Annotated in this window: 218 protein-coding genes, 4 pseudogenes, 3 riboswitches and 3 other annotated features (1 of these 228 running past the window's edge); of the genes and pseudogenes, 173 read left to right on the top strand and 49 right to left on the bottom strand. The window is 39.5% G+C overall.

Going from position 1 to position 230,686, the window contains the following annotated elements:
* The first annotated feature begins 458 nt into the window (after positions 1-458).
* From AC3ISB_RS22915 to AC3ISB_RS22820, 20 genes are all read left to right on the top strand, one after another.
* The gene (locus AC3ISB_RS22915; RefSeq protein ID WP_489274491.1) at positions 459-1,103 is read left to right on the top strand and encodes a hypothetical protein; all 645 of its coding nucleotides are present in this window, start codon (positions 459-461) and stop codon (positions 1,101-1,103) included.
* 343 nt (positions 1,104-1,446) lie between these two features.
* Positions 1,447-3,513, top strand: a complete 2,067-nt coding sequence (locus AC3ISB_RS22910) for a BglG family transcription antiterminator (protein ID WP_489274489.1) — start codon at positions 1,447-1,449, stop codon at positions 3,511-3,513.
* On the top strand, positions 3,510-3,776 hold the full coding sequence (locus AC3ISB_RS22905; protein WP_480339601.1) for a PTS sugar transporter subunit IIB: 267 nt from the start codon (positions 3,510-3,512) through the stop codon (positions 3,774-3,776). The genes AC3ISB_RS22910 and AC3ISB_RS22905 overlap by 4 nt, the downstream gene beginning before the upstream one ends.
* Before the next feature lie 17 nt (positions 3,777-3,793).
* Positions 3,794-4,060: a PTS sugar transporter subunit IIB gene (locus tag AC3ISB_RS22900; RefSeq protein WP_076372257.1), complete on the top strand. Its 267-nt coding sequence runs from the start codon at positions 3,794-3,796 to the stop codon at positions 4,058-4,060.
* A gap of 31 nt (positions 4,061-4,091) precedes the next feature.
* A complete protein-coding gene (ulaA, locus tag AC3ISB_RS22895; protein ID WP_141992243.1) occupies positions 4,092-5,360 on the top strand; it encodes a PTS ascorbate transporter subunit IIC in 1,269 nt (422 codons plus the stop codon).
* Positions 5,361-5,480: 120 nt separating this feature from the next.
* The gene (locus AC3ISB_RS22890) at positions 5,481-6,326 is read left to right on the top strand and encodes an HAD family hydrolase (RefSeq protein ID WP_489274486.1); all 846 of its coding nucleotides are present in this window, start codon (positions 5,481-5,483) and stop codon (positions 6,324-6,326) included.
* A 472-nt stretch (positions 6,327-6,798) separates the two neighbouring features.
* Positions 6,799-7,824 carry a LacI family DNA-binding transcriptional regulator gene (locus tag AC3ISB_RS22885; RefSeq protein WP_489274484.1) on the top strand — a complete coding sequence of 342 codons (1,026 nt, stop codon included), beginning with the start codon at positions 6,799-6,801 and terminating at the stop codon, positions 7,822-7,824.
* Between the two features lie 244 nt (positions 7,825-8,068).
* Positions 8,069-8,836, top strand: a complete 768-nt coding sequence (locus tag AC3ISB_RS22880) for an SDR family NAD(P)-dependent oxidoreductase (protein ID WP_489274482.1) — start codon at positions 8,069-8,071, stop codon at positions 8,834-8,836.
* 35 nt (positions 8,837-8,871) lie between these two features.
* Positions 8,872-10,059, top strand: coding sequence for an iron-containing alcohol dehydrogenase (locus AC3ISB_RS22875; protein WP_141992247.1), 1,188 nt, complete (start codon positions 8,872-8,874; stop codon positions 10,057-10,059).
* Positions 10,060-10,062: 3 nt separating this feature from the next.
* Positions 10,063-11,496 carry an aldehyde dehydrogenase family protein gene (locus AC3ISB_RS22870; protein WP_489277012.1) on the top strand — a complete coding sequence of 478 codons (1,434 nt, stop codon included), beginning with the start codon at positions 10,063-10,065 and terminating at the stop codon, positions 11,494-11,496.
* Positions 11,497-11,557: 61 nt separating this feature from the next.
* Positions 11,558-12,181, top strand: a complete 624-nt coding sequence (locus tag AC3ISB_RS22865; protein WP_489274481.1) for a cupin domain-containing protein — start codon at positions 11,558-11,560, stop codon at positions 12,179-12,181.
* Between the two features lie 2 nt (positions 12,182-12,183).
* A complete protein-coding gene (locus AC3ISB_RS22860) occupies positions 12,184-12,882 on the top strand; it encodes an alpha/beta fold hydrolase (protein ID WP_489274479.1) in 699 nt (232 codons plus the stop codon).
* Between the two features lies 1 nt (position 12,883).
* Complete coding sequence (locus tag AC3ISB_RS22855) at positions 12,884-13,723, top strand: HpcH/HpaI aldolase family protein (RefSeq protein ID WP_489274477.1); 840 nt, start codon at positions 12,884-12,886, stop codon at positions 13,721-13,723.
* Positions 13,724-13,780: 57 nt separating this feature from the next.
* Complete coding sequence (locus AC3ISB_RS22850; protein WP_489274475.1) at positions 13,781-15,019, top strand: ester cyclase; 1,239 nt, start codon at positions 13,781-13,783, stop codon at positions 15,017-15,019.
* A 64-nt stretch (positions 15,020-15,083) separates the two neighbouring features.
* The gene (hisD, locus tag AC3ISB_RS22845) at positions 15,084-16,337 is read left to right on the top strand and encodes a histidinol dehydrogenase (protein WP_489274473.1); all 1,254 of its coding nucleotides are present in this window, start codon (positions 15,084-15,086) and stop codon (positions 16,335-16,337) included.
* Between the two features lie 211 nt (positions 16,338-16,548).
* A complete protein-coding gene (locus tag AC3ISB_RS22840; protein WP_489274471.1) occupies positions 16,549-17,784 on the top strand; it encodes an MFS transporter in 1,236 nt (411 codons plus the stop codon).
* A 269-nt stretch (positions 17,785-18,053) separates the two neighbouring features.
* The gene (locus AC3ISB_RS22835) at positions 18,054-19,022 is read left to right on the top strand and encodes an ABC transporter substrate-binding protein (protein ID WP_489274470.1); all 969 of its coding nucleotides are present in this window, start codon (positions 18,054-18,056) and stop codon (positions 19,020-19,022) included.
* Between the two features lie 84 nt (positions 19,023-19,106).
* On the top strand, positions 19,107-20,111 hold the full coding sequence (locus AC3ISB_RS22830) for a FecCD family ABC transporter permease (protein WP_098372055.1): 1,005 nt from the start codon (positions 19,107-19,109) through the stop codon (positions 20,109-20,111).
* Positions 20,108-21,121 carry a FecCD family ABC transporter permease gene (locus AC3ISB_RS22825; protein ID WP_489274469.1) on the top strand — a complete coding sequence of 338 codons (1,014 nt, stop codon included), beginning with the start codon at positions 20,108-20,110 and terminating at the stop codon, positions 21,119-21,121. The genes AC3ISB_RS22830 and AC3ISB_RS22825 overlap by 4 nt, the downstream gene beginning before the upstream one ends.
* Before the next feature lie 15 nt (positions 21,122-21,136).
* Complete coding sequence (locus AC3ISB_RS22820) at positions 21,137-21,928, top strand: ABC transporter ATP-binding protein (protein ID WP_489274467.1); 792 nt, start codon at positions 21,137-21,139, stop codon at positions 21,926-21,928.
* An 85-nt stretch (positions 21,929-22,013) separates the two neighbouring features.
* On the opposite strand, the gene AC3ISB_RS22815 is transcribed toward AC3ISB_RS22820, so the two are convergent.
* On the bottom strand, positions 22,014-22,352 hold the full coding sequence (locus tag AC3ISB_RS22815) for a YmaF family protein (protein ID WP_141992255.1): 339 nt from the start codon (positions 22,350-22,352) through the stop codon (positions 22,014-22,016).
* Positions 22,353-22,544: 192 nt separating this feature from the next.
* On the opposite strand from AC3ISB_RS22815, the gene AC3ISB_RS22810 reads away from it, so the two are divergent.
* The 11 genes from AC3ISB_RS22810 to AC3ISB_RS22760 all read left to right on the top strand — a co-directional run bounded on the left by AC3ISB_RS22810 (position 22,545) and on the right by AC3ISB_RS22760 (position 31,462).
* Positions 22,545-23,522, top strand: a complete 978-nt coding sequence (locus tag AC3ISB_RS22810; protein WP_489274465.1) for a zinc-dependent alcohol dehydrogenase family protein — start codon at positions 22,545-22,547, stop codon at positions 23,520-23,522.
* Between the two features lie 205 nt (positions 23,523-23,727).
* The gene (locus tag AC3ISB_RS22805; RefSeq protein WP_489274463.1) at positions 23,728-25,038 is read left to right on the top strand and encodes an amidohydrolase family protein; all 1,311 of its coding nucleotides are present in this window, start codon (positions 23,728-23,730) and stop codon (positions 25,036-25,038) included.
* Positions 25,039-25,284: 246 nt separating this feature from the next.
* Positions 25,285-25,503 carry a hypothetical protein gene (locus AC3ISB_RS22800; protein ID WP_185150908.1) on the top strand — a complete coding sequence of 73 codons (219 nt, stop codon included), beginning with the start codon at positions 25,285-25,287 and terminating at the stop codon, positions 25,501-25,503.
* 34 nt (positions 25,504-25,537) lie between these two features.
* Positions 25,538-25,906: a nuclear transport factor 2 family protein gene (locus AC3ISB_RS22795; RefSeq protein WP_098372061.1), complete on the top strand. Its 369-nt coding sequence runs from the start codon at positions 25,538-25,540 to the stop codon at positions 25,904-25,906.
* A 98-nt stretch (positions 25,907-26,004) separates the two neighbouring features.
* A complete protein-coding gene (locus tag AC3ISB_RS22790; RefSeq protein ID WP_141992259.1) occupies positions 26,005-26,472 on the top strand; it encodes a GNAT family N-acetyltransferase in 468 nt (155 codons plus the stop codon).
* Between the two features lie 139 nt (positions 26,473-26,611).
* A riboswitch (SAM riboswitch) is annotated at positions 26,612-26,723 on the top strand.
* Between the two features lie 236 nt (positions 26,724-26,959).
* The gene (locus AC3ISB_RS22785) at positions 26,960-27,982 is read left to right on the top strand and encodes a methionine ABC transporter ATP-binding protein (protein WP_098372063.1); all 1,023 of its coding nucleotides are present in this window, start codon (positions 26,960-26,962) and stop codon (positions 27,980-27,982) included.
* A gap of 13 nt (positions 27,983-27,995) precedes the next feature.
* On the top strand, positions 27,996-28,646 hold the full coding sequence (locus AC3ISB_RS22780) for a methionine ABC transporter permease (protein ID WP_053537357.1): 651 nt from the start codon (positions 27,996-27,998) through the stop codon (positions 28,644-28,646).
* Between the two features lie 21 nt (positions 28,647-28,667).
* A complete protein-coding gene (locus tag AC3ISB_RS22775; RefSeq protein WP_098372064.1) occupies positions 28,668-29,540 on the top strand; it encodes a MetQ/NlpA family ABC transporter substrate-binding protein in 873 nt (290 codons plus the stop codon).
* 81 nt (positions 29,541-29,621) lie between these two features.
* A complete protein-coding gene (locus AC3ISB_RS22770; RefSeq protein ID WP_377407313.1) occupies positions 29,622-30,824 on the top strand; it encodes a M20 family metallopeptidase in 1,203 nt (400 codons plus the stop codon).
* Between the two features lie 208 nt (positions 30,825-31,032).
* Positions 31,033-31,242 (top strand): Fur-regulated basic protein FbpA, encoded by a 210-nt coding sequence (locus AC3ISB_RS22765; protein WP_098372066.1) that lies wholly within the window; start codon positions 31,033-31,035, stop codon positions 31,240-31,242.
* A gap of 25 nt (positions 31,243-31,267) precedes the next feature.
* Positions 31,268-31,462 (top strand): Fur-regulated basic protein FbpA, encoded by a 195-nt coding sequence (locus AC3ISB_RS22760; protein WP_098372067.1) that lies wholly within the window; start codon positions 31,268-31,270, stop codon positions 31,460-31,462.
* Between the two features lie 15 nt (positions 31,463-31,477).
* Here the strand turns inward: AC3ISB_RS22760 and AC3ISB_RS22755 are convergent, their stop codons facing one another.
* The 3 genes from AC3ISB_RS22755 to AC3ISB_RS22745 form a co-directional block, all read right to left on the bottom strand.
* Positions 31,478-32,071, bottom strand: a complete 594-nt coding sequence (locus AC3ISB_RS22755; protein WP_489274460.1) for a dienelactone hydrolase family protein — start codon at positions 32,069-32,071, stop codon at positions 31,478-31,480.
* A gap of 40 nt (positions 32,072-32,111) precedes the next feature.
* Positions 32,112-32,495 (bottom strand): VOC family protein, encoded by a 384-nt coding sequence (locus AC3ISB_RS22750; protein ID WP_489274458.1) that lies wholly within the window; start codon positions 32,493-32,495, stop codon positions 32,112-32,114.
* A 170-nt stretch (positions 32,496-32,665) separates the two neighbouring features.
* Positions 32,666-33,190 carry a histidine phosphatase family protein gene (locus AC3ISB_RS22745; RefSeq protein ID WP_489274457.1) on the bottom strand — a complete coding sequence of 175 codons (525 nt, stop codon included), beginning with the start codon at positions 33,188-33,190 and terminating at the stop codon, positions 32,666-32,668.
* Positions 33,191-33,529: 339 nt separating this feature from the next.
* On the opposite strand from AC3ISB_RS22745, the gene AC3ISB_RS22740 reads away from it, so the two are divergent.
* From AC3ISB_RS22740 to AC3ISB_RS22730, 3 genes are all read left to right on the top strand, one after another.
* A complete protein-coding gene (locus AC3ISB_RS22740; RefSeq protein WP_144548833.1) occupies positions 33,530-34,144 on the top strand; it encodes an undecaprenyl-diphosphatase in 615 nt (204 codons plus the stop codon).
* Positions 34,145-34,282: 138 nt separating this feature from the next.
* Positions 34,283-34,708, top strand: a complete 426-nt coding sequence (gene fabZ, locus AC3ISB_RS22735; RefSeq protein WP_098372072.1) for a 3-hydroxyacyl-ACP dehydratase FabZ — start codon at positions 34,283-34,285, stop codon at positions 34,706-34,708.
* 33 nt (positions 34,709-34,741) lie between these two features.
* Complete coding sequence (locus AC3ISB_RS22730) at positions 34,742-35,158, top strand: NUDIX hydrolase (RefSeq protein ID WP_489274454.1); 417 nt, start codon at positions 34,742-34,744, stop codon at positions 35,156-35,158.
* A gap of 72 nt (positions 35,159-35,230) precedes the next feature.
* On the opposite strand, the gene AC3ISB_RS22725 is transcribed toward AC3ISB_RS22730, so the two are convergent.
* Positions 35,231-35,812 (bottom strand): LOG family protein, encoded by a 582-nt coding sequence (locus AC3ISB_RS22725; protein WP_489274452.1) that lies wholly within the window; start codon positions 35,810-35,812, stop codon positions 35,231-35,233.
* A gap of 97 nt (positions 35,813-35,909) precedes the next feature.
* On the opposite strand from AC3ISB_RS22725, the gene AC3ISB_RS22720 reads away from it, so the two are divergent.
* The 4 genes from AC3ISB_RS22720 (at position 35,910) to AC3ISB_RS22705 (ending at position 41,240) form a co-directional block, all read left to right on the top strand.
* The gene (locus AC3ISB_RS22720; RefSeq protein ID WP_098372074.1) at positions 35,910-36,230 is read left to right on the top strand and encodes a MazG nucleotide pyrophosphohydrolase domain-containing protein; all 321 of its coding nucleotides are present in this window, start codon (positions 35,910-35,912) and stop codon (positions 36,228-36,230) included.
* 275 nt (positions 36,231-36,505) lie between these two features.
* Positions 36,506-37,081, top strand: a complete 576-nt coding sequence (locus AC3ISB_RS22715; RefSeq protein ID WP_098372075.1) for a TetR/AcrR family transcriptional regulator — start codon at positions 36,506-36,508, stop codon at positions 37,079-37,081.
* Positions 37,082-37,153: 72 nt separating this feature from the next.
* On the top strand, positions 37,154-40,321 hold the full coding sequence (locus AC3ISB_RS22710; RefSeq protein WP_489274449.1) for a bifunctional cytochrome P450/NADPH--P450 reductase: 3,168 nt from the start codon (positions 37,154-37,156) through the stop codon (positions 40,319-40,321).
* Positions 40,322-40,790: 469 nt separating this feature from the next.
* Positions 40,791-41,240 carry an NUDIX hydrolase gene (locus tag AC3ISB_RS22705; RefSeq protein ID WP_489274447.1) on the top strand — a complete coding sequence of 150 codons (450 nt, stop codon included), beginning with the start codon at positions 40,791-40,793 and terminating at the stop codon, positions 41,238-41,240.
* A 52-nt stretch (positions 41,241-41,292) separates the two neighbouring features.
* Here the strand turns inward: AC3ISB_RS22705 and AC3ISB_RS22700 are convergent, their stop codons facing one another.
* On the bottom strand, positions 41,293-42,696 hold the full coding sequence (locus AC3ISB_RS22700; protein ID WP_489274445.1) for an NCS1 family transporter: 1,404 nt from the start codon (positions 42,694-42,696) through the stop codon (positions 41,293-41,295).
* A 405-nt stretch (positions 42,697-43,101) separates the two neighbouring features.
* Here AC3ISB_RS22700 and AC3ISB_RS22695 point away from each other — a divergent pair, with 405 nt between their 5' ends.
* The 3 genes from AC3ISB_RS22695 to AC3ISB_RS22685 all read left to right on the top strand — a co-directional run bounded on the left by AC3ISB_RS22695 (position 43,102) and on the right by AC3ISB_RS22685 (position 44,842).
* Entirely contained in the window at positions 43,102-43,599 is a 498-nt protein-coding gene (locus AC3ISB_RS22695) for a hypothetical protein (protein ID WP_489274443.1), read from the top strand.
* A 250-nt stretch (positions 43,600-43,849) separates the two neighbouring features.
* A complete protein-coding gene (locus AC3ISB_RS22690) occupies positions 43,850-43,999 on the top strand; it encodes a DUF3953 domain-containing protein (protein ID WP_489277010.1) in 150 nt (49 codons plus the stop codon).
* A 135-nt stretch (positions 44,000-44,134) separates the two neighbouring features.
* A complete protein-coding gene (locus AC3ISB_RS22685) occupies positions 44,135-44,842 on the top strand; it encodes an MBL fold metallo-hydrolase (protein ID WP_489274441.1) in 708 nt (235 codons plus the stop codon).
* Positions 44,843-44,967: 125 nt separating this feature from the next.
* On the opposite strand, the gene AC3ISB_RS22680 is transcribed toward AC3ISB_RS22685, so the two are convergent.
* Positions 44,968-46,356: an aminotransferase-like domain-containing protein gene (locus tag AC3ISB_RS22680; protein WP_489274439.1), complete on the bottom strand. Its 1,389-nt coding sequence runs from the start codon at positions 46,354-46,356 to the stop codon at positions 44,968-44,970.
* Between the two features lie 176 nt (positions 46,357-46,532).
* Here AC3ISB_RS22680 and azlC point away from each other — a divergent pair, with 176 nt between their 5' ends.
* The 4 genes from azlC (at position 46,533) to map (ending at position 49,160) form a co-directional block, all read left to right on the top strand.
* Positions 46,533-47,288, top strand: a complete 756-nt coding sequence (gene azlC, locus AC3ISB_RS22675; RefSeq protein ID WP_141992275.1) for an azaleucine resistance protein AzlC — start codon at positions 46,533-46,535, stop codon at positions 47,286-47,288.
* Positions 47,285-47,617: an AzlD domain-containing protein gene (locus AC3ISB_RS22670; RefSeq protein WP_141992276.1), complete on the top strand. Its 333-nt coding sequence runs from the start codon at positions 47,285-47,287 to the stop codon at positions 47,615-47,617. Before azlC ends, AC3ISB_RS22670 begins: the two co-directional genes overlap by 4 nt.
* Before the next feature lie 71 nt (positions 47,618-47,688).
* Positions 47,689-48,147, top strand: a complete 459-nt coding sequence (locus AC3ISB_RS22665; RefSeq protein WP_286178540.1) for a PaaI family thioesterase — start codon at positions 47,689-47,691, stop codon at positions 48,145-48,147.
* 272 nt (positions 48,148-48,419) lie between these two features.
* Positions 48,420-49,160 carry a type I methionyl aminopeptidase gene (gene map, locus AC3ISB_RS22660; protein ID WP_480339620.1) on the top strand — a complete coding sequence of 247 codons (741 nt, stop codon included), beginning with the start codon at positions 48,420-48,422 and terminating at the stop codon, positions 49,158-49,160.
* 798 nt (positions 49,161-49,958) lie between these two features.
* On the opposite strand, the gene dsdA is transcribed toward map, so the two are convergent.
* Positions 49,959-51,320: a D-serine ammonia-lyase gene (gene dsdA, locus AC3ISB_RS22655; RefSeq protein ID WP_489274436.1), complete on the bottom strand. Its 1,362-nt coding sequence runs from the start codon at positions 51,318-51,320 to the stop codon at positions 49,959-49,961.
* A gap of 151 nt (positions 51,321-51,471) precedes the next feature.
* On the opposite strand from dsdA, the gene AC3ISB_RS22650 reads away from it, so the two are divergent.
* From AC3ISB_RS22650 to AC3ISB_RS22610, 9 genes and pseudogenes are all read left to right on the top strand, one after another.
* Positions 51,472-52,017 carry a helix-turn-helix domain-containing protein gene (locus AC3ISB_RS22650; RefSeq protein WP_141992280.1) on the top strand — a complete coding sequence of 182 codons (546 nt, stop codon included), beginning with the start codon at positions 51,472-51,474 and terminating at the stop codon, positions 52,015-52,017.
* Positions 52,018-52,235: 218 nt separating this feature from the next.
* The gene (locus tag AC3ISB_RS22645) at positions 52,236-52,880 is read left to right on the top strand and encodes an MBL fold metallo-hydrolase (RefSeq protein WP_489274434.1); all 645 of its coding nucleotides are present in this window, start codon (positions 52,236-52,238) and stop codon (positions 52,878-52,880) included.
* A gap of 145 nt (positions 52,881-53,025) precedes the next feature.
* Positions 53,026-53,433, top strand: a complete 408-nt coding sequence (locus AC3ISB_RS22640; RefSeq protein ID WP_286178541.1) for a YbaN family protein — start codon at positions 53,026-53,028, stop codon at positions 53,431-53,433.
* Positions 53,434-54,066: 633 nt separating this feature from the next.
* Positions 54,067-55,632 (top strand): APC family permease, encoded by a 1,566-nt coding sequence (locus tag AC3ISB_RS22635; RefSeq protein ID WP_141992282.1) that lies wholly within the window; start codon positions 54,067-54,069, stop codon positions 55,630-55,632.
* 33 nt (positions 55,633-55,665) lie between these two features.
* The gene (gene argH, locus AC3ISB_RS22630; protein WP_489274431.1) at positions 55,666-56,985 is read left to right on the top strand and encodes an argininosuccinate lyase; all 1,320 of its coding nucleotides are present in this window, start codon (positions 55,666-55,668) and stop codon (positions 56,983-56,985) included.
* Positions 56,986-57,208: 223 nt separating this feature from the next.
* Positions 57,209-58,504, top strand: coding sequence for a hypothetical protein (locus AC3ISB_RS22625; RefSeq protein ID WP_489274429.1), 1,296 nt, complete (start codon positions 57,209-57,211; stop codon positions 58,502-58,504).
* Positions 58,505-58,903: 399 nt separating this feature from the next.
* Entirely contained in the window at positions 58,904-60,268 is a 1,365-nt protein-coding gene (locus AC3ISB_RS22620; protein ID WP_489274427.1) for an SH3 domain-containing protein, read from the top strand.
* A 310-nt stretch (positions 60,269-60,578) separates the two neighbouring features.
* The gene (locus tag AC3ISB_RS22615; protein WP_480339623.1) at positions 60,579-60,734 is read left to right on the top strand and encodes a hypothetical protein; all 156 of its coding nucleotides are present in this window, start codon (positions 60,579-60,581) and stop codon (positions 60,732-60,734) included.
* Positions 60,735-61,159: 425 nt separating this feature from the next.
* Positions 61,160-61,291 (top strand): annotated as a pseudogene (locus AC3ISB_RS22610) (recombinase family protein); the annotation flags it as partial.
* Between the two features lie 73 nt (positions 61,292-61,364).
* On the opposite strand, the gene AC3ISB_RS22605 reads toward AC3ISB_RS22610, so the two are convergent.
* The gene (locus AC3ISB_RS22605) at positions 61,365-62,006 is read right to left on the bottom strand and encodes a GTP pyrophosphokinase (protein ID WP_098370179.1); all 642 of its coding nucleotides are present in this window, start codon (positions 62,004-62,006) and stop codon (positions 61,365-61,367) included.
* Between the two features lie 300 nt (positions 62,007-62,306).
* Between AC3ISB_RS22605 and AC3ISB_RS22600 the strand changes: the two genes are divergently transcribed.
* Both AC3ISB_RS22600 and AC3ISB_RS22595 read left to right on the top strand, forming a co-directional pair.
* Positions 62,307-62,582 (top strand): hypothetical protein, encoded by a 276-nt coding sequence (locus AC3ISB_RS22600; protein ID WP_098370178.1) that lies wholly within the window; start codon positions 62,307-62,309, stop codon positions 62,580-62,582.
* A 212-nt stretch (positions 62,583-62,794) separates the two neighbouring features.
* The gene (locus AC3ISB_RS22595; protein WP_144528330.1) at positions 62,795-63,139 is read left to right on the top strand and encodes a hypothetical protein; all 345 of its coding nucleotides are present in this window, start codon (positions 62,795-62,797) and stop codon (positions 63,137-63,139) included.
* A 199-nt stretch (positions 63,140-63,338) separates the two neighbouring features.
* Here the strand turns inward: AC3ISB_RS22595 and AC3ISB_RS22590 are convergent, their stop codons facing one another.
* A complete protein-coding gene (locus tag AC3ISB_RS22590; protein ID WP_430097162.1) occupies positions 63,339-63,947 on the bottom strand; it encodes a TetR/AcrR family transcriptional regulator in 609 nt (202 codons plus the stop codon).
* A 145-nt stretch (positions 63,948-64,092) separates the two neighbouring features.
* On the opposite strand from AC3ISB_RS22590, the gene AC3ISB_RS22585 reads away from it, so the two are divergent.
* From AC3ISB_RS22585 to AC3ISB_RS22575, 3 genes are read left to right on the top strand one after another with little or no spacing between them, the layout of a single operon-like run.
* Positions 64,093-64,260, top strand: a complete 168-nt coding sequence (locus AC3ISB_RS22585; RefSeq protein WP_489277047.1) for a hypothetical protein — start codon at positions 64,093-64,095, stop codon at positions 64,258-64,260.
* Positions 64,184-64,366: a hypothetical protein gene (locus AC3ISB_RS22580; protein WP_489277008.1), complete on the top strand. Its 183-nt coding sequence runs from the start codon at positions 64,184-64,186 to the stop codon at positions 64,364-64,366. The genes AC3ISB_RS22585 and AC3ISB_RS22580 overlap by 77 nt, the downstream gene beginning before the upstream one ends.
* Positions 64,367-64,397: 31 nt before the next feature.
* Complete coding sequence (locus tag AC3ISB_RS22575; RefSeq protein WP_489277006.1) at positions 64,398-64,721, top strand: cysteine hydrolase family protein; 324 nt, start codon at positions 64,398-64,400, stop codon at positions 64,719-64,721.
* Positions 64,722-65,409: 688 nt separating this feature from the next.
* Here the strand turns inward: AC3ISB_RS22575 and AC3ISB_RS22570 are convergent.
* Positions 65,410-65,625, bottom strand: coding sequence for a hypothetical protein (locus AC3ISB_RS22570; RefSeq protein WP_098370174.1), 216 nt, complete (start codon positions 65,623-65,625; stop codon positions 65,410-65,412).
* A gap of 373 nt (positions 65,626-65,998) precedes the next feature.
* Between AC3ISB_RS22570 and AC3ISB_RS22565 the strand changes: the two genes are divergently transcribed.
* Genes AC3ISB_RS22565 through AC3ISB_RS22550 form a run of 4 tightly spaced genes read left to right on the top strand, consistent with a single transcriptional unit; the run spans position 65,999 to position 68,207 of the window.
* Positions 65,999-66,442 (top strand): MarR family winged helix-turn-helix transcriptional regulator, encoded by a 444-nt coding sequence (locus tag AC3ISB_RS22565; protein ID WP_098370173.1) that lies wholly within the window; start codon positions 65,999-66,001, stop codon positions 66,440-66,442.
* Between the two features lies 1 nt (position 66,443).
* On the top strand, positions 66,444-67,520 hold the full coding sequence (locus AC3ISB_RS22560) for a threonine aldolase family protein (protein WP_489274424.1): 1,077 nt from the start codon (positions 66,444-66,446) through the stop codon (positions 67,518-67,520).
* Positions 67,489-68,037, top strand: a complete 549-nt coding sequence (locus AC3ISB_RS22555) for an alanine--tRNA ligase-related protein (RefSeq protein WP_489274422.1) — start codon at positions 67,489-67,491, stop codon at positions 68,035-68,037. The genes AC3ISB_RS22560 and AC3ISB_RS22555 overlap by 32 nt, the downstream gene beginning before the upstream one ends.
* Positions 68,016-68,207 carry a hypothetical protein gene (locus tag AC3ISB_RS22550; RefSeq protein WP_489277004.1) on the top strand — a complete coding sequence of 64 codons (192 nt, stop codon included), beginning with the start codon at positions 68,016-68,018 and terminating at the stop codon, positions 68,205-68,207. The genes AC3ISB_RS22555 and AC3ISB_RS22550 overlap by 22 nt, the downstream gene beginning before the upstream one ends.
* Here AC3ISB_RS22550 and AC3ISB_RS22545 read toward each other — a convergent pair.
* Positions 68,185-68,379: a hypothetical protein gene (locus tag AC3ISB_RS22545; RefSeq protein ID WP_489274421.1), complete on the bottom strand. Its 195-nt coding sequence runs from the start codon at positions 68,377-68,379 to the stop codon at positions 68,185-68,187. The two genes, AC3ISB_RS22550 and AC3ISB_RS22545, sit on opposite strands and share 23 nt — an antisense overlap.
* Before the next feature lie 85 nt (positions 68,380-68,464).
* On the opposite strand from AC3ISB_RS22545, the gene AC3ISB_RS22540 reads away from it, so the two are divergent.
* Entirely contained in the window at positions 68,465-68,752 is a 288-nt protein-coding gene (locus tag AC3ISB_RS22540) for a hypothetical protein (protein WP_489274419.1), read from the top strand.
* A gap of 176 nt (positions 68,753-68,928) precedes the next feature.
* On the opposite strand, the gene AC3ISB_RS22535 is transcribed toward AC3ISB_RS22540, so the two are convergent.
* Positions 68,929-69,333 carry a VOC family protein gene (locus AC3ISB_RS22535; protein WP_339200791.1) on the bottom strand — a complete coding sequence of 135 codons (405 nt, stop codon included), beginning with the start codon at positions 69,331-69,333 and terminating at the stop codon, positions 68,929-68,931.
* Between the two features lie 219 nt (positions 69,334-69,552).
* Between AC3ISB_RS22535 and AC3ISB_RS22530 the strand changes: the two genes are divergently transcribed.
* The 8 genes from AC3ISB_RS22530 (at position 69,553) to AC3ISB_RS22495 (ending at position 79,200) form a co-directional block, all read left to right on the top strand.
* Positions 69,553-69,717, top strand: a complete 165-nt coding sequence (locus AC3ISB_RS22530) for a hypothetical protein (protein WP_489274417.1) — start codon at positions 69,553-69,555, stop codon at positions 69,715-69,717.
* Between the two features lie 13 nt (positions 69,718-69,730).
* The gene (locus AC3ISB_RS22525) at positions 69,731-70,228 is read left to right on the top strand and encodes an SRPBCC family protein (protein ID WP_489274415.1); all 498 of its coding nucleotides are present in this window, start codon (positions 69,731-69,733) and stop codon (positions 70,226-70,228) included.
* A 475-nt stretch (positions 70,229-70,703) separates the two neighbouring features.
* Positions 70,704-73,319, top strand: coding sequence for a phosphoenolpyruvate synthase (gene ppsA / locus AC3ISB_RS22520; RefSeq protein ID WP_489274413.1), 2,616 nt, complete (start codon positions 70,704-70,706; stop codon positions 73,317-73,319).
* Positions 73,320-73,670: 351 nt separating this feature from the next.
* On the top strand, positions 73,671-74,372 hold the full coding sequence (locus AC3ISB_RS22515) for a response regulator transcription factor (protein WP_098370164.1): 702 nt from the start codon (positions 73,671-73,673) through the stop codon (positions 74,370-74,372).
* Complete coding sequence (locus tag AC3ISB_RS22510) at positions 74,369-75,712, top strand: sensor histidine kinase (protein ID WP_098370163.1); 1,344 nt, start codon at positions 74,369-74,371, stop codon at positions 75,710-75,712. The genes AC3ISB_RS22515 and AC3ISB_RS22510 overlap by 4 nt, the downstream gene beginning before the upstream one ends.
* An 80-nt stretch (positions 75,713-75,792) precedes the next feature.
* A complete protein-coding gene (locus AC3ISB_RS22505; protein WP_179890994.1) occupies positions 75,793-76,530 on the top strand; it encodes a PepSY domain-containing protein in 738 nt (245 codons plus the stop codon).
* A 302-nt stretch (positions 76,531-76,832) separates the two neighbouring features.
* Positions 76,833-77,426 carry a beta-class carbonic anhydrase gene (locus AC3ISB_RS22500; protein WP_098370161.1) on the top strand — a complete coding sequence of 198 codons (594 nt, stop codon included), beginning with the start codon at positions 76,833-76,835 and terminating at the stop codon, positions 77,424-77,426.
* Between the two features lie 16 nt (positions 77,427-77,442).
* Positions 77,443-79,200 carry a SulP family inorganic anion transporter gene (locus AC3ISB_RS22495; RefSeq protein ID WP_489274410.1) on the top strand — a complete coding sequence of 586 codons (1,758 nt, stop codon included), beginning with the start codon at positions 77,443-77,445 and terminating at the stop codon, positions 79,198-79,200.
* Between the two features lie 266 nt (positions 79,201-79,466).
* On the opposite strand, the gene blaOXA is transcribed toward AC3ISB_RS22495, so the two are convergent.
* Positions 79,467-80,258: a class D beta-lactamase gene (gene blaOXA, locus AC3ISB_RS22490; protein WP_141993187.1), complete on the bottom strand. Its 792-nt coding sequence runs from the start codon at positions 80,256-80,258 to the stop codon at positions 79,467-79,469.
* A 143-nt stretch (positions 80,259-80,401) separates the two neighbouring features.
* Here blaOXA and AC3ISB_RS22485 point away from each other — a divergent pair, with 143 nt between their 5' ends.
* The 3 genes from AC3ISB_RS22485 to AC3ISB_RS22475 all read left to right on the top strand — a co-directional run bounded on the left by AC3ISB_RS22485 (position 80,402) and on the right by AC3ISB_RS22475 (position 82,189).
* Positions 80,402-81,103 carry an alpha/beta hydrolase gene (locus AC3ISB_RS22485; protein WP_480339633.1) on the top strand — a complete coding sequence of 234 codons (702 nt, stop codon included), beginning with the start codon at positions 80,402-80,404 and terminating at the stop codon, positions 81,101-81,103.
* Between the two features lie 125 nt (positions 81,104-81,228).
* Positions 81,229-81,618: an iron chaperone gene (locus AC3ISB_RS22480; RefSeq protein ID WP_144548864.1), complete on the top strand. Its 390-nt coding sequence runs from the start codon at positions 81,229-81,231 to the stop codon at positions 81,616-81,618.
* Between the two features lie 79 nt (positions 81,619-81,697).
* Complete coding sequence (locus tag AC3ISB_RS22475) at positions 81,698-82,189, top strand: PTS sugar transporter subunit IIA (RefSeq protein ID WP_480339634.1); 492 nt, start codon at positions 81,698-81,700, stop codon at positions 82,187-82,189.
* Positions 82,190-82,317: 128 nt separating this feature from the next.
* Here AC3ISB_RS22475 and AC3ISB_RS22470 read toward each other — a convergent pair whose 3' ends face one another.
* Entirely contained in the window at positions 82,318-82,896 is a 579-nt protein-coding gene (locus tag AC3ISB_RS22470) for a hypothetical protein (protein ID WP_141993189.1), read from the bottom strand.
* Between the two features lie 591 nt (positions 82,897-83,487).
* Here AC3ISB_RS22470 and AC3ISB_RS22465 point away from each other — a divergent pair.
* On the top strand, positions 83,488-83,904 hold the full coding sequence (locus AC3ISB_RS22465; RefSeq protein ID WP_101223282.1) for a VOC family protein: 417 nt from the start codon (positions 83,488-83,490) through the stop codon (positions 83,902-83,904).
* 66 nt (positions 83,905-83,970) lie between these two features.
* On the opposite strand, the gene AC3ISB_RS22460 is transcribed toward AC3ISB_RS22465, so the two are convergent.
* Positions 83,971-84,498 (bottom strand): GNAT family N-acetyltransferase, encoded by a 528-nt coding sequence (locus tag AC3ISB_RS22460; protein WP_489274406.1) that lies wholly within the window; start codon positions 84,496-84,498, stop codon positions 83,971-83,973.
* Between the two features lie 130 nt (positions 84,499-84,628).
* On the opposite strand from AC3ISB_RS22460, the gene AC3ISB_RS22455 reads away from it, so the two are divergent.
* Both AC3ISB_RS22455 and AC3ISB_RS22450 read left to right on the top strand, forming a co-directional pair.
* Positions 84,629-85,075, top strand: a complete 447-nt coding sequence (locus AC3ISB_RS22455) for an ATP-dependent metallopeptidase FtsH/Yme1/Tma family protein (protein WP_480339638.1) — start codon at positions 84,629-84,631, stop codon at positions 85,073-85,075.
* A 459-nt stretch (positions 85,076-85,534) separates the two neighbouring features.
* A riboswitch (ZMP/ZTP riboswitch) is annotated at positions 85,535-85,613 on the top strand.
* Between the two features lie 137 nt (positions 85,614-85,750).
* Complete coding sequence (locus tag AC3ISB_RS22450) at positions 85,751-86,950, top strand: phosphoglycerate dehydrogenase (RefSeq protein ID WP_141993192.1); 1,200 nt, start codon at positions 85,751-85,753, stop codon at positions 86,948-86,950.
* Positions 86,951-87,147: 197 nt separating this feature from the next.
* Here the strand turns inward: AC3ISB_RS22450 and AC3ISB_RS22445 are convergent, their stop codons facing one another.
* The 5 genes from AC3ISB_RS22445 to AC3ISB_RS22425 form a co-directional block, all read right to left on the bottom strand.
* The gene (locus AC3ISB_RS22445; protein WP_179890993.1) at positions 87,148-87,315 is read right to left on the bottom strand and encodes a hypothetical protein; all 168 of its coding nucleotides are present in this window, start codon (positions 87,313-87,315) and stop codon (positions 87,148-87,150) included.
* Positions 87,312-87,473: a hypothetical protein gene (locus AC3ISB_RS22440; RefSeq protein WP_155726510.1), complete on the bottom strand. Its 162-nt coding sequence runs from the start codon at positions 87,471-87,473 to the stop codon at positions 87,312-87,314. The genes AC3ISB_RS22445 and AC3ISB_RS22440 overlap by 4 nt, the downstream gene beginning before the upstream one ends.
* Positions 87,474-88,073: 600 nt before the next feature.
* On the bottom strand, positions 88,074-88,550 hold the full coding sequence (locus AC3ISB_RS22435; protein ID WP_489274404.1) for a hypothetical protein: 477 nt from the start codon (positions 88,548-88,550) through the stop codon (positions 88,074-88,076).
* A 195-nt stretch (positions 88,551-88,745) separates the two neighbouring features.
* Positions 88,746-89,216, bottom strand: a complete 471-nt coding sequence (locus AC3ISB_RS22430; protein WP_480339640.1) for a FixH family protein — start codon at positions 89,214-89,216, stop codon at positions 88,746-88,748.
* 27 nt (positions 89,217-89,243) lie between these two features.
* Positions 89,244-90,587, bottom strand: a complete 1,344-nt coding sequence (locus AC3ISB_RS22425) for a PepSY-associated TM helix domain-containing protein (protein ID WP_489274402.1) — start codon at positions 90,585-90,587, stop codon at positions 89,244-89,246.
* A 290-nt stretch (positions 90,588-90,877) separates the two neighbouring features.
* Here AC3ISB_RS22425 and AC3ISB_RS22420 point away from each other — a divergent pair, with 290 nt between their 5' ends.
* The 4 genes from AC3ISB_RS22420 (at position 90,878) to AC3ISB_RS22405 (ending at position 93,741) form a co-directional block, all read left to right on the top strand.
* Positions 90,878-91,936 (top strand): M4 family metallopeptidase, encoded by a 1,059-nt coding sequence (locus tag AC3ISB_RS22420; protein WP_489274400.1) that lies wholly within the window; start codon positions 90,878-90,880, stop codon positions 91,934-91,936.
* A 32-nt stretch (positions 91,937-91,968) separates the two neighbouring features.
* A complete protein-coding gene (locus AC3ISB_RS22415; protein WP_098370148.1) occupies positions 91,969-92,280 on the top strand; it encodes a protealysin inhibitor emfourin in 312 nt (103 codons plus the stop codon).
* 463 nt (positions 92,281-92,743) lie between these two features.
* Entirely contained in the window at positions 92,744-93,298 is a 555-nt protein-coding gene (locus AC3ISB_RS22410; protein WP_480339643.1) for a competence protein ComK, read from the top strand.
* A 173-nt stretch (positions 93,299-93,471) separates the two neighbouring features.
* Complete coding sequence (locus AC3ISB_RS22405) at positions 93,472-93,741, top strand: excalibur calcium-binding domain-containing protein (RefSeq protein WP_480339644.1); 270 nt, start codon at positions 93,472-93,474, stop codon at positions 93,739-93,741.
* A gap of 304 nt (positions 93,742-94,045) precedes the next feature.
* Here AC3ISB_RS22405 and AC3ISB_RS22400 read toward each other — a convergent pair whose 3' ends face one another.
* Positions 94,046-94,420, bottom strand: a complete 375-nt coding sequence (locus tag AC3ISB_RS22400; protein WP_489274397.1) for a hypothetical protein — start codon at positions 94,418-94,420, stop codon at positions 94,046-94,048.
* Positions 94,421-94,805: 385 nt separating this feature from the next.
* Here AC3ISB_RS22400 and AC3ISB_RS22395 point away from each other — a divergent pair, with 385 nt between their 5' ends.
* Complete coding sequence (locus tag AC3ISB_RS22395; RefSeq protein ID WP_098370144.1) at positions 94,806-96,119, top strand: Nramp family divalent metal transporter; 1,314 nt, start codon at positions 94,806-94,808, stop codon at positions 96,117-96,119.
* A 95-nt stretch (positions 96,120-96,214) separates the two neighbouring features.
* The gene (locus AC3ISB_RS22390; protein WP_489277003.1) at positions 96,215-97,192 is read left to right on the top strand and encodes a 2-hydroxyacid dehydrogenase; all 978 of its coding nucleotides are present in this window, start codon (positions 96,215-96,217) and stop codon (positions 97,190-97,192) included.
* A gap of 705 nt (positions 97,193-97,897) precedes the next feature.
* Here the strand turns inward: AC3ISB_RS22390 and AC3ISB_RS22385 are convergent.
* Entirely contained in the window at positions 97,898-99,169 is a 1,272-nt protein-coding gene (locus tag AC3ISB_RS22385; RefSeq protein WP_489274395.1) for a cation:dicarboxylate symporter family transporter, read from the bottom strand.
* A gap of 196 nt (positions 99,170-99,365) precedes the next feature.
* Here AC3ISB_RS22385 and AC3ISB_RS22380 point away from each other — a divergent pair, with 196 nt between their 5' ends.
* Both AC3ISB_RS22380 and AC3ISB_RS22375 read left to right on the top strand, forming a co-directional pair.
* A complete protein-coding gene (locus AC3ISB_RS22380; protein WP_141993203.1) occupies positions 99,366-100,637 on the top strand; it encodes a sensor histidine kinase in 1,272 nt (423 codons plus the stop codon).
* Positions 100,634-101,554 (top strand): response regulator, encoded by a 921-nt coding sequence (locus AC3ISB_RS22375; protein WP_144548890.1) that lies wholly within the window; start codon positions 100,634-100,636, stop codon positions 101,552-101,554. The genes AC3ISB_RS22380 and AC3ISB_RS22375 overlap by 4 nt, the downstream gene beginning before the upstream one ends.
* Before the next feature lie 131 nt (positions 101,555-101,685).
* On the opposite strand, the gene AC3ISB_RS22370 is transcribed toward AC3ISB_RS22375, so the two are convergent.
* Positions 101,686-101,943, bottom strand: a complete 258-nt coding sequence (locus tag AC3ISB_RS22370; protein WP_098370139.1) for a zinc ribbon domain-containing protein — start codon at positions 101,941-101,943, stop codon at positions 101,686-101,688.
* Positions 101,944-102,354: 411 nt separating this feature from the next.
* Between AC3ISB_RS22370 and helD the strand changes: the two genes are divergently transcribed.
* The 4 genes from helD (at position 102,355) to AC3ISB_RS22350 (ending at position 108,710) form a co-directional block, all read left to right on the top strand.
* Positions 102,355-104,691: an RNA polymerase recycling motor HelD gene (gene helD, locus AC3ISB_RS22365; RefSeq protein ID WP_489274393.1), complete on the top strand. Its 2,337-nt coding sequence runs from the start codon at positions 102,355-102,357 to the stop codon at positions 104,689-104,691.
* A gap of 78 nt (positions 104,692-104,769) precedes the next feature.
* Positions 104,770-105,006 carry a hypothetical protein gene (locus tag AC3ISB_RS22360; protein ID WP_141993206.1) on the top strand — a complete coding sequence of 79 codons (237 nt, stop codon included), beginning with the start codon at positions 104,770-104,772 and terminating at the stop codon, positions 105,004-105,006.
* A 125-nt stretch (positions 105,007-105,131) separates the two neighbouring features.
* Positions 105,132-105,266 carry a small, acid-soluble spore protein L gene (gene sspL, locus AC3ISB_RS22355; RefSeq protein ID WP_141993207.1) on the top strand — a complete coding sequence of 45 codons (135 nt, stop codon included), beginning with the start codon at positions 105,132-105,134 and terminating at the stop codon, positions 105,264-105,266.
* Positions 105,267-105,539: 273 nt separating this feature from the next.
* Positions 105,540-108,710, top strand: a complete 3,171-nt coding sequence (locus AC3ISB_RS22350; RefSeq protein WP_489274391.1) for an ATP-binding cassette domain-containing protein — start codon at positions 105,540-105,542, stop codon at positions 108,708-108,710.
* A gap of 53 nt (positions 108,711-108,763) precedes the next feature.
* Here the strand turns inward: AC3ISB_RS22350 and AC3ISB_RS22345 are convergent, their stop codons facing one another.
* Complete coding sequence (locus tag AC3ISB_RS22345; RefSeq protein ID WP_489274389.1) at positions 108,764-110,032, bottom strand: ATP-binding protein; 1,269 nt, start codon at positions 110,030-110,032, stop codon at positions 108,764-108,766.
* Positions 110,033-110,251: 219 nt separating this feature from the next.
* Here AC3ISB_RS22345 and AC3ISB_RS22340 point away from each other — a divergent pair, with 219 nt between their 5' ends.
* The 5 genes from AC3ISB_RS22340 to AC3ISB_RS22320 all read left to right on the top strand — a co-directional run bounded on the left by AC3ISB_RS22340 (position 110,252) and on the right by AC3ISB_RS22320 (position 113,503).
* Positions 110,252-110,710 carry an SRPBCC family protein gene (locus AC3ISB_RS22340; RefSeq protein WP_144548900.1) on the top strand — a complete coding sequence of 153 codons (459 nt, stop codon included), beginning with the start codon at positions 110,252-110,254 and terminating at the stop codon, positions 110,708-110,710.
* A 681-nt stretch (positions 110,711-111,391) separates the two neighbouring features.
* Positions 111,392-111,889, top strand: coding sequence for a matrixin family metalloprotease (locus AC3ISB_RS22335; RefSeq protein ID WP_286178622.1), 498 nt, complete (start codon positions 111,392-111,394; stop codon positions 111,887-111,889).
* Positions 111,890-111,911: 22 nt separating this feature from the next.
* Positions 111,912-112,589: a cell surface protein gene (locus AC3ISB_RS22330; protein WP_489274387.1), complete on the top strand. Its 678-nt coding sequence runs from the start codon at positions 111,912-111,914 to the stop codon at positions 112,587-112,589.
* The gene (locus AC3ISB_RS22325) at positions 112,573-112,935 is read left to right on the top strand and encodes a hypothetical protein (protein WP_489274385.1); all 363 of its coding nucleotides are present in this window, start codon (positions 112,573-112,575) and stop codon (positions 112,933-112,935) included. Before AC3ISB_RS22330 ends, AC3ISB_RS22325 begins: the two co-directional genes overlap by 17 nt.
* 181 nt (positions 112,936-113,116) lie before the next feature.
* The gene (locus AC3ISB_RS22320; RefSeq protein WP_286178625.1) at positions 113,117-113,503 is read left to right on the top strand and encodes a hypothetical protein; all 387 of its coding nucleotides are present in this window, start codon (positions 113,117-113,119) and stop codon (positions 113,501-113,503) included.
* A gap of 528 nt (positions 113,504-114,031) precedes the next feature.
* Here AC3ISB_RS22320 and AC3ISB_RS22315 read toward each other — a convergent pair.
* Both AC3ISB_RS22315 and AC3ISB_RS22310 read right to left on the bottom strand, forming a co-directional pair.
* Positions 114,032-115,015 (bottom strand): ornithine cyclodeaminase family protein, encoded by a 984-nt coding sequence (locus tag AC3ISB_RS22315; RefSeq protein ID WP_489274382.1) that lies wholly within the window; start codon positions 115,013-115,015, stop codon positions 114,032-114,034.
* A gap of 35 nt (positions 115,016-115,050) precedes the next feature.
* Entirely contained in the window at positions 115,051-116,349 is a 1,299-nt protein-coding gene (locus tag AC3ISB_RS22310; RefSeq protein ID WP_489274380.1) for an MFS transporter, read from the bottom strand.
* A gap of 172 nt (positions 116,350-116,521) precedes the next feature.
* Here AC3ISB_RS22310 and AC3ISB_RS22305 point away from each other — a divergent pair, with 172 nt between their 5' ends.
* The 3 genes from AC3ISB_RS22305 (at position 116,522) to AC3ISB_RS22295 (ending at position 118,617) form a co-directional block, all read left to right on the top strand.
* Positions 116,522-117,034: a helix-turn-helix domain-containing protein gene (locus tag AC3ISB_RS22305; RefSeq protein WP_489274379.1), complete on the top strand. Its 513-nt coding sequence runs from the start codon at positions 116,522-116,524 to the stop codon at positions 117,032-117,034.
* 470 nt (positions 117,035-117,504) lie between these two features.
* The gene (locus tag AC3ISB_RS22300; protein WP_098370122.1) at positions 117,505-117,747 is read left to right on the top strand and encodes a hypothetical protein; all 243 of its coding nucleotides are present in this window, start codon (positions 117,505-117,507) and stop codon (positions 117,745-117,747) included.
* 543 nt (positions 117,748-118,290) lie between these two features.
* Positions 118,291-118,617 carry a hypothetical protein gene (locus AC3ISB_RS22295; protein ID WP_098370121.1) on the top strand — a complete coding sequence of 109 codons (327 nt, stop codon included), beginning with the start codon at positions 118,291-118,293 and terminating at the stop codon, positions 118,615-118,617.
* A 107-nt stretch (positions 118,618-118,724) separates the two neighbouring features.
* Here the strand turns inward: AC3ISB_RS22295 and AC3ISB_RS22290 are convergent, their stop codons facing one another.
* Complete coding sequence (locus tag AC3ISB_RS22290) at positions 118,725-119,516, bottom strand: alpha/beta hydrolase (RefSeq protein ID WP_489274376.1); 792 nt, start codon at positions 119,514-119,516, stop codon at positions 118,725-118,727.
* A gap of 336 nt (positions 119,517-119,852) precedes the next feature.
* Here AC3ISB_RS22290 and AC3ISB_RS22285 point away from each other — a divergent pair, with 336 nt between their 5' ends.
* The 14 genes and pseudogenes from AC3ISB_RS22285 (at position 119,853) to dcm (ending at position 140,022) form a co-directional block, all read left to right on the top strand.
* Positions 119,853-120,602: a methionine ABC transporter ATP-binding protein gene (locus AC3ISB_RS22285; protein WP_489274374.1), complete on the top strand. Its 750-nt coding sequence runs from the start codon at positions 119,853-119,855 to the stop codon at positions 120,600-120,602.
* Positions 120,595-121,257 carry a methionine ABC transporter permease gene (locus AC3ISB_RS22280; protein WP_063235218.1) on the top strand — a complete coding sequence of 221 codons (663 nt, stop codon included), beginning with the start codon at positions 120,595-120,597 and terminating at the stop codon, positions 121,255-121,257. Before AC3ISB_RS22285 ends, AC3ISB_RS22280 begins: the two co-directional genes overlap by 8 nt.
* An 18-nt stretch (positions 121,258-121,275) precedes the next feature.
* Positions 121,276-122,103 (top strand): MetQ/NlpA family ABC transporter substrate-binding protein, encoded by an 828-nt coding sequence (locus AC3ISB_RS22275; RefSeq protein ID WP_339200749.1) that lies wholly within the window; start codon positions 121,276-121,278, stop codon positions 122,101-122,103.
* Between the two features lie 335 nt (positions 122,104-122,438).
* On the top strand, positions 122,439-124,169 hold the full coding sequence (locus tag AC3ISB_RS22270; protein ID WP_489274371.1) for a T7SS effector LXG polymorphic toxin: 1,731 nt from the start codon (positions 122,439-122,441) through the stop codon (positions 124,167-124,169).
* A 21-nt stretch (positions 124,170-124,190) separates the two neighbouring features.
* Positions 124,191-124,526 (top strand): tRNA-Val4, encoded by a 336-nt coding sequence (locus AC3ISB_RS22265; RefSeq protein ID WP_489274369.1) that lies wholly within the window; start codon positions 124,191-124,193, stop codon positions 124,524-124,526.
* 177 nt (positions 124,527-124,703) lie between these two features.
* On the top strand, positions 124,704-125,153 hold the full coding sequence (locus tag AC3ISB_RS22260; protein ID WP_489274367.1) for an SMI1/KNR4 family protein: 450 nt from the start codon (positions 124,704-124,706) through the stop codon (positions 125,151-125,153).
* A gap of 149 nt (positions 125,154-125,302) precedes the next feature.
* Positions 125,303-125,857 (top strand): hypothetical protein, encoded by a 555-nt coding sequence (locus AC3ISB_RS22255; RefSeq protein WP_489274365.1) that lies wholly within the window; start codon positions 125,303-125,305, stop codon positions 125,855-125,857.
* A gap of 369 nt (positions 125,858-126,226) precedes the next feature.
* Positions 126,227-126,844, top strand: a complete 618-nt coding sequence (locus AC3ISB_RS22250) for a hypothetical protein (RefSeq protein WP_489274363.1) — start codon at positions 126,227-126,229, stop codon at positions 126,842-126,844.
* 1,375 nt (positions 126,845-128,219) lie between these two features.
* Positions 128,220-128,440 (top strand): annotated as a pseudogene (locus AC3ISB_RS22245) (excalibur calcium-binding domain-containing protein); the annotation flags it as partial.
* Positions 128,441-128,565: 125 nt separating this feature from the next.
* Positions 128,566-129,216 (top strand): BglII/BstYI family type II restriction endonuclease, encoded by a 651-nt coding sequence (locus AC3ISB_RS22240; RefSeq protein ID WP_489274361.1) that lies wholly within the window; start codon positions 128,566-128,568, stop codon positions 129,214-129,216.
* A gap of 362 nt (positions 129,217-129,578) precedes the next feature.
* Complete coding sequence (dptF, locus tag AC3ISB_RS22235; RefSeq protein WP_489274359.1) at positions 129,579-131,912, top strand: DNA phosphorothioation-dependent restriction protein DptF; 2,334 nt, start codon at positions 129,579-129,581, stop codon at positions 131,910-131,912.
* A gap of 3 nt (positions 131,913-131,915) precedes the next feature.
* Positions 131,916-133,301, top strand: coding sequence for a DNA phosphorothioation-dependent restriction protein DptG (dptG, locus tag AC3ISB_RS22230; protein ID WP_489274357.1), 1,386 nt, complete (start codon positions 131,916-131,918; stop codon positions 133,299-133,301).
* On the top strand, positions 133,282-138,414 hold the full coding sequence (gene dptH, locus AC3ISB_RS22225; RefSeq protein ID WP_489274355.1) for a DNA phosphorothioation-dependent restriction protein DptH: 5,133 nt from the start codon (positions 133,282-133,284) through the stop codon (positions 138,412-138,414). The genes dptG and dptH overlap by 20 nt, the downstream gene beginning before the upstream one ends.
* 354 nt (positions 138,415-138,768) lie before the next feature.
* Positions 138,769-140,022: a DNA (cytosine-5-)-methyltransferase gene (gene dcm, locus AC3ISB_RS22220; protein WP_489274353.1), complete on the top strand. Its 1,254-nt coding sequence runs from the start codon at positions 138,769-138,771 to the stop codon at positions 140,020-140,022.
* 120 nt (positions 140,023-140,142) lie between these two features.
* On the opposite strand, the gene AC3ISB_RS22215 is transcribed toward dcm, so the two are convergent.
* Complete coding sequence (locus AC3ISB_RS22215) at positions 140,143-140,499, bottom strand: very short patch repair endonuclease (RefSeq protein WP_489274351.1); 357 nt, start codon at positions 140,497-140,499, stop codon at positions 140,143-140,145.
* Between the two features lie 203 nt (positions 140,500-140,702).
* Between AC3ISB_RS22215 and AC3ISB_RS22210 the strand changes: the two genes are divergently transcribed.
* The 4 genes from AC3ISB_RS22210 (at position 140,703) to AC3ISB_RS22195 (ending at position 150,046) form a co-directional block, all read left to right on the top strand.
* The gene (locus AC3ISB_RS22210; protein ID WP_489274349.1) at positions 140,703-143,198 is read left to right on the top strand and encodes a UvrD-helicase domain-containing protein; all 2,496 of its coding nucleotides are present in this window, start codon (positions 140,703-140,705) and stop codon (positions 143,196-143,198) included.
* Positions 143,199-143,212: 14 nt separating this feature from the next.
* Positions 143,213-145,810 (top strand): hypothetical protein, encoded by a 2,598-nt coding sequence (locus tag AC3ISB_RS22205; RefSeq protein WP_489274347.1) that lies wholly within the window; start codon positions 143,213-143,215, stop codon positions 145,808-145,810.
* Positions 145,803-147,497 (top strand): UvrD-helicase domain-containing protein, encoded by a 1,695-nt coding sequence (locus tag AC3ISB_RS22200; protein ID WP_489274345.1) that lies wholly within the window; start codon positions 145,803-145,805, stop codon positions 147,495-147,497. The genes AC3ISB_RS22205 and AC3ISB_RS22200 overlap by 8 nt, the downstream gene beginning before the upstream one ends.
* A gap of 770 nt (positions 147,498-148,267) precedes the next feature.
* On the top strand, positions 148,268-150,046 hold the full coding sequence (locus AC3ISB_RS22195; RefSeq protein ID WP_489274343.1) for a GmrSD restriction endonuclease domain-containing protein: 1,779 nt from the start codon (positions 148,268-148,270) through the stop codon (positions 150,044-150,046).
* 354 nt (positions 150,047-150,400) lie between these two features.
* On the opposite strand, the gene AC3ISB_RS22190 is transcribed toward AC3ISB_RS22195, so the two are convergent.
* Positions 150,401-150,895, bottom strand: a complete 495-nt coding sequence (locus AC3ISB_RS22190; RefSeq protein ID WP_489277001.1) for a L,D-transpeptidase family protein — start codon at positions 150,893-150,895, stop codon at positions 150,401-150,403.
* Between the two features lie 198 nt (positions 150,896-151,093).
* On the opposite strand from AC3ISB_RS22190, the gene AC3ISB_RS22185 reads away from it, so the two are divergent.
* The 3 genes from AC3ISB_RS22185 (at position 151,094) to AC3ISB_RS22175 (ending at position 152,893) form a co-directional block, all read left to right on the top strand.
* On the top strand, positions 151,094-151,432 hold the full coding sequence (locus tag AC3ISB_RS22185) for a hypothetical protein (protein ID WP_057276953.1): 339 nt from the start codon (positions 151,094-151,096) through the stop codon (positions 151,430-151,432).
* A 166-nt stretch (positions 151,433-151,598) separates the two neighbouring features.
* Positions 151,599-152,324: a ZIP family metal transporter gene (locus AC3ISB_RS22180; protein WP_489274340.1), complete on the top strand. Its 726-nt coding sequence runs from the start codon at positions 151,599-151,601 to the stop codon at positions 152,322-152,324.
* A gap of 188 nt (positions 152,325-152,512) precedes the next feature.
* Entirely contained in the window at positions 152,513-152,893 is a 381-nt protein-coding gene (locus AC3ISB_RS22175) for a hypothetical protein (RefSeq protein WP_098370113.1), read from the top strand.
* A 105-nt stretch (positions 152,894-152,998) separates the two neighbouring features.
* Here AC3ISB_RS22175 and AC3ISB_RS22170 read toward each other — a convergent pair whose 3' ends face one another.
* Both AC3ISB_RS22170 and AC3ISB_RS22165 read right to left on the bottom strand, forming a co-directional pair.
* Complete coding sequence (locus tag AC3ISB_RS22170; protein WP_489274338.1) at positions 152,999-153,880, bottom strand: 5'-methylthioadenosine/S-adenosylhomocysteine nucleosidase; 882 nt, start codon at positions 153,878-153,880, stop codon at positions 152,999-153,001.
* 176 nt (positions 153,881-154,056) lie between these two features.
* Positions 154,057-154,160, bottom strand: a riboswitch (purine riboswitch).
* Between the two features lie 596 nt (positions 154,161-154,756).
* Positions 154,757-155,671, bottom strand: a complete 915-nt coding sequence (locus AC3ISB_RS22165) for an NAD(P)-dependent alcohol dehydrogenase (protein ID WP_489274336.1) — start codon at positions 155,669-155,671, stop codon at positions 154,757-154,759.
* A gap of 215 nt (positions 155,672-155,886) precedes the next feature.
* Here AC3ISB_RS22165 and AC3ISB_RS22160 point away from each other — a divergent pair, with 215 nt between their 5' ends.
* The 4 genes from AC3ISB_RS22160 (at position 155,887) to AC3ISB_RS22145 (ending at position 157,976) form a co-directional block, all read left to right on the top strand.
* The gene (locus tag AC3ISB_RS22160; protein ID WP_489274334.1) at positions 155,887-156,456 is read left to right on the top strand and encodes a dihydrofolate reductase family protein; all 570 of its coding nucleotides are present in this window, start codon (positions 155,887-155,889) and stop codon (positions 156,454-156,456) included.
* 435 nt (positions 156,457-156,891) lie between these two features.
* Positions 156,892-157,404, top strand: coding sequence for a DUF6773 family protein (locus AC3ISB_RS22155; RefSeq protein WP_489274332.1), 513 nt, complete (start codon positions 156,892-156,894; stop codon positions 157,402-157,404).
* A gap of 10 nt (positions 157,405-157,414) precedes the next feature.
* Entirely contained in the window at positions 157,415-157,612 is a 198-nt protein-coding gene (locus tag AC3ISB_RS22150; protein WP_063235187.1) for a helix-turn-helix transcriptional regulator, read from the top strand.
* A gap of 109 nt (positions 157,613-157,721) precedes the next feature.
* On the top strand, positions 157,722-157,976 hold the full coding sequence (locus AC3ISB_RS22145) for a sigma-G-dependent sporulation-specific acid-soluble spore protein CsgA (RefSeq protein WP_101223217.1): 255 nt from the start codon (positions 157,722-157,724) through the stop codon (positions 157,974-157,976).
* 46 nt (positions 157,977-158,022) lie between these two features.
* On the opposite strand, the gene AC3ISB_RS22140 is transcribed toward AC3ISB_RS22145, so the two are convergent.
* Together AC3ISB_RS22140 and AC3ISB_RS22135 are read right to left on the bottom strand one after the other, a co-directional pair.
* Complete coding sequence (locus AC3ISB_RS22140) at positions 158,023-158,670, bottom strand: hypothetical protein (protein ID WP_489274330.1); 648 nt, start codon at positions 158,668-158,670, stop codon at positions 158,023-158,025.
* Between the two features lie 217 nt (positions 158,671-158,887).
* Positions 158,888-159,751 carry a LysR family transcriptional regulator gene (locus tag AC3ISB_RS22135; RefSeq protein WP_489274328.1) on the bottom strand — a complete coding sequence of 288 codons (864 nt, stop codon included), beginning with the start codon at positions 159,749-159,751 and terminating at the stop codon, positions 158,888-158,890.
* 121 nt (positions 159,752-159,872) lie between these two features.
* Between AC3ISB_RS22135 and AC3ISB_RS22130 the strand changes: the two genes are divergently transcribed.
* The 6 genes from AC3ISB_RS22130 to AC3ISB_RS22105 all read left to right on the top strand — a co-directional run bounded on the left by AC3ISB_RS22130 (position 159,873) and on the right by AC3ISB_RS22105 (position 163,068).
* Positions 159,873-160,154 (top strand): DUF2798 domain-containing protein, encoded by a 282-nt coding sequence (locus tag AC3ISB_RS22130; RefSeq protein WP_141993240.1) that lies wholly within the window; start codon positions 159,873-159,875, stop codon positions 160,152-160,154.
* A gap of 183 nt (positions 160,155-160,337) precedes the next feature.
* Positions 160,338-160,556, top strand: coding sequence for a DUF1659 domain-containing protein (locus tag AC3ISB_RS22125; protein WP_098372495.1), 219 nt, complete (start codon positions 160,338-160,340; stop codon positions 160,554-160,556).
* A gap of 42 nt (positions 160,557-160,598) precedes the next feature.
* On the top strand, positions 160,599-160,817 hold the full coding sequence (locus AC3ISB_RS22120; RefSeq protein ID WP_141993242.1) for a DUF2922 domain-containing protein: 219 nt from the start codon (positions 160,599-160,601) through the stop codon (positions 160,815-160,817).
* 50 nt (positions 160,818-160,867) lie between these two features.
* Positions 160,868-161,023, top strand: coding sequence for a YvrJ family protein (locus tag AC3ISB_RS22115; RefSeq protein ID WP_064465749.1), 156 nt, complete (start codon positions 160,868-160,870; stop codon positions 161,021-161,023).
* 156 nt (positions 161,024-161,179) lie between these two features.
* A complete protein-coding gene (gene gsiB / locus AC3ISB_RS22110; protein ID WP_489274325.1) occupies positions 161,180-161,566 on the top strand; it encodes a glucose starvation-inducible protein GsiB in 387 nt (128 codons plus the stop codon).
* A 155-nt stretch (positions 161,567-161,721) separates the two neighbouring features.
* The gene (locus tag AC3ISB_RS22105; protein WP_489274323.1) at positions 161,722-163,068 is read left to right on the top strand and encodes a DUF3238 domain-containing protein; all 1,347 of its coding nucleotides are present in this window, start codon (positions 161,722-161,724) and stop codon (positions 163,066-163,068) included.
* A 112-nt stretch (positions 163,069-163,180) separates the two neighbouring features.
* Here the strand turns inward: AC3ISB_RS22105 and AC3ISB_RS22100 are convergent, their stop codons facing one another.
* Complete coding sequence (locus tag AC3ISB_RS22100; RefSeq protein ID WP_137020835.1) at positions 163,181-163,573, bottom strand: thiol-disulfide oxidoreductase DCC family protein; 393 nt, start codon at positions 163,571-163,573, stop codon at positions 163,181-163,183.
* Positions 163,574-163,939: 366 nt separating this feature from the next.
* Here AC3ISB_RS22100 and AC3ISB_RS22095 point away from each other — a divergent pair, with 366 nt between their 5' ends.
* The 3 genes from AC3ISB_RS22095 to AC3ISB_RS22085 all read left to right on the top strand — a co-directional run bounded on the left by AC3ISB_RS22095 (position 163,940) and on the right by AC3ISB_RS22085 (position 167,375).
* Complete coding sequence (locus AC3ISB_RS22095) at positions 163,940-164,911, top strand: acyltransferase family protein (RefSeq protein WP_489274320.1); 972 nt, start codon at positions 163,940-163,942, stop codon at positions 164,909-164,911.
* A gap of 594 nt (positions 164,912-165,505) precedes the next feature.
* Positions 165,506-166,681: a D-alanyl-D-alanine carboxypeptidase family protein gene (locus AC3ISB_RS22090; protein WP_489274318.1), complete on the top strand. Its 1,176-nt coding sequence runs from the start codon at positions 165,506-165,508 to the stop codon at positions 166,679-166,681.
* Positions 166,682-166,862: 181 nt separating this feature from the next.
* A complete protein-coding gene (locus tag AC3ISB_RS22085; protein ID WP_480339694.1) occupies positions 166,863-167,375 on the top strand; it encodes a DUF3189 family protein in 513 nt (170 codons plus the stop codon).
* A gap of 236 nt (positions 167,376-167,611) precedes the next feature.
* Here AC3ISB_RS22085 and AC3ISB_RS22080 read toward each other — a convergent pair whose 3' ends face one another.
* Positions 167,612-167,791 (bottom strand): small acid-soluble spore protein H, encoded by a 180-nt coding sequence (locus tag AC3ISB_RS22080; RefSeq protein ID WP_489274317.1) that lies wholly within the window; start codon positions 167,789-167,791, stop codon positions 167,612-167,614.
* Between the two features lie 253 nt (positions 167,792-168,044).
* On the opposite strand from AC3ISB_RS22080, the gene AC3ISB_RS22075 reads away from it, so the two are divergent.
* From AC3ISB_RS22075 to AC3ISB_RS22065, 3 genes and pseudogenes are all read left to right on the top strand, one after another.
* Complete coding sequence (locus tag AC3ISB_RS22075; protein WP_141993247.1) at positions 168,045-168,491, top strand: GNAT family N-acetyltransferase; 447 nt, start codon at positions 168,045-168,047, stop codon at positions 168,489-168,491.
* A 118-nt stretch (positions 168,492-168,609) separates the two neighbouring features.
* Positions 168,610-169,482: an AraC family transcriptional regulator gene (locus AC3ISB_RS22070; protein WP_489274315.1), complete on the top strand. Its 873-nt coding sequence runs from the start codon at positions 168,610-168,612 to the stop codon at positions 169,480-169,482.
* 1,341 nt (positions 169,483-170,823) lie between these two features.
* A pseudogene (locus AC3ISB_RS22065) lies at positions 170,824-170,907 on the top strand (YjcZ family sporulation protein); the annotation flags it as partial.
* Positions 170,908-171,027: 120 nt separating this feature from the next.
* On the opposite strand, the gene mleCBF reads toward AC3ISB_RS22065, so the two are convergent.
* Together mleCBF and AC3ISB_RS22055 are read right to left on the bottom strand one after the other, a co-directional pair.
* Positions 171,028-171,858: a CBF family alpha/beta fold macrolide esterase gene (mleCBF, locus tag AC3ISB_RS22060; RefSeq protein WP_489274313.1), complete on the bottom strand. Its 831-nt coding sequence runs from the start codon at positions 171,856-171,858 to the stop codon at positions 171,028-171,030.
* Positions 171,859-172,159: 301 nt separating this feature from the next.
* Complete coding sequence (locus tag AC3ISB_RS22055; protein ID WP_061464627.1) at positions 172,160-172,936, bottom strand: 3-hydroxybutyrate dehydrogenase; 777 nt, start codon at positions 172,934-172,936, stop codon at positions 172,160-172,162.
* A 257-nt stretch (positions 172,937-173,193) separates the two neighbouring features.
* Between AC3ISB_RS22055 and AC3ISB_RS22050 the strand changes: the two genes are divergently transcribed.
* The 7 genes from AC3ISB_RS22050 (at position 173,194) to AC3ISB_RS22020 (ending at position 182,182) form a co-directional block, all read left to right on the top strand.
* The gene (locus AC3ISB_RS22050) at positions 173,194-174,141 is read left to right on the top strand and encodes a 3-hydroxyacyl-CoA dehydrogenase family protein (RefSeq protein WP_489274311.1); all 948 of its coding nucleotides are present in this window, start codon (positions 173,194-173,196) and stop codon (positions 174,139-174,141) included.
* Complete coding sequence (locus tag AC3ISB_RS22045; protein ID WP_489274309.1) at positions 174,138-175,313, top strand: acetyl-CoA C-acetyltransferase; 1,176 nt, start codon at positions 174,138-174,140, stop codon at positions 175,311-175,313. Before AC3ISB_RS22050 ends, AC3ISB_RS22045 begins: the two co-directional genes overlap by 4 nt.
* 64 nt (positions 175,314-175,377) lie before the next feature.
* Positions 175,378-177,048, top strand: coding sequence for a sigma-54 interaction domain-containing protein (locus tag AC3ISB_RS22040; RefSeq protein WP_480339696.1), 1,671 nt, complete (start codon positions 175,378-175,380; stop codon positions 177,046-177,048).
* 963 nt (positions 177,049-178,011) lie between these two features.
* Positions 178,012-179,397, top strand: coding sequence for a GntP family permease (locus tag AC3ISB_RS22035; protein ID WP_098372478.1), 1,386 nt, complete (start codon positions 178,012-178,014; stop codon positions 179,395-179,397).
* 32 nt (positions 179,398-179,429) lie between these two features.
* Positions 179,430-180,125, top strand: a complete 696-nt coding sequence (locus AC3ISB_RS22030; RefSeq protein WP_489274307.1) for a CoA transferase subunit A — start codon at positions 179,430-179,432, stop codon at positions 180,123-180,125.
* A gap of 17 nt (positions 180,126-180,142) precedes the next feature.
* Positions 180,143-180,790: a 3-oxoacid CoA-transferase subunit B gene (locus AC3ISB_RS22025; RefSeq protein ID WP_185150873.1), complete on the top strand. Its 648-nt coding sequence runs from the start codon at positions 180,143-180,145 to the stop codon at positions 180,788-180,790.
* Positions 180,791-181,264: 474 nt separating this feature from the next.
* On the top strand, positions 181,265-182,182 hold the full coding sequence (locus tag AC3ISB_RS22020; protein WP_489274305.1) for a peptidoglycan-binding protein: 918 nt from the start codon (positions 181,265-181,267) through the stop codon (positions 182,180-182,182).
* Positions 182,183-182,360: 178 nt separating this feature from the next.
* On the opposite strand, the gene AC3ISB_RS22015 is transcribed toward AC3ISB_RS22020, so the two are convergent.
* Entirely contained in the window at positions 182,361-182,873 is a 513-nt protein-coding gene (locus tag AC3ISB_RS22015; RefSeq protein WP_489276999.1) for a GNAT family N-acetyltransferase, read from the bottom strand.
* A 171-nt stretch (positions 182,874-183,044) separates the two neighbouring features.
* On the opposite strand from AC3ISB_RS22015, the gene AC3ISB_RS22010 reads away from it, so the two are divergent.
* The 12 genes from AC3ISB_RS22010 (at position 183,045) to AC3ISB_RS21955 (ending at position 195,532) form a co-directional block, all read left to right on the top strand.
* Positions 183,045-184,526, top strand: coding sequence for a sigma-54 interaction domain-containing protein (locus AC3ISB_RS22010; RefSeq protein WP_260397921.1), 1,482 nt, complete (start codon positions 183,045-183,047; stop codon positions 184,524-184,526).
* Between the two features lie 260 nt (positions 184,527-184,786).
* On the top strand, positions 184,787-186,223 hold the full coding sequence (kamA, locus tag AC3ISB_RS22005) for a lysine 2,3-aminomutase (RefSeq protein WP_430097424.1): 1,437 nt from the start codon (positions 184,787-184,789) through the stop codon (positions 186,221-186,223).
* 2 nt (positions 186,224-186,225) lie between these two features.
* Positions 186,226-186,492, top strand: coding sequence for a YokU family protein (locus tag AC3ISB_RS22000; protein WP_158226085.1), 267 nt, complete (start codon positions 186,226-186,228; stop codon positions 186,490-186,492).
* Between the two features lie 65 nt (positions 186,493-186,557).
* A complete protein-coding gene (ablB, locus tag AC3ISB_RS21995; RefSeq protein WP_144528241.1) occupies positions 186,558-187,421 on the top strand; it encodes a putative beta-lysine N-acetyltransferase in 864 nt (287 codons plus the stop codon).
* Positions 187,422-187,434: 13 nt separating this feature from the next.
* The gene (locus AC3ISB_RS21990) at positions 187,435-187,665 is read left to right on the top strand and encodes a ferredoxin (protein ID WP_061464616.1); all 231 of its coding nucleotides are present in this window, start codon (positions 187,435-187,437) and stop codon (positions 187,663-187,665) included.
* A 70-nt stretch (positions 187,666-187,735) separates the two neighbouring features.
* On the top strand, positions 187,736-189,103 hold the full coding sequence (locus tag AC3ISB_RS21985; protein WP_489274301.1) for an aspartate aminotransferase family protein: 1,368 nt from the start codon (positions 187,736-187,738) through the stop codon (positions 189,101-189,103).
* 10 nt (positions 189,104-189,113) lie between these two features.
* A complete protein-coding gene (locus tag AC3ISB_RS21980) occupies positions 189,114-189,812 on the top strand; it encodes a CoA transferase subunit A (protein WP_489274299.1) in 699 nt (232 codons plus the stop codon).
* On the top strand, positions 189,797-190,459 hold the full coding sequence (locus tag AC3ISB_RS21975; protein ID WP_141994547.1) for a 3-oxoacid CoA-transferase subunit B: 663 nt from the start codon (positions 189,797-189,799) through the stop codon (positions 190,457-190,459). Before AC3ISB_RS21980 ends, AC3ISB_RS21975 begins: the two co-directional genes overlap by 16 nt.
* Before the next feature lie 19 nt (positions 190,460-190,478).
* The gene (locus tag AC3ISB_RS21970) at positions 190,479-191,660 is read left to right on the top strand and encodes a thiolase family protein (protein WP_489274297.1); all 1,182 of its coding nucleotides are present in this window, start codon (positions 190,479-190,481) and stop codon (positions 191,658-191,660) included.
* An 11-nt stretch (positions 191,661-191,671) separates the two neighbouring features.
* Complete coding sequence (locus tag AC3ISB_RS21965; protein ID WP_098372465.1) at positions 191,672-192,997, top strand: peptidase; 1,326 nt, start codon at positions 191,672-191,674, stop codon at positions 192,995-192,997.
* A gap of 115 nt (positions 192,998-193,112) precedes the next feature.
* Complete coding sequence (locus tag AC3ISB_RS21960) at positions 193,113-194,576, top strand: amino acid permease (RefSeq protein WP_480339705.1); 1,464 nt, start codon at positions 193,113-193,115, stop codon at positions 194,574-194,576.
* Between the two features lie 350 nt (positions 194,577-194,926).
* On the top strand, positions 194,927-195,532 hold the full coding sequence (locus AC3ISB_RS21955) for a DUF7010 family protein (RefSeq protein ID WP_489274294.1): 606 nt from the start codon (positions 194,927-194,929) through the stop codon (positions 195,530-195,532).
* A gap of 44 nt (positions 195,533-195,576) precedes the next feature.
* On the opposite strand, the gene AC3ISB_RS21950 is transcribed toward AC3ISB_RS21955, so the two are convergent.
* On the bottom strand, positions 195,577-195,852 hold the full coding sequence (locus tag AC3ISB_RS21950; protein ID WP_098372463.1) for a hypothetical protein: 276 nt from the start codon (positions 195,850-195,852) through the stop codon (positions 195,577-195,579).
* A gap of 121 nt (positions 195,853-195,973) precedes the next feature.
* Positions 195,974-196,197, top strand: a binding site (T-box leader).
* Between the two features lie 30 nt (positions 196,198-196,227).
* Positions 196,228-196,451, top strand: a binding site (T-box leader).
* A 31-nt stretch (positions 196,452-196,482) separates the two neighbouring features.
* Positions 196,483-196,704 (top strand) — a binding site (T-box leader).
* A 59-nt stretch (positions 196,705-196,763) separates the two neighbouring features.
* Here AC3ISB_RS21950 and thrS point away from each other — a divergent pair.
* The gene (thrS, locus tag AC3ISB_RS21945) at positions 196,764-198,671 is read left to right on the top strand and encodes a threonine--tRNA ligase (protein ID WP_489276998.1); all 1,908 of its coding nucleotides are present in this window, start codon (positions 196,764-196,766) and stop codon (positions 198,669-198,671) included.
* A 699-nt stretch (positions 198,672-199,370) separates the two neighbouring features.
* On the opposite strand, the gene AC3ISB_RS21940 is transcribed toward thrS, so the two are convergent.
* Entirely contained in the window at positions 199,371-199,997 is a 627-nt protein-coding gene (locus AC3ISB_RS21940) for a LysE family transporter (protein WP_141994542.1), read from the bottom strand.
* A gap of 330 nt (positions 199,998-200,327) precedes the next feature.
* Here AC3ISB_RS21940 and AC3ISB_RS21935 point away from each other — a divergent pair, with 330 nt between their 5' ends.
* The 3 genes and pseudogenes from AC3ISB_RS21935 to AC3ISB_RS21925 all read left to right on the top strand — a co-directional run bounded on the left by AC3ISB_RS21935 (position 200,328) and on the right by AC3ISB_RS21925 (position 203,504).
* Positions 200,328-201,560: an MFS transporter gene (locus tag AC3ISB_RS21935; RefSeq protein ID WP_489274292.1), complete on the top strand. Its 1,233-nt coding sequence runs from the start codon at positions 200,328-200,330 to the stop codon at positions 201,558-201,560.
* Positions 201,561-201,641: 81 nt separating this feature from the next.
* A pseudogene (locus AC3ISB_RS21930) lies at positions 201,642-201,970 on the top strand (LysE family transporter); the annotation flags it as partial.
* Positions 201,971-202,121: 151 nt separating this feature from the next.
* On the top strand, positions 202,122-203,504 hold the full coding sequence (locus tag AC3ISB_RS21925; protein WP_098372623.1) for an amino acid permease: 1,383 nt from the start codon (positions 202,122-202,124) through the stop codon (positions 203,502-203,504).
* 46 nt (positions 203,505-203,550) lie between these two features.
* On the opposite strand, the gene AC3ISB_RS21920 is transcribed toward AC3ISB_RS21925, so the two are convergent.
* From AC3ISB_RS21920 to AC3ISB_RS21910, 3 genes are all read right to left on the bottom strand, one after another.
* Positions 203,551-205,224 carry a ribonuclease J gene (locus tag AC3ISB_RS21920; RefSeq protein WP_141994541.1) on the bottom strand — a complete coding sequence of 558 codons (1,674 nt, stop codon included), beginning with the start codon at positions 205,222-205,224 and terminating at the stop codon, positions 203,551-203,553.
* Positions 205,225-205,369: 145 nt separating this feature from the next.
* Positions 205,370-205,663 (bottom strand): hypothetical protein, encoded by a 294-nt coding sequence (locus AC3ISB_RS21915; protein ID WP_489274290.1) that lies wholly within the window; start codon positions 205,661-205,663, stop codon positions 205,370-205,372.
* Positions 205,664-205,673: 10 nt separating this feature from the next.
* Positions 205,674-206,270 (bottom strand): TetR/AcrR family transcriptional regulator, encoded by a 597-nt coding sequence (locus AC3ISB_RS21910; protein WP_489274288.1) that lies wholly within the window; start codon positions 206,268-206,270, stop codon positions 205,674-205,676.
* A 254-nt stretch (positions 206,271-206,524) separates the two neighbouring features.
* Between AC3ISB_RS21910 and AC3ISB_RS21905 the strand changes: the two genes are divergently transcribed.
* Complete coding sequence (locus AC3ISB_RS21905) at positions 206,525-207,973, top strand: DHA2 family efflux MFS transporter permease subunit (RefSeq protein ID WP_489276996.1); 1,449 nt, start codon at positions 206,525-206,527, stop codon at positions 207,971-207,973.
* A 151-nt stretch (positions 207,974-208,124) separates the two neighbouring features.
* Here the strand turns inward: AC3ISB_RS21905 and AC3ISB_RS21900 are convergent, their stop codons facing one another.
* On the bottom strand, positions 208,125-210,128 hold the full coding sequence (locus AC3ISB_RS21900) for a YhgE/Pip family protein (RefSeq protein WP_489274286.1): 2,004 nt from the start codon (positions 210,126-210,128) through the stop codon (positions 208,125-208,127).
* A 121-nt stretch (positions 210,129-210,249) separates the two neighbouring features.
* Here AC3ISB_RS21900 and AC3ISB_RS21895 point away from each other — a divergent pair, with 121 nt between their 5' ends.
* Positions 210,250-211,152 carry a LysR family transcriptional regulator gene (locus AC3ISB_RS21895; RefSeq protein ID WP_141994538.1) on the top strand — a complete coding sequence of 301 codons (903 nt, stop codon included), beginning with the start codon at positions 210,250-210,252 and terminating at the stop codon, positions 211,150-211,152.
* Positions 211,153-211,330: 178 nt separating this feature from the next.
* Positions 211,331-212,032, top strand: coding sequence for an alpha/beta fold hydrolase (locus tag AC3ISB_RS21890; RefSeq protein ID WP_430097248.1), 702 nt, complete (start codon positions 211,331-211,333; stop codon positions 212,030-212,032).
* Between the two features lie 30 nt (positions 212,033-212,062).
* On the opposite strand, the gene AC3ISB_RS21885 is transcribed toward AC3ISB_RS21890, so the two are convergent.
* Positions 212,063-212,680 carry a TetR/AcrR family transcriptional regulator gene (locus tag AC3ISB_RS21885; protein ID WP_141994536.1) on the bottom strand — a complete coding sequence of 206 codons (618 nt, stop codon included), beginning with the start codon at positions 212,678-212,680 and terminating at the stop codon, positions 212,063-212,065.
* A 190-nt stretch (positions 212,681-212,870) separates the two neighbouring features.
* On the opposite strand from AC3ISB_RS21885, the gene AC3ISB_RS21880 reads away from it, so the two are divergent.
* Complete coding sequence (locus AC3ISB_RS21880; protein ID WP_489274283.1) at positions 212,871-213,629, top strand: SDR family oxidoreductase; 759 nt, start codon at positions 212,871-212,873, stop codon at positions 213,627-213,629.
* Positions 213,630-214,008: 379 nt separating this feature from the next.
* On the opposite strand, the gene AC3ISB_RS21875 is transcribed toward AC3ISB_RS21880, so the two are convergent.
* From AC3ISB_RS21875 to AC3ISB_RS21865, 3 genes are all read right to left on the bottom strand, one after another.
* A complete protein-coding gene (locus AC3ISB_RS21875; RefSeq protein ID WP_063232459.1) occupies positions 214,009-214,710 on the bottom strand; it encodes a FadR/GntR family transcriptional regulator in 702 nt (233 codons plus the stop codon).
* A 161-nt stretch (positions 214,711-214,871) separates the two neighbouring features.
* On the bottom strand, positions 214,872-216,230 hold the full coding sequence (gene gudD / locus AC3ISB_RS21870; protein WP_179891116.1) for a glucarate dehydratase: 1,359 nt from the start codon (positions 216,228-216,230) through the stop codon (positions 214,872-214,874).
* 31 nt (positions 216,231-216,261) lie between these two features.
* Positions 216,262-217,623: an MFS transporter gene (locus tag AC3ISB_RS21865; protein ID WP_489274281.1), complete on the bottom strand. Its 1,362-nt coding sequence runs from the start codon at positions 217,621-217,623 to the stop codon at positions 216,262-216,264.
* Positions 217,624-217,944: 321 nt separating this feature from the next.
* Between AC3ISB_RS21865 and kdgD the strand changes: the two genes are divergently transcribed.
* The 11 genes from kdgD to AC3ISB_RS21810 form a co-directional block, all read left to right on the top strand.
* Entirely contained in the window at positions 217,945-218,877 is a 933-nt protein-coding gene (kdgD, locus tag AC3ISB_RS21860) for a 5-dehydro-4-deoxyglucarate dehydratase (RefSeq protein WP_489274279.1), read from the top strand.
* A 17-nt stretch (positions 218,878-218,894) separates the two neighbouring features.
* Positions 218,895-220,358 carry an alpha-ketoglutaric semialdehyde dehydrogenase GucD gene (gene gucD / locus AC3ISB_RS21855; protein WP_141994532.1) on the top strand — a complete coding sequence of 488 codons (1,464 nt, stop codon included), beginning with the start codon at positions 218,895-218,897 and terminating at the stop codon, positions 220,356-220,358.
* A gap of 87 nt (positions 220,359-220,445) precedes the next feature.
* On the top strand, positions 220,446-221,795 hold the full coding sequence (locus tag AC3ISB_RS21850) for a glucarate dehydratase family protein (RefSeq protein ID WP_489274276.1): 1,350 nt from the start codon (positions 220,446-220,448) through the stop codon (positions 221,793-221,795).
* Between the two features lie 210 nt (positions 221,796-222,005).
* Entirely contained in the window at positions 222,006-223,325 is a 1,320-nt protein-coding gene (locus AC3ISB_RS21845; protein ID WP_489274274.1) for an MFS transporter, read from the top strand.
* A gap of 147 nt (positions 223,326-223,472) precedes the next feature.
* The gene (garD, locus tag AC3ISB_RS21840; RefSeq protein WP_480339718.1) at positions 223,473-225,008 is read left to right on the top strand and encodes a galactarate dehydratase; all 1,536 of its coding nucleotides are present in this window, start codon (positions 223,473-223,475) and stop codon (positions 225,006-225,008) included.
* A 180-nt stretch (positions 225,009-225,188) separates the two neighbouring features.
* Positions 225,189-225,641, top strand: a complete 453-nt coding sequence (locus AC3ISB_RS21835; protein ID WP_098372449.1) for a GNAT family N-acetyltransferase — start codon at positions 225,189-225,191, stop codon at positions 225,639-225,641.
* Positions 225,642-225,754: 113 nt separating this feature from the next.
* Entirely contained in the window at positions 225,755-226,078 is a 324-nt protein-coding gene (locus AC3ISB_RS21830) for a hypothetical protein (RefSeq protein WP_141994531.1), read from the top strand.
* 65 nt (positions 226,079-226,143) lie between these two features.
* Entirely contained in the window at positions 226,144-226,620 is a 477-nt protein-coding gene (locus AC3ISB_RS21825) for a VOC family protein (protein ID WP_489274271.1), read from the top strand.
* Positions 226,621-226,664: 44 nt separating this feature from the next.
* Positions 226,665-227,114: an ASCH domain-containing protein gene (locus AC3ISB_RS21820; RefSeq protein ID WP_489274269.1), complete on the top strand. Its 450-nt coding sequence runs from the start codon at positions 226,665-226,667 to the stop codon at positions 227,112-227,114.
* Between the two features lie 103 nt (positions 227,115-227,217).
* Positions 227,218-227,916, top strand: a complete 699-nt coding sequence (locus AC3ISB_RS21815) for a polysaccharide deacetylase family protein (RefSeq protein WP_489274267.1) — start codon at positions 227,218-227,220, stop codon at positions 227,914-227,916.
* Positions 227,917-228,554: 638 nt separating this feature from the next.
* On the top strand, positions 228,555-230,686 hold the 5' portion of the coding sequence (locus tag AC3ISB_RS21810) for an efflux RND transporter permease subunit (RefSeq protein ID WP_489274265.1). The gene runs 904 nt beyond the window's last position; the window shows 2,132 of its 3,036 coding nt (coding positions 1-2,132); it begins with the start codon at positions 228,555-228,557; its stop codon lies beyond the right edge, outside the window.

Here is a 230,686-nt window from a genome sequence, read left to right as displayed (position 1 = left end):
AATTTTTTACCGGATTTGAGGCAAGGCTGGTTGTCCTACCCGTTCGTAATCGCAGGTGTTTAATAAGCTGCAGCATTCAAACAAAAATGAATGTACCATTCAAAATCTCATTTGAATAGTTAGAGGATCACCTTTGTAAAGTCTTCTTTTTGTTTATCGTTCTTTGAACCACTTTTTTATCATTATGCATTCTCCAATTAATAAACCTACTAGAACACAAGTAATACCTATAAAATAATCTGGGTTTTCAAATAGAATTTCGGCAAGTATTGTACCAATAAAAATCCCTAAAAGAATAATAATATATGATTTATATCTAAACCTTAGGTAATTAAACATGAAAATACAATTCCTCACTTTTTTAGTTTGTATATTATGTATTGTAGTCAAAATATTTTGAATTTACAAATAAAAAGAGGTGGTTTTACCTATGGTAAAAGAGATTTTTAGTCTATTGGTTGCCTTTTTCATTATTTTCAAGTAGTACTATAGTATTTGCTTCTCAAGAACATGAAAAGCAAGAAGTATTGTTTGAAGGAACTAGCGAGGAGACTCACTTTAATAGTGTTGAAAACGATAACTTCATCATTTCAACAGTTACAGATGCAGAAGGGAATCAGATTACTGAAGTAAAGATTAATAAATTAACAAATCAGTTGGAAATTGATGGTGTGAATTTGTCTAAAGAAGAACAGATAGAACTTAATAATTATGTTGAATATGTTAATAATGAATATATTTCCGATAGTGAATACTTCGTTTCAGCAGAAAATGAGGTTCCAGTTATAGAAATGGCCTCAGCTAATGCGTGCAAGTATAAAAGTCTGGGGACGTATTATGGAAGTTCAGCTGTACCTAAAATAGGTGTTTCAGCATTTGCAGCATATCTATCTACTATTACGAAAGCTCCTTACAGTTCAGCTTTAGCAGCTGCAAGTGTTGTTGTTGGCGCTGTTCCAAATATATATTACTCTTTGAATGGTGCTCAATGCACATCTGGTAAGTACTTATACAACAAAAGAACTGTGAAATTCTTTAAAGACAAGGCACGTAAAATACAAGTAGGAAAAACAAGTGTGAGTTATCAAAAAAGAGCTAAGTAAAATAGTAATCTGGAACATTACTTGTGATTTATAAACAGGTCCTGTTGGCATATTTCTTAATAGTTATAAAAAAGTGGTGGACGTTTAATCTCAAAACTTTCACCACTTTTTTTGTTTGTTTTAAAGAGTGTGTGCAATTTCATTTTAATACTGCATAATGCACTTTTAATTCACCCGCTTTTCTACAAGGCAGAATGGTAATTGACCTAGCAAGGATGCGGTACTGTGCACAAATGTTTAAAGAGTATATTATTGTGCAGTACCTATGACAACATTCGGACTTAGAAACGCTACATTTTTAATAAGAAGTGAGATATCGTAGAAGCAGGGAGAGGGATTGAGAATGTTTTTAGATGAAAGAAGCGCCAATTTACTAAAACTATTACAGCATTCGCCCATTACAAAAATGAAAGAACTTGAAGCCCAAACAGGTCTGACGAGAAGGCAAATCCAATATGGTCTGAGCAAAGCGAATGACTGGCTCCAATTTCATGGATATCAACCGATTCAATATAATCGTGAAATGGGCTATTCCTTTTCTGAAACGATCAGGGATGAAGAATTGAATGTAAAACTGACAAAACGCAATTATATATTTTCAGAGACAGATAGGGAAAAAGTTTTTTACCTCATGATCTTGTTAAGCCCAGAAGAATTGTCCGTCTATCATTTCCAGACGATCACCGGGCTTTCACGTAATACGGTGTTGAAGGATTTAAAAAGACTTAAAGAGAAAAACAGGGACATATCGCTCAAGATCCAGTATTCCAAACAAGATGGCTATGTGGTGATTGGGGAAACCCGAGTAAAGAGATATATCATTGAACGTCTCGTGCATGATGTACTGAACAGTCCCAATAGTGAATTGATCATGGAGTGCATATGGGGAAATCATGAAAAGCAAATCAGCTCGATCCGGTTACAGCTTGAAAGGATCGAACGTAAATTAGGCATCACCTTTACGGATGAACGGCTTCATGAACTGAGTTATTTATTTCTATGTACTGATCAGCTCATAGGAAAAGGGGAAGAGTTACAGGCAGACCAGAGCTGGGCGCCGTTTGTTGCGACGGAAGAATACAAAATGGTTGAGGAAATGACCAGAACGAATGCCTTTCAATCAGTATGGAGCGAAACGGAAAACTTATACGCCACCTTACATTTACTGAGCATGAATCGAACGAAGGATATTTCGCCTCTTAAGGATGATGAAGCCATTCAACACCTTTTGCAGGAAATCGTGGCAGAGTTCGAGAGGCTGGCATTTGTTCACCTGAAAGACAAAGAACAGCTATGCCAACAATTATACGTTCATTTTAAACCGGCATATCATCGCCTGCGGTATGGTCTCCCGCAAATGAACCCGATGACGGGACGGGTGCAGAAGGTCTATCCTGAATTGCATCATTTGACAAAAAAATCCCTGTGGGTGTTGGAGAAAGAAATTGGCTGTCCGGTATCAGAAGAGGAAGTCGCATACTTCACGGTCTATTTTGGCGGATGGCTGCGCAGGCAAGGGACGACATTGGATGATCGAAAACGGGCAATTGTCGTATGCCCGAATGGCATTGGCATCAGCAATATCCTCATTTATACATTGAGGGAATTATTTCCGGATATATTGTTCCTGGACGTTCTGTCCGTAAGAAATGCGGCTGAATACCCACTGTCGTACGATCTTGTTTTTTCAACGGTGCATATGAGAACAAAAGCGGCATTATTCGTTGTACCGCCCATTTTGGAAATGCAGGACAAACATACATTGCGCCAGCAGGTCATGCAGGAATTGTATGGATATACGACGGAAAGTGTGGATGTTGCTGCTTTATTAAAGATCATTTCCAAGTATGCAACCATCCATGAACAGGATCAGCTTGAAAAGGCTTTGAAGTCGAATGTGTATACCCATACACCAAAAATAACCCAATTTTCTTTAAAGGAGGCAGAGAAGCCTGTGTTAGAAGAACTCCTCAATATGCAAACGATTCAATTACAGCCGCATGTTTCCGATTGGAAAGAAGGCATTCAAGTCGCGGCCAAGCCTCTCGTGGACTTAGGAACCGTAGAGGAACGATATGTGGATGCCATGATCGAGGCGATAGAAACGAATGGACCATATGTAGTGATTACGCCTGGAGTGGCGATTCCCCATGCACGTCCGGAGCAGGGGGTCAGGTCTTTATCCATGAGTTTGCTGAAATTGGATGAAGCCGTGGACTTTGCGCCGGATAAACCGGTACGGCTGATTATCATTTTGGCGGCAGTGGATAACGATTCGCATCTGCGGGCATTGATCCAGCTCACTCAATTATTGAATGAACCAGCCAATATAGAAGAAATTTTAAGCACTTCAGATAAATCGGTCCTTATGGAGTACGTTCATAAATATTCAAAGGAGGAAGCGGAATGAAAATCATGGTAGTATGCGGGAACGGATTGGGAAGCAGCTTCATCATGGAGATGAATGTGAAGAAAGCATTGACGGAAATGGGTAAGACGGCCGAGGTGGATCATACGGATCTGGCATCCGCAAAAACGGTTCAGGCGGATATTTTCCTGGGAGCGGCGGATATTGTCGGTCAGCTGGATGATGGAAGCCGGACGATCGTCACATTGGAGAACATGATGAGCATCCCTGAAATCAAATCTAAATTGGAAATGCATGTAGGATAAAAAAAGGAGAGATTGATATGAAGAAAATCATGGTAGTATGCGGAAACGGATTGGGAAGCAGCTTCATCATGGAGATGAATGTGAAGAAAGCGTTGACGGAAATGGGTAAGACAGCCGAGGTGGATCATACGGATCTGGCATCCGCAAAAACGGTTCAGGCAGATATTTACCTGGGAGCGGCTGATATTGTCGGTCAGCTGGATGATGGAACCCGGACGATCGTCACACTGGAAAACATGATGAGCATTCCTGAAATCACATCGAAATTGGCTTCACATCTATAAGAAGGAAACATAAAGAAGAGGGGGAGAGGCAATGCTGGAACTTATCATGAATGACATCTTGGGTACACCTTCCATACTTGTGGGGCTGTTTGCCCTCATTGGACTGCTGTTACAGCGGAAATCCAGTGCGGATGTTGTATCTGGAACGCTAAAAACCGTCATGGGCTTCATTATCATTGGAGCGGGAGCGGCAGTGCTCATTGGCGCCCTTGATATATTCAGTAAAATGTTCGATCATGCATTCAATGTACAAGGCGTCATACCGAATAACGAAGCCATTGTCGCAGCCGCCCAAAGTGATTTTGGGACTTCGACTGCACTAATCATGGTTTTTGGTATGGTTGTCAATGTTTTGCTGGCTCGTTTCACGCCATTTAAATATATATTCTTAACGGGACACCATACCTTATTCATGGCTTGTTTACTTGCAGTCACGCTATCGGTCGGCGGGCTCAACGGATTTCCGCTTATCTTGGTCGGTTCCATTCTATTGGGAGTATGCATGGTGATGTTCCCAGCCCTCCTTCAGCCATACGTACGGAAGATTACCGGAAGCGATGATTTTGCCATCGGCCATTTCGGGACAATCGGATATTTTGTATCCGCGACAGTTGGAAAATGGTTTGGAAATAAGGAAAAAACGACGGAGCAAATCAAGGTTCCTAAATCTTTAGGATTCCTGAGGGACACATCAGTTGCTGTATCGCTTACGATGACGATGTTCTTTGTGATCGTCGCATTGTTTGCCGGACAGAACTATATTGAAACGGAATTATCCGGTGGTTCGAACTTTATCGTATTCTCTTTCATCCAGGCGATAACATTTGCTGCAGGAGTCTACATCATTCTTGCAGGGGTACGGATGTTAATTGCTGAAATCGTCCCTGCATTCAAAGGGATTGCCGATAAAGTGGCGCCGAATACAAAACCTGCATTGGACTGTCCGACTATCTTTCCATTCGCTCCAAATGCAGTGATCATCGGGTTCCTATTCAGTTTCTTAGCTGGACTATTATCCATGTTCCTCCTTCCGGTACTTGGATTGAAAGTAATCGTTCCGGGGCTCGTACCGCATTTCTTCACCGGAGCTGCAGCAGGTGTATTCGGAAATGCCACAGGAGGCAGACGCGGAGCGATGCTTGGATCCTTTGCCAACGGGCTCATCATTAGTTTCCTGCCGGCAATACTCCTGGTCTTCTTGGGGGATGTAGGGTTTGAAGGTACCACATTTGGTGATTCGGATTTCGGTGTGGTCGGTCTCTTGATCCTAAGCGTCATGAAACTTTTAGGATTATCCTAAACTGTTATACTGATAAGGTAAAGAAACAAAAATAAATGAATGAAACCAACAGCCTAAGATCTTTATAGATAATGGGCTGTTGGCATTTTCATCATCATTTGGATTTTTGAGGTGATTTGCATGAACAACAAAGCAATTGTGCTCGATTTGGATGGCACGACATTGAACGAAAGAAATACTGTGAATGAAACGCTGGAACAATACATAGGCGAACTTAGGAAAAGTGGTAAGCTGATTTTCATTGCGACAGGAAGAACACTGGAAGAAGTGAGGGACGTTTTACCGTCCGGCATGGAAGCCGATGGAATGGTGACCGCCAATGGAATGTCAGTATTTATCGGAAAGAAACAGATTGTCGAACACGCCCTGTCGACGGAACTTGTGGAGGAATTGGTCGCCAAAGCAGGAGCGGAAGAGATTTTTTACGAAGTTCATCCGAACGATGGAACACGGATGGCATTACTAAAAGATAAAGACTATATGGTTAAACAAGGTTTGATTCCAAAGCCTGAGACAGTCGATGAAAATGAATGGCTATCAAGACAGGATGCAGTGGAAGACAAAATAAGATGGTCAGAACAACTGGATATAAGCAGCGTAGCCAAAATTTACTTCTTCAGCAATGAAATGAATACGATTCGAAAATGGAAAGCGGAATTGGAGAAAATCAAGCATTACAATGCCTTTACCACAGCTTCCTCCACCCATCATAATGTAGAAGTGACCGTGGAAGGCATCACAAAAGCAACAGGCGTTCAACTGCTGCTGAAGCATTTCCAGCTAGCACCGGAAAATATCCTGGCAGTAGGCGATGGCGAAAATGACCTCCCGCTATTTAAACTCGCCGGGCATTGCGTTGCCATGAAAAACGCCACGGACCTGGTCAAAGAACAAGCCGATGAAGTGACGGAGCATTCATATCGAGAAGATGGACTGTATCGCTTTTTAAAGGGAATGTTTCACTAAAATAGCCTGGAAGTCAAAAGAAGATCCAATCTTGTTTGTGAAATTTGAACGTTGAATGGAAGAAATTTGCGACACTCCTGCCGAATAACTGGCTAGCCGAGACCCCACAGACGCTTGCTTCGAGGAGGCTTGGCAGACAGTCGGCGGAAAGGGAGCGGATTTCGAAATCAACAACGAACTTTTTTAAAATTGTATGCATGTATACAGTCTGGAGCCCACTTTAGAGATGGGCTCTTCTTTCTATAGGAAGCTAAGATAGGCAACAAACGCTGTTTCATTCAATTTAAATCCTCCCATTTTGGGAAAAGAGCATGCTGACGCAACTCAAAACCCAAAACAGTTCCATAACTGGAAGTAAAATTTTAAATATTATGATATATTAAAGGGAAATCATAATGTTTATATTGATATAAATACGTTATTTTAGTTTCTTAGGATAACAATTTCTAGACGTAGAAAGGATTAATGAAGCATGAAGAGAGTGACGACAGAAGATGTGGCAAAAATAGCGGGTGTTTCGCAATCAACAGTTTCCAGGGTTTTAAATGATTACCCCTATATTAAGAAAAATACGCGTGACAAGGTTCTTGCTGTAATTAATGAGCTGGGATTTACAAGGGATGAAATTGCCAGAAGCCTCGTAGAAAAAAGAACCAAATCAATAGGTTTAATATTAGGAAGCATTTCAAATCCATTCTTTGCGGAAACGGCGGAAGTCATCATAGAAAGGGCACAAGAATTAAAATATGATGTCATCGTTTACAACACTGGGCATAAAGATGAAAACTTGGAACAAGCCATTAATTTGCTGATTGGCAAAAGGGTAGAGGGAATCATCCTTACAAGCGTTAGTAAAAATTATACTGATAAAATCAAAAGGCTACATGATAATGGATTTCCCGTATTATTATATAATAGTTTCCTCGATATCAAGGACGTTAACTTTATCGTAATGGACAATAATAAAGGTGCCAGGCTCGCTGTTCAGCACTTAATAAAATTAGGACATAAAAAAATAGCGAAAATATCCGGACCATCCAAATACTTGGCGACTTATGAGCGAACGGTTGGTTATAAAGAAGAGCTGATGGAGAACGGATATGAAATTGATGAAGGTTTGATTTTCAATAGCGAATTTTCCTATGACAAGATTTATTCATTTACAAAAAAACTGCTGAAGAAGAAGGACAGGCCCACTGCAATCATAGCCGCATCCGATCAGATGGCTCTCGCAGTCCTAGATGCAGCTTCAAGCCTGAATTTGAAAATCCCTGCTGATTTATCCGTTGTTGGGTTTGATAATATAAGATTGTCCGCTAATGAATTTATAGGACTGACCACAATATCTCAACAAATGGATCAAATGTCTTTAACAGCATTGGAAAAATTAATCTCTCTCATAGAAAATAAAGAAACAACATCTTCATCGATACAAATTTTCCTTAAGCCTGAACTGATGGTCCGTAAAACAACAGGGCCAGCTCCCATAGAAGAATAAGGGTAAAGGCCGGTTTTGGATTGGACCTTAAGTGTTTTAACACTCCTTTAAAAAAATCGGTCATTTTTAAAATTTTTAGGCTTATTATTATTTTTACTATTTACAAAAGTCAGAAAGTTGTTTATATTTTAATTTGTAAACGCCAACAAGCATTTTGTTCCATTTTGAATACGTATTCAAAATAAAAATGCAAAATGCCTGAATGTAAAAAAATCGCCTCGATGAGGTAAAGATAGGTGATAGATTGGATATAAATCATTTATTTAATTTAAACGGTAAAGTGGCCATCATTACAGGAGCAAGTAAAGGAATCGGTAAAGACTTAGCCCATTTGCTTGCGCAGGCTGGGGCCGATATAGCGATAGTTGCCCGCAATAAAGAGCAACTCGAAGAAGCGGCACATGAAATTGGGCAAACCGGTGCAAATGTTTTACCCGTTTCATTTGACTTAACAAAGGTTGATGAAACGGCGGAAGTAATGGAAGGCATATACAAACACTTCGGGAAGATTGATATTTTAATAAATAATGCAGGAATAAACGTAGCAAAGCCAGCTGAAGTGTTGACATCGCAAGATTGGGATACAGTAATGGACATTAATTTAAAAAGTGTATTTTTTACGAGCCAAGCTGCAGGGAAGTATATGATCGACCAAAAAAAAGGCAAGATCATAAATATGTCTTCACAAATGGCATTCGTCGGTTATTATAAACGGGCTGCATACTCCTCCAGCAAAGGAGGAATAACACAGCTAACGAAAGCGCTTGCGATAGAGTGGGCTCCGCATCAAGTCAATGTCAATGCCATTGCTCCCACTTTTATTGAAACACCGATGACCAAGCCGATGTTTGAAGATGAAACGTTCAAAGAGGAAGTTTTGAGCAGGATTCCGCTTGGCAGACTTGCTAAAACGGAGGATTTATTTGGCGGGGTGGTATATCTGGCATCAGATTGTTCAGATATGATGACAGGTCAAACATTGGTGGTTGATGGCGGTTGGACTGTCTGGTGAGTTTTTTTGAATACGTATTCAAAGGAGGGTGAAAAATGTCTGCTGCTCAAAATGTAATCCATGATTTTCGAATGCCGACAGTTTTCCGGGTTGGTGTTGGTGCATTTACGACGTTAGTAAAGGAAATAGAAGAGCTGGGAGCAAAGAAGGTTGCGATTGTAAGTGATATAGGTCTTGAAAAAGTGGGCGTTGTTCAAAAAGTTTTGGATCACATTATGCCTCTTTCCATACCAACCATCACATATACGGAGATTTCGGGAGAGCCGACGTTTCAGCTATTGAAGGATGCCGTACAAACGCTAGATGCAGAAAAATGTGATTTAATCATCGGAATCGGCGGGGGAAGTGCACTGGATGTAGCGAAAGCAACAGCAGCTTTATGCGGGAAAGGCGATATAACAACTTATATAAACGGCGAAAAAGTGGTTGAATCAAGAACGGTCAAATGCATTCTTTTGCCGACGACTTCAGGAACAGGTTCGGAAGTGACGATGAATGCCATTTTCGGTGATGAAGAGCAGCAAGTAAAAAGAGGGATCGTAAGCCCGGTATTCCTTCCGGATGTAGCGATCATCGATCCGGAATTGACCATTTCCTGCCCGGCACGAGTTACCGCAGCATCAGGGGTGGACGCCTTTACACATGCTATTGAATCTTATATTGCCATCAAGGCTACACCGCTCACGAAAGTTTATTCAGAGAAAGCGATGAAACTATTTCCTGCGAACATTACGAGAGCTGTCCATAACGGAAATGATTTGGAATCTCGAACCGGGATGAGCTGGGTAAGCTCGTTAGCGGGTGTGGCTCTAGCAAATGCAGGGGTTGGAGCGGTTCATGCACTGGCATACCCACTAGGCGGTAAATATCATATTGAGCATGGAGTCGCAAATGCCCTTTTAATGCCATTTGTTTTCGAAGTGATTGGGAAAACATGTACGGAAGAAATGATGGATGTAGCGTCCTTTTTACAGCTGGGTGATTTCAAGACACAACCAAGCGAAGCGTTAAAGGCAGTTGTTGATTATATGTATCAGCTTCTGGAAGATCTTGATTTACCTACATCGTTATTAGAACTTGGGATTGAAGAGGACTCATTACCGATGCTGGCGGAACAGGCTGCAAAAATTGATCGCTTGCTATCGAATACTCCTTATAAGCTAAATGAACAAAAGATTCTCGGAATCTACCAAAGCGCCTTTAAAGGAAGGGTGGGAAACTAATTGATCACGACCAATTCCGATAAAAAGAGATTATACATTGGCGGGGAGTGGCTGGTAGGAAAGAATCATTACGATCTTCTATCACCTTATTCCGGAAAAATGATTGCGCAAGTGCCTTTGGCAGAAAAGGAAACCGTTCTAAAAGCGATAGAATGTGCTGAACAAGGTGCAAAAGAAATGAAAAAGTTAACTGCCCTTGAGCGCTCAAATATATTAGAACGTGCAGCAGGAATTTTTAAGGAAAGACTTGAGGAATGTGCACTAATACTCGCCAAAGAAAATGCTAAGCCCTTGAAAGCTGCAAGAGGAGAAATTTTACGCACGATTGAAACATACAAGTTCGCAGCAGAAGAGGCAAAACGGATCCATGGTGAAACGATTCCGATGGATGCCGCTAAAAATGGCAAAGGCCGTTTTGCTTATACAAAGCGTGAACCGCTTGGAGTTATTGCGGCCATCACACCATTTAACTTTCCATTTAATTTAGCGGCACATAAACTTGGTCCTGCCTTTGCTGCAGGCAACTCAGTCATTTTAAAACCAGCTTCACAGACACCGCTTAGTTCGTTAGCCGCAGCTGAAATTTTTGAAGCAGCAGGTTTACCTAAAGGCGCCCTGAATGTTGTCACAGGTAAAGGAAGCGTCGTCGGCGATGTATTGGTCACTGACCCGAGAATTAAAATGGTTACATTTACAGGAAGTGTCGAAGTCGGTTTGGGAATCAAAGAAAAAGCGGGCTTGAAAAAGGTGACATTGGAGCTTGGTTCAAATTCAGCTGTCATTATTGACAGTGCTGATGACTTAGATGCGGTTGCACTGCGCTGTGCAGAAGGTTCCTTTGCCTATTCAGGCCAGGTTTGCATCTCTGTCCAACGCATTTATGTACAGGAAGATTTATATGAGGCATTTTTGCAAAAGTTTACAGAAAAGACGAAGCAACTTAAATTGGGGGATCCGGAGTCCGAAGATACAGACCTTTCCTCGATGATCACGATTAATGAAGCAAAACGAGTGGAAGGGTGGATCGAATCGGCTAGGAAGGCTGGAAAGGAAATCGCATATGGCGGTCAAAGAACAGGTGCAATCCTTCAGCCAACCATTATCAAAAATGCAGGGCCCACACATGAAATAAGCTGTCAAGAAGCATTTGCCCCAATCGTTTCAGTGAATTCCTATAAAACATGGGATGAAGCCATCGACCGTGTGAATGATTCTTTATACGGTCTTCAAGCAGGTGTATATACGACTTCGATGCTAAAAGCATTTGATGCTGTTGAAAGGCTTGAAGTCGGAGGTGTCATCGTAAATGACATACCATCCTTCAGGGTTGACCAAATGCCATATGGCGGTGTGAAAAACAGCGGGACTGGCAGGGAAGGTGTTAAGTATTCAGTCGAGGAAATGACAGAATTAAAACTAGCCGTCTTCACCCTCTAAATAGATATGTCATGCAAATTGAGAAATGAAAAAATTAACGAACACGGAAGGGGAAACTAAAATGTCAGTACAAGAGCCTAAAGTAAAAAAAGCAGTAACGAATGAGGAAATGGAAAATAATTGGATTGTTCGTTTTGATCAAATGAAATCAAAGGGAATACCGTTAATGTTCATTGATAGTATCATTCCGGGTCACCAACGCATCAACTATACATTAATAGGCGATACAGCAAGTGAAAATGATAATTTCACACCTGAAATTACCGAGCCGCATGGTTTTCAAATTGGAATGGTGAAAGCCCAAAAAGGAAACGGGCCTGCTTACCATACGCATGATTACATTGAATCCTTCCTACCTCTTTCAGGAAAATGGCGTTTCTACTGGGGCAAGGGTCCAGATGAAATTGATGGCGAAACGATCATCGGTCAATGGGACTTAATTTCATTACCGCCAGGCTTATGGAGAGGTTTCGAAAACATCAGTGAAGAAGATGCTTGGATCTTCGCCGTTCTTGAACAACATAAAGTATTTGATGGAAAAGACCCTTATTGGTCGCCAAAAGTGATCAAGGATGCAGCTGAATATGGATTTTTTGCCAATGATTTAGGCAAAATGATTAAACCGGATAACTTTGAAGAACTTGAAAAGGAAATTGCCGATAAATTGAAAATGGGTGAAAAATAAGGATGGATAAAGTACCGCTCATTTTGCTTCCGGGTACACTTTGTGATGAACGTCTATGGGAAACTGTGAATCTAGCAGATCTTGCCGATGTGAAAGTCTGTGATGTGTCGAAGGCTGATACTATAGAAGGAATCGCAAAGTCGGTATTGGAAGAGGCCCCTGATAAGTTTGCACTTGCAGGCTTATCACTTGGTGGCATCATTTCTCTGGAAATCATGCGCCTTGCACCGGAACGGGTCATGAAATTGGCATTGCTTGATACAAACCCAAATCCTCCAACCCTGGAACAAATCGAAGGTTGGGAAAGGTTCATCAATATGGCAAATAACGGTCAATTTCTGGATATTACAATCAATCACCTTCTGCCGGTGTTAATCCATCCAGACCGTAGAAATGATGAAGCATTAGTTTCCAAGATTATCGATATGGCTGAAAAAATCGGTATTGAAGGGTATATCAATCAGTTAAAAGCAGTGATGACGCGTTCGGATCAACGTCCCATCCTTCCTGCCATTGAATGTACGACCATGATTTTGGCAGGAAGGGAAGACAGGGTATGTCCCCTGCATATGTCCGAGTATTTAACGGAAAACATCCCGACGGCGAATCTTGAAATCGTAAGTCATTCAGGACATTTGAGTCCTTTGGAACAGCCTGAAAAAGTAAGCGCTGCATTGAGGAAATGGTTGTCAGGTGATTGAAATGCCGGGAACTGAATGTGATCTTTACAGCATTGAACGAGTCAGTGGAAAGAGAGGGAAGACGATGAAGAATAATGCCATAAAGGAAAAAATCAAACGTGGGGAACAAGTTCTTGGTGCCTTTTTAGGGATAAATTCCCCGCCATTAGTCGAAATGCTCGGTTATGCCGGCTTTGATTTCGTCGTAATAGATGACGAGCATGGTGCATTCAGTCCATCCGAGCTTGAAAACATTATCCGTACGGCAGATTCTGTTGGGCTTGTCCCGATCGTCCGGGTTTCATATGACCCTTCCAGTATTCAAAAGGCTTTGGATCGCGGGGCAAAAGGTGTACAAGTACCAATGGTCAATACAAAGGAAGAGGCTCTTGATGTAGTTAAGCGAGCTAAATTCCCTCCATATGGAAATAGAGGGGTATCGTATTCAACCAGGCCAGCGCGTTACGGAAAAGATAGTGGAAAACCCTATTTAGATGAGAGTAATGAAAATGTTATGATAATTGTGCATATTGAAACGCTTGATGCAGCCAGCAATTTTGAAGATATTGCAACAGTCCCTGGAATTGATTTGGCATTTGTCGGTTCCACAGACCTCTCGGTGAACATGGGTTATCAACTGGAAGGTGCAAGTCATCCTGAAGTGCAAAAGGTCATCAATGAACTGTTCATAAAAGGTAAAGAACTCGATGTGCCAATTGGTACCGTAGCCAGTAACAGCGATGCTGCTAATGGGGCTTTTGACAAAGGCGCAAAATTTGTTTGCATCGTGTTAAATAATGTGATTACTACTGCGTTATCAGATGTTATCTCAGCAAGCAAGGCCACTCAATCTGTTAAATGACTTTACAAGAAGTCCTGCATTTTGACGAATTTACTTTATACGAAAAGGATGGGTATTATGGCAGAAAAGAAGACAGGTTCAATTGAAGTAGCTCCAAAAGAAGAAAAAACAGCAAAGAATACAATCCAACCGGTCAAGAATTCAGCAAACTTCATCTTCTATGCTGATGCTGAAGACGTTAATATGCTCGATACGAAAGATGATTATGATTACATTAATATAGAAGAAACGAATCAAAAGAAACAGAGGATGAACGGTTTTAACCCAGAATACAATAACATCGTTGATTATATTGTGAAAATCACACGTCAAATCTGGAAAGAGAAAGACATCGGGCTTATTTATGATACGTATAGCACAAGCATATCTGTTCATAAAGGGTTGATTAATAGCCATGGGGTTAACGAAGTCATTTCAGGTACGCTGCAAACATTGCACGCTTTTCCGGATCGGAAAGGGCTGGGATGGAGTGTAATCTGGTCAGGGGATGATGAAGCAGGGTTTTTCACTTCACATCGAGGACGTTCTGTTGCAACGAACCTTGGAGATAGTTTATACGGTCCTGCCACCGGAAAGAAAGTGATGTTCAGAACAAGCGCCGATTGTATGATTTTAAATAATAAGATTTACGAAGAATGGCTTGTGATGGATACATATCATCTTGTCCTGCAACTCGGATTGGATCCGGTCGAGTTTGCTAAAAAAATGGCTAAAAGTACGCAGAAGCTTGCTCCGGCTATACAGTTTGGATTTAAAGAGACAGCAGAAACGGGACTTCCTCCAAAACTATTCACTCCATCTTCTGATGAGTTCGAAATAGGGGAGTTCATGCAGCTTGTATTCAATCGAATTTGGGCTCGGCGCTCATTTAATTTTGTTCGGGAATTTTATGAAGAAAATGCAGTCGTTCATTATGTCTGCAACAAGGATGTAATCGGAGTAAGTGAAATTCAAGGAATGTTCATGAGCCTCTTTGCCTCCATTCCGAATGGGAAAGTGATTCTTGAAAGGGTAACTTGTAATAGGCGCGGATCTGATAGTGATTGGGATGTAGCGGTTCGCTGGAGAATACAAGGAGTGCACGAAGGAACAGGATACTTCGGAGCCCCTAGCGGAAAAGCCATTGATATTGCGGGCATCAGCCACTATAAAATCCGTAATGAAAAAATTTCGGAAGAATGGCTATTGTTTGATGGAATGGAAGTGTTGCGTCAGATCTATTTGCCTGATGAAAATGAATCACAACAAGATGGTGAATCCACAATCGATGATGGGAATTTTACCGGCGTATCTTGATAGACCAGTTGACGGCTGTGCTGCAGCCGTCTCTTCACTAAACAACGATTAGGGGGAAAATAGGATGGAATATATAAAGAAAGCGGACGTATTTGAACAGACCTCTTCACATGAAGTAGAACAAACGGTGAAGTCCATTATTGAAAATGTAAAAGCAGGCGGGGATGATGCCGTCCGGGAATATGAAAAAAAATTCGGTGATTCCGATCGTCCGGTCCGGGTTAGTGAAGAGGAGATCGAGCGTTGTATCAGGACTCTTCCTGAAGAGGTAAAAGTGCTGATTGACCGGGTCGTGGAAAGAGTATCCGATTTTGCTAAAGCACAGTTGAGCTGCCTAACTCCATTCGAAAAGGATTTTGGCGATGGGATCAGGATGGGGCATAGAATCGTACCGATCGAAAAGGTGGGGGCTTATGTTCCAGGAGGAAGATTCCCGTTATTATCATCAGGACCAATGGTCGTTGCCCCAGCAAAGGTAGCAGGAGCAAAAAGGATCGTTGCCTGCAGCCCGGCCAATTATGAAGGCGGCATCCATCCGGCAGTTTTATACGGCTTGCTCCGCTCCGGTGCTACAGACATTTTTGCAATTGGCGGGGCGCAGGCCATTGCCGCCATGGCATATGGAACCGAATCCATCCCGGAAGTGGATATCATCGCTGGACCAGGAAACCGGTTTGTAGCAGAAGCAAAACGACAAGTTTTCGGTAAAGTGGGCATAGACCTTATTGCTGGACCGAGTGAAGTGATGGTCTTTGCTGATGATTCAGCGTCACCTACGAAAATAGCAGCCGATTTACTAGCACAGGCTGAACACGATCCGTACGCACGGGCCATTCTTGTCTCAACGTCCCGAACAGTTGCCGAAGAAACTGAAAAAGAAATCGAAGGCTTTTTGAAAACCTTCTCACCATCTTCCCCTGCACACGAATCATGGGAAAAAAGAGGGGAAATCATCCATGCTGATTCATTACAAGAAGGACTGGATATTTGCAATGAATATGCCATTGAACATTTACATTTGCATATCAAAAATAGCCGCGAATTGATGGATAAACTAAATAACTATGGATCATTGTTCCTTGATGAAGGCAGTTCCGTCGTCTTCTCTGACAAAGTCTCTGGAACCAACCATACATTGCCGACTCAAAAGGCAGCAAGATATACGGGGGGACTTTGGGCAGGAAGTTATGTGAAAGTCATGACACATCAAGAAATCACAGGCCAAGGCATTCGATTCCTGGCATCCCATGCGGAAGATCAATCTGAAATTGAAGGCTTGGAAGGCCATAAATTATCGGCCACTGTCAGGTTGACATAAATGTGCTTCTAAATGATAGGGATTGCTGAAAACGCATTCAATTAAGGGCATGCTTCTGGTGCAGCCGCTTGGAAGAAATAGATACTCCCATTCTGCCTGAAATGTCGGGTGGATGGGCTGTATCAACCCTGGAAAGTATATGAGAATATGTGTAAACATTAATAGCATCGCCTTTCTGTCTGGTGGGACGAAAGGGAGGGGGATTGAAAGGATGGAATATATGAACAAAACTAATAAAATTAATAATCGGAAAGAAACCATCTTATTCTTTATCATTAGCTTGTTGTTCTTTGTCACCATTACGGCATTTGATCCATTTATCTCCTCTTATGCTAAAGATCTTGGGTTCGATTCAGTTGTGATAGGCAGTATTATTGGAATTTCAGGGATTGTTGCTTTATTGACACGACTTCCGGTAGGTGTATTTTCGGATATGCTGCATAAACGAAGATTGTTTATCCAAATGGGGTTGCTGATAACCATCGTAATGTGGACGCTGGCCTTTTTCATACCAAGTTCAACAACATTGTACCTTGGGAAAATTTCGGACGGTTTAACTGGTTCCACCTGGGTTATTTACAATGTTATGTTCGCCTCATATTTTGGTGTGAAGGAAGCTGCAAAAGCAGTGGCGATATTGGGTGTTGCATCGCCGGTTGGTTCCATACTTGGGACAACCATCGGTGCAGTGGTGGCCAATAGTTATGGGTATCGGTATAGTTTTTTAGTTGCGGTGGCCGCCGCCATACTTGCGCTTGTTTTAACCTTTTTCACAAAAGACCTAAGTATTAAAGGGGTAAAAGTTAAATACGATAAGAAAATACTTGTCGAGCAAATCACCGATAAAAAAATCTGGGTCATTTCTGTTTTGGCAACGATTGCTTTGATGGTCACCATTGGAACAAGGGATACGTTCACACCTTTAGTCGCAACCGACCTTGGAGCAAATCCACTATTGATTGGCATGCTGGCAAACACTCACCTGATTATATATGGTTTAGCCGCCGGATTATGTGGAGCCCTTTTTTATAAAAAAATCGGTTTAATGAATACAGCGATTTTGGGAGCGGTTTTACAAGGGGTCATCATCATATTGATTCCTTATGCTGAAAATTTAACGATGCTTTTTCTATTACAGGCATTTCAAGGCTTCGGTTACGGATTAATCTTTACGGTCGTCACTTCCTGGGCTGTTGAAAATATCCCGGAGATTAAACAATCCACGAGAATGGGCTTGTTCCAAAGTTTATATTCTGCTGGAATGTTTTTAGGACCCGTCATAATTGGCATCTTGATTGAAGTGTTTTCAAGATCGACAGGCTACCTGATCATGGGTGCATTATCAATTGTTTCTACCATTCTTATTAAAACCTCCATAAAACGCCCAAAAAAAGAAGCTACAAATGAAGAATATCCTCTTGAAGAGATGCTGATTGAAAGAAAATAGATTCTTTGAAAAGGCAAGGCAAGGAGAGCAGACCTTAACGGGTTTGCTCTTTTTTTACTTTTTTTAAAGTTCAACTTCACGTAAACAATAAAATTCATGCAGGTTGCCTTAATGGCCAAAATGATTTTTATTCACAAAATTTTATTAATATTGACGGTATCAATCTATGACTTTATCATAACAGCAGGATAATGATAATCATTTTCAATTATGAAGTATTCGTTGGGTAAGAAGTTAAATAGGTATAGATGACGGAAAGGGTGCGGAAAATGAGAGAATCTAGAAAAGTAAGAACGTTTGGGGGAGGAGGATTGATCCTGTTATTCACGATTATGATGATGTTATCAGGATGTAATAATTCTCAAAAAACAACAGAAGCAGAGAAGACATCTGCCGAAACAAGTAATCAAGAAACAAGGACGATTAAGCATGAAATGGGAGAAACGGAAATTAAAAATACTCCTAAAAAAATCGTTACGCTTGAGTTATCTTTCGTTGATTCTTTAAATGCCCTAGGGATAAAACCTATCGGGATTTCAGATGACAACAAAAAAGATATGATTACAAAACTTGTAGGTCAAGAAATGGATTATACGTCTGTAGGAACACGTGAGCAGCCTAATTTAGAGGTGATCAGTTCTTTACAGCCGGATTTAATCATTGCAGATGCTGAGCGGCATAAAGGGATTTATAAAGATTTACAGCAGATTGCTCCTACCATTGTCTTAAAAAGCCGGGAATCTACATATCAAGAAAACTTGGATTCTTTTAAAATGATTGCAAAGGCAGTGAATAAGGAAGATGCCGCAGAAAAAAGATTGAGCGAGCATGAAAAAACGATTAAGGAACTTAAATCGAAACTTACTGTTGATTCAAATATGACGGTTTTACCTGCAGTTGTACGAGATACTTCATTCCAAGCTCATACTTCTTCTTCTTATGATGGAGAATTGCTTGAACGCATGGGATTGAAAAATGCCATTCAGCAGGAACAGCCACATGCCGAGATGAACTTGGAGCAGCTTGTCGAGATTGATCCGGATGTGTTGCTTCTAGCGAATAATGAGGGTAAGTTACTTACTGATGAGTGGAAAGACAATCCTCTTTGGAAAGACCTGAAGGCTGTAAAAAGCGGACAAGTGTATAGTGTTGATCGAGATTTATGGACGAGATACCGTGGTGTTGTATCAGCGGAGGCCATTGCTAAAGACACTTTAAACATGCTTGGTGAAGAATAAAGGAACAAAAGCGAAGTAAGAGATCCCATTCTTACTTCGCTTTCCATTAGGTTTAAATTTAGTTAGGAAGTGTGTTGTATAGCGATGGAAACTGTAGCTAGAAGTAAACTGAAAGTGTATTGTACCGCTATCGCTGGAATCGTTTTGCTGATTTTAGGAGTCCTGACGAGTATTTCTGTGGGAGCGGCCGATATAGATGCATCAATGGTTTTGAAGTCCTTTTTTGATGCCGACTCGTCCAAGGAACAAACTATTATAAGGACCCTTCGATTGCCCCGGGCTTTAGTTGGAGCATTGGTCGGTGCCAATTTAGCGGTGGCGGGCGCTCTCATGCAGGCTATTACCCGAAATTCATTAGCTTCTCCACAAGTGTTTGGTGTTAATGCCGGTGCCTCATTTTTTATTGTGTCCGCGTTCGTTTTCTTTCCTAACCTTTCTTCCGTATCTCTAGTTTGCGTTGCATTCATTGGTGCAGCAGTGGGAGGGATGGCAGTCTATTCTTTTGCTTCGGGAGGAGGTATGACCCAAGTAAAGCTGGCATTGGCCGGAATGGCTGTTCACTTTTTTTTATCTTCTTTAACGCAAGGCATGATCATCTTTAATGAACAAGCGAAAGATGTGCTCTATTGGTTAGTCGGGTCTATTAATGGGAAAACATGGACACACGTTAACATGATTCTTCCTTGGTCTTTCTTCGGGCTACTTGTCGCTGCCTTGTTCTCTCGATCTGTTTCTATCCTTGTTTTAGGAGAAAATATGGCGCAGGGACTTGGGCAGCGGGTGTACCGAATCCGTATTTTGGCAGGAATATTGGTGATCATTTTGGCAGGATCTTCGGTTGCCGTCGCAGGACCGGTGGGCTTTGTAGGATTGATCATTCCTCATATCGTCAGGAGACTGGTGGGCGGGGATTATCGGAGAATCATTCCTTTTTCTGCATTATTCGGCGCTTTACTCTTGGTTTACGCAGATATTCTCGCCCGGTTTATCGCTTATCCTTTTGAGTCGCCGGTTGGCATCGTAACAGCTATAATCGGTGCGCCATTCTTCCTTTATTTAGCGAAGAGAGGGAGGAATATTAAGCAATGAAACTAAAACGGACATTTGGGTTGAAATCAACTTTGCACCCTTATTCAATTCTCCTGATGCTGACGGTTACCATGCTGATTTTAGCATTGGTGAGCCTGGGCTTAGGGGCCATTTATATCTCACCTTTAGAAATTCTCCAAAATTTCCTTGGAAATGGCATGCAGAGCCAGGCGTTCATTCTGCACAACTATCGCATACCACGTATTTTAATTGCCGTGATAGTGGGGGCCGGATTGGCAACGGCTGGAGCCATTCTGCAAGGGGTCCTTCGAAATCCGTTGGCTTCTCCAGATGTGATTGGGGTAACAAAAGGGGCCGGTTTGGCAGCTGTTATAGTCATCGTTTTATTTCCGCAATCGCCCATTATCATTCTGCCTCTTTCAGCTTTTATCGGAGCGGCGGTCATGGCGGCAATTTTGATGATATTTGTTTATAAAAAAGGAGCTCAGCCAAATACAATAGCTTTGGTAGGAATTGCTTTAGGGGCCATATGTCAAGCGGGGATAGAGTATTTCATGGTCAAGTTCCCGGATGATGTAAACACGACACTGCTGTGGTTGACTGGCAGTCTATGGGGAAGAGGATGGGATCAAGTATTCATTTTGCTTCCATTTCTTGTCCTTGTCCCGGTATTGATTGCGTTAACTTCTAAAATGGATGTACTTAGCCTTGGCGACGATATAGCTACTGGTCTCGGTGAAAGATCAAAATTACTGCGTTATATGTTGTTAAGTGTTTCTGTCATATTAATCGGAGTCTGTGTAGCTGCGGTTGGTTCCATCGGGTTCATAGGTTTAATTGCCCCCCATATCGCACGGAGGGTGGTAGGATCAAAATTCAAGCTTTTGCTTCCTGCTTCAGCTCTTTTCGGTTCCATCCTTCTACTCGTTGCCGATAGCCTGGGAAGAGGATTATTCCCTCCAATAGAAATACCCGCGGGAATCATCACTGCGGTGATTGGAGTGCCATATTTTTTATATCTATTACGCCGAGAACGAAAAATAACATAAGGAAGGCTGAATATCATGACAACATTATCAGCAGAGCATCTTTCCCTCTCTTATGGATCAACTCAAATCATCGATAATATCGATTTGGAAATTCCTGAAGGTAAGATCAGTATAATCATAGGTTCCAATGGTTGTGGCAAATCTACCATTCTACGGTCTCTAGCCAGATTATTAACACCTCAGCAAGGCACGATCTATTTAGATGGAAAAGCCATTCATCTTCAATCTTCCAAGGATGTGGCAAAGAAATTGGCTATCTTACCCCAAGCTCCGGAAGCTCCTGAAGATATAACCGTTAAAGAACTATGCTATTATGGCAGGCATCCGCACAAAGGCTTATTTTCCAGACAAACCTCGGAAGATCATGCCATTGTCGACCGTGCATTATCCGCAACAAAAATGACGGAATTCGCTGATCGGACATTGGATGCATTATCTGGAGGACAAAGGCAAAGGGCATGGATTTCGATGGCTTTGGTACAAGAAACCGACCTATTACTGTTGGATGAACCGACAACCTATCTGGATTTAGCGCACCAAATTGAAATATTGGAATTACTGCGCGATTTAAACCTCACTCATGGGCGCACGATCGTCATGGTACTGCATGATTTGAATCAAGCGGCACAGTATGCCGATCATCTGATCAGCATCAAGAAGGGGAAAATCTATAAAGAAGGACCGCCTGAAACGGTCTTTACAAAAGAGATGATCAAGGACGTCTTCGGACTGGAATGCTGCATTATTGAAAATCCTGTTGATCAAACGCCCCTATGCATTCCAATTGGTTTATCTCAAGATCAGTGAGATGCATTTAGAGTCAGACTATCGAGGCAAAAAAACATCAGGGGGATTTCAAATCACCCTGATGTTTTTTTATTTATCATGTATCTTATTTATTCCCTGGAGCAGGTTGGTCGACCCCTTTAATTCTATGTCTATGCCCATCTTCTTCTGTTGTGTAAAAATCGTAATAGTGAACGTGCATTCCATTTCCAACCGGAATGGGTGGTCCCGAATAAGCCTTATAATAATGGGTATGTCCATCCTCAAATAACACATATCCTTCAGTATAATGAATATGTTCTCCCTCTTGTGATGGAATTGGCGGGGAAGTTACATCTAAACATTGATGGACATGGCCGTCCGCTAGGGAAGTATAATCAACAGATCCATGATTATGATGTGGTACGAACCCAGATACAAAATCATCTTTTCCTACTTTATTCAATCTCTTCACCCCTTGTATAAACAAACGTTTTATAAACCATATGCTTGGAAAATTAAGAGGATTCATAACGACAAATTTATGGAAAGAGGATTAAAACGTGGAAAACCACAATGCATCAACATAAATCCAGAGTTAAAAGCTCTTAAAGTGCCAGGTGGGATCAGTTTAAATGATTAAAGGAGGCTTATTATCTTGGAAGCCAAATGTGTTAAATTCTATGAGTTCGGGAATCCGCAAAAGGTTTTAAAAGTTGAAAATAAATTTATTCAAAGTCCTTCCGAAGGGGAGGTCCTCGTTCGGATGACTACACGTCCCATTAACCCGTCTGACTTGCTGCCCATTCGCGGTGCATATTCCCACCGAATTCCCTTGCCTTCCATACCTGGTTATGAAGGGGTCGGCAATGTAGAAGAGGTGGGGCCATCGGTTTCGAAAGAGCTGATAGGCAAGCGTGTTCTGCCTTTGCGCGGTGAAGGGACCTGGCAGGAATATGTTAAAACATCTGCGGATTTGGCCATCGTCATTCCCGATTCGATCGAGGATTATATTGCAGCGCAATTATATATAAATCCGATAACCGCATGGCTAATCTGTACAGAAGTATTGGCATTGAAACCGGGTGATGTATTACTTGTAAATGCTTGCGGATCTTCCATCGGCCGTATCTTTGCCCAGTTATCCAAGATACTTGGATTTAAGCTGATTGCTGTAACGAGAAACAGTAAGTATACGGAAGAACTGCTTAAGCTTGGTGCTTCATATGTGATCGATACGTCCCGATCATCATTGCATGATACCGTGATGGAATGGACGAATGGGCGCGGAGCGAAAGCGGCCATAGATTCAGTGGGGGGCATCGATGGTTCAGAGCTAGCTTTTTGTGTTCGGCCTAATGGCATCTTATTAACGATTGGCCTTTTATCAGGACAGTCTGTAAATTGGGCAAAAATTTCACAAAGGACAAAAGTGAATGTTCAAATGTTTCATCTTCGGCATTGGAATCAGCAGGCTTCCATTCAAACTTGGCATGAAACGTTTAACCTTTTGATGGGTTTCATTAATGATAAAAGATTGAAGTTCATGATGCCGGCTTCCTACTACAGCCTTCAAGATGTGCAAGAAGCCATTATTGTCCCGAGCAATGGAGGGAAGATTTTCTTAAGCAACTGATTGCGCATGCTCAATTGCAAAGGCGGTTTGCTGATTGAACGGATATATTGAAGGGGTCATTCATCTTGGAGCTCTTCCAATAGGTTCCTAAGGTAAATGGAAATGGCCCCTGATAATATGGAATTACTTGATTACCTGTAAGGTACTAGTTTAGAATGCGGAATAGAACATGTTGCTACATGATACGACTTTGGAGGAACTACTTATGAAAACAATATATGTGAATGCTACATTTTTTACTATGGACAAGGAAAATCAAATCTTTGAAAACGGCATGATGATTGTACAAGATGATACCATATCCTACGTCGGCCAGCATGATGAACAACAATTGTCAGATGCAGATCAAGTGGTCAACCTTGGCGGGAAATGGATCATGCCAGGCCTTGTGAATGCCCATTCGCATATTGTAATGACCCTTTTACGCGGTATCGGGGACGATATGCTGCTGAAGCCATGGCTTGAAACGAAAATATGGCCGCTTGAAAGCCAGTTTACAACGGAAATCGCCTCTGTAAGCACTCAGCTTGGCATTATGGAAATGATGAAATCGGGAACCACGACATTTTCGGATATGTTTAATCCTAATGGAATAGATGCAGGTGCTGTCATGGAGACGATAGGCGAAACAGGAATGCGCGGAGCCTTTTCCTACACGATCTTCAGCTTGGGTACCGAAAAAGACCAAAAAGCGAACCTCATGGGGGCAGAAATGTTTTCAAAAAACTATAAAACGTTTGCCGATGGCCGCCTGACTACCATGGTCGCACCACATAGCCCATATGCCTGCACACCTGAAGCAATCATGGAAAGTGCGCGGATTGCAAAAGAGAATGATTTGATGGTGCACATCCACGTATCGGAAACGGACTTTGAAATCCTCGACATCGAAAAACGTTACGGATCCCGTCCTGTCGAGCACCTTCGCCGTCTAGGTCTGTTCGACCAGCCTACCGTGATGGCACACGGTGTGGTTCTCAATGACGAAGAGCGTGCGATACTAAAACAGCATGATGTTCGCGTTGCCCATAACCCAATCAGTAACCTGAAGCTTGGATCTGGAATTGCCGATGTCGTCAGCCTTCTTGATGCAGGCATTAAAGTGGGAGTAGCAACAGATGGCGTCGCCTCCAATAACAACTTCGATATGTTCGAAGAAATGAGGACAGCTGCATTACTGCAAAAAGGAATCTATAAGGATGCCACTAAATTTCCTGCCCAAACAGCACTCGCCATGGCCACAAGAATGGGAGCCGAAGCGATAGGCATGGGCCATACAGGATCACTGGAAGTTGGTAAAAAAGCAGATTTCATCACCATTTACCCATATGACAAAGAACACCTGCAGCCGTTGAGTGAAGCCTATTCGCACCTGCTTTATGCAGCACGCGGAAATGATGTATGTGATGTATACATCGATGGCAAAATGGTCGTGAAAGAAAGGCGCTGCTTAACGATCGATGAAGAAAAAGTAATCGCCGAAACGAATCGTCTGCAAGGTACCCTATCACGATAACACTGATGGGAAAACAAACGTATGCACAGAAAAAGGAGCTGCCATTTGCAGCTCCTTTTTTTATGGACTCAATGATGCAGATGGGCTGTGGGAGTGATGTAGGACGGAATGATCTTTCTTGAGGCCATTATTATTCGGTTTTAGTAAGGAATAGTTCGCATCGAATGGCAGTCAAAAAGGAATTACCGCTAGTATTGTGGAATAAATTGTTCTTAACACTTAGAAATCCGTCGTGAGTCCAGTTTCTTGGAAATATGGAAACAAAGTAAGCCAGTTAAAAATATTAATAAGAAAATAGGTATGGCAAAAACGGTTAAAAACGAAAAAAAGAAAAAAATGCTGCTGACCGCAAATATTAACCAACTGGTAATCAGCAAGCAACTGGATAAAAAATCTTTGACAGCATGGATCATAGAATCACCACCGTATGAAAATCGACGTATTAATTATACGCTATTTTCCTAATTTGTTATTTAGAGAGAAAAGGAGGACAAGATGAATGGAAAGTGAATCTTCGTTGTTAAAAGAGCATTTGTATGAGCTGGAGGAGAAATTGTTAAAAACTGAAGTCCGTACATCACCAGAAGAGCTTTCATTATTATTGAAAGATGATTTCCTTGAGTTCGGCAGTTCGGGTAACATATGGTCTAAAAGCGATTTTTTGGGGCAAGAGGGAGCCGGAGCGGTGAAAATGACACTAAGTCAATTTGATATGCATCCATTGTCTGAGGATACCGTGTTAACTACGTACCGGATTTTTGATGAAGATAAAGAGGAACATACCTTAAGGAGTTCAATCTGGAAATGTACGAATGGAAGGTGGCAAATGTTTTTTCATCAAGGCACAAAAACGAAAGGGCCCAGTTAAGCCTATTATTTATGAAAAAAATATCATAAAAATGCGTAAGTAAAATGAGGTTTGCTTGCTTAAAAACTATTTTACTAAAATGATAGAGGTGAATGAAGTTGATCTTTCGTACCATTGATACGGACAAAGATAAAGATATTATCATTAAATTCAGGAAAGATTCCTATGTTGTAAGTTTTGGATCTGAAGATGGTTTTGGAGATGAAAATACATATCTGCAACGAATGAAAGAACGGGTCCGCAAATTTCCGGATGGACAGGTGATCATTGAAAAGGACCAAGAACCGATTGGACAAATGGAACTTCAAATTCGTGAGTATGAAGGAACGGAGATTGGCTATGTGAATCTTTTTTATCTTATTCCCGATTACCGCAGTAAAGGCCTTGGCAAGGAATTGGTTCACTACGCAGAAAACTTTTTCAGGCAATTTAATGTATCCGAATATCATTTAAGGGTTTCTCCGGAAAATGGAAGGGCGATTCGTTTATATACGAAATCAGGCATGATGAAGATAAGGGAAGAAAATGAAAAATACCCTGTATGGAGAATGAGTAAAACATTATAAAAACGAAATAAAATTATATTAATATAATTTAAAAACCATCAATTCACTATACTATGAAAATGTTTAGAACGAAAAAAATATGGTTGACTTTAGAGAAATTAGAATATATAGTGAAGGACATAATTAAATATAACGTTAATTCTTATCAAGAGATGTGGAGGGACTTGGCCCTATGATACCTCGGCAGCGGGTTTTTACTTTTGTAAAAATACTGTGCTAATTCCAACGGACGAAAGTTTGAAAGATAAGAAGGAGCTTTTCTTAGATAATTAATTTAAGAGTTTACTCTTTTTTATGTCTAAAAGAGGCCTCTTCTGTCTGATGACGGAAGAGGCCTCTTTTGTTTATTCAAAATGTATATGGTTATTTGGATTATTGGTGCATTTACTCATAAATTCCAAAAATTCAACCCTAACATTATGAAACTTTGCAAAGCTCTTCTCTGGATAATGAATTCGTACAAATAAACAGCATGGGGGGAGATTGGATGATTGAGTTTCAAAATGTCAAAAAGGTTTATCAAACAAAGAAACAGACTGTCGAGGCTTTGAAGGGCATTAATTTGACAGTTGAAAAGGGGGATATATTCGGTGTAGTCGGTTATAGCGGGGCCGGGAAGAGTACGTTGATCAGGTTGGTCAATTTGCTTGAACATCCTTCAGATGGTTCGGTGATTGTTGGGGGCAAGGATTTAACCAAATTGAACGCGAAGGAATTGCGGGCAGAAAAGAAAAAAATCGGGATGATCTTTCAGCATTTCAATTTGCTAAACTCAAAGACTGTTTTTGATAATATCGCCATGCCGCTGATTTTATCGGGAACCCCTGGTAAAGAAATCAAAAAGCGGGTAGGCGAGCTGTTGGAGTTCGTTGGCTTATCAAGCAAAGCAAAGAGTTATCCGGAACAATTATCCGGCGGTCAAAAGCAGCGGATCGGCATTGCGAGAGCATTGGCTACAAATCCATCGATCTTATTGTGTGATGAAGCTACCTCGGCATTGGATCCACAAACAACGAGTGCAGTTCTGCAGCTCTTAAAGAAAATCAATAAAGAATACAATATTACCATTCTGCTAATCACTCATGAGATGTCTGTCATCAGGGAAATTTGCAATAAGGTAGCGGTCATGGAGGGCGGATGCGTCGTTGAACAAGGTTCGGTTTTCGAAGTGTTTGCGAAGCCGCAAACGGATATTGCAAAAAACTTCGTGAGAACGGTCATACATGACGAAATTCCACAAAGTTTCCTAAAAAGCATAGGGTCCCATATCCCGATTATTTGGAAAATTAATTTTATTGGGACTACTTCGGGTACTCCTTTACTTTCAACCATCTCGAAGAAATATGATGTTCATTTAAGTGTCTTATCAGCCAATATTTCTGAAATTCAGGAAACGCCTTTCGGGAATTTGATCATCGAAGTGACCGGGAACAAAAATGAGGTGGACAAGGCTTATCAATATATTAAAGATGAGGGGATTCTCGTCCAGGAGGTGCAGATAAATGGGTAATACGCTTTGGGGAATGGAAATAACAGCAGATCAGCTGTCGACAGCTTTCGGTGACACACTTTATATGGTAGCCATCTCATTGGTATTTTCCGGATTGATTGGGCTTCCGCTCGGTATCCTGCTTGTCATTACAAGAAAGGGTCACATCCTGGAGAATAAATGGGTCTTTAATGTATTGAACCCGATCATCAATATATTGCGGTCGGTTCCTTTCATCATCTTGCTTGTAGCACTTATTCCGTTTACGAGAATGATTGTAGGCAGTGCAATCGGAACGAATGCGGCCATTGTTCCGCTAATCTTTTACGCGGCTCCTTATATCGCCAGGCTTGTGGAGAACTCCCTGTTGGAAGTGGACAAAGGGATCATCGAGGCAGCTCAGGCGATGGGGGCGACGACATGGCAAATCATTTATCGCTTTTTGATTCCCGAGGGACTCAGTTCGTTGATCCTTACATTTACAACAGCGACAATCGGGCTTGTTGGATCTACGGCCATGGCAGGTGCCGTCGGTGCAGGCGGGGTCGGAGATTTAGCTTTGGCTTACGGTTATCAAAGGTTTGATACGATGACGATGATCGTCACAGTGGCGGCGCTCGTGATCATCGTTCAATTATTGCAATCCACCGGGAATTTTGTTTCAAGAAAAATCAGAAGAAGATAAAAATAACAGGAGGTAGGAGAAATGAAGAAAATCTTATTAACGATCATAGTATTGGCATTGGCCATCGTGTCTGCAGCATGCGGGAAAGAAGAAGGTGCATCAGGCGGTTCGGATGATGTGAAAACAGTAAAAGTCGGTGTCAGCAGCGGGGATACAAGAACATGGGAATACATTGTCGACATAGCGAAAGAGGAAGGGCTTAATATCGAACTGGTCACTTTCAATGATTATATCCAACCGAACCTTGCTTTAAGTGAAGGTGAAATTGATGCTAATTCATTCCAAACGGTCGCTTACTTCGATGAATTCGTTCAAGATCAAAATCTAAAATTAGAGGCCATCGGGTCGACTGTCATTGCGCCTATGGGCCTTTATTCGAAAAAACATAAAAATCTCAAAGATCTTCCGGATGGCGCTACGATTGCCGTTCCGAATGAAGCAACAAACTTTGGTCGTGCACTACTTCTTCTTCAGGAAGCTGGATTGATTACATTGAAAGAGGAATTCAATGGATCGGGATCATTGGAAATCATTAAGGAAAATCCGAAAAACTTGAAAATCCAACCTGTTGCTGCAGGCAATACACCGCGTCTATTGGATGATGCCGATGCTTCAGCCATCAATAATAACTTTGCCGTCGAAGCAGGCCTTACTTTAAAAGATTCTTTATTCCATGAAAGTAAAACGGCGAAACCATATATTAATATCATTGCAGTTAAAAAGGGTAATGCCGATCGTCCTGAACTGCAAAAATTAGTGGAGCTTTATCAATCGAAAAAAGTGGAAGCGTTCATTGAAAAAACGTTTAAAGGAAACACCATTCCTGCATATGTTTCTGTAGATGAATTATTGAATTACCAGGATGCTTGGACAAAACCAGCTAATGAAAAATAATGATTTAGAACAAGTGAAGGAATGCCGGATGGATTCAAGGTGCCTATCCGGTTCCTTAAACCAAAAAGGGGAGATTAGAATATGGCGAGAGAATTAGTGCAGAAGCAGCATCAGCAGATCATTGAAGATCACATCGACCTTCATTCCAAATTATATATCGAAACGAGTCAAGCCATTCATGCCAAACCCGAAATTGGGAATCAAGAATTCTTCGCTTCGGATACATTAACCGGAATACTTCGAAATGAAGGATTTGAAGTGACCCGCAATATAGCCGGACATGAAACAGGATTCATCGCCAAAAAAACCTCTTCGAAGAAAGGACCCACAATTGCCTTTTTAGCCGAGTATGATGCATTGCCGGGTTTAGGTCATGCTTGCGGCCATAATATCATCGGCACAACGAGTGTTGCAGCGGGCATTTCCTTGGCTCAAGTGCTGGAGGAAACGGGCGGAGAGGTGATTGTTTTCGGAACGCCGGCAGAAGAGGGCGGCCCGAATGGAAGCGCAAAAGGCAGCTTTGTGAAGCACGGTCTATTTGATGGGGTGGATGCGGCAATCCTTATCCATCCAGGCGGGCAAACGCGTGTCACAAGTCCATTTTTGGCAGTCGACCCCCTTGATTTTCATTTTTACGGGAAGTCAGCACATGCAGCAGCTGCACCTGAAGAAGGCGTGAATGCACTTGACGCGGTGATTCAGCTGTTCAATGGCATTAATGCTTTGCGTCAGCAGCTCCCAGCCGAGGTCAAGATTCACGGAATCATCACTAATGGCGGGGAAGCGCCTAACATTATTCCTGAATATGCTTCCGCCAGGTTTTACATTAGAGCAACAACATGGAAACTTTGCCAAGAAGTATCCAATAAAATACGTGCTGTTGCCGAAGGGGCAGCACTTGCCACAGGAAGTACGGTTAAAGTTGAACGTTTCCAAAATGAAGTACTCGATTTTGTCATTAATCCAGTCCTGGATGAACTGTTAAAAGAAGAGCTGGCTCAATTAGGGGAAGCAGTGGGTCCTCGAAAAGAGAGTGGCTTTGGTTCGACGGATGCTGGTAATGTAAGCCATGTAGTGCCGACAGCACATCCTTATATAAAAATTGGCCATGATGAGCTGATTGCCCATACGAATGAATTCCGCGACTGTGCCAAATCTCCTGCTGGAGACAAAGCCATCCTGACCGGAGCAAAAGCCCTTGCACTTACAGGGTATAAATTGATTTCGGATAAAGACCTGTTGGGTAAAGTGAAAGCAGCATTTCATGAAGCGAAGCAAAAATAAATAAGATGCAGGAAAAAAATTGTTGACTGCGGATCACAGAGTTAGTATTATAAAAATAATAATACCGAGTAATTAAATAGGAATTATAGGTTAATTGACCGGAAAACCGGAGACTTTTCTTTCATGTAAAGAGGTGTCTCCGGTTTTTTTTGTGAATGGGCAAGTGGAAAGATTCTCTTTCAATACATCCTATAAAGGGGGATTTATCATGGGGATATTATTACGTAAAGCGATTGAGAAAAAAAGAAACTTTCTAATCAACAAGTTGATTAACAAGGGAGTTTATAAAAAGAATGACATCCATCTTTTTGAATTAACCTTAACCGATTTAGAGAATGAATATATTAAAATAAGTAAAATCGAAGAGAAGGAATCCGATGATCATTCCCCCTGTCTGAGGATACATCATTTCATATAAAATCAGAATAAAAGGAGAGGGTGAAATGAAGAAGGGCGTGGAAGAAAGGCGGAAAGAATTGATCTATAAACTTATGATCCATACTGTAAATAAGAGTGTGGAACAGCTGATGAAGTTAACCTTAAAAGAATTGGAAATAGAATATAAAAAGGTTCAAAATGACTGTCATCCCCATAGTGATGCAGGTTCGATACAATGGATCAATGCAAAACGGCATTAGGCTGAATGTGGAACCTTAATTCTTCATAAAAAATTTCATCATTTTGCTAACGGCTTTCTGTGCTGATTCTGCATGATAGTTTGAGTTGTAAGGGTCGCTGAATCCGTGTTTTCCGCTGAATTTATGAACTTCGACATTCTTTATTTCCAAAGCTGAAATTAACTCGTCCACATTAAATGACGGCTCTTCTAATGGGAAAAATAGCAATGCAGGGCATTGTGGCGCTAATTCCGCATAATTCCTAATACGCGAACCGTAGTAACCAACTAATCCATCGACACATTCTTCCTCACTGCACAGCCAAGCTACAGTTGCCCCTGCACTGAATCCAAGAATGAAAATCTTTTGGTATTCATCTTTAATATCCGATAATATTTCCTTTATTTTATGTAAGGCGCCTGTGAAACCTACGTTCTCCATAAAATGCCGATAAGCAGCTTCCTCTTGGGAATAATCAAAAGGCGTCTCACGTTCTAACAAATCCGGGCAGATCACATCAAAACCCTGTTTTGATATTGACTCACAAAAACCCTGCATATGTTGGTTCAGTCCATATATTTCGTGAATGACAATAATGACAGTATCGGACTTTTTCTGTATGTGCAGCATGTTTACCCTCCCTAAAATAAAAGCCAACCAATTTTCATCCTTAACAATTACAAATCATAAGTACATTACCATCAGGATCTTGAAAGTTAAAATAAGCAAAATCTCCAATACGCTCTATTTCTTTAACAATAGATATGTTATTACCCTTAATGAATTTATAGGCCTCGTCTATATCCTTTACGTAGAAATTAAACAATACATTATTGGATGGTTCGAATCTAAAATCAGGATCAAATGTATGGTCGTCTAACGTTAATCCAGTTTCATTTGTTATAGGAATATTGTAAACAGGAGATTCTACAGAATCACTATTATGAGGAATGCCAAGGAGATTACAATACCATCCAGCTGATTTCTTTAAATCTTTAACATGAATGAAAATATTGTTAACTTTAGGGTAAATAGGAGAATTTATTGATTTCATACTTTACCACCTTTCATTGAACCTTACCTAAGAATTCAACGAATCTCCATAAAAAACCTTCTTTAATCATTGAGTAGCTGCACAGAAACTCCTATTTTTTTAAATGCGTGTCAGCCTTTTCCCCTTGTATATTACATAAAGAAAAGGCTGCCATAAAACAGCTCTTATCGTTAGCTATATTCCAAATGCGTAGTACTATTTAAAAATCTTATAAGTTTGTATGGATGATCAGTATACTCAAGAAGATGTATTCCTGTATTATGAGAATTGAACCACACATCATTAATTGCGGGTGGTAATTGAAGAAAGCTTTCAATTATTTTAGTAATCACCCCTCCGTGGGATATAATGGCAATTCGTTTATAATTTGCACTGTTCTCTCTAATATAAGAAAGAACATTTTCAGCTCGTAATCTAAAATCTGAATTTTTCTCCCTATCCTGCATCTCTCGTAAATCTTCCAAGAATGTTACTGGACATTTGATAGTATTTGATAAAGTTTCGGCAGTTTTACTAGCACGAAGCAAGGTACTTGACCAAATGTATTCTGGTGGAAACTCTTCCGAGACACGTCTGCACATTTTTTCTACTTGTTCAATTCCCTTGATGGTTAGTGGCAAATCAGTAGTTCCTTCGTAATTTTCTTCTAGAAAATCGTCTCCTGACTCACCATGCCGAATTAATAATATCTGCAAGATATCACCTCGATTTTGTTTATTTATTCCAATTTATAATTCTATTCAACTTTAATAAAACCTTTAAAAGAATAAAACTTGAGCTATTAGTCATAACTCTAGTTATAAGATCGTATCATGTCCTTTTTTCACACGAATATATGATTGTGGTGCTTTTAACAAGTAAACTTCCTCACTCCATGAAGATAAGTAAAGCCTCCTAGTTTAATTCCACCTTGAACAACCATAACAACCACGTGACAAAAATGTAAGATAATGGATTAAACTGTTAGGAAGAACGATGGAGATTTACTTCCTTTCTCTTTAATATGTAAGAAAAAGAGGAAGGTTGGATATGAAATGGATTTTTTTGAGCTGAATATCAATGTATTTAGAATGATCAATGACTTAGGGAAACAATACGCTTATTTAAACCCTTCTGCCATTTTCATTGCCGAGTATATGGTTTTTTTATTAGCTTTAGCTGTCATCGTATTATGGTTCACTCGAAATGAACAGAGTAGAATGATGGTTGTTTGTGGGATGGTTACGTTTGTAATAGCTGAAATGATGGGGAAAATGGCAGGGAAATTGCATTCAAACAATCAGCCATTTGCTGAATTGACCAATGTTAATAAGTTAATTGAAAAGGCAGTGGATAATTCATTTCCAAGCGACCATACCATTTTGTTTTTCTCGTTTTGTGTCTCCTTTTGGCTTTTCAAAAGAGGTTGGTGGTTGTTATGGATCATGCTGGCTTTCCTTGTTGGCATTTCCCGTATTTGGGTAGGTGTCCATTTTCCGGCGGATGTGCTGGCAGGAGCTATCCTAAGCACCATTTCAGGATTGGTGGTTTACCTTGTTGTTCCTAAAATAAGTTTGATTCATAAATTATTAGGGGGTTATGAGAGGTATGAACAAATGGTTCTAGCCCCGTTAACTAAATCAAAGGAAAAAAAATCAAAGAATTTGTAAGCGGAATCAAAATAAAAGGGTTGCCCAGGCAGCCTTTTTTTATTGAAAGAAGTGTATTGGTAAATACAAAAATATCCACATTATGATACTGGTGGTAAAATAAACCGAAAGCAATCTATCGCAATGGGGGACGTAATATTGATTGATATCCAAGAAATCAAAGACATTATCAGGCATCGCTATCCGTTTCTTTTAGTTGATAGAGTTTTGGAATTGGAAGAAGGAAAGAGAGCGGTGGCCATTAAAAATGTCACAGCAAATGAAGAGTTTTTCAATGGGCATTTTCTAAATTACCCAGTGATGCCAGGTGTATTGATTGTGGAGGCATTAGCACAGGTAAGTGCTGTTGTTATGCTTACAAAAGAAGAAAATAAAGGGCGGATCGGGCTTTTGGCTGGTATCGATGGATGTCGCTTTAAAAAGCAGGTAAGGCCAGGGGACCAATTACGTTTAGAAGTAGAGATTACTCGCTTGAAAGGTCCAATCGGTAAAGGAAAAGGAAGGGCTACTGTCGATGGAGAAACTGTATGCGAGACAGAGCTCATATTTGCTTTTGGTGATTGATCTATCATTTGCAATAACGGGGGAATGATGGTGATGCCGATAAAAAAAGCCTACGGGTATGTGACAAGAATCAAAAATGGAGAAACACAGGTATTGGTTTTTCAACATCCCATTAGGGAAGCGGGGATTCAGATACCTAAGGGAACAGTGAAGCCTCAAGAAGATCCTTACCAAGCAGTGATTAGGGAAATGAAAGAAGAAACAGGTCTGGAAAAATTTCATGTGGAGAAATTAATTGCAGAAGATTTTTGGGAGAACGTTGATGGTGCCATACATAATAGATATTTTTATCAAATACGTGTATACAATGTTCCTGATGAATGGGATCATCAGCCAACGGGTGGAGGAGATGAAGAAGGGCTGACATTTCATTTCTTCTGGATCTCATCCGAACATGAAGTGCAACTTATTAAAGGGCATGGAGATTATTTAAACCTGATATTCAATTAACCCTTCAGTGCGCAGCAGTTTATCACAACTGGCCAAGGTCATTATTGATCTTGGCCGGTTGTTTATTAATGGTCAGGTTTGTTTTTCGGTAATGAAAGTTTTTACGGTTGGCGGTTCATATGTATTAAATTGATCAAGCAGTCCATTTGGGTCAACATCTACCAGCGCCATGGAACGGAATTTTTCATGCAGGAACTGTTCGTCGGACATATGATTGAATAAAGCGACCAAAGGATCATAATAGTGATTGATATTTAAGAGTCCGCAAGGTTTTTGATGAAGACCAAGCTGAGCCCAAGTGAAAATCTCAAAGAATTCTTCCAATGTTCCTGGTCCGCCTGGCAAGGCCATGAACCCGTCTGCAAGCTCAGCCATTTTTGCTTTTCTTTCATGCATGGATTCCACGACGATCAATTCAGTTAAGTTCTTATGGGCTATTTCTTTTTTTTCTAGAAATTCTGGCATGACTCCAATTACATTTCCGCCTGCTTCCAGAACGGAATCTGCAACTGCACCCATGATTCCTACACTTGAGCCTCCATAGACAAGGGTAATTTTACGATTTGCCAGTTCCGCACCCAGTTTTTTAGCCTCATCTACATAGACAGCAGATGCACCTTTGCTTGATCCACAAAATACAGCTAGACTTTTCAAAATATCACATCTCCCATTTAGTAATCTTCCCTTCTTATCATACAAAATTCAGGAAGATTTGTTAAACTTGAATTATCTAACTGAAAGGTGGATGAATATGAACGTCACTGAATTTCAACAATGGGTAAAAGATTATTATGAAGCACGAGGATGGTCAGAATTGGACATTTTCATTCGCATCGGCTTTTTGGCAGAAGAAACTGGCGAGGTGGCACGAGCCATTCGCTCCCTTGAAATTGGCAGGGATAGACCTGATGAGGTTATTGGTTCGTATGAAGAAAACAAACAGGAGTTAACCGAAGAATTGGGAGATGTGCTAGGAAACTTGATTGTGATTGCGAACAAGTACAATATCCCATTGGAAGAAGTGTTCAATGCCCATAAAAAGAAACTATCTGACCGCTATTATCATGCATAAATTCCTTTGATTCAATTGATTAACATGAAAATCATCCTGTTTTTAACTTGAAGAGCTGTGACTATCAGCTTTTTTTATGGGCAAACAATAGTTTGTGGTACCCATTTAATTCCTCAAAAAGAAATAATTTCAGACTTTTATCCCCCTCCGTTAACAAATAATTCACAAAATATGGGTAGTATGCGCGATTGAGATGGGATTTTATTGGGTATACACTTACACTAAAGAGGAATGAACATTCATTCCGCATCTTGTAAAAAAAGGGGTGAATCATTATGATCACTGCAATAAATAAACGAGACAGTATAGTATCTAGCGCTTTAGTGCTATTCGCAGAACGGGGATATGATGCGACAACGATCCCGATGATTGCTACATCGGCAGGAGTTGGAGCGGGTACCATTTATCGTTATTTCGAGAATAAGGAAGTGCTGGGCAACAAGATCTTTCAAGAGTACTTGGATATTTTCACTGAAACGGTCAAGAATGGATTTCCTCATGATGATTCAATTCGCAATCAGTTTCACCATATTTTTAAATCAATGGTTCACTTTACAACCGAACAGGACCAAGCACTTTATTTTATTAAAATACATAGTGGAGCCCATTTTTTAAATGAAGATAGTCATGCTAGCTTTCAAGGGCTATTGGATATATTTAAAAATTTCTTTGAGTCAGGAAAAGAGAAAAAAGAAATAAAGGAGCTTCCTTCTTCAGCGTTGATTGCCATCATTTATGGAGCTTTTCTTGAGCTTGAGCGACTGGTTCGCATCGGGGAGTTAGAACCTGAACCAAAACTTTTGGCAGATGTGGAAGAAAGCTTTTGGGATGCAGTCCGATTGCACGCTTGAAAAATTTTTAACATGTAAACGGAATGAACGTTCATTCCGCATTCTAAACTATTGTAAAGAGGTGCTAATAAAATGGAAAACACAACTCAGTTTCCACAGCCAAAGACATATGGCCCCCTAGGCAGCCTGCCTATTATTGATAAGGATAAGCCGCTTCAGTCCTACATGAAGCTGGCACGAGAACTTGGGCCGGTTTTTCAGTTTCAATTTCCGGGTCGAATCACTACATTCGTATCAAGTGCTGCCCTCGCAAAAGAAATTTGTGATGAAACAAGGTTTGATAAGAAAGTCGGTCCAGCCCTTCAAAAAGTGAGAGCGTTTGGTGGCGATGGTCTTTTCACAAGTGAAACGACGGAGCCGAATTGGAAAAAGGCCCATAACATCCTGCTGCCCAGCTTTAGCCAGCAAGCAATGAAGGGATATCATGCCAAAATGGTGGATCTTGCTACCCAACTTATTCAAAAATGGGCCCGCCTGAATCCGGCTGATGAGATAGATGTTCCTGAAGATATGACACGATTGACCTTGGATACGATCGGACTCTGCGGGTTCAATTACCGTTTTAACAGTTTTTATCGGGAGACCACCCATCCTTTTGTCACCAGTATGGTGCGTGCGTTGGATGAAGCGATGAGCCAAACGCAGCGGCTTGGCATCCAAGATAAACTGATGATCAAATCTAAAAAACAATTCAGGGAAGACATTCAATATATGTTCTCTCTAGTGGATGAATTGATTGCTGACCGAAAACAAAATGGTGATCAGGGAGAAGATGACCTTCTTTCCCATATGTTGAAAGGAGTAGATCCCGAAACGGGCGTATCACTGGATGATGAAAATATTCGTTTTCAAATCATTACCTTTTTAATAGCTGGGCATGAAACGACGAGCGGTCTCCTATCGTTCGCCATCTATTTCCTCATGAATAACAGAGACAAGTTAAGAAAAGCGCAGCAGGAAGTCGATGAAGTGCTGGGTGATGATGTTCCTGATTACAAACAAGTGAAAAAGCTGAAATATGTCCGGATGGTGCTAAATGAAACGCTTCGTCTGTGGCCGACAGCTCCAGCGTTTTCCGTTTATGCGAAAAAGGATACCATGCTGGGTGGAAAATATAATGTGAAGAAAGGTGATGTGTTCTCGCTGCTTATTCCCGAGCTTCACCGGGATCCATCTGTTTGGGGTGATGACGTTGAATCGTTCATTCCTGAGCGGTTCGAGGATTTGGATTCCATCCCTTATCATGCTTATAAACCGTTTGGAAACGGGCAGCGCGCCTGTATCGGACAGCAGTTTGCCCTTCATGAAGCGACACTGGTGCTCGGCATGGTTTTACAGCACTTTGACTTGATTGATCATGAAGAATATCAATTGGATGTTAAAGAAACTTTGACTCTCAAACCGGACGGATTGACCATGCGCGTTTCACCGAGGAAGCCGACGATGTCATTTACCGCTGCTTCTCCAGAATCAAAGTCAGCGGACAAAGGAGCCACGGTATCTCCAATCGAATCAGCACATGGGACACCATTACTCGTCCTGTTTGGATCAAATATGGGAACAGCGGAAGGGGTTGCTCGTGACCTTGCCGAAACAGGGAAGCGACAAGGCTTCAATGCCGTGGTTGCCCCTTTAAATGATTACACCGATCGACTTCCCAAAGAAGGAGCTGTTCTTATAGTCTCGGCATCTTATAATGGGAATCCCCCGGATAATGCAGGTGACTTCGTTTCATGGCTGAAGGAAAGCAAGGGTAACACATTGGATGGTGTTCACTATGCGATCTTCGGCTGCGGGGACCGCAATTGGGCCAATACGTACCAACGCATTCCAATCTTCATTGATGAGCGGCTGGAACAAAAAGGAGCAGTGCGGCTGTCAGAAACAGGCTATGGAGATGCAAGCGATGACTTTGAAGGGGATTACGAGAAATGGACAGAAGTCCTTTGGCCGAATCTTGCCGAAACCCTGAACATTGAAGTGAATAGGAATGATCGGGCAGTCAGCTCGATTACGATGAACTTCGTAAGTGATGTGAGCGGAACACCACTTGCCCGCACACATCATGCTTTTACTTCCATTGTTAAAAGGAATTTTGAATTACAACATGTAGATAGCGGAAGAAGTACACGGCATATAGAATTAACTCTGCCAGAGGGAATACATTATCAGGAAGGCGATCATCTCGGGGTTCTTCCGCAAAATCCATCGGAACTTGTCGAGCGAGTGCTCAGTCGATTTAACCTAAAAGGCCAAGATTACGTGAATCTGACTGGGGATTCCGGAAAAGCTGCTCCTCTTCCTACAGGAAAACCGGTAAAACTAGAAGAATTACTATCAAACTATGTGGAGTTCCAAGAACCCGCCACCCGGTCTCAAATTCGGGCGCTTGCCACTTATACGGTATGTCCTCCACATGTAAAAGAGCTTGAAGATCTTCTTTTGGACAGTACCTATAAACAAGAAATCCTGAACAAGCGCATAACCATGCTTGACCTTATTGAAAAGTATCTTGCATGTGAAATCCCATTTGAACGTTTCCTGGCTTTACTGCCACCTTTAAAAGCAAGATACTATTCTATCTCAAGCTCACCGCTCCACAACGAAGGAGAAGCAAGTATCACCGTCAGCGTCGTCCGTGGAGAAGCTTTGAGCGGAAACGGGGAATACAAAGGAATTGCATCGAATTATTTGGCAGAACGCTTCCAAGGAGACAAAATAGCCTGCTTTATCAATACGCCGCAATCCAATTTCCAACTTCCAGAGAAAACAGGAAAACCAATCATCATGATTGGCCCTGGAACAGGAATTGCACCATTCAGGGGATTCATACAGGCACGTCGCGTTTTGAAAGAAAAAGGTGAAACTTTAGGGACTGCTCACCTTTACTTTGGATGCCGTAATCCGGAACACGATTTCCTCTATCAAGAAGAACTCGTGCAAGCCGAACAAGAAGGCCTTGTAACACTGCACACCGCTTACTCAAGATGTCCCGGTCAAGAAAAAACATATGTCCAGAACAGATTAGCGGAAAACGCCCATGACATCCTTCCTTTATTAAAAGAAGGAGGACATCTATACATCTGCGGAGACGGAAGCAAAATGGCACCTGATGTTGAACGAACACTAATCGAAAGCTATATGCATTTCTATCAAACATCGAAAGAAGAAGCCACAGTATGGCTGCAACTATTAGAGGAAAATGGCAAATATGCGAAAGATGTTTGGGCAGGAGCATAAATAGGAGGTGCAGCGATTCTTAAGGGAATCGCTGCTTTCTTTATGCGGCAATGATAAAAAAACGAATTCACGAGTAAAACAGCAAAACTTACGAGTAAACAATGTAAATTCACGAGTAAAACAGCAAAACTCACGAGTAAATAGCGGAAATTCACGAGTAAAATGCGAATTCACTAGTAAACAGCGCAAACTCAGGTATATATCGCTCGAATTCACGAGTAAATGCGCTGAAAATAGAAGAATTGGAACTAATGGGGAGTGCATTCATACATTGGCGGAGAGCGTTTACGGATTCTTTATTCATTGTTAATGTTGAGAAAAGCTAAAGTTTTTATTAGTGGACAAATTGTATTAAAATGTTTGGTTAAGATCTTTCCTACTTATATAGACCGAAATATAGTGGGAAATTCACGAGTAAAACAGTACACGGCCATGTGGTTAATTGAAGATAAAGGGGTCACTTTGAAAAATGTTTAAGTATACGGTTTGTTTTGTTAAGAAGAATAATGAACTACTCATGCTTAACCGGGAGAAAGCTCCTATTATGGGTGTTTGGAACGGGGTGGGGGGCAAAATCGAGAAAGGTGAAACACCTGATATAGGAGCACAGCGTGAGGTATTTGAGGAAACGGGCATAGAGGTAGAGACCTTTTTTTCTAAAGGAACGGTTACCTGGGTAACTCCAGAAGGTGAATTGGATGGAATATATGTATATTTGTATATGGCGGATGAGGATTTTATATATGAAACACCGAAAAAAACGCGGGAAGGCATTCTTGATTGGAAATCCATTGATTGGATACTTCACCCGCTTAATCTCGGAATTGCTGAGATGGCTGCGCAGTATTTGCCGGTTTTGTTGAAAAAAGAAGGAAACCATGCATTCACTTACAAAAATGGCCAGACATATATTTCATGAACCAGCCTTACTTAAAAAGGGATACTACCTACCTAGTATCCCTTTCAATAAGTCAAAACTCATTCTCGAAGATCGTCCCCTTTTTGAATCTTGAACCCTTAAAGGCAAACTTCATCAGGAAAATATAGGCAATGCCTGCCACGACAACGCCGATGATCCAGGCCAGCTCGACTTTTATAAAGGCAGCGCCGGCGCCGATAAGCATGGCGAGCAGCGCGCATGGATTATATCCTGCAAATGGCCCGTCTTCTCTGTACAAATCGGCAACATTCATTTTTTGCTTTCTTAATATATAATATTCGACTAATAAAATCGAAACGATCGGACCTAAAAATGCGGAATAAATCAGAATGAACAAACCAAGGCCCTTCGCCGAAGAATCCTGTACAAGCACCCAAGGGAATGAGCAAAAAGCAAGAATTCCGGTTATGATAACGGCAACCTTATATTTCAACTTTGTAAGCAAAGTAATGACATATGTTGGCGGAATAATATTGGCAACCATATTTACCGCAATTGCACCTATTACGATAAATGCCGAAACGCCTACTGTGATATAAGGATTATCCACCACAATGGCAAACGCCTTAACGGGATTGGAAATGCCGGTAGCGGACGCGAGCATTACACCGATTGTCAGTACGAAGCCGTATGCCAGTGAAATGGGCGAAAAGTACAAAAAACCTCGTTTTGCATCACTTATGCCAGACTTAAGCTCTCTTGAATAGTCCCCTGCGCTTAAAAAGATAGCTGCATAATTTCCTAAAAACATCATGATGAAAGCAAAGAACGGCAAGCCCCATGAGCCTTCAGCGTGCACCCATTTTTCCGCGATGACCTCGCTATGTGATGTAAGCAGAATGCCAAATACATAGACTAGCGCTAACATGATAACGATGGATGCAAGCATTTCCACCCATTTGATGGCATGGAAGCCATACAGCGAAAGTACAATTTGCACCAATTGAATCACGACAAAGCAAATGACGGCATTATCAAAAGCACCACCCGTAATGACCTTCACGATTTCATTTAAAGCGGTACCGCCGATCCAACTTTGAAATCCGTACCAAATGATAGCCGGAATTCCACGCAAAAGTGATGATATGATGGAGCCTTTCATTCCGAAGGACATTCTGAGCTGAACAACATAGGGGATGCCCGTCCTGTATCCAATCCTATCATTTAAAGCAAATATCACGGAAATGATGGCGATGGCAATGGCTGCTGCAGCAAATGTCTGTATGATATTCAACGTTGCGGTTCCCGCTACGACCAAGCTGGCCCCCAGTGTCATATTCCCTAAATTGACGCCGTCTCCAATCCACATGAATGTATAGGATATCGGGCCAACCGTCCTATCTTCTTTTGACCTCGGCTTCAGAGATTCATCCAAATCCGCAGCATGGTGGAACTCCGCCTCTTCTAAAACTTGTCTTTCTAGATATGTAGACAATTTACACTCAACTCCCCTTCGTAGTGTTATATGATATGTCTGATGATGTAATGAAAACTAACATGAGAAAAGTATACAGGTTTCGTATTTAGGAATCATTAGAAAAAGTGTGAAATTTCAGATATTTTCTTGTGCTTTTTAACTAAAGGAATATCAGTTATCCTTGTAATTAACTGAGGTTATATGAGCTGTCTCGTGTTTTGTTTGCAGTAGGTAGGTTGCTGCGGCAGTTTTTTTCGGAAAAAACGCGGGGCAGGATGGGTAAAACAAAGCCTTGAATTTCATCAAAAAAGGGTGCTAAAATTGTTATATCAGTGTGTAGAGATATTGGTCGTTTTTATTGACCAAAAATATATGTCTCACGATACGTCTGCCATCTGAAATATTTTTAGTGGAGATGATCATATGCACGAAGAAACAAGATTACCGCGAAATGGAAAAGACTTTGTATTATTCTTAGCGATTATATCAATACTTTCAGTCAACATTATCGCATTTCTTATTATGGGATTTAAATTCGGATTCAGTAAAGAAGTGTATTTTGAAACGTTACAAGTAATTCCATTTGTTTGGATTTGTGTCATTTTATTGGTACCACTTGTTGTAAATCCACTTGTTAATAAACTCGTACAAAAGTTTATTGAACCTACGGACGGTTTTAATGCAAGAGTGTTATTCACGATATTATTCAGCGTAACCATCCTGTCCATTTTACTGACGGTTATCGGATCTTGGATTGGCATGGGAGAAATTAGTTTGGAACCGATTCAAACGTTCTTTTATGATTGGCCGCGTAACTTTTTCATCGCATTTTGGGTTGAAGCTTTGATCGCACAGCCGATAGCAAGATTCGCAATGAAAAAAGTACATGAAAGCCAGGCCCGTAAAGCAGTAAATGCGTAAACAATCAATTAAATTAAAAGCCCTTACAGCCGATTGGTTTTATTAAAAAACCAATCGGCTTTTTATTGCAGAAAAGTGGGTTAGTGAATGAAGGAAATTCCATTTTCTACACAATGAAGAGGTGTTAACTGGTATGATTTAAAAAAATAGTACTTAAGGGGAAATATTCTTGAAAATAGTTAAACTCATCTTAGTAATAATCGTTCTTGCTTTATCAGCCTATCAACTAATTACTAGAAATTTCGAGTTGATGCCGTATTCTATGTTGTTCTTGTGCGCACTTATGTTAGTAATGGGATTAGCCGAATTTCAAAAAGATAGAAAAGGAGTATTTTTGGGGTGCGTTGTTGTCTCATTGTTTCTTTTCTTTGTTTCCATACAGGGTTTCTTTTTGAACTAACAGGTTCTTTACTTCAATAACTAGGTCGTTGCATCGCCCTTTTTGTTACGCAATTAAAGGGAGATTTTGTTAAAATTAATAGTTGGATAATATATATAATATTCGGTTATCACAAACGGGAGGTTGGATGAGGAAATGAAGATAATAGAACTGCCAATTGAATTTGAATTTAATGGGCAAAAAAACTACATTAATCCTAGCTTGATTATAAGGAAAAATGAACTAACTTTGGTCGATACAGGTTATCCTGATTTTTTACCTTTAATTGAATATGAAATTTTAAAGAATGGTTATGAATTGAAGAATTTAAAGAATATAATCATTACTCATTATGATATTGATCATATAGGTTCCTTATATGATTTTAAGGAAAAGTATCCTTTGATTAACATTATAGCTAGTGAATTAGAATCAAAATATATTAGTGGTGAAATGAAGTCAGAGAGATTGGTTCAAGCCGAAGGAATGCTTGAAAATATGCCAAATCAAGATATCGAATTCGGTAAATGGTTTATACAACAATTAAAGAAATTGAAGCATGTTTCAATTGATGAAAAGGTACATGATGGTGATTTGATTTTAGATAACGAATGTAGAGTAGTAGCAACACCAGGGCATACTTCAGGGCATATTTCATTATATTTTCCAAGTTTAAATAGTGTAATATCAGGTGATGCAGCTGTTAAAGAGAATCATGAATTGGGCATTGCTAATCCACAATTTTGTTTAAATGTCGAGGAAGCAGAACAGTCTTTAAGAAAGATTAAAGATCTTAAAGCTGAAAATTACTATTGCTATCATGGTGGGACATTCACTTTACTTTATGACGGTTATAAAATTTGATTTCCACTTCAGGCACTCGCTTTCCGCGGGCGGTCCGGGCTTGGCAGACAGTCGGCGGAAAGGGAGTGGATTTCTGAAATCACCTGGAACGTTTTTTTAAAAGATTCGATTTTTCGATCTTTGAATCAGTTGAGATACTGTTTTAATATGTCCAATCCTATTTTTAGCTCATCAAATGAGTTTGTAGAAGATAATGCAATACGCAAGTACATATCAGGGGTGGTCTGCCCGCTTTGGAAACGATTGGAATGAAAAACTCGAATACCGCGCCTTTTCAGATCCGTTTCCAGCTGTAATGCATCGTTATGTCCATGGATTGGAAGCCAACGATAAAGACTGAGAGGATGTCCAACATCCTTTCTTAAAGGAAAATATTCCGAATAAATATCATTTGCAGTCTGTGAAAGCTGTTTCTTTTGAGAAACAATTTCATGAGCCTTTCCTGATAGGATAAGCTCTGTAATAACCTCTGCATCAAAAGAAGAGGTCTTTACATTTATGTTGAAAATGGCCTGGGAAATTTTCTCGCGCAATACATCCCCATAGACCATATAGGCAACCCTTAATCCAGAACATATTGACTTAGAGGTGCCGCAAATATAAACGCTCTGTTCTGGAAGCAAATGGTACATAGGCTGCCGGTAATCGGAGATAATGCCTGCCGTCAGAAATGCATGGATATCATCCTCAATCAAAATTAAACGATGCTTACGGATGACCGCAGCTACTTCTTGCTTTCGAATATCTGACATCATGATTGTGGTTGGATTGTTGCAAGAGGGCATCAGAAAAATGCCGTTAATATTTATTTGACAACACTGCTTTTCAAGTTCGTCCGGCAGCATTCCGAACTGGTCTCCGGGAATGGGCACTAACTTAATATGGAACATCTTTGCCAACTCGATGAAGTTTGAATATGTGTATAAGTCGGTTGCAATTCTATTACCAGGCTCAAACAATGCAGCCAAGGCAACTGCCAATGCATTTTGGGCACCGGAAACGATTGCCATATGCTCTTGATCCGCGTGAATGCCGAAAGATTCCATCCAGTTTAGGGCTGCTGTTTTTTGATGTGGAATACCAGTCGGATCGTTGTAATTCAGCAGCTGCTCCAAATAACTTTTGTTCACAGTTTTTTGAATAGTTTCTGATACAATATCATTGGTTTGCTCAAAAGATGCCACAAAGCCAAGATCAATGCTGTTTGCCGTTTTATCCGCGGAAATGGTTATAGAACGAGTGGCATTGGGAGCCACAAAGGTTCCGCTTCCCGTAACGGCATATATTAATCCCTTTGCCTCGCATATTTTGTAGGAGCGGGTAATGGTGGTGAAGTTTAAATCAAGAAAATCTGCCAATTCTCGTTGCGGTGGCAACTTTGTTCCAGGTGCTAAAAAGCCATTTGTTATATCTTGTTCAAGTAATGATGCAAGAGATTTATAAAAAGGACGCTTTAATGCTTTCTTATCAGGTTTCCAAGACATTGGATAATTGTCAAATGAATTTACTGGCATACTTCACCTCAACGATCTTATTCCATACAATCATATCATTTTTTGTATGGAATTCTAATAATGAAACGGGATGATTTATATAAAGGAATATCTATCGGTACCCACATTTTGATGAAATGGGGGTATTTTTTAAATTGTAATCCATACAATTAACTTGTTTTTTGTACGGATTTTGTATGTTAAATTTAAATAAATTTAGCCATCAGGATGTGAAATATATGAAAAAAAGAACTCAAATGCTAACTGCATTTCGTGCAGCCTTTCCGTACACAATGCCCATTTTTGCAGGCTTTTTATTTTTAGGCATCGCTTATGGAATCTTTATGAATTCATTAGGCTTCAGTGCGATTTACCCGATATTGATGAGTCTAACAATATTTGCAGGATCAATGGAGTTTATTGCAGCCAATTTATTGCTTGTCGCATTCAATCCGATTAACGCCCTTTTTCTAACTTTAATGGTGAATGCACGGCATTTGTTTTATGGCATTTCCATGCTGGATAAGTACAGGGGGACCGGGAAGAAAAAGCTGTATCTGATTTTTGGGCTTTGCGATGAGTCTTTTTCCATCAATTGTACCGTTGATGTTCCGAATAATGTAGACAAGGGCTGGTTCATGTTCTTCGTGACATTGCTCAATCATTCCTATTGGGTGATAGGATCGGCGATTGGCGGCATTTTTGGATCCCTTGTCAAATTCAACACAGAAGGACTCGATTTTGTTATGACGGCTCTCTTTGTAGTCATTTTCATTGAACAGTGGATGAAAGAGAAAAACCATCATAGTGCCCTCACAGGGCTTGGACTGTCAGCAGTCTGTCTTATTATTTTTGGCGGAAGCAATTTCATCATCCCTGCTATGTTTTCAATTTTGGGGGTACTCACCTTACTTAGAAAGCCATTAGAGAAAGTTGAGGTCAAGACCATATGACAATGGATTTAACACAGCAAATCATTACAATAGCAATGGTTGTTCTTGGCACAATGCTTACAAGGTTTCTTCCATTCATCGTTTTCCCATCAGGTAAACCCACACCGAAGTATGTACAGTATCTCGGTAAAATACTGCCATCCGCGGTAATTGGGCTTTTGGTCATTTATTGTTTAAAGGATGTAAGCTTACAATCCGGAAGTCACGGCATCCCTGAATTTATGGCGATAGCGGTAGTTGCCCTGCTTCACATTTGGAAGAAAATGATGCTCCTTTCCATAGCGGGGGGAACGATTGTCTACATGATGTTGGTGCAATTGGTTTTTTAAATGGATAATAATTAGCACTTCCAATACACGTCACAATTACTGATATCGATGGTACTGAAAAGGGGTAGGTAATGGTGAAGAAAAAAATTGATGAATATCAAATTCATGAAAAACACTATGAACAAATTCATGCGCATGTGAAAAACGATCCGTATGCTCAGTCGTTAGGCATTCAGTTAACGAAATTCGAGGCAGGTACTGCAGAAGCAACTTTAGAAGTGCAAAGCACTATGGTAAATGCATATGGAACGGTTCACGGGGCAGTCATTTATGCTTTAGCAGATCATGCTTTTTCAGTAGCCTGTAATGCATATGGCAAAACATCATTAGGCCTCTCGACAACCATCCAGTTTATTGAATCAGCTAAACCCGGAGACAAGATAGTAGCCCTTGCAACGGAAATTAAACGAAACTATCGGACAGGATTTTATCGAATAGACGTCTTTCATGAGGAAAACCTGATTGCAACCATGGAGGCAGTGTCATACCGTAAGGATCATTATTTTATTGAACTTGATGAACAAGATTAAGCAGTTCAATAGTTATTGTTCAGAGCTGTCCTCAAGACAGCTTTTTCTTATGGAGCTAAAGATTGCTGTTTGTTCTTTGTTCAACAATTGGGCCAGATTGTTTAGCAAAGGAATCTCCAATAATATATATTTTGAACGTTGGTAACTTTGTGAAAAAAGGGGTATTGTACCAAATCATTTACATTGCTTTTATTTTGCGAGAAAATAAAGGTACAATTAATACTTATTTAGCTTATGGATTATAGACTATAAACGATTTGAGGTAGGAAAAAATGATTGCAAAAACAGAAGAGGATTTTAATGGTTTGAAGGAAATTGGCAAAATTGTTGCCTCCATTAGAGATGAATTGGTACAAAGAACAATTCCAGGGATAACGACCAAAGAACTTGATGATATAGCCGGAGAACTTTTAGAAAAGGCAGGTGCAGTTTCAGCTCCAAAAGGTGAATATGATTTTCCTGGCTATACTTGCATTAGCACTAATGAAGAAGTGGCACATGGTATTCCAGGTCTTCGGGTTATTCATGAAGGGGATCTAGTGAATATAGATGTATCTGCTTCAAAGAACGGTTATTTCGCAGATACAGGAATCTCATTTGTAGTAGGGAAGGGTGACGAAGTATTAACGAAATTATGCGACGTTGCTAAAAAGGCATTTGAAGCAGGTCTTAAGAAAGCAAAACCAGGTTCCAAAAAAAGCAGAATCGGAAAAGCAGTATTCGAAACAGCGAGACAGCATGGATTCACTGTTATCAAAAACCTTACAGGACATGGTGTTGGACGTAGAATACACGAAGCACCTGACCATATTTGTAATTATAATGATCCATGGGATAATGAACTATTAAAGGAAGGGATGGTTATCGCATTCGAACCATTTATCTCAACCTTTGAAGAAGAAGTATTCCAAAAAGAAGACGAATGGACCTATGCAACAGAAAAAAGCTATGTAGCTCAATTGGAACATACGATTATCCTTACTAAAAATGGTCCGATTATTGTCACACTTTAATTCAAGCATAGACAAAACGTATAAACATAAGTAGTTCGTATACCGTGTAGGAAATTTAAATGGGGTAACGTATAAATTCGTAGAATGTTACTCGCTCTAAAACAAGAAGGATTCGATCACCCACGCAAAAATAAGGGAGTTGCTTTAGCAGCTCTTTTTCTTATGGAGTTAAAGGGGCAGGGAAACCTGGCAACTTTATTTGGAAACTATGTTAAGATTAGGGTATTGTTGTTTTGAAAGGCGTTGGAATAATTGAGTCGAGTCAATCCAAAAACAAAGATCTACTTTTGGCTATCTGTTACACTTTTACTCTGTGGAATTGTTTCTTGGATACCTTATTTGGTCTTTAAAATGGAAGAATCTTATGGGATGTTAACATTTGTTCTTAACCCAATTGGAGTAATATTAGGCTCTTATTCAAATAATAGATTAATAGCTTTTAGCAATTTATTTATGGTCTTTAGCTTTATTCCCGTTATGATATTTGTATATCTAACAAAAGGGTACATTCCTATGTGATTGTTGGGAGGGTTCTGACACTCCATCAAACGTTCAGGTGCAATAGCAGTTAATCAGATCTGTCATATAGGCAGATTTTTCTTATGCAACTAAAGGGGAAGGCTAGCATTCCTGCAGTCTACAGTACAGTTTTTTGAGGAAAATTCGAACGTTGATTGGAACAAAGGGCACGCGCTTTTCCAGCAGGAATCTCGAACCTTCCGTTCCAATCAACTTTGTTTTAACATATAGATAGAATTCCTTTTGCCTACACTCTTTTTTGTTTTATAGCCACGTAAATTACTTCTGTTTCTCTAACGCTATTTTCAACCCTTTTTGATAATATTGCTTCATCATTTCTTCAGGAACCATGCTACCGCCAGTCCCCCAAATAATATGTGTACCATTACTCATCTTTTCCGTTAAATGATGCTTCTGTAAATAATCAATGCCCTCTTTACATAATTTACTTGGTCCTATCATGCCTGCTAGTGCTGAAGGTTCTAAATGGATCCCTTCTGTATCGACTAGTTCTTTTAGCAATTTATATAACTGTTCATCGCTGACCGTATAATTGCCGCTTAAAAAGGGTTCCATCGTTTTACCGACAAACCCGGATGGCTTTCCAACAGCAAGTCCATCCGCGTCTGTTACATTATCGATGCCAACATCTTGTACAGAAACTTTATCATGAAGTCCAGTCATTAAACCGAGAAGCATGCATGGCGAGTGGGTAGGTTCTGCAAAGAAACAGTGAATATGGTCTTGATACAATAATTTCAAGCCAAAAGCTACGCCTCCAGGACCACCACCTACTCCACATGGAAGGTAAACAAACAAAGGATGATTTTCATCTACAATTATCTCTAGCTCTTCTAATTGTTTCTTCAAACGGGATGCAGCCACTCCATATCCTAAAAATAGGTCGTGAGAATTTTCATCATCCACAAAATAACATGTTGGGTCACTATCTGCTTGGATTCGGCCTTCCTCTACAGCTTTACTATAATCAGCTTCATATTCAATGACATTGACATTTTTGCTTCTAAGCAAGTCTTTTTTCCACTGTTTTGCATCAGCTGACATATGAACGGAAACGTTAAAACCTAACTTTGCACTGATGATGCCAATACTAAGTCCTAAATTTCCAGTCGAGCCTACTGCGATTGAATATTTTGAGAAAAGGGTTCGGAACCTATCACTATCTAAAATCGAATAATCATCTTGAATTGTTAACAATTGATGTTGGAAAGCTAGTTCTTCCGCATGTTTGAGAATTTCATAAATCCCGCCTCTTGCTTTAATGGATCCTGATATAGGAAGGTGACTATCACATTTTAGTAATAATTCTCCTAATATAGGTTGTTGATGATCCTGTTCCAAGGACTGCTTCATGGCAGGAATTCTCACTAAAGGTGATTCTATGATTCCGTTCGTTCCTTTTGTCTCAGGGAAAACTTTGGCGATATATGGAGCAAAACGTTTCAACCTTTCCTCTGCATCTCTTACATCTTCTTGAGTAAGGGGGGATTTTTTAATTCCTGTTTGAAATTTTTCGACATTTGGATTGAGCCAAAATACTTCTTCCGTCGAAATGAGCTTATTTAATAAAGGATATTTGTCTTTCCATGATTGTAATTCTTTGCTTTCAATCTCTTTCATCTGTTTGATCCTCCTCATTTTCTTGTAACAAATTGTTTGGTAAATTATAATTAAATAAAATTTAGTACAGTTTAACACACAATCATCTCGATGTTAATTTATATTAATTTTATTTAAGTGTGATTTAATAAGTCGTTAAGGAGTAGCAGTTATGGAAAATATAGATATTGGCAAGAAAGTTGAAAAATATAGAAAAGCTAAAGGATTGAGTAGTAGAGAGTTAGCAAAATTAGCTGAAATTACACCTTCAATGTTAAGCCAGATTGAAAGAGGTTTGGCGAATCCTTCTATTCAAACCTTAAAGGTCTTAGCTAAAACCTTGAATGTTCCAACATTTAGTTTTTTGCTTGAAGAAACGATTACGGAGGATTTAATCGTTAGGTCCAGTAAACGTAAGAAAATGATCATTGATAATTTGTCTTATGAGTTATTGTCACCTGATTTTACGGGTAATTTGGCAACAGCGATTATGAAAGTTCCTCCGAATATTTCCTCGTCAGAAAGCCCTATAGAACATAGAGGAGAGGAAGTAGCATTTATTTTGGAAGGGAAAATCAAGCTGTATTTAGGTGAAGAAGAATATATATTGGAAGCTGGTGATAGTGTGAAAATACCAGCAAATTTCAAACATAAATGGGAAAATAATTTTAGTCAGAATGCAGCTGTATTATTTTCAGTTACCCCGCCTGCGTTTTAATGAAAAGATTTTAAAATGTAATGTTTTTTCACAATTGGGCGCGATTCTTTAATGAGGATCGCTTTTCTTATGGAATAAAAGGGACAGATTAGGTGTAGAAGGACTATTACATGAATAATAGAATAATAATAAATGGAATAAATATTGAACTGTAGGTCCGGGGTTCCTTAAAAGTTGCTTGATTTTAATAATTTTGAATCAATAAGGAGAATTTTAGTATGAAAATAAAATGGTTTGGACATTCTGCCTTTTTACTAACATCCGAAAGTGGAACCAGGATTCTTATCGATCCATATTATCGCTTCATCCGTTACCGTATGCCGAGTGTTGAACCAGATATAGTTGCCGTTACACATAATCATTTCGATCACAATAAAATTCAAGCTGCAACAGGTGAATACTTGCTTGTTAATGAGCCGAAGGAATACATCCGCGAAGATGTAAGAATTAGTGGATTTAAGACATTTCACGATAAGGTAAATGGCGAGAAGAGAGGCCCCAATATTTTATATCTTTTCCAAATGGATGGACTAACTATCTGTCACTGTGGAGATTTAGGGCATATATTATCAGAAGAACAAGTAAATGAAATTGGAAAAGTAGATATTCTCATCCTTCCTGTAGGAGGTACATTCACGATTAATGCAATAGAAGCTGCTCAAGTGATGCGTCAATTGAAATCCACTATTACAATTCCCATGCACTATAGAACTAAGGCATTGCCGGTTGTTGGCCTGATGTTTTCAAAGGTAGATAAGTTTCTTCAGATTTCCGGACAGCGAACAACCGAAGTTAAGACATTGGATATTTCCAAAGAAAATTTGTCAGAATATGCTGGGGTCGTAACTATGCTGTATGAATGAATGGATAAGAAATCCTGTTTATGCATTTTTTATTTATAACGAGGGCAGGGTAGTTCAAAAAGAAAAAGGGAAGATATTAATCAATGACGTTGAATCAATTAGACTTCCTCTTTATGTTATAAGGAGATAGAATATAAATAAAAAGGTGATTACAATTAAAAAAGTAAAAAGTTTCCTATTTTTTCTTCTTGGGTCCATATCTCTTTTGATAGGTATTGCAGGGACTGTGTTACCAGTTCTGCCGGGCGGTCCGTTTTACTTATTTGCTGCTTTTTGCTTTGCTAAAAGTTCCAAGACGATTGAAAATTGGTTCAAACGCACCTCATTATATGAAAAATACGTTGTAGCATTCTTGCAAAAAAAAGGTATGACTCGAAAAGAGAAAATCAGAATCAATATAATTGCCGATTTCTTCATCGTAATTTCTGTATTTTATGTGGACATCCTGTTAGTGAAAATCTTATTGATAGTGCTCGCCCTCTACAAACATTATTATTTCATTAAAAAAATTAAGACAATTGACCCGAACAATACAAAACAAAGGGCTTTTTGAAAATCCCATTCAAATAACGGGTCCTTACTTCAATAAGAGAGTTGCTTCGGCAGCTCTTTTTCCTATGGAACTAACGGGGCAGGGGAGTAAGAAAATCAATGTATTTTGGATAAGAAGGCCGCCAATTGGCGGCCTTTTGAATGTAAAAAGTGCCCTTAATGAGGTCTTCCCACATAACCATCTAGTTAAAATTTCATAACTCCTCCAGAATGAAATTTTTGGGCTCGTTTGTAAAAAAACATAAGCCCTTTTTCGTTTGGGGTGGATTGTTTACTTATGCAAATGGGCCCGCATGAAGTGGGTGATGCATGCCTTAACTCAGTGAATCAACTCCTTTCGTATGTGTGTTGTGAATTTTCAAAAAATAATATTGCAAAATGCAAACGATTCAAATAAAATCAATTTAAGGTAATTACGTTTTTTTGACCTTAAAATAAATCTACAATTGAGCTAATCCTTTTTGGCTAAGCTAATTCCTGGTTGTTCGTTTGGATTTTGTTCCATCCATTAGGTAAAGTCAGCTTCCCGAAGTATTACCTTAAAAATTTGAAAGGAGCTAATTATTTTAGGTACAGTACTAAGCTATCCATGTTTGCAAATAATAATATACCCCATTAAGAGAGAGGGAATTTCATGAATCAAGAACGATATTTGAAAAAGAAAATGGGCTTTTGGTCACTTACTGCATTATCTCTTGGAGGAATTATTGGATCAAGTTGGCTTTTTGGACCATGGAATACGGCAAAAATGGCTGGGCCAGCTGCTATTATGTCTTGGGTTATTGCTGCATTCGTCATTACTCTAATAGCTCTTGTTTATGCTGAATTAGCAAGGGTAAGGCCAGAAACAGGTGGTTTAGGTCGTTATCCCCTTTATTCCCATGGGAAATTGCTTGCTACAGTGACTAGTTATTCGATTTGGCTTGGCTACTGTGCCACTGCACCCGTTGAATCATCGGGAGTTATTCAATACGCTAATGAGTTCTGGCCAGGCCTATATGATATATCTAAGGAGCAACTAACGACAACAGGAATTCTAGCATCGACTGTTTTAATGGTGTTCTTTGTTGTGGTGAACTATTTTGGAGTGAAATTATTTGCTGTCACGAATACCATTATTACCACGATTAAATTTATAGTACCTGTCCTAACCATCATTGCTTTTTTTATGACAGGGTTTCATGAAGAGAATTATACAAGTCATGGGTTTGCCCCTAATGGATATGGCGCAGGATTAAGCGCAATCTTAACTAGTGGTATATTTTTTGCCTATACAGGATTCGGGAATGTGGTAATGATGAGTGGCGAGGTGGTAAACCCAAGACGGAATATTCCGCTTGCTCTTATCACATCGCTGTCAGTCTCGGCAATTTTATATGTTTTACTTCAAATCGTTTTTATAGGTGCCGTACCGCCCGAAATGCTAGCTAATGGTTGGAGTGGAATTAAATTTGACTCTCCATTTGCGAATTTAGCACTTATGGCGAATATGGTTTGGCTGTCCTGGACCATTACAGCGGACGCAATGATTTCCCCAACTGGATCGGCGCTTGCTTATACAGCTGGAACTTCAAGACATGTTTTTGGAATGGCGAAGAGTGGATTCCTTCCTTCTTATTTCGGAACTATTAATAAAAGATTTGGAGTCCCAACACGTGCACTCACTCTCAACTTCCTCATTGGGTTACTTTTCTTGTTCCCTTTAAAGAGTTGGACCGCAATTGTAGCAATCGTTGGAGCAATTGGGATTTTTAAATACGCCTCAGCATGTGTCACAGTAATGGTGTTTCGTAAGGTTGGTTTGACAAAAGACAACGGTATCCCAGGCATGAATTTTATTGCTCCTTTAGCCTTTGTATTTGCCACTCTACTTATTTATTGGACAAATTGGAGTAGGGTTCAACTTGCAATTTGGGGATTAGCAATTGGAATTGTTGGATATTTAATTACTCATTTTATCAATAAACATAAATCGATGGAAATTATTGGTGGGATCTATCTCGTCATTTATATTCTGATGCTCGTTGGGATATCATCAATCGGAAATTTTGGTGGTAAGGGTATTATTCCAGAGCCATTTATGTCTTACATCGTGGCAATAATAGGATTCGTTTTTTACTATTTTGCTGTTTATAACGGAGTCTGGTACATGCGGAAAAAGGGGAATGTTCAAGAATTGCTGGATATGGATAACAATTAAATGCAACTTCATTTTACAAAAGGAGAAATGGTTATGAAGCTTTGGGGTGGACGTTTTAGAAAAGAAGAAAATAAATTAATGGAGGACTTTAATAGTTCTCTTCATGTTGATATGAGACTTTATTCTGAAGATATTAAAGGGAGTATTGCACATGTAAATATGCTTGTGAAATGTGAATTGCTTACCAAGGAAGAAGGAGAAAGTATTATTAAGTCACTTCTTTCTATATTGGAAGATATCGAGAGCGGAACATTAGTGATCGAAGGGGATTTTGAAGATATTCATAGTTTTGTTGAAGCAACATTAACAGAACGAATAGGTGAAACAGCAAAAAAACTCCATACAGCAAGAAGTCGAAATGATCAAGTTGCTTTAGATATCAGGCTTTACGCTAAAAATAAGGCGTTAGAAGTGATTGAGTATATTGAAGAACTTCAAAATAACCTGGAAGAAAAGGCAAAAGCAAACAATGTGATTATGCCCGGATACACCCATCTACAGCGAGCTCAAGTAGTAACTCTTAAGCACCACTTAATGGCCTACTTTAATATGCTGGATAGGGACAGAAAAAGAGTTCTTAATGCAATTGAAATTTTGAACGAAAGTCCACTGGGGTGTGGAGCATTGGCAGGGACAACTCATGTTATAGACCGAGAAATGACAGCAGAGGAGTTAGGATTTTCAAAACCTATAAACAATTTCCTCGATGGTGTTAGTGATAGAGATTACCTATTAGAGTTAATGTCTAGTTTTTCGATCATCATGATGCATTTAAGCAGATTAAGTGAAGAACTGATTTTATGGAGCAGTCAAGAGTTTAAATTTATTAGTATTGATGACGCATATTCTACAGGTAGTAGCATTATGCCTCAAAAGAAAAATCCTGATGCAGCAGAGCTTATAAGAGGAAAAACAGGAAGAGTATATGGTTCTCTTACTTCACTTTTAACAACTATGAAAGGGTTACCATTGGCTTATAATAAAGATATGCAGGAAGATAAAGAACCATTTTTTGATGCATTGGATACAGTTTTGTCTTGTCTAGAAATTATGTCCAATATGATTTCTACCATGAAGGTGAATACTGAAAATATGAAAAAAGCTGTAAAATATGGCTTTCTCAATGCAACAGAAGTCGCTGATTATTTAGTTAGCAAAGGGGTTGCGTTCAGAGATGCCCACAGTATCGTTGGTTCTATTGTCATTTATTGTGAAGATCATAATAAAGCAATAGAAGAGTTGACTCTAGACGAATTGAAGAGCTTAAATCCATTACTTGAAGGGGACTTATATAACTTTATTGATTATCAAAATATATTAAATAAAGGCATTAAGGTGAACTTGTTAAAATAATCTAGTTTTTTCCAATTTAAGAGCTATTGCATAGAGGATAAGTACGACCTATGCTAATAGCTCTTTATATTTTTTAAAAACACATAATCAAACTCCCCTTTAAATCAAGAGATACAATGTCTTGTGATAAATGTTTTTCCAATAGAAGAAGGATTAAACTTTAATTTCTCTCATTTTAAAGATAAGATTAAAGTAATTAAGTTTTTGAACTAAGGAGAAAAATATGTATAAAATTGGGGTAGTTGGTCCTAATTCATCAGTTGAGCGCATTATTAATTTAGGTAAAGAATATGAGTCGATCATGGAATTTAAAGCCTACCCATATGAGGATTTCAGAGAAACTGAAAAAATCGTTTTGGAATTCAATAAAAATGTGGATGTCTGGTTTTTTTCAGGCCAAATTTCATATATGGTTGCAAAAAATACTGTGGGAATAGGGGAAAACCTATTATATATTCATCATACTGAATCAGGCATCTATAAAAGCCTTTTGCATATGGGATATTTCCAAAAGGAATTTTTAAGTAAAGTAAGCATCGATGAAATAACTACAACCCATTTAGAGCAGGCGTTAAAACAAATTGATATTACTCCAAAAGAAATGTATATAAAAAACTTCAATGTTAATTCAAGCACGGAAGAATTAATTGCATTCCATCTTGATTTGTGGAAAGCCGGAAAAACGGAAGGTGCAATAACTTGCTTCGAGGCTGTATATCTAAATTTAAAAGAAGCAGGACTACCAACCTATCGAATATCTACAACTGATATGGAAATTCGCCAATCATTAAGAATTCTTGCAGAAAAATCGAGAACTTTTTACTTTAGAGACACCCAAATTGGTGTTCAAATTATTGAAATTGAACATTTTGAGAAAATATTTGAGAAAGCTAAAAGCTCGTACCATCTACAATTTTTAGAGATAAAACTAAAAGAAACTCTTCTTAGATTTTGCGAACAATTGGAGGGGTCATTAGTTGAGAAGGGAAACGGCCGTTACTTTATCTTTAGTACACGGGGTACAATTGAATCCAAAATCAAAGATTTAAAAGATACTGTCTTTCTGTTGTCAAATGAATCCAATGCTACTGTAACCGTAGGAATTGGATATGGTCAAACACTTCACTCAGCAGAAATAAACGCTCAGCGTGCCATCCAACTTTCAAAAGAAAAGTCAGAGAAGGGCATCGTCATTGTACAAGAGGACGGAACAATGATCGAGTCTGCGGGTGAAGAGGAAGAATTACGTTTTTCTTACCGGATAGATGACAAGGATTTTATGGAAAAACTAAAAAAAGCCAAAATAAGTGTGAAAAATTATAATAAATTATATGCTTTAGTTAACAGATTGAAACTGAACGATTTTACAATAAAAGATTTAACAACGCATCTCTATTGGGATGAAAGCAATGCACGGCGTATTGTAGTAAGTTTATGTGAAGTTGATTTAGCAGAAATCATTGGTGAGGAATCTTATTCTTCTCGAGGAAGACCAAGTAAAATTTATCGTTTAAAATAGCACCCGTTTTTCGGGTGTTTTTAGACTTTTAGTGTTTATCCCTGCTGGAAGTATTAAACTAGATCTTAAAATAACGCATGATTTTACCGTTATATTGCCAAAGGACTTCTATAAAGAAAATGAAATACAAGATAGATCGGCTATTTAAAGGCATCCATTACGGGTGCCTGATTTTTTTATGTGAACCTGACAAACTGCGAAACTAGCCCTGTAATTCATCCAGGGAGAAACGTAATAAAAAAAGTTAACCAATTTAGTTAACTTAAGGACCATCTATTATTTTAAAAGTGTAAAAGAATATCTTTGCGGATGTTGTTTCAACATTCTTGTTGCTAATTGGAACAATAAACCAGTGACATTTATTATTTTAAAATATATCTTAAAGCTGAGGTGTTCTATATGACAAAACTAAATAAAGTAACGTTAAACAAAAGATTGCTAACTACCGGTTTCGCTTTCATTATTTTATGTGCAGGTTTAATCGGTTTTAAGCATGCAAATATTAAGGGGTTAGAACCAAGTGTAGCCAATGCAGCAACTGTAACCTATACAGCAACTGCTAACCTGAATGTCCGTACAGGTCCCTCTACTGCTAATAAAATTATAGCAACGGTTAAACAGGGCACAAAGTTAACGGTTACTGGAAAAGATGCGAGTGGATGGCTAAAGGTTAGCTTAAATGGTCAAACAGGTTATGTTAGTAGCCAATATGTAAAAATATCAAACTCTTCATCTGGCTCTAGTACAGCAACTGTAACTTATACAGCAACTGCTAACCTGAATGTCCGTACAGGTCCATCTACTGCTAATAAAATTATAGCAACAGTTAAACAGGGCACAAAGCTAACGGTTACTGGAAAAGATGCGAATGGATGGCTAAAGGTTAACTTAAATGGTCAAACAGGTTATGTTAGTAGCCAATATGTAAAAATATCAAACTCTTCATCTGGCTCTAGTACAGCAACTGTAATCTATACAGCAACTGCTAATCTGAATGTCCGTACAGGTCCATCTACTGCTAATAAAATTATAGCAACAGTTAAACAGGGCACAAAGTTAACGGTTACTGGAAAAGATCCAAATGGATGGCTAAAGGTAAGCTTAAATGGTCAAACAGGTTATGTTAGTAGTCAATATGTAAAGGTATCCAATCCTTCATCTGACGCCATTCAGGTTGTTGCAAAGCCTGAAAGTATTCCAGTGCTAGTCAATAAAAAAAATAAGCTACCAGAAAACTATGTACCAAAAGACTTAGTATATACGTCGATACCGTTTACTTTTAAAGAAAAGACAGAAAAAAGAAAAATGCGAAGTGAAGCAGCTGCTGCCATTAGCAAATTATTTGCGGAATCCAAGAAGCAGGGAGTAAGTCTTCTCGGTGTATCTGCATACAGATCACATGCTACACAAGTTGCTCTATTTGATTATTATGTAAAAAGGGATGGTTATGCCAAAGCAATCACATACAGTGCATTACCTGGAACAAGTGAGCATGAAACAGGCCTTGCTATTGATGTGACAGGAGGAAATGGTAAATGCGCGGCACAGGATTGCTTTGGAGGTACTAAAGAAGCAAAATGGCTCCAGGCACATGCAGATGATTATGGATTTATTATCCGATACCCTAAAGGAAAAGAATCAGTTACTGGTTATAAATATGAACCATGGCATCTTCGATATGTAGGCAAATCAATAGCTCAAACTATTATGAGCCAAGGAATTACTCTTGAAGAATATTATTATACTAGAGCCGTTCAAAACTAAAGAAATGCTCCTAAAGATATATTGGTTCTAGTGCTAAAACTTTAATACACTATACGCAGTGGATAGCCTCATCAAAAACTTGATGAGGCTATTTATATTTAGGTATACTACCTAGAACTGATTATGTAAAAGAGATAGACAAATATTGTGCTTTTCTTATAGAACTAACGGGTGCGTTAGCTGAAGATCGGAGCTGTCTTTAAGGCAGCTTTTTCTTATGGAACTATCGGGGCAGAATAGTTGAAGAACGAACATGGTTTTTTATGGTAAAATCAACTTAATTATTTTCATTAAGGAGTCTACCTGCAATATGAAATTAGATGATAAAAAGAAAAAGATTCAAATGGAATATAGGGAGAAATTACAGCAAAAGAAACAGAATAAAAAATTCACACTTGAAGCAATCGTAGTTGCTCTTATCATTTTTCTATTCATTGTTTTAAATTCAATTTTTAAAACCTTTTAACTGTTTTTTATGTCATAGCTTGTGTTAACTCTACAATAAGTCTTATTCAACTTACGGGTGCGTTAGCGCCATAAGAAGGCCGCCAATTGGTGGCCTTTTAAAAGTATGATTCTTTATATAATCATACTTTTTTTCTTGCTCCCTCTTTTTAAACAAAAACTGTGACATATGAGAAAGGTAAATTAAAAGGTATGAGCCCGGTACAATACCGAGCTCATGCCCAACGTGCTGCCTAACGAAATAACCTGTCTAACTTTATGGGGTCAGTTCACGTAGAGGAGATCGACTTTTTAGGTTGGAATTCTCTTAGAGTATAAAATTTCCGATATGGGAGGTATAGTGTTGTTCCTGTCGTTCGTAAAAGTACATTTTTGCGAACGGCGCATTTTTTTATAAAATCACCTACTTTTAACGTCCGTTAAAGTATGGATAAACAAAGTGGGAAAAATTTTGAACGAGAACAATATCAAATGTTAAAACGAATGATCCGGAAAGGGGATGTTCTTTACATTCATTCACTGGATCGTTTTGGACGGAACAAGGATGAAACCCTTAGATTCTAAGACTAAGTGTTTTTATTTGTCAGATTGACTTAAGGTTGTAAATGAGAAAGGTGTCACGATTGTTTGCTTAATTGGCTAGTAATTTTGTTCTTAATCTTGACATTTCTTTATCCATTAAGGAAGAAGCTTTGGCAAGCTCAATTAGCTGCTTTTGAGCATCCTCTGGTATAGTCTCGCCTTGATATTTATAGTTTAGTTTATGCTCGGTTGATGCCCAAAAATCCATAGCGGAAGTACGAATTTGTATTTCTGCAGGAACCCATATTATTTCGTTGGATAGGATGACTTGGGTTTCTACAATCAGGTGCAAACTTTTATATCCGCTCATTTTCGGGTCCTGAATATAATCCTTTACGCGTATCATTCGAATGTCTTCACGTTGCTCGATATGCTCCTTCAACATATATACGTCATCAATAAAACTTGTGACAATTCTAACTCCCAAAATATCTCTTATTTCATTCCTCACCGCTTCTTGTGTTAAAGGAATTTCTTTTCTTTGTATTTTCTCCACTAAAGAACTTAATTTTTTCATACGTGTTTTCATATGTTCAATAGGAGAATAGCCATGTTGTGTTTTCCATTCTAAGTCAATAACCTTGAAATCACTTTCTAATTCATGTAATGCCATTTGGTAAGGTAAAAAGAACCCCCTCCAATTGTCTAATACTTTTTGAATAACCTCGATTTTCATCTTTTTTTTCAGCATGTCCACAGCCCTCCTGTTATTATTCTGTTATCATAACCAAGATACCCTAAAAAAAAAGCAACTTTCCATTTTTGTGAAAGTTGTTTTACTGATTATTTATCAACAGAGTGAATAAGGTTGTGAAGAAATGTACTTAAACTATCGGGTGCGTTAGCTTAAGATCTGGAATGTCTTTAAGGCAGTTTTTTCTTTATGGAACTAACGGGGCAGGTTAGTTGCATAAAATAATGGGAAATTGACCCAAATATAACTTGTTTTATGTTAGCGTTTAAGGAACATACTTTTTCAAAGGGGCTTATTATGCAAAAGACATTTATTGTTGTTTCTTATTCGTTATTCTTTGTACCTCTAATTTTCATTGTGAATTTTCTGTTTGATATTGTTACACTTGAAAAGATAGAAGGGTTGCCTATATTTTTCCCTTTAGTATTTTGTCTTTTTGGACTTTTCTTCGCTTCAAAAGCACATAAAATCCAAAAGGATGTTTTGACGATTGGTGCTATCATTGTAAATTCGGTCTTATTATTTTTTCCTTTTGTATATATGATTTTAGGAACAGTGATATTTGGTGTTTAAGTTTTAGATAATACGATGACATTTCTTCAATAACAGGTGCTTTACTTCAATAAGAGAGTTGCTTTGGCAGCTCTTTTTCTTATGGAACTAACGGGGCAGGATAGTTGAACAAGGATAATCCACAATTTGAATAGAATATGTAGAAAAACAAATAGTTGTTTGGATTTGGAGTATCGATCCAAATAACAACCTATGAAGGAAGGGTAAGTAAGATGAAGAAAATGGTTGGTTGGACACTTACTTTAGCTACGCTTTTGATAGGAGGAGTCATTTATTATTTCATAACGTTATCTCTATACGAACCATCAAAAGATTCATTTGACTTCCCAGTTCCTAAAAATGCTGAGCTAGTTCAGGAAAATGAACAAGGGAAAAGTTATGATTGGTCAAAAGCATCGGAAGAAAATGGCATACCACTTGGATATGAATTAGTCCTTAAAGCGAATGGATGGAAAAAGGGAGAAAGAGAAGGGGCTTCCGTTTTTTACACAAAAGGAAATCATAAAATAGATTTGATTTCTACAACGAAGCATTTAAACATCCTTAAAGTGAATTAATATAAAGAAAATATCTTATTCAGCTAACGGGTGCGTTAGCTGAAGATCGGAGCGGAGCTGTCTTTAAGGCAGCTTTTTCTTTATGCAACTAACGGGGCAGGTTAGTTCAAAATCAATTGTGGGGAACCGTATCACAAGTAGGGCGAAATATGGGCCTTAAACGCTTGCGGTCTCGGGAGTCGCAAGCGTTTATTTTTGATTACCCGCGAAGACCGTCGCATAGGATCGAAACGATGCGGTCCGGAAAAGTCCCGTCGTCCCCGGTTGCCTGCAAGATGCCGATAAGAAGGACTTTGATATCCTCAATGCGAGCATCAGCCCGAACAGAGCCGCTTTGTTGGGCACGGGCGAGAAGATTGTCAATCCCTCGCCAAAAATCCCTCGCAACCTCCGAACGTCCAGCGTCTATATTCAGACTGCTAACAAGGGCATCGGTGATCGCCTTGTTTGCAATCCCCTCGCGTATGATTCTTGCAAAATAATGAAAGAATGCTTCGCCCGGGTCGTCGTGGTAAAGCAATTGATTTGCTTCTTCGATAAGACGCGCCTTGTGGCTGACAATAACGGCCCCAAACAAATCTTCCTTGGTCGGGAAATGCCGATAGACGGTACCCACGCCCACACCGGCACGTCGGGCGATTTCATCCATCGAGACGGAGATGCCTTCGGTCATAAAAACCCTATGGGCGACATTGAGCAGCTTATCCCGATTTCTTTTGGCATCTGCACGCAATGCCTTCTCGGGAGTCGTGGCGACGACGGAATCGGTGGTGTCACCGTCTCCAGCTGAAATTTTATTTTTAGACATCTTGGGATAACACCTCTTTATAAATATTACATCACTTGCGATTTATTGACAAACGGAGAGCGTTCTCCGTATAATCATAAACGGAGAGTGTTCTCCGTTTATGACGGTGAGGTGATTCGCGATCGATTCAAGTGTGTCCCCCGAAATGTTTCAACTCGAACGCCGTAAATACAACTCGTTGAAAAGGAGTATAAAAACACATGCAAAATTCATCAAGCAAAAGCGCGCTGTTGGTCATGGATATGCAAAACAGCGTCGTGTCGCGGTTCGTAGACAGCGAAAAGACACTGCTTCCGTTCCAAAAGGCAATTGAAGCCGCACGCAGTCACGCTATTCCCGTTATTTTCGTACGTGTCGCATTTCGCGCAGGTTATCCCGAGATTAGTTCTAGAAACAAAATGTTCGCGGGTTGCCGGTAGGGCCGGAACAGCGGCGGCTCCGGAAGTGACGATGCAAATTCATGAATCCGTGCAGCCTCGGCCGGACGAGCCGATCGTGACCAAGCTTCGAGTGAGCGCGTTCGCCGGAAGTGACCTTGAGGTGATCCTTCGGTCCCGCCAGATCGACACGCTGATTCTCAGCGGTATCGCCACAAGCGGGGTCGTTCTATCGACTTTACGGGAAGCAGCAGATAAAGACTTTGGCCTTACGGTTCTTTCCGACGCCTGTATCGATGCCGATCCCGAGGTTCATCGCGTTCTAACCGAGAAGGTGTTCCCCCATCAGGCCGAGGTGATACCTGTCGATGCGTGGGTGGCTTCTTTATCCAACTAACTCACAATCGTGTTGCGCCCCAACTCACCAACGGCTCCTAGCATCTGAAGGGCGAATTTACCTATGGACTGAAATTTGGGACCAGTATTCAGAAGTGTGAGAACGAGTTATTATTTAGGACGCACTTCTTGCAATAGAACTTGTGGATTGCGTTCTCAGAACCCAGCCGAACTGCAAAAGGCACCCAAATATAGTAAGTTTGTTTAATTAAGCTATATAGGAAGCGGAATCGTCCTGCATTCGTCTTATCAAGAAGCTTGACGGCGAGAAGAAGTGATGGGTCCGAGAGATTGAACTAACGGAGTACGATAGTTAACGAATATGGTATATGAAAGCTGGCTTTCCTTAGTGTACAGGAATCCGGCTTTTTAGCTTTCGACATTATGCTTAACGTACAATTTTACCGAAATGGTACGGTGACCCCTTATGGGCTATAATAAGCAGTTTTGCATTTCTATCTAATAAGCCATGTTTTCATTAGTCGATTCTTATATTTTCGATCTTCAACAATCGGGAGCTATTCTTTAAGACTCACTAAAAATAATCAAAATATTTTATAAAAACTGTATACTCAATCACAAGAAAATCCATTTTGATCAATCATTTTTCAAAATGGATTTTTTTATTTACGCTAATATGTGGGTTAAAGAGGACATATTGATTAATCTTTATTTCATAGCTACAGCAGTTAAAACATTTCATTAACTTCCCATGATTCAACTATTTGATGCGCCATCCTTGGATCATATCCTTTACCCATCAGATAGGCAATAGCTGCAATTTCCATCATTGCATGAGGGATGGATGTTTTTTGAGCTTCGTTTAAACCATACTGTACCCATGGTCCAACCTGTGACAGTGTTTCTTGTTTGAGATGGTGTGGGTTAGTGTAAGAAGGATACACAATATTACATCCTTTCAAAATATAGTTAAATATCACTATCCTATATTATGCACCTTAACTCATCCCGTGTTCGATAATCTCTAATTTTATAGAATAAAGTTATGAATCAAGGATTACCTTTTTCAACAATAGAGGGAGGTTAGTTTAAGTGAGGAATTTTATAATCATTTCTAATTGAAATATTGTAACTTCCTCGAGAAGAAAAAATCACCCTAAAAAAACTAAATCAGTTTCAAGCTAAAAGTGAATTTTTTGAAATTGGTTAAACTAGTGGTATCGATTGATTCTTAGAGATTTACGAAAAAAGTTGACAATGTCCACTAATTACAATAATGTATTAGTGGATAAAGTCCACTAAAAAAGGAAGTCAAGAATGAATATAAGTAAAAATACCATGGCTGATATACGGCAATTCAATAGATTTTATACGAATATACTAGGTGTATTGGATAAGCATATTTTGGATACCGGATATTCTTTCACTGAGGCAAGGGTAATTTTAGAAATCGGTTTGATGGAGCAGTGTATAGCAAACAATTTAGTTGATAAGCTGGAAATCGACCGCAGCTATATGAGCAGAATAATTAACAAGCTGAGTAAAGATGGACTGGTCATGAAGGAAAACTCGACCTTGGATAACAGAACTAGTCTGATTCGGTTGACCCCTGAAGGGATGACTCTTTTTAACCAGCTTAATGAAAGATCTGATGAACAAATAGTGAGATTATTCCAAGGATTATCACAAAATGAAATAAAAGAAATCCATGCTTCTATGATGTTCATTCAGAAAAAATTAGATAGTTTGGGGAGAATATAGGATGATACGTTTTGAAAATGATTATACAGAAGGTGCTCATGAGCGAATTCTGAAACGATTAATAGAAACCAATGAAGAACAAACACCCGGATATGGAGTGGATGAACACTGTGAAAAGGCGAGAGCTTACATTCGAAAAGAGTGTGATGCGGCGAATGCAGATATACACTTTTTAGTAGGGGGAACACAAACGAATACAACTATCATCGCTTCAATTTTGCGGCCACACCAAGGTGCAGTTGCTGCAATTACCGGGCATATCGCGGTACATGAAACAGGAGCAATTGAAGCCACTGGTCATAAAATACTTACTTTGCCGAGTGATGATGGAAAAATTCAAGCTGAACAGGTGAAAGAATTATATGATGCTCACTGGAATGATGTTACTCATGAGCATATGGTACAGCCAGGCTTGGTTTACATTTCTAACCCTACGGAAAATGGAACGACTTATAGTAAAGCCGAATTGGAAGCATTAAGTAAAGTTTGCCGGGAATGTGGTTTGCCATTGGTATTGGATGGAGCTAGATTAGGGTATGGTTTGGCTTCAAAAGACAGCGATTTATCCTTGGCAGATGTTGCAAGGCTATGTGATGTGTTCTATATAGGGGGAACGAAAGTTGGTGCAATGTTTGGTGAAGCGGCAGTCATCATGAATGATGCCTTGAAAAAGGATTTCCGGTATTTTATCAAGCAAAAGGGAGGATTACTGGCTAAAGGGAGACTATTGGGGATCCAGTTTGAAACCTTATTTGAAGATGGCTTATACTATGAAATTTCTAATCATGCCGTGGAAATGTCAATGATGATTCGAGAAGCATTTGTTGAAAATGGATTTTCATTACGATATGATTCCACATCAAATCAGCAGTTTCCCATTTTGCCTGAAGATGTAATTTTGGAATTAGGCAAAAAGTATTCATTCTCCTTCTGGGAAAAGGTCGATGCTACACACAGTGCTGTGAGATTTTGTACCAGTTGGGCTACGAAAAAAGAACATGTTGAAATGCTGGTAGAGGATATCAAGGCAACAAAAGGAGAAAAAAATGGCCACGAAAGAGTTATATTCAGACAATAGTTATCTAAAAGAATGTTCGGCAAATATTGTTTCGATACAAGACCGGTTTGTCGTGTTCGAGCAAACCATTTTTTATCCAGGTGGCGGTGGGCAGCCTTGTGACCGAGGGGTTATTAAACAAGGTGATGAAACTTATAATATATTAACAGTAAAAAAAATAGATGGTGAAATCATTCATGAACTAGAACGCCCATTACAGGATATTAATCAAACGGTAGAAATGGAGATTGACTGGTCTTGGCGGTTTCAGAATATGCAGTATCACACATTATTGCATGTCATTTCAGGTTATTTATATCAACATTACAATGCTTTAGCTACAAGCAGTCAAATTGAAAAAGAACATGCGAGATTAGAGCTGTCTTTTTCTCCTGAAATAATGGGAGAAATACCATTTGAACTATTAGAACAATCGATAAAGAAGGTACTGGCACACCCCCATAATGTTTACACGAAAACAATTAGCAGGACTGAGGCAGAGCAAAAGGAGGGGTTATTAAAACTGTCATTAATTTAATTCCAGCTTCTCTTAACGAAATTCGAATCGTTCAAATAAATGATATTGATGAGCAAGCATGTGGCGGAACCCACGTCAACAACACAAATGAAATTAAAGACTTTTCCATTATGAAAATTCAACAAAAAGGTCCCACGAAAAAAAGGATTAAAATTCAACTATTGGATTAAGTTCTGCTATCCCTTCTTTTATCAATGAGGAATATACGGGAATAGTTCCATAAACGGCAGCATCAAATAGAACAATATTTTTATCCCAAGCTGCAGCTGCCAATTGTAATCCAATTAACGGGTGCTTTACTTCATTACAAGGAGCTGATCTGCAGCTCCTTTTCTTATGCACCAAAAGGTCAGCTATGTTGAAGAAGACCAGTTTGCTTATGGTATAGTTTATTAAATTTAGATTGTAGTTTTATAGGGGAAATTTAATGTCAAATAAGTTGAAAGATGTAATGGGATTGTTTTTTGAAAAAAGTGAGAGTACAAGACCATTTACTCTGATTAGATATTTAATGATAATATTAATGGGCTTGAATTTAATATTAGGGTTAATAAATGAGTTTAATTTTAATTTCATAAAATATTTATTAATCTTATTAGGAACTGGTTCAATAATAGACGCATTCGAAAGACTCTTAAAAAAAGAAAATAAGAGTTGGCTGTTATTAGATTTGGGTATTGCGTTTGTATGGTTCACACTATTTTTTTTGTATTAGCGAATTAACAGGCCTTACTTCAATAAAGGAGTTGCATCTGCAGCTCTTTTTTTATGGAGCTAAAGACAGATTGTTCAACAATTGGGCCAGATTGTTGAGGAACTTTTTAAATCGAATAATAAAAAACAACCAGTCAAATAACCGGTCGTCTTTTGGCCTTGGATTCAAGTATCGTTTTAATTGACAGTAAACATCCATGAAATACCGAATTTATCCTTCAACGAACCGTGAAGTTTCGCAAAGAATGTTTCATGAAGATCCATATGTATAGATCCATCTTCTTTTAAAATGTTCCATGCCTTTCTGGCTTTTTCCTCCGAGTTAAGCTCCACACTTACAACCACTTTGTCACTATCATTCAATTCGCGTTTTGAATCAGAACCCATAATAAATCCATCTTCTGTTATTCTTATTTGTGAGTGTAGAACAAGTTCTTTATCACTCTCTTCAACAGGAAAGTCTGGACTTGAAGGGAGCTCACTATATTTTTGCATCGCAATAAGTTCCCCGCCAAAAGCCTCAATATAAAGTTTGAAAGCCTCTTCGCATTCTCTATTAAACATTAAATACGGTTTAATCATTTTCATTCTCCTTTGAATTAAGATTGGATTCCTTAGTGATAACTGCTACCAAGATTGTCTTCTTATCAGTATATACGAACATAAGTTCTGTTTTCAAGTAAAAACTTCTATATCATTCTTTTTTTATTAAAAACTTAAACATGTATCATTATGTACAAAAATATCATTTTTTTATTCTCCACGTGAAGGAATATAATTCTAATAAAACGTGGTGTAAAGATGAATACTACATTATTAAGTGCTCTTGGTCGTCGAATTTATAAGCTTCGTTCAGAACCCATTAAGGCATTAAACATTTGGTTGGAACGGTATCGTGAAATATGGGAAGAAAAACTCGACAGCTTGGAACTTTATCTGAAGGAGCTACAAAATAAAACACAATAATCGGAGGAATAAAATGTTTACAAAAACTGAAATTACCCGAAGTTTCAACGCTACTCGTGAGCTTGTATTTAAGGCATTTACCGAATCAGAACATCTGCAGAACTGGTGGGGCCCAAAAGGATGGGCTTTTAATATTTCCAAGTTTGAGCTTCGTGAGGATGGTGTCTTACATTACAGCCAGGCATCTCCTGACGGTAATGTAATGTGGGTCAAATTCGTTTATCAAGAAGTAAATGCTCCAGAGAAACTTGTTTACACCTCTTTCTTTTCTGATGAAAAGGGTAACATCGTACGTGCTCCTTTTAACGACAGCTGGCCATTGGAAATTCTCAATACTTTTACATTCACCGAGCATGAAGGTAAAGCAGTACTTACGATGATTGGGACACCTGTATCACCGACTGAGGAGGAAATGAAAACTTACGAGGAGTCGCAGGAAATGGTACAGGCGGGCTTTTCAGGAACCTTCGTTCAACTCGCTGATTACCTCTCGAATATTTCTGAAAACTGATATAGATCGATGAAGAACAAAAAAACAATGAGAACACTGTTAATAGCAGTGTTCTCATTGTTCTTATTAAAGGGCACTTTAATGGGGTAACGAAAAAAGCCCGATTTCTTAATATAGAAATTGGGCTTTTTAATATTGGAATTCATTATCATTTTAAATTGCATTTTCATGACGATTGCATTTTTTGTAGTCAATTGTCTTGTGGAATTTTTCTTCCTTTAATCATTGATAAAAAAGAAAAACTGTGGTAAATTTATATAGTTATACACTGTTAAGTGATTTTTATATAAATCATCCCTATTATAATTATACTTCATAAAATCCTTTTCAGTCAACCCCTAATTTTTAAAGGAGTGTTTGATGAACATGGAACTTCGCCAGGAGCAAGAACGAGCGAACGCAATTGGTTGATCAGATGAACAATTTTTGTCATAGAATTCGTCTTGGTATTGAGCGATAAATGGGAGGGAAAGAAATGAAACCATATGTACTAGAGTTTCGGGAGATCGATAAAACGCAACTTTTGCTCGCCGGAGGAAAAGGGTCGAATTTAGGGGAACTATCGAAGATTCATGGAATACAAGTGCCAGAAGGATTTTGTGTTACGACAGAAGGTTATCAAAAAGCCCTCGAACAAAACGAAGCCTTCTACGCATTGGTGGATCAACTATCTCTGCTAAAAGTAGAGGATCGAGATCAAATTGGTGAAATCAGCAGGAAGATTCGACAAATCATTATGGAAGTAGAAATTCCTTCCGATGTTGTGAAAGCAGTTGCTCACTATCTCTCCCGGTTTGGCGATGAACATGCTTATGCAGTGCGTTCTAGTGCGACTGCTGAGGATTTGCCACATGCCTCTTTTGCTGGTCAACAAGATACTTATTTAAACATCATCGGTAAAGCAGCAATCTTACAGTATATCAGCAAATGCTGGGCTTCCCTGTTTACGGATCGCGCGGTAATCTACCGTATGCAAAATGGATTTGACCACAGACAAGTTTATTTATCCGTTATCGTTCAAAGGATGGTTTTCCCACAGGCTTCAGGGATTTTATTTACAGCTGATCCGATTACTTCTAACCGAAAGCTGCTATCGATCGATGCCAGTTTTGGACTTGGAGAAGCACTGGTCTCTGGCTTGGTATCTCCCGATTGTTATAAAGTAAAGGAAGAGGAAATCGTTGATAAGATGATAGCAACCAAAAAATTGGCTATCTATGGACTAAAAGAAGGCGGAACAGAGACCCAGCAGATCGATCCCGATCAGCAAAAGACTCAAACACTTACTGAACAACAAATTTTACAACTAGCACGTACAGGAAGACAGATCGAAGCTTATTTTGGTTGCCCACAAGATATCGAATGGTGTTTGGCTGATGATACATTTTATATTGTCCAGAGTCGGCCGATCACTACTTTATACCCCATCCCTGAAGCAAATGATAAAGAAAATCACGTTTATGTATCTGTTGGTCATCAACAAATGATGACTGACCCCATAAAACCATTGGGAATGTCGATATTCCAGTTAACATCATTTGGACCCAGGTTTAAAGCTGGTGGAAGGTTGTTTGTTGATGTTACACATAGGCTGGCTTCACCTGACAGCAGAAAAATGTTATTAGATGCCATGGGACAACACGATCCGCTCATGAAAGACGCACTCATTACCATAATAGAGCGAGGAGATTTCATAAAATCTTTACCAAATGATAAGCAAGAACAGAGTTCCGGTAAAAGCAATAAAAGTGTGTCTTCTGCGGATTCTAGGGCACAAATCGAAAACGACCCGACCATCGTTTCTGATTTGATTAAGAGTAGTCAAACATCGATAGAAGAGTTAAAACAAAACATCCAAACGAAATTAGGATCGGATTTATTTGATTTTATTCTGGAAGATATCCATATATTAAAGAAGATTTTATTTGACCCACAAAGTTCAGCTGTGTTTATGGCTGCTATAGATGCCTCATCATGGATCAATGAAAATATGAACGAGTGGTTAGGTGAAAAAAACGCAGCCGACACCCTTTCTCAATCTGTACCAAACAATATTACTTCGGAAATGGGTCTGGCGCTATTGGAGCTCGCAGATGTGATTCGTCCTTATCCAGAAGTAATTGATTATTTACAACATGTAAATGATGATAACTTTTTGGATGAACTGGTTAAGTTTGATGGTGGACAGGAAACCCAAGACGCTTTCCATGATTATCTCCGCAAATACGGAATGCGATGTACCGGAGAAATCGATATTACTAAAACTCGTTGGAGCGAAAAACCAACTACACTCATCCCTATGATTCTCAGTAATATCAAAAACTTTGAGCCTAATGCCAGCGATCGGAAATTTGAGCAAGGGCGACAGCAAGCTTTGAAAAAAGAACAAGAGTTATTAGATCGATTGAAGCAATTACCGGATGGTGAACAAAAAGCCAAAGAAACAAAACGAATGATAAGCCTAATCCGGAATTTCATCGGTTATCGGGAATATCCAAAATACGGCATGGTTAATCGTTACTTCGTTTATAAGCAGGCTTTGATGAAAGAAGCCGAACAGCTCGTGCAAGCCAAAGTCATTCGTGAAAAAGAAGATATATACTATCTCACTTTTGAAGAACTTCACGAAGTCGTCCGCACAAATAAATTGGATTACCAGATCATCAGCAAACGAAAAGACGAGTACAAATTATATGAAAAACTAACTCCTCCACGTGTTATCACGTCTGATGGTGAAATCATTGTAGGTGAGTATAAACGAGAAAATCTCCCAGCCGAAGCTATTGTAGGTCTACCTGTTTCTTCCGGAGTTATTGAGGGACGTGCGCGTGTCATCTTAAGCATGGAAGATGCTGATCTAGAAGAGGGAGATATATTGGTCACCCCCTTTACCGACCCTAGCTGGACACCATTGTTTGTTTCCATAAAAGGTTTAGTTGCCGAGGTTGGTGGACTGATGACCCATGGAGCAGTTATCGCACGTGAATATGGCTTACCGGCGGTTGTCGGGGTGGAAAATGCCACCAAGATAATAAGAGACGGGCAACGAATTCGCGTGCATGGAACAGAAGGGTATATCGAAATAATATAATTCATTACATTTAAATCATAAATAAAGACCATTCGCTTTCACGTAGTAACCAAAGCCCAATTTCCCGCCTGTAACACCGGGAAATTGGGCTTTTTTATATTTGGATTTTAATAACGTCGTAAATTCGCAGTTTTCTATTCAAGTGATGCTATTTCAGCATGTTCGTATGGATGGGAACCATTCCGAAAAAAAATCGTTTCCATGTACTCACGATAGCCTCTGGTATTAGGCCCTATTAACCCGTTATAATACCCTATTTTATTAGTATTCTAACTGTAGTATCTTTGTTTGACAGAATACATAAATAGGGACAGTCCCACACAAACAACCCCCGCAGAGGAGGCCTTACAAATGAGTGAAGAATCAATACTAATCGTGGAAGACGAAGAAAAAATCTTAAGACTGCTTGAATTGGAGCTTGAAATCGAAGGCTACCAAATCGGAAAGGCAATGGACGGAAATGAAGCCCTTAAAGCGTATCGATCAGGAAAATGGGATTTGATCTTATTGGATGTGATGCTTCCAGGCATAAGCGGGATCGAACTGCTTCGGAAAATTCGTATGAAAAACAATTCCACTCCAGTCATCCTGTTAACTGCAAAAGGCTCGGTTGAAGATAAAGTTTCCGGTCTTGATCTCGGTGCGAATGACTACATTACTAAACCTTTCCAAATTGAGGAATTGCTAGCCCGAATTCGTGCGGTTTTAAGAATGCGGACTGCTGTACCTTCAATAGAAGATGAGGACGATGGATGGCTCAATACCGCTGATTTAAAGGTGAATGTCAAAACACGCGAAGTCATTAGAGGTGAAAGTCAAATTGCCCTAACGCCGAAAGAGTATGATTTACTTCTTTATTTACTGAAGAATAAGCGTCAAGTGCTAAACCGGGATCAAATTCTGGAAGCGGTTTGGGGGTATGATTTCTATGGAGAAACAAACGTTGTGGATGTGTATATCCGATATGTTCGCAAAAAGCTCGAATTTGGCTTTGATACGCCGCTTATCCATACTGTAAGAGGCGTTGGTTACGTCATGAAGGATGCAAAATGAGACTTCGGAAGAAAATAAATTTATATACAGCGGTGTTATTCATTTTCCTGCTCCTTTTAATGAATGTTTCCATTTATTTTGTATTCAGTAATCTGATGATGGTGAATGAACTTAATCGTGCGAAAGCGGAGACAAAGAAAATTTCCTTTGATGTTAGTAAAAATGTTAATGATATTTCACCAAATGATTTACTTCGGGCCTATCTGCCTATAGATGGCATGATCGGTATTGTAAACGAAGGTCAACGAAAAGGAACAGTCGTTACATCCAATTCTGAAAAACAATTAAGCAATCGGGATAGTAGCTTTTATCCGGGTGAGAAGAGCGCGATCATCACTTATCATCAGAAAAAGTATGTATTCGTTTCAAACCCGATCGTTTGGGGCGATGGAAGTGTAGTTAATCTACAAATCACCAAAAGCATTACAGCTACTGAGGAAATGCTCGCTGTTCTGCGCATCGTATTAATCGCTGTAACGGTCATTGCCATGATACCTGTTCTGATATCAAGCACCATTCTTAGTAACTTCATCGCCCGTCCGATTCGATCGATGATTGATACGATGAAGGAGATTCAAACAAGCGGCCAATTTAAGCGACTTAGCCTAGAGGAAAAATCAAAAGATGAACTTGTGGAAATGGGGAAAACCTTTAATCACATGATCGATTTGCTGCAAGCTAACTTCGAAAAACAGGAGCAATTCGTATCGAATGCTTCACATGAATTAAAAACACCGCTAACAGTCATCGAAAGCTATGCAAGTCTTTTGAAGAGAAAAGGGTTGGAGCGTCCTGATTTGTTTGCTGAATCAATAGAGGCCATCCATTCTGAAGCCATAAGAATGAGAGAGATGACAGAGGAAATGCTCCTGCTAGCAAAGCATCAGGAAAAATGGAATATAGAGAAGGAAACCATCATTCTGAACGACATCATTGCAGAGTTAGCGAAAGTGTATAAAAATGCGTACAATCGAACGGTGGAGATTTATAGTGGCGATGCAATTGAAGCAGTAACGGACATTCAAAAGTTAAAACAGCTTTTGTTCATTTTTTTAGACAATGCAAGAAAGTATAGTGACGAGCATATCGCAGTCTACATAGGACAAACAAGTGATGAAGCATATATCCGCATCGAAGACAGAGGGGATGGAATTCCAAAGGCTGAATTGCCAAAAGTGTTCGATCGCTTTTATCGTGTAGATAAAGCGAGAAGCCGAAAGCAAGGCGGATCAGGATTGGGGCTTTCCATGGCAAAGGAAATTGCTGATGCAATTGATGTACGGATTGAAATGGATAGTCTCGAAGGCAGGGGAACGATCGTCACTCTTTTATTTAATTAAGTCTCTTAAATAGTGAATTCTTATATAGTCTCATTTTATCAAGATTAATAAAGTTAGAATGACGTTGGATGGGGGTTACGATGAAGAGTAGAAAAATGCTGATAACAGCTGGATCAACTCTCGTTTTTGGGCTGCTATTATTCGTCGGATTTCAATGGTGGGCTCCATCATTATCCGCGGAAAGCTTGACGAAAGAAGAAGTGAACCAGACGGCAAAGGATAAATATCCTGGAACCATTATAAAGACAACGAAAAGTGAAGGTGAAGAATATCAGATTGAAATGCAGCTTGAAACCGGAGTGTATCAAATTAGGATGGATGCGAAAAGCGGTGAAGTTCGTTCACTAAAAAAAGAAACCATAGTTCATTCAGCTGAAGAAACGACGGAAAGCATACCCCAAAAGCAACTTACCCAAAAAGAAATAAAGGCCCGTATTTCCTCGCAAGGTGATCTGGAACAAATTGATTTTGTGCAGGAGAAAGACAATTCCTTTTATAAAGCAGTGGTAAATAAGAATGACGAAAAAATCACATTAATACTCGACCCATATACTGGAGCTATTATTGACTCGACAATGGTGGCAGATAGTATCATTACAGAAAAGGAAGCAATTGCGATTGCGGAAAAACATGTAAAAGGAACAGGTGACGATACAGAATTTTATCAGCCCCCAGATCAGACACCTTATTATTTGATCGAAGTTGAATTAGAGGATGATCGAGACGCGGTCGTCCAAGTGGACGGCTACACAAAAGAAGTAAAAACAATCACATGGGAAGATGATGAAGAGAATGATAATGATGGCCCTGAAAACTAATTAAAGGGTTTATTAATCAAGACGCAATGGAACAAATCATAAAGAAAGGGTGATGCCTATTAATGGGCATCACCCTTTTTGGCTTAGGTGAGTAAGAAAAATGCAAAAGAAAAGAGAAGAAAATGTAATAATTCTCACTAATTTCTAATCCTTCTATCATTTAACTCTAATTTAATATCTCTAACATGAAATAAAGCACCAAATGATAAAACAGAGCCAAATAAATTGGTTGGATGAAAGGCATCTGGATTATTGTACATAGAACATTTCCAACATATTTCAACGAGAAAGGAGAATAAGTAATGTCAGTTATTTCTAGCATTCTGGATTACAACAAAACGTTTGTTGACCAAAACAAATATAAAGAGTTTCAAACGACAAAGTATCCAGATAAAAAGATCGTCATCATAACATGCATGGATACCCGTCTGTTGGAATTGCTTCCAAAGGCGATGGGTTTAAGGAATGGAGATGCGAAAATCATTAAGAACGCTGGAGCTATTGTTTCCCATCCTTTTGGCAGCATTATGCGCAGTATCCTTGTCGCTATTTATGAGCTGAAAGTGGAGGAAGTATGTGTGATCGGACATCACGGATGCGGTATGGTGGGGCTTCGATCCTCTTCACTTCTTGATGCCGCAAAGCAGAAGAAAGTCAGTCAGGAGCATATTGATGTCCTTACAAACTCTGGTATTGATTTATCAAAGTGGCTGTCAGGTTTTCAATGCGTAGAGGAGAGTGTAACGAATAGTGTCCGCTTGATCGAAAATCATCCATTATTACCGGAATCCATTGCCGTTCACGGTATGGTCATCCATCCCGAAACGGGTAAATTGGATCGAATCATAGATGGATATAGCAACGTTATCAGCAAGGACAAAATACATATTCAATAAAAGAAGGAGCGATAAAATGATGGGATCTAGCAGGCTTGAAGGATACAACTTAGGCCATTTTCAGAAAGACCTGGTTGCCGGGGTGGTAGTTGGGATTGTAGCGATTCCTTTGGCGATGGCTTTTGCCATTGCTTCTGGAGTAAGACCGGAATACGGACTGTACACATCCATTATTGCCGGAATCATGGTCTCCCTTTTTGGAGGATCCAAATATCAAATTGCAGGCCCGACTGGAGCCTTTGTCCCGGTCTTGTTCGGTGTGGTCATGCAGTACGGATATGAAAAACTGTTAATCGCCGGTTTCTTGGCAGGCATCATGATTTTTCTTATGGGTATATTCAAACTGGGAAGATTCATCAAGTTTATACCACGTCCAGTTACCATCGGCTTTACTGCTGGTATTGCCGTGATTATCTTCTCTGGGCAGATTGCCAATTTCTTTGGGCTCAGTAACTTAAAAAAAGAAGAAGCCTTTCTTTTAAATATGAAAGAAATCTTATTGAACTTCAATACAGTGAATTTCTATAGTGTACTGGTCGCTATCATAAGTTTAACTCTCGTCATACTGACTCCAAAATATGTACCGAAAATACCTGGAGCATTGCTGGGCTTGCTTGTATCAACTCTAGCAGCCAGCTTATTCTTTCCAGGTCAGGTAGCGACAATTGGCTCGGCCTATGGCGCCATTCCTAACGCATTGCCCCAATTTCAGTTTCCCCTAATCACTGGCGGCCTAGTGATTGAACTTCTTCCGGCTGCTTTGGTCATTGCCATGCTTGGAGGAATTGAATCACTATTATCAGCTGTAGTGGCAGACGGCATGACCAACAGTAAGCATAACAGCAATAAAGAGCTGATGGGGCAAGGATTGACCAATATGATTACGCCTTTATTTGGAGGCATTCCAGCTACAGGTGCCATCGCGCGTACAGCAACGAATATTAAAAACGGTGCAGTTTCCCCTATATCAGGTGTGATTCATGGGCTGGTGGTATTGCTCGTGTTGGTCAGCCTGGCTCCATATGCTTCGGCGATTCCATTGGCCAGCATGGCCCCCATTCTTATGTTTGTCGCATGGAACATGAGCGAACGAAAGGAATTTTCGCATATCTTAAAAGCAAAAACCATGGACTCGATCGTATTGATCGTTACCTTCGTGTTAACCGTATTGATTGACCTGACAACAGGCGTCGGGATCGGATTACTATTAGCGATTCTATCTTTCGTTAAACTGATGAGCGGTACATTGAAATTATCCAAGGTATTACCAGATCCAGCTGATAAACTAGTTAAACCAGAAATGGTGCAACAAGGTTCAAGCTGTCCGCAGATAAACATATATACGATAGAAGGACCATTATTCTTTGGTTCGATCGAAAGGCTGCAAGAAGAAATCGAAGAAATAATGCTTTCGAAACCTAAAGTCCTCCTATTAAGAATGAGCAATGTGCCATTTATCGATACATCGGGAGAAGCGCTTCTCACCGAAATCGTGAAGCAATTCAAGTTTCATAATCTACAAGTGTTGATTTCCGGGATTCAACAGGAACCAAAAGAAATGCTGAAAAAAACTGGATTCATTAAACTGGTAGGTGAGGAACAATTCTTTTCCAGTACGGGTGATGCCATTAATAAAGCTTTATCCATACTGGATGAGAACCGTTGTAAAGGATGTAAACAGTTTTCTTTTGCTGAATGTACCGCACTCTCTCAGCAAGTCCAAAAGCCTGCGTTATTAAAACAAAAAAGAAAACGGGAGATAGGTTTAACATGACTCCGTATGTTAATTTCCACTCCAGGCACTCGCTTTCCGCGGGCGGTCCGGGAGCCTCCTCGTCGCTCTTTGCAACTGAGGGGTCTCCCTTGGACTCGCTTGTCCCGCAGGAGTCTCGTACCTTCCGTTCCAATCAACTTTGTTTTAAAATTTAGATAGAACCCCTTTTTCTTTGATTATAAAGTCTGCCTATTACCAATGGTTTATCAGATATCTTTAAGACAAAGCAAAACGCATGCCCAAGAATTTTGAGCATGCGTGAACTATTATTCTTTTATGATATCCAACTCTTTCAGCGCATCAAGCGTAATCGTTTTGGCTTTGCTTCCGCTGCCGTCCAGGTTCGTTGCGAAGGCCCATTTGCCTTTGTCCGTTTCGATGTAACCCACATACCAGCCCAATCCCATATCAGAAAGGCGTGTACCGGTTTTTCCATGGAGGACATATGAGTCTGCTTCTTCATTGATCATGATTCTCTTAACGGTTCTCATATGTTGCTTATCGATAGGCAGTTTTTCCTCTACAAGGTTTTCGATGAATTGGACTTGTTCCCGGGCAGAAATCTTTATGCTGCTGTCGAGCCAGAACTGATCGATCCCACCGGAGATATCACGATTGCCGTAATTGATCAGGTTCACATATTTCTGCATGTTTTCCGCCCCGATATCGCGGGCCATTGCTTGATAATACCAGATCACGGAATGCCTCATGGCTGAAGCCAACGTATGATCTCTGTTCCAATCTTCAAATTCCCTTATTACGCCATCCCAGCGCTTCACTTCATATTCATCGCTCACCGCTTTTGTCTGTAAGCCGATTAATGCATTCGCGACTTTGAATGTCGATTCTGGAGTGTAGCGTACTTTACTTCTCTGTTTGTTATAAATAAATACTTTATCATTTTTTAAGTTTTGGAGAACCATCGTGCCTTCCGCACCATCGAAAGACTCCCCGATATCCAGTTCTTTCACCTTTTGATCGTTTGCGCTTGCATGAATTGTGCCCATGGAACCAGTGACTAGCAGGACAAGGATGAAACATAAAGTTTTAATTTTCATTACACACTCTCCTTTAAGGCTGGATTGATCGATCATCAGAAGTAATTTCCATAAAATAGGTTGACAGCTAAAGTATACCTATTCCCGATAAAAAACGAAACCTAATTCTTGGATTCTATCTAGATAGTATCAATCAAGGAGGAATGCAGCAGGTAGCTAATGAATATATAGAGCAAACGATAGAATGGGAGGAATCTATCTTGAAGGTTAACCAAAGAAAAATTAATGGTAATGAAAAGGAAATTACATACACACATATTGAAAACGGAAGTCCAGCCGTTTGTTTTATGTTTTCAGGTGCGGGGTACACGTATGAGAAGCCGTTATTCTATTATTCAACAATGATGATGCTTCAAAATCAGTATGATGTCGTGCATATTCATTACGCTTACGACCAGGATATTTTCAAGCATCCATTGGTAGATATCACAAAAGTGATCGTTAATGATATTAGTCCCGTCATTACGGAAGTACTTCAAAATCATGAATATCAAGGAACAGTGTTTTTAGGCAAATCACTTGGTACAATACCTATCATCAACGGAATGATGAAAAATGAGCGGTTTATGAATGCCAAAATGATTTTGCTCACGCCACTATTGAAGTTCGATTCGATTTTTGAAGGGTTATTGAGCAGCAACCATTCAGCACATATAGTTATAGGAGAAAAAGATCATCATTATATTCCAGGTAAAATTGAAAGGATTGAAAATAAATCGAACATAAGCATGGATAAAATCCCACATGCTAATCATTCTTTGGATATTGAACCATTGAATACTTCAAGGTCGATTACCATGCTAGAAGGTGTAATAAATAGAATGGAAGAGTTCTTAAAAAAATGACTCTCTTTATATAGGTTAGCGAAAAAATACAAATGGGATACAATCCACTAACGGGTGCTCGGGTTGGTGGAGAGGAAAAATGTTATAATAAAGGTATTGTAGCTGGTTTTATGAAAGGAGAAATCATGGAAGGAACCAATACTTTTCATTCAATTGATGAATACATTATACAATTTCCCGAAGAAGTTCAGGAGATATTAAAAACTTTAAGAAAAGTCATAAAGGATGCAGCGCCGGAGGCAGAAGAAAAGATAAGCTATCAAATGCCTACCTTTGTTTTATATGGAAATCTGGTACATTTCGCTGCCTATAAAAAACATATAGGTTTCTATCCAACTCCAAGCGCGATCACTGCTTTTGAAGCTGCATTATCTGAATATAAATGTTCAAAAGGGGCCGTTCAGTTTCCGCTAAACAAGTCAATTCCTTATGAATTAATAACCGAGATGGTTATATTTAGAGTGGAAGAGAACAAAAAGAAGAAAGCAGAAGGGAAATTGAAAAAGAAAAAATAACAGAAACAATTATCGGAATTCACTAAATATTTAACATTTGATTGTGAGATTCAAGACGATAGAGAAGGGTGGAAATAGTATGTTCAAAAAATTATTCAGTAAAAAAGAAAGTGTGGAACAGCTGCTTGCTCCTATTAATGGACAAGTAATAAATATTGAAGATGTTCCGGATCCGGTGTTTTCCGGTAAAATGATGGGGGATGGAATAGCGATACTTCCTGAGGAGGGGTTGGTCGTATCTCCAATCGATGCAGAAGTAATCCAGGTTTTTCATACTAAACATGCACTAGGCCTCCGTACAAAGCATGGCATTGAATTGTTGATTCATATTGGACTGGAAACAGTTAACCTTAAAGGTGAGGGATTTGAAGTCCATGTCGCAGAAGGGCAAAATGTAAAAGCAGGAGACAAGCTTGTAACATTTGATATCGATTTTCTAAAATCCAAAGCTCCAAGCATCGTAACTCCGATTGTTGTCACGAATGGCGAGCTAGTTGAAAAACTGGAAAAAACAAATAGTACCCAAGCGAATATTAACGAAACGGAGATTATGAGTGTTTATTTGAAGTAACACAAAAGGTGGTCAGGTGCCTTTTAGTGAAATAGAGTCTTCTAAACAAGAAAAACAGTCCTTGCTGGCGTATGTTGGCAAGGACTGTTTTTACTACAGCTGCAAGACAGCTTCACTTAGCACATTGGCTATTCCAATTGCACATGCCCTAAATCACTACTAAAAGTTTTAAGATCGTTAATTAACTGGTTAATATTTTGGCTTGGACCGTTATCATAAAGAGCATTTCTAAATTTTAAGTACTTAGTTCCCTTTTCTATTAAACTATTCAATAATACATTTTCAGGGAATCGTAGTGTGGATTTCTTAGGAATATCATTCCATTCCTTGCTAGCGAAACCATGGTACCATGTAAATGATATGGCAGGATTTTGTTCCATTAGCCTTTTCATTTGCCAATCCATAGAGCGTTCAGAAAAGCCAAAGTTGCCAATACCGGTATTTAAACAATCATACATTGCCTGTAAAATGGAAAGCCAAATACCATCAACATCATCCCAATCATAAAAGCTCGAGAGAAATTGACCTTGATAAGATATAATGACCGTGCCGTATAAGGAAGTTCCTTTTGAAGTAAATAACTGCTGATTTCCCAGTTGTTTAGCACTTGAGTGATGGATTGGGATAAAATCTCCGTTAGCTAATAAATGTTTATTAACAATGGCATCATAACTATTTTTTGATATATATGTTTGAATGGTAACCATCTATGAACCACCTATCCCATACGGTAATGTTGTCGTTTCCCATCTGTATTTGACCTGTGCTGCATTTGCAAAACGAGGATTGCTCTTACTTTCATAATAGGTGATGCTTCGAGCGGTTGGTTAGCTATCGGAGGACGAAATGATTGGGCTGAATCCTGGTAAAATAACTGGAATCAAAAACAAAACAAGTAAAGAGAAATGTTCCGGATACTTCATGTTTGGATGCTATTTTTCATATGCTTACCTCCTTGAAATTATTTAATTTTAGTAAAACATGGAACTATATAGTTTTTATTTCAAAAAAGACAAGGTGTGTTTTAGTTTTGAAACCATTTGGTATTGCAAATGGGCGGCAGTCTGTTGAAGCAACAAGGGAAGTGGCAAATACTCCTTGAAAATTTTTAAGGTAAACTCCCAGGACGTTTTATAATTGAATCATCCTGTTTAATATTTGAGATAAACTTTTAGGCAGGTGAATTATGGAGGTTGTATCTGCTTAAAGTGAGTGCAATGTATGCTGCAAGCAGGATAATCGAAAAATGCAGCGAATAGTAGGTGTGTGAACAAATAAATCAAGCGAGGGTGAATTGGATGGGAGTTCAAGCAGAAAAGATTTTTGTAAACTTGCCTGTTAAAGATTTGGATGCCTCAGTAGAATTTTTCACAAAGGTCGGATTTGAGTTTAACGAGCAAATGACCAATGAAAATGCAACATGCATGGTTATCAGCGAGTCCATATATGTCATGTTATTGGTGGAAGATTACTTTAAAACGTTTACTAAGAAAGAAATCCCGGATTCTGCAGCGAGTACGGAAGCCATCGTCGCCCTGTCCGTTAAAAGTAAGGAAGAAGTCGATGAAATCGTGAATAGGGCACTGGATGTTGGCGGAAAGCCTTTCAATGAAGCCATTGATCATGGTTTTATGTACGGTTGGAGTTTTCTGGATATCGACGGACATTCTTGGGAAGTATTTTACATGGACGAAAGCGGATTTAATCAAAATTAAATTAAATGCAAGACACAATCCTTCGTGAAGGACTGTGTCTTTTTTTGAAGAGTTAAGTACGTGATCTTATCTGAAGCTCATTAACAATACAGGGCTAATGTCTTTCCACTCATAAACCAATAGATTCAAATCTGCGCCAGCCATTTTGATTTTTTCGGTTTTAAGCAATTCAGCACCAAATGCCTCATAGAAGTATCGAGATTTATTATCTTCAAGCACCTCAACGAAAATTGTCTTAAATCCCAGTTCGTCGTATTTTAAAAATAATTCTTTGATGAGTTTCTTACCTAGCCCCATTCTTTGAAAATTTTCGAGGATATATATCGCAGTTAAATCACCCGAATCCTCAACTTTATTATTTTCCCTTTTCCCGCCACTTATGAATCCAACTATTTTCCCCTCGTTATTTTCAGCAACATAAACATAATTTTCATCATTGGATATATTCTTTTTCCATAATTCCTTCCTTTGCCCATAAGACAGATTATCTAAAAAATCACTCGGCATTATATCTTTATAAGTGGTTCTCCAGCAATCCACATGGACTATTGCTATCCCTTCCGCATCAGCCACCGTTGCCTCTCTTATTAGCATATTGATTCCTCCTTTTTGAAGTTTGCTATACTCCCTATTTTTTACTAATATCATAATAGCTTAATTGTTAATAATTAACTATATATGATACTATTGCCTATAGTTTGTTTAATGTGGGAGAAGGTATAAGATGAAGCGGATTTTCCGTAGTAAAGTATTTTATTTATTAATCTTCTTGGTTACCTTGGGGATTGTGCTGGTTATTAATAATGACAAAGAACCGACTGAGAAATTAACTGAAGATGAATTTTTTACAACTTTAGAAGATGGGAAAGTGACATTTTTAAAGGTGGAGCCACAAAATAGTGTTTATGAAATAAGAGGTCAGCTGGTAGGGTATGAAAAGGATCAATACTTTATCGCGTCTGTACCAGATAGTGAAGTTTCGCTAGACAAAATGAATAACGCCGTAAAGGAACATAATATAGAAAAAATTGAGTTTATACCAGAAGACACAGAGACAAGCGGATGGGTCACCCTTTTTACAACGACGATTCCGTTCGTAATTATTTTCATCCTGTTTTTTGTCATTTTACTATTTACAGTTGTAATAAAAAGATTGAACCGTCCTAGATAATAATGAAACTCTCCATTTTTTCGGAGATAAACCTGTAGAATTCGTCGATATATTTCTCATTTCGGAGATAAACCTGTAGAATTCGTCGATATATTTCTCATTTCGGAGATAAACCTGTAGAATTCGTCGATATATTTCTCAATTCGGAGATAAACCTGTAGAATTCGTCGATATTTCTCAATTCGGAGATAAACCTATAGAATTCGTCGATATATTTCTCATTTCGGAGATAAACCTGTAGAATTCGTCGATATTTCTCAATTCGGAGATAAACCTATAGAATTCGTCGATATATTTCTCAATTCGGAGATAAACCTGTAGAATTCGTCGATATATTCCAATTTTCGGAGATAAAACAATAGAATTCGTCGATATTTCTGGTGAGTTGTGGCTTCTGCAAAAAAAAAGAAAATGATATTGAAGATTGCTGAATAGTTTGATAGAATAAAATAAATGAAAAAGACTATGTGCAACTGGCGAAACACGGATAACCGTGAGGGAACACATAGTGTCGTAGCCGTTCGCCTGGGCAGAGGTAAGGGATTTTATCCCTTGCCTCTTTCTGTATATTAATAGATAGTGAAGGTTTAAAGTATGCAGATTTTCATGGGCTTAAAAATCTTGTCAGTATTTTGAAATTTCAAAACTATCATAGTCAAAAGAGGAGCAAACAAAATGAGCACATTACTTTTAGAAAAAGTCAAAACAATCAAAGCGTTAAATAATATTGCCGAAAGCGGGCTGAATGTATTCAATAAAGGCGATTTTAAGGTCGACAATGACAGTGAAAACCCTGATGCGATCGTTCTTCGCAGCTTTAACATGCATACTATGGAATTCGGCGATCAGTTAAAAGCAATCGCAAGGGCAGGAGCTGGAGTCAATAATATTCCGGTCGACAAATGCACCGAGCAAGGAATTGTCGTTTTCAATACACCTGGTGCTAACGCAAACGCTGTAAAAGAAATGGTGCTGACGTCATTAATGGCTTCATCTCGTAACCTTTTTGCAGGTGTGGCCTGGACAAAGACGCTTGAAGGCGAAGGAGAACAAATTCCAAAGCTTGTTGAAGCAGGAAAGAAACAATTCGTTGGTAAAGAAATCAAGGGGAAAACTCTTGGCGTAATCGGTTTAGGTGCGATCGGTGCACTTGTAGCGAATGATGCCCTGGATTTGGACATGGATGTCATTGGGTTTGACCCGTTCATCTCTGTTGATACAGCTTGGAACTTGTCCCGCAATGTACAGCGCGCCATGACGATTGAAGAATTGTTTGCAGAATCTGATTATATTACAGTACACGTTCCATTAACTGACGACACAAGAGGAATGTTTAACCAAGAAACATTCAGCATCATGAAGCCGGGCGTCCATATCTTGAATTTCTCACGCGGCGAGCTAGTGAATGAAGATGATATGCAAGCTGCACTTGAAAGCGGAAAAGTAGGCAAGTTCATTACTGACTTCCCGAATGAAAACGTGTTGAAAATGAAAAATGTCGTTCCGATTCCGCATCTTGGTGCCTCTACACTAGAATCAGAGGAAAACTGTGCCATCATGGCAGCTCGTCAGTTGAAGACCTTTTTAGAAACAGGGAACATCAAGAACTCTGTGAATTTCCCAAACACTTCTCTTCCTTATACAGGAAACCGTCGTGTGGCAACTTTCCACGAAAACGTTCCGAACATGGTTGGGCAAATCACACTGGCTGTATCTGGCTTTAATCTGAACATCGCTGACATGGTTAACAGAAGCCGTGGGGAATATGCATATACGATCATCGACATTGACGGTGAAGTAAACGGCGATATCATTCCTGGCTTGGAAGAAAAAATCAAACAAATCGAAGGCATCGTTACAACTCGTATTATCTAATTGAGATGATAAATGGTGAAAGCCTCAATTCCTTTAAGGAGTTGGGGCTTTTTTTAGGATTTATTAATGATTTTTGAACAAAAAAAGCCACTTATTGTGGTGATCATATTACACTGACTCACGTGTTGAGAACCTAGGGTCTACAACGAACTCAGCCTGGCAAGGGTTATATCGAAATTCTCCAAGATAAAAATCTGTCATGGTTTCACCTCCGTTTTTTCTTCATAATGTACAAACAACATCAAGTAGATTGCGAATAGAAGATGCAAATAAAGTGGAATATTCTTATCGTTTTGAATGGCAACAAATATGTAAATTCCATATAGCAAAATTGGAATGGTTAAAAGGATTCTGAGCTTAGTCATATGTCATCCTCCCATTTATCCTCAAATATTAATACATCAAGCATTTGAGCCACTTGAAAATCCTTTTCTGCGATTGCGTTTATTAAACTTGTACAATTATTTTCCCTAAGTACATCTGCTAATAATTGTAAATCCATTGTCATTACTGCTGGTTTCATAGTTTCATCCTCCTAATTTACCAAATATTCTGTCACTTCTGTTACTACAATAGTATGAAGTACAGGGAAAACGCTGTCAATCTATATTCCATCTGTACTCATTTTGAATTAATGGATTCAATATTTATCTACCAAAATCACTACCTCATATATATATATATACTTAGTGAGATAGGTAAAATGGTACATTTCCATATTCAGAAGGCACCCCCCAACAAGGGAAGCATTGCGTTCAGCTGAACACTAGCGAAGATGCCAGGGAGCAACTTATTGCGAACCTGAATCATTGGAGTCACTGGTGTGCCTCCTTGCTTCCGTTCACTTCATTGCATGGCCTTTTTCCTTTGGGAAAGGGTTTGTTTTTTTGCCCTCCTAACTTTTAAAATATTATTAATAAAATGATAGTATATGCCTTATTTTTTATGTAGCAGTGTAAATAAGTTATGTAGGCATCTGGATTACATCAAAATGTATTAATGTGATGGGAAATTTATTTATAACATTTGAAAAGATGACGTATCAAAAGTAAAAGAATCGCCCCTATGAAATACAGAGACGATTCCTTATGTTAAACACCCTTTCCACACAGAATGGATTACCCTAAATTGTTCTTCCCAAAAAATTCTGATGCTGATGAAGGATATTCGATGTTAAAAAAGCTCCAACAGGAGGTAATTGCTCGGTATAGGCGCTACCGCTAGCAGGAAATTGATTCAAAGCTATATCAGTGGTGGCAATCCAAGACCCAGATTCACCTGCTTGCAGAGAGGGAGGTTTCATAAGAAAACGTCCTTGTAGAATAAAATGCCGAATCCTAATCTGGTTATCATCAATCATGGTTAAATTGCCAGAGAATGTGGCATAAGGTGAATCAAATGAGATTTGTTTAGTGCTTTCATTCCAAAATCCATTAATCGGAATAGGTGTACCCTGAAAATTAATCGTACCAATTACCCTATTAATAGAGTTAATGGCAAGTGTACCCCAAATGATCGTTCTGCCAGCTATTGAAGAGTGGATACCCCATACTGATGGGAATGGAAAGCTAACCGAAGCAGTACCCTGTGAAGTTACCAATGCTATGCCCTCCCTTAAAGGTGGTTTATGTTCTGAGGAAGCTCCCTTGTTTAAAGGAACAATCCAGTATATGCAGCACGAACAGAATAATCCAATAAACAAAGGTGAAGTATTACATCCCTGCCTGTAAATGCATTCTCTCCGATCCATAAAAAATCCGGTCTTCAATTGAAAGCCGGATTTCAAATAAATTTATTAATGATGATGTTCATGACTTTCTTCTTGTTTTTGGCTCCCTTTTTGCAAGAATTTCAATTCACTTTCAGACAGTTTTCCTACGATAAACTGTTTTTTAGGCATAATGATTGAACCATCGTTACTCGCATGTACTTTTATATAGTATAGGCCATCACTATCAAAGTTTTTACTTAAAGTATAAGTACCGTTTCCCTCTTCCTCAGCTTGTTCCATACTATATTTGAGCGAGCCATCTTGTTTCCATATCTCAAAATGAACAAAATCTGCGTTTTCAACCTTTTTACCACCTTGAGTAAGAACAACCTTCATGGTCTCCTGTGTATTAGCTGAAAAGGATGCTGGTATAATTATTTCAGCTTCAAGTGGTGTCTCTTCTTTGTATAGATTAGTGACATCCTTTTCAAGTGAACAAGCACTTAACAATAGGCTGAAAATGAAGATTAAAGAAATACATATATTTTTTTTCACGGCAAAAGCCACCCTTTACATTTCGAATTATGCATTCAAAAACTTCTTTACTGCAGATATTCTTTTGATAATTAACCAGTCAATTAGCCAAACAACAATAAGAGACAAACCAACCAAAGGAAACAAAATTCCTAGACCTATTAACAGAAAAAGAAAGAATTTCATGTTCTTTATAGGAGGGGCTTTTGGTGCACCTAATCCTTTTTTCGGCTTTCGCTTCCACCATAAATAAAAACCACTAAATGCAACAAGCATAATTCCTATACAAATAAGAAGGCTGATTATTTGGTTAATCAAACCAAATTGAGTCCCTTTATGCAAGGTAATCCCCCAAGCAACTATTTTTCCTATTAAACCGTAATGCTCATAACGATAATCAGCTAGAACTGCACCGGAATATTGGTCAATATGTATAGTTGCTTCACCTTGTGCTTTTGGTGGAAAAGCTGACAATGTATAAACGCCATCCGTTTCTTGTGGAATATTTATGCTATAACTTGGATGCATGCCCTCACGATTCGCTATCGTGACAACATCATCAATGGAAAGTGGGATAAAGCCTTGAATATCTGAGATTGGTACATCTAAATTTTCTGCTGCCCAAGGAACATCTGCAATGTCTTTTGTTTTAATTAAGGATGTTGGAGCACTTCCAGTCCATATGGAAGGAGGATACCCAGATCCGGAATTGGTAGCCGCCGATTGAAAATTACTTCCCCAAAAACCAGACCAAGGCAAACCTGTCATAATTAAAAATAACATTCCTGCTGATATCCAAAAGGCAGGTACTGCATGTAAATCTCTTCTGAAAGTATTTTTACCTTTATTTATTCTTGGAAAAAGAACACCAGAAAGATTTAGTTTATTTTTGGGATACCATAAATAAAGACCAGAGACAATTAACACAACTGCCCAACACGCAGCTAACTCTACAATTCTATCTCCCAAGGTGCCGGCCATCAGTTCACCATGAATTTCTTCGATTTTATCCATAATTCTGTCTTCATCATTTAACTCTCCAATAGATTTACCTGTATACGGATCTATAAAAATGGTAAGAGACTCATTATTAGAAGTTATGCTTACTTCGCTTGAACGAGATGCATTTTCTCCGGGATGATATTTTGTCACCACTGCATCAGGGTAAAGTTTCTTCACTGTCTCAATCTGCTGGGATGCTGGTATCTTTTCTCCTTGCGGAATAACCTCTTGGTAGTTTTGATAAAGCACTTGTTCAATCTGTGGCTTAAATAAATAGATTGAGCCAGTAACTGCCAGAATAATAAGTAAGGGTGCAAAAATAATTCCAGCGTAAAAATGCCATCTCCATACTGTTCTATACAGAGAGGTGTTTTGTTGTTTAGTTTCCATTTATACAGGACCTCCAAGTAGTACTATTAAATTCACCTATATAGATGATAAAAGGAAATTGTGAGAAAAATATGAAATTTATATAAAAAAAGGAAGTTTGTATTTGTTAAAGATGAAATGGTCATCGACTAAGAAGAACAACTGTAACTAAGGAGTGAAAGAGTAGGATGGAATGGAGGGAAATGAGGGAAGTGCGGCGAAAGTAATCTATAGAATGTGTTGAAGATAAGCAGCACTATTGAAAAAAGAAATTGTATAGATCGTAAAAAAACTTTAAAGGAGTGACGAATATGCATAATAAGGATCGTTCCAAAGAGTGTCAGTGTTTCATCGTACCTAACTACATTCTTGAGAATATGGCACAAAATGAAGTGGAAGAAGCACGGATCAGTTTAGCGAAAAGCCGTCAAATGCGCAGGCGCAGAATCTTTAAAGAATATGATATTGACGGTGTTGTCGCTTTAACGGATGCAGGATCTGAACGTCAAGGTGAATCTGCCCGCCATGTTTACGATTGTAAAGGGGGAACGAAACTCCGGCAGAATGAGGCTAGGAAAGAAGGAGATCGATCTAGTGGAGATCCTGTCGTTAACGCTGCATACGATTATAGCGGAGTTGTGCGTGACTACTTCAAGAATGTCTTGCACCGCAATTCTATTGATAACCAAGGCCTTGATCTCATTCTGAACGTTCATTATGGGAATAAATTCACGAATGCCTATTGGGACGGGGATGAAATGGTATTTGGTGACGGCGATGGGGTCATCTTTAGCAATTTTGCCAATTCACTCGATGTAATTGGACACGAACTGACACATGGGGTTACGCAGTTCACAAGTGGATTGGAGTATGAAGGTCAGTCCGGGGCTTTGAACGAACATCTTTCAGATGTGTTTGGAGTTGCCATTAAACAATTTCACTTAAAGCAAACGGCAGGAAATGCCGATTGGCTAATCGGTGCTGATATAATGGGACCAACACTGAAAGGGCAGGCACTCCGTTCGATGAAGGCGCCAGGTACTGCATTTGACAATAAGTTAATGGGTAAAGATATTCAGCCTGATCATATGAAGAACTTCTATAAAGGAGAACGCGATAATCATGGTGTCCATATCAATAGCGGCATACCAAACAAGGCCTTTTATCTAGTATCCATGGAGATCGGAACGGACAAGGCGGCATTGATCTGGTTCAATGCGATGCAGAATTTATTTGCAACGGCAAATTTCAATCAATTCGTGCAAATTGTCATCAAAGCAGCGCAAAAACTTGTTGATAGCGGAGAAGTGCCTGAAACAGCTATAGGAACAATTGAAAATGCTTTTAAAGCGGTTGGATTGCCTGAGTAGTCATATTCCATGAATAGGAGGACTCATCTAACATGTATATCAAATTTAGCTGCATAGGGGGATTTGCCAACCTCGACTTGAATTGCCAGATAGATACGGATGAATTGCCGAAAGAGCAAAATGAGGAATTGCAGAACTTAATGAAGACAGCTGACCTTCCTAATGCTGCCGAAAGTAAAAAAGTAAAAGCGCAAGGGTTCGACTCGTTTTCATACCAACTGGATATAGCAGATGAAAAGAAGAAGCAGTCTTTCTCGTTTACTGACATAACAGCTCCAGAGGACGTGCGGCCCTTATTGGATTATTTACGGAATTTAGCGATTGAAAAAAAGATGGCAGAATAACCATATCAAAAAAAGTCTATCATCAAGATAGACTTTTTTTGACGTGTCTTAAAACTTCACAAAAATGTCATTTCATTTCACTTTTATATGAATTTTGGCTGTTTGTTCTCTAAATGGACACAAATTAACAAGGAAATAGCAATCTGAGCAGCAGATTTTAAAAGAAAATTCGAGATTTTTTATAGAGTTAGCCAATCAAACAGGTAATGCAGTCACAAAAGGGAACGAATTTGGAAAGAGGAAAAAATAGAGCAGTTTTACAAAAAAAGCATAAAATAGGATAATAGTCGCGTGGAGGTGAATGACATATCAAGAATGAAAGTGACGATAGACGAAAATAAAAACCCCTAGGTGAGTACGTCCTGGAAGACATCACCTAAGGGCTTGCGAGCAGGAGTATACCTGCCTCTATGTCCAGCATACTCCATAAAAAGGAATAGGGAAATGGGGAGTGAATGGTAGGATGATACGAAAAAACTATTTATTGAATATGGAAACGGTAGGAATGATGGAGCATTACGATTCTAATGGTGTGGAGATGACCACGGTAGTGGAAGGAGAGAACACATACCATGTTGCCCAACCGCGACAGGAAATCCTGAATAACACGCTGAACCACTTTGGACTGGATCTGGATGGCGGACTTGCAGCAGCCAAATCCGTGCTTGGCGGTAAATACAGACTGCCTGTCTGCATAAACGCCCAGCTGGGAATGGTCTGGTTCTCCTCCCGCTCTTTCCGGAAAAGAGGAGGGATCTGGTTTTCCTACATCCACATTCGTGATCTCGAGGAAATGAACGAAAAAGAAACCTTGGTCCACACAAACTACGGACATTGCCTTCCTGTTAACTTAAGCAAAAATCAGCTCGCCTTCAAAAGGGACCAGGCATCCTATCTGCATACAACCTTCCATGAACGCTCTTTAGGCAAAAAGAACTTTTATTACGAACCGGGAAGCGGAATCACCTTTTGCAAAGAACCTGGGGAGGTCCAATACAGGGTGAAAGGGAAGGAATAATTAAATCAATGAAAGGAAGACCGCCGAATTGGCGGTCTTTTCTTAGGAGTAGATCAAGTGAGAGCGGGTTTTATTTAAGAAAACTCTAAATATGGAAATATAGTTATTGTAAAAAATGGAATGATACATTATGATTAGTAAAAAGTTAATTTTTAGGAAAGGAAGTACATATTTTGAAACGACTATTTGCTATTTTACTATCTTTTGGACTAATTTTAGGTCTCTCGTTTGGCGCGAATGATGTTGCCAGTGCCAAAACAAAGGTGAAGACGTATAAAAACTGTACAGCATTGAATAAAGACTACAAAGGAGGCGTAGCTCGTACATCTTCCGTTAAAAATAAAGGAGGAAAAACGAAATACAAACCTCACGTTTCAAAGGCGCTATATGATGCCAATAAAAAAAGCGATCGTGACAAAGACTTGATCGCTTGTGAAAAATAAGGATTATTCTAAGAGACCTTTTAAAAGAAGGTCTCTTTTTATTAAGATTGCTGCTTTACATAAATGGTTGTAGAAAAATAATTCAATTCTCCATAAAAATGCCCCACCTCGATCCTGGTAGCAAATTGTGGAGTAGTCTCCGAATTACCGGGGAACCTTCTATAGCATGACCGTTTGGTGTATTGGCACCAGCGGTCTTTTTTATGCTTTTATTCGAAAAATGAATAAAAAGCTAAAGCCTATACAGGTCTTTAGCTTTTTTTTCGCGGTTAATCTTCCACTAACCCAATTTAAGACATCTTTTTTATCTTTCAAACCGTCCAAAATGTGTATTTTCTCGATTTATAAGTGCATCACCAAGATTGATTCTGCTCATAAGTCTCTCATGGTCCGAAGGAAAACGCTCTTTAATGTTTGCAACTCCCTCTATTGTTGGGATATTACCATTAGGCCTAGGACGTTCTTCTCTTTGAAATCCGGGGTTCAAACTATCATCAATCATTACAGGTCTGTCAATTGTATCGTTGTCATCATTATTATTAGTTGGGTCTCTATCAAGGTTCCCGGCATTATTAAATGGATCATTGTTATTATCTTGTGGCATACATTTCACTCCTTCGCTTATATTATCCGCTGATGGCATTAATTTATTCGCACGCTGTACTAATCCCTTATCCATATAGTAACGAATCCTGTCTTTTCTAATCCGTAACAACGCCAATTCTCTTGAATTGTCATCAAGTACGAAGGGCCAAAAGGTTTTTTTTATGAAAGGATATTAAAAAAACTTATAAATATTATTATTGACTTACATTTTAAATTGTCTTACAATTTCAATGTAAATAGTCAAAACATTCAATTAAATGGAAGGGGAGCTTTTTTTACGAGCTGATTCACTTCAACATGAAGCACGACAACATACTGCAGCGTACACTTTATGACATTCGAAAATGTCATAAAGTCTTGTCATAATTTCAATATCTGTATGTCTAGAGATATCAAAGTATCAATGCTTTAGAAAAAATGAAAGCGAATACATTACTCGTTGGAATGGAGTGAATAACTTGAAAAATCAATCAAACCTTGCTGAATCTACTGTGATTGTTCCGGAGGTCGTAAGTAAGAAGCCAAATTTCATCACGAAGTTTAAAACATCTTATGGTCCGGGGATTCTTGCCGTGTTAACGTGGCTTGGAGCCGGAGACCTGGTAACTTCATCGGTTGCCGGGGCAGATTATGGGTATAGCTTAATGTGGATTTTAGCTCTGTCATTAATCCTTCGTTTTCTTATCGTTAATGTTATCGCCAGATTCCAGCTCTGTAACACAGAGGGGTTAACCATACTTGAAGGATATGGACGCATTCATCCGTTTTTCGGTTACTTCATGTTTGGTTATGCATTAATAATGGGTCATCTTTTTAATGCATATATGATTAAGGGAGCGGGAGAGGTTTTATCGACCCTATTCCATGTTAATCAGCCATTCTTAGCTTCAATGGTAGTTGTAGGATTAGTTTTTATGCTTATTGGCAGAAATATTTATAATAGAATTGAAAGTGTAATGAAAGTGCTTTTGGCATTATTGACCATTGCCTTCTTGTTCCTGGCCATTCAAGCAACACCGGATGTGGGGCAAATCATTAAGGGAACTGTTGGTTTTAGCATTCCAAGTGATACTGGTGTTCATGGAGCATTATTGGTAGCGATTTCAATTATCGGTGCAGTGGCAGGATCGATTTCGAACTTTGTTCATCCATATTTCATGAAGGAAAAGGGCTGGACGAAACCGAGTCATGTAAAGGTTCAAAGAAATGATTTGCTGTTTGCCATCGCAGTTTGCATCGTGATTAATTTGGCCATTTGGGTGGTTGGGGCAGAAATTTTAAAACCGAATGGAATTCATGTGGAAACGATTGATGACTTGGCAATGGCATTACAAATGTCGTTAGGACAATTTGGCTGGTACATTTTCTATCTTGGTGTATTTGGCGTATTGTTCGCGAGTGTAGTAGGCAAGTCAACTGGTTTTCCTAGATTGATAGTAGATGCCTTTTACGTAATAAATAAGGATCGTCGCGAAAAGTACAATGGTAAATATGAAAAAGATCCAATGTATAAATGGGTTATGATTTTTGTATTGGTTACCCCAATCATTTGGTCCATTCCCGGCATGCCTGGTTTCATCGCACTGACAATTGGCGTAAATGCAATAAACATAATCGGTTTTCCTATTATCGCTATTGGGATGCTGGTGCTATCAAATAAAAAAAGTTTGATGGGAAAATATAAAAACAATTGGTTCGAAAATATTATTCTATCTTTAGCTTCCATTTTAGCGGTTTGGTCCGCCATTCAATTAGCTACAACCTTTTTTTAAATAATGGTAGATTATAGGTAGAGGTATTTCAAAATATTTGTGTCTGCATTTGATCCCGATGGGGTCCTACTTTATTGGAAGTGAGGGTATCAATGATGAAACCGAAAGTAATCATCTATAAGAAAGTCGATCAAGAAGTGTTGGATTATGTTCGAGAGACTTGTGATGTCGTTTATTTTGAAGGTCTTGACTCACAAAATTACCCTGAATTTCTTCAAGAGCTGAAGAACGCACAAGGTATATTAGGTTCAGGATTAAAAGTGGATAAAACTATACTGGACCAAGCACCGCAATTAAAAATCGTCTGTAACTCATCAGTTGGTTACGACAATTTGGATATAACCGAGTTATCCAATCGAGGAATCCTTGCCACGAACACTCCTGAGGTATTGAACGAAACAGTCGCAGATACGATTATGGGCTTGATGCTGTCCACAGCGAGAAGAATGCCAGAGATGGATCAAATGGTAAAATCAGGGCAGTGGACATCGAATATCGGAGAAAAATCATTTGGGTTGGACGTCCATCATAAAGTATTAGGGATTATCGGGATGGGCGGAATAGGCTCTGCCGTTTCAAAAAGGGCCCGTTTTGGATTCGATATGAACATCCTATATCACAACAGATCTAGAAATGAAGAAGCAGAACAAAAGTATGGAGCTACATACTGTTCTCTGGAAGAACTGTTAAAGCAATCTGATTTTGTCTGCTTGATGACACCGCTGACTCCCCAAACTGAAAAGATGATGGGGGAAAAAGAATTCAAGCTCATGAAAGAGACTGCCCTCTTCATCAATTGTTCAAGAGGGAAAACAGTGGATGAAGAAGCCTTGATCACTGCGCTTAAAAACGGTGAAATTCACGCGGCAGGACTGGATGTCTTTGTACAAGAGCCCGTCCAGGAAGACAATCCATTGCTTTCCATGAAGAATGTCGTCACTTTGCCTCATATCGGTTCCGCAACATATGAAACCCGCCTGAAAATGGCGATGCTGGCAGCAACCAACCTTGTAGCCGGATTACAGGGAGAAACTCCGCCTACTTTGATTAAAGCTGGCGTAAAGGTGAAGTGATTTCTTAAACAGCTTTTATAAATTAAGATGGATAGCCTTATTTGGGGCTATCCATTTTTTAGTTCCGGATTATTCAATATTTTTACTTCTTCTGCAAAACAAACAAGCCCTCACTATAAAGGAGGGCTTCAGGCTGTAGACAAACTTGTTACTATAGATTTCCGCTCCAGGCACTCGCTTTCCGCGGGTGGTCCGCCCTCGGCGCTGCCTGCGGGGTCTCCCTTGGACGCACTATACCCGCAGGAGTCTCGAACGCCCGTTCCAATCACCTTTGTTTTAGAATCAGAAACCACTCTATAAAGGAGGGCTTCAAGCTGTAGACGAACTTGTTACTATAGATTTCCACTCCAGGCACTCGCTTTCCGCGGGTGGTCCGGGAGCCTCCTCGGCGCTGCCTGCGGGGTCTCCTTTGGACGCACTATTCCCGCAGGAGTCTCGTGCCTTCCGTTCCAATCAGATTTGTTTTAAAATTAGAAGCCCTCACTATAAAGGAGGGCTTCAAGCTGTAGACGAACTTGTTACTATAGATTTCCACTCTAGGAACTAGCTTTCCGCGGGGTCTCCCTTGGACGCACTATTCCCGCAGGAGTCTCGAACGCCCGTTCCAATCACCTTTGTTTTAGAATCAGAAACCACTCTATAAAGGAGGGTATGATCCTATGAAATCTTTCTCAATACGTACGGTATGATTTATATGGATATAGTTTATGCTACGTCTGATTGTTTAATGGAATCAACGTAATGGTTTGCTTTATCCTGGTCAAATTCGCCTTCCCACTTCGACATGACAATCGCCGCCAATGAGTTCCCAACGACATTAACCGCTGATCTTCCCATATCCAAAATTCGGTCGATACCGGCAATGAACGCAACACCTTCCAACGGCAGTCCCATTGAACCAAGTGTTGTTAAAACAACAACGAATGACGCCCCCGGAACGCCAGCCATTCCTTTTGACGTTAACATCAATACTAGTAACAGAGTAATCTGTTGTGTAATGGACAGATCAATACCATACATTTGTGCCACGAAAAGTGAAGCAAGTGCTTGGTAAATCGATGAGCCGTCTAGATTAAACGTATAGCCTGTTGGAATTACAAAAGAAGTAATGGATTTCGGGCAGCCAAACTTCTCCATTTTGTCCATAAGCCTTGGTAATACCGACTCTGAACTTGCTGTTGTAAAGGCCAAAATCAGTTCATCCTTTAACACTTTCAGGATAACAAAAATGCTTGTCCCAGACATTTTCGCTATAATTCCAAGAATGACGAACACGAAGAATATCATCGTCACATAAACAGCAACTACCAGGTTCCCTAAAGGAATTAATGTTTCGATACCAAATTTGGCAACAGTTACACCAATGAGTGCAAACACACCAAAAGGGGCAAATTTCATGACTAGATTCGTCACCCAAAACATAACTTCCAACACACCTTCAAAGAATCCAAGAATAGGCTTTCCTTTTTCGCCTATCGCAGCCACACCTAAGCCGAATAAAACAGAAAAGAAGATAATCGGTAATAAATCCGCTTGAGCCATTGATTCAAATACATTTTGAGGAACAATATGTGAAATTGTTTCACCAAAGCCACTGCTTCCAGCCGTCTTTGTTGTTTCTTCATATTTTGAAATATCACTTTTTTCAAGACTGCTTGTATCTAAACCAGTCCCGGGATGGAACAAGTTTGCCGCCAGTAATCCAATAACAATGGCAATTGTGGTGACAATCTCGAAATAAAGAAGGGTCTTCCCGCCTAATTTTCCTAGTTTTTTAATATCGCCGACTCCCGCTATTGAGACCACTAATGCAGCCATGACGATCGGGATGACAATCATTTTAATTAAATGAATGAAAATATCGCCGATAGGTGCCATAATGGCCATGGCTGTTTCATTACCATGGAATAAAGCACCGACAACGATACCTAGTACAAGTGCAATAAAAATTTGAGTAGCTAAGCCAAACTTTTTCATTTTAATTCCTCCTATCATTTTGTTAACGCTTTCATTTTTTAGATTATTTTAAGTTTAAGATCAGCCTACCGGAACCTACTGAAACCTACTGATATTTACAAGTGATAGAAAAAATAAAAATTTCAGTTAAAACCCCTCTCTCTTTTTTACCATTTCATGTGTTATGTTTTTATAAAGTGACTGGGGAGGGACCGTGTTGAAAAAGAGTATAAGGATATTATTATTGATTATGATTGCGGTGCCTCTTGCGGGTGAATTCAAGTTTTATCCCTTCGAGGGTACATTCAGAGTCAGTTTGGGAACCCCCGTCTTTTTCTTGTTTTTGCTATGGGGGAGGGGGATCCACCCGATTATTGCAGGCATTTTAACGGGGATGAGTGTGTTTGTTTTTCGTTTTTCACTGGCTGTCGGAATACGGGACATATCTGTTGAGGAAGCGATGTATCTTCATTTTCCCGCCTTTTTCTATTATTTCATCTACGCGTTCGCATTTCATAAGACTAAATTGAACGAACGCCACGATCAGCCTTTAATGATCGGGCTTTTAGGGGTATTGATCGAGCTTTTTGCAAGTGTATCCGAAATGGCAATCCGTTCCTTCTTGGCGAATCAGGACACACCCTTGCTAGCCATTGACCAACTCGTTTTAATCGCCTTTATTCGAAGCTTTTTCGTTCTCGGCTTTTTTAATATATTAAAGCTGAGAGAAGCAAAATTCGCAGAAGCGGAGCAGCGCATGCAAAAGGAACAAATGCTGCTTTTCATTTCAAGTTTGTATGAAGAATCGGTTCAACTGAAGAAAACGATGCAAAATGCGGAAGAAATCACCCGTACTTGTTATGACTTTTACCGTCGATTAAAATCAGAGGGGACTAATGGAAGTGATGCGCAAACGGCGTTGCAGATTGCTGGTCTCGTGCATGAAATCAAAAAAGATAACCAGCGGATTTATGCGGGGCTGTCGGAACTCATGTCTTCCGAAAACCTGCAGGAATACATGAATATCGAAGAGCTTGGTAACATCATGATCGTGTCCAATAGACGATATGCTGAGTCCCTTCGCAAAGATATTTCATTTTCCTTGCATATAGATGGTGACCATCCGCCCTACCATGTATATATGGTATTATCATTAATAAATAATTTATTGGCCAATGCAGTGGAAGCGATCAAAGAAGAGGGATACGTATCATTGCATGTGAAAAGGAAAGATCAATTCGCGGAGTTTTGCATCAGTGACAATGGCCCCGGCATTGCACCGAAGCAGAAGGAAGTCATTTTTACAGCAGGATACACAAAGAAATTCGATGAGGCGGGAAACCCTTCGACAGGAATCGGGTTATCGTATGTGAAACAAACTGTTGAAAGATTTGGAGGACAAATCAGGTTAATGGATAACTATAAAGAAACCGTATTCATCGTAGAACTTCCGATTGCTGCGATTATGGAGAAAGGGTTAACGAGATGAATTATTTCATTATAGATGATGATCCTGCCATTCGAGGGATGCTGACAGAGATGATTGAAGACGAAGATTTAGGTAAAGTTGTGGGAGAAGCAGAAGACGGATCGTTAGTGAATAATGGCGTACTGTCTTTTAAAAAAGCAGACATTGTCCTAATCGATTTGCTCATGCCAATTAGGGACGGAATTGAAACGATCAGGGCTCTTGCTGATGGATTTCAAGGAAAGTTTGTGATGATTTCGCAAGTGGAATCGAAAGAACTGATTGGAGAGGCGTATAGATTAGGGGCGGAATACTACATTACAAAACCGCTGAACCAAGTTGAAATTTCATGCATATTAAACAAAGTGAACGAGCGAATACTGGTGGATCAATCGATCCAAGGCATTCAAAAATCGTTGAATGTGTTTACGGGCCGCCCGAAGTCTTCGAAAGTGTCCTCCTCTCATACAAAAAATATTATGGAAGCCGGACGTTCCTTAATTTCCGATTTAGGTATGATTGGCGAAGGGGGAAGCGAGGATTTACTAAACATTTTAGGATTCCTTCAAAGTGAAAAGAAAAGACTCGGTTCCGCCTACACGTTTCCATATTTAAAGGAAATTTTTGCTGGGATTGCTGCTGAAAAGCTGGGAGATCAAGCGAAAGAGGCCGAAATCCAGAAAGAAATGAAAGCCTCTGAGCAGCGTGTCCGCCGCGCTCTTAACCAGGCCCTCATCCATATCGCTTCATTAGGATTGACGGATTATATGAATCCAAAATTCGAAGCCTATTCATCCACATTTTTTGATTTCTCGGAAGTCCGCAAAAAAATGCTGGAGCTAGAAGACAAAAGCAAAAAAGTAAGCAGCCAGAGCCGTAATAACATGAAAAAGTTTATCCAAGTGCTGTTTATGGAAGCAAGACAGATGATGAAATAATAAACCAGAAACACAAGTGTAATAGATTGAAAATTCACAAAAACATTTTCATATTTTTCAATGGAAGAAACAAAAAGACAAATCCGTTTATATGGATTTGTCTTTTTATTTCTTCGTTTTCTAATAGTTGATTATTTCCATCGCTCTAACTTCGGGATGCCTCTACTAAAAAACTTAGCAATAAATTTGGGCATTTTCATATTTTCCATCATATGATTTTGAACAAATTTTTGCATTTCTATCGCAGTAATATTTTGAGTGAATTCACCATTTATATAACAATGGCTGCAATATTTAGTACTTTTACTACCATCTTTTTCAGTTCCTCCACCTAATTCATCCTTAGATAGTGGCATTCCACAACTCTGACATGCTTTATATTTTTTCATTATAAATTCTCCTGCAAAAAGTTTTATTCTAAACATTATCTAACAAACAAAATTAAGTCAAGACAATATGAATCACATATCATCGAAACGACGAATCAACTGTTGATGTGGGTGTTGCGGCTATTATGAAAGGCAGGACTAGCGAAGCTTTAGGCCTAAATAATCATAAAAATAACCAGTCAAGCTACTTGCTCAACTGGTTATGGCTTTATATGCTAAATTAGAGTTTAAAATGACGATTTATTATGGCAACTGTTGTGCAATATACATTGATATAGTTCTGAAAATGTGATAAATTAGTATAGAAACACATTTATCAATATACTATAACAGTTTATCCCTTACTATAAGTATAAGGTAAAGCTCACCTCTAGTCAACCCCTATTTTTATTTTTTGAAGGAGTGTCTGATATGAACGATGAAATTCGGCAGGAGCAAGAACGTTTGGACGGGGTGATAGAAACAATTACGAAACAAATCAGCAAAATTGAAGGAGAAACTTCCCAGCGCAGAAAAGAAGTTGTTAATATCCGTAAACACTTTTGGGATGACCTCAAGGTTAATATGGATACTTTCGATGATTACCTCGAGACCATCATTGGCTTAAGGCAACAGGCTCAAGCCTTGTCAGAACGCGAAGGCGCACATAGATATTCCTTCAAGAGGTTGTCTACACTGCGCCGCATGCAGGAAGTACCTTATTTCGGTCGTATCGATATCACTGAAGAAGGGTCCGAACTTACGGAACATATTTATATCGGGACCTCCACTCTTACTGATACAACAGGAGAAAACTTCATTGTCTACGATTGGAGGGCTCCGATTTCGAGTGTTTATTATGACTATCCTCCCGGCCCCGTACAATACTCTACTCCAGGAGGCATGATTTCTGGGATGTTGGAGAAAAAGTGGCAATATATCATCAAGGGAGGCGTTATCGAATCAATGTTCGATACGAGTCTCACCATTGGAGATGAGATTCTGCAGCAGGTGCTTGGCAAAGGAACAGATAAGCATATGCACAGTATTGTGTCCACCATTCAACGGGAGCAAAATAAGATCATCCGGAACGATCGCGGACGTCTGCTCATTGTTCAAGGTGCCGCTGGCAGCGGCAAGACATCAGCTGCCCTCCAACGGATCGCTTACTTGCTTTACAAGAATCGGGAATGGCTAAAAGCCGACCAAATCATTTTATTCTCTCCTAACTCAATGTTTAATAACTACGTATCCAATGTGTTGCCCGAACTTGGCGAAGAGAATATGCAGCAGGTAACATTCCAGGAATACTTGGATCATCGTCTGACTGACTCGTTTCAAGTTGAGGATCCTTATGAGCAATTAGAATTTTTGTTGACTGCAGCGGATGATCCTTCCTATAGCACTAGGACAGCGAGCATCCAATTTAAGGCATCGATTCGCTTCTTTGAGATAATTAAATCATACAGACAATCACTAGAACTTTCTGGAATGATCTTTAGAGGGTTAAAGTTCCGGGGGAAAACGCTCGTCTCCGCCAAACAAATCTCAGAAAGATTTTATAACACAGACACCACCCTACGTTTTCACAATAGGGTTGAAAAGTTGAAAGACTGGTTATGTGAGATGCTTGATGAAACGGAAAAGTCTGAGTTGAAAAAACCTTGGGTCCAGGAGGAAATCGAGTACCTTAGCAAAGAAGACTATCAAAAGGTATACACCTACCTAGAGAAAAAACGCGGCCTTAATGAAGATTCATTTGACGATTATGAGAAAGAGCATAAAATGCTCACGCGCATGATTGTTCGCAACAAATTGAAGACGTTACGCAAACGGGTAAAGGCACTTCATTTTATCAATATTAAGCAAATATACAAGCAACTTTTTGACGAACAAATACGGAGTGAACTGTGGAATGAGGGTGAAACACCTGTCGAAAGGGAAATATGTTTATCAACGCAAAAAATGCTGGACGAAGGTAAACTGCATTACGAAGACGCGACTCCATTTTTGCTGCTGAAGGAGCTAATTGTAGGATTTCAGACGAATACTTCTATAAAATACGTGCTTGTAGACGAAGCACAGGATTATTCTCCATTTCAATTCGAGTTTTTGAAACGGTTGTTTCCATCTGCAAGGATGACCGTGCTCGGTGACTTTAACCAGGCAATCTTTGCTCATGCCAGCGAACGGGTGGATTTCCAGACTCTTACCAGTTTATACGGAATAGGTGAAACCGAGAGTATAACCTTGGATCAAAGTTACAGATCCACAAAGCAGATTATAGAATTTACACGTGAACTAGTTCCTGAAGGCCATCGAATTAAGGCATTCGATCGTGAAGGCGAGAAGCCTGTACTGACTCAAGTGTCCAGCCGTGATGAATTGCACCACAATATCGTTTCTAAAGTCAAAGACTTACAAAGTCGTAAATATAATACCATCGCAATAATATGTAAATCCGCTGCCGAAAGTGCCGCTGCATACGATGCCCTTAGTATCCTCGGTGAAATTAAACTCGTACAGAAAGGCACAAATGAATATGAACAGGGTGTTGTTGTCATTCCGGCTTATTTGGCCAAGGGCATCGAATTCGATGCTGTCATCATTTATGATGCATCTGTGCAAACATACGGTGATGAGAGCCTGCGAAGATTGTTCTACACCGCATGTACCAGGGCTATGCATGACTTACACATATATACGGTTGGCGAACCCAGTCCTTTCTTGCAAAACGATGCAACGAAGCGTTTACTACTGACATATTAGCGCTTCCTTTTTTCTCCTTTAATTTTATTGTTCTTTTATCAAATACTATAAAGAATCTTTAGAAAAGGAGGAGATGAATTGACTAACGAGAAAGAAAACAGATCTGTAAGACTTGATCAGGCGGAAACGGGAGAAAGTCATGTGACTGGTGCATCAACAATTGAACCAGTTAATGATGGTCATTATCATTATCCAGGGCCCGTGGAAGAAGGCTATAGTGGAAATACAGGAAGAGCAGTACAGCCTGCCGGGAAAAAAAATCGCGATATTCCTCAGAACAAAGACACATTTAATTACACTCGTCTTTTAAAGTAGGACCTTCCAACATACAGCTTTTTTGAAACCTGTGTAGACTTTGGTTCTATGCAGGTTTTTAATTGGTTACCACCTCGTTTTTAATTTACAACAGTTCGGACATAATATACTTGGAGGTGAAGGAAATGAGTAAAAAGACAGCAGGAAGAGGCCGTATCGCACCAAGTGTTAACCCGCAGGGACATGGAAAAGATGTCGAATTCTCCACTGAGCCAAAAAGTGATCTTGAAAACAAGGCAAAAAAGTCCAATACAAAATAAGCGCATTGGGCAAAAATATGGTCATACTTCATAAAGAATGCCCTTCTCTTAGACGAGAGGGGCTTTTATAATCTATAAGAAGGCTCAATTTGCATGGAATTGGAAAAATATCCAACACTAAGCCCACGGTTTTTGTCGATGATTAATAGGTTTTTGGAACAGTGAAATGTGAAAGAATGGCAGGATGGAGCTGCCTTTTAAAAAAATGCCAAATACATTTGTCGCTGTGCTAATATGAAAGACTGAGCTTAATAAAATGGAGAGGAGTTACAAATGAAAATAAATCGATTAATAGCGAACAATATAAACCATTTAGATGCAGCACTGCCAGATGATCAATCATTAGGAATTGCTGGTTTATCCGGTTCCGGGAAAACCACTTTTTGTCAAACCATTGGGGAAGAATCCAAGAAGCGTCTTGTTTCCTTATTGCCCAAGTCTGAATATCAGTATTTATTTCCCAATATTATAGAAACCAACTTCAGCGCCATCAAGATGGAAGAAATGCCGCTTGTCCTTTTTCTCGGCAAATCATCCATTTCAGCCAATCCCCGTTCAACCATTGGCACACATACTGGTGTGTTTAAAGAGATTCGTGTTTGTCTTGCTGAAAAATTCAATCTTTCTCCGGAAGTTTTTTCCTTTAATAATGCCTTAGGCTGGTGTCCCAGCTGTAAAGGACGCGGTACGACGAAAAATGTCGAGTGTCCTAAGTGTGAGGGGAAACGCTACAATCAAGACGTCGAGCAATATACCATTGAATTATTAGATCGCCCGCATACAATTTCCGATATCAACAACTTAAGCATTGAAACAATCCTTTCACTTGCAGAGACATTACATATTAGTGAAGCTAAACAGCATATTCTCCAAAATATAATCAATATGAATATTGGCTATTTAGGCTTGAACCGTATAATGGGGACAGTGTCAGGGGGAGAATTAACCCGGCTATATTTGGCCGAATTCATGGCAACAAGTGAAAATACCGTGATCATCATTGATGAAATCTCCGTCGGTCTTGATCATCAAACCCTATTAAAAATTTTGGAGCAGATTGAGCAATTAGGTTATAAAAATCAAATTTGGCTCATTGATCATTCAGACACGGTGTTAGATAGCACAGATGAACAATTATTCTTTGGACCTGGCAGCGGGAAATATGGTGGGAAAATTGTTGAGGAATCACCACGTCCCAAACCAATCAGCTGGGAACGAAATGAAGCAACGCCAACGGAATACTATCAATTTCAGGATCTTTACTGCCGTAATATTCAAATGGAGGAAATCCGGATTCCCAAGAATAGGCTCGTTACCTTTACGGGTGAGTCAGGATGCGGTAAATCTACACTTGTCAATGAATGTATCTCCAAGGATTTTCAGAAGCGGTATCCAAAGGATAAGCTGGTCATGGTAGGGCAGGACCGAAACAAATCGATTACAAGTCGATCAACCGTTGCGACGTTTCTTGATATTAAAAAGAAACTTACCAAATACAGTGATGAAATTGATGATATTTTTCTGCGTTCGATTGAAGATATCATCGAAGAATTGCCAAAGGAAGACATCGCCCATAAACGCTTGAGCTTATTGATCAAACTTGGGCTTGGTTATTTGACGTTAGAAAGAAAAACACAAACACTATCGACGGGTGAATTTCAATGTGTCCACTTAGTTTCCGAGCTATTTGCGAAGACAAGAAACCCACACACGCTGTTCATTTTCGACGAGCCTTCAAAAGGGTTATCGCAAAACATTTTAAACCAATTCATCGATAGTGTCAGGGTCATCCTGGAGGATGAATCCGTCTCCATCATCATGATTGAGCATAATGGTTATATGCTGGAAAGCTCGGATTATATCGTTGATTTTGGTAAAAGACAGCTTGAACCTGTCCAACATCTCGACGTTGTCAGTCATGATGAGCATTATCGTCACAAAGACAGTGGAGATCGAGTGGAGCCATTGCAAATCTCTTCCACACTTCGGTCGAAAAATGGCATCAATTATTTACAGAAAAACCACCTGGACTATTTCAAAAAGGCAGAGAACGTCTATAAGGGCGGCATTTTAAAAAGCTTATCACCAATCGCTCGTGTGATTTATGGGGAGTACGAGTCAGACACGATTGCACCTGTCATCGCCATCGACCTTGAACGGCACTTGTACAGTCAATATACGTTTCTTTATGAATTGGGCGGAATGATCAACCATATAGTGACGGCACATCCGACCAATAAGGATACAAGAAGCTTTGATTTCTATTCTGCAGAAAATCATTGTCCGAGCTGTTCAGGGCGTCGGGTCATTGAAAAATTTGACATTGATGTCGTCATTCAAGATAAAAACGTGCCATTCTGGGATGGCTTATTACATCCAGACGTGATGGAGGTATTAAAATATTATCAACATTCAAAGCTGCAATTCCTGTTTGATGAGATCAAGAATGAACTCGGTCACGACATTAGTAAAAGCTATAATGAGATGACAGATGCCGAAAAGCACACCTTCTTATATGGGTATTGGGAAAAGTCCTTTTACGATAAAGCAGGCAAGGCATCGCGAATTTGGGAAGGATTCAATTTCATCATTGGGCGTTATATCTTCGTATCGAAATCAATCATTAAAGAGCAGATGAAAGAAACAAAAGAGATAATCGCCTGTCCTGTCTGTCAAGGAACGGTCCTGAACCATCATAAAAAACTGACATTTGGTGATACGGACATTCGCGAGATCATCCAACAGCCGATTGATCAAGTCATCAAAATTGTCGGGAAGCTGCCAGAACTGGAAAAACTAAAAGCAATTGTGGGCGGCGATATCGCCCTTACTGATGATGTCTCATTCCTTCCTAGGGAAACAAAAGCAGCGTTGAAAATGCTCGAACTAGAACTAGCAAGCTTTGTCGGCTATGAAGTGGTTTTACAAAATACCCAACCATTCTGGGACAACATTAAAGGCAATATCGAAGCAATCAGCAGCAAAAATCAGATCACCATCTGTGACTTTGCCAATATTAACGAAACAAGAGAAACCATTATTGATAAATATTTCACCAATGGCAAATACAAAAAACTAACCTATGTTTATGAAGCATTTGGCTACAAAAAAATCGTTACCCAAATCAATAAAATTAAAGCAAGTCATAAATGCCCGTTCTGTAATGGCAAGAAAGTCATTTCAGAAGATAACCTCCATGACGGCGTATATAAATTAACAATACCGTGTGTGAGTTGTCATGCCAGTGGCATCAATGATGAAGGGCGTAAAGCAATCGTCGAAGACATCGACGTACAGACCTGGCTGACAGGGAAAGTAAGCGATGTTGTGGCTGAAAGTGAACGTACCGAGGCCGTTGCCGATATCCCCATTTTCGCCCGAATTCGTGAGCTGAATAAACGAGATATGATGGCGGTTTATCAATGCCTTGAACAGAAAAAGTGAATTTGACAGCACTCTATTGAAAAAAGTCCGCCGATAATGGCGGACTTTTTTTATTATCTTGCAGAATAACCTTCTTGATAAACGGGAAGTGTTACTGAAATCGTTGTTCCCTTATTCAAAAGGCTAGTTATATGAAGTGTGCCATTCATCGTTTGGATGGTCTTAACAGCTACCATTGATCCCAACCCTGTCCCTTTTTCTTTGGAACTGTAATAAGGTTCGCCAAAACGATTTATTTGTTCTTTGTTCATGCCTATTCCATTGTCACTTATTTCAATAATGATGTCGAAATTATTTATATAGGAAACAATACTAAGTTCCCCGCCGTCTGGCATTGCCTCTATACCATTTTTAATCAGGTTAAGGAAGCATTGCTTGAAATGTTGAACATTCCCCCGGGTAATGCCTGGAGTCAACTGTTCAGATATAGTAACTAAATTCATGCTAGCCAATGGTTTTATCATTTCAAGCACATATCCTATTTCACGGTTAATTGAAATAGGATCCACTTTTTCAATTGCAGGTTTTGCAAACGCTAAATATTCACTAATAATGGATTCTGCACTATTAAGCTCTCTAACGACATGCTCTATATATTGTTCTTTTACATCTTGAGTTAGATCATGAGCTTTTAGCAGTTGAACAAATCCTTTCACAACTGTTAAAGGATTTCTTACTTCATGTGAAATACTAGCTGCAAGCTGACTGACTACCTCCATTTTTTCAAGCCTTATCATTTGTGTCCGAATTAAAATGGCATCTTTTAAAATTTCCATTATATATACAGCTATAGCGATAATGAAAGGAGGGAGGATGATAAAGTAAAATACGTACGCCTCCGTTATTCGAAAATAATCAGACATACCGAGTGAAATAGAGCTGGTTAGTATTCCTAGAAACAAAATTAATAGTATGGAGCTATTCAGCTTATTTTTTCTATTGAAATTTTTGAATTTGGAAGAAAATAGAGCCGTTATAATAAAGATAACGATATAAACAATTAACGTAAGTAAATTGAAACCATAAAAAGCAAACCTAAAAGTTAATATGATGACTAACAGAGCAGCCCCTACAGGCCAACCACCATAAAGTGTCCCTATTATAAAAGGAATTTGCCTGAGATCATGGACACAATATTCATCTATATAAATAGGAAACTTCATACATAATATAATAGGAATGCTCATGCATGCAGTAATAAGGGTCTTGCCATACTGACTTAACCTTTTGCCATGATCTAATAAAATGTAATAAATCAAAATACTTACTAAGATATAAAATAGGTTATCTAATATGTTTTGATTAATATAAATAAAATTCATAGGATTCTCCTGAAAAAGTAACCGTTTCGTTTATTATACAAGAATAACACCAAAAAAGAGAATCTTAATAAGTAATTTATTTACAGAATGACATTTAAATTAAAAAAAAGAGTTATTTATTGTATCTAGGTGAAAAATGAAACTTATTTAACGATTTATCAGTTGGAAAGTTGGTTTTACATAATAAAGGAAATATAATGAAGGTAGAGGTGATTATCATTGAAAAAATGGACAAGAGAAATAGAAATAAACGCACCGATTGAACACGTTTGGAAGTTTCTTGATGGTTCTGTAGAAAATATGCAAAAAATAATGCCTCAAGTAGTTGAACAGAAGCCCGTTAAAATAACCGAAGAAGTGGTTGGGAGTGTATATCGCCAAAAATATCGAGAAGGAAAACGAACCGAAGAGTATGATATAGAAACATTGGAATATTTGAATGAAACTAATGAGAAAAAGCTAAAAGTGGGCTTTATACTTGCTAAAATGTTTGAAATTACAGCTTTTTATGAACTAAATAAAATCAATGACAATAAGACTTCCTTTACATATACAGTCACCAGTCGCCCATTAAAGTGGTTTTTGAAATTACTTTTACTATTTGCCACCGATAAAGTGGTCGTTGAATTTTTAGAACGTGTCAAAAAGGTAGCTGAAGCAGAAACAAGTGGATCGTGAATGAATGAAGTCAATCTTCCGCATTATAGGGGGCATACAACTTGCCTATGTTGGAGGGTGTGCTTTGATCGTTTCATTCCACTGCAGGCACTCGCTTTCCGCGGGCGGTCCGCCCTTGGCGCTCTTTGTACCTGTGAGGTCTCCCTTGGACACGCTTTTCCCGCAGGAGTCTCGCACACCCGCTCCAATCAACTCTGCGTGAAAACAAAGTTGACACAGCAACATAGTTAGAAAAAAATCCATCTTTTTTCAAGATGGATTTTTTTATTTGTGGGAAAAAGGCATCACATGAGAGGAGTAACGGGTTCACAGCTTTTTATCCCTCTTACTAATTTAATTGAGTAATTAATTTTTAAACCCTTTTTCGGTGAATCACAGAAACGATTCCATATGTGAAATTCCTGAATTCAATTTTGAGACCTATCAATCTGAATTTATGGTTATTATGCCATTATAGGAATGAAAATCAAAAATGGGAGGAGGAAAAAAGAAAAAACAGTTGATGATTATAGGTAGTTTATGTTTTTTGAACAATTGAATGCTGTATTTGCTGAGACAAATTATAAGTGAAGATGTAAAAAGAAGTATGGAAGCATAACTTTTTTGCAAAAACGTTAATGTTTATTTAATTTACCTAATATTCAATACTATTAAAATATATAGCCTTTGGGGGACTATTCATTGAAGAAGAAAATGGGAATAATAGTAACAGCAGCATCTTTAGTTTTTATGTTTACGATACCAATGAGTGCTTCAGCAGCCACAGCTAAAACATTATCTTGGAATCTTGTAGACTCTGGGAAACACATGGATTGGGATGGTAGTACAAAATATCAAACTCAGTTTAATGCAGGAGTTAAAACATGGAATGGCTTTAAAAGTGGGGTAATTAGAAAAGATTCGGCAAAGGTAATACAAGATGTTGCGATTTCTGATTATAGTGAAAAATCAAGTGTTGCAGGAGTAACTTCATCTCAAGGTTCTATAAGGTTTAATAAATATGTAATGGATACTTTAAGTGCTACAAAAAAACAAAATGTGGCAACACATGAATTAGGACATGCATTAGGGTTGGCACATAATACATCAAGTGATGTCATGTATAAATATGTTTCTACAAAGACATCATTAAGTGCAAATGATAAAGCGTCTTATACCGCTGCTTATAAGAAATACTAACAGGAAGAGGAGGGGGGGAAAAATGGGTAAGAAAAAAGTTCAGTTACTTGCTTCACTATTATTTATAGTTAGTCTTTCTTTGGTAGTTTCAGCTTGTTCTAATTCCAAGAAAGATGTAAGTTCGGAGGATAAAAAAAATCTAAAGGTAATTCAAATGGATGGTACTTTTGCTGTAGATGTGGATGATCCAAATGAAACTGTAGGTGATGCAGATTACGTTTTTATAGGCCGAGTCGATGAAGATGTTGACACTCTATACAAAGATCCTGTAACAATTGAAACTAGTGACGGTGCTAAAGAGATTTCAACACCGTATACAAATTACCAAGTTACTGTCCTGCAAAATATAAAGGGTGATTTAGTTACAGATACTTCCATACCTATTCAAAAGGCTGGAGGGATAAATGAAGATGGCTCTTCTGTTGTTTTGTATGAAGATGATACATTACCGGAAGAAGGAAAATCATATGTGTTTTTAGCGTATGCACAAGATGATGGTTCATTATTAGTATCAGGTCCAAATTCGAATGAATACATTGAAGGTATTAAGCAAGATGTGACTAGTGAAAAAATGGAAAAAGGTAAAGCTTCTTTGAACGAGGAAGCCACAGAGGTAGTTTCTGAGTATGAAAATGCATATGAAAATGAAATACCTACAGATAGAGACCGTTCAGAATCTGAATTTGATAAAGAGCAATAAAAATTTAAAAGCAGGTGCATTATGGGTAGCAGGTAAGGTAGCTAATGATAACACAAAAAATAAGAGGTATGTGCATTATGAAGCAATGAGAACTTCAAACTCTAAGGGGCTATGGGTTGGTCCAGGTAGATCTAAATCGAAAGCAATTTCAAGATTTAAAAGTGGATTAGATACTTGGAGTATTGGCTCATCAAATGCACTCAGTATAGCGAAAGGTGCTTCACCAACTGGACGATATAGATTTGATTCAGCACATACTGCTGGTAAAGGAAAACGTACATTTGCACATTATCATCCTCATGAATATGGTACTCACTCATTCTACGGAGGAGGTAAAATCTGGTAATTTATCAAATTAATTTACAAAGGAAGTATTCTATGGAAAAAAATACGACTTCGCGAATTTATTCCCTCCTAAAAGAATTGAGGAAGTAGCTTATATATTAGAGCATGATTTAGACGGAATAGAGATTCCTAAAGAAGATGAACGTATAAAATATATACTGGCTGATCCTTATGTTCCAGAAATGAAGCTAATTAAAGGAGTATATTTAATCTATAATAAAACGATACTAGAATTACTCACAGGAAAAATTCATTCTATTAATAGCTATGAATTTAGATGCCCTAAGAAAAAGAATAGAAAGATCTCAGATACAGACATAGAATATGCACTGGACATGGCAACAATTGTAGTACTTGCAAGCACAAATAATAAAATACTCACGACCTATTTTATTAGTGGTTCTGCTGAAAAACTAAACAGTATATTAAACTTATGTATTGGCTACTCCAAAGATTTAGAATACGATGAATATAAAGCTAGTTTACAAAATTTTAAAAATGATATTGAAATAGTTAGTCAGATGGGATTATTAGATAAAATACTTGGAAATGATTCTGGCGTAAGTTAAGTAATTAAAGATTTCTGTATATTAAATAGTTAAACACACCCAGGTACTTTTATGGGTGTGTTTTTGTTCGGTCTCCACTAGTAACTACATCCAATGTCATTTTTATTCAGAAATTTCTTTAGCACCCTCTTCATGCCAAGAAAGTACTATTCCAATCATAACTAGTTAAGGTAAGTGTCCTCATTCATATAAACATACAATAACCTGATGAAATGTTCCAGTAAATGTAAAGCTACTATAGGCTAAGCTGAATATTAATCATTGAAGTAGTTAGCAGTGGAGCTGTATGTAGCAATGGATGAAAATCATGCGTCTGTAGTGAGCAGTGCGGTTAAAAACCAGCCTCCGAGACTTAGTGAACATCACCATTCTTTGCGGCTATTTTTATGATTAACGATCCATCGTTTCTATTTTCAATGTCAAATAACCGCCGTAGCGACTTAATGAAGTAGTTGGAAAAGAATAGGTCACCATGAGTTCCTTCTGGATTTAACTCAAATAATAGACCGCAACATGTACGAGCTTCTGTTATACCTCAATCTCCATCCCGATGTTCCGTTCGTTCGATTGGCGGTAAACACCTTTTGCGACAGCGAGGTCAAAGTAAGCAGCACCGACTGATTTAAAGAAGGTAATTTCCTCTTCATTTTCCCTGCCTGTTTTGGTCAGCATTACAAGTTCAAAAAGCTCCCCATGAATATCATTAAACGACCAATTTCCCCGATCGGCTGCAGAAATGAGTTCTCCTGCTTCATCCTTCACGCCCGCTAAATCGTCGACGATAATTTTAGCAGCGCGTGATACCGTGGTATTATCCACTTCTTTCATATAAGGCAAATAAGACCCGACCCCGTTAATGTGTGTACCCGGCTTTAAATCCTGCCCATTAAATACAGGCTCGTTCGAGCGGGTTGCACAGCAAATAATATCTGCTTGACGAACTGCTGCTGAAACATCTTCGTAAACCTCAAAAGGAACGGTTACTCCGAATGCGCGCAGCTTTTCACCGAATTTCTCCGCTTTCTCTCGTGTGCGATTTACTAATAAAATACGCTCAATGTCCCTTACGGCTAACACACCAATTGCTTGTTCAAATCCCATAGCTCCCGTTCCGATGATCGTGAGAACCCGGGCGTCTTTACGAGCAAGAAAGTCTGTGGCAATGCCGCTCAATGCCCCCGTTCTGAGACGTGTTAAATAGGAGGCATTCAACAATGCTAAATGTTCGCCATTTTCTGCATCAGACAGTAGGATGACCCCTTGTGTTGTTGCCATCCCCCTTGAAGGATTCTTCGGGAAAATGGTAACGACTTTGACCGCCGAAACCTCTTCAGATAAATCAGCGCTTGGCATGTAAAGTGCCGATGCTTCGTGTTGAGGGAAAGCAAGAACGGTGCGATGAGGGTTGTCTATTTTTCTAGCACCATGTGCATGCAATACGGCCGTTACATCCGCTATTGCGTCTTTCATTCCATATGATTGTTGAATTTCCTTCTCACTTATAACCAACATTTCAATTGTCCTCCTTGAAGTAAAAGAACCATAGATTACATGGCTCTAGTATTATGCGTTTCGTCTAATTTCTGATTACTGCGATCCTTAACTGCCCAAATCGCTGCCAGTGACAGGACAGATGCAAAAATAATATAAATGGCGACAGGAACATAGGAGTTATTAAACCTATTAAGTAAAGCCGTTGCAACTAGCGGCGCAGTTCCTCCTGCCAGAGCTGCCCCGATTTGATATCCAAGCGTGATGCCGGTATAACGGATCTTTGCATCGAAGATTTCCGAGAACATCGTTCCAAGAACAGCTGTGATGGGAGCCCAAATTACTCCTAAACCTATCACTGTTGCAACGATTAATAGCAGTACCGATTTTTGCTGCAGCAACCAGAAGTATGGGAATGCAAACAGTGCCATCCCAATCGTTCCGCCTATAAACAGCTTTTTGCGGCCAATTGTATCAGATAATTTCCCCATGAATGGTATTAAAATCGTCGTTATAATTGTTGCAATCATGACTGCAGTTAATGTAGCTGTCCGTGAGAAACCGAGATTTGAAGTAGCATATGATACTACAAATGTGCTGAAAATATAAAATGGCGCTGTTTCTACCACTTTGGCTCCCACGGCGATAAGCACTTCACGCCAATAATTCTTAAGAGTTTCAACAATCGGCAGTTTTGGAACTTCTCCGGATTCCTTTACTTTTTTGAATGACGGAGTTTCATCAATTCCTTTACGAATCCATAGGCCAAAAAATACAAGCAAAGCACTAAAAATGAATGGTATACGCCATCCCCAAGTCATGAATGCGTTTTCAGGAAGCAGTGTCATAATAGATAAGGCAATGGTTCCAAGCAGCATTCCTATAGTAACACCCATCTGAGGAATAGCTCCGAACAAGCCCCGTTTTTCAGCGGGAGCATATTCAACGGCCAATAAAAGCGCGCCTCCCCATTCACCGCCAATTCCCAGACCTTGAACTAAGCGCAACGTGATTAATAAAATCGGCGCCCAAATCCCAACGGCTTGATACGTAGGAAGAAGCCCCATCCCAAATGTTGCGACACCCATTAAACTAAGCGTTAAAACAAGTGTTTTCTTTCTCCCGATACGATCGCCAATATGGCTAAAGATCACTCCGCCAAAAGGCCGGATGAAGAATGCTAACGCAAAGGATGCATAGGAAAGCAACAGCCCTATTGTCGGATCCTCATTCACAAAGAATAGCTGGTTAAACACGAGAGCTGAAACGGTCCCATATAAAAAATAGTCAAACCACTCAATCGAACTTCCGACTAAACTCGCGATTAAAATTCGCCGCATTTGTTTCTTCTCCATCTTGAGTCACCTCTTTAAAATTGAAGTGTCACTTCAATTCATTATTTTCTTTATTTTAAATAATTAAAAATTTTCTGTCAATAATTTTTCATAAGTTATTAATGACGGAACATTCATCAAAATTTGTCATGTATAATATAGCTAGATACTATGTAAAAAAGGGGGCATCCCTATGCCTTTTGATTCAATCGGAAATAAAATGAAATCATTGAGAAAAGAGCGAAAACTAACATTAAAGAGCCTTGCTGAACAAACAGGAGTTTCGATCAGTTTTTTATCACAAGTAGAACGGGGAAAATCAAGCGTCACATTAGAGTCATTAAAAAAAATCGCTGATACATTAGATGTCAGCCCAAGTTACTTTTTTTCTGAGGACCGCTCCCAAGAAAATTCAGATTCGAATCATGAACAATTTCATTATCAGAATTTATCCAACGGCATTCGTGATGCTGTTTTTTCTCCTATTCTTGTCACCTTAAAGCCAGGAGAAAACAAAGGAAGCGCTTTTTCCCATAGCGGACACGAATTTTTATTCATTATCGAAGGGAAGTTAACCGTGGAAATAGAGGGAGAGAGAACAGAACTCCATGAACAGCAGTCGTTCATGTTCGATGCTAGAAAAGCCCATTACTGGTTTAACTTCTCGGATAAAATTGTCCGGTTTTTGGTGGTGTCGTCGAAATAACGTCACGGTGTTCTGGAATGAAAGTATGTTCAGTTAACGAAAAATGTCGTACAAAAGGATAGATGTAAACAGGGATTCCTCACTGTTCATCTATCCTTTCTTTTTACCTTGTTAAATGTGTGACAGTAAATAAAATTATTAAAGCCGGAAAGAATGGGAAGTTTTCCATAAATGAAAATCCTGAATTCAATTTTGGAATCTATCAATCTGGATTTATGGTTATTATGCTAATATAAAAGATTAAAAATGGAGAGAAGAAAATGAAAATACAGTGGTTGATTTGCCTAGGGAGTTACTCGAGGAACTTGAAGGTATTTATACCTTTTAAGAGAACCATGTATGAAGTAGAGTTTGAACAATTTTAGAGAAGCACTTGTAATCGGAATTTTATGGATGAAGGTAGAGACTTTGGATTATCTGAATTAAGTTTTTTCTCACTCATCTTTACTAAGCGTTAGGGGGACACCATATTGACAAAGTTTTTATTATCAATATTAGGTGGAGTTTTAATTGGAGGAATTATATGTTACCTTTTTATGGATTATGAGACTTCGAACTATGTAATTCAAAATTATTATGGACTTGATGAGAAAGAAATTAAAGAATGGGATTTTTCTTATATCACACAAGCTGGCTTCATAATTTTGATAACCACTCTACTGATTTACTTTTCTTGGGTCGTAGTAGAAAAGCGTGTAGATAAAAACAAATAGAAGTGAAAAATCATTAACATTATTAATATATTGATGTTTATTGAAATGTGTTATCGTTACTATGCTAGATGGCAGTTACATGATGGAGTAACGGATTTAAGTAGAAATAAAAGTGGGAAAACTTTTAACCCTGCTGCTGGTTGGGCCCACTAAAGAGAGGTAATAAGTTTACATGAATACAACTTTTAAAATAATTCTTTTAATATTACTGAGTATTTTAATAGTGGTTCAAATATTTATGACGAAAGCAGTATTTGATGTTGTCGACCAACTGACAAATATTTCTCAGACATTACCTGGTATATTGGACCGATAAAGATGTTAAAAAGACGACATTGCTATTTTAATTGTCCGTGTTTTTGGACAGTCATAATTATGAATAAAAATAATTTTAATAGGGTTAAAGGTCAATACTGGGGCGGCCAACATCGGAATACAAACCTTCCACTTTATACATGTTCTTAGAATTTAGTACCGTGGCAGCCATTACTTATATTAAGGTCTGACATCCAGAATAAGTTATTTTTATAAGGGGAGCATAAGATGCTAATTGAAAGTATGAGTGATTTTTTTTATGAGCCATTATACATACCTATTTTATTGATACTGCTTGGATTATTATATTTAGGTATTTTAGTATATAGTTTTACAAAAATTAAGTTTAATATCATAGGATATTTTTTAATAGGAATATCTATAACAACATATCTCCTTGTTGGATTGTATATGACCGGAAAAGGATATTATTTAGACGGACACGCTCCGGAAATGTTGCTATTTGGAAGCTTTGGTTTTTTAGAGCTTGCTTTGTTAACTTATCCTTATATATTCCTTACTTTGGGGGTAGCTCTTGGGAAAAAAGGCGAATAATTCAGGTAGTTTATTTCTTATTTTGAGAATTGAAAACCTTACTTTAGTAAAATAGGACTCTCTAAATGAATTTCGTGCCGGGTCTGTTGTGAAGCAATCGATTAAGGCTAATTAACCGTTTCGTTTTTATTTTCGATGCCAAATAACCAACGAAGTGATTGAATGAAGTAGTTAGTAAAGAATAGGTCATCATGAGTTCCTTCTGGACCTGACGCAAATAATAGATTAGATTCCAAATAGCCTTCCTTGATAAATTCAAGGTGGGCCTTCTTCGTGTAGTTAACCATATGCTGTTGAATCGTTTCTTTATAAATTCCCTCTAATTCCCCAACATATAAATAGAGCTGATGATCTTGACGATTCATAGTTGGTTTGATAAAGATATTTCCTTGTCGTTCAATCTTTGCCCCTTGAAGATAGCGAAGAACATCCTCGTACCAAAAGGAAGCGGATAATGAGATATATTGATGGAATACATCCGGATAATAATAGGATGCGAAAATCGAAACAAGTCCTCCTAATGAGCAGCCGGAAATCGCTGTATGTGAAGGTTCAGGATTCGTAGCATAATGGGCATCTATATATGGCTTTATTTCAGTTACAACAGTATGTAAATAAATCTGTGCTTGTCCTTCAAAGGTAGGAGCATGTTGTGCAAGTGATGGTGCCTCCCACGGCGTATAGTCATTTTTGCGATCAATGGGTTCAATTCCAATAACGATAAGCGGTTCAATTTGACCTGAAACAATTAAATGATCGATATAGTTTGCAGCTTGCTTGGCAGTTTCTCCACCATCATGCATATAGATCGTTCGGTATTTCTTGGTATGATCGTAACCTGAGGGTAAGATGACACATACCTCATAGTTGGCAATTTTCTCATCAAGGTATTGAATCATGTATTTTCCTCCGCGTCCTTTAGAAAATTCGTATTTTGAAGAAAGTAATTGATAATGATAACCATTATCAATTATAATACACTCTCTATTATTTTCAAAGGAATAATCCGATTAATAGAAATAAAGGATGATGATAATGAAATAATCACTCATATCTAAGAATGGTAGCCAATAGAAAGAGGGAGCTTAATATGGTTGGAAGTCTTTAACTGTTAATTTGTGTCTTTGCATTAGGTCCTCATTAGTTGATAAAATGATTTATCAGCTGTGTTTCTTTGATGAAACTATAATGAGGAGCGGTATGCTTATCTTTCAACAAATAGAAAGTGGGATTTTATGATTAACCTGGATCAAGTGAGTAAAAAATTTTCACAGTTTCAGGCCATTAAGTCTGTTACTTTAACAATACCTAAGGGTGAAATTCATGGAATAATCGGAGCAAGTGGAGCAGGGAAATCAACGTTGCTGCGGTTAATGAATTTGTTGGAGACCCCAGATGCGGGCGAAGTGGAGGTAAACGGCCAAAGATTGACAAAACTGAACAATAAAGCACTTCGAGGGGCACGGAAGTCGATTGGCATGATCTTTCAGCATTTTAATCTTGTGGCAAATAAAACGGTTTATGACAATGTGGCGGCCTCTTTAGAACTGGCAAATTACCCAAAGAAAGAACGTCGGAACCGTGTTGTAGAGTGTCTTCAATTTGTCGGATTGGAGGGTGAGATGGAGAGATATCCTGCACAATTAAGCGGGGGACAAAAGCAACGTGTTGCCATTGCAAGGGCATTGGCAAATAACCCGCAAGTGTTATTATGCGATGAACCGACTTCCTCCCTTGATCCAAGTACAACGGCTGAAATATTAGACGTGCTAGAGGACATAAACAAACGCTTCGGTGTGACGATTGTCATTGTTAGTCATGAGCTGGATGTCATTAAAAGTATATGCAATCGTGTATCGATTATGGCAGATGGAGAGATTTATGACACGGTCTTAATCGAACCAACTGGGATTCAAAAAAGGGATAATCGTCCAGAATACTTTATCGAACAATTAGCAGAGAATGGTGGGCGAGGCCATGCCTGAGATTTTAGTTCAATATGAGGCAGAAATTTGGCAGTCAATTGGAGAAACCATTACCATGGTTGGTGTGTCCATTTTAGCTGCGATTTTGATTGGATTGCCTGTCGGGACCTTGCTATTTCTTTGTAGGAAGGGTCATTTGCTTGAAAATCCGTGGGCTTTCTCGATTTTAAATTTACTTGTGAATATTATCCGTTCATTCCCATTTTTGTTATTGGTTGTTTTTTTAATCCCGTTTACAAGGCTCATAATCGGCACAGCCATTGGTACAGCATCTGCTTGTGTTCCATTAGCGATCATTGCCATTGCCCATTATTCGCGATTGGTCGAGCAATCTTTATTGGACGTGCCAAAGGGAGTGATCGAGGCAGCCATATCTATGGGGGCTTCTGTAAAGGATGTCATATTTAAATTTCTTTACGTGGAGGCTCGTTCAGGACTTGTCCTCGGACTAACAACATCGATTATCAGCTTTATTTCCTATTCAACGATCATGGGAGTGGTCGGAGGCGGCGGTATCGGTGACTTTGCCATCCGGTATGGCTATCAGCAGTTTAAAACAGAACTAATGATTTATATGATTATCATTATGATTATTCTAGTACAGCTTATCCAATTTATTGGAACAGCTGTAGCCAGAATGATTGATAAAAGATAAATAATGGAGGGAAACATCATGAAAAAAATACTCTTTCTCATGACAGCAATCATGTTGCTTTTAGTAGGATGTGGAAAGGCGAATGAAGTAAAAGAGAAAGAAAATGCGCAGAATCAAGAGAAGGAAGAGGTAACATTGAAAGTGGCATCACTCATTCCCCCAATGACGGAAATTCTTGAGCTTGTTAAACCAAAGCTAGCAAAGGAGGGCATTAACCTGGAAATGGTTGTATTAGGTGATAATGTGCAGCCTAACACCGCACTAGCCGCAGGAGAAGTGGATGTGAACTTCTTCCAACACGTTCCATATATGGAGGAATTCAATCGAAACAAAAATGCCGAGCTTGTACCAGTGAAACCCATTTATTTTGCTAATTATGGTGTGTATTCCAAAGAATACGATTCAATGGATCAATTGCCAGAGGGTGCCGTTATTGCCATTGCAAATGATGTGTCGAATATTGATCGTTCATTGGCATTGCTAGCACAGCATAAAGTTATTACTTTAAAGGAAAAAAAGGGTCCATACTATACAATGTCTGATATTACTGAGAACCCTAAAAACTATAAGTTTAAAGAAGTGGATTTATTAATGCTAGCGAGAACGTATGATGAAGCAGATGCGATAGTAATAACACCCGCTTACGCAGCACCGCTTGGTTTGACACCAAAAAATGACGCTCTTCTCACAGAAGGTGTTGAAAATGACTTTGCGATTACATTAGTGGCACGCAAGGATAACGTGGATTCTGAGCCAGTCCAAAAGCTGGCAAAGGCTATGACAAGCCCAGAGGTACGCAAATTTTTAGAAGAGAAATATAGTGAAACGGCCATCCCGGCATTTTGATTTTGATACAAAGAAAGGGCTATTCCTTCAACAGGAATAGCCCTTATTTACGTATTAGTTTAAAATACTGTCCAGCTTGCCAATTTTTTGGCTCCTGGACAGACTATTTTTGTTCAATATTACAAAGCTTAAAGAAATATTCTATTAGCCCATCCTCTTTATACTAATAAATATTTACTTCATTTTTAATCCGTCTAGTAAAAAGTCCCTTCAATTCTTGAATAAATATAGAAACTCTTCTAAAATATATTTAGTCCATAATTTTACAGTGAATAAAAATATTACATACAAATGAAATCTAGTTATAAGAAAAGAAGTTGAAAGGACTTTCAATAATGTCTATGATTTACGAATCTCAAACACTAGTTTCTGCCATGCAAACGCGTGTCGGACAATATAAGGATCTGAAAGAACAGCTCACTGAATTAAAAAAAGGATTTGAGAGTATCGTTCATTTGGACGATGAGCTGCAGGGGCAAGGCGCAGAGGCCATTAAAGGGTTTTACAAAGCACAGATCGATGTCGTGGATTCTTGGCTGCGTCTGATCAATCGGCATGTTGCCTTTTTAAGTGGAATTCAAGGAGATACAATCGAAGCTAACCTGAGTGAAACCGTGGTTACGGTCCCTTTTTTAGAAGAAGAGCTGGAGAACGCCAGTCGAAATTCCAAGGAAATGGTCACAGCCCAAAAAAATGATCTGAAAAAAATATTGGCTGGAATTGATGATATCATTCAGTTAGAACCTTTTTCCGATGATGCGTTCTTTGAGAATATGGAGAAAGCTGAAAGGAAACGGAACCAAACGATAGACAAAGTAAACGAGATCGATCATAAGTGGACGGCTGAATATGCTAAATCCGAAGCGGACCAAGCGGCAGTGGCGGCACTCATGGAGCAATTGAAAGTATCCAGTACAAGAGGAGGAGTAGTATCCCCTCTCTATTTTAATGCAACAGCTTATAAAAATAGTGAAGCATATAAAAACCTAGAAGTTAGGAAAAAAGAGACCGCGCAATATCTGAATGTTAAGAAAGAGGAAGCAGAGAATCGCCGGATCAAAGACTTGAAGGCGCAACTCGATCATGTAACAGATCCGGATGAGTTCCTCAAAATCGCCAAGCAGATCGGGTATGAAAACTTAGCGCCCACCCAGCAGCAATATGTTATGCAGCTAGAAGCATCCAAGCAAACGGCAGACATTACCAAAGGAATCGGCGTAGGCCTTTATGATGTAGGAAAAGACTTTGTGACGGGAGTTTGGGACTTTGTCACAGATCCCGGGGAAACGGTTGAAGGTGTAGCAAATTCGATCATGCACCCGATAAAAACCTATAAATATATTTCCAAATCCATCTCCGACTCATATGAACGGGATATGGTAAATGGCGATGCCTATTCGCGGGCTCATTGGGTATCCTATGCCCTTGGAACAGTTGTCACATCAGTAGTTGGAACAAAAGGCGCAGGAGCTGTAGCGAAGACTGGGGTAGCCACTACAAAGGCCGCTGCAGTAAAAGGCGTTACGAAGGCAAAAGAATTAGCCTCAATTCCTAATCTATTGCCTTACAATCCTAAAAACCAACTGTCGTTGGCAGGGGGAGTACCTTATAATGTGGTTAATGGTGCGGGGTTAAGAGATCAGTTAATTTCTATGGCGAAAGTGGAGTCTCAAGTCAATGGAGATGGTGGGAGAAAGTTTACTATAGATACTATGAGGCATGTTTATCATGGAGAGATTAATCGACGTGGGAAAGCTGTTGGTTATCATCACGAGAGTATGATGGGTGGTAAAATAGTTCCAGGTACAGAAAAGAAACCTGATAAAAACGGAGTTTATATGGCGAAGGTCGAGATTGATGGTGTTAAAAAAATAGCAGATTCAAGTTTCTTCCCAAAAGAGTGGAACCGTGCCGAAGTATTAAAAGCTATTAATGAGGCTTACCAATCTAAAGAACAAATCGCCTCAAATAAATATAGGGGTATTACTTCATCAGGTATTAAAGTAGAAATGTACTTGAATAAAGATGGATCAATTGCAACTGCATATCCATTATATAAAAAATAATATAAAAGGGGATCAAAACGTATGAAATATTCATATGAGTTTAAGAAAGATCCATTTGGCGATTTAGGAATAATTTTGCCGGAAGAAATTTGTCTTTTCTCAGATTTCATTGAGAATATTGCAACAGTAGACCAAGTCGATGAATATATAGAATATATCGAAAAGGTTTTAAACGGAACATATGAGGACTTTGAAATTGAATTAAATGCTACAAGTGTACTCATAAAAAAAGATGTAACAATTGTTGAGAACTTTTTTAGAATTGAAGAACCTCATGAAAATACGATAGAAACAAATCAATTTATAGAATTACTATTAGTATGGCGAGATAAAATTCCAGAAATATTCAAAGGATAAATTATGCGGACCTCGATTGATAAAGTCAGTCGAGGATTTTTTATAACTTATATAGAGTTGTAAAGTTGCCCGAAAGGAATGAAAGAAACAGTATAAATATCATCATCTCAAGGATTTCAAAGTATTAGAGGTGGAGAGCCTTGCAATACGATATCTAAGATTAGAAGGGTGATTTGGTTGAATTATTCTAAGTTACAGGAATTTATAAAGGAATATGGTCAAGGTGATGATTTTACTGGTGGAGTAAGTGAAAACAAAGTAAAAGAAACTGAACAAAAATTACAGGTCTCATTACCGGAAAGTTACAAGTGGTTTTTAACTACCTATGGTTCTGGTGGGTCATTTGGTGTTGATATTTTAGGAGTGGCTAAGTCAAATATAGCTCCTGTTGTTGTTAACACGAAGAGTTTTAGAGATTTAGGATTGGATAAGGAATTAGTAGTCATTGAAAGTGCTGGAGAGTATGTTTATTGTTTATATACAAGCAAAATGGAGAATAATGAGTGCCCAGTAATAGCGTGGAATAGACTAGGGGGACTTGATGACTGCAATACAGCAAAGAACTTTTATGAGTTTTTATCACAAAGGTTATTGAATGCAAAAGAAGCATGGGAAGAAGATTTTTAAAATGGATAACTAGAAGTAATTTAGAAATGGGATCTCGTCATCCAATGGGATATGTTTTTTAGGTTTATGTGAAACTTAATTGGGAAGATAAAATGTATTGGGAAACGCTGGTAGTCGTCTGAAATGTGCATAAAAGGATGTGGTTATAAATGAATAATGATATACCTCTTAAATCAGAAACCCCAATATTAGGAACAGACCATACTATTTTAGATTTCTGGCAATGGGGATTTTCAAAAATATTAACAAACAACCTAAGGGGAATTTTTGCTGAGTTTTTAATTGGAACTGCTCTTGGCTGTTTAAATCCATTACGAGTTGAATGGGACGCATTTGATTTAGTTTATAAAGACATGAAAATTGAGGTAAAATCTTCTGCGTATATCCAAGCATGGCATAAAGAAAAATATTCAAACATCAGTTTTAGTATTGGGGCAAAAAAAGAATATGATTATGAAACAAATAAATATAGCCCGACTGTAAAACGGAATGCAGATATATATGTCTTTTGTTTACTAAAAGAGAAAAACTTAGAATTAATTGAACCATTAAATATGACACAATGGGAATTTTATGTTGCATTAACTAAAGACTTAGATATACATTTTCCCCAGCAAAAAACAATATCTTTAAATTCACTCAAAAAAATAACTCAACCAAGTACATATGAAGAATTAAAAAAGACAATAGATGGTCTATTGTAGGGGTAGTTACATTTATAGGGAACCGGTAGGTAAATGAAGCTGGAAATAAGGTAATGCACAAGGTCTTAAAGTAAACGTAGCGGACGAACCAAAAGCAGCCATTGAAAAAGTAATGCTAGAATAAGTCACGGTGATAAGTCATTACCTAGCGGTAAATCGATATTCTTAATTTTAAAAGAAGAAGAAAGAAGCCTTCCTTCTTCTTTTTATTTATATCTAATTTACCCTATTTAAGGTTAAGGTGAACCTTATCATAAGTATAATGAGAAAAGCTTTATCTTTATCAAAACACATTTAAATATATCGTTATTTTCTGATAGTTATAATAATATGAAATTAGAAAACAACTATTACAAAAGTGGAGGAAATATGGAAATAATACTTGTAATTTTATTTATACTTATATTATTAGTAGCTCTATATTTTATAGATGCCCAAAAAAATTATGAAGATTTTCCTTATTTTGTGTATCCTGATGGAAATGATAAGGTTTTTTTTGTATTTAAATATTACATATGGGAATTAAATAAAAAAGAACAGCTAAAAAAGATTTTTAACCAGTCTAGCATAGTTGAAGTTGAAGGCTTTAATTACCAAATTACACATGGTGGTTTTATATACAATTCATCGAATGATGTATTTTTTGAAAAAGAAATTAGATATTATGGAAAGCCATTATTAGCTCAATCAACCGTTAATTACAATAACGTGATTATTAACCAATATGGTAATGGACGTATTAGTCTAGATTACAGCACCAATGTGATTAACAATGAGATAATTGAGATTGAAAACTATCTATCCGAAGATCATATTGTTAACATTGAAGATATAGAAGCAATAGAACTTTTTTTAGAAAAGGTTAAAAGTAACCAAATTATTGAAAAAGAAGAATTGAGTATGATATATAAACTGTTTATGAAATATGAACCGTTAGCTAGTTTCGGTTTAAATTTAATAGGTGCTATTCAAAACTTTATTAAGTAAAAGCCCAAGTAGTTAAATGCAAAATATTAAAACCGTACCTAAAAACATCATCCATAGGGGATGGTAAACAAAAAAGCATTTCTCATTAAAGAAGCGGAAATTAATTTCTTTAAAGAAAAACTAGTAATTGAAGTAAAGAATGACAAATATGAAATGGAATGAGGCAGTTGACTTGTAATCTTATTTAATTGGAAAGTTCTATGCTATCATTATCTATGCATTGATCTATGTTTATTACATTACATTAAATTTATATAAATCTAAAATTTTCTATCTAAAACCACAGTCAGGAGCTAGTTATGATCATCGAGAAAAAACTAATCGTTAAATAGGATAAGGGGAATTAATGACTTAATTTCTTCAATAAATGAGTGTGAAAAATTTTATTTCAGCGTATCTTTTATTAATTATTGTGGTGTTCAGCTTTTGTTGGATACTTTTTAGGAAGCGGAAAAATTGGGAGTAAAGGGGATGATTATTACTTTTACTTCTTTGAATTTAACTGAAGCAAAGGCTCTAAAGAAAATAAATGAGTTCAGTAATATCCATTTGAAGATATTTGAAACAGATAAGGCGATTAGTTTTCATACGAAAGCCTATATTATCGAATTTAAGGATAGTTATAACGTGATTATTGGTTTCTAAAACTACCCTTAAGAGTAATAGTGTTTGGAATGTTGAGATTATTGCTAAAGAGGAAGCTTAATTTCTTAAAGCTTAAACACGAACTTATCTGGATCAGTAAGTAAAAATCTAATCGAAAAAAAACTGCCAATCCTAGCAACAAGTGGAACAAAGGTAGAAGAAGTGCTAAATCACCACATCCTAGCAAAAATGAAACAAACCATTTAGAAATGGCTACAGCCATATTCCTAGTGACGGTGCAGTAGCTATTACAGGTGAAGAAATCCATGTTATAGGCGGTATTAAATTGTTTTTGGCTAGCCCCTATTAAAAGGTGCATTTAATAAAAAATCTTTAAAAAGCATCATTTCACTTGAAATGATGCTTTTTAAAGATTAATTGATTTGAAATCTGGCTGACCTCGCCAATTAGAAATGTTACTAAAACTTGAATTCAAGTTTCGTTTATCATCCACTTTAGGTACCAGTTACTTAACTATACTCCCGATAACTTTGTTTTTTAATTCCTTAAGGGAAAAATTACCAGAGGATAAGTGTTTTTTTGATGATGATAAGTTATTAATTATTGAATTTAATAAGGAGTTTTATTAATGGAAATGTTGTTATTGTCAAAATCGAAATGATACATTATGATTAGTAAAAAGTTAATTTTTAGGGAAGATATTACATATTTTGGAGCGTACATATAAATTAGGACTAGTTTTGGTTCTCTCGCTAGAAGCCGATGCCAAAAAAAGGTGAAGACATATAAAAATTGTACGGCATTGGATAAAGGAGGCGTAGCTCGTTTATATTCCGTTATAAATAAAGAAGGAAAAATGAAATACAAGCCTCTCGTATCAAAGGTACTATATGATGCCAATAAAAAAGCGACCGTGATAAAGACTTGATCGCCTGTGAAAAAAAATATTTTTGCACGTCTTTAAATGAAAGTTCAAAATGTGTAATTTAGACAATAAGAAATGAAAAGATAAATCCTTTAATTCAGTTTATGGTAAAAGGTTAATCATCAAATTTTGGATTGAGTGTTAAAAGATAAATAAACTGATGAAAATATATGGAAATAGGAGAAGAAAAATGAAACTGAAAATTCATTCCCATAATTTTGCTGAGAATATTCTAGCTCAAGAGCCATTTAAACAAACATATGATGAGCTATTGAATATTTGCAAACAAGCCCCAATTCCTATATATAAAAATAAATCCTCGAATCAAAAGAAACTGGATGTAATTCAACAAATTATAGATTCATATTTAAATATAAGACTAAAATTCGATGGCTGGAACCATGATGAGCATTTTCCTGTAAATGATAAGGAATATATAACGATTGATTATAAAAAAAATGTTTCAACCGAGGAACAAGACTACAATATTCATCTTGAAGTTGAATTTGGAAACGTAGCGAGTACATATAGGAACTATTTTAAACTCCAGTTTTTAAATTATAAAAAAAGTAATAATATTGGTGTGTTAATATTACCTACGGAAAGTTTATCAAAGCGCATAGACAGTGGAATAGCAACATACGAAAAAACTGTGGGTGAACTGGAATCGGCTAACGGTATATTTAATTTCCCAATTTTAGTGATAGGGTTAGACTATAATGAAGAAGATGAACTACCACTGAATACAGGTGAGCTCACATTGAAAGAACTCCAAAGCAAATCCAATATTAAGCATGAAATGTTTGTTAGGGATTTTATAAAGAACTTAAAGCATGAATAATTAATGGATGAGGTCATGCTAAATAAATAGTAGTAAATGATGGCAGCTGACCTTTGGTTGGTTGCTTTTTTTGTCTTAATCAAAAATTGGGTAAATATTAAAGGATTTATTCTTGAATAATTCATATGGAATTCGTATGACATATTAAAATGATTGTACAACAAACTTAAACTTTGGAAAACAAATGGATTATTACTCTAGGACCATTGTAAACCGTTTGCTATAATTAAACATGAAACTATAAGTATATAGTTTCATGTTTAATTTTTTCAAGGTAGAAAATGATCAGTGTTCATTTTTTTGAATATATATTTTTATAGGCTTTTAAAAAAATCTAAAGACATACTGAGGTGTTTTAGTAATTGCAGAATAATAATTTTGGATTTTTAGAGGGGAAGTTTCCGAAATTAGCGGAAATTGGTCGGCAGATTGAAGATGTCTTTTATAATGATCCACAAACGGTTTTAATAAAAGGAAGAATATTTTCTGAAGAGCTATTGAAGGAAATTGCTAAGCAACATGAAGAGCTTGAAAATATAAGCTACTTAAAATTGGTGGAACGGATCCAGCTTCTAGAGAAAGAGGAGATTTTAACAAAGGATATTGCAAGATCTTTCGATACAATCCGTTATTTAGGGAATAAAGGAACACATGAATTCATTGATAATGATTTGGAAAATGCCTTCAAGATGCATAAACGGTTGTTTGAAGTATCAGTTTGGTTCATGGAACTTTATGGGGATTATTCATTTGTTGCACAAAAATATAAATATCCTCAACCGAAAAGTGATTTAAATATATTTAGTGAACTTGAGGAAAAGACCTCAAGCTTAGAGAAAAAATTGGAATTGATATTGACAGCATCCAAAGCGGCTGCTGCGACAGTTGAAACTGAGAGCGAAGTTCCTGTAAATCGGGAAAGTGCGCCACAGCCTAATCTCGTATATGAAAAAGAAATAAGTGACCAATTTGAATTCACGCTTAAAGAAGGAGATAGTTATTTACTTAAAGAGCTATCGAAACTAAAGGAATCTTCGCAAGAGGCAATCGAGAATTCAAATCAATTTAGTGGTTTTAAAGAATATTTACATGTAAAAAGGTCTATTCAAGATGATTTGGAGCAGGCATTGAATAGGTCGGTAAGTAGGAATCAGGCTCAGTTGATTTTCTTGTGTGGAAGTGTTGGTGATGGAAAATCACATTTGCTGGCATATTTGAAAAATAAGTATCCTGACTTGGTAAATCAGTTCAGAATTCATAACGATGCCACCGAGAGTTTCGATCCGCAAAAGAGTTCTTTGGATACATTGGCTGAAATTTTGAAGCCTTTCAGTGATGAAAAAATTAAAGGTGCTCAAGATAAGTTGATTTTGGCCATTAATTTGGGAGTCCTGAATAACTTCATGGAATCAACTTATGCGTTGGAAAACTTCCAAATATTATCTGAATTCATTAAAGCGGCCAATGTCTTTGAAACTTCAACCATTACGGAAAACAAAGAGAATGACAATTTTCATTTAATTAGTTTTAGCGATTATCAACCCTTTGAATTAACGGCAAGTGGATCTGTTTCGGAATATTATTCAACCATATTAGAGCGTTTAGTGAATAACACGGATGAAAATCCTTTCTACCGCGCGTACTTGAGGGATAAGGATAGTATCAAGGGTTTCTTTATCACTAACTATGAATTACTGATGTTGCCGGAAATCAGGGAAGGAATAGTGGATTTGCTGATTCAGGCTATCATCAAACATAAAATGATTATTTCAACACGATCTTTACTCAATTTCATTCATGATATCATGGTGCCGGCTAATCAGGAAGTGGATTATATCAATTCTGATGCTGTTCAAAAGACTGAAGGTTTACTACCTTACCTTCTATTCGAAGGAAGGGAACGCTCCCATTTGCTGTCGGTGATATCAGCATTGGACCCAATTCATAAGCGTACGGATGTAGTCGATCAAATACTGATTGAATTGAATAATTCATTGGATATTAAAGAAACCTTTCAAAAGTATATTGACCTATCTACCCTTGGAGATTGGACAAAGGAAATAGATAGAGTTGGAGCATTCCATGATTTAACGGAAGCCTCTCGCCATCTGTATAATAAGGCGTTAATCCGCTTGGCCTATTTTTTAGCCAATGAAGTGAAGGAAGTCTTTGTAGATAGCGAATACAAAGAATATCTTTCATATTTATATCATTTTAATATAGGGGATAGGAATGGTTTGAGGAGGATAACTAATTTATTGAAAGAATCCATTTTCCTTTGGAACGGTACACCAAAGAATGATTATGTATATATCGATAAATCGAATGAAAATATTCAAGTGGCACAATCATTAATGATCAAGCCTTATTTTGGACACTTGGAAAGTAGTGGCGATGGTGTATTAAATAGGTTTCATTTGACGATTCGTTTAGCTTTTGGTGATGAATCAAAGAGAAATCCTTTCTTTATGGAGATTGATTATCCTTTATATGAAATGCTGGTTAAGTTGTCTAAAGGATACCGTCCCAATAAGAAAGATAAAGAAGATTGCATTCAATTTGTTGAATTTATAGATAAAATCATGCAGCACGGTAATAGGGAAAAGGAGTTATTATTCGTAAACCTTCAATCCAATAAAGCGTTTAAATTGATTTATGATGATGACTACGAAGAATTTACGTTCAGAAGGGATTAAGTGATGGTTGAGCAGAAAAATTTACAAGAATTAAGAGATTCCTTATCTATCAAGCCTAATAATGCAGGACTTAAACATACAATCAATCGTAAGAGCACTTTTTTACCATTTACCACAAGAGGTACGGAGCGACCTAAATTCCGCAAGGGATTTGAAGGCGTTTTAGGTGAGTTTACCCGTAATATTTCATCAAATAATTTGAAGGAAAAGTTGAATCTTGAGGATTTAATTAAAAATATCAGCAAGGTAGTCGATGTTTCAGAAGAAGATAAACCATTCTTTGAACAAATACTTCGCCTGTTTTTACAAGATAAAAAGGGGAATATAAAAGTGTTCCATCCACACGTTTTTCAATACTTGCCCTTTAATGAGGGGCCGGAAATGAAAGGGGAACAGGAGATAGCGAAATTTTTGTCCGATGTATTGATTGAAGCGGATAAGGAATTCGGGAAAATGTTTGAAAAGAATTCATCCGATGATTTAGTGGCGAAATTAGTATTGCATCAACTTGTCGGGGTGGAGAAGACAGATGCTAAAATTAAGTATTCAAGCAAACTTCCATACATTTCGAAGATGTTTAAAGAGGATTTCTTGTTCTTGGTGCAACATGAGGATTACTTTAAAAGTCATTATGAAATATTCTTAAGCTATTATTACTTTTTGTATATCACCCAATTGACTTTAAAGGTTTCTCAAAAAGGAAAAGGAAAACTCGATTCAAACAATGAAGTTTTTTACACTTTGGATTGGGAAGCAACGAGTAAAAATCGCAAAAGCTATGGTTATGGTTATCAGATGATCAAGGAAGCCGCACGTACTCTATTAATTGATATCAATAGTTTAGAGCATTTGAACTTCCTGATGGGCACTGATGATTCCCAGAGTTATTCTGAACTGCAGCTGACATATGAACAGTTGCCTTCGGAAGAAAAAGAGGTGCTATTGGGCCTGCTTAGTCAATGGATAGTGGAGTATCGTTTTCATCTAGCTCTACCCGAACAAAACTTACCTGAGAATTTAACATATGAAGATTTGGTTGCAAAGTTATATTCAAGCATTGAAGAGGCATACGAAAAGCCGACGATGCAAGGTCCACGAAATCGGTATAATTTGTCAATTGAAGAAATCGGAAAAAAGTTCTTCCTGAAAACAAGGGGTTCATTAGGTTACATGTTGAATGTTAGCCAGGATTTATTATTGTTGTTAACTGCACTAAGTTTAAAAAAAGAACGAAAGTCATTAAAACAGGTTTTCCTGGATTTGGAACTCCGAGGCATATTTTTAGATAGATATTCTCGAGAAGAAATCGTTAAATTATATGATAAATTGAATTTGTTAGACAAAAAGAGTGATAGTGGGGATGCCCAATATGTTAAACCAATTTTATAAATACCTATCAGAGAAATTAATCAATTATTTTAATCAAGTCACTTTACAAGGTGGAGAACGCTTTTATCTGCAATTTGATAATGAGGAACAAGTTAATGCGTTTTACGAATTCTTGGAATCTGATGAAACATCAAGTATTTTTAGATATCAGCATCATCAAGGCTCTCCGTATACAACTTTTTCGCTTCAATCCGGAAGAGTAAAGATTGTCGTTGCGGCAACTTCCGAAAATGTGACCCCCGATTTCTTGGTAACACTTCGTAATCAAGTGGGGGAACAGAAGGGAATTTGGTCAGGGACGGCATTACTGAGCATTTGTCATGAAACACTTGACAGTATAAGGGGTGGAAGTAGTGACTTACAAAAAGAGGGGATGCCTTTCAATGTAAAGTCAATATTAAGGACTTTGAAAGAAGAGATTGAAAAAAATAAGTCCCTTGCATCCGATCAAAAAGAATTATTGAAATTTCACCTTAACAAAAAATTGGAAGAATCTTTTATTCAATCATCATTATGGGATTATGAAGAGATACTAGGCTTCCTATCACAAGGACAGATAAAAAAAGAAGACTATTCCCATTTAGGACTTTTTTATGACGGGAAATTGGACCAGTATCCTCAAAGCCAAATGAAAAAAAGATTAGAAGAAAACTATTCTTTATTCGAAAAAGTACAACATATACATGAATATGAAAACCTTCAAAACCAATTGGAAAAAATATTTGACGATAAAGGTGTCCAAGCCTTGCGTAAAGAAAGTTGGAATGAACTGGACTATGGATTTGTGAAGGAATCAGCAGAAAATGTAGTAACTGGACGGACTCTTGGTTATATTGAAAAGCCGAAAAAGAAATCCAGTGAAGGATTATTCTATTGGGAGAAGCCTCATAAAGATACCAAAGTTGGCCAAAGAAAGCGGCATTTGATTGTTTTCAATACAACAAAAGAAAGTGAAGTAAACCTTACCTTTGAATTTGATGAGTGGCTAAAAAAAGAATTCATTCATAAAAAATCCGAAAACTTGTGTACCGTATCAGGAAAAAAGCTAGTGATGTCTTTATCTCATGAACCTAATAGTACCTCTTTCCACCAAGTCGTCTATACACATAACAATCAATCGAAATCCAAGTATGATTTCAATGTTGCCATTGTTGAATGCGACCAGGATTTCTTTGGGGAAATTAAAACGTTATATGAAGTCAATAGTAAAACCAAAAAGATTATTTTAAATAAAAAAGACGAAATGATTACCTTTGGCGATAAAAATTTTGGTGTGAAGGAAATATTCGTTGAAGAAGAAAACCAAGTCATCATGGAATCGAATCAAGGGATTGAAATTTCAAATGCCTCTTCGGCTTGGAATGATGATAACTTACATTTCCAAATACAAAAAAATGGAGCCCTTATTCCATTTAATATAAAGGAAGAAATCTCTAGGGTAACTCCTATTACGGGAAGCAGAATATGGAAACTTAAAAGGGAACAGTTAGAGGATTTCCATTATGATGTCGAAAATAATAAGCTAAAACAAAACACACGTGAGTTTTCAGCACGTGAAGAAATAAAAGTATATTTATTGGATGAAAAAGAGTGGGTGGGTAAAGGACTTTTTCATGCGAAGCGAGAGGTGACTGGGCTCGAAGGTTTAAGTCTGGACTTAAACGTGGAAATTGAACAGGCTTATAACGAATTGCTAAGGTATTATAATTCGCGAAACCTATTACCTAGTCTTTCATATATGAACGAAGAGCTTTTCGATTTATCCTTTAAGTACGTAAATTCTTTCATTGAATTGATATCGGGGATTCAGGAGAATGTAATTTTGGCGGAACGATCCAAGAACTTATTTAAACTTGGAACGATCATAGAGGAAGATAAAATTTCATTTACACCTTTACACCCTTTAAATGTAGCATATCAATTGGAAATCCATAAAAGGTTGAAGAATGAGCCAATAGAATCGCATATTTTGGATAGACTGCATCCCAATAACCTGCTTCCATATATTTATGGGGAGGATAAAGAGATCTATCGCCCAATAAATCAAAAAGATGCTCCAGAATGGATGATTTATGAGCCGATGCAAAAAGTGGCAATAGGCGAATCAAATGCGTTTCTAGCTAATGTAGTGGAGGAAAAATTAAATCAATTCGTACAGCACTTCCCTTTTTTATTTTTAAAACAATCAAAATCACCCATTCAAATTAATGTAATTAACATCAGTAATGACCATGAGGTAGTTAGAGGACTCATCAATTTCATCAAAAAGCAAATTGATAAAAAAGGTGCATCTGAAATCGTTCCGATTGAAGTTGCCCTGTATGAAGATAAAGCTACCGTCAGTGCCTTCGAAAAATTTTCCATGAATGACGATGTGGAAGAATTTGAAGCGACCTTTAATGTATCATTGACTACAAAAAAATTGGATGCAGTCGATGTTTTAAGGTTAATTCGGGAAAACGTGCTCTATTATAAACCATTGAATGCAAATGAATATGGCTATGCCCATATTTCCTTTTATAAAATGATATCGAATGATTCACCAGCTAAAAATAAAATACAGGATATAGATACAGGCTTGTCATTGAAAGGGCTTCTATCATCCATATCATTCTTGGAAACGGAAAAGGATTATCGTACTGGTTTTGGATTGAAGAACGCTGAACATCAAACCAATGAACTTATCTCTATTGCCATTTGTTTGAATGAATTAGCTAGCAACCTTGATAGCGGGGGTACCAACCCTTATCGTAAGGATGAAACAATCGTTACAAGAACAGCCAATTATGATGAAGATATACTAAATCAATTATACGATACGTCATATTGGGTCACTTTTATAGAACCTAATGTCGATTTGAACTTTTTCCAAAATGCATCCCGGAACCTATTGGTAATCCATTATAGTGATCAATATTCGTCCTCCACACAATATGATGCAATCACCGTTACGGATAAATCAGCACAATATAAATTAATAATTGAGCAATATCTAGCTGGTAAGGAAATCATTACTAATCCACCTCAAATTGAAACGGCAATTCGTGGTTTTAATAGCTTAAATGGTGAGTGGCTACTCCGGATAATTGGCAGTAAAGGACACTTTTCCCGAGAAAAGTTAAGTATCATTTCAGCGATACGCTATATCCTCAGTACTTTGGATCACGAAAACATTTTTTGGGTGCCTATATCATTGGAGGAAGTATTGCGTATTGCAGGAGCAGTAAGGCTAACGAAAAGTGAAGGTGTATTTTCTGCGAAAAACCTTAATGTCAAAGGTATGCATAGTGATGATTTGCTTTTGATCGGCATTGAAACCAGAGGTGAGGATACCTTTGTGCATTATTATCCAGTAGAAGTGAAAATAGGTTTTAATCAAGAATCGACCATTGTTAAAGCAAAAGAGCAAATAAACAAAACTCAACAATTGTTTAAAACGCAATTAGCCAAATATAATGAGGATGACCAAGCATTATTTAAAAATGAATTCTTTAGGAATTTCTTCATCCAATTGTTATTGTCTAATGTTGAGAAATTGATTGATAATGATATCTGGCCCGAAAAGGATTACTCCCGAATCCATTCCCTGAAAGAAAAATTGTTGAATGATGATTATCAATTAAGTAATCATCTCCAACCGTTTATCGGAAAAGGGGCGGTGTTATCCTTTAAAAAGGAACAGACATGGAGATCTGTTAGACTGGATGATGATATTTTGGTCGTCGATTTAACTGAGGATGATGGATATTCAGGTATGATCACTGAGATTGAAACCCTTAAAACGAATATTAGAAGTGCAAAAACAGACATTAAACCAGAAAGTTTACTGTTCCATAAATATCGATTTAAATTAGAGGATAACCCTGATTCAAGGTCTGATGATATTATAGGAATACCTGGTATTGAACCACCGAAACCAGAACCAAAAACAGAACCAGAACCAGAACCAGTTATCGTGGACCCGAGTATTCCACATATTCCTGAGTTGAAGGATGTTAGGGTTCTTTTAGGAACTGTAGAAGGGTCTGCAAAAGAAGTGTACTGGGAATACGGTCATCGTGAACTAGCAAATCGCCATATTTTGATTTCAGGAAAGTCAGGGCAGGGAAAAAGTTATTTCATCCAATGCTTATTATTGGAATTATCGAGAAGCGGGATTTCCAACATCATTTTTGATTATACGGATGGATTTAAAAATTCTAAACTTGAGCCACAATTCAAAGAACAATTAAGTGGTAGTCTGGAACAATTCCTGGTTGCAAGGGATAAGTTTCCAATCAACCCTTTCAAGCGTAATCAAAAGGAACTTGACGAGGATGAATACATGGATGAGGATAACACGGACATTGCCGAGCGAATTAAAGGTGTGTTCTCGTCGGTATACAAAGATTTGGGAATCCAACAGCAAAATGCAATTTATGAAGCTGTACTTCGCGGGTTGGATAAGTATGGGGACAGCATGAATTTAGAACTGCTCTTAGTGGAACTTGGAGAGGACAATGCAGGTCCAGCCAAAACTGCACGGTCTCAAATCAAGCCACTTATAGATAAAAATCCATTCAAGAGCGATGGTGAATATAATTGGGGAGAAATTTTATCTCAAAAAGGTAAAGTGTGCATAGTTCAGCTAACTGGCTATAATCGGGATGTTCAGATGATGATAACTGAATTCATTTTGTGGGATTTATGGAATTATCAATTAAATCATGGAGATAAGACTAAACCTTTGGCTGTCATTTTAGACGAAGCCCAAAATTTGGATCACCGTGAAAAGTCCCCAAGCGCTAAAATTTTATCGGAAGGAAGAAAGTTTGGCTGGTCAGGTTGGTATGCCACTCAATCATTCAGAGGTCAATTTACCATCGATGAAATTTCCAGGTTGCAAGGTTCGAGCCAAAAAGTTTACTTTATGCCACCTGAAAATGAAATTAGTGCAATAGCCGCTAATCTTGCTCAAGATAGTCATGCAAGAAAAGAATGGGAACGCAAATTATCCACATTAAAAAAAGGGCAATGTGTCGTCTCGGGGCCTATGCTTCAGGATGATGGTACATTTAAACATAGTATGCCGATTGTCATTGATATAAGTTCATTGGATGAAAGATTGAAATGAAATACAGAAGGCTCCTGTTTTCTAGGAGCCTTTTAATATTTTTATTCTGGTTATCGTCCTGATGATGCAAGCCTTTTATATTGACTCATTTGCATGGTACCTTTTCTTTCAAATCTTTCAGTAATGCTGCGGCATTTATATTATTTCAATTTCCATATTATTGGTGTTTAAAATGGAATCTAAAATTCTTTTACTATTTCTTCTTTACACTTTAAAATGATAGAGATAGGATATATAATATTAAACTATTATATTCAGTATTAAAAAGATTTATATAAAATATTTAGGTAAATCCTTGATTCTTTAGGGGATTATCATTCATTATAGGTATAAAAGCCGAAAGGATGTTCGGTCATGATAAATGCAATTGAATTGTTTGCGGGGGTCGGGGGGTTTCGGCTTGGCCTAGAAGCTGCAAAAGGATTTGATGTGGTTTGGGGTAACCAATGGGAACCATCAAAAAAATCACAGGATGCTTTTGATTGTTATGCAAGACGGTTCGATAAAGGTGCTCACTCCAACGAAGATATTACAACAGTGGACGAAAAGATGTTTGTGAATAAAGGGATTGAATTAATTGTAGGTGGATTTCCTTGTCAAGATTATTCAGTTGCCAGGGGCCTTTCCGGAGAAAAGGGAATCCAAGGTAAGAAAGGAGTGCTCTTCTGGGAAATAATGCGGCTAGTAGGAGGAATCAGGCCAAAGTATATCTTGCTGGAAAATGTGGACAGATTATTGAAGTCCCCATCGAAACAGCGGGGAAGGGACTTTTCCATCATGCTGGCAAGCTTCAGGGATATGAATTATTCGGTTGAGTGGAGAGTCATCAATGCCGCGGAGTATGGACAAGCCCAGAAGCGACGCAGGGTCTTCATTTTTGCAATCAGGAACGATACGCCGTATGCCATAAGCAGATTTAACGAAGGTGAAGCCGCCATGCTGCATGAGCGAGGTTTCTTTGCAAATGCATTCCCAGTGAAGTTGGAAATTTCCAAAAAGCATAAGCCCGATTGTTTCATGATGGAAGAAAATCTTTTGGAAATATCGGATTCATTTTCGAAGACTTATTTGAATGCAGGGATAATGAGAAATGGCAAGATTTATACTGAACAACTGGTTCCCATAGAGGAGAAACCACGTATGTTAGGTGAAATATTACAGTCAGATGTCGATGAAAAGTATTATTTGAACGAAAATGCAATCAACAAGTTTAAAGAGTTTAAAGAGGCGAAAAAGATTGAGAGGATCGCTGCGACTGGACATAAATATACCTTCTCCGAAGGTGGGATGGCTTTCCCGGATGCTTTGGATAAGCCTGGTCGTACGATGCTGACAAGTGAAGGTACTGTGAATCGGAGTAGCCATGTGGTGAAAGACCCTGAAACGAAAAGGCTTCGCATCCTGACACCTGTTGAATGTGAACGATTGAATGGATTCCCTGATCATTGGACAGAAGGAATGTCCGAACGGATGAGGTACTTCTGTATGGGAAATGCTTTGGTTGTCGGGCTGATTGAAAGAATGGCCAAGCGAATTCTCGAAATCGAGGAAGAAGATGCGGAAGCCATTAAAGCTAATCCACAACAACTACAACTTAGTATATATTAAATTTTAAATGGTTCCTGGCTAATGGTCAGGGACCATTTTTATTCGTCTGCCACATCTTCCTTGGCCTTATCGATGAAATTGGTGATTTTTTCTATGGTATTATCAAAATCTTTCCTTATTTCATGCTCCCAGATTCGTAAGATATGCCAATTTCCATCTGTAATATTTTGTGATTTCTAAATCGCGTTCCTGGTTTCTCTCAAGCTTCTTCACCCAGAAATCAACATTGCTCTTCGGCATTTTTCCATGAAACGGGCAAAAGTGCCAAAAACACGAATCGATGAATATGACGACCTTATACTTTTTGATGGCGATGTCTGGTGTTCCCATCATCCCCCTGACATTCCTCCTGAATCTATATCCCCTGTGCCATAGTTCATGTGAAACGAATGTTTCCAGCTTCGAAACGGCTTTTATTGATGACATTATTTTACTCCGGGTTTCTTTTGTCTCTGGTAATCGTGCATGATTTGCCATTTGAAGAATCCCCTTTCAGCAAAGAAGTGTTGTCCTTTACTTTATTAGTACCAATCCTTCCGATATATAAACATCATTAATATTTATATAACTTGACTAACTTACAATTTAAGGTAAAAGAAGAAATAACCTGTATATAAAATTTGATTCATATATAATGGTATATATGCACTATTTTGGAGTTTAATTAAGGGGGGGACCCATTGGTAGATGATATAGAATATTCCTATGTTTATTATATGGACCATAAAGAGGCAGGGGAACAGAAACTTTTCCTATACAGACTTCTGAAGAGGGGAATAAAAGTATTTTTATTCACGAACGGAAAGATAGATTTTGCTGAATATTGCGAAATTGGTAAATACAAAAAGGCGAAGTTATATCAGGAGATGATCCGTATTGGGCATCCCATTCAGAAAGCAATCCAGATTAAGGATGGTCAAGGACTCGATCACCTTGATTCAATTATAGCTACCTTTCCAGATTTTAATGTGGAACAATATCGAATTGAACATGCACCCCATGAGAAAAACATAATGGCGAAAGCTGGCGCCGGCACGGGAAAAACGACAGTCATGATTGACAGAATACTCTATCTGTTATTGAAAGCGAAGGTTGACCCTGCTGAGATTGTCATGATTACTTTCACCAAGGATGCCGCACATAATATGTCTACAAGATTAAGAGAGAATCTTTTTAGGCGGTACCACCTGACCGGCCAACTGGAATTGTTAACTGTGATAGAGAATTTAAATAAGGTCCGAATACAAACTATCGATTCATTCTGTAAATCTCTTTTGAAGGAAATCGGTTCATTAAGGGGCTTCGGGTTGAATGTACGATTACGCAGTTTCAAAATGGATAAGAAGAAGTGGATTGAAGAGGAATTGGATTCCTATCTCAAGGCAGAATTGGCGAATGGAGAAGAGAGCATACAAGTTCTAATCTCTCCACTGAAAGTATATGAGTTGGTCGATACCCTTCTTAGCTTTTGGGAAAAATTCGAACAAAAAGGTTTTTCCACAGATGAAATCCTTCATGAAGTGGAGTTTGGTGAGGCGGATGGACCCCACCAGAAGATGAATGACCTGATTCAGACTGTTATCAGGAATGTGGAACGAAGGTTTGCTATCGAAAAAGAAACGTTGAATGCTGTGACTGTCAATGACCTGACAAGGCAAATCGATCAAATAAGGAATGACCACGGTATGGAGGCTTTTCAGAACTTATCCAATCCGATTTCGTACCTATTCGTGGATGAATTCCAGGATAGCGATGATGTACAAATTCGACTGATAGGCACAATTCAGGAAGCATTTTCGGCAACCTTATTTGTGGTAGGGGATGTCAAACAGTCCATTTATCGGTTCAGGGGTGCAAACCATACTGCATTCACCAGGTTGAAGGAAAAGCTCGATGAACGCGGAGTGGAAATCGATGATTCGGAATACGCGTTGACGAAAAACTACCGGACAACTAAACCTCTTCTAGGGCAAATGGGTGAATACTTTACACAATGGGGTGAAAAAGGCTTTCTGAATTATGGAATGGAAGGTGACATTCTGCAGGGAGTGAAGGACGACAATCGGGAAGAACCACTTACTATAGAACGTAGAAGAGAAGATACGAAGGAAAACATGAAAACATATATCATGCCATTTGTTAAGGAAAGGTTCAACATACTGAAAGAATCAAATAGCCAGAAACCAAGCGAGGATAAAGGGAAGATGGCTATATTGACAAGGACCATCGAAGAGGCAAGATTAATGGATAAATGGTGCAGAGAATTGGGTTTGATGGCAAAACTTGAAGTCGGAGGCGGTTTTTTCACCTCGAAACCTGTGAGACAATTTTTCTCCCTTGTCTTGGCCCTTCTATATCCGGATAACGGTAAATACTTAGCGAACCTAGTTTATGGACCATATGGACAGGCCCAACAATATATCTTGCACAAGGTCATCTCAGTAGAAGGTCATGACCAGGATGCGATTAGTGCCATTAAGGGGGCCACTAATTTCCCCTTTGAAGATTATGCTAGTCGGCTAGCTTACCAGCCTGTTCTTTCTGTTCTCAGGTCGGTCATTTTGGAGAGAAAACCTTATGATTGGGTATTTTCCAGGAAGGTAGATGAATTGAGGAATAAAGCTTCCTATGAATACACGGATGATTATATTTTTCAGGAGGCTGCTGGGTATGCGAATAATTATGAGCTTGCAATAGGTAAGCTATTTGAAATGTTGCATCAAAAATTTTCTGAAGATTTCGTATCCCTTTATCAGATAGCTTCATGGCTGCAAGTGCAGATAGCAACTAACCGTGATGAAGAAGATTTAATGATGACGGATGGAAAAGTCATGGATTACATTCATATCTTGACTGTCCATCGAGCGAAAGGACTTGAATTCGATACGGTCATTATACCGTTCACGGAAAGGCCTTTCACCACTTCTTTTAGTAATATCATTTTTGATGAAGCAAGGAAAAAGATAGGCTGGAAAATCAACAAGCCTGGGTATGGATTGAAGGAAAATATTAATTTCCAATCCATGAATATCCTTGAAGACCGAGAGTCGATTCAGGAAGAAACCAGATTGCTTTATGTTGCAATGACAAGGGCAAAGGAAGAACTGGTCATCATCAGGAATATGAAAAATGATTCCTTTAACTGGACCTGGTCGAAACTTTTAACTCAAAATTAGATAGGATGATAGATGTGAGTGATACAGTTCGTGTAGTTACATATGAAAATCCATACACCTTTCATTTACTGCCTGACTTTCAGCCCTATATGGATACTGTACATATTTGTGCTTCGAGCTCTCTGGCACAAGGAGTGAAAAGGAAGAACCGAATACTTCATGCGTATTCCATTGGGGAGCTTATGAAGAAGTTTTATCCAAGATGGAATGATACAGAACATCGTTTCAACCAATATTCGCGACTGTCTGACCTTTTGCGTGACTGGGAAGATGCAGAGAATGCAAAAGTCATCCGTTCATTTAAACGCAATAAACTAAATCTGCTTATCACGATGAGGAATTTGACGGAAATTGGGTTAAGGCCGGATGATATCCTTGATTTTTCAAAAAAGATAGAAGAAAAGCTTTTCTGTGATGTCTGGGAGAAAATGATTCCTGACTTTACCCCGTATATCGTAGACTCCGAGCTGAATTTGAAAGGTTATGAAACTATCTTTCAGGTTTTTTTAAATGAAGATTTGCCGATCAGGAACAAAACGATCGTGCTCCATGGTTTCTATTATATATCGCCAGGGCAGCATTACGTCTTTTCAAAATGGAAGGAAGCGGGGTTCGAACTTGTATTCATTAATCTATACAATGAACAGTTTCCAGAAATCTTTTCTTTTCTGGATGAGAATTTTTCCGAAAAGTATGGATGGGCTAAACGAGATGATTGGACCTTGACGACAGATCCATCAACATTACGGAGTGAACGATTCGCCTCGGTTTTACAAGGGAATGTATTGGATGGAAAGTTCGAAGGCATCCATGAAAAAGCATATGAATATATGATAGAATTCGTCGGGGATCTGGAGGATGGCGTACATTATGTATCTCCGAGCAATGATCAGCTACAGGAACGGATTCGTGAATTTAGGCCAGAGGCTTATGAAGGAGAAAGTCATTTTCTGTCTTATCCCATCGGACAGTACCTGCTCCATTTACATTCGATTAGTAATGAAGATAAAGGTAATTATTTTTTGAACGATAAAATCCTAATGGAGTGTTTTTCCTCGGGCTGGCTCAATTATGGGACAGACAATGCCCGAGATTATACGGAGCAACTGAATGCCATCCTCCCTTATTTCAGGAATTGCGAGAACATCGATGAATGGCGCGATCAGATGTTGAGATTGCAGGCTGCCAAAAAATCTTCTTCCCGTTCGATAAAGAAGAATCACTTGAAGAAAACGGATCATTTCAAGGCGGTCAGAATCAATCCTGTATTGAGGTTCTCTTTCTTTTCCGTCACCCTAAAGGATTTAAATGTTATTAAAGGGTTCATGGAAAAGCTTATTTCTGATGCCAAATGGTTAGTGAACATCGAGGAAGAGCGGATTACCATCAAGACCCATTTTGACAGGGTCAAAAAGCTGCTGGATGAATCGGGTGTGAAGAATTCATTTCTAGGTTCAGTGGAAAGGGATTTGGTTAATCAGTTAGAAGGAATGCTGATGAGGCCAGTAGAAGATGGCCGTACATATCATGTCAGCGATCTTGCTGAAGCCATCGTCGTCTATCTAAAGAATGGATTCGAGTTAGAATTGGAGAATGAAAACGAAATGAACGACCAGAAAGTGTCCATTCAAAGACTCGAACAATTGGATGGCCTAATTCTGTTGAATGAGGGAAAGGGATTGCACCTTTGCGGAATGGATGAAAAGCACTTTCCGGAAGATAGTTCGCCTATGCCATGGCCGCTGTCGGAACAATTGATAAAGCGGTTGAATCGTCCAGCGACTGATATGTACTTATATAGAAAGGGCAATCAAGGGGCCTTTGCTAAATACCTGTTTTATTTGGCGTTATGTTATGAGGGGCAAATTTCAATTTCATGGATTAGAAATTGGGATATCCATGAGCAGTTGGAGAGGTCTGTTTATGTTCAGCTGTTAGGGTTGGAGAAAGAGGCGAATGCTGGGAAGACTAATTATCAATATTCGCCGATTAACATTCAACCAAATGATATTGAGATGGCGACCGTGCAAAATAAGCTTCTGAGTTTTCCAAGGGAAGAATTCGTAGAGATGTATTTATGCCAGCGCCGATTCTACTATAGTTCCGTCGTGTATGGCTTTTCTAGTTTCCGATCACCCTTTCACCAAGAGTTTCTGGTTGGGAACCTGGTGAAAATCTATGCTGCAAGTGGACAGGGTAAGTCGGAAATCATAGATATCCTCCAAGGGTTGTTTCCCTATTTCACCCGCATACGTCTTCGATTCATCGTCGAGGAAAATCTGAAGGAGAATTATGTACAAGGTATGAGGAAATATGGGTTAGGACGGAGGCTATATTATGAAAATCTTGAATATCCGACAAGCGCGATTTATTTTCAGTTTTTGACACATCATGGGGCTTTTCAAAATGAAAGGTGGAAGGGTTCATTCGAAATGATGAACGGCAGGAAGGTTAATAAACAAGACATTGATCAATTCATCTCCCCAAAGGATGGCCTTCTGATTGAAGCGACCCCTTCCGAGTTATGCAAGCTTTGCCCTCATAATGAATATTGTGAGGATGCTCTTTATTCCACGGACATTTCAAAAAAAGGGTTTGATGACATTGAGTGAGTTTTTATTCAAGGAAGCATATGAATTGAAAATGAACAAGGCCTTCGACTTGCTTGAAAAGGCGATGGAGAAGACTCCTTCCATAGAAGAGGACATTTCAGAAAAAACTGAACGATTTCTGCAAAACATCGAGTTAAGCGAGGAACAGCAAAAAGTGGCTAAAATGAATTCGACCCACCTTCTGGTAAAAGGATCTGCGGGAAGCGGGAAGAGCATCACCCTCCTGACAAGAATGATGCAGAAAATGTCGGAAGATTTCGGAAAACGATTCTTGTTTGTATCGTTCAGTCAGGAATTGGTGAAGGATGCGGGAAACAGGTTTTTTAAATCAAAATATCATGACGCGCTGCAGAAACAAGGTCATGAAGTCCAATTCATGACCTTTCATGAACTAGCGTATCAATTATTAAAATCGATGGGAATCGAGGTTAAATTATTTCAAACATCCCACAGGAACATAAATCATAAAGATAATAACACAAAGGGGATGATGCTAAGGATATTGAACCTTCTCGATACGGAAGAGTTCGAAGGATACCCTTCCATTCACACTATAAAGAAGACAAAAAACACTGCATTTTTAATGGACGAATTCGCTTGGATGAAGGGGAATGGCTTCATCTCAAAAGATGATTATCTTACCTGTGAGCGTAAAGGGCGTGGAAAGCTGCCGAACCTTTCTGCCAAACAACGGATTACGATTTACCGCCTATTTGAGATTTATAGGGAGGAACAACAGAAAGATTTTAAAAATAGGATTGACCGGGAAGATTATGCCCTCTTAATTATGGAGAATCTTAACAAGTTGCTTAATTCGGAGAAGTTCGATCATATTTTTATAGATGAAGTTCAGGATCTTCAACCAATGCAGCTGAGATTATTAGTTGCAATCAACAAGGGTACATTGACATTGAGTGGGGATGAAAGGCAGCGAATTTATAAAAGCAGTCCTTTTTCCTATCAATCACTTGGCATAAAAGTCCAAAGTGGGAACAACGTCGTATTGAAGCGTAATTGGCGGTCAACTTACCAAATCATGAAACTGGCAAACTCGTTGAATTTTAATCGACCGGATGAAGACTCCAAGTATGACGACGAGAAATATTTTCCAAGGCAGGGAGAAAAGCCACTGATTAGGGCCTTTAAATCCTATAAGGATATGCTTACACAGGTTGGCAAACAAATCATGGACATTCGCAAGAGTAAACCGGATTCTACTTTCGCCATCATCCATCGTCAGCATGACATCCAAAAGGAAGGAGATATGAAGACTTTTTTTGGACGGTTTTTTAGTACAAAGACTTATATTAAGAAGATAAACGTAAATAATGCGACGAGGCATGTAGAGGAACCTAAAATCTACTATCTTGAAGCTAAGGCTACGAAGGGATTGGAGTTCGACTATGTCTTTATACTGGACTTCAGCATCTTCTACTACCCGCATAAAGACGAAATAGACGATTTGAAAAAAATAAAACAATTTCGTTCCGAGGCCTTCCTTTCCGATAAAAAGGAAATTGAAGAAAAAGAAAAGCGAATCTTATATGTTTCTTTGACGAGGACGAAACAAGAGGCTTTTCTCTATTTCGTAGCCAGTGAGGATCCGGAAAAACGTATATCAACCTTTGTTAAGGATTTTTCAACAAAAGATTATATTGCTAAAGGATTTAGTAAGACAAAGATATAAAAAAATTGAGTGCAGATTGGTAAATGGCAATTATTAAGTGAAACCTCAATAAAATGTTTTAGTGTTTCTTACACGCAATTTACTTTTTAATAGTGGGCAAGGTATTAGTTTTAATAATATTTCTAAGAAATTAAAATTAGCAAAGTCAACACTCATTTAATGGTCAAGATTAGATATAACAAAATTTTTAGGCAATCGAACTGGAAGCTTTGCAAGAACAGCCTTATCTAACAAAAAAAAATCAAGGATTAAAGCAGAACTTGAAAACCGACCTTTTCTGTTATCCAAGACAGACAAGACCAAATTAGAACCTTACTGATTGCAAACATGTTTACTTTTCTTTAAAAGTAGTTATCTCAATTGTTAAATAATGGTTTATTGTAAAAACAATAAGATTTAGGAATAGAACATTAGAATAAGGGGAGAGCCAAACCTTGCACTAAGGTTTGGCTCTTTTAAATAAAGAAAAGAATATACTTTGAATTAAAATCTTCTTTTATATCCCTCGATTACTCTCTATTATAAGGTGGATGGGCTTTATGATAATGTCTTCTTTTATCTTTTCTATATCAAAATTTAAAGAAATTTAAAGAAAGTTCTACCACTCTGCCCACTTTTCCATATCGCCGTTGCACAAAAAAAATTTCGTTGTCCAAAATATTCTAGGAATATTTATACAAATAACATTTAATGTAGTAAGTATTTAATGTAATATAATATTAGATTTTCAGAATAAATACATATTTATAGACTGTTTAGGAGTGAAAGTGATGAATATAACGCCACGCGGCATGAGTGTAATGAATTTATACCAACTATATCGAAGTAAGTGTTTATTTGTAAATAGAAAATATCAAAGAAAACTGGTATGGACTCGTTCGGAAAAAGAGGCACTTATTGATAGTGTCTTATCACAATACCCAATTCCATTGATCCTTCTTGCAGAAAAGGGTATTAATACTAGTGGTCAAACTACTTATGAAATAATAGATGGGATGCAACGATTAAATGCCTTGTTTAGTTTTATTGAAAATGAGTTCACTGTTAATAAATTATATTTCGATGTATCCCAGCATCCAACAGCAAAAACTCTTGCGAAGGACGGAGTATTTACTCCTGTTGAATTAAAAGAAGGAATTAATTTGCTTGATGAAAAAAAATGTGCATCATTCTTAGAATACCAACTACCTATTTCTACTTTCCAAGGATCAGAAAAAGAAGTTATAGAGGTTTTTGGAAGAATCAATTCTAATGGTAAGCATTTATCTCCACAAGAGGTTAGGCAAGCAGGTACCACAACTGTCTTTTCTAATTTAGTTAGAGAATTGAGTGCAGAAATTCGAGGCGATGTATCAAGAGAATTACTCTCTTTAACCGAAATGCCGGAAATTAGTATTGATTCTAAAAATATAGCTCTTGGATATGGAATATCAGCTGATGAAACTTTTTGGTGCAATCAAGGAATTTTAAGAGTTTCCCATGTAAGGGATAGTGAAGATGAACAACTTATAGCCGATATCATATTATCTATTGCATTAAAGGAACCTTTTTCTGCGAGTAAGGATAATTTTGATGACTATTATCAAAATGATAAAAAGAAATTGGAGATAGAATCAAAAATAGCAACGTACGGGATAGAAAATCTAAAAAATGATATTAAATTGTTGTTTGAAAAAATACAAAATCTAATTTCTTTCGGATATACAGAAAGGAATTATCTGAAAAACATTTTAAATTCTAAGGCTGGAGGTAATGCAGTAAAGGAGCCCTTTTACACACTTTTTATGGCAATGTATCAATTAATAATTGTTGATAACAAAGAACCTTTTAATATTCAGGGTATTTTAGACAGTTTAAAAGATCTTGCCTCGCGAATTAAATCGGGTAAGAGTATTTCTGTTACTAATAGGAAAGCAAATATTAATCTGACTATTGGTTTAATTCAAAATTGCTTTCAACAATCATCACAAACCCTTAGGAACATGGGAGTACTAGCAATTGATTTCGAAAATTACTTACGATTCTCAAAGGTCGAACCACCCCATTATGATTTCAAACAGGGTTTTTATACTCTTGATAAGGGTAAAAGGGTATTTGATGAAAAGAGTTTCGAAAAAATTATTCATAATATTTCTGCTATGGCTAACCTTGGAAAAGGCAGGGTAGGGTATCTTTTCATAGGTGTAACCGATCGTGAATCTCATACATTAAGAGTAGAGGAAGTAGACGGAATTACTGCTCCTAGAGTTGGAGATTATGGAGTGGTTGGCTTAGAAAGAGAAGCTGAATTAAAAGGGGTGAGTTTGGACCAGTATATATCCTTTATAACGACTAAAATTAATAATTCCTCTCTTCCCGAATTAGTGAAGTCTAATATCACCTCTAATATGAATGCGATTAATTATAGAGGTAACATGGTACTGATGTTAGAAATTAAATGTGGGGATGCTCCGTGTTGGTATGGTAACGAAATGTATGTTAGAGATGGAGGACAATGCAAAAAACTAAATGGTTCGGATGTCGCTCTAGTTTATTCGAGATTTATGTAAAATATACTTCGCTTAACGAGTAAAGTTTCAATAGAAGCATATTATGCACAGGAAATACTTTGTGTGGTTATTTATCTGTGCATAAAGTTCTAATGCGGTTGTTGAAAGGAAGGCGAAGTATGGGTATTGAATTGCGGAATATTTAGGGTAAAGAACAGATGTTTTATCCGAACATTGTCTCTGTTGTTAAACCAAGTGTTTGTCCATTTATGAATAGTGCCTGTTCCAAGGTGAATAATGGGAACCTCCAGTCTGTTCAGTTAGAAAGACAGAAGGGCCGAATGGATAATTTGTGAGCAAAATAAGCCGACGGGACAATTCCGTCGGCTTATTTATAATAATTCCCTAAACACATTAAGGATGAATCGTAACCATTGTCCCGATTGGAACGATCCTTGATAATTCCTCCACGTCCCGATTATGCATGCGAATACAGCCTTTTGAGACGGCTTTACCGATCGAGCTGGGATCATTCGTTCCATGAATGCCATAGTGTTCTTTTGATAAACTCATCCACATTGTACCGAATGGGCCTCCGGGGTTTGGGGATTTATTAATGATGATGAATTGTCCTACTGGTGTACCGAAAAGCATTCTTCCAACAGCAATCGGATATTGTTTTTGCAGTACTCCATTTTTTAGCAGCTTCAGATTACGATTGTTAACGGACACATCGATCTGAAATGGAATGGTATCAGGAGGGGGAAAACCAGGGATCATGATGGGTTGACCAGGATAAATGACATTTGGATTGATGGTCGGGTTAGCATTGATGATTGCCGATAGCGGTTTCCGGTAGTCCCTGGATATCTGTGTCAGTGTTTCACCTGGTTTAACTGTATGAATCAGTCTGAACACCTCCATAGGTTATAGTTGTCATGTTTCATTCTATGTGATTTTTCAAAAGTGTTTCGTAACTCGCTGTTATCTGTTTTTAATGAAACTAATATGTTAAGTAACTTAGCCGAAAAGAAACCGAAATGAACTTTTGATAAAATAAGTTTTTATGGAGCTGGATTTTTTGTTAGTTAAAGAGGGGGAATAAAGGTGGAGGAACATGTGAAAAAGGCTTTAGTAGAATGGAATGAAGAAATCAGTGATGTGTTAAATGGGATAGAAAAAGAGTATGAAGAAGTTAAACGTGATCTTCAGGTTTATTCCTATAAATTCAATATTACCAAGCAAGTTGTACAATCCACTATAAATGATGAAATTATTCGAAACATCCGTGAGCTCTATCATAAACCTTTTGAACAAAAATTGAATGAATTGAAAGAATCAATAAAAGAGCTGGAAGAAAAGAGAAAGGTTTTTCAAATGTTTGTCGATAAAATTGAAAAGGTTAGTGAAAGAGAAGAAGGAAAACCGCAAATATCAGTCATATAAGGTACCGAAGGCTAGGATAATCATAGCGACTCTACTATTCTATACACAAAAACCATGGCAGCGAATATAACTGCTTTTTTTTGCTGGAATTTGCAAAAAGCGGCCCCTTGTTTACCCCAACATCTACCCGGGTACACTATCTTATAAAAAGGAAATGGGGAATTCTATGTGGAATGCGGTCTTTTGGGGAGGGGTTTCGGGTTCTGCTGTCCTGCTTGGCGCATTAGCCGCCATCTTCATTCCGATAAAGAAAAACATCATTGGCTATATTATGGCTTTTGGTACGGGTGTATTGATTGGTGCAGCGGCATATGAGCTGCTTGCTGATTCGGTGAGTGATGGAGGAATCTGGGCGACGGCGATCGGATTCATAACAGGGGCCGCCGTATTTACCGCGTTGGATTTTCTTATTTCCAAAAAAGGTGCGGATAAAAGGAAACGGTCCAATAATAGCTCTTCGAAGGAAGCGGGCCTAGCCATTTTCATCGGGACGGTGATGGATGCCATACCGGAGTCGATCATGATTGGCGCAAGTTTAATAAGCGGTGGCTCGGTAAGCTGGTTATTGGTCATTGCCATCTTCATCAGTAATATTCCGGAGGGGCTCTCAAGTACAACTGGTCTGCTCAAAAGTGATTATTCGAAGAAGAAAATCATGTTGCTATGGTTTTCCGTCCTGATCATTTCGGCACTATCCTCGATGTCGGGCTATCTATTCCTCGATCATGCCCCGGACTATATCCTGGCAGCGATGGCAGCATTTGCAGGCGGCGGAATCATCGCCATGATTGCCTCGACGATGATGCCTGAAGCATATGAAGACGGAGGACCGATGACGGGGATATTCACCGCAGCCGGCCTGCTTATCTCTTTGGTTCTGGATTCGATGTGATAACGAAAAAGTGAGATTGTCCCCTTGGAAAGAAAGGGGGCAATTTTTTTTGTGTAAATCTATCATAGAAGGAAATGCGCAGGCGAAATAAGGAAATCTATCTCTAAAAAAGAATTGCTGGTGTTAAAATATCATTTCAAAACATACACTCTTCATATAGATTTTTAGACATTGAGGAGATGTTAGAAATGAACTTCGAGATGCAAATAGCGAATATGTTGGCTGATAATATAAATGGTTTCATTACATTCGTCCGGGAAAATCATGAAAATGAAAACAATTGCTTTTGTTTAAATAGAGATAAATTGTATCAATTGAAACTTCTTGTTGAGGAGTTTAAGTTTCAAGTATTGGCAGATGAACTTAAACGAATCAACAGGTTTACCTGGGATGAAAACTACACGCATTTATTAGTTGATAGATTCAGGAAAGGGATGGGCATCATTGAAGAGTACGTTGAAAATAACTACAGTGATTTATTCATTTTTACCGCAAGACTTTACACGTTGAATAACCTCAGCTTATTATTTTGTAAGGAGGAAGAATCGGGCACAGTCTTCCGCGAATAAAAGAAGAGCACATATTATCGTATATAATATGTGCTCTTCTTTATTTCATTATAGGGATAGTTGACCAAAAAGATTCTCATTCTTTTATATGCTCCGAGCCCGGCCTTATTTGCTTGGCATAGTAGAGATATATTTTTTGACTACTTCATAAACATATTCTTGATTGGCTGCTGCTGTATTAGGGTTATATTTACCGCCGTTCACTTTATTATTGGACAGTACTCGTATACCTAAGAAGGGAACATCGTAAGCTTTGGCGATTTGTGCTGCCGCAGCTCCTTCCATTTCTTCAACAGATGTACCATATTTCGTATGGAACCACTTAATCCGATCCACTTCATTATTCCAAACGTCTGCAGAACCGATAGTACCATCGACAACCTTACCTTTTGTGTAAGTATCTTTAACTGCATGAGCAGCTGCAAGTAAATCCTTATCTCCCTCGTAGAAGCGTGGTTTTTCAGCGTTAGGATCTTCTCCTGCACTTCCTTCAGAAGCCATTAGGTCCATCGGTTTCCAAATGGTTGGATCAATTCCTTGGTTTTCAGTTTTATCTGCTGTTTTTAATGAACCTAGGTTTACCGTTCTTTTTCCTAAAACAATATCAAAAACGTTTAGGCTTGGATCATGTCCGCCTGATGTTCCTTGATTGATGATGGCAATAGGGTTATATCTTTCAATGGCCAATGCTGTAGCGGCAGCTGTGTTTTCCATCCCTTTACCTGTTTTTGCAACGATTACAGGATAATTGTCTAAAGTTCCAATGTAAAATACAAAATCTCCTGATTTTTCTTCTTTAACATTTTTTAACCTTTTCGCGAAATTTTCAGCTTCGATTGGCATTGGACCTTGAATCATGATAGGCCTTTGAGTCTTTTTTTCGACCGTTTCATTTTTGGAAGCAGAACTGCATGCTGCAATCACCGACACGAAAAGTAATGTAATGATTCCTAATATAGTGTACTTTTTGAACATGTTTTTTCTCATATAATTTCTCCTTAAAACATATTTATTCGATTGTTTGATACACTCGCAGTTGCGGTCAAAGAAAAAGGTCCAGAACGGCAGAATGATTACTGCCTTCTAGACCTACGATAGTCAAAGTAAAGGTGATTAAGCAAAATGATTATAATGCTAAATCATTAGCTGCTCAAGAAAGCGGGCAGCCGAATACTTTAACTCGTAGTCTAGTTCTTTCACTGGGAACCAGGTAGAAACGCTCAGACCATATTTCCGAGCATATACGAGTAAATTACGATTATTACTTTTCTAATATAACAAACAAATGATAGATAATCAACAAAAAAGTGAACAATAAAATATAAATACAATTTAATGTTCGGATTTAAGGGGAGCGGTTCGTTAAAAACGTTGATTGGAACGTAAGGCACTCGCTTTCCGCGGGCGGTCGGCCCTCGGCGCTCGCCTGTGGGGTCTCCCTTGGACACGCTTTTCCCGCAGGAGTCTCGAACACCCGCTCCAATCAACTGGAGCGTTTTTTAAATAAAAAAACTATAGGCAAACTACTTTTCTTCTAATTTGGCTATAGTCTGGAGGGGGTCGAAATGGCTCATCCGGATTCATGATTACAAGACTATGGTTTTCTTAATAGTTTTTTTATAACCCCCTCATTGGATTGAAGAAATTTGCGACACTCCTGCCGAATAACTGGCTAGCCGAGACCCCACAGACGCTTGCTTTGATGAGGCTTGGCAGACAGTCGGCGGAAAGGGAGCGGGTTTCTGAAATCAAACTGGAACATTTGCTAGAAAAAAAAGAATACCCCTTCAGATCCAAATGTCCAAGGGGGGATTTTTCATGTTCATGAGGCTAGTTAATACCTGTTTAATATTATGTCAGGGTTTATCGAGGAACAGTTATGACTACATTTCCCTTTTTATGTCCTTTCTCTACATATCTATGAGCCTCGGGAATCTGTTCCAGCGGGTAGCATTTATCAATGACCGATTTTATTTTTTCAGTTTCGATAAGCTCCTTGAGAAGTAATAAATCTTCCGTAAGTACCTTTGCTATTCCTTGTCCTTCGACGGACACGTATCGCCCGTTCGGGGTCAGTGCCTTCTTGCAAGTGGCTTTCGAGCTTTTCCCGACTGCATCAAAGATGATGTCATATCGCTCTTGTCTTTCCGTGAAATCCTCCTCCGTATAATCAATTACCTCATCTGCTCCCAATGATTTTACCAATTCAAAATTAGCGGCACTGCATACTCCGGTAACTTCTGTTCCAAAATATTTGGCTAGCTGTACGGCTGAAGTTCCTACTGAACCGGATGCTCCGTAGATAAGGACTTTTTGCCCGTCCTGGATATTGGCTTTTCTGAAAAAATGCAGGGCTGTCGTTCCCCCAAAAGAAATGGCGGCGGCTTCCTCATAGGTCACATTGGCAGGCTTTATAGCTATTTGGCCGTCTTCAGGTAAGCATGTGTATTCGGCATGAGCTCCAAAATTCATTCCAGTCATGGCAAAAATCTGGTCGCCTTTTTTGAATTTTTTCACATCCCTGCCCGTTTCCTCTATTTCCCCGGCCAGCTCCACTCCGAGTATTGATTTTCGCGGTTTTCTAAGCCCCAGGAAGATTCGCATCGGCAGCCATAATAAGAGGGGGCTATTGAAACTCCGGACTCTTATGTCCCCTGAAGCCACTGTTGCCGCGTGGACCTTTACCAGGATTTCGTTGTCCTTGGGCGTTGGTTTTGCCACCTCTTGGAGTTCCAGTACATCGGGTGAACCGTATTTTGTGCATACCATTGCTTTCATCGCGAGTCTCCTTAGTTTTTAATACAATCTTTTAATACTATGATAGAAGCTGTAATATAAAACTACATGTAAGCGAAACGGAAGAAACTTTTGTATGAAGCTTAAAAGCAGCAGGTATTTGTCCGGCATCGGTCAGGGGCAAGTGTCTCGCTGAGCGGTCGAAACCTTATGTTGTTATAACAAGGGAAATTCTATAAGACAAAGGAGCTAAAAGTATGGCCATTAACGAAAGACCGAGAAGAATAGTTTTAGATTTAGCAGTTACTTTAGATGGATTTATTGAAGGGCCGAAAGGGGAAGTGGACTGGTGCATTATGGACTCTGAAATGGGGTTCATTGATTTCTTAAATCAAATTGATACTATTTTTTATGGGAGAAAAAGCTATGATTTATGGGGACAATATTCTCCAGAAAATGAGGTATCTGATACTGAAAAAGAAATGTGGAAGTTAGTTCATGGCAAAGAAAAATTCATGTTTTCCAAAACAAAAAAAAGCACTGATGATAAAGTAACAATCATAAATGATAATATTGTTGAAGAAGTAAATAAATTAAAGAAAAAGCCTGGTAAAGACATCTGGCTTTATGGCGGGGCAAGTCTTATTACAACTTTTATAAGATTTGGGCTGGTTGATGAATTTAGGTTATCTGTTCACCCTGTTGTTTTAGGGGATGGAAAACCTTTGTTTATTGACATGAAGGAGAGATTGAATCTAAAACTGGTTGATACAAAAAGATTTTCCTCTGGCGTTGTTCAACTTTGCTATCATCTTAATGAAGGGTAATTGAAAAGCATGATGATAGGCTTAAAATTCATATGTAGATAAAAAGAGAGTAACTCCATTTTTAAAAAATGGAGTTTTTGTATTTGCTGTTAAATAAGTATTGAAGGGATATATTTATCATGATGAATTCACGAGTAAAACCTTGAAATTCACGAGTAAAACCTTGAAATTCACGAGTAAAACCCCAAAACTCACGAGTAAATGCTTGAAATTCACGAGTTAACCCCCAAAACTCACGAGTAAATGCTTGAAATTCACGAGTAAATCCCCAAAACTTACTAGTAAAACCATAAAAAGGTATCCATACTTGATGTGTGGATACCTTTTTTTATGCATATTGCCATTTATAAATTATAAAATGTAATATATATGTTGCAAAAAGTAAAATAAATCATATAATAAGAGTAATCAATGGAATTAAATGGAGGTCGATCGATGATGGATTTATTTAAACGAAAGAAAAAGATCACGGATGAGCGGGTTGAGCATGTAAGAAATAAAATTTATAAAGAAATGTATCACGTCATCTTGGCCATTTGCCTGGTGAGTGTGCTTTTCAAACTATATAAATATGGTGCAGGCAGCGGGGAGCTATATCTGGAATTCGTGATCATTGTTGCAGGAGGGCTATATTACTTAGCTCGTTCCATTTTCTTAGGTGTACTCTGGGATGAAGTGGAAATGCATGACCGCACAAGCAAAACACCGATGAGCAGGAAGACGATTCTTGGTTCGGTTACTTTAGCACTCATCATCGCTATAATCATGGGGGTGAATAGTGCTGTATCCTATGCGGATGGCAGTTCCCAGGGCGTATGGTATTTTGTATTGGTATCGTTTGTATCCGTTATGATCTATTTGCCGATTTTACTTTTGTTTTTTGGTGGTATATACTTGCTGGCGAAGAAAATCGGAATGAAAAATAGCGAAGATAATAAGAAATTGTAGGTGGCTTCCCTTGAAAAATATAAAACTGAAGCTTGCGAGAGTAGAAAAGGACTTGTCACAAGATGAACTGGCCAAAATTGTAGGCGTTTCCAGGCAAACGATAGGATTGATTGAATCCGGAAAGTATAATCCCTCATTAAGTTTGTGTGTCGGTATTTGTAAAGCATTATCGCGAACATTGGATGATTTGTTTTGGGAAGAAGACTGATTAGGGTATCCATTGACTTGGATATCTTTTTTTTAGGAATTTATCATCAAAAAATGGGGGAAGGTATAGCATGTAAGCAAAAAATCTAACATTCGAGAGGGATGGTTTGATGGATCGTACGATTGGTTACTTACGTGAGATATTATCTAACTATACGGACCAATATCCTGAAGCACAGGAAATTTATAATAAAATCAAAAGCGGACATTTTCATTCTGAAGAAGAACTCGTCAATAAGCTATCCGGTAAAGAAGCCAGCCTCCTTAACCATATTCTTCCTCAGGAAATCAAGCATGCGAAGGAAGCTAGTGATACGGAACGGGTCACGCAATTATCAGAGGTATACGAACTGATTATTATTTGATAAAACCTTGTCCATGATGATCATGGACAAGGTTTTGTTGGTTTTTTTATTCCATTTCACTAAGTGAATCCATATGACTGGCGATCATGGCGATGATCGTGCTTGCTTCTTCCTTGCTGAAAATGAAATTCGTTTCATCCTTTATCAGGTCATTATCCGCTGTCCGAATCCGGTTGATCCGTTTCAGCACACCATCACCTGTTTCCTGAACGATACCGAATTGATAGGTGACCTCCACTTCATTATCCTGGATATAGGCGGTCACTTCAGGCGTTTCCCAATCTACATCGATTTCGTATATATCGGAATCTTCGCCGTCTGGATCATACAAATCATCATTTTCATCATCCATATCCATAGCATATTCGTAATCGGCATCATCCTCTTCCAAATGGTTATGGAAGCTCTCGTGGACAGCATCGACGATATCTTCAATGTCTGCAAGGATGACCTTGCTGACCTGCCCTAGGTCCGGATCGAACGATTCCATATAAAATTCTTCATTATACGGATCAAAAAACAGCGTGGAAAAATAATCCCTCTCATTGTCATCAAGCTCTGTATAAAACTCGATCCGTGGATGCTTCGACCCGCGCTCCACGATCATACTGCCATTACGGTCGTATTTCTCACAAATTGATTGAAGATGATCCTGCAATTCCCCGCTAACTCTGTCAAACCATTCTAATGACATCAACATCCACATCCTTTCGTGATTATTATTTCCCAGAAAAGGCGAACATGACGTGCCATTTAAAGCCAAATGCAATTTATCTTCCCATCAAAAATGTCAGTTATAAAAAAATAATTCAAAGGGAAAATAAGCTGAATGGCAAAAACGGTATTTGGATTTATTTTATGAAACAAGCAACGGGTCTCAAGAATTGCTGCAACAATGAATGGGTATTAATTTATGCTTCCCTATACCTTTCAATTATAAAGTCAATAAAATACCTGCTGGCTATTGGCAACACCCTTTTATCCTTATACGCCAAAGTAATTGTTCGAATAATAGAAGGAGAGATAGCTTTCGTAACAATATTATAGGGACATTTATTTAAGAGAAGTTTCGGTAAAATCGAAATGCCAAGCTCTTGTTCAATCATGGACATAATCGCATAGGGATCAAATACTCGGTATTGTGTATCAGGTTCAAAATTGTACTGTTTAAAACCTATTAATGGTTCATTTATAACACCCTCATCCAACAGAATATAATGATCTTTTAGCAACTGTTTCAATGATACTTTTGTGGATGATGCTAAAGGATGGTTTACTGGCATTACAGCCAGCATTTCATCTTCCTGCAAGGGTATCGTAGTTAGATCCGAAACATTTGAATTCACAAAGCCAAAGTCTACGCTTCCTTCTTTAATCCAATTTGAGATTTCCGTATAATTTCCTTGATGTAATTCGAAATGAACAGTTGGGTAAAGTTCCTTGAAATCTTTGATCAATCCCGGTATCCAATGACATGTAACACTGGAAAAGGTGCCAATTCGAATAAGGCCGCTTTGCAGTCCCTCCATCTCTTTATGCTTCTCAGTCAGTTCCCTATGTGAATTACAAACCTTCCTGATATATGGCAAAAATTCCTCGCCATCTGGTGTCAGTGTAACGCCCTTTCGGGAACGTAAAATAAGAGTGGTGGAGAGTTCTTCCTCTAATGAATGCACCATTTGGCTAATGGCGGACTGAGTATAGCCAAGTTCTTCAGCAGCTTTTGTGAAACTGCCTGTTTCTATGGTTTTGATAAAAGCATAATACTTATTCAACCCCGCTAACCCCTTTGCATTAGTAATTCTAATAGATCTATTATAAAAATTGGTTTTACTAATGTAAATGGAAGAAATAAAATATAGTTATTATTAGATCAGGAGTTGAAGTAGAAAAATAATGAGTATTAACGTTAAATACAGAAATATTATTTATGCATTTATTATGGCTTTTAGTATGTCCATTTTTATTTCATTTATATTAGTCTCAATAAATAGTGGTTATGATCATATATTCTTATCTACATGGTTAAAAACTTGGTCACAGGCTTTTATCTGTGCTTTCTTTGGAGCTTACTTTTTTCCGAGAGTAATACAACAAATAATGAGAAGAATTAATTTTGTAGAAAAACCGCCAATAATTGAGAAAGATTTTTTAGTGAGAGAAGAAGACAATAGATAATGGCCAGAAGGAATTAAAATTTCGGTAAGAATGTGGATATTGATTTAAAGGATTTCCTGAAAAATAGTTTATAGAGCTGCCCAAATGATGGGGAGCTTTTTATGCGTTTCCTTGAAAAATTTCAAGGCCATGCTACTTTAACCCTGAAAAAGTTTATATAGAGTGTGAAAGGGGGTGAGTGATATGGCAAGTCAGATTCCAGTATCAAGTACGTTGCGGATCGATTTTGAGACGGGGTTAAATGAAAAAGGGGCTCTCGTTTTTAAGCGGAGAGCATTTTCGAACATCAAGGTCGAGGCGACGGCGGATCAGTTGTTTTCGTCAGCTGTGGCAATCGCAAGTGTGCAGAATTATCCAATGGGTGAAGTGACCCGGGTGGATACGTATTCATTGATTGGCTAAACAGTTTTGGAGAGATGTCGTACGAGGGGGAGGTGATTTGAAATGGCTAAAGTACTGGAATTGATTTTCGTTACGGAGGAAGGAAAGTCAGCGACGGTTTCCGTTGATAATCCGAAGGAGCCGGTCGAGGTAAATACGGTTAAACTGGCAATGGAAAAAATCATTGCGGGGAACGTGTTCGTTACATCTTCCGGGGATTTCGTCGATTTGAAGGCGGCACGCCTTGTCGAGCGGAATGTCGAGGAAGTGGAACTTATCTGACGGACGGGAAGGTCATCTTGTTGGACACCCTGGAAGTGAGGTGAATAAAAGTGGATCAAATCCTGCCATTTGTCAGTGATATTGGGTTCCCGATCATTGTTACCCTTTATTTGCTTCATAGGATTGAAACGAAATTGGATACTTTGAATGAAACCCTTGTGGAGCTGCCAAATCGCCTGCGAGAAGGGATTCCCAAGTCAGGTTAAGGATAAGCGGGGAGCATCATGAGTGAAATCATTCATGATGCTTTTCCTTTTGAAATGGAAAAGTTTTAATAGATGCTAGTTTCATATCAAAACTATCGGGTATACATAAAACTGTAGCTAGTTCATCAAAAATCCAAACAATAAGGAGGAGTTTTAATGACTAACAACAATGATAAAATGAGTCGTGAAGAAGCAGGCCGTAAAGGTGGAGAAACAACAGCTAAAAATCATGATAAGGAATTCTATCAAGAGATTGGCCAAAAAGGCGGAGAAGCAACATCCGAAAATCATGATAAGGAATTCTATCAAGAGATTGGTCAAAAAGGCGGAGAGGCCACATCCGAAAATCATGATAAGGAATTCTATCAAGAGATTGGCCAAAAAGGCGGAGAGGCCACTTCCGAAAATCATGATAAGGAATTCTATCAGGAAATCGGCGAAAAAGGCGGAGAGGCACGGGCCAATCAACGAGATGGTTCCGATGATGGAAAAATGAGCCGTGAAGAAGCAGGACGCAAAGGCGGGGAAAAAAGCCGTCGTTAAAATATAATCCAGGAAACTCATAAATGACCGAGGGAAGTAAACATTCCCTCGGTTTTTTTATGCCATCCCAATGGAAATAACCTTCACAGCACATTACAAAGTGTGCTTGGAAATTAAAGTGGGTAAAGAAATAACACCTAGAAAAGAAAGAGGTGATGAAGAAGTTGATCGTCCATTATTCATTTCCCCGTTTAAAAGTAGGCGGAGTTACATTCACTGCACGGCATTCATTGCTTGCTCTTGGTCTTGCGGGCATCGCTTATCTCATTTCGAATAAGAGGAAGCATCAAGCGGTATTCAAAACGGCTTCAATGATGTGTAAGATCGAACGGAAAGAAGATTCCATTAAGCTTATTTGGCCTGATGAAGGTGGTTTCTATCGGGTATTTAGGGGGAAAGATCTGATTTACAGCGGCCCGGAGCCAAGGATGGCAGATCGGGGACTGACTCCAGGAACCATCTATACGTACTCCATAGATAGCTTGAATGAAAAGGAACAGTCAGTGAACAGGATGAAAATACAGACATCAACGACCGCCGAGAATAAAAAAGAGGATAATATCCTTTTGGATTTGGTATTCACCACGATTGTCGCAAAAGGCCAAGCCAGCCTGGAATGGGAGCCCATCAAGGGAATAAAAGAGTATTGGGTTTACCGAAACGGCGTGGATATTGGGAAAGTGGGTGGATGTTCCTTCAGTGATCGGAGTATTAGTGAGGATCAGGAATACACATATACCATTAAAGCAAAGCGGCCCCTTCCGCGTTCAGAGCAGGAGTCCTATGCCGTGAAATCCCTTGTAGCGAGTATTGTCGGAGCCGTAAAAAAAGGATCATCCCAAGCACAGGCAGCGATCGAGGAAATAACGAATACGAAAAAGATAGGACCTGTAAAACAGCTTTTGCAGTCAGTTGAAAACGATGTGGAAGGTAAAAAGAAAAGAAATTGGCAGCTGCGCTATTCCACCTTTCTACCGGAAGAGTGGCTGAAAAACCCCAATCTTGCCTCAAAGGTTCCCTATTTTAAAGGAGACAACCGCGGGTTTGATCCTGGATCACCCCGATACAGGACTAGGGTCGATGTGTACATTCACGAAAAGGAAAGTGAAGCCGAGATTGGATTTACCAAAGCAGTCGGGAAAAGCGAGGCCTACAATCATGATGGGGATTTCCTCGAAGCAGGAGTGGCCTCAGATGTAGACATTGTAGTGAAGCATGTATTATCAAATCATGAGAAAACAACGATTCAGCTGACACACTCTGTAGGCAACCCAATCATCATTTCTCCTGCCGTTGATTATAAAGTGATCGGGACCTTTTACCGAAATGGCGAAATCAATATAGCCGGGTATCATGATCAGGCACCGCATCACGAAGTCTACCTAAAGGAGGCAGATGAACAGAACTGGGAACCCTTGCACGTAGCGGAAAACAAAGGGCTCGAAATGATGGCGCATCCAACGGCCAACCATTTATGGAGATACTCCACATTTACACAATGAAAGGACGAAAAGCCAATATCGCTGATCGTCCTATTTTTGAACATTTCTAATACAACAAACAAAAAGGACCTCGAATACTTGAAGTCCTTTTTGCTTGTTGATGAGGTCTTTTTTATAAAAACCGCTTTCGAACACTTGGCGACGGCAGCATACAGCTTTCTTCTTTCTTTCCGAACCATTTGTAACGATTCCTGGCAATGAAATCATAAACGAAGTTCCGGATGAAGCTTGGAACGATGATGAAACCGTAAAGTAATTTCCAGGCCCCTTGTAAGCGGCGGCAAATCCTCAAGGCTGCAGACGATTTATAGTAGGCCTTATCCCTTTCGATCAGCACCATGCTATCTATATCTGCAGGAACATCATACTTCTTCAGCAACTCTTGTCCCGCCTCACTTTGAAGTGAAGCGTAATGAAAAAGCCCCTGCGGATCCCGCTTTATGATGAACTGGACACTCGAATCGCAAAAGTTGCATTCACCATCAAATAAAATGACCGGATTCATGAACATTCCTCCTATAGAGAGACGTTATCATACTCATGCTTCTATAATACACTACCCGTTTTGATAAGGCGAAAACGTATGGAACTGCTTGGATTTACTAAATTTTGGAGGTGATTATTACGGGTGCGTGTGCCATAAGAAGGCCGCGATTGGCGGTTGGACCCCTGGTTTAAGTCTCTGTTATCAAACTGTTATTTTCCATTAACTATACTGTAAAAAAGCTGTGATATGGTAGATACTCCAATGAATTTCCTTTAGTAAAAAAGCCGGCAATCCTTTTTTAGAGGAAAGCCGGTTTTTTCATTCAAAGCATAATTAAGGATTAGGAGATATAACGAGCAGTTTCTTTAGAGGAGGTAGGATTTAATGAAACGTGATCCTTATTTTGATAATGCGAAAGCTGTTTTAATCGTACTAGTGGTTTTGGGACACACATTAGCTCGAATGGTAGAAGAAAACGAATGGATTTTAACTATTTATTTGTTTGTTTTTTCATTCCATATGCCAGCTTTTATTTTAGTATCCGGCTATTTTTCAAGAAAGATAAAAAGTAAAAAGGACCTCTGGGTGCTAATAAAGAAAATATTAATTCCCTATGTACTATTCCAGGTGATTTATACCTTCTATTATCAGAAGTTATTTGATGAACCAATTGAATTCACCATTTTGACTCCGAGGTGGGCCTTATGGTTCTTAATAAGCTTATTCTGTTGGAATATATTATTGTTTATATTTTCCTCCAGGAAATATGGAATCGTTTTTTCAATAATTGTATCTCTAATAATTGGTTACATTGGTGAAGTAAATGAATGGTTAAGTTTGTCGAGAACGTTCTTTTTCTTTCCTTTCTTTTTAATTGGACATTTTTTAGAAAAAGATCATTTTGAATGGGTTAAAAAGAAAAGTAATGCCCTAATCGGCTGGGTTGTACTAGGGTTAATCTTTACCGGTATTTATTTCTATGGTGAAATGACTTGGAGGGAATGGTTTTATGGTCGTTTAAGTTATAAGGAATTAATGGAAGGTTCCATTGCCCTCGGTTTTATATATAAGTTGATCGTTTATTTAATCATGGGAGCAGCAACTTATTGCTTTTTTTGTATTGTTCCTAAAAAGCATACATTTTTTACTGAATTAGGATCCATTACATTAGTTATTTATCTTTTTCATATGTTTATTCTGGAATATGTTTATAACTCATTTATTTATGATTGGATCAAAGAAAGTGGCCAATATTATGTTTTATTAGTCATATCTGTAACTATTATATTTATATTATCAAGAAAGCCGATTGTAAAAGTGGAATGTATGTTATTAGGAATGAAAATGAAAACATAACAGAATTTTAACACCTATAAAGTAAATAACCCTCAGTTTGAAGGGTTGAGTTAGTAGACAAAAGGGGTTTTACCTAAAAATAAGACTAGATTATCCTTAATGTTTTTTTACTGTAATCCTTATTGGATTGAAGAAATTTGCGACACTCCTGCCGAATTACTGGCTAGCCGAGACACCGCAGCCGCTTGAGGCGAGGAGGCTTGGCAGACAGTCGGCGGAAAGGGAGCGGATTTCTGAAATCATCTGGAACGCTTTTTAATTAAAAAAACTGCAGTCAAACTCGTTTTGTTAGAGTTTGTCTAAAGTCTGAACCCTTCAGTTTGAAGGGTTTTTTTCATGAAAAGAAATTACCAAGATATTTGATGTTCTACAAAAAAATCTATTTAAAGGGGATTAAATGGAGGCTCCACTAAAAGGGTTACGACCCTTATAAAGTTATTTCAGGAAAGAAAATGAAGGCCATTAACCGAAATGTTTCCAAAATTATTAAAGGGGAATTACTTTTGTATTTCACTTTCAATAAAACATCTTTTAACTTTCAGATTTATTTTATTATGACTATATAGAATTTTACTATCATTAAAGGAGAGGCATATGAAAAAGTTTTTCTTCATCTTCATCTTGGCTTTAATCCCCTTCGCCTCTACGACTGTAAGTGCAGAATCTGACTTACCTCTCAATAGTGAGGCAGGGATCATTATTGATGCGAAAAGTGGGAATGTATTATACGAAAAAAATATGAATAAAAGTATGTATCCAGCCAGTCTAACGAAAGTTGCCACTGCTATATATGCTATAGAACACGGGGATCAGGACGAACTGGTGACGATAAGTAAAAAAGCGGCGGAGGCAGACGGTTCTTCGGTATTTATTGAACCTGGGGAGGAAATAGAGCTTTCCAAATTAATTGCAGGAATGCTAATCAACTCCGGAAATGATGCAGCCATCGCAATTGCCGAGCATATGTCTGGTAGTGAAAAACTATTCATGGAAGATTTGAATGAGTTTTTAAGAAAAGAAGTAAACGTCACCGATACTCATTTTACGAACCCCCATGGATTATTTGACAAAGACCATGTAACGACAGCCAGTGACCTTGCGAAAATTACCCAATATGCAATGAAAAATGAAACTTTCCGTGAGTATTTTGGAAAGAAGAAGTTACCATGGGAAGTGGAAACATGGGACACAACTCTAGTTACCCATCATAAAATGTTAAAAGGCGAACTCCCCTATAAGGGAATAACCGGCGGGAAAACCGGTTTCGTCAGTAAATCCGGTTACACCCTGATTTCTACTGCCACTAGGGGAGAACAGGACTTGATTGCCGTCACTCTGAAAGCTCCTTCAGACAAGGTTGCCTACTCTGATACTGAGCTTTTATTCAACTATGGCTTTGAAAACTTTAAATCAGCCAAAATTGATAAAAAAAGCAAACTTTATTCAGCGGACTACTCTAATTCCTACATGCTGAACGAAGACTTATACTATACTCATTTAATTAGTGATGAACCTAGTCTAAAAACGAGTAATGATGGAATTCTCTCAATCATGAACCAAGAAGGGGAAGCAATAGAATCCTTTGACCTTAAAACGGTCGCTGATGTCAGGAACACAGTATTGCCTGCCTCGATTAAAAAAGAAGCAATCGATGATGAGCTACTAAATTTTATGTCTCATCTCAAGGATAGAGAGGCTTCGTCATTTTTACTAAAAAAATCACCGCATGGAATCAGAGGCGTTGTTGCTTATACATACCCCGGAAACTAAAGGGGAGCTTATAAATAATTAAAACAATAATAGAGTGCACTTATCATTCATGACAAATAGGTGTACTCTTCTTTTTATGATGATCCCAGGACAGGAATATTCTTATAAAGATACCGCAACCGAATTGGAAATGGAGTATATGACCATAATAGTGTTAAATAAAACTATTAGGGATGATTTCATGATGTATATCTATAATGATTATGGGGGCACACATACCACATCTTTGGCTGCCGCATATCATTTAAAACAATTACCTCAATCGGAAAGAAAATTAACTTCGGAAGAAATATTAAATGTAAAATATTTTAATAAATTAACGAAAGAAGATGCTGGAAAACTAATTTTTCGCGGTACCGATGAAGAGGGCAACTCAGTTTATACAATTGGACATAAAAGAGACAAACTTGTGGTTCCAGCATTAAAAGAATTGACTTTACTACTAGAAGAAAAATTTCATTTTAACGAAAAAATAGTATTCTCCAATACATCCCCAACTGTACCTATTGCTATGTCTATAGGGGGATATTTATCAAGAGCATTAAAAATTGATTTTATAGGTGTACCATTATTGCTTATAGGTGCCAAACAATGCTGTGATAATATTTTTCGGCTGGTTGAAAATACGAAACAAATAGGGAAAGCAGCGAATGGGGAAAAAGTGATTATATTGGAAAATGAAATATATAAGTAATACTATTAAAAGTTTTATCTCTGTTAGTAAAAGATTGCTTTGCGATAGGAATTCGTTTTTTTTGAAATGGCAGGTTGTTAACTTAATTAGTAATTCAAGTCAACAATTGATGTTGGCTTTTTTTGTTACGCTTCTAGATGGATCTGTGCTATGGAAGAGGTGGTGCTTGTTCAATGAACTTAATCGAACAATAAACCACCACCCGAAAGTGGAGGTTTATTATTGAATCGAGGGAATTACTGTTCCTGTAAGCTGGTTACAGAAACGCTTTGTTTTCTATTTGGATCATCAAGGGGATGGATTGTAGCTATTCCATTTTGTTCATCCACATGCTCAATGTAGATACTTTCCTCATTATAGGTTACATTAACCATATTTGGTGAAGAAGCAATTTCTTCTGCTCGTTGTGCGTTCATTTTAGCCACCTCCTTTGAATTTGCAACATGTATAATATTTGTTCAGAATTACTTAGATATACTTGTTGTAATTAAAATTCTTCCAAGAATCCCTTACACACTTACTTAATTAACTGGGCGTCAGCTGAAGGTCAAGTTATATTTAAGACAGCTTATAATCATTTAGACTAACGTGGCAAGCTAGTTCAAAAGATTAAAATCAGTGGTTTGATATAATTACAGAAAATTAAAAAAGTTTTAGGGGGATGTAAAAATGAATATTAAAGGTTTTGCGATTTCTACTAATAAAAAGTATTTGGATGTAGATTTAATACATAATTTTTTGAATCAAGAAGCTTACTGGTCAAAGGGAATACCAAAGGAAACAGTAATAAAGTCAATTGAAAATACGACCTTATGTTTTGGGGTTTATAAAGGTGAATTAGGTAATGAAGGTAGTGAACAAGTTGGATTTGCAAGGGTAATAACAGATTTAGCAACACATGCATACCTTTGCGATGTGTTTATATTACCTGACTATCGTAAATTAGGATTATCAAAATGGTTAATGGATGTCATCACCAACCATTCTGAACTGGAAGGGGTTCGCAGGTTTATGCTAGCAACTAATGATGCACATTCATTATATAAAAAATTCGGTTTTAATCAGATCGATAATCCAGAGCTATTTATGCAAAAAGTCCGTAAATCTCCATTTTAACAATAAGCATATTTTCATTAACGGGTGCGAAAGGGATTAGACCCTGCATAATCGTGCACAGAATGTCGGATGATTCGTTTAAATTCCTGCTATTCTTTTGATATAAGGAGGTCATTGAATGGATTTGCTAAAAAATATGAATGGTGCCATTAAATTCATTGAAGAAAATCTTACGAACGAAATTGACTTTAAAGAAGTTGCAAGGCTAGCTTATTGCTCGGAATATCATTTTAAAAGGATGTTTTCCTTCCTTGCAGGTATTTCACTATCCGAGTATATCCGCCGAAGACGACTTACACTTGCAGCGTTTGAGCTAAAGGGTAACAACATAAAGGTCATTGATATAGCGATAAAGTACGGGTACAGCTCACCTGACTCTTTTGCAAGAGCGTTTCAACATTTGCATGGTATCACACCATCAGAAGCGAGAAGTAACGGCCATTCACTTAAAGCCTATCCACCGATGTCCTTCCAATTATCCATTAAAGGAGGCAGTGAAATGAACTATCGAATTGAAGAAAAAGAAGCATTTCACATTATTGGAATTAAAAAAAGAGTACCAATCATTTTTAACGGGGTTAATCCAGAGATTGCATCTATGTGGAAAAGTTTAGACGAGAAAACGATAAATGAACTTAAAAACCTATCGAATGTCGAGCCATTGGGGCTGCTTAGTGCATCTGCGAATTTTTCCGAAGGCCGGTTGGAGGAAAAAGGGGAGCTTGACCATTATATCGGCGCAGCGACAACGAGGGAATGTCCAGATAACTTAACACAGCTTGAAGTTGATGCATCTACATGGGCAGTATTCGAAGCGGTAGGTCCCTTTCCTGAAACACTGCAAAATGTATGGGGACGTATTTATTCCGAATGGTTTCCATCCTCTAACTATGAACAAAGGGAAGGACCGGAAATCCTTTGGAACGAAAATAAAGATATAACCTCACCAACATTTAGAAGTGAAATATGGATCCCCGTTTTGACAAAGTGAGGATGGACGAAAGATTTATTCGAAAAGCTGTCTTAAGGCAGCTTTTTCTTATGTAACAAACAGGGCAGGATAATGGAATAAGGGCTAGGTAATATTTTCTATAACGAGCTATATTGATGGTTAGAAAGTGCTTATATAAGGAGATTGGGAAATGCCTGTTATTGAGTATCAACAATTTATTAAAGCACCAGTTGACATATGTTTTGACATTAAGAGGAGCGTGGATATCCATACAAAAACTACTAAATGGACTAAGTAAACCTTATGGCGGGCAAACAGATGGATGGGGAGTAATGATTGATTAATAGCTGTAATTGTTATAAATTACCGGTTCTTAATGAACGAACGGGTGCTTTAGCTGAAGTTCGGAGCTGTCTTAATCACCGGCACCCTGAACGTTAGCAAATGGCTCGGCTCAGCGGTACAACCGTGTAAGGCCCGCGGATACAACCGACCTTTAATTATAATTACGGTCAAATCTTTTGCAGCGATTTGATTTTTTTATTTGTTTTTATAAGAATAACATAAACAGAACAGATGTTCCAGTATAAAAGTGTAAAATTATTACTTTTTATTAAAATCAATCTGGTAAAGGGTATTGTTGATTCTCTTGAAGACTAAAGGGGGAGGATAGTTGAAGAAGCACGTCGAGCCAATAAATCATATTTTCTTAAGATGTGCGGGAACAACTTCCTTGAGAAATTTAAAAGGTTATTTAAAAAATGTTGAGCAGAATCAGATTGACGATGGGTATGTATTTGTTTCAGAAAGGGTTAATAAGAAGAATAGTTGAATTAGAGAGGCTGGGAGAAGAATGGAGTATATTTCTTCAAAAAAAATGTTTAGTTGATCAAAAGGATTATTTAAAAATAAAGCAGTTGGCCATTGGTTTGTAAAAAAAAGGATAAAAAAGGTATTTATCTTGTTTGCAAAAATAACAACAACATTTATTGGCATTAACCTATTTTTTTTATTCCACTAACAGGTGCTTTACTTCAATAAGGCAAGTTTTGAGGCAGCCTTTTTTTATGTCACTAAAATACCAGGGGAGCAAGACAGCCGAAGTGTTTTCGAACTACGTAATATAGTAGCTAACCCTGTTCCTTCTTCAGCCGAAGCTGGGAACGTCAAGTTGGTTCATGGCTCGGCGATATTTTTGAACGAGATAATTGGATTCCCAAATGGTCTAGTGGGGTTGATAAAAAAATTCCGGTGATTTTTGTGTCATTATCCTAATTAGAACATAACATGAATTAACCCATTTAATTTTTTCCTCCTAAAACGAATAAGGAGATGTTTCTATTGTCAAGTTGTGGTCATGAATCAAGTTGTTGTAATGATATTGGTGGATTTGGTGGCGGCTTCGCTTTTATAGTCGTTTTGTTTATACTCTTAATCATCGTTGGAGCTTCTTGTTTCGGCGGAGGTTACGGCGGAGGTTACGGCGGCGGCCCCGTACAAGGATATGGCGGTTACTGCTAAATAGTATATAAAAAAAGCCGACCTTTATTGGTCGGCTTCTTTTATGACTAATTTATCGCGAAGTTACCTTATGATTGAATCGATAATTTCATCCCAATCTTCACTATGAATCTCATGTCCCGATCCATCAAGAGTCACTAATTCTGCATGAGGGATGGCTTTTGCAAGGGCAAGTCCGTGCTCATATGGCAAGGCTGGATCTTCTGTGCCATGAATAATGAGGACAGGTACGGATATCTCACCCATTCTATCAAAATATTCGTCTCCGCCAGCAAGCAAAGCATGATTAAATCTGCTCGGTAGTTGTTTGGCGCGGTCCGCCTCTCTTTTTGCCAGTTTATACATTCTTTCCTGCTCATAAGGTTTGGAACCGGCTAAAGTTTTCCATCCATCCGCAAGAAAAGCGATGACCGCCTCCCGATTTGACCAATCCATGGAAGCACTCTTCGCATGATGATCCAATATGCTTTGGTCCATTGGCGGCAGTTTTTCCATTACAGTCCCGAACACACTTGATGCAATTAGCGTAAGCGTAGTTACGCGTTCCGGATATCTTAATGCAAGAATCTGGCCGATCATACCGCCTAGGGACATCCCGACGATAGACGCCCGCTCTATGGAATAAGCGTCCAGGACACCCGCGGCATCGTCAGCCATGTCCGTTATTGTATAGTTGGAGGTACCGGGTTCATAACTGACCGATCGTCCGAGATCCCGATGATCGTACCGAATGACAAACCTCCCCGAATCAGCGAGGCGAAGACAGAAGTCATCATCCCACCAGTCTAATGAAGACATCGCTCCCATGATCAAAAGCACAGCAGGGTCCTTATGGTTTCCAAAACTTTCTGTACATATATCCACTTTATTTATTTTCAGTATCTGTTCACTCATGTTTTTTACCTCCGTATTAAATATTATCTTATAGCCGTTATCATGGCGCAGATCAATAAATTCTTTCCGGAGCATGATGATTGGCCTGCGCTTTTAATTATCGCAGTCTAACCCACTTAATAATCATGACGAGGCCTCCTTTTATATTTGTGAAATGGGAATTATCCCTATATTACTGTAACATGTGCGAAATCTTTGCACCACCAAATTTTTCCACAATTCCAAGAAGACAGAAAACCCCGAATACAGAGCACCTTTTTGGTGTCATTTATTCGGGGTTTATTGCAGATGCATTTTCCACTTATTGAGCTGTATATCCGCCATCTAACACGACTGCCTGGCCTGTGATGCCCCGTGCTTTGTCGCTTGCGAGGAAAATGGCGTAGTCGGCAATTTCACTTACATCGAGTAAGCGGTTTTGTGGGACAAGTGGATAGATGACCTCTTCCAAAACGCTTTCTAGCGGGACTTGTCTTGTTTTCGCCAGATCCTCCAATTGACCGCGGACGAGAGGTGTGTCTACGTATCCTGGGCAAAGGGCATTGACGGTAATGCCAAAAGAGGCGCTTTCCAAGGCGGCGACTTTCGTTAATCCGATTACACCGTGTTTGGCACTATTGTACGCTGCTTTGTTGGCAAATCCAATCAGGCCGTTAATGGAAGAGATGTTGATGATTCTGCCGAAGCCTTGTTCTTTCATGATCGGCAAAACGTTCTTAATTGAAATGAATGGCGCGGTCAGCATGATTTTGATCATCAGTTCGAATTTTTCAGTTGGAAACTCCTCGATTGGAGCAACATGCTGAAGGCCGGCGTTATTGATGAAAATATCTATTCGTCCGTATTTGTCTTTAGCTTGTTTGATTAGTTGGATAATATCCTCTTCACTTGTTACGTCTGCTTTTAAGCCGATAACTTCCAAGCCTTTGTTCCTTAGGTCTAAAGCAGCTTTTTCAACTGTGTTTTGGTCAAGGTCGGACAAAACGACCTTTGCGCCATTTTCAGCGAATATCTTTCCAATCTCAAAACCGATTCCTCTAGCAGATCCGGTAATTATCGCCACTTTATCTTTAACCATATTACATTCCTCCAATAAAAAATGTAATGGTCCAGGTCTGTCATTTTATGTCGTAAATAGGGAATATTTCACAAGGTAAACTCCGTTGGAAATATAAAGGGAAGGTTATAAAAAATATGGTTTAGGTTAATGAGTAAGAGTCTATCATGATTTTCAAGATAAAAAAAGAATTTTATTTCCCCCTATCGTTGGCATAAATATTGCATAGATAAAAAGGTGAGTAAATATAGGTAATTGAAACGGAAAGGGGAAGCTGGATGATTAAAAAAATAGCCATTATCGGTTCAGGTGTAATGGGGAGCGGGATCGCTCAGTCTTTTGCAGTTAGCGGATATTTCGTCACCATTAACGATATAAAGGAAGAGTTGCTTTACCATGCCCAAAATCGAATTTCTGAGAATCTATCACTGCTCATTGAGGAAGGGACCTTGACTGATCAGGAAAAGCAAGGTGCTTTAGCGAATATTACGTATAGCGTAGATTTGGAAGGGGCTGTAAGGGATGCTGACTTTATCATTGAGGCGATTCCGGAAGTCCTCGAGCTGAAGTTAAATCTATATCAGCAAATGGAGGAAATAATAAAACCGGATGCCATTGTTGCTTCAAATACATCGACCTTTCCGATTTCTCAATTGATGGAGAAGGCCTTGTTTGCGGACAGAATGGTAATCACGCATTTCTTTAATCCTGGCCATTTGGTTCCGTTGGTTGAAATTGTTAAGCATGACGAAACAAAGCCCGAAATCGTCAAGACAACAATGGATTTAATGCGTAAAATCGGCAAGTCTCCGATTCTCTTGAAAAAAGAAATAGCAGGATTCATCGCCAATCGTCTTCAGACTGCCTTGATGCGCGAAGCCTTTTATCTATTGAAAGAGGGCGTTGCCGATGCTGAGGATATCGATACGGCGATAACGGCTGGACCAGGTTTTCGATGGGCATTTACTGGGCCGATCGAGATTGCTGATTTTGGCGGACTGGATACATGGCAGCGCGTTTTTGATAATGTTTCACCGGTATTGGATCAAAGTAAGGAAGCCCCTGATTTGATTCGTGATTTGGTGGCTAAGGGAAAGCTTGGGACGAAGTCGGGAGAAGGGATTTTTACGTATGAAGGATCTGCCGTTTCCCAGAAAATCAATGAGAGGGACCGTAATTTTATTAAACTGGGAAAATTAAAAATGGAGAAGGAGGAAGTATTATGAGAGAAGTAGTGATTGTAGGGGCAGCAAGAACACCAGTTGGTGCGTTTGGAGGCAGTCTTGCCAATGTGTCTGCGGTTGAATTGGGAGTTGTGGCCGCCAAGGAAGCGATTAAGCGGGCAAATATCTCGGCTGACATGATCGATGAGGTATTGGTAGGGAATATTCTATCTGCTGGATTAGGGCAAAATGTGGCACGTCAGGTTGCGATTCATGCAGGGATTCCGGAAACAACGCCGGCCATGGCCATTAATAAACTTTGCGGATCTGGCCTCCGTACGGTAATAATGGGAGCGCAATTCATTGCCCTTGGTGATGCTGATGTGATTCTTGCCGGGGGGATTGAAAGCATGAGCAATGCTCCATATTTACTTCCAAATTATCGTTTTGGACAGAAAATGGGTAATGCCGAAGCAGTCGATTCCATGACATATGACGCCTTAACGGATGTTTTTAATCAATATCATATGGGCGTGACTGCGGAGAATATCGCCGAGCAGTGGGAAATCAGCCGTGAAAAGCAGGATGAATTTGCTTTAGATAGCCAACTGAAGGCTGAAAAGGCACAGCTTGAAGGAAGATTTGCAGATGAAATCGTACCTGTTGAATATAAACGCAGAGGAAAGACGGTCTTGGTGGACCAAGATGAACACCCGCGTCATGGGCTGACGATCGACCAGCTAGCGAAGCTGCGTCCTGCTTTTAAGGAAAATGGAACGGTTACGGCAGGAAATGCATCCGGAATCAATGATGGGGGTGCGATGTTAGTCCTGATGTCTAAAGAGAAAGCGGACGAGCTGGGACTGGAAGCATTAGCAACCATTAAGTCATATGCAAATGCCGCGCTTGATCCGAAAATCATGGGATACGGTCCAGTGCCTGCGACAAGAAAAGCTTTGGCAAAAGCGGGATTGACAATAGATGATCTTGATTTGATGGAAGTGAATGAAGCCTTTGCGGCCCAATCACTAGCCGTGCTTAAAGACCTTGAACTGAAGCCGGAGAAAGTGAATGTAAATGGCGGTGCGATTGCCCTGGGTCATCCGGTAGGTGCTTCCGGTGCCCGCATCTTAGTGACTTTATTGTATGAAATGAAGCGCAGGGATGCAAAAACCGGACTTGCCACATTATGTATCGGTGGCGGACAGGGAACTGCGCTGATTGTGGAACGGTAATGACTTGGCCTCATTTTCCTATGATATAATGGAGGAAACTTCAGACGGGTTAAGGAGAATAGGAATGGCCAGCGATAATAAAACTATTCAATTGGAATTAGTGAAAGCGATATTGGAAGAATTGCCTTTCGGTGTTTTGGTATCGAAAAACGAAACAGAAATCGTTCTCTGCAATCGCGTATTATCCGAGGCTTTTGCTGAGAATGAATTTGATCTGCAAATAAATTTGATTATTGAAAAAAATCTTGTGCCAGCTGTAAATACTCCGATCCGTTTGAATGATAATAATGGAATTGTCAGAAAAGCCATCATTCAAATGGGTGATGAGGAGTATCAGATTTATCTCCTGTTATTTACAAATAATAAAAGTGATTTTCTTAATATCGATAATCATGAAGAACTTCTGTTTAAGGATATTATCGAATTTGCCTATGACGGCTTGGTGATGGTCGATACGGAAGGGTATGTCCAAATGCTGAGCCACGCTTATGCGGATTTTCTTGGCGTCGATCAGGAAAGCTCCATAGGGAAACATGTAACGGAGGTCATTGAAAACACCCGTATGCACGTGGTCGCCAAAACTGGCAAGCAAGAGGTCGCTGAATTACAAAAAATTAAAGATAATTATATAATTGCGACCCGCTCCCCGATAAGGAAACAAGGTAAATTAATAGGGGCGGTCGGAAAGATTCTTTTTAAGAATGTCGGGCAATTTACCGCTCTTTCCAAACGGATAAATTCACTTGAAGTAGAGCTGAAAAAGTACAAAGGTGATTTTCGCGAGAGAAATAAGGCCTCATATACGTTTGATCATTTGATGGGGAGAAGCACTGCTTTCATGGAAGTAAAAGGTCAAGCCAAAATTGCCGCTAAAAGCGACTCGAATGTGTTGATTTTGGGCGAAAGCGGAACAGGTAAGGAGCTGTTTGCCCATTCCATTCATAATGACAGCAGAAGGGCCATGGGTGTGTTTGTCAAAGTGAACTGTGCCGCCATCCCGGCAGAGCTGCTGGAGTCAGAGCTATTTGGCTATGAAGAGGGTTCTTTCACTGGTGCAAAAAAAGGCGGAAAAGCAGGTAAGTTCGAAGCGGCTGAAGGCGGAACGATTTTTCTCGATGAAATCGGTGAGCTGCCACTGCATATGCAGGTGAAGCTGCTCCGTGTTTTACAAGAAAAAGAGATCGAGAGGGTCGGTTCGACGGGAAGCATTCCGATTGATGTACGGGTAATCGCTGCAACGAACCGTAATCTGGAGGAAATGGTCTCGAAAGGGGAATTCCGACTTGATATGTATTACCGGTTGAAGGTCTTGCAAATCCAGGTTCCTTCCTTGAGGGAGCGACCGGAGGACATTGAAATACTGGTAAATCATTTTGTTGAAAAGTACCAGAACCTCATGAAAAAACGCGTAACGGGTATGAGTGAACAAGCTTTACGGCTGTTGCGTCTTTATAAATGGCCGGGTAATATCCGTGAGTTGGAGAATATCATTGAACGTGCAATGAATATTGTTGAAGAAGGGGAAATGATACGTTCCAAGCATCTCCCTAAAGAAATAACGGGTCATAAAGAATCAGTATCGATCCGCACTTTAGCTGAAGTAATGGATGAGACCGAACGGGCTGCAATAGTTTCATGTTTGGAAATGACTTCTGGTAATAAATCGGAAACGGCAAAGAGACTCGGAGTGAGTCGAACAACGCTGTATGAAAAAATGAATAAATATGGTTTATGAATATAGAAAGTACCCTTTTGCCAAAGGGTTCAGACTGTAGACAAATTCGAAGAATATCGAGTTTGCCTGCAGTTTTTTTATTTTAAAAACGTTTCAGGTGTTTTCAGAAATCCGCTCCCTTTCCGCCAACTGTCTGCCAAGCCTCATCAAAGCAAGCGCCTCCGGGTCCCGGCAAGCCAGTTTTTCGGAAGGAGTGTCGCAAATTTCTTCAATCCAATGAGGGGTTTATAAAAAAACAATGAAGTAAACCTAGTCTTAATCATGGTTCAGGATGAGACCAGCCTACAGTTTTTTCTATAAAAAACAGTTCAGTAGATTGGAGCGGGTGTTCGAGACTCCTGCGGGAAATGCGCGTCGAGGGAGACCCCGCAGGCGCAAGCCGAGGAGGCTCCCGGGACCGCCCGCGGAAAGCGAGTACCTGAAGTGAACGTTTAAACAGCCCCTCCAAAAAAAACAGTAGGTACATTAGTGCATATTTTTCACTAGCAAATATTCGGGAGTGTTAGGAGATCCGTACATAAAATGAAAGGAAATATAAATGGTGTAAGAAAAGGTTTACACTTTTTTGAAGTTTATACGTATGTGTACTGAAACCTTGACAGTTTTAAGGGATTTTATTTATAAAAAGGGAAATAAAATGTTTGAAAAGGCATTAAAAGATGTGATTTTTCATTGTACTTAAGTTGGCACAATAATTGCATAATTACTTTAGTGAATGGCCTATCTGTCATTTTATATTGTGTTTCCACGTAAAATGAAAGGGGATTTCGTAATTCAGCAGATTGTTGAAAGCGTTCTCAATAATTGGAAACCACTGAGGAAGATCATTCAGCTTGACTTGGGGAAGGCAGGCTTGGATGGCAAAAGCGGAATAATTGAAAATATGGAATTTAGGAGATTAATAGTTTTACTTAAGGGCTTCCGAAATTATTTTGGGGCAAGGGGAGAAAAGGGGGAATTGAGTTGGTGATTCAAATTTTAGCCATTGTTGTGGCGCTGGGACTTTTAATCTTTTTAGCCTACCGGGGCTATCCGGTCATTATCATAGCGCCGATTGTTACTTTATTGGCGGTCATTCTATCCGGTGGGCATTTGCTGCCGAGTTATACAGAGACATATATGACGTTTGCGGCTAACTATATAAAAGCGTTTTTTCCGATATTTTTATTAGGGGCCGTATTTGGAAAAGTCATGGAGATGAGCGGTGCAGCTGCATCCATTGCCAAGACCATCGTAAAATCACTAGGCTCAAAGCAGGCCATTCTTGCTGTGGTGCTGGCGTGTTCGGCGCTGACATACGGCGGGGTTTCATTGTTTGTAGTGGCATTCGCCGTTTATCCATTTGCAGCGGCAATTTTTAAAGAAGCAGACATTCCAAAAAGATTATTGCCAGGAACGATAGCATTAGGCGCTTTCACTTATACGATGGATGCCCTTCCTGGAACACCTCAGATTCAAAATATCATTCCAACGAATTATTTCGGAACTGATACCTATGCAGCTCCAATAATGGGGATTATTGGCGCGATCATGGTATTCACTGGAGGAATGCTCTGGTTAGAGCGTCGCCGTAAACAAGCGTTGGCAAATGGTGAAGGCTACGGGGAAGGACATATTAATGAACCAGAAAGTGCAGAACAGCAAAACCTGCCTAACTTTTGGCTGTCCATCGTACCGCTCATCCTTGTCGTAGCGTTTAATTTTGCTTTCAGCCGGAGTGCCATTTCGGTTAAGCACTGGTATGATGCATCGATGTTGAAGGAAACTTTCAACATTGCCGATGTAAGCACAGTCACTTCATCATGGTCTTTGATTGTTGCATTGACAATCGGTATTATTGCAGCGATGCTTCTGAATGTTGGACGTATCAAGGTCAAATTGGCAAGTGGATTAACAGCTGCGGCAATGGGATCATTGCTTGCCATATTCAATACTGCATCTGAAGTTGGTTTCGGGAATGTGGTGAAAACTCTTCCTGGATTCTCGGTCATTCAAAACTGGGTGTTCGATGCAAGCGGCAATCCACTCGTATCCGAAGCTATCGCCGTCAATGTGCTGGCAGGGATTACCGGATCCGCGTCAGGTGGACTTTCGATTGCGTTAGAAGTAATGGGAAGTCACTATTTGCAGGTGGCTCAAAGTGTCGGAATCACCCCGGAAATGCTTCATCGAATTGCATCCATGGCATCTGGCGGAATGGATACGCTCCCTCATAATGGTGCCGTCATTACCTTGCTTGCCATTACTGGACTGACACATCGTCAATCTTACAAGGATATCTTTGCGATTACGGTTTTGAAAACAGTGACCGTGTTCATCATTGCTTTTGCAACTTCACTGTTTATTTAATAGAATAGTATTAAGAATGGAGATGATGGAAAATGAGTAAATTATTAACATCTTTTGATGGCGCTATTCAACAAATCGAGGATGGAGCAACCATTATCGTTGGCGGATTCGGATTAAGCGGAATACCAGAAAAACTAATCTTTGCTTTGCGTAACAAAGGTGTAAAGGATTTGACGATTGTCAGCAACAATTGTGGAGTCGACGATTGGGGTCTAGGTCTTTTGCTTGAAAATAAACAAATCAAAAAAATGATCGCTTCTTATGTAGGGGAAAATAAGTTATTTGAACAGCAATTTTTAAGTGGCGAGCTGGAGGTCGAGCTAGTTCCTCAAGGAACGCTGGCCGAGCGTTTAAGAGCGGGCGGAGCGGGAATTCCTGCCTTTTATACAGCTACAGGAGTAGGAACGGAAGTCGCAAAAGGTAAAGAACATAAAGAGTTTGATGGCCGCACATACATTATGGAAAAAGGAATAGTCGGAGATTTTGCCTTTGTAAAAGCCTGGAAAGCAGATCATTTCGGTAATCTTGTATATCGGAAAACGGCAAGGAATTTTAACCCTGTCGTTGCCACAGCAGGGAAAGTCACGCTTGTCGAAGTGGAGGAGCTCGTGGGCACAGGAGAGCTCGATCCAGATGAAATTCATACTTCAGGGGTTTATGTACAGAAAGTGCTTGTAGGAAATGATTATGAAAAACGAATTGAAAAACTTACAACTGCTAACGCATAAAAAGGAGGAGTATTCGAATGACTAGACAACTAATTTTAGAACGGGCCGTTAAAGAAATCCAAGATGGTATGTGTGTGAATTTAGGGATTGGAATGCCGACCTTGATTGCCAACATGATTCCAAATGACTTTAATGTCATGCTTCAATCGGAAAATGGCTTACTGGGAATCGGGCCTTATCCACAAAAGGATGAAGTCGATCCGGATTTGATTAATGCAGGAAAAGAAACAGTAACGGCAAAATCGGGGGCATCATTTTTTGATAGCGCTGAGTCGTTCGCGATGATTCGCGGCGGCCACATCGACCTGGCCATTTTAGGCGGGATGGAAGTTTCCGAGAATGGGGACTTGGCAAACTGGATGATTCCAGGGAAGATGGTAAAAGGAATGGGAGGGGCGATGGATCTCGTCCAAGGCGCAAAACGAATTGTTGTCATAATGGACCATGTGAACAAGCATGGGGAATCCAAAGTGAAAAAGAGCTGTACATTGCCATTGACGGGGGAAAAAGTCGTCCATTGCCTGATTACCGAACTGGCTGTTTTTCAATTTACAGAAGCTGGCATGGAATTGATTGAATTGCAAAATGGCGTAACACTTGATGAAGTGAAAAGTAAAACAGAGGCTGACTTTAAAATAAGCCCCTCTATTGAAATTAGAGCGTAAGTTAAAGAGATTAATAAAATAATTCATTAATAGACTACTTTCATTCGCAAAATGGGCGAACGGAAGCAGTCTATTTTTTTTGTCGTAAGGCTGTCATATGTTGGGGGTATTCTAACAGGGGGAGTTTATGCAGGATCGAAAAATGTCGTTTCAGATTATAGAACAAAGGGATTTTATCCAATTTTATAACTAAGTTGATTGGAACGGAAGGTGCGAGACTCCTGCGGGAAAAGCGTGTCCAAGGGAGACCCCGCAGCGCCGAGAAGGCTCCCGGACCGCAAGCGGAAAGCGAGTGCCTAAAACACTCGAAATTTACAGCCCCTCCAAAAACTGTAGGCTACAGTCTGAGACCGCAAAATGTGGTCTCTTTTATTTGGTTTAAAAATCAGCAATATGAAAATTTTCCATCCATGCTACTTTTCCATTAAAAAGGCTTATATAAAGCCTGATGGGAACTTAAAAGGAGGGATTACATTGACGGTAGCATTACGAACATTATTGGATCGATCAGTGAAAAAGATGGGCAAAGGGATGAATCCTGTGGTGAAGGCATCAGCATTGGAAATGGTGGAACGTGCTTATACTGAAGGAATCAATGTACAGATAAGTGCAGGCCATCGCTCTTTGGAAGAACAAGCTGCGCTTTATGGTCAAGGACGAGTTTACAGCTACAATGGAAAAAACTATAGCAATCTTGCTAAACCTATTGTGACGAACGCTAAACCAGGACAATCTTTTCATAATTATGGACTGGCCATTGATTTCTTCATTGTGAGTGATGATGGCAAGAGGGTGATATGGACAGTTAATTCAAAGTGGCAGCGCGTGGCTGCCATAGGTAAGGATTTAGGCTTTAAATGGGGCGGGGATTGGAGTTCATTCAAGGATTATCCCCACTTGGAGATGACAGGCGGGTTATCTTTTACACAGTTACAAGCAGGAAAAGAACCGCACCTTACCTTCAAACTAGAAAAAATGGAAATGCCGAAAACCAGCAAAGGAGATAGTCATATAATTTCGATACAAAAAACGTTAAATAGCCGATATAAAACGAATATTGAGGGTGATGGGTTTTATGGTCCCAAAACTCGATCGGCCCTTATAAAAGGTTTACAAACGGAGCTGAATAAGCAATACAATAAAAAGCTAGTTGTCGATGGGAAATGGGGACCTAAAACCAAGACTGCTGCCGTCACCATAAAAAAAGGCGCTAGCTGCAATATCACATGGATCTTGCAAGCAGCGCTCTATATGAAAGGATATAACCCTGGGCCCCTTGATGGAGAATTCGGAAAAAATACCGAGACGGCATTATTCAAATACCAAAAGGCATGTAAGGTTTCTGCTGATAAGCTTGCAGGTCAAGAAACATGGAATGAATTGCTTACTTGATAGAGAATCAGATCACTAAACATCTAATGTGAATGAGAAATGATGGCGGATAGGATGCCATCCGTCCAGCCATGGGAATAATTCGACTTTCCCGGGAAATAATTCACCTAAACCCAACATGATTCGACATAACCCGGAATAATCCTTCCTTCACAAATCCGCTATTCATCTAAAGAATTCATTCAAGTTCCAAGCACCAATCATTGCATCGCATAAAGCTTCCTGGCGGGTATTCGAATTCACATTCGGAGATGAGGTTGAATTTAAGCTTGCGGCAAATTGCGTTTGATGCAGAATTATTGATCGAAGGGAATGCGTGAATGTATTTGTATTTTCGTTCGGCTTTGATTTTCTCTATCATTGCCTTCACGGCATGAGATGCAATTCCTTTACCTTGATATGAAGAGAGGACGCTCCAACCGATTTCGTAAACATTTTCATCGTTCCACACTGTTTGCCAGTAGCCAACGGAACCGGCTGCCTCTGTCTCTCGAAACGTGTTGATGCTAAACATGCACCCCTTATCTCCAATCTGTAGGTACCGTTGATGGCGTTTCATGATTTGTTCATTACTTTCTGGTCCGCCAAGATGTTCCATCATTTCTGGGGCATTTAGTTGAAAAAGCAATTCAAGGTCTTTATCTTCCCACGGTTTAATTTCTATTTTAGTTTCTTTGCTTCGTTCTGAAATCCGACTCACCCCTAAATTTTATATTTTCTAATATAATCTTCTTGGCATAATGCGAGATTCCTTTTTTTGAACTTATTATTCTATTACTTTTGTATTGAAGTTTGATTTTAATAAGAATAAAGAGATGAATGTTTCCCATTAAATGCTATAATTTACAGGTGATTCTATCAGATGACAGAGAACGGAGATGAAGAAATGAAATCTTCAGTAAATCAGTTTTCCACTCAATTTGAATGGATATTGAATGTGATCAATGTGGGTGTCCATATTGTGAATAAAGATGGGGACACGGTATTTTACAATGAAATGATGGCACATATCGACGGGCTTGATCGTGAACATGTGCTGGGGGAAAATATTTTTCAGCTTTATCCTTCATTGACTGATGAATCCAGTACGCTGAATGTAGCATTGGAAAAAGGCAATGAAACGATTGAGTCCATTCAAACATATGTCAATTTAAAGGAGAAAAAAATAACGTCGATCAATAGTACGTATCCTTTGTATGAGGATGGTGAAATTATAGGGGCAGTGGAAATCGCAAAGGATATTACGAAGGTCATGAATATGTACGACCAAATTGTCGATTTACGTTCCCAGCTGGCCGAGACCCATAAGAAAAGTAAGTTCTCTGAAGGGACGGCGACCTATCATTTTAGTGATTTGATTGGTAACAGCCCTGCTTTTCAGCAAGCGATTTCATTGGCGAAAAAAGCGGCCCGTACCCATTCCCCAGTCATGATTTATGGACCTACCGGGACAGGGAAAGAACTGGTTGCGCAAAGTATACATAATGTAAGTGCTCAGCGAAATCAGCCTTTCATCGCGCAGAACTGTGCAGCTGTTCCAAAGGAATTGATGGAGGGGCTGCTGTTCGGCACGACGAAAGGGGCTTTTACAGGAGCTATGGATCGCATGGGCATTTTTGAACAGGCAAATGGCGGAACTCTTTTCCTTGATGAGCTGAATAGCCTCGACCTCGGTCTGCAGGCAAAATTACTGCGAGTGCTTCAGGAAGGTGAGGTGCGCCGTGTTGGAGGTTCGAAGGAGCAGAAGGTTAATGTGAAGATCATTGCTGCGATGAACATATCTCCAGAAGAGGCGTTGGAGCGGGGAATCATTCGCTCGGATTTATTTTTCCGCCTGAATGTCGTGACGATCCAAATGCCTTCTCTTTTGGAGCGTAAAACGGATATTCCGGAAATCGTCAATCACTTTATTCAAAAGTTCAACAAATCATTTTTTACCGAAGTGCGCGGGATCAGTCAAAAGGCGATGCAGCGGCTTCTTCAATATCAATGGCCAGGAAACATTCGTGAACTGGGACATGCCATCGAGTTGACCTTTAACGTCATGGACGCAGGGGAAGATATGATTGATGAACATCATCTTCCTGCTTATCTTTTCCCTTCAGGAAATTATGCTGCAGCAAATGCGCAGAGCCATCCTTCCCCATTGAAAAACAAGATTGATTTACCTGTCGTTCTTGAAGAAATGGAAAGGGAAATGATCATCAATATGTTCGAGAAATATAACGGAAATATCAGCAAAACGGCAGAAGCCCTCAATATTAAAAGACAGGGACTGCAATATAAGTTAAACAAGTACGGCATTGAAAAAGTTTATACGGCAGGATCGAAGGAATCAAAGTGAATGCAGGTTTTTTCACTTTCTTGATCATGTTGTAACGAAGAGGGCTCTTGTGTAAAGAGACCCTCTTTTTTGATTTTTTACTTGGCGCAAAGAATCTGGCTGCAAAAAATTATGCGTATTGAAAAATTTCTTGCGACTTTAAGCTCGGTTTGCCCCCTTTTGCCTATGTTTTCCTTGTTATTCATGTTGGCATCATTCTTGCGAGAGTATATATATAAGTTCTTACAATAAAGGGGGCATTTTAAATGAATTTGATGGGAATGGATGTAAAACATAAAGAATACCTAGGTGGACGCAGGCATTATAATGATATCGAATTGTGGAAGGATGTAACGGAAGAGCAGTGGAATGATTGGATCTGGCAATTGACCAATACGATTAAAACACTGGATGATCTGAAAAAGGTCGTCAACTTGACACCGGATGAAGAGGAAGGAGTCCGGATTTCGACTCAAACGATTCCGTTGAACATTACGCCTTATTATGCTTCATTGATGAATCCCGATGATCCTCGCTGTCCGATTCGTTTACAGTCGGTACCGCTTTCGGCAGAAATGAACAAGACTAGATATGATTTGGAGGATCCGCTGCATGAGGATGAGGATTCCCCTGTTCCAGGATTGACGCATCGATATCCGGATCGCGTTCTATTCCTTGTAACGAACCAATGCTCCATGTACTGCAGATATTGTACGCGACGCCGTTTTTCAGGTCAGGTTGGCATGGGTGTTCCCAAGAAGCAGCTTGACGGGGCGATTGAATATATCCGTAACACTCCTGAAGTGAGGGACGTGCTGATCTCTGGTGGAGACGGCCTGCTTATCAATGATAAGATCCTTGAATACGTATTGAGTAACTTACGTGCCATCCCGCATGTGGAAATCATTCGGATCGGAACACGTGCACCGGTCGTTTTCCCGCAGAGGATTACAGAAAATTTATGTAATATTCTGAAAAAGTATCATCCGATTTGGTTGAATACGCATTTCAATCATTCACTTGAACTGACGGATGAAGCGAAAAAAGCATGTGATATGCTGTCGATGGCAGGCGTGCCGCTTGGTAATCAGGCAGTCATCCTGGCTGGAATCAACGATAGTGTACATATCATGAAAAAGCTTATGCATGACTGTGTAAAAGCAAGGGTAAGACCTTATTACATTTATCAATGTGATCTATCTGAAGGGATTGGCCATTTCCGGGCGCCGGTTTCAAAAGGACTGGAAATCATTGAAGCGCTGCGCGGCCATACATCAGGATATGCAGTGCCGACCTTTGTGGTGGATGCTCCTGGCGGAGGCGGAAAGATTGCCCTGACTCCGAATTACCTTCTTTCGCAAAGTCCGGATAAAGTCGTTTTACGGAACTTTGAAGGAGTTATCACAAGCTATCCGGAGCCGAAGAATTATGTTGCCGGCAGTGCGGATGCTTACTTTGATGAAGTGTATGGTACTGAGGATAGGAAAGAAGCCGTCGGGATTTCAGCTCTGATGACGGACGAGAAATTCAATTTGGTGCCAGAGGGCCTTCGTCGTCTTGACAAGAGAAAAGCGTATGAAAGCACAGATGAACATGCTTCCTTGAAGGATCGCCGTGATAAACGGGATGAAATGAAGGAAAAATTAAGGTTATCCCAAGAAAAAAAGAACGCCATGGCCGTTAGTGGCTCTGTTAAATCTGAAGGCAAGGAGGAATGAAGATGGATTGCTTGTGGTGCAACACCCCGAACGTGGAAGAAAGTGAAAAGAAGGATTGTTACTGGATCATGCCTGACGGGAAACGCTCTATAAAAGTCCTTCAAGTTCCAGCCGTGAACTGTCCTGAGTGTGGAATCTATGTGTCTGATTCGATGAATCAAAAGGTGGATGAAGCCTTATCTATATATGATGTGAGTGAATATCCTGATGAGTTCACGTATGATCAGCTTCTTCAGGCACCTATCAAAAAATTATTCAATTGGAAATAGAATGCCGGGAGAAGCGGATGATATGCATCTCTTCTCCCGAATTCTTTAAATAAGGGGGGTACATAATGCCAGTTCAAAAGCTGCCTTTTTTCACCCAAGTGGAGACTGGGGATTGTTATACGATGGAACTCTATCATGATCATGCCAATCAGCGCTTACGCATGGATGATTATCGGGGAAATATCAAAAAAGCGATCGATCGGGCCCTTGCCATCGCAAAGGAGCAGGGCTTCACTAAAGTGATACTTAAAGCCAGAAATGAAGATCTATCAGCGGCATTGGGTCAAGGATTCATGCTGGAAGGCATATTGAGCAAGTATTTCAAAGGGAATGATGCTTATTGTATGGCCTTCTATTTAACGGATGAAAGGCGAACAAGCGACTTTTGGGTCAAGGAAGATAAAGTCATCCAAGATGTAAGCAGGATTCCTAGGGTGATGGAATCTCAGCAAATACCTGAGGATTATATCCTCCGGTTTGCTACGGTTGAAGATGCACAAGAGCTGGCGAAGTTATATGGTGCCATTTTTGAGACCTATCCTACACCGATGAATGATGAGCGATATATCAAGAAAGTGATGGAGGAAGGCACGATCTTTAGTGTTATCGAATATGAAGGAACCATCGTGAGTGCTGCATCCGCTGAAGTGAATGAGATGTATCACAATGCTGAATTAACGGACTGTGCAACGATTCCCCAACATCGAAAGCATGGTTTCATGAAGGTGCTCATCTCCGCATTGGAACAAGAATTGTTCAGGAAAAATATTTATTGCTCTTATTCATTAGCGCGATCATTGTCAATGGGCATGAACGCAGTCTTTCATCAGCTGGGATATGAATATGGAGGCAGATTAACGAAGAATTGCAATATTTGGGATAAGTATGAGGACATGAATATTTGGGGTAAAGATTTATCCGTCAAGTAGGAGGATTGTTTCTATGGCTAAATACACTTGGGTTGATAAAGAAACTTGTATTGCGTGCGGGGCATGCGGTTCAACAGGTCCTGAGATTTATGACTATGACGATCAAGGGATCGCTTTCGTCATCTTGGACGATAATCAGGGTATTGCCGAAGTTCCTGAAATCCTGCATGATGACATGCAAGATGCTATGGAAGGCTGCCCTACCGAATCCATCCTGATTCAGGATGAGCCTTTTAGTTGGTAAACTGGTTCTGGAAATTAATTGATTAATAGAATATTGCACAGTGGGTACGAACGTTAAAAGGAGAGATGACATGACACGCAATTATTTGATTAAGCCTACTTTAGATCATGACTATCCCACTATCTCTCATGGGAATGGAATTTATCTTTATGATATAGATGGAAATCAGTATATAGATGGATCATCAGGAGCGGTCACAGCAAGTATTGGCCATGGTGTAGTAGATGTTGTCGAGGCAATGACGGAGCAAGCCCGCAAAGTTTCTTTTGCATATAGGTCTCATTTTACGAGTGAAGCCGCAGAGGCATTGGCCAAAAAGCTAAGTGAGTTGGCTCCTGGGGATTTGAATTGGTCATTTTTCGTGAATAGTGGATCGGAAGCGACCGAAACGGCGATGAAAATCGCGATTCAACATTGGCAAGAAAAAGGGTTTGAGCGAAAAAATCGCATCGTCTCCAGGTGGACGAGTTATCACGGGATCACGATGGGCGCTTTATCGATGTCCGGCCATGTACCAAGAAGAAAGCGTTTTGTTCCGCTATTGGAGGATTTCCCTAGCATTTCGGCTCCCTACTGTTATCGCTGTCCTTATAATAATGAAACTTCCGGATGCAAGCTCCAGTGTGCAAATGAACTGGAGACAGCCATTCAAAGGGTTGGCTCCGAGAATATCGCCGCCTTCATCGCAGAACCGATAATCGGGGCATCCGCTGGTGCTGTAACACCGCCGGATGGCTACTATCAAAGGATTAAGGAAATCTGCGAAAACTATGACATTCTCTTTATCGCCGATGAGGTAATGACAGGAATCGGACGGACAGGAAAAATGTTCGCGATGGAACACTGGGGAGTCACTCCGGATATCATCGCATTGGGTAAAGGAATGAGTGCCGGCTATACTCCAATGGCAGCCACAATGGTTACTGACCGTGTCATAGAGCCCATTTTAAAAGGCTCGAAATCAATCATGGCTGGACACACATATAGTGCAAACCCTCTATCTGCGGCCGTTTCATTGGAAGTGCTTTCCTACATTGAGGGAAATGACCTGGTTCAGGCAGCAAAAGAGAAAGGTCAATATCTGTTTAAGAAGCTGCAAGGATTGGCTGAGAAATTCGACATCATTGGTGATGTAAGAGGGAAAGGGCTTCTCCTTGGGCTTGAGTTTGTCTCCAATCGAATTTCAAAAACGCCATTCGACTTGCAAATCGGCCTGACTACAAGGCTTGTCAATAAGGCTTTTGCTAAGGGGCTGTTGATCTATCCTGCTGCAGGTGCGATTGAAGGAATTGCTGGCGATGCGGTTATCATATCTCCGCCATTAATCATTACGAATGAAGAAATCGATACCCTCGTCAAGATACTGGAAGCTTCCCTCGAAGAGTTGCAGCAAGAATTGCACACGGAAGGTTTGATTGAGGACATGCAGGCTATTTAGGAGGAACGATATGAAGCAGGTCATTATGAAGAAAAACAAAATTGTGGCCATGGAAGAAGCATTAGAGCATATTTCCGATGGATGCACACTCATGTATGGCGGGTTTGGCGGAGTGGGGACTCCTCCGACACTCGTACAGGGTATCCTTGACAAGGGCGTCAAGGAATTGACCTTGATTGGCAATGATACTGGATTCCCTGACATCGGCATTGGACGGCTTGTGACTGCTGAAAGGGCAAAGAAAGTGATCGCCTCGCATATCGGTTCTAATCCTAATGCCGGCAGGCTCATGACTGAAGGAAAGCTGCAAGTAGAATTTTCACCGCAAGGTACATTAGCCGAACGGATTCGTGCTGGCGGTGTAGGCTTAGGCGGGATTTTTGTCGATGTCGGGATTGGTACGATAGCCGAAGAAGGCAAGGACAAGATGGTGATAGAAGGAAAAGAATACTTGGTGGAAACCGCTTTGACGGCTGAAGTCAGCATCGTCCATGCCAAAAAGGCAGATTCGCTGGGGAATTTAGTGTACGACAAGACTGCATGTAACTTCAATCCGCTGGTAGCGATGGCTGGAACCTTCACGATTGCGGAAGTGGAGGAAATCGTTCCTGTAGGCGAATTGGATCCTGAATGTATTGCCACACCAGGCATTTATGTAGATATGGTGATTCCGACAAAAGGGGTGAATTGGAAATGGGCATGGCAGTAGATGTACGAAATCGCATCGCGAAACGCGCCGCCAAGGAAATCCATGACGGATTGATCGTCAATTTAGGCATCGGCATCCCTACCTTGGTGGCCGACCATATTCCTCAAGATATCCATGTGCTGTTCCATGCGGAAAACGGAGTTCTCGGTACGGGGCCAAGCCCTGATCCCGGGCAAGAAGATCCTGCCCTCTGTAATGCGGGAGGGTTCCCGATCACCACTGTAATGGGAGCTTCATATTTTGATAGTGCAACAGCATTTGGAATGATCAGGAAAGGATACATCGACATCACCATCCTTGGAGCCCTGGAAGTCAGTGAAAAAGGGGATTTGGCGAATTGGATCGTCCCAGGAAAGCGGGTGCCGGGTATGGGCGGGGCAATGGAGCTTGCCCAGAAAGCCAAAAAGGTGATCGTCCTGATGAATCATGTGAATAAGCAGGGTGAATCGAAGATATTGAAGGCATGCACGCTTCCATTGACGGCAAGGCAGAGTGTGGATTTAATCATTACGGATATGGCTGTCATGGAGGTTACAGAAGCGGGGTTGGTGCTGAAGGAAGTCATGGCGCCATATACCGTGGATGATGTGATAAGGAATACAGAGGCGACATTGAAAATCCATGCTGCTGTCAACACCATTGAATAGGTAAGAGGAGGAAAAAAGCATGAATGAGGTTGTCATCGTTGCTGGAGCGCGAACTGCAGTTGGATCCTTTGGCAAATCACTACGGAATGTTAAAGCTACCGAATTGGGCCGTCAAGTATTGGAAGGTTTAATGGATAATTCCGGGTTAGGTAAAGAGAAGGTAAATGAAGTGATTTTCGGACATGGCTATGTCCACGGAGGCGGACTTAACTCGGCCCGTATTTCGTCGCAGATGGCTTGTTTCCCACACAGTGTCCCAGGCCACGTTGTAATCAAAGCATGTGGATCAGGTTTAAAGGCCATTACCACTGCTGCTTTAACTATCGCTGCTGGTCAAGAAGACGTAATCATTGCCGGCGGAGTGGAGAGCATGAGCAATGTGCCTTATATCGTGAAAAATAGATGGGGCGGTAAATTTGGAAACGTAACGATGGAGGATGCTCTGCTGGCAGATGGATTAATATGTTCCTTGGGAAATGAGCATATGGGAATAACTGCCGAGCGCTTGGCTGAAAAATACGGTATCCGTCGTGAAGAACAGGATCAATTTGCTTATCAAAGCCACAAGAAGGCTTGGAAAGCTATAGTAGAGGGTCGCTTTGATAGAGAAATTATTTCGCTTAAAATCAAGGATCGAAAAGGACTTCAAATCTTCAACCATGACGAAGGGGTACGCGAGGACATTCATCTAGATCAACTAGCCAGTCTTCCAGCAGTATTCAAAAATGAAGGAACCATTACGGCAGGAAATGCCTGTCCTATGAATGATGGAGCTGCAGCTGTACTATTAATGTCAAAGCAGCAAGCAGAAGAAAAGGGATTAAAACCGCTCTTGAAAATAAAGGCTTTCGCCAGTGCAGGAGTTGAACCTGGAGTTATGGGGATTGGACCCGTACCAGCGACTCGAAAAGCATTGGCAAAAGCAGGTCTATCTTTAGAGGATATCGGACTGATTGAACTTAATGAAGCCTTTGCTGCCCAAGCACTTGCAGTGATCAAGGAGTTAGATTTGAATCAGGATATTGTCAATGTCAATGGAGGGGCAATTGCACTTGGTCACCCTGTAGGAGCAACAGGTGCAAAATTGACAGTCACACTGATGCATGAAATGTTGCGTTCACAAGTTAAGTATGGAATGGTAACGTTGTGTATGGCAGGTGGGATGGGACTTTCAGTAATCTATGAGAATATGTGTAATTAAGGAGGATAAATGTGCCGGATATAAAAAAACGGATAAACCAATGGATCAAGGATCATCGGGAAGAAGGAACAACCCTATTGCAAAAAATGGTTCAAGCCCCAAGTACGCAAGGAAATGAAGCAGGGGCACAGGCCATCGTCGCCCAAAAGCTGCAGGAAATGGGTTTGCAGATCGATAGTTGGGAACCTGACGGCGGCGAGCTGAAAAAGCATTCTTATTTCTATTCTCCACGCAGTGAATTTTCCAACAGCCCCAATGTGGTAGGTATCATGAAAGGGACTGGAGGCGGACGTTCCATCATTTTGAACGGACACATCGATGTGGTTCCGGATGGGGACCGGGAGCAGTGGGACGACGACCCTTATAGTGGAGCGATTAAAAATGGAAGAATGTTTGGTCGCGGTGTAACCGATATGAAGGGTGGAAATGTATCGCTAATCCTTGCGATGCAGGCATTGAAGGAAAATGGCATCCAATTAAAAGGAGATGTCATTTTTCAAAGTGTGATTGAAGAAGAAAGCGGTGGGGCCGGAACCTTGGCGGCCGTCCTGAGGGGATATAAAGCAGATGCCGCCCTGATCCCTGAACCGACGAATATGAGGATCTTCCCGAAACAGCAGGGTTCGATGTGGTTCCGAATCCATGTTAAAGGACGGTCAGCCCATGGCGGAACAAGGTATGAAGGCGTTAGTGCGATTGAAAAAAGCATGACTGTCATCAATCATATTCGTGCCTTGGAAGAAAAGCGAAATGCACGTATCAGTGATCCGCTTTATCAGAACACGCCTATTCCGATTCCAATCAATCTAGGTGTCATTGAAGGCGGTAATTGGCCGTCATCCGTCCCTGACCTTGTGAAAATCGAAGGAAGGATGGGCGTTGCGCCGGAGGAAACGATGGAGCAGGCGAAGGATGAAATGGCGGCCTGGTTATTACAGCTGGGGGAAGTGGACCAATGGTTCAAGGAAAACCCGCCCGTATTGGAATGGTTCGGGGCACGCTGGGTTCCAGGAGCAATTGATGTAGAGCATGAACTGATGAATGCGCTTGTTCATCAATATCGGCAAGTTGCCGGACAGGACCCTGTCATTGAAGCCTCCCCTTGGGGAACGGATGGGGGATTGCTGACACATGTCGGTGAAACGCCTGCAATCGTTTTCGGGCCAGGAGTAACCGAGGTTGCACACTATCCAAATGAATACATCCTGCTCGACAACGTGTTCTCAACAGCCGAAATCATTGCCCTTACATTAATTCAATGGTGTGGAATGGAGCCTGAGCAAGATGGGGTCACCCAGGCCGGGAATAGGGAGACGATACCAGGCAATGGCAATTAAACTGGATAGTATCCCAGCAAGTGAAGCGAACTATTAAGACTTTCACAAAGCGGTTGTTAAAAACTCTTTTATTTCTTGAACTTTTAACTTTAAAAGAAAATGAGGTAGGAACCATATGGACATGAATCTCATTGATAATCAAGAACCGACAGTTAAAAGGAAACTGAAAGCAAGGCATATGACCATGATTGCCATTGGCGGTTCAATAGGAACCGGATTATTCCTGGCAAGCGGGGCAACCATCCAGAGCGCAGGGCCCGGCGGTGCCCTTGCTGCCTATGCCTGCATTGGAATCATGGTTTATTTCCTTATGACGAGCTTAGGGGAAATGGCGACATATATGCCTGTGTCGGGATCATTTTCCACCTACGCCACACGCTTTGTTGATCCCGCATTCGGCTTTGCACTTGGCTGGAATTATTGGTTTAACTGGGCAGTCACCCTTGCCGTGGAAATAGCTGCTGCAGCCATCATCATGAAATTCTGGCTCCCTGATGTACCCAGCCTTATATGGAGTGCATTATTTCTTGGAATCGTCTTCACCCTCAACGCCCTATCCATTAAAAGCTATGGTGAATCTGAATATTGGTTTGCCTTAATAAAAGTCATTGCCATCATTTGCTTCATCATTATTGGTTTATTGACCATATTTGGGGTTTTTGGCGGAAAGGTGATCGGATTTGAAAACTTCACCATGGACGAGGCACCATTCAAGGGAGGATTTTTATCGATCATCTCAATCTTTCTTATCGCGGGATTTTCTTTTCAAGGCACGGAACTGGTTGGTATTGCTGCCGGGGAAAGTGAGAATCCCGAAAAAAATGTTCCGAATGCGATCCGCCAAGTATTTTGGCGCATCCTATTGTTTTACATCGGAGCCATCCTGATACTCGGCCTCTTGATTCCATATACAAGTCCAAGTTTGCTGAACGGGGATGTCAAAAACATTTCTGTAAGCCCTTTCACACTTGTCTTTGAACGGGCAGGACTGGCATTCGCGGCATCCGTCATGAATGCGGTCGTATTGACTTCCTTACTATCCGCAGGGAACTCGGGACTATATGCATCAACGCGGATGTTATGGTCGATGGCGAAAGATAAACAAGCTCCCCAATTCCTCGCCAAAGTCAATCGCAGGGGAATCCCGATGAATGCTTTGATTCTAACGGCATTAATTGGCGGGCTCGCCTTCTTGACATCCATTTTTGGGGACCATGTATTTACATGGCTATTGAATGCATCCGGGCTAACCGGCTTCATCGCCTGGATTGGTATTGCAATTAGCCATTATCGCTTTAGACGTGCATATGTTGCACAGGGCGGTGATCTGAACGAATTGAAATATAAAGCAAAATGGTTTCCGCTCGGTCCGATCCTATCATTCGTCCTTTGCATGGGTGTCATTGCAGGGCAGAACTATCAAGCATTCCTAAGCGGCAGCATCGACTGGTATGGCGTCGCCGTCTCCTATATCGGATTACCGATATTTCTGGCGATCTGGTTAGGATACAAGATTTATCACAAGACCAAATTAATATCATTAAAAGATTGTCAATTTGATAAATCAGATGTGGCTTGATATGAATAGATAAAATCCTGAGATCCCTTTGGGGACTCAGGTTTTTTTTATGGACTTTAATTAGACGATATCGGACGAAAATCCAGTTATATCTCCGAAAATAGGATTATATCGACGAAAACGGCAATTATATCGTCGAAAGTAGAAATATATCGACGAAATTCCAGTTATATCTCCGAAAATAGAGATATATCGACGAAAATCCAGTTATATCGACTAAAGCGGCAATTTTCTATTAAAATTCGCATCATGGTAATTTTTTCAATAAACCATTTTTTATAACTGAATAATTGGGGAAGGTGTGCAATACTATTAATCTATGTACTTTTATTACTGTGGATGAAAGGAAAATGAGGATGAAAGAGGCTTATCGCGGTTCTGGAATTGGAGTCATTTTCATGGCGGTCTTCGGTACACTGTGGGCAGGTACTGGTATAATGGGATTGCAGGGGTGGGGGGTTCCCTACGTGGAACTCGCAGCCATAATCGTAGGAATCATAATGGTTATCGAAGGCATTTCATTAATTCATGCATCACAAAAAATGTCCAATCAAGTTTCAGAAAATGGGGCTAGGCGTCTGAAGCGTATCGGATTTTTGTTTAATATGGTCTTCATTGCCGAAGCGGTGCTGATTGGGATTGCCATTGCCGTCTGTAACTTGATCAATCAGACCGATCTTATACCGGGAGTCATCGCCATTATTGTAGGGATTCATTTTTTACCTTTGGCGTCACTTTTCCAAATCAAGGTTTACTATGCAACAGGAGTGCTTCTCTGTTTATTGGCGCTTATCACATTGCTTATTGTGCCAGATACTGTCATGTTTGGGGAGCATCAAATCCTTGCACCGTTATCATTGCTCGGCTTTGGATGCGCGCTAATTCTTTGGTCCACTGGACTTGCGCTATGGCTTAGATTAAAGAAATCAAATCGAACGATAGCCGATGAAGATTGAACCAATCAAAAAACCCGTCATGGCAAACGGGTTTTTCATTTTGATTAATTTTTCATCCAGGTCAAGAGCCTGACAATTTGAAATGGTTCATTCCAAACGAGAATGAAACTTAAAAGAAAGAATGCAGCCACAGCCAAAAATTTCGACTTTCCTTTTTCATTTTTATACATGGCCCCGAAACTGCATAACATACCAATAACTAACGCACCGAATCCCGAAATCATAAGCTGCTCGGAGGCTTTTGGTAAAGCAAGGGAACAGCAAAATGATAGTGTACCAATCACTGCAAATACGATAGACCAATTGCTTAAACGTTTCATAGAGACTCCTTTTTTACTAATTATACCAATTCGGTGTTTGCAATGAAATTAAAAAATTTGAGGTTGTCACTTATGGGAATATATTGTAATATATATAACAATATAAAAATCCATTTTCATTTTAGAAGCATTGATAAGGACATGAATCATTTTTACGGTCTTCAGAGAGGGAAGAGAAGCTGCGAACTTCCTGGCTTAGGAAAATGTTTTACCGCCTTTGAGCCATATCGGTGAACAAGAGTAACTGATATCGTCTAAGCTGCGTTACAAGCTCCAGAGCCATGAGTGTTTCTTGCTTATGGGAAATTGGGTGGAATCACGGGTATAAACGCACTCGTCCCTTACTTAGGGATGGGTGCGTTTTTTATTATTATAATTATTGCCATGATAAGGACATGAATCATTTTTACGGTCTTCAGAGAGGGAAGGGCAGCTGCGAACTTCCTGGCTTAGGGAACTGATTTACCGCCTTTGAGCTATATCGGTGAACAAGAGTAACTGATATCGTCTAAGCTGCGTTACAAGCTCCAGAGCCATGAGTGTTTCTTGCTTATGGGAAATTGGGTGGAATCACGGGTATAAACGCACTCGTCCCTTACTTAGGGATGGGTGCGTTTTTTTATATATAAAAATATTGCCATGATAAGGACATGAATCATTTTTACGGTCTTCAGAGAGGGAAGAGAAGCTGCGAACTTCCTGGCTTAGGAAAATGTTTTACCGCCTTTGAGCTATATCGGTGAACAAAAGTAACTGATATCGTCTAAGCTGCGTTACAAGCTCCAGAGCCATGAGTGTTTCTTGCTTATGGGAAATTGGGTGGAACCACGGGTAAACGCACTCGTCCCTTACTTAGGGATGGGTGCGTTTTTTATTACTTAAAAAGGGGTGTTTATGTGATGGGTGAAAAAATGATTAAAGTTCAATTCCCGGATGGGCAGCAAAAGGAATATCCGCAAGGGATGACAGTGGAAAGTGTGGCAGGGTCCATCAGTTCAAGTTTAAGGAAAAAGGCAGTAGCAGGAAAACTGGATAAGCAACTGGTTGATCTAAGTCACAAGCTGAATGATGATGCAGAACTATCGATTTTGACTCTGGATTCGGATGAAGGATTACAAGTATTACGACATACATCGGCGCATGTTTTGGCGCAGGCAGTGAAAAGATTGTACCAAAATGTGGAATTAGGAATGGGGCCAGTCGTGGAAGATGGTTTTTACTATGATTTTAAGTTAGACCATCCTTTGAGCCCAGAAGATCTACAAGCTATTGAAAAAGAGATGGAACATATCATAAGTGAAAATCTGGAAATCAAAAGGATCGAAGTGACTTATGAAGAAGCTGTGAAGTTATTCGAGGGCAGAGGGGAGTCATTCAAGTTGGATATAGCAAAGAACATCCCTAATGGTCAAAAATTAACGCTCTATCAACAGGGGGAATTCGTCGATCTTTGCAGAGGGCCGCACCTTCCATCCACATCATTTGTAAAATCGTTCAAATTGACTCGTGTATCTGGTGCCTATTGGCGGGGAGACAATCAAAATGAAGTTCTTCAAAGGGTGTATGGCGTGGCATTCCGAAAGAAAAAGGATCTACAGGAATACTTTGAATTCCTGGAAGAAGCAGCCAAACGTGATCACCGTAAATTAGGGAAGCAGTTGGAGTTATTCATGTTTTCGGAGGAAGCCCCTGGAATGCCGTTTTATTTACCGAAAGGGCAAATCGTTAGAAATGAATTGGAGAAATTCTCGCGGGAGCTTCAGACTGAAGCTGATTACGACGAAGTTCGGACTCCTTTCATGATGAACCAGCGGTTATGGGAACAATCGGGTCACTGGGATCATTACCATGAGAATATGTACTTCACTGAGGTGGATCAAACAAAATTCGCGATGAAGCCAATGAACTGTCCGGGTCATATGCTTATTTTCAAAAACAGTCTTTATTCTTACAGGGATTTGCCAATCCGGATGGCCGAATTCGGTCAAGTCCACCGTCATGAATATAGCGGTGCATTGAACGGGATGCTGCGGGTCCGTACATTTTGTCAGGATGATGCCCACATCTATGTTCGGCAGGATCAAATCGAAAGCGAAATTAAACAAGTGTTTCATCTGATTGATAAGGTGTATCGCACTTTTGGATTCGAGTATTCCGTGGAGCTCTCGACGCGTCCAGAGGATTCAATGGGCGATGATTCCCTTTGGGAAGCTTCTGAAACAGCCTTGAAAAATGTTCTGGAAAGCATCGGGATACATTATCAAGTAAATGAAGGGGACGGAGCATTTTATGGACCGAAAATTGATTTTCATATTAAAGATGCATTAAAACGAAGCCACCAATGTGCAACAATCCAGCTTGATTTTCAAATGCCCGACAAATTTGATCTGAATTACATCGATGAAAATAATGAAAAAGTTCGTCCGGTCGTCATTCATCGTGCCATTTTTGGATCGATCGATCGTTTTTTTGGAATTCTGATAGAACACTTTGCCGGTGCTTTTCCGGCATGGCTTGCCCCGGTGCAAGTACAGATCATCCCTGTCTCACAAGTTCATTTGAATTATTGTTTAAAGGTTCAAAAAGAACTGAAGAATCAAGGCATAAGAGTGAAAATTGATGATCGGAATGAAAAGCTGGGGTATAAAGTCAGGGAAGCACAGTTGGGAAAAATCCCATATATGCTGATTCTTGGAGATAAAGAAGAGAAAGAAAATGAAGTGAATGTCCGGAAATACGGGGAACAAGAAGTTGAAAATGTCGCAATAGAAACGTTCATCAAGAAAATGGCCCAGCAAATAAAAGAACGCAGCATCTAACAAGAACGCAGCCTAATCCGGAACTCACGAGTAAATGCACGAAACTCACGAGTAAATGCACGAAACTCACGAGTAAATGCACGAAACTCACGAGTAAATGCGCGAAACTCACGAGTAAATGCTCCTTAGATAATGTTTGGATAAAAAAAGACAGCCGAATAAATCCGGCTGTCTTTTTTCTATCTACAAATCCATACCCAGCCAACGCCCGGAATGAACTGCTGGAAACAGTTACGACCCGGGCTGCCGTGCCCGCCGCCAGGGCAGGTTAATCCTAGGTATTGTAATCCAACTATATCTGTATGATGAACTTCATTTGGAATGCCACCTTCAAGTATCTGTGCCATACCAGTAGCATTATTTCCCCATTAAAATAAAGGTGTGCAAGGTGTTACCCCAAAAAACCTCTGAAACAATGACCTTGTCGGCCTGCGTTTAAATGGCTCTGAATAGTGGTTACTGGAACCAGTGTTTGTACTGGCAGTCTGTCATCATAATAAGGCAAATTAGCATAAGAATTATCGTAATAATATGGAACAGTAAAGTATGGAACATTATAAAAGTAATAACCGTGATTATACTTTGTGTTTACCCTTTCAGGCTATGAACAATGGGGGATAAGTGTCCGGCATGGACAAAGAAGGATAATAAAATAGGCGGCCTGTTTTATCTATTTAATACGAACTCACGAGTAAATGCTTATGTAAATAAAACCTTGGCTGCTTGGATGGCAAAGTAAATGCCAATCCCTATAAGGGATATACCCGAAATGATCGAGATGCCCATTAGAATGGGTTTGGATAAAAAGCGTCTGAAGGTGCTGGCGATGATGGCCATTGCGAAATCCCAGGTTAAGAGGCCGACAAGGATACCTGAACTGTAAAAAAGTAAATGATCCATATCATATTTTGAAGCGGAGTTTGCGAGAATGGATCCATAAATCCCCAGCCAAAACAAAATGGATAAAGGATTCGAAAGGGACATGATGAATCCTGTCAGGAATGAAGAAAAAAGGGAATCTTTCGCTTTTCGTGCATTCACTTCAATCTTACCTGCACTTAGCAGACTTTCGATTCCGGTATAGGTCAGGACGAAAAATCCAAAAAGCCATAAAAATGTCTTCATGAAGGGGTTGTCCAAAAAGTGGACGACACCGAAAAAGACGAGGGCTATAAAAACAAAATCCGCTAAAATGGCACCCCAGCCAAAAATCCAGGCATGCCAAAAACCCTTCTTGATTCCTTTGTCCAATTGAGCAGCGTTTATGGGTCCGATAGGAGCCGCCAGTGATAAACCTAATAATACATAGCTGAAAAAAACACCCAATTCATCACCTCATCGTTTGATACATCTTCGCTTATTTGAATGTATTCAAACAATTGGACTTGTACCACCTTTTTAGTCCTTTTTTGAGTGGGTACGGTGAATCATAGTCTCGTTTGCTGTTCACCTAGTCGATAACAAATGTAAAAAAAAAGAGAAGAATATTTTAAAGGTCAAAAGGGGTAATTTTGGGAAAAGCGCTACTGAATAAATCCATCAAAGCTATAACATAATAATTTAAGACATCTAAAAAATGATGCAAAACATATTGATTTCACAAATGGTTACCTTTTATGCAATAAGTTGCTTTTATAATGGATGAGGAGTGTAAGTATGGAAGGTCATGAGAAGCAAAATAAAGATGTAAGCGTGTGGTGCCTGATCAGTATGGCATCAATTCCATTGGTGATGACACTTGGAAATTCAATGCTTATCCCGGTTTTGCCCATTTTCGAGGATAAGGTGGGGATATCTTCATTTCAATCAAGCATGGTAATAACAAGCTATTCCGTTGCATCCATTTTTTTAATTCCCATAGCAGGTTATTTATCAGATCGATTCGGACGGAAGATGGTGATCCTGCCAAGTCTGATCCTAGCCCTTATTGGTGGCTTGGTCGCAGGTTATGCTTCATGGAAAATGGAAAATCCCTATACATGGATCATCATCGGGAGGGTATTGCAGGGGATTGGGGCATCTGGTGCCTCGCCTATCATTTTGCCTCTGGTGGGGGATTTATACAAGGATGATGATGAAAAAACGAGTTCTTGTCTGGGTATCATAGAAACCTCGAATACATTTGGGAAAGTGCTTAGTCCAATATTGGGTTCCCTGTTTGCTGCATTTATCTGGTTTTTACCATTCTTCTCGATTTCATTCTTCAGTTTAATATCTATTGTCTTGGTCTTTTTCTTTATAAAGGTACCAAAGGAAAAGGATGATCCGAAGAAATTCAAAGAATTTTGGCAGGATACGAAAAAAATATTCAAGCAGGAAGGAAAATGGTTATATACAGTTTTCCTGATTGGTGTATTTGTCATGTTGGTTTTGTTCGGCGTTCTTTTCTTTTTGTCTGATAATCTGGAAAAAATCCATGATTTGCATGGAGTCAAAAAAGGTTTAGTGATAGCGATCCCGCTATTTTTCCTTTGTGTGTCTTCTTACGTTGCAGGGAAAAAAATCAAGGGTGAATTACCAATCATGAAAAAGATCATCATGATTAGTATAATTGTCCTTTCAATCAGCCTTGTTTTTGTCGGTTTTACTAAAAACAAAGTTTTCCTTTTATTACTCGTAACGAGCTTGGTTGGCATAGCAATTGGTGCGTTATTGCCGACACTCGACGCAATCATCACTCAAAATATAAAAAAGGAACAGCGGGGGACGATAACCTCCTTCTACATGTCATCCAGGTTCATCGGAGTTGCGGCAGGCCCTCCGGTCATGTCCCTTGTCATGAAAAATCATCTCAATTTGAGCTATATCATTACAGGGATCATAGGCATAGGCATCGTCTTGATTGTTTTGAAATTCATTAGTTCAGACAAAAAAGAAGCTGCTGCATAATAGGATTCCATAGAAATTCTCCGAAAAAGCCGGGTTTTCCCACGGCTTTTTTTGTTTGTAACACACAAAAAAAATCAATACAGGAATAGAGATTCTTTAATTTCCTGTTTTTTGAACGGATTCATCATGTCAGTGACCAGTCCATTATCCATTTTATTCTGGTTGGGTATATATGGATCTGTTTTAGCTAAAACGGCTTCAAGCTATGGGACCTCCCAACTTTCCATTTATAGCGGAATGATTTTCTTGGTCTAACCTGCCGGGATTTTTTTGTGGCTGCATTAACGAATGGATTTAGCAGGTTTTTAAATGAAAAAAGCTTAATGGCCATTTAGATCATCTCTGGATTATCTTTGATCGGCTTAGGTGTTTATTTTGCATATCAAGGCATTTCTGCCATCGTATCATAATGCTTAAGCACTTCAATTCTTATTCGGGTATTTGATTTATCATTTGGTAAACTTCTTCCTTGCATAATTCATTGTGGCATTATCAACACTATGAATGATGGAAGGGGGGATTGTTATGACAACAAAAGCCAATTGCAGTTCAGCGAAAGGGATGGCTGCTCAAAATTCCAAAGCATCTGGTGAACAACAAGGCGATATGAAATGGTGGCAGCTATCATTGGTCGGTGTCGGCTGTACGATCGGGACTGGTTATTTTCTCGGTTCGACCATAGGGATTAAAACGACGGGGCCATCCATTGTATTTTCATTTGTATTGGCTGCACTAGGTACATACATCGTTTATAATCTGCTTGCTAAGATGACGGCTGCCGATCCCCAAGAGGGTTCTTTTTGTTATTATGCCAATAAAGCATTTGGACGATGGGCTGGCTTTAGCTGTGGCTGGAATTATTGGTCCTCCAATATATTGATCATGGGAAGCCAGCTTACTGCGCTTTCGCTATTATCTCAATTTTGGTTCCCGAAAGTACCTCTGTGGCTATTTGCATCCGGTTTTGCAATTGTTTCGATCGTGGTGGTATTGCTGGGGACAAAAGGGTTCGACAGAGTGGAAAACATACTTGCGATAATTAAGACGGCAGCGATCGTTATGTTTATCATTATTGCAATATGTGCGGTTTTCGGCTGGTTTGGTCTTGATGGAGGGAAACCGCCCTCATTCCCGAATAAGTTCAATGAATTATTTCCAAAAGGGCTAAAAGGGTTTTGGATATCCCTTATCTATGCCTTTTATGCGTTTGGCGGCATCGAGGTCATAGGACTGATGGCGATGCAGCTTAAAAAGAAGGAAGATGCGCCAAAGGCAGGGACGATCATGCTCTTTGTTCTTACCATCATATATGTAGTTTCATTGGGGTTAGCAGTAACTATGATTTCATTAGGAGCATTCAGTGAAAAAGAAAGCCCATTCGTTTCGGCATTGGACAGTTATCACCTGGCATTTTTCCCGCACGTTTTTAATGGTGCGATCATCATTGCCGGTTTCTCGACGATGACCGCTTCACTATTTGGTGTTACCAATCTATTGGTAACGCTCTCTGATGATGGGAATGCACCCGCATTATTCATGCAAAAGATTAAGAAATTCAAGGACCTTCCACTGCCCTCACTCGGTCTTGGAGCCTTGGGACTTTTAGGATCAATCATCACTGCCTTGCTCCTGCCAGGCAAGATTTATGAATACATTACAACATCAGCTGGAATATTACTTTTGTATAACTGGGCATTCATCATTCTCTCCTCTTTTAAAATATTGGAAAATAAGGTTTGGAGTAAGATTACGGCCGTTTTCGGACTTCTTTTAATTTTAGCCGCCGTAAGTGGCACCCTGCTAGAAAAAGAGATACGTCCAGGGTTTTTCATCAGCCTTTTATTCATCGTGATTATCGGTCTTGCCGCCGTTTTCATGAAGTTCAAGGTTTGGAATAAGAACAAGGCGATGGCCGCAAAAGCGAGTAAATCAGGGCTTGATTGAAAAAAGGAACTCGACTATACGAAGTCGAGTTCCTTTCGATTTGGCGCTAAACTTCAATGATGATCGGAAGGATCATTGGTTTTTTCTTAGTTTGAGTAAAGAGATATTGCCCAAGTTCCTTCTTTATGGTTTGCTTAATGACGTTCCACCGATATATTTTTTCATTTTGTAAGTCGTTGACCGTTTTCGTGACAAGACGGTTCACATGCCTAAGGAGGTCCTCGGAATTTTGAACATAAACAAATCCCCGGGAAATGGTATCGGGTCCTGATACTATTTTTCTTTCCGTCTTGCTTAGTGTTATGACGATCACGAGCATTCCATCTTCGGAAAGCTGCTTACGGTCCCGCAGAACGATTTCCCCAACATCACCAACGCCAACACCATCAACAAAGGTATTGCCTGCAGCCACCTTTCTCGTTTGACGGGCAACGGAGTTTTCAATATCCACCACATCGCCGTTATTGATGATGAAAGTATGGTCCTTCTCCACCCCGACAGACTCAGCTAGTAATCGATGCTGGTGCAACATCCGATACTCACCGTGAATCGGTATGAAATACTTAGGTTTCATCAGGGTAAGCATGAGCTTCAACTCTTCCTGATAGGCATGTCCGGAAACATGCATGCCCGTTACAGTCCCAGAACCGTAAATGACTTTGGCACCAAGTTGAAACAGGTTGTCGATGATACGTGAAACATCCCGTTCATTTCCGGGTATTGGAGTGGAGGCAAGAATCACTGTATCATCAGGCAATATACTCATATCCCGATAATTCGAACTGGAAAGGCGGGAAAGGGCAGCAAATGGCTCTCCTTGACTTCCAGTACATAAAACTGCGACCTTTTCAGGAGCATAATTATCCACTTCTTGTGGTTGGATAAGCATCCCATCAGGAACCTGGAGGTAGCCGCGTTCAATGGCAACGGATACGACGTTCACCATGCTTCGTCCAATCAGGGCGAGTTTCCGGTTTGTCTTCTGTGCAGCGTTCACAACTTGTTGAACGCGATTAACATTTGAAGCGAAGGTCGAAAGAATGACTTTCTGTTTTGCCTGCATGAAGGCTTCTTCAATATGGCTGCCAACCAGATGCTCCGAGGGGCTTGAGCCGGGGCGTTCAGCGTTCGTGCTTTCAGATAATAAAACCAGTACACCTTCACTCCCGATTTTGGCCATTTTATGAATATCGGGATACTGATCATTCATGGGAGTCAAGTCAAACTTAAAGTCCCCTGTATGAACGACCGTGCCTACGGGCGTATGCATGGTGACTCCAAGGCAATCGGGTATACTATGATTCGTTTTGAAAAAGTCCAGAACCATCTCCCCAAATTCCAACCTTGAATCCGAATCGATCTGGATTAATTCCGTATCAGCCAAAAGGTTATGTTCTTTTAACTTCAATTCAATCAAACCAAGTGTTAAACGTGTGGCATAAATGGGTACATTCAATTTTTTCAAGAAATAAGGGATCCCGCCAATATGATCTTCATGCCCATGAGTCACAATTAAAGCGTGGATCTTCTCCTTATTCTCCTGAAGAAAGGAAATATCGGGAATGATCAAATCGACTCCTAATAAACTTTCATCAGGAAACTTTGCACCACAATCAATAATGACGATATCGTTAGAATATTGAACCACGTACATGTTTTTACCGATTTCGTTCACTCCGCCCAGAGCCAGTATGGACAAAGCATTCTCTTTCACACTCAAGTAGATAGACCTCCCTTTATGATGATAAGGATAGTGTTTCCTTAGGTCCCTTTTATAAAACCAACTCTTTTTTTAAAAACAGGGCAATTCAAAAAGCCATAAAAAAACACCTACCGTTTTTGGTAGGTGCGTGTATCTTCACTATTCATCGGCTCAAGCAAGAATCGATGCTTTCTTCAAAAGTCTCAATGTATGCTTGGAGCTGTGATGCATATCCAGTCTTCAAAGTGAGCAGCAAACTTTCTATCAAGAATTTTCGCGGTTTGTCGGACTGCATCAGCTCATCTTGGATAAAGTCGACCAATTCAATGGCTCTTGTTCGATCTTCCTCGCAAGGTAAAGCCTTGTTTATCGCTTTTTTCAATTCAGTGGTGGAATGAAGCAAATCATTATGGCAAGAATCAAGGTGGTTTGTAAAGTTTGGAAACCACGTATCCATTAGTTCCGGATCAATCGATCTGTTCCCCGCTTTCAGCCACTTCATTGATTAAATGGACTATGCGGTTCATGCAATAACGGATAATTTGTATGTCCGGTGTACCGGCGGGATTGGCACGATAACTAAAATGATTCATGTGGGTCATCATCGAATGGAAGATAATGACGCTATCTAAAAGATAGGGTTTTTTGCTTACCCCGAATATATCGATAAATCGGTTATACATCCAGCGTATGCTCAACAATAGCGTGTTATTGATGAATTGTTTTAATTCTTCATCGTTGGAAACACGGACTTCTTCGATCAGGATAAGCAATTTGCTTTGCTTGTTCACCATCATCTGCAGTTCGAGCTGCTGGATGAAAATTTCAATATCGGCGGAATCTTGACCAATCAACAGTTTTTCCCGGTCATGGCGAATCTTTGTATAGAAGGAACGGAAAATGGCTATAAATAATTCACCCTTGGAAGGGAAATAATTATAAAATGTACCTTTTGAAATTCCGCTGCCATCTAAAATGTCCTGGATGGACGTGGCTTGGTAGCCCTTGTCAATAAACAGCTTATGAGCCGTATCGATAACATTCTGCCTTCGATTATTCATCATATCACCTTATTTTCATTATACTGCTTGTATAAATGTAATCGTACTCTATTTTTCATCACAGCACAAACCCTTATTTAAACCAGTAAATTTTTATTGCAAAAAATGAACTAGGGGTATATTATTGATTTTGTGAGTTTGGAATATACCGCTCGTCTAATTAAATGAACCAATAGTTTGAATGGAGGAATAGATAAAAAGTGAGTACTGCACAAACAAATGAAAAAAAGGGTTCGTATGGCATTTTGGCCATACTGATGGTCGGGGCGTTTATAGCGATACTGAATTCAACCCTTTTAAATATTGCACTGCCATCAATCAAAACAGACCTGGGAATCGAGACTTCCACAGTTCAATGGCTGACAACGGGCTATATGCTTGTGAACGGAATCATGATTCCGACAACAGCCTTCTTAATAAGAAAATATTCGGTACGTAATCTGTTCCTGACAGCCATGCTCCTATTCTCAATCGGGACGATCGTTGCAGGTGTAGCGCATACATTCCCGCTATTATTGAGCGCACGTATGGTTCAGGCTGCAGGTTCTGCAATTATGATGCCGTTATTAATGAACGTGCTTTTAACTGCATTCCCTGTTGAAAAACGGGGCTCGGCAATGGGATTATTCGGTTTAGTCATGATGTTTGCCCCTGCAATCGGGCCGACGCTTTCAGGCTGGATCATCGAACATTATGATTGGAGAATGCTATTCCACTTCATCACTCCGCTTGCTTTACTAGTGCTTATTCTCGGCTTCTTTAAGCTTAAAGACAAAAAGGAAAAAGTCGATATTAAAATTGATAAATTATCGGTCATTCTTTCAAGCTTAGGCTTTGGCGGCCTGCTTTATGGATTCAGCTCTGCAGGTAGCAAAGGCTGGGATAGCCCTTGGGTATATGGAACATTGATTGTCGGTGCCATTTCCCTGATCCTTTTCATTACACGCCAGCTGAAAATGGAAACGCCGATGCTTGAATTCAAGATCTTCAAACATCCGATGTTCGCTTTATCTGCAACGATTTCAATCGTGTTGAATATGGCCATGTTCTCGGCGATGATCTTAATGCCGATGTATACACAAACGGTCCGTGGCATTTCACCATTCGATTCAGGATTATTGATGCTGCCCGGTGCACTATTGATGGCCCTCATGTCACCGATCACCGGAAAGCTCTTCGATAAATTCGGTGCGCGCGTACTTGCTTCGCTCGGCTTATTTATCACCGTGGTCACAACCTTTTTCTTCAGTAAGTTATCAATGGATACTTCTTATACACATATTGTGATCCTGTATTCCGTCCGTTTATTCGGTTTATCCATGGCCATGATGCCGATCATGACAAATGGATTGAACTCGCTGCCAGCACGTATGAACCCGCATGGTACAGCCATGAATAACACGCTGAACCAGATTTCAGGCGCAATCGGTACAGCATTGCTTGTTACGGTCATGACAAACCATGCCGCTTCTTCCGGTGAGGATTTAATGACCAAAGCGATGAGCAAACTAACAAGCCAGCCCACTGCTGAAATGATGGAACAAATGCAGGCCCAAATCGGAATGCAGGCGATGCTCGATGGAATTAACTTCTCCTTCCTTGTATCCACCTTCATTGCTGCTGTGGCACTGATTCTGACATTATTCATTAAGCGCGCATGGCCGGCTGAAGAAAAACCAGCTATGAAAAAAGATCAAACCGCTTAAATGAAACAATAAAAAAGCCCAATGCCACCTGAATAGTTCAGGCAGCATAGGGCTTTTTCTTTTAAGTTTAGCCGACTTTAATTGTTTTACCCGGTGATTTTCACTTGTATATAAAAAAAGCGCAGTGCCATTTGCACTGCGCTTTTTCAGATCAAGATGTCACTTCCTCTGAAGTTACTTTTGCATGCTGGATATGACTGGCTATCCAACCAATGATCGCTGCAAAAACGAGATAGGCAAGTAAGATCCAAATCTGCGTTCGCAAGTTTTCCCAGCCGCCTAATGAGATGACCTCTTGAAGTTCCTTTAATGAGTGGGCCATAGGTAGAAATTGACCGATTTTCGTCAATAATGACATGCCCAGTTCACCTGGGAATGTTCCGCCGCAGGTCGCCAATTGGAACACGAGAAGGGTCACGGCTGCGAATTTGCCCACCACTCCGAATACGGTCACCAACATAAGAATGAATGTCATGAAGGTAAATGAAACGATGATGCTTGATAGAATGAATACAGGGACACTGGCCACGTGTAAATGGAATCCAAGAAGGACGACTGCATCCACTAGAAGTGCCTGTATCAAGCCGATTACATATACCAGCATTAATTTATTCGTGAAATGAACGGTTCCGGTAACCTTAAGATTCTGCCTGCGGCCAAGCGGCAGAATATTGGAAGCCATGATGCCGCCTACATAAAAGGCCAATGACAGAAAATAAGGAGCAATCCCGGTTCCGTAGTTAGGTACTTCAGATAAATTGGATTGTACCAATTGTACGGGTTCAGAGAACATCGAAGTTGTCGAATCGTCGTACTGAAGACTGGCCGTTTTATCGGCAGCTTCATTAAGCTTGGTGGATAATTTGCTCGAACCCGTTTCCAGTGAAGCCAGTCCGTCTTGAAGTTCCGTCGATCCACTGGCTAGCTGGCTGCTTCCGCCGGCTAGCGATTCGATTCCGGCATGTAAAGTGGAGAAACCATTTTTCCATTTAAATAATCCGTTCACCAATTTTTCAGAACCCTCGTTTAATTGCTTGGCACCCGAGGTAGCTTGTGCCATTTTATCACCAAAAGCATTCATCCCGGTTTGAACGGTTTCTTGTCCATCAGCCACTTTGGCAGCACCTTCGCCCAATTGCTTTTGACCGGCATGTAAAGTGGTGGCTGCTTCGGATAAACCTTCTGATAGGGCAACGATTTGCTTGAAGTCTTGATCCTTTATTGCATCAGGATGACTTTTCATATAGGCATCCAATTGTTTTTTTAGAGTATCCGCTGTATCGGCAGCCTGTTCTTGCCCTTGCATCAATTTTGCATTTCCGGCTGACCAGTTCTCAACACCTTTACTTACTTCATTCATTCCATTTTCCAATGAGTCATGTGCATCAGATAGCTGTTTCATGCCTGAATGCAAGTTCTGGGAACCTGTTGATAATCCTTTCGCACCATCTGCTAAGGCCTCTTGTCCATCCAAGAGCTTGGTGCTTCCTGTTTGTAACTTCTGGACGCCATCATTCAAATCCTGGATACCATCATTCAATTTCTCGCTGCCGCTTTTCGCATCCGCCGTTCCTTGATGAAGCGTTTCCGCACCATCCCCGGCATCCGCCAAGCCGTTAGAAACGTCCTGGAATTTCGAAAGGATGCCTTCAGAATAGACCTTCGTAATGCTTGCGTTGATTTTTGCCGTCATTTTTTCAACAGCAGTAGAGCTGATCTGTGAAGCAACGAAGTTCTTACCTGGATTGACAGTATACAAAAGTTTAGCCGTTTCCGGTTTTTTATCCATTAAAGTCGTGACATTTTCCGAAAAATCTTCCGGAATCGTGACAACCATATAATAGGTACCTTCCTTAAGACCCGTATTTGCCTCCTTTGCCGTGACAAAGTGAAAATCCAATTCTTTCTGCTTTTTCAATTGTTCAACGAAATCAGCTCCAGCCTCGACTGGCTTATCGTCCATTTCCGAACCTTTATCGAGATTGACCACTGCCACAGGGAGCTGATCCAACTTCCCATAAGGGTTCCAATATCCTGCCAAGAAGAAACCTGAGTAAATCAATGGAACGACCAGAAGGAAAATCAAGGCGATTCTCCCATGTTTATGTTTCCACATTGCTTTTATATCTTGAAATACAAGTTGTAAACCTTTCATTATTTGAGCCTGCCCTTTCTAACTAAGAGATTATTTCATCATAATGGCTTTTTTAGATACTGTATAATACATAATTGATTATGTAATAATAGATTTAAATCTATGTGAAAAGAGTGGAAAAATGGAAATATTACAGCTGCAGTACTTTCAAACCGTAGCACGGCTGGAACATATGACGAAGGCTGCGGAACAACTTCAGATTGCTCAGCCATCCCTCAGTAAAACCATTTCCCGGCTTGAAGAGGATTTGGGAGTCGCACTGTTCGATAGGGAACACCGGAAAATCAAGCTCAATGCAGCCGGACGAATTTTCTTGAATCGTGTTGAACGCGCTTTTGCGGAACTGAATGAAGGGAGGCGCGAAATAGTGGAATTAACAGATCAAGACCAAAAGAACATCACCTTGGCCGTTACCATTCCCAGGGTCCTGCCTGATTTATTGGGTACATTTTTATCTCAATACCCGGACGTCCGTTTTCAACAATTCCTAAAATCCATATCATCCATGAAGCAGCTTCTAATAGAAGGAGAAATCGATTATTGCATATCATCCGTTCCGATTGAAGGCCCAGACTTAAAGTGGGAACCGCTGATCACCGAAGATATATACTTGATCGTGCCCCCCAATCACCGGCTGGCAGGCAGGGAAAGCATTACACTCCAAGAAGTGAAAGATGAACCATTCATCAGTATGAACACAGGCTTCGGGTTCCGCAGCCTCACCGACCAATTTTGCCTTGAAGCGGGATTCGTCCAGCATATCGCATTTGAAGGAGATGAACCTGCTGTCATCTCGGACCTTGTCAGGAAAGGGTTGGGAGTCGCCTTCGTATCAGAATTGACATGGCTCCATCAAACCGGGTCATTATCCCATAAAATCCGGATAACCGAACCTGCTTGTCAAAGAACAATAGGGCTCGGCTGGTCAGAAAAACGCTACTTCACCCCAGTAGCCAAGCAATTTAGGTTATTTGTCATGGATTACTTCGCTGCCGCCAACTCCGCCAGACCAAAGAATGAATAAATGTGGTGAAGGTCGAAATAATCGGATGAAGACAGGAATGAATCGCCGTTAGGACGAATTAATGGGTGAAGGCATAAAAAGTATAATTTAATTTTAGAGAACATAGTATTTTAGGAGGTTTTTCTTAAATAGATCGGGGTTAAAAATGACCAATTCCGATCCTAGGAGATGAATGGAGATGGAAATACGGGTTAATCAAATTGAGTTGAATGGACACACGTTTCAATACCGGGAGAGCGGTGATGTTTCTGCACCGCCGCTTGTTGTTCTTCACGCGCTGGGTAAAAGTGCAGAGTCATGGGATCAAGTGGCTGCCGCATTAGGAGAAAATTATCGTGTATTAGCTTTAGATCAACGGGGACACGGTGGGAGTGCGAGAACTAATACATACACTTTCGAATTGATGTGCGATGATTTGCTTCAATTTGCGGATGCGCTGAATTTGGGAAGATTTTCGCTAATAGGGCATTCCATGGGGGGAACAGTTTCCTATCTTTTCTCGCAAACTTTTCCTTCGAGGATAGATAGGTTGATTGTCGAAGATACGCCTCCACCTTTCTCGGATGAACCAGTTGAGGTTCCTTCCCAACCTTCTGGCCCTCTGCCGTTTGATTGGCAGGTTGTGCCTTCGATTCTACAGCAGCTTAATGAACCCGATCCCGAATGGTGGGCACGTCTTACCGATATTATGATGCCGACGCTTGTTATAGGGGGCGGGTCGAGCCATATACCCCAAAATAAATTGCAGGAAGTTTCCGAGCTTATTCCGAATTGCGAATTGGTGACGATAGAGGATGCAGGACACTTTGTGCATGAAGATAATTTATCAGCTTACTTGGCTGCCGTAACAAGGTTTCTTTCCAAAGGGCCAGCGCATTAATGAGATAGGAGGGTTGCCGATGCAGCCCTCTTATTCCTGCTTAAATGTATGGTTTATTTTATAGACGGCATTTACCGATTTATTATTAATGATTTCCAGTAACTGTTCAGCCATATAGTCAGCGCTGTATTTAAAGCCGGTGTTGACCCATTCGATGATCATGCCTAATATCGCATATGCTTGGTAACTGGAGGCAAGTTCTGTATTGATTTTAGGGTTCGGCCGGTAATCTTCTAGGTCCTCCAATGGAAGTTTCTTTAATTCATTACAAATCCTTTCCAGTAATGTAGGCCATGCATTCGACTTTAGGATGAGGGTATAAATGTTTGCATAATTAGCTACATGTTCAAATATTTTGATCACTGAAGCCGTTAGTTCATTGATGGTGAAAGTTTCAACATTTTTATAAGGTTCCCGGTAAGATATGATCAAATCGGCAATTACATCCTCCATGACCTCTTCAAGCAGTTCCTCTTTGTACTGATAGTGTTTGTAAAATGTACCCCGATTAAGGTCGGCGCGTTCTACAATGTCAGTAATCGATATTTCCCTGAAATCCTTGTGTTGCATTAATGATATGAGAGATTCCTTCAAGGCCAGTTTGGATTTCCTGATCCTCCTATCAATCCCAGTGTTATTATTGGACATTTTCTTCACCCTTTGTTCGTTATTGCCCTTTTAATGAACATAATGAACACTTTCTGTTCATTGTTCAACATCGAGGTCATCATTTGCTGATTGTATAAGCTTATTGAAACTAATTATACTATAAAGGAAGTTAGTTAATGAACATCTGTACAATAAGTATCACTTCACTAGAATGAATGGGGGAGTTCAAATGAAATTACAAGACAAAGTTGCAGTAGTGACAGGCGCAGCATCTGGCATGGGGAAACAAATTGCTATAGATTATGCTAGAGAAGGGGCTAAAGTCGTCGTATCGGATTTAAATCTTGATGGTGCGAACGAGACAGTAGAAGAAATAAAAGCGAATGGCGGAATGGCCTTTGCCATTAAAACGAACGTAGCGGTGGAGGAAGATATTCAACATATGATCGATACCACGGTCAGTACGTATGGTACGGTGGATATTTTGGTGAATAACGCGGGCATCATGGATGGCATGGAACCTGCTGGAGACATTGAAGATTCTAGATGGGATCGGATTTTTGCCATTAACACGACAAGCGTCATGCGTTCGACTAGAAAGGTATTGCCAATCTTTTTAGAGAAACAAAAAGGGGTCATCATCAATATTGCTTCTGCTGGCGGCTTGTACGGTGCTCGAGCAGGCGCAGCATACACTGCCTCTAAGCACGCAGTGGTTGGGTTCACAAAAAACACGGGCTTCATGTATGCCAATAAAGGGATTCGCTGCAATGCAATAGCACCAGGCGGAGTTGAAACCAATATCGGTTCCAGCATGACGAATATCAATGAGTTCGGCATCTCTCGCCAACAATTGGGTATGGCCATCAATCCACGCAATGGAAAACCTGAGGAAATCGCTAAAGTGGCTTTGTTCCTTGCTTCAGACGATTCCAGTTTTGTAAATGGTACTGTCATCACGGCAGATGCTGGTTGGAGTGCATATTAAGCAGTAAATTAAAAAGAGGATGGTCAGAACTTGGGACTGATACATGCATTCCTGCTAGTAAGCAGGGATGCATTTTTTTTGAGTGGAGCCTTGGAGGGGGATTGTGGTTAGCCAACAATTTGCAAGAGGAAGGTTTCGACTTCATCGGGGAACATTTTCATTTCAATCGAAAGTGGATAAGCTGGGGCTGGATAGTTCAACTACTATCCAGTTTTTTTAAAAAAATTATGCTATCAATTGGATTTAAAAGATAAGTAGAACTCTGAAATCTTGGAAGCAAAATAGGTTCCCTGAAAAATCCACTTTCCCTATGAAATTGGATCATTGAGTGATCCATTAGTTTGCTGCGATTACTTCCATCTTCCACACAAACGATATATTAATTTGCGTGAGAATATTGAAGGACTTTCTGACGGACGTAATCAAGGTGCTTGTACATTTGACTGAATGCTTCATGTGGATCATGCGCTGCAAGTGCCGCATAGATGGCTTTATGATACTTTACAGTCAGTTCCCGTTCCCTGAATTGTATCAGGCTATTTATTTTATTATGGGTAATCAATAAGGAATCGATCATGCCTTCAATAATGGGATTGTTCGCACTTAAAGCAATGATCTTGTGGAATTCTTTATCGGCCTCTCCATAATCGTTGTCTTCACTATTGGCAATCGTGTCAATCGTAACTTGCAGTTTCTCCAACTGTTCGTCTGTGATTTTCTCGGCAGCCATTGTTACCAGTCCCAACTCCAATGCCATTCGCGCTTCGATGATCGCTGGTAAATTATCCGTAGCCAGCGCCAGCATGACAGAGAATGGATGTGTACCGATTTTATCGTTAAAAAAGGTTCCTTCACGCGTTTTCCGTGTAATGACTCCTAGTGTATCAAGTGCACTGAGTGCCTCCCGTAAAACAGGTCGGCTTACTTCAAGTTCTTTCATAAGTTCCATTTCAGGAGGCAGTTTGTCGCCCGCTTTCATTTGTCCGCTGACGAGCAGATGCACGATTTGATCCACGACTTGTTGTGAAAGAGTGTTGCGATGTACCGATTGTACGCCTAATTTCTTTGACGATTCTTCCATTGTGTAACCCCTTTTCTGTTAAATCCTTTATGTATTTATACTGTAAGACTAATTATATAATATAATACACTTATTTGCATGTGAGGAAGAGAAGATCTATACCCCAAAAAAAGTAAAATGCGCCGCTCTAAAGAGAGAGACGCACGCATTGTTGGAAAAAATCATCTGACAAGGCAAGGTGATTTTGGATTGAACTCCCATCCGGAAATCAGGTATTGCATCGCCATTGAATCATCACGGGCACCAAGTCCTTTTTGTTTATAAAGCTGATGTGCCTTCTCGATTTGTTCCATATCCACTTCAATTCCAAGTCCGGGCTTGGATGGGACATCGACCATTCCGCCGACAATTTTAAAAGGTTCTTTCGTCAAACGCTGCCCATCCTGCCAAATCCAGTGGGTATCGATCGCAGTGATTTTTCCTGGTGCGGCTGCAGCAACGTGTGTAAACATGGCAAGCGAAATGTCAAAGTGATTATTCGAGTGTGATCCCCATGTCAATCCCCAGTCGTTGCACATTTGAGCGACACGGACGGAGCCTTGCATCGTCCAAAAATGCGGATCGGCAAGAGGGATGTCCACGGATTGAAGTTGAATGGAGTGCCCCATTTGCCTCCAGTCCGTTGCAATCATATTAGTAGCGGTAGGAAGGCCCGTTGCGCGCCTGAATTCCGTCATGATTTCCCGGGCGGAAAAACCATTTTCCGCTCCGCATGGATCTTCCGCATAGGCTAAAACATGATGTTGATCCCGGCAAAGTTCAATCGCATCCTTAAGCAGCCAGCCGCCATTTGGGTCAAGGGTGATCCTGGCTTCAGGGAAGCGTTCCGCAAGTGCCGTCACCGCTTCGATTTCTTCTTCCCCGCGCAAAACTCCGCCTTTCAGTTTAAAATCATTGAATCCATAGCGAGAGTGGGCGGCTTCTGCCAAGCGGACAATCGATTCAGGTGTGAGCGCTTCCTCATGACGGAGGCGAATCCAGTCATCTGCCGCTTCAGGCTCGCTTAAATAACCAAGATCCGTTTTATTGCGGTCACCTACATAAAATAAGTAGCCCAGCATTTCCACCTTATCACGCTGCTGTCCTTCGCCGAGAAGGGCTGCAACAGGAACACCTAAATATTGGCCGACTAAATCTAGAAGTGCCGCTTCCAATGCTGTTACGGCATGGATGGCTATACGGAGATCGAACGTCTGAAGGCCGCGGCCTCCAGCATCCCGGTCCGCAAACTGCTTACGGATGGTATTCAGAATGTTGTTGTATGTCCCAATGGACTGGCCGACAACCAATTGTTTGGCATCCTCGAGTGTTTGGCGAATTTTTTCGCCTCCAGGAACTTCACCTACACCAGTATTACCCGCATTGTCTTTCAGAATGACAATGTTCCGTGTGAAATAAGGAGCATGGGCACCGCTCAAGTTCAGCAGCATGCCATCATGGCCTGCAACTGGAATAACGCTCATTTCTGAAATTACCGGTGTGCCGATTTTTACATTATCCTTAAGCATTTGATTGTTCATAATTCTTCCCCCTACCAGAATATTTAGTTAACTATGATTTTAACTCTACACGTTTAATTTCACCAACAAGGAATAAATAGCTGCAAATCGCGACAAGAGCATTGGCACATACGAAGACTAGCGCCCCATTAAATGATCCTGTCGTGGCAATGATGTATCCGATGATAATCGGTGTTGTAATGCCTGCAATGTTACCGAATGTATTGAAAAGCCCGCCACTGACACCGGACATTTCCTTTGGTGAGGTATCGGCCACTACCGCCCAGCCGAGTGCCCCAAATCCTTTACCGAAAAATGCTAGGGCCATAACGAATATAACCACCCATTCCGTATCTACATAGTTTGCAGCTACCAAGCTCATCGATAGAAGCATCCCAACAACAATTGGCAATTTTCGAGCGACAGTCAATGAGAATCCCTTCCGTAACAAGAAATCCGAGAATGTCCCTCCGAGAATGCCGCCAAAAAATCCACAAATGGCTGGAAGGGAAGCGACGAGTCCAACTTCAAGAATGGTCATGCCTCTTTCTTGTACAAGGTACACAGGAAACCATGTAAGGAAAAAGTACGTTAACGTCGTAATGCAATATTGTCCGAGATAAACACCTAACAGCATACGGTTTGATAAAAGCTGCTTAATATTATTCCAGTTGACGCCCTTCTTTTCCTCGTTATTTGTAGTGGTTTGATCCATATTGATCAAAGCGCCGCCTGCTTCGATATATTCAAGTTCAGCTTTGCTGATGCGCGGATGTTCCTTTGGGCCATATATCGTTTTCAGCCAGAAGAAAGCGACGATGATTCCTAAAGCGCCCATAAAGAAGAAGACGTATTCCCAACCAAATTTATACGTAATGTAACCCATGATTGGTGCAAAGAGAACGGTTGCAAAATACTGTGCTGAATTGAAAGTGGCAGCCGCGGTTCCGCGTTCATGGCTTGGGAACCAGGTAGCAACGATGCGGCTGTTGGCCGGGAAGGAAGGAGCCTCTGCCAATCCAACTAAAAAACGCAGTCCGAACAATACCATGACAGCCGTTCCGGCAGAACCGAGAAATCCGATAAATCCTTGTAAAAGCGTAAAGGTAGACCATAGCGTGATACTCCAAAAGTAAACTCTTTTTGAGCCAAAACGGTCCAAAAGCCATCCACCCGGAATTTGTCCAGCTACGTAAGACCATGCAAAAGCGGAGAAAACATAGCCCATCATGACTGAATCGAGACCAAGCTGACCAGACATGTCCGTACCTGCGATTGATAGCGTAGCACGATCTGCATAATTCAGAGCGGTAACCAAAAAGAGCATGAAGACAATGAACCATCGTGTCCGTGTTTTTTTCTGGGCATTTGGCAGTTTAGGAGATGCTTGAAAAACTTTTTCTTCAGCGTTCATATACTCACTTCCTTAAACGTATTTAATTATATTTTTTAGTTGATACCGCTTACAATGTTGGCCGATTCTCCCTTCGTGAAAATTCTAAATATTTAGTTTTGTCCAATGGTAAGACAAATAAAATTGTTTGTCAATGGCTTTTTTTATAAATCGTTTTTCATTTTTAGCACCTTAATTATCGTGTTTTTTTGTATATATTAGAAGCGAAATTATTGTGGGATGAGGTGGTGGTTTGATTTTTCAGAAAATAAAAAAAATACGATTGACCAGACGGTATATTTGTCTTACAATAAAACAATAATACACAAGGAGGAATAGAAAATGAATAAAATTCGCAAGGCACCTAAAGGGATTCTCGGATTTCCCGTAGCACCATTTACAACGAGTAATAAGCTTGATGAACAAGCACTTGCTCGTAATATCCAATTTTTACTAGATGGAGGACTCGAGGCTATTTTCGTAGCATGTGCAGCAGCGGAATATCCATCGTTAAGTAAAGAGGAATATGAAGCGATGATAGAGGTAGCCGTATCCGTTACGGCTGGAAAAGTCCCTGTATACACAGGGGTAGGCGGGAATATTCAAACTTCCCTGGAACTTGCCAGAATATCAGCGGATAGAGGGGCAGACGGATATTTAATATTACCTCCATATCTTGTTACTGGAGAACAGGCAGGTCTGGCGGCTTATTTCAAAGCTATCGCAGAGAGTACAGACTTAAATTCCATAGTATATCAGCGTGATAATGTTTCACTTTCAATTTCAACTTTGGAAGCGCTTGCTGAGGTCCCGCAGGTGGTCGGCGTCAAAGACGGTCTAGGCAATATGGAGTTGAATGGACTCCTTACACAAACGTTCGGAAAGCGTTTCGGCTGGCTGAACGGAATGCCGCTTGCGGAAGTTACCATGTCGGCCTACGTCCCACTTGGCTTTGACTCTTACTCATCCGCGATATCCAATTACATCCCGCACATCTCACGGAAATTCTATAATGGCATTTTGAGCGGAGATCAAGAAACGGTCAAAGAAATTTACCAACAGGTCATCATGCCAATCAACAATATTCGCCGTCAGCGAAAAGGGTATGCCGTTTCTCTCATTAAAGCAGGTATGGAGATTATGGGAATGCCGGTTGGGCAAACAGTCAGATTACCAATTCTTCCGGTGGAAAAAGAACATTATGCAGAAATGCAAACGATATTAGAGAATGCTTTAGATCGTTTTCCAAAAGAAACACCAATTCAATCAATCTAATAAGGGCGGGATTATATATGATAACTACAGTTCAAACAAAAACGTATCTTAACTATATTAATGGTGAATGGGTTACTTCCATTTCAAATGAAGTTGAAAAAAGTTTAAACCCGGCAGATAATCAGGCAATTGTCGGATTTGTACAGAAATCTGCCAAGGAAGATTTGAACCTGGCTGTGGAAGCGGCGAAAAAGGCGAAAGACAAATGGCGCAAACTAGCTGGTTCAGAGCGCGGGGAGTATCTATATAAAGTAGCGCATATTCTTGAAAAGCGGATTGATGAAATCGCAGAATGTGCAACACGGGAAATGGGTAAGACCTTTGCAGAAACAAAAGGGGAAACGGCACGCGGTATTGCGATCCTGAAATACTATGCAGGAGAAGGAATGCGTAAAGTGGGGGATGTCATTCCATCCACAGACAGTTCAGCGCTTATGTTCACGACGCGCGTCCCGCTTGGTGTAGTGGGCGTCATTACACCTTGGAATTTTCCAATCGCCATCCCGATCTGGAAGATGGCTCCTGCTCTCGTTTATGGGAATACGATTGTGGTGAAGCCAGCCACCGAGACGGCCATCACCTGTGCGAAGATCATGGAGTGTTTTGAAGAAGCAGGTTTACCGGCGGGTGTTATCAATATGGTCACAGGGCCGGGCAGTGTCATCGGGCAGGGCATCGCCGATCACGAAGATATAAACGGCATTACCTTTACCGGCTCAAACGGCGTTGGAAAAAGGATTGGACAAGCCGCGTTAGCACGAGGAGCGAAATACCAGCTTGAAATGGGCGGGAAAAACCCGGTAATCGTTGCAGCGGATGCGGATCTTAATCTGGCTGTAGAAGCAGTCATTACAGGCGCGTTTCGTTCGACGGGGCAAAAATGTACCGCGACAAGCCGTGTCATCGTTGCAGCTGAAGTTTATGAAGAGTTCAAGCAGTTGCTGGTGAAAGAAACGAAAGGCATTTCCATCGGGGATGGATTGGACAGCGGGACATGGATGGGACCATGCGCTAGCGAAAATCAATTAAAAACGGTTCTTTCCTATATCGAAAAAGGAGTCGAGGAAGGCGCTACACTTCTAACTGGCGGAAAGCGTGCTGAAGAAGGCACACAGGCTAATGGCTTTTATGTAGAGCCTACGATTTTTGATAACTGCACGTCAGATATGACAATTGTACAGGAAGAAATTTTTGGTCCGGTGATTGCTTTATTGAAAGCTGATTCAGTTGAAGAAGCCCTGCAACTTGCGAACAGCGTCGAATACGGCCTTAGCGCTTCGATTTTTACAGCCAATATCCAACATTTGCTTTCATTTGTTAACGATATGGAAGCGGGATTGATCAGGGTCAACGCCGAGAGCGCAGGCGTTGAATTGCAGGCACCATTTGGCGGCATGAAAAACTCCAGCTCCCACTCCAGGGAACAAGGAGAAGCAGCAAAAGAGTTTTTTACATCCATTAAAACGGTGTTTGTAAAATAATATAACGTGAATGCGATCAATAGATAACGTTTCGAATTAATGATTAGAGTACTTATGAGGTTAATAAATCTGGAAGGAAGTTAAATAATGAAATCGCACGGATCGCCAATTATTACAGATATGAAGGTTATTCCAGTAGCAGGCTATGATAGTGCGCTGCTCACACTAAGTGGCTGTCATGCTCCTTATTTTACTCGTAATATTGTTATTTTAGAAGATGAAACGGGGAATACAGGTATCGGTGAGATTCATGGCGGCGATGATATTACTAGAATGATAGAAAGTTATCGTCCATTTGTAGTAGGACAAGAGATTGCCGATTATAGAGGTTGTATTACTGCCATACGTAAAGGTGGTTTGAGTATAAAAGGTGACTCTGGTGAAGGGTTGCAAGGATTAAATTTAGCCAATTTGAAATTTGTTGTGCAAGCGGAAGCTGCTGTTGAATGCGCCATGATGGACTTACTTGGTAAATTTGTTAATAAACCAATTGCAGCATTACTTGGCGATGGAGGCATTCAACGGACAGAAGTTCCTTTCTTAGGCTATTTATTCTATATCGCGGATATGGAAAAACTCGATCTTAATTATTTACGTGAAACACAATTTAAGGATGATTGGGATCGCGTTAGACGAATTGAAACATTAACAGCTGAAGGAATTGTCGCTCAAGCAAAAGCAGCTAAAGATCGTTATGGATTTAAGAGTTTCAAATTAAAAGGTGGAGTGCTTCGTGGAGAAGAAGAAATGGAAGCGATTCAAGCTTTACATGAAGCATTCCCTGATTCAAGAATTAATCTTGATCCAAATGGTGCATGGTCATTGGAAGAAGCCATTAAGCTTTGCAAAGGTAAAGGAGATATACTTGCTTATATTGAAGATCCGTGTGGTCCTGAAGCGGGATTCTCTAGCCGTGAAATAATGGCTGAATTTAAGATTGCCACCGGTCTGCCTGTTGCCACAAATATGATTGCGACAAATTGGCGTCAATTCCATCATGCAGCAGCACTTAGAGCAGTCGATATTGTGTTAGCTGACCCTCATTTCTGGACATTGAATGGCAGTATCCGTATGGCACATGTATTAAATGATTGGGGCTTAACATGGGGGTCGCATTCCAATAACCACTTTGATATTACATTGGCGGCATTTACACAAGTAGCAGCTGCTGCGCCAGGAAATATTTCACCAATCGATACACACTATATTTGGCAAGATGGCCAAGAATTATGTGATGATCCATTACAAATTATAGATGGAATGATTAAACTGCCTGATAAACCAGGTTTAGGTGTAGAAATAAATATGGATAAAGTGATGAAAGCAAATGAATTATATCGCAGTCTGCCATATCATGATCGTGATGATTCAACTTCTATGCAGTATCTAATTAAAAAGTGGAAATATAACTCTAAGAAACCATGTATGGTGAGATAAACTTTTCGATTTAAATGAATGGTAATTACCATGAGTAAAAGAATGAATATCTCAATCTATTAAAGATGAAAATATTAACATTCTACTCATGGTAGTTGCTAAAAATACATGGATTGTAAGCCCTTACTTGATTACAATTCATTGAGAAAAAATAAAAGGTATTAAACTGAAACCATTTTTCTGAAAATCAAGAAAAAAAGGAGGAAGCTTATGAACAGTAGCGGTGCTCAACGCATCAACAATGAGACTGAACATCCTAAAAAAACCAATGTGCGTTTTACGATACTTGCAATGTTATTTATCGTGACCGTCATTAATTATATTGACCGTTCTGCTTTGGGTATAGCTGCTCCAGTAATGAAAGAAGACCTTGCTTTCGATGCAGTGAAATTAGGTGTTGCTTTTTCAGCCTTTAACTGGGCATATACTGCATTTAACATTCCAGGAGGTTGGTTACTAGATAGATATGGAGCACGTAAAGTTTATGGTGTTGCTTTATTATTATGGTCCACATTTACCTTTTTTCAAGGATTTATCAGCACCTTACTTGGATTATTCATTTTAAGATTCTTGGTTGGTATTACTGAAGCACCATCTTTTCCAGGGAATAGCAGATTGACGACGATGTGGTTTCCACAACATGAACGCGGACGGGCGGTATCGATTTATAACTCTGCACAATATTTTGGATTAGCACTTTTCACGCCAGTCATGGCATGGATATTACAAGAGTTTGGCTGGCACGATGTTTTCTTTGTTGCAGGAGGATTAGGTATCTTTGTAGCCATTTTATGGTTTGCATTTGTACGTGAACCATACAACCATCCACGTGTAAATCAAGCAGAAATCGATTATATTAATTCAGGTGGAGGGTTAGCAAATAAAGAAGAAAAAAGAAAAGTGAACTGGTCTGATATCCGTCTTTTGTTGTCAAACAGACAAATGGTCGGAATTTATATTGGTCAGTATGCGTTGAATACAATTGTTTGGTTTTTCTTAACGTGGTTCCCTACATATCTCGTAACGGAGAAGGGTTTATCTCTAATTCAAACAGGTTTTGCAGCATCGGTACCTTATATAGGAGCATTTTTTGGAGGTATCGTTGGCGGGGGCATTTCCGACAGATTATTGAAAAAAGGAAAATCGCTCGCTGTTGCACGTAAAACACCGATCATCACTGGGTTTCTTTTATCCAGCACAATCGTATTAGCTAACTTCACTTCAAATATTTTTCTTCTTATCCTAATCATGTCCATTGCCTTTTTCGCGAAAGGTTTGGCAGGTCTTACATGGTCTCTTGTCGGTGATATGGCACCAAAAGAACTTATTGGTTTAACTGGCGGTATTTTTAATACCATTGGGAATATCGCAGGTATTGTAACACCACTTGTCATTGGCTTTATTTTAGCCAAAACAAATTCCTTTAGCGGTGCCCTGATCTTTGTTGCCAGTGTATTGTTCATAGGAGCTCTATCCTACATTTTCATAGTAAATAAACCTGAAAGAATCGTATTGATAGATAAAAATTAACAGAAGAAAAGAAAACGAACTTTTGAAAAAAAATACGTACGTTTGAATGAAGTTCCCTAAAAGCATGAGGAATATAATTTAAGCCATTTTAAAATATATCTATATTAGACAATATGCTAGCTTTATTATATTGAAAGGGTTGGTAAAGTGGATACGAAAACGCAGCTGACAGAGGTACCGCTTTATATTAAGGTAAATGGGATGGACAATGTCGCCATCGTTGTTAATACGGGGGGCTTGGATCAAGGAACGGTTTTCCCATGTGGGCTTGAATTGAAAGAAAGAGTACCACAAGGTCACAAAGTAGCTTTAATGGATATATTCGAGAATGAAGCCATCATACGCTATGGGGAAGTTATCGGTTATGCAGCTAAATCAATCGGTAAGGGCAGTTGGATTGACGAGTCACTGGTGATGCTGCCGGCATCTCCAGATTTAAAGGAATTACCGGTGGCAAATGATATACCCAAAACTTTGCCCCCACTTGAAGGATATACATTTCAAGGATTCCGCAATGAAGATGGCAGTGTTGGAACCAAGAATATATTAGGGATTACAACAAGCGTTCAATGTGTAGTAGGCGTGCTGGATTTCGTCGTGAACCGGATAAAAAAAGAGCTTCTTCCGAAGTATCCCAATGTTGATGATGTTGTCGCCATAAATCACAACTATGGGTGCGGAGTCGCAATCAATGCACCTGAAGCGGTTATTCCCATTCGCACGATACAGAACCTTGCGAAACACCCGAATTTCGGCGGGGAAGCCTTGGTAGTTGGACTGGGGTGTGAAAAACTGTCTCCAATGAGGATAAATCCAAGCGGGGACGATTCAGATATCATTTCACTTCAGGATCAGCAGGGATTTGCGGGAATGGTCCAATCAATTATGGAAATGGCCGAGGAACGTTTAATCAAGTTGAACCGCAGGCAGCGGGAGACGTTTCCGGTTTCCGAATTAGTCATCGGCACGCAGTGTGGAGGAAGTGATGCATTTTCCGGTGTGACAGCTAACCCTGCAGTAGGATATGCTACAGATCTGTTAGTTAGGGCAGGGGCAACCGTTTTATTTTCTGAAGTCACAGAAGTGCGGGATGCGATTCATCTATTGACGCCCCGTGCAGTGAATGAAGAAGTAGGGAGAGCGTTAATAAAGGAAATGGATTGGTATGATAAATATCTTGCTTTAGGTGAGGCCGATCGAAGTGCCAATCCGTCGCCAGGAAACAAAAAAGGCGGATTGGCCAATGTAGTGGAAAAATCATTAGGCTCCATTGCCAAATCCGGAGGCAGCCCCATTTCAGGCGTACTGGCTCCAGGTGAAAAAGCAACGGAAAAAGGGCTGATTTTTGCAGCTACACCAGCTAGTGACTTTGTTTGCGGAACGCTGCAGCTCGCTTCCGGCATGCACCTTCAAGTTTTTACAACTGGAAGGGGCACACCTTATAATCTGGCAATGGCTTCCGTCATCAAAGTATCTACACGAAATACATTGACCGAGCAATGGAAAGATCTGATTGATATAAATGCAGGAACTATCGCTACAGGTGAGGCAGCCATAGAGGATGTCGGGTGGGAAATATTCCACCTCATTTTGGAAGTGGCCAGCGGTAAAAAGAAAACCTGGGCAGAGCATTGGGGCCTGTATAATGATTTGGCACTGTTCAACCCTGCGCCAATTACCTAATAATGATTTACTAAGAAGGACTTCCTTTTAAAAGGGGGCCTTTTTTTGTTGGTCCAATTTTTAAAGCTGTCATTATTTTTCCTCCAGAAAAGAGGACCGCCTAACTTTTAGTTGAAGTTATTATGAAAGGTTGGTTTCCATCATGACGAAAAAAGGGCGATACTGAACTGGAGGGATATTATGGTCACATTCAGGAATGCGACAGTAAAAGACTTAAGTGAAATAGTACGGATGCTAGCGGATGATGTATTGGGGAGGGAAAGGGAACGCTATGAAAATCCCCTTCCTGAAAGCTATCTAAAAGCATTTGCATCCATTGATGCAGATGAGAATAATGAATTGATCGTAGCATGTCTTGGTAAGGAAATCGTTGGGGTGCAGCAAATCACGTTCACTCCATATATTACCCATCAAGGCGGTTGGAGAGCAACGATCGAAGGGGTTCGGACGGCATCTTCAGAACGAGGGAAAGGCATTGGAAGCAAGTTGATTCAATATGCGATTGACCGTGCCAGGAAGCGGGGCTGCCATATCATTCAGCTGACGACCGATAAAAAACGGGAAGAAACGCTGCGATTTTATGAACGTTTAGGATTTAAAACCACTCATGAAGGCATGAAAATGAAGCTTTAATTCACCGTCTTTTGACCCCTTTTTCTGTGCACAACAATTTGTCTGGTATTATATGTTAAAATTATTTGTGAGATATTAATAGATGTGCAGGATCTGATGAAAGGGTGTGCTCGATGGAAAACGAAGCATGTATTCAGAAGAGGTACGGTGTAATTAGTTTTACTTCATTCATCATTGGAATCATTTGCTTTTTTACTGTTTTTATTACACCTATTAGAATGGAAAATATCGGGAGCATGACGGGTCATTATATAACTTTTTTCCTTACGATTGCCGGCATCGTCCTCTCTGTTATAGGAATTTTGAAGAAAACGGAGAAAAAAGTGATCCCGATCATTTCTTTGGTTTTTTCCTCGTCATTCTTTATATTTTGGGTTATCTTCATCACTTTGTTGTTAACTGGGGAAATAGAATTACCCAGTAGATCAATAAGATAAAGGGATTGAACCAGAATGGTTATGAAGCTTCTGGGGAGATAGATCTGACAAAAGGTGGTTTTTCAATGATAAGAGGTTTATATGAAGCACATTTACCGGTTCGTGATTTGAAACGTTCCATTGAATTCTATGAGGGGCTTGGTTTGCAGTTAGATCATAAGGTTGAAGACAACCTGGCTTTTCTATGGATTGAAAAGGACAAAAGTTGGTTGGGGCTTTGGGAAACGGAAAAAGTGGAGGTTGAGTATCATCCCTCCCTACGGCATATCGCTTTTCAAGTATCATTGGAAGATCTAAAGAGCTCAGTCGCATGGCTTGAAGATAGAGGCTATGCGCCAAGAGAGGCTTTTGGATTTAAACCAATTGAACCTTTCGTGATGCCTCACGGGGAATATGCCCACGCTAAAATTCACTTTAATGATCCAGACGGAAACAGTTTGGAGTTTATTAGTAAACTGGAGAATCCAAAAAAAATCACGAATCGTATGTATTTAAGTGAATGGGAAGAGATAAATGAATACAGAAGTAAAAAAAGCGAATGACAGATGGGCGAAAATTTTAAGAATAAGAATGGGAGAATCATAGAATGAATGTCAAAGCGGAATTATATTGGAATGAATTTTGGCAGGGGAAAGACGAAGAAAAACCCCAGGCAGTCGGTGCATGGCAATTCGGGGCCGATCCCGATCATTTGGCTCAATTAGTGATGGATGGGAAAAAAACGGCTACGTGCTCTGGGTATGTTTTTTATGAAGAAGAAAATGAACCATTACCATCCGTGGGTGATTACAGCATTATTTTGAGCAGTGAGGATGAGCCCTTAGCCATCATACAAACAGTGAAAGTCGAAGTATTGCCCATGAATGAAGTGAGTGAAGAGTTTGCGATTGCAGAAGGGGAAGGAGATCGAACCTATACATACTGGTGGGATGCTCATGAAAAATGGCTGAAAGAAGAATTGCACAAAATAGGCCACACCTTTAAAGAAGATATGCTGCTGGTTTGTGAGCGTATTGAATTGATACATGTAAAGTGAATGCAGATGGTTTTTACGGAAGTGAGCAATAAGTGTTTTCGTTCAGTGATTTGCTATAATGGGTCATTGGATTAAAAAACTTATAGAAAGATAGGTATTTGCCATGAAAAAGAAACTGATATTCATTGGATTGGGAATCCTGGTTGTTTTCCTGCTATTGTTTGGTACGTATAAATTAATGAATTCGAGAACATATCAGGTATTCGGAGGATTGACGGATAATGTCGAGACGAATGAAAAAGTGGTCGCTTTGACTTTTGATGATGGCCCATCGAAAAATGTGAATCAGATCCTACCGTCATTGGCTAAATACGATGTGAAAGCTACATTCTTCCTGATTGGTAACGAAATCGAAAAGTACCCAGAGGAAGCGGAGAAAATAGCGGAAGCAGGACATCAGATTGGGAATCATACGTATTCCCACAAGCGAATGGTTTTTAAATCGCCTTCTTTTATCAAGGCGGAAATCGAGAAAACGGATAAATTAATTCAGAACTCCGGATATAAGGGTGGAATTGACGTCCGGCCACCAAACGGGAAAAAAATCATAGGTTTGCCTTATTATTTAAATGAAAATGATAGAGAGACCATTACCTGGAATCTGGAACCAGATAGCTATTACACTTCCGCTTCTGACAAAGTGAAGTATGTGAAGGATAATATAAAACCAGGTTCAATCATCCTGATGCATCCGATGTATGATGATACGGGTAAAGAACTTCAAGCGATTGAAGGGATCTTACAAGAGTTAACGAACGAAGGGTATACATTTGTAACGGTCAATGAACTTCAAGAAATGTAATTTCAAAAAAATCGGGTTGCTGCGGCAACCCTTTTTTATTTGATACAGAATAGTACAAAACGTGGGCTGCATATTGTTTCTTAACGGAATTCGTTATAAGGGCATGCATTCGCATGAATGTTTCCTTAGTGTTAATAAAGCAATTTAAAATGGGGCTGGTTACTTGTATCGAAATAAATATACCGCTCTGATCATCATTTTGTGTTTCCTGTTATTCCTATTTCTTGTCGTGCTCCTTTTTCGCCACATCACGGTATACTTCGTTTATAGCTCGGGCATCGGCCCGTTATTGTTTATCGGGGTAATGGTTTTGGCTATCGTTATGCTTTTTTTCAAAGGATATAAATAGGTTTGTACAATTTGAACGTTGATTTCCTCTCCAGGCACTCGCTTTTCCCGCAGGAGTCTCGTACCTTACGATCCAATCAACTTTGTTTTGATATTTAGATAGAACTCCTTTTGCCTAAAAAATGGAGGCTGCTGCGGCAGCCTTTTTTATGTGGAAAAAAGTTCTCCGTATCGAGAAACATAAAAAAAATAAAAATCAATAAAAAATTAACACTCCAACATTAGTAATATATGGTAATATTTGAAATGGAATTATTTTCTTATAAATTATATTCAGGGGTGATTAGTACGTGGAGTTTTTTACTAAGTGGTCATTTAAGAACAAGGCTGCCGTATCATTGGTAACCATTTTTATTTTGTTGATAGGTGTTGTCAGTTATTTTAAACTGCCGATGGAATTTTTACCAGCTGCTGATAATCCACAAGTTACGATTATCACAATGGGGCAGGGAACCGATTCGAAAACGATGGAAGCACAAGTTACAGATCCGATTGAAAGAGCAGTCACTGGAGTTAAGGGAAAGAGTTCAATTTACTCCACCACGGGAGATGGATTTTCAAAAGTAGATCTATTCTTTGAAGCCGGATCGGATATGAAACAAGCGAAACTTGATGTTCAAGAGGCTTTAGGCAGTGTAGCATTGCCACAAAGCATGACAAAGCCTACTGTTACACAGTTAAATACATCTATGATTCCCATTTCATTTGTTTCCGTTACTTTTAAGGATGGATTAACAGCTGAAAATATAGACTTTACCAAGAAGGAATTAGAGCCTCTGTATAAAGATATTAAAGGGGTTTCGGATGTACAGACATTTGGGGTTTCCCAATCCGTTCTTTCAGTCAAAGTGGATAATGAAGAATTGGCTAAAAAGAAAGTCTCCATTCAAGATGTCATGAACGTCCTTAACGGTCAGAATGCAGCTTTGGCCGTAGGCGAAAAAGTGATTGATGGGAAGGCAAGTAACATCAAGGTTATCGGGGATTTAACAAGTATTGAAAAATTAAAAGCGTTAAAGCTCACTCCAAATGTCACACTTGGAGAGATAGCAAAAGTTGAAGAAGCGAAGGATGGCAACCTCATCAGTCGTTTTAACGGAAAGGAAAGCATTGATTTAAGCATTATCAAGGACAGTCAATCAAATGCTGTCACAATCAGTAAAGAGGTTGAAAAAGTAGCTAAAGAAATTAATGAAAAGTATAGTGACCAGAAATCGACCATTTATTTATCTACAGCTGATATGGTGGAGACTTCCGTTCAGACGATGGTAAAAGAAGTTCTGCTAGGTGCGCTATTCGCCACGATTGTAATCATGGTCTTTTTACGGAATGTACGATCTACATTCATTACAATCGTATCCATACCGCTATCTCTTGGCTTTACGTTATTTTTGCTATCATTGTCGGGAGTGACGCTGAATATTTTGACGCTGGGCGGTGTCGCTGTAGCGATCGGGCGCTTGGTGGACGATAGTATTGTTGTTATTGAGAATATTTTCCGGAAAATGCAGCAGGAGAAGATTTCAATCGAATTGGTGATGGGTGCAACTAAAGAGGTGGGAGTGGCGATAACAGCTTCAACCCTTACTACTGTAGCCGTTTTCTTGCCGGTTGCTTTATTGAATGGAGGACTTCAAGAGTTTCTTCTTCCATTCGCTTTGACTGTCACTTATTCTTTGCTGGCTTCTTTAATTGTGGCATTAACGGTCGTTCCGTTAATGAGTGCAGGATTGCTGAAAAGGACGGAGCTGCCAAAACATCGACCGGCCAAGCGTTTTACCAAGCTGGTTACTTGGTCACTAAACCATAAATGGGTTGTCTTGATTGTTGCTATGCTGTTGTTTGTCGGTTCCATTGGTACATATTTTGCCATGCCAAAAGGGGCGATTGATAATTCTTCAGCAGACTATGTCTCCGTGACATTAACTTATCCAAATGATCAGCCCTATGAAAAAGTGAAGGAAAAAGCGATTGAACTCGAAGAAACGATGCAGGGTATGAGTGAAGTGGATAATATTTTCATGCAATTAGGTAACTCTGCCGAATCAGCACAATATGGCGAAGTCACATCACCTACAGAAGCAATTTTCGGCATCCTGGTGAAGGATAAAGCAAATGTAGATTCAATCCTGAAAAAGATGGAAAAGGAACAAGAAAACTATCCTGATGCGAAGCTTACGGCCACCGCTTCCTCATTTATGATGGGGGCATCAAAGACGAACATTACGATAGACGTGATCGGCAGTAATGTTGAAGATTTGGAACTGACGGCCAATAAGGTCAAAGAAAGTATAAAGGATATTAAAGGAATTGAAGAAGTAACAACGAACCAAGACGAAAAGAAAACCATATATTCATTCAAGGTAGATCCGGCTAAAGGCAATACAGAACAAATTGGTCAGCAATTAGGTATCATGCTTAA

The organism is Peribacillus sp. GL_122 (genome assembly GCF_057835005.1).
The sequence above is the reverse complement of the archived record's forward strand: the minus strand, read 5'-3'. Positions and strand labels throughout refer to the sequence as shown.

What these genes read in the sequence shown, in the direction of transcription:
- AC3ISB_RS21980 (WP_489274299.1), top strand. Translation starts at nt 189,114, where the DNA reads ATGAAGCAGGTCATTATGAAGAAAAACAAAATTGTGGCCATGGAAGAA.
- AC3ISB_RS21885 (WP_141994536.1), bottom strand. Translation starts at nt 212,680, where the DNA reads ATGTCCAATAATAACACTGGGATTGATAGGAGGATCAGGAAATCCAAA.
- AC3ISB_RS22780 (WP_053537357.1), top strand. Translation starts at nt 27,996, where the DNA reads ATGGAAATAACAGCAGATCAGCTGTCGACAGCTTTCGGTGACACACTT.
- AC3ISB_RS22140 (WP_489274330.1), bottom strand. Translation starts at nt 158,670, where the DNA reads ATGTCATTAGAATGGTTTGACAGAGTTAGCGGGGAATTGCAGGATCAT.
- AC3ISB_RS22120 (WP_141993242.1), top strand. Translation starts at nt 160,599, where the DNA reads ATGGCTAAAGTACTGGAATTGATTTTCGTTACGGAGGAAGGAAAGTCA.
- AC3ISB_RS22095 (WP_489274320.1), top strand. Translation starts at nt 163,940, where the DNA reads ATGAAACGTGATCCTTATTTTGATAATGCGAAAGCTGTTTTAATCGTA.
- AC3ISB_RS22715 (WP_098372075.1), top strand. Translation starts at nt 36,506, where the DNA reads ATGATCACTGCAATAAATAAACGAGACAGTATAGTATCTAGCGCTTTA.
- AC3ISB_RS21955 (WP_489274294.1), top strand. Translation starts at nt 194,927, where the DNA reads ATGAGGATGAAAGAGGCTTATCGCGGTTCTGGAATTGGAGTCATTTTC.
- AC3ISB_RS22270 (WP_489274371.1), top strand. Translation starts at nt 122,439, where the DNA reads ATGTCTATGATTTACGAATCTCAAACACTAGTTTCTGCCATGCAAACG.
- AC3ISB_RS22105 (WP_489274323.1), top strand. Translation starts at nt 161,722, where the DNA reads ATGAAGAAGTTGATCGTCCATTATTCATTTCCCCGTTTAAAAGTAGGC.
- AC3ISB_RS22510 (WP_098370163.1), top strand. Translation starts at nt 74,369, where the DNA reads ATGAGACTTCGGAAGAAAATAAATTTATATACAGCGGTGTTATTCATT.
- AC3ISB_RS22720 (WP_098372074.1), top strand. Translation starts at nt 35,910, where the DNA reads ATGAACGTCACTGAATTTCAACAATGGGTAAAAGATTATTATGAAGCA.
- thrS (WP_489276998.1), top strand. Translation starts at nt 196,764, where the DNA reads ATGATTAAAGTTCAATTCCCGGATGGGCAGCAAAAGGAATATCCGCAA.
- AC3ISB_RS21970 (WP_489274297.1), top strand. Translation starts at nt 190,479, where the DNA reads ATGAATGAGGTTGTCATCGTTGCTGGAGCGCGAACTGCAGTTGGATCC.
- AC3ISB_RS22645 (WP_489274434.1), top strand. Translation starts at nt 52,236, where the DNA reads ATGAAAATAAAATGGTTTGGACATTCTGCCTTTTTACTAACATCCGAA.
- AC3ISB_RS21845 (WP_489274274.1), top strand. Translation starts at nt 222,006, where the DNA reads ATGAACAGTAGCGGTGCTCAACGCATCAACAATGAGACTGAACATCCT.
- AC3ISB_RS22765 (WP_098372066.1), top strand. Translation starts at nt 31,033, where the DNA reads ATGGGGATATTATTACGTAAAGCGATTGAGAAAAAAAGAAACTTTCTA.
- AC3ISB_RS22305 (WP_489274379.1), top strand. Translation starts at nt 116,522, where the DNA reads ATGCCTTTTGATTCAATCGGAAATAAAATGAAATCATTGAGAAAAGAG.
- AC3ISB_RS22010 (WP_260397921.1), top strand. Translation starts at nt 183,045, where the DNA reads ATGACAGAGAACGGAGATGAAGAAATGAAATCTTCAGTAAATCAGTTT.
- AC3ISB_RS22170 (WP_489274338.1), bottom strand. Translation starts at nt 153,880, where the DNA reads ATGAGAAAAAACATGTTCAAAAAGTACACTATATTAGGAATCATTACA.
- AC3ISB_RS22045 (WP_489274309.1), top strand. Translation starts at nt 174,138, where the DNA reads ATGAGAGAAGTAGTGATTGTAGGGGCAGCAAGAACACCAGTTGGTGCG.
- AC3ISB_RS22710 (WP_489274449.1), top strand. Translation starts at nt 37,154, where the DNA reads ATGGAAAACACAACTCAGTTTCCACAGCCAAAGACATATGGCCCCCTA.
- AC3ISB_RS22825 (WP_489274469.1), top strand. Translation starts at nt 20,108, where the DNA reads ATGAAACTAAAACGGACATTTGGGTTGAAATCAACTTTGCACCCTTAT.
- AC3ISB_RS22130 (WP_141993240.1), top strand. Translation starts at nt 159,873, where the DNA reads ATGAGTATTAACGTTAAATACAGAAATATTATTTATGCATTTATTATG.
- AC3ISB_RS22320 (WP_286178625.1), top strand. Translation starts at nt 113,117, where the DNA reads ATGAAGCTAATTAAAGGAGTATATTTAATCTATAATAAAACGATACTA.
- AC3ISB_RS22165 (WP_489274336.1), bottom strand. Translation starts at nt 155,671, where the DNA reads ATGAAAGCAATGGTATGCACAAAATACGGTTCACCCGATGTACTGGAA.
- AC3ISB_RS22695 (WP_489274443.1), top strand. Translation starts at nt 43,102, where the DNA reads ATGCACGAAGAAACAAGATTACCGCGAAATGGAAAAGACTTTGTATTA.
- AC3ISB_RS22090 (WP_489274318.1), top strand. Translation starts at nt 165,506, where the DNA reads ATGAAAAAGTTTTTCTTCATCTTCATCTTGGCTTTAATCCCCTTCGCC.
- dptG (WP_489274357.1), top strand. Translation starts at nt 131,916, where the DNA reads ATGGTTGAGCAGAAAAATTTACAAGAATTAAGAGATTCCTTATCTATC.
- AC3ISB_RS21830 (WP_141994531.1), top strand. Translation starts at nt 225,755, where the DNA reads ATGGAAAACGAAGCATGTATTCAGAAGAGGTACGGTGTAATTAGTTTT.
- AC3ISB_RS22425 (WP_489274402.1), bottom strand. Translation starts at nt 90,587, where the DNA reads ATGGAAACTAAACAACAAAACACCTCTCTGTATAGAACAGTATGGAGA.
- AC3ISB_RS22770 (WP_377407313.1), top strand. Translation starts at nt 29,622, where the DNA reads ATGGCGAGAGAATTAGTGCAGAAGCAGCATCAGCAGATCATTGAAGAT.
- AC3ISB_RS22050 (WP_489274311.1), top strand. Translation starts at nt 173,194, where the DNA reads ATGATTAAAAAAATAGCCATTATCGGTTCAGGTGTAATGGGGAGCGGG.
- AC3ISB_RS22740 (WP_144548833.1), top strand. Translation starts at nt 33,530, where the DNA reads ATGGATTTTTTTGAGCTGAATATCAATGTATTTAGAATGATCAATGAC.
- AC3ISB_RS22600 (WP_098370178.1), top strand. Translation starts at nt 62,307, where the DNA reads ATGCAAAAGACATTTATTGTTGTTTCTTATTCGTTATTCTTTGTACCT.
- helD (WP_489274393.1), top strand. Translation starts at nt 102,355, where the DNA reads ATGAACGATGAAATTCGGCAGGAGCAAGAACGTTTGGACGGGGTGATA.
- AC3ISB_RS22555 (WP_489274422.1), top strand. Translation starts at nt 67,489, where the DNA reads ATGGCCACGAAAGAGTTATATTCAGACAATAGTTATCTAAAAGAATGT.
- AC3ISB_RS22595 (WP_144528330.1), top strand. Translation starts at nt 62,795, where the DNA reads ATGAAGAAAATGGTTGGTTGGACACTTACTTTAGCTACGCTTTTGATA.
- AC3ISB_RS22585 (WP_489277047.1), top strand. Translation starts at nt 64,093, where the DNA reads ATGTTTCAACTCGAACGCCGTAAATACAACTCGTTGAAAAGGAGTATA.
- AC3ISB_RS21975 (WP_141994547.1), top strand. Translation starts at nt 189,797, where the DNA reads ATGGGCATGGCAGTAGATGTACGAAATCGCATCGCGAAACGCGCCGCC.
- AC3ISB_RS22280 (WP_063235218.1), top strand. Translation starts at nt 120,595, where the DNA reads ATGCCTGAGATTTTAGTTCAATATGAGGCAGAAATTTGGCAGTCAATT.
- ulaA (WP_141992243.1), top strand. Translation starts at nt 4,092, where the DNA reads ATGCTGGAACTTATCATGAATGACATCTTGGGTACACCTTCCATACTT.
- AC3ISB_RS21950 (WP_098372463.1), bottom strand. Translation starts at nt 195,852, where the DNA reads ATGAAACGTTTAAGCAATTGGTCTATCGTATTTGCAGTGATTGGTACA.
- AC3ISB_RS21960 (WP_480339705.1), top strand. Translation starts at nt 193,113, where the DNA reads ATGGACATGAATCTCATTGATAATCAAGAACCGACAGTTAAAAGGAAA.
- AC3ISB_RS22315 (WP_489274382.1), bottom strand. Translation starts at nt 115,015, where the DNA reads ATGTTGGTTATAAGTGAGAAGGAAATTCAACAATCATATGGAATGAAA.
- AC3ISB_RS21910 (WP_489274288.1), bottom strand. Translation starts at nt 206,270, where the DNA reads ATGATGAATAATCGAAGGCAGAATGTTATCGATACGGCTCATAAGCTG.
- AC3ISB_RS21915 (WP_489274290.1), bottom strand. Translation starts at nt 205,663, where the DNA reads ATGGATACGTGGTTTCCAAACTTTACAAACCACCTTGATTCTTGCCAT.
- AC3ISB_RS21875 (WP_063232459.1), bottom strand. Translation starts at nt 214,710, where the DNA reads ATGGAAGAATCGTCAAAGAAATTAGGCGTACAATCGGTACATCGCAAC.
- AC3ISB_RS21890 (WP_430097248.1), top strand. Translation starts at nt 211,331, where the DNA reads ATGGAAATACGGGTTAATCAAATTGAGTTGAATGGACACACGTTTCAA.
- AC3ISB_RS22125 (WP_098372495.1), top strand. Translation starts at nt 160,338, where the DNA reads ATGGCAAGTCAGATTCCAGTATCAAGTACGTTGCGGATCGATTTTGAG.
- AC3ISB_RS22535 (WP_339200791.1), bottom strand. Translation starts at nt 69,333, where the DNA reads ATGATTAAACCGTATTTAATGTTTAATAGAGAATGCGAAGAGGCTTTC.
- AC3ISB_RS22345 (WP_489274389.1), bottom strand. Translation starts at nt 110,032, where the DNA reads ATGAATTTTATTTATATTAATCAAAACATATTAGATAACCTATTTTAT.
- AC3ISB_RS22515 (WP_098370164.1), top strand. Translation starts at nt 73,671, where the DNA reads ATGAGTGAAGAATCAATACTAATCGTGGAAGACGAAGAAAAAATCTTA.
- AC3ISB_RS22910 (WP_489274489.1), top strand. Translation starts at nt 1,447, where the DNA reads ATGTTTTTAGATGAAAGAAGCGCCAATTTACTAAAACTATTACAGCAT.
- AC3ISB_RS22290 (WP_489274376.1), bottom strand. Translation starts at nt 119,516, where the DNA reads ATGATTCAATACCTTGATGAGAAAATTGCCAACTATGAGGTATGTGTC.
- dsdA (WP_489274436.1), bottom strand. Translation starts at nt 51,320, where the DNA reads ATGAAAGAGATTGAAAGCAAAGAATTACAATCATGGAAAGACAAATAT.
- AC3ISB_RS21850 (WP_489274276.1), top strand. Translation starts at nt 220,446, where the DNA reads ATGAAATCGCACGGATCGCCAATTATTACAGATATGAAGGTTATTCCA.
- AC3ISB_RS22495 (WP_489274410.1), top strand. Translation starts at nt 77,443, where the DNA reads ATGATGGGATCTAGCAGGCTTGAAGGATACAACTTAGGCCATTTTCAG.
- AC3ISB_RS22615 (WP_480339623.1), top strand. Translation starts at nt 60,579, where the DNA reads ATGAAATTAGATGATAAAAAGAAAAAGATTCAAATGGAATATAGGGAG.
- AC3ISB_RS21865 (WP_489274281.1), bottom strand. Translation starts at nt 217,623, where the DNA reads ATGAACGCTGAAGAAAAAGTTTTTCAAGCATCTCCTAAACTGCCAAAT.
- AC3ISB_RS22840 (WP_489274471.1), top strand. Translation starts at nt 16,549, where the DNA reads ATGGAATATATGAACAAAACTAATAAAATTAATAATCGGAAAGAAACC.
- AC3ISB_RS22415 (WP_098370148.1), top strand. Translation starts at nt 91,969, where the DNA reads ATGTATATCAAATTTAGCTGCATAGGGGGATTTGCCAACCTCGACTTG.
- AC3ISB_RS22450 (WP_141993192.1), top strand. Translation starts at nt 85,751, where the DNA reads ATGAGCACATTACTTTTAGAAAAAGTCAAAACAATCAAAGCGTTAAAT.
- AC3ISB_RS21985 (WP_489274301.1), top strand. Translation starts at nt 187,736, where the DNA reads ATGACACGCAATTATTTGATTAAGCCTACTTTAGATCATGACTATCCC.
- AC3ISB_RS22505 (WP_179890994.1), top strand. Translation starts at nt 75,793, where the DNA reads ATGAAGAGTAGAAAAATGCTGATAACAGCTGGATCAACTCTCGTTTTT.
- gsiB (WP_489274325.1), top strand. Translation starts at nt 161,180, where the DNA reads ATGACTAACAACAATGATAAAATGAGTCGTGAAGAAGCAGGCCGTAAA.
- AC3ISB_RS22175 (WP_098370113.1), top strand. Translation starts at nt 152,513, where the DNA reads ATGAACTTCGAGATGCAAATAGCGAATATGTTGGCTGATAATATAAAT.
- AC3ISB_RS22605 (WP_098370179.1), bottom strand. Translation starts at nt 62,006, where the DNA reads ATGCTGAAAAAAAAGATGAAAATCGAGGTTATTCAAAAAGTATTAGAC.
- kdgD (WP_489274279.1), top strand. Translation starts at nt 217,945, where the DNA reads ATGAATAAAATTCGCAAGGCACCTAAAGGGATTCTCGGATTTCCCGTA.
- AC3ISB_RS22820 (WP_489274467.1), top strand. Translation starts at nt 21,137, where the DNA reads ATGACAACATTATCAGCAGAGCATCTTTCCCTCTCTTATGGATCAACT.
- AC3ISB_RS22590 (WP_430097162.1), bottom strand. Translation starts at nt 63,947, where the DNA reads ATGTCTAAAAATAAAATTTCAGCTGGAGACGGTGACACCACCGATTCC.
- AC3ISB_RS22805 (WP_489274463.1), top strand. Translation starts at nt 23,728, where the DNA reads ATGAAAACAATATATGTGAATGCTACATTTTTTACTATGGACAAGGAA.
- AC3ISB_RS22855 (WP_489274477.1), top strand. Translation starts at nt 12,884, where the DNA reads ATGCCGGGAACTGAATGTGATCTTTACAGCATTGAACGAGTCAGTGGA.
- AC3ISB_RS22530 (WP_489274417.1), top strand. Translation starts at nt 69,553, where the DNA reads ATGAATACTACATTATTAAGTGCTCTTGGTCGTCGAATTTATAAGCTT.
- AC3ISB_RS22295 (WP_098370121.1), top strand. Translation starts at nt 118,291, where the DNA reads ATGCTAATTGAAAGTATGAGTGATTTTTTTTATGAGCCATTATACATA.
- AC3ISB_RS22030 (WP_489274307.1), top strand. Translation starts at nt 179,430, where the DNA reads ATGAGTAAATTATTAACATCTTTTGATGGCGCTATTCAACAAATCGAG.
- AC3ISB_RS22390 (WP_489277003.1), top strand. Translation starts at nt 96,215, where the DNA reads ATGAAACCGAAAGTAATCATCTATAAGAAAGTCGATCAAGAAGTGTTG.
- AC3ISB_RS22250 (WP_489274363.1), top strand. Translation starts at nt 126,227, where the DNA reads ATGGAAATAATACTTGTAATTTTATTTATACTTATATTATTAGTAGCT.
- AC3ISB_RS22620 (WP_489274427.1), top strand. Translation starts at nt 58,904, where the DNA reads ATGACAAAACTAAATAAAGTAACGTTAAACAAAAGATTGCTAACTACC.
- AC3ISB_RS22440 (WP_155726510.1), bottom strand. Translation starts at nt 87,473, where the DNA reads ATGAAACCAGCAGTAATGACAATGGATTTACAATTATTAGCAGATGTA.
- AC3ISB_RS22480 (WP_144548864.1), top strand. Translation starts at nt 81,229, where the DNA reads ATGGAAGGAACCAATACTTTTCATTCAATTGATGAATACATTATACAA.
- AC3ISB_RS22750 (WP_489274458.1), bottom strand. Translation starts at nt 32,495, where the DNA reads ATGAAATCAATAAATTCTCCTATTTACCCTAAAGTTAACAATATTTTC.
- AC3ISB_RS22905 (WP_480339601.1), top strand. Translation starts at nt 3,510, where the DNA reads ATGAAAATCATGGTAGTATGCGGGAACGGATTGGGAAGCAGCTTCATC.
- AC3ISB_RS22635 (WP_141992282.1), top strand. Translation starts at nt 54,067, where the DNA reads ATGAATCAAGAACGATATTTGAAAAAGAAAATGGGCTTTTGGTCACTT.
- AC3ISB_RS21935 (WP_489274292.1), top strand. Translation starts at nt 200,328, where the DNA reads ATGGAAGGTCATGAGAAGCAAAATAAAGATGTAAGCGTGTGGTGCCTG.
- AC3ISB_RS22580 (WP_489277008.1), top strand. Translation starts at nt 64,184, where the DNA reads ATGGATATGCAAAACAGCGTCGTGTCGCGGTTCGTAGACAGCGAAAAG.
- AC3ISB_RS22180 (WP_489274340.1), top strand. Translation starts at nt 151,599, where the DNA reads ATGTGGAATGCGGTCTTTTGGGGAGGGGTTTCGGGTTCTGCTGTCCTG.
- AC3ISB_RS22650 (WP_141992280.1), top strand. Translation starts at nt 51,472, where the DNA reads ATGGAAAATATAGATATTGGCAAGAAAGTTGAAAAATATAGAAAAGCT.
- AC3ISB_RS22240 (WP_489274361.1), top strand. Translation starts at nt 128,566, where the DNA reads ATGAAACTGAAAATTCATTCCCATAATTTTGCTGAGAATATTCTAGCT.
- AC3ISB_RS22680 (WP_489274439.1), bottom strand. Translation starts at nt 46,356, where the DNA reads ATGCCAGTAAATTCATTTGACAATTATCCAATGTCTTGGAAACCTGAT.
- ppsA (WP_489274413.1), top strand. Translation starts at nt 70,704, where the DNA reads ATGAAACCATATGTACTAGAGTTTCGGGAGATCGATAAAACGCAACTT.
- AC3ISB_RS22475 (WP_480339634.1), top strand. Translation starts at nt 81,698, where the DNA reads ATGTTCAAAAAATTATTCAGTAAAAAAGAAAGTGTGGAACAGCTGCTT.
- AC3ISB_RS22850 (WP_489274475.1), top strand. Translation starts at nt 13,781, where the DNA reads ATGGCAGAAAAGAAGACAGGTTCAATTGAAGTAGCTCCAAAAGAAGAA.
- AC3ISB_RS22275 (WP_339200749.1), top strand. Translation starts at nt 121,276, where the DNA reads ATGAAAAAAATACTCTTTCTCATGACAGCAATCATGTTGCTTTTAGTA.
- AC3ISB_RS22265 (WP_489274369.1), top strand. Translation starts at nt 124,191, where the DNA reads ATGAAATATTCATATGAGTTTAAGAAAGATCCATTTGGCGATTTAGGA.
- map (WP_480339620.1), top strand. Translation starts at nt 48,420, where the DNA reads ATGATTGCAAAAACAGAAGAGGATTTTAATGGTTTGAAGGAAATTGGC.
- AC3ISB_RS22370 (WP_098370139.1), bottom strand. Translation starts at nt 101,943, where the DNA reads ATGAAAAAATATAAAGCATGTCAGAGTTGTGGAATGCCACTATCTAAG.
- AC3ISB_RS22155 (WP_489274332.1), top strand. Translation starts at nt 156,892, where the DNA reads ATGATGGATTTATTTAAACGAAAGAAAAAGATCACGGATGAGCGGGTT.
- AC3ISB_RS22055 (WP_061464627.1), bottom strand. Translation starts at nt 172,936, where the DNA reads ATGGTTAAAGATAAAGTGGCGATAATTACCGGATCTGCTAGAGGAATC.
- AC3ISB_RS22690 (WP_489277010.1), top strand. Translation starts at nt 43,850, where the DNA reads ATGCCGTATTCTATGTTGTTCTTGTGCGCACTTATGTTAGTAATGGGA.
- AC3ISB_RS22500 (WP_098370161.1), top strand. Translation starts at nt 76,833, where the DNA reads ATGTCAGTTATTTCTAGCATTCTGGATTACAACAAAACGTTTGTTGAC.
- AC3ISB_RS22375 (WP_144548890.1), top strand. Translation starts at nt 100,634, where the DNA reads ATGAATTATTTCATTATAGATGATGATCCTGCCATTCGAGGGATGCTG.
- AC3ISB_RS22465 (WP_101223282.1), top strand. Translation starts at nt 83,488, where the DNA reads ATGGGAGTTCAAGCAGAAAAGATTTTTGTAAACTTGCCTGTTAAAGAT.
- AC3ISB_RS22560 (WP_489274424.1), top strand. Translation starts at nt 66,444, where the DNA reads ATGATACGTTTTGAAAATGATTATACAGAAGGTGCTCATGAGCGAATT.
- AC3ISB_RS22900 (WP_076372257.1), top strand. Translation starts at nt 3,794, where the DNA reads ATGAAGAAAATCATGGTAGTATGCGGAAACGGATTGGGAAGCAGCTTC.
- mleCBF (WP_489274313.1), bottom strand. Translation starts at nt 171,858, where the DNA reads ATGAGTGAACAGATACTGAAAATAAATAAAGTGGATATATGTACAGAA.
- AC3ISB_RS22350 (WP_489274391.1), top strand. Translation starts at nt 105,540, where the DNA reads ATGAAAATAAATCGATTAATAGCGAACAATATAAACCATTTAGATGCA.
- AC3ISB_RS22730 (WP_489274454.1), top strand. Translation starts at nt 34,742, where the DNA reads ATGCCGATAAAAAAAGCCTACGGGTATGTGACAAGAATCAAAAATGGA.
- AC3ISB_RS22420 (WP_489274400.1), top strand. Translation starts at nt 90,878, where the DNA reads ATGCATAATAAGGATCGTTCCAAAGAGTGTCAGTGTTTCATCGTACCT.
- AC3ISB_RS22215 (WP_489274351.1), bottom strand. Translation starts at nt 140,499, where the DNA reads ATGGCAAATCATGCACGATTACCAGAGACAAAAGAAACCCGGAGTAAA.
- AC3ISB_RS21900 (WP_489274286.1), bottom strand. Translation starts at nt 210,128, where the DNA reads ATGAAAGGTTTACAACTTGTATTTCAAGATATAAAAGCAATGTGGAAA.
- AC3ISB_RS22000 (WP_158226085.1), top strand. Translation starts at nt 186,226, where the DNA reads ATGGATTGCTTGTGGTGCAACACCCCGAACGTGGAAGAAAGTGAAAAG.
- AC3ISB_RS22195 (WP_489274343.1), top strand. Translation starts at nt 148,268, where the DNA reads ATGAATATAACGCCACGCGGCATGAGTGTAATGAATTTATACCAACTA.
- dcm (WP_489274353.1), top strand. Translation starts at nt 138,769, where the DNA reads ATGATAAATGCAATTGAATTGTTTGCGGGGGTCGGGGGGTTTCGGCTT.
- AC3ISB_RS21905 (WP_489276996.1), top strand. Translation starts at nt 206,525, where the DNA reads ATGGTCGGGGCGTTTATAGCGATACTGAATTCAACCCTTTTAAATATT.
- AC3ISB_RS22565 (WP_098370173.1), top strand. Translation starts at nt 65,999, where the DNA reads ATGAATATAAGTAAAAATACCATGGCTGATATACGGCAATTCAATAGA.
- AC3ISB_RS22445 (WP_179890993.1), bottom strand. Translation starts at nt 87,315, where the DNA reads ATGACTAAGCTCAGAATCCTTTTAACCATTCCAATTTTGCTATATGGA.
- AC3ISB_RS22255 (WP_489274365.1), top strand. Translation starts at nt 125,303, where the DNA reads ATGAATAATGATATACCTCTTAAATCAGAAACCCCAATATTAGGAACA.
- AC3ISB_RS21815 (WP_489274267.1), top strand. Translation starts at nt 227,218, where the DNA reads ATGAAAAAGAAACTGATATTCATTGGATTGGGAATCCTGGTTGTTTTC.
- AC3ISB_RS22685 (WP_489274441.1), top strand. Translation starts at nt 44,135, where the DNA reads ATGAAGATAATAGAACTGCCAATTGAATTTGAATTTAATGGGCAAAAA.
- AC3ISB_RS22860 (WP_489274479.1), top strand. Translation starts at nt 12,184, where the DNA reads ATGGATAAAGTACCGCTCATTTTGCTTCCGGGTACACTTTGTGATGAA.
- AC3ISB_RS22755 (WP_489274460.1), bottom strand. Translation starts at nt 32,071, where the DNA reads ATGCTGCACATACAGAAAAAGTCCGATACTGTCATTATTGTCATTCAC.
- AC3ISB_RS22540 (WP_489274419.1), top strand. Translation starts at nt 68,465, where the DNA reads ATGTCAAATAAGTTGAAAGATGTAATGGGATTGTTTTTTGAAAAAAGT.
- AC3ISB_RS22145 (WP_101223217.1), top strand. Translation starts at nt 157,722, where the DNA reads ATGGATCGTACGATTGGTTACTTACGTGAGATATTATCTAACTATACG.
- AC3ISB_RS22575 (WP_489277006.1), top strand. Translation starts at nt 64,398, where the DNA reads ATGCAAATTCATGAATCCGTGCAGCCTCGGCCGGACGAGCCGATCGTG.
- AC3ISB_RS22885 (WP_489274484.1), top strand. Translation starts at nt 6,799, where the DNA reads ATGAAGAGAGTGACGACAGAAGATGTGGCAAAAATAGCGGGTGTTTCG.
- kamA (WP_430097424.1), top strand. Translation starts at nt 184,787, where the DNA reads ATGGATGTAAAACATAAAGAATACCTAGGTGGACGCAGGCATTATAAT.
- AC3ISB_RS22470 (WP_141993189.1), bottom strand. Translation starts at nt 82,896, where the DNA reads ATGGTTACCATTCAAACATATATATCAAAAAATAGTTATGATGCCATT.
- dptH (WP_489274355.1), top strand. Translation starts at nt 133,282, where the DNA reads ATGTTAAACCAATTTTATAAATACCTATCAGAGAAATTAATCAATTAT.
- AC3ISB_RS22310 (WP_489274380.1), bottom strand. Translation starts at nt 116,349, where the DNA reads ATGGAGAAGAAACAAATGCGGCGAATTTTAATCGCGAGTTTAGTCGGA.
- AC3ISB_RS22040 (WP_480339696.1), top strand. Translation starts at nt 175,378, where the DNA reads ATGGCCAGCGATAATAAAACTATTCAATTGGAATTAGTGAAAGCGATA.
- AC3ISB_RS22665 (WP_286178540.1), top strand. Translation starts at nt 47,689, where the DNA reads ATGGTGAAGAAAAAAATTGATGAATATCAAATTCATGAAAAACACTAT.
- AC3ISB_RS22080 (WP_489274317.1), bottom strand. Translation starts at nt 167,791, where the DNA reads ATGAACGCACAACGAGCAGAAGAAATTGCTTCTTCACCAAATATGGTT.
- AC3ISB_RS22865 (WP_489274481.1), top strand. Translation starts at nt 11,558, where the DNA reads ATGTCAGTACAAGAGCCTAAAGTAAAAAAAGCAGTAACGAATGAGGAA.
- AC3ISB_RS22400 (WP_489274397.1), bottom strand. Translation starts at nt 94,420, where the DNA reads ATGGATAAGGGATTAGTACAGCGTGCGAATAAATTAATGCCATCAGCG.
- AC3ISB_RS22525 (WP_489274415.1), top strand. Translation starts at nt 69,731, where the DNA reads ATGTTTACAAAAACTGAAATTACCCGAAGTTTCAACGCTACTCGTGAG.
- AC3ISB_RS22070 (WP_489274315.1), top strand. Translation starts at nt 168,610, where the DNA reads ATGGATTTGCTAAAAAATATGAATGGTGCCATTAAATTCATTGAAGAA.
- AC3ISB_RS22785 (WP_098372063.1), top strand. Translation starts at nt 26,960, where the DNA reads ATGATTGAGTTTCAAAATGTCAAAAAGGTTTATCAAACAAAGAAACAG.
- AC3ISB_RS22075 (WP_141993247.1), top strand. Translation starts at nt 168,045, where the DNA reads ATGAATATTAAAGGTTTTGCGATTTCTACTAATAAAAAGTATTTGGAT.
- AC3ISB_RS22085 (WP_480339694.1), top strand. Translation starts at nt 166,863, where the DNA reads ATGATGTATATCTATAATGATTATGGGGGCACACATACCACATCTTTG.
- AC3ISB_RS22385 (WP_489274395.1), bottom strand. Translation starts at nt 99,169, where the DNA reads ATGAAAAAGTTTGGCTTAGCTACTCAAATTTTTATTGCACTTGTACTA.
- AC3ISB_RS22330 (WP_489274387.1), top strand. Translation starts at nt 111,912, where the DNA reads ATGGGTAAGAAAAAAGTTCAGTTACTTGCTTCACTATTATTTATAGTT.
- AC3ISB_RS22875 (WP_141992247.1), top strand. Translation starts at nt 8,872, where the DNA reads ATGTCTGCTGCTCAAAATGTAATCCATGATTTTCGAATGCCGACAGTT.
- AC3ISB_RS22670 (WP_141992276.1), top strand. Translation starts at nt 47,285, where the DNA reads ATGACAATGGATTTAACACAGCAAATCATTACAATAGCAATGGTTGTT.
- ablB (WP_144528241.1), top strand. Translation starts at nt 186,558, where the DNA reads ATGCCAGTTCAAAAGCTGCCTTTTTTCACCCAAGTGGAGACTGGGGAT.
- argH (WP_489274431.1), top strand. Translation starts at nt 55,666, where the DNA reads ATGAAGCTTTGGGGTGGACGTTTTAGAAAAGAAGAAAATAAATTAATG.
- AC3ISB_RS22760 (WP_098372067.1), top strand. Translation starts at nt 31,268, where the DNA reads ATGAAGAAGGGCGTGGAAGAAAGGCGGAAAGAATTGATCTATAAACTT.
- AC3ISB_RS22830 (WP_098372055.1), top strand. Translation starts at nt 19,107, where the DNA reads ATGGAAACTGTAGCTAGAAGTAAACTGAAAGTGTATTGTACCGCTATC.
- gucD (WP_141994532.1), top strand. Translation starts at nt 218,895, where the DNA reads ATGATAACTACAGTTCAAACAAAAACGTATCTTAACTATATTAATGGT.
- AC3ISB_RS22705 (WP_489274447.1), top strand. Translation starts at nt 40,791, where the DNA reads ATGTTTAAGTATACGGTTTGTTTTGTTAAGAAGAATAATGAACTACTC.
- AC3ISB_RS21925 (WP_098372623.1), top strand. Translation starts at nt 202,122, where the DNA reads ATGGCTGCTCAAAATTCCAAAGCATCTGGTGAACAACAAGGCGATATG.
- AC3ISB_RS22890 (WP_489274486.1), top strand. Translation starts at nt 5,481, where the DNA reads ATGAACAACAAAGCAATTGTGCTCGATTTGGATGGCACGACATTGAAC.
- AC3ISB_RS22835 (WP_489274470.1), top strand. Translation starts at nt 18,054, where the DNA reads ATGAGAGAATCTAGAAAAGTAAGAACGTTTGGGGGAGGAGGATTGATC.
- AC3ISB_RS22025 (WP_185150873.1), top strand. Translation starts at nt 180,143, where the DNA reads ATGACTAGACAACTAATTTTAGAACGGGCCGTTAAAGAAATCCAAGAT.
- AC3ISB_RS22775 (WP_098372064.1), top strand. Translation starts at nt 28,668, where the DNA reads ATGAAGAAAATCTTATTAACGATCATAGTATTGGCATTGGCCATCGTG.
- AC3ISB_RS21880 (WP_489274283.1), top strand. Translation starts at nt 212,871, where the DNA reads ATGAAATTACAAGACAAAGTTGCAGTAGTGACAGGCGCAGCATCTGGC.
- AC3ISB_RS22455 (WP_480339638.1), top strand. Translation starts at nt 84,629, where the DNA reads ATGAAGCGGATTTTCCGTAGTAAAGTATTTTATTTATTAATCTTCTTG.
- AC3ISB_RS21825 (WP_489274271.1), top strand. Translation starts at nt 226,144, where the DNA reads ATGATAAGAGGTTTATATGAAGCACATTTACCGGTTCGTGATTTGAAA.
- azlC (WP_141992275.1), top strand. Translation starts at nt 46,533, where the DNA reads ATGTTAAATTTAAATAAATTTAGCCATCAGGATGTGAAATATATGAAA.
- AC3ISB_RS21820 (WP_489274269.1), top strand. Translation starts at nt 226,665, where the DNA reads ATGAATGTCAAAGCGGAATTATATTGGAATGAATTTTGGCAGGGGAAA.
- AC3ISB_RS21835 (WP_098372449.1), top strand. Translation starts at nt 225,189, where the DNA reads ATGGTCACATTCAGGAATGCGACAGTAAAAGACTTAAGTGAAATAGTA.
- sspL (WP_141993207.1), top strand. Translation starts at nt 105,132, where the DNA reads ATGAGTAAAAAGACAGCAGGAAGAGGCCGTATCGCACCAAGTGTTAAC.
- AC3ISB_RS22100 (WP_137020835.1), bottom strand. Translation starts at nt 163,573, where the DNA reads ATGAATCCGGTCATTTTATTTGATGGTGAATGCAACTTTTGCGATTCG.
- AC3ISB_RS22625 (WP_489274429.1), top strand. Translation starts at nt 57,209, where the DNA reads ATGTATAAAATTGGGGTAGTTGGTCCTAATTCATCAGTTGAGCGCATT.
- gudD (WP_179891116.1), bottom strand. Translation starts at nt 216,230, where the DNA reads ATGAACAATCAAATGCTTAAGGATAATGTAAAAATCGGCACACCGGTA.
- AC3ISB_RS21990 (WP_061464616.1), top strand. Translation starts at nt 187,435, where the DNA reads ATGGCTAAATACACTTGGGTTGATAAAGAAACTTGTATTGCGTGCGGG.
- hisD (WP_489274473.1), top strand. Translation starts at nt 15,084, where the DNA reads ATGGAATATATAAAGAAAGCGGACGTATTTGAACAGACCTCTTCACAT.
- AC3ISB_RS22795 (WP_098372061.1), top strand. Translation starts at nt 25,538, where the DNA reads ATGGAAAGTGAATCTTCGTTGTTAAAAGAGCATTTGTATGAGCTGGAG.
- AC3ISB_RS21895 (WP_141994538.1), top strand. Translation starts at nt 210,250, where the DNA reads ATGGAAATATTACAGCTGCAGTACTTTCAAACCGTAGCACGGCTGGAA.
- AC3ISB_RS22410 (WP_480339643.1), top strand. Translation starts at nt 92,744, where the DNA reads ATGATACGAAAAAACTATTTATTGAATATGGAAACGGTAGGAATGATG.
- AC3ISB_RS22460 (WP_489274406.1), bottom strand. Translation starts at nt 84,498, where the DNA reads ATGCTAATAAGAGAGGCAACGGTGGCTGATGCGGAAGGGATAGCAATA.
- AC3ISB_RS22160 (WP_489274334.1), top strand. Translation starts at nt 155,887, where the DNA reads ATGGCCATTAACGAAAGACCGAGAAGAATAGTTTTAGATTTAGCAGTT.
- AC3ISB_RS22485 (WP_480339633.1), top strand. Translation starts at nt 80,402, where the DNA reads ATGCAGCAGGTAGCTAATGAATATATAGAGCAAACGATAGAATGGGAG.
- blaOXA (WP_141993187.1), bottom strand. Translation starts at nt 80,258, where the DNA reads ATGAAAATTAAAACTTTATGTTTCATCCTTGTCCTGCTAGTCACTGGT.
- AC3ISB_RS22285 (WP_489274374.1), top strand. Translation starts at nt 119,853, where the DNA reads ATGATTAACCTGGATCAAGTGAGTAAAAAATTTTCACAGTTTCAGGCC.